Source organism: Pseudomonas sp. LARHCG127 (assembly GCF_052871455.1).
In genome coordinates this window covers 65078-239732 of record NZ_JBIXJT010000007.1, presented here as the reverse complement: position 1 = coordinate 239732, position 174655 = coordinate 65078, and the positions used below count along the sequence as shown (strand labels likewise).

Here is a 174655-nt window from a genome sequence, read left to right as displayed (position 1 = left end):
CAAAACCACCTGTGGGAGCGTTATGGCTGCCGATGGCGGAGGTACACCCAACATTCATTTCACTGAAATACCGCCATCGCGAGCAAGCTCGCTCCCACAGTTCTTGTGTTGACCGCCTATCCGCAGTCTTGCCGGTTAGCCCCGTTCGGACGGCACCGAGGACAATTCGAACGGGCTGCTGCTGCGTCGCTGGTTGCGGTCTTCCCGCGGCGTGGCGCCGAAGAAGTTGCGGTAGGCGCTGGAGAAGTGGGGCCCCGAGGAGAAACCGCAGGACAAGCCGATCTGGATGATGGACTTGCTGGTCTGCATCAGCATCTGCCGGGCCTTGTTCAGGCGCAGCTCCAGGTAATACTGGCTGGGCACGCGGTTGAGGTATTGCTTGAAGATCCGCTCCAGTTGCCGACGGGATACGCACACATGCTGGGCGATTTCGTCGGTGGTCAGCGGCTCCTCGATGTTGGCCTCCATCAGCAACACCGCCTGGGTGAGCTTTGGATGGCTGGAGCCGAGGCGATTCTGCAACGGAATGCGCTGGCGCTCGCCACCCTCGCGAATGCGCTCGACCACCAGCTCTTCCGACACCGCGCCGGCCAGTTCCGCGCCGTGATCCCGGGCCAGCACCGCCAGCAGCAGGTCCAGCACCGACATGCCGCCGCAAGCGCTCAGGCGATCGCGATCCCAGTCGAACAGATGGCTGGTGGCAATGACCTTGGGGAAGCGTTCGGAGAAATCGTCCTGCCAACGCCAATGCACAGCGGCACGGTAACCGTCGAGCAACCCCAATTGCGCCAGGGGATAGACACCGGCAGACAAACCGCCGATCACACAACCGGCACGCACCAGTTGCTTGAGGGCGCTGCCCAGGGGCGAGGCCAGCGCGGTCGGCGGCTCATCGGCCAGCAGGAACAGCTTCTGGAAACCCTCGAGCTTGCCGGCCCAGGGTTCGCCCGGCAATTGCCAGGCGCCGTCGGCCGGTGGCTCGGCCTGCAAGAACGACAACTCGTAGACCACATCCGGATGCACCCGCTGGGCGACACGCAAGGCGTCCTCGGCCAGCGCCAGCGTCAAGGCTTTAGTGCTGGGCCAAATCAGGAAACCTATTCGATGGGCAGTCATGGCGGGCGATCCGAAGCGAAAACAGTGTTAAAGCCAAAAGCGGCTGCAACCAAATTAGACCATCTGGCGCGCGGTGCGCAGCATGACCCAAATCAGGTGCGTAACGGGAGCGATTACTTGAGGCTGCCCGACAGAAATTGTTGCAGGCGCTCGGATTGCGGATTCACCAGCACTTCGCGCGGGTTGCCGCTTTCTTCGACGATGCCTTTGTGCAAGAACACCAGCTGGTTCGACACTTCACGGGCAAAGCCCATTTCGTGGGTCACCACCACCATGGTCCGGCCTTCCAAGGCCAGGGCCTGCATCACCTTGAGCACGTCGCCCACCAGTTCCGGGTCCAGCGCCGAGGTCGGCTCGTCGAACAGCATCACCTCAGGCTCCATCGCCAGCGCACGGGCAATCGCCACGCGCTGCTGCTCGCCGCCGGACATGTGGCCCGGGTAGGCATCCTTGCGATGAGCCACGCCAACCTTGTTCAGATAGTGCTCGGCCTTCTCCCGTGCTTCGGCCTTGGCCACGCCCAGTACATGCACCGGCGCCTCCATGATGTTTTCCAGCGCGGTCATGTGGGACCACAGGTTGAAATGCTGGAACACCATCGACAGCCGCGAACGCATGCGCTGCAGTTGCTTGGGGTCCGAAGCCTTCATGGCGCCGTCCTTGCCCGCCACCAGCTTCAACTCTTCGTTGTTGAGCAGGATCTTGCCGGCATGGGGTTGCTCAAGCAGGTTGATGCAACGCAGGAAAGTACTCTTGCCGGAGCCACTGGAGCCGATGATGCTGATCACATCGCCAGCGGCGGCTTTCAGGGACACGCCCTTGAGCACTTCGTGACTGCCATAGCGTTTATGCAGGTCTTGGACTTCAAGCTTGTACATGCGGTCGGTTCTCACAAAACGTCAGTCGTTGAGCAGTCGATCGGATCGATGCGTTATCAGTGCTTGCGCGGGGCCAGGTAACCCAGCCAGCGGCGCTCGGCCAGTTTGAACAGGCGCACCAGGATGAAGGTCAGGCACAGGTAGAACACACCGGCGGTGATGTAGGCCTCGAACGGCAAGTAATACTGCGCGTTCACCGTGCGCGCGGCACCGGTGATGTCGATCAGGGTCACGATGGAGGCCAGGCTGGTGGTCTGCAACATCATGATCACTTCGTTGCTGTATTGCGGCAGCGCCCGGCGCAGGGCCGACGGCAGCAGGATCCGGCGATACAGCTTGTAGCGCGACATGCCCATGGCCTTGGCCGCTTCGATCTCACCGTTGGGCGTGGCCCGCAGGCTGCCGGCGATGATTTCGGCGGTGTAGGCACTGGTGTTGATGGCGAACGCCAGGCACGCACAGAACGTTGCGCTGGACAGCCATGGCCAGAGGAAGCTCTCGCGCACGACCGCGAACTGCGCCAACCCGTAGTAGATCAGGAACAGCTGCACCAGCATCGGCGTGCCGCGGATCACGTAGGTGTAGAGCCAGGCCGTCATGTTGACGACCGGCTGCTTGGACACCCGCATCAACCCCAGGGGCAGCGCCGCCAGCAGGCCGAAGAACAGCGACAGGGCCAACAGCTTCAGAGTGGTCAGCAAGCCGCTGAAATACAGCGGCAAAGCTTCGTAGATGACGTTGTAGTCGAAGATCATAGATCAGCCGCCCTTACGCCTACCGAGTAGCGCTTCTCAAGGTGACGCAACGCCAGCAACGAGACACTGGTGATCACCAGGTACATCGCCGCCACTGCGAGGAAGAAGGTGAAAGGCTCGCGAGTGGCATCCGCCGCCTGCTTGGCCTTGAACATCATGTCTTGCAGGCCCACCACGGAAATCAGCGCAGTGGCCTTGGTCAACACCAACCAATTGTTGGTGAAACCCGGAATCGCCAGGCGAATCATCTGTGGCACCAGCACCCGGAAGAACACCTGGAAGCTGTTCATGCCATACGCCATGCCCGCCTCGGCCTGCCCCTTGGGGATCGCCATGAAGGCACCGCGAAAGGTTTCCGACAGGTACGCACCGAAAATGAAACCCAGCGTGCCGATACCGGCCGCCAGCGGGTTCAGGTCGATGTAGTCGTCATAGCCAAGCATCGGCGCGACGCGGTTGAGCAGGTCCTGGCCGCCGTAGAAAATCAGCAGGATCAGCACCAGGTCGGGAATGCCGCGGATGACCGTGGAATACAGGTCGCCCAGCCACGCCAGCCAGCGCACCGGCGAGAGGCGCAACGCGACACCAATCAACCCCAGGACGATGGCCAGGGCCATGGACGACAAGGCGAGCTCAAGCGTCAACCATGCGCCATCGAGGATGACAGCCCCGTAGCCTTTCAACATGATTCAGGTCCTCGAAAGTGGGATGAAAAAATGGCGCAAACCGCAGAGATCCTGTTGCTTGCGCCATTTCGCACGAGTGGCGGGACGTCGTTACTTGCCGTAGATGTCGAAAGCGAAGTATTTGTCCTGGATTTGCTTGTACTTGCCGTTCTCGCGAATGGCAGTGATCGCGCCATTGATCTTGTCTTTCAAGGCATCGCCCTTGCGAACCGCGATACCGATGCCGTCGCCGAAGTATTTCTCATCGGTGAAGGCCGGGCCGACGAAGGCGAAGCCCTTGCCGGCATCGGTCTTGAGGAAGCCGTCATCCAGCAGCGTAGCGTCTGCCACGGTGCCGTCGAGGCGGCCGGCGGACACGTCCAGGTAGATCTCGTTCTGCGAACCGTACGGCTTGATCTCGGCACCCAGCGGGGCCAGCACTTCACGGGCGAAACGCTCGTGGATCGAACCGCGCTGCACGCCGATGTTCTTGCCCTTGAGCTCGGCCAGGCCGTCGCTGACCTGGGTACCGGCCTTCATCACCAGGCGGGCCGGGGTGTTGTAGTACTTGTTGGTGAAATCAACCGACTTCTTGCGATCTTCAGTGATCGACATGGACGACAGGATCGCGTCGATCTTGCGCACCTTCAGCGCCGGGATCAGGCCGTCGAACTCTTGCTCGACCCACACGCACTTGACCTTCATCTCTTCGCACAGCGCATTGCCGATGTCGTAGTCGAAACCGACGATGCTGCCATCCGGGGCTTTCGAGGCGAACGGAGGGTAAGCCGCTTCGATACCAATCTTCAGGGGCTTCTCATCAGCGAAGGTCGGCAGGGACAGCACGGACAGTGCCAGGGCGCCAAGCAGCACAAGTTTCTTCATCTTGGGACTCCATCGGTAAAGGGCAAAAACGGCAGAGTGAGCAACAGCCCAATATGCGAATGGGTGAAACGAACTTTGGTGCTGCGTCCTAGGAAGCTCACGATTTATCCAACGCGAGCCACGACGAGCGAGTGATCGGCATTCTAACGACAGGCCCGAAGCCGATATTTCTTCAATGCGACAACAAATTACAGAAGCACCAAGAAAGCTGTTTGAGCACATTGACAGCCCCGCAAATTCATGCAAGAGCAAAAGAAGGGAAACCGATCTATGCTGCAAATAGCGGGCCCATTATTCGCAAACCCTTCTAATCCGGCAAGCACAGCGTGTCGGCTTATTTTCACAGACGCCTGGAACCGCCCTATGACGGGGCTTCGCGTTTCACATCGCCCCGTTATGGCGCCTTTGGTTACACATTTCGAAACGTCGGTAACGTTCAGACACCTCCTACTTTAAACGCCGATATTTATTCGAACACCTATCAGCCAAACACCAAACCCTGTGGCGAGGGAGCTTGCTCCCGCTGGGCTGCGCAGCAGCCCCAATAGCCAGGCACCGCGCTTGCTCAGGCATACCGCATTGACCGGTTTACGACTGCTGCGCAGCCGAGCGGGAGCAAGCTCCCTCGCCACAAAGGCACCACACTTCAGGCCCTCCCAGCGCGCCCATAAAAAAGCCCCGCCCGGCAAACGCCGGGCGGGGCTCTTAGGTGCTACACGCGACCGTCAGGCCACGTTCATGGTCTTGTGTGTCTCGATCAGGTGCGCCACCACACCCGGGTCGGCCAGGGTGGAGATATCACCCAACCCGTCGTATTCCGCCGTGGCGATCTTGCGCAGGATGCGGCGCATGATCTTGCCGGAGCGGGTCTTCGGCAGCCCCGGTGCCCACTGGATCACGTCTGGCGAAGCAATCGGACCGATCTCCTTGCGCACCCAGTTCTTCAGCTCCAGGCGCAGGGCCTCGCTGGTTTCTTCGCCGGCATTGAGAGTGACGTAGACATAAATGCCCTGCCCCTTGATGTCGTGCGGCACGCCCACCACCGCCGCTTCGGCGACTTTCGGGTGGGCGACCATGGCGCTTTCGATCTCGGCGGTGCCCATGCGGTGGCCGGAGACGTTGAGCACGTCATCCACCCGACCGGTGATCCAGTAGTAGCCGTCCTCGTCGCGACGAGCGCCGTCACCGGTAAAGTACATGCCACTGAAGGTCTTGAAGTAGGTGTCGACAAAACGGTCATGGTCGCCGTACAGCGTACGCGCCTGGCCTGGCCACGAATCGAGGATCACCAGGTTGCCTTCAGCGGCGCCCTCGACCAGGTTGCCGAGGTTGTCCACCAGTGCCGGCACCACGCCGAAGAACGGACGCGTGGCCGAACCTGGCTTCAACGCCGTGGCGCCTGGCAGCGGGCTGATCAGCACGCCACCGGTTTCGGTCTGCCACCAGGTGTCGACGATCGGGCAACGCTCCTTGCCGACATTCTTGTAGTACCAGTCCCAGGCTTCCGGGTTGATCGGCTCGCCCACCGACCCCAACAGGCGCAGGCTGCTGCCATCGGCACCTTCGACCGCGGCGGTGCCCGAGGCCATCATCGCGCGGATCGCGGTCGGCGCGGTGTAGAGGATGCTGACCTTATGCTTGTCGACAACCTTGGCCACCCGGGTGATGTCCGGGTAGTTCGGCACGCCCTCGAACAGCAGCGTGGTCGCGCCATTGGCCAGCGGGCCGTAGACGATATAACTGTGGCCGGTGACCCAACCCACGTCGGCGGTGCACCAGTAGACCTCGCCCGGTTTGTAGTCGAACACGCGCTCATGGGTCAGCGCCGCGTACAGCAAGTAGCCAGCCGTGGTGTGCTGCACGCCCTTCGGCTTGCCGGTGGAGCCGGAGGTGTAGAGGATGAACAGCGCTTCCTCGGCGCCCATCTCTTTCGGCGCGCAAACGGTACCGGCGACCTTCATCAGGTCTTCGTACCAGATGTCACGGTGCTGGTTCCACTTGATGTTGCCCGCCGTGCGCTTGCACACGATGACTTTCTGGATGCTGCTGGTTTCCGGGTTGGTCAGCGCGTCATCGACGTTGGCCTTGAGCGGGATCTTCTTGCCGGCGCGAATGCCTTCGTCGGCGGTGATCACCACTTTGGATTTGCAGTCGATGATCCGGCCCGCCAGGGCTTCGGGGGAGAAACCACCGAACACCACCGAGTGAATCGCACCGATCCGGGTACAGGCCAGCATCGCGACCACGGCTTCAGGGATCATCGGCATGTAGATGGTCACCACGTCGCCGCGGTGCACGTCCTGGCCGCGCAGGGCGTTGGCGAACTTGCAGACTTCTTCGTGCAGCTCGCGATAAGTGATGTTGCGGCTCTCGGACGGGTCATCGCCCTCCCAGATAATCGCAATTTGATCGCCGCGCTCGGCCAGGTGACGGTCGAGGCAGTTGTAGGAAACGTTCAGGGTGCCGTCGGCGAACCACTTGATGTCGACATGGTGATCGTCGAAGGACGTCTGCTTCACCGTGGTGAAAGGCTTGATCCAATCGAGGCGCTTGGCCTGCTCGCGCCAGAAGCCGTCCGGGTTGACGACCGACTGCTGGTACATGGCCTTGTAGGTCGCCTCGTCAGTCAGCGTATTGGCCGCAACCTCGGGACGAACGGGATACACAGAAGCCGCACTCATCTTTCTTACCTCGGTGAATAGTTGTTTTTGTATGATCCCGTTGTAGCCCGGGGCGGGCCTATAGAACCATTCGACGATGGTAGTAACAAGTCCCTACAAAATGTCGGTACTAGTGGGAGCCGAGCTTGCTCGCGATGGCGGTGGGTCAGTCAATATCCATGCAAACTGATCCACCGCTATCGCGAGCAAGCTCGCTCCCACAGTTGATCTCCATTGAACGCTCACTTTACGTCCAACGCCGCTCCCCCTGTGGGAGCGAGCTTGCTCGCGATGGCGCCTGCCCATCCAATAGCAATTCACCAGACAGCCACCGACTCCCAGTCGATTATTACCAGATCAACCAACAGTGTTTATCAAAACCGAGTCTGTTTACCCCCACCCTCACCTTCTAAAATCCACCTCGCCAACCGGCAAACACGATTAGCGCAACACAGCCCCCACGAAGGCCGTTAATCCAACTTCCAACACTTGCTCCACACGCAACCCCAAAAAGGTTGCGTGACCCCACTCGACCTCAAAAAGGTGAAATACAAATGAAAGCTTTATGGGTCCTGGTCCTCGGCAGCCTGTGCGCCACCGCAATGGCGGATGAGACTCCGATCGACGCAGCACAGCAAAAACCGGCCATCGAGGAGTACACCTACTCCACCCACCTGGACATCGCCAAAGTCATCTCCATGAGCGACATCCCGAACGTCTGCGAAGTGGTTCCGGCGAAGATGGAATACGACGACTCCAAAGGCCAACGCCACATCCTGCGCTACAGCATCATGGGCAACGGTTGCTCCAACGGCTGATCACAACTGGCAATTTCCATGGCCCGATTTCGATCGGGCCAGGTTGTGTCTAGAACCGCCGAAAACCCTCCACAAACACAACATGTAGTGCAAAACCGCAAAAAACGCTGTTTTTTTGATCAAAAAAATCCGCGATCCGCTTCATGCAAAAAAAATCTTGAGCGGCCAAAGCCTTGTAAACCCTCGCTCCCACGCGGATATGCCCCCCGCCGCCCCTTCTGTGAGCTATTTCGCCGCAGCACGTAGGCAAAAAAGTCCTTATAATGCCGCCTTAAACGGGCCTGCAATATTCCCTTACAGGGGATCACGCCAGCCTGGAGCCCACGCAGAGGCCCATCGCCTCCTCGCGTTCACCGCCGCTCCGGAATGACCCGTACATTTTTCTGTTTATTGCCTGCGTCAGCTGCTGCAACAAACGATTTTTCAAGATCCACCGCGGCCAGTAGGCCTTCATTGGGCATCTGGCCCTCACGCAGGAGACGACACGTCATGCTGAGCTGGGACGAATTCGACAAAGAAGACAGTGGCGAAGTCGCTGTAAAAGGCGCTAACGCCGGCCACGCTTCTGAAGCCAACATGGACCGCCTCGACAGCGCCGGCGGTGCCGCCGCCCTCGAAGCCCGGGCCGTGACGGCCAGCGACTCGGCCGCGATCATTCGCGCCAAGGCCGCCCTCGACAAACTCGACGTCGCCGAAGGCCTCGCCGAACTCGAAGGCGCCTCCGCCCGTGTCGCCGTCGATGAAAAGCGCATGATCAACTGCCGCGCCGACCTCAACCAGCTCGTGCCATTCAAATACGACTGGGCCTGGCAGAAGTACCTGGACGGCTGCGCAAACCACTGGATGCCGCAAGAAGTCAACATGACCGCCGACATCGCCCTCTGGAAAAACCCGGAAGGCCTGACCGACGACGAACGCCGCATCGTGATGCGCAACCTGGGCTTCTTCTCCACCGCCGACTCCCTGGTTGCCAACAATCTGGTCCTGGCCGTGTACCGCCTGATCACCAACCCGGAATGCCGCCAGTACATCCTGCGCCAGGCGTTCGAAGAGGCGATCCACACCCACGCCTACCAGTACTGCATCGAATCGCTGGCCATGGATGAAGGCGAAATCTTCAACATGTACCACGAGATTCCATCGGTCGCGAAAAAAGCTGCCTGGGGCCTGAAATACACCCGTTCGATCTCCGATCCGAAGTTCGAAACCGGCACCCCGGACACCGACAAAGAGTTGCTGCGCAACCTGATCGCTTATTACTGCGTCCTGGAAGGCATCTTCTTCTATTGCGGCTTCACCCAGATCCTCTCCATGGGCCGCCGCAACAAAATGACCGGCGTCGCCGAGCAGTTCCAGTACATCCTGCGCGACGAATCCATGCACCTGAACTTCGGCATCGACGTGATCAACCAGATCAAGATCGAAAACCCACACCTGTGGGATGCCGAGATGAAGGAAGAAGCGACCCAGATGATCCTGCAAGGGACCCAACTGGAAATCGAATACGCCCGCGACACCATGCCTCGTGGGGTGCTGGGGATGAACGCGGCGATGATGGAGGACTACCTCAAGTTCATCGCTAACCGTCGTTTGTCGCAGATTGGGTTGAAAGAAGAGTATCCGGGGACGACTAACCCGTTCCCTTGGATGAGCGAGATCATGGACTTGAAGAAAGAGAAGAATTTCTTTGAGACGCGCGTGATTGAGTATCAGACGGGTGGGGCTTTGAGCTGGGATTGATTCGACAGAAAAATCCTAGGCTGCACGCGTAACAGAAACCCCGTGAAAACGGGGTTTTTTTGTTCTACAGAACCAAAAACCGCGTTTAACTCTGAGGCCGGCACCCTACCGTTCCCCTACGCAAAACTCAGAATTGTTCCGTATTGACGCTACATCGCCTCGTTACCTATCTTAATCGCAGGTGCCTAAGAAACGCCCAACGTAGTAGCTAATCGCCAAACATAGAGCCGCGTACTGTCCAAGGACATTTGCGGTTTTGTGTGGGAGAAATAGCTAGTTGGGATTTTCTTACATCCTCTACGTCGGGCTCGCGCCGTTAACCTTCGAACGTAGAGGTGGTTATGCCCATAAGAACGCAGCTCTGCTCTCCGTATACCTCGGAGACCCATCATGCCTGATGCTTACATTCCGGCGGTTTTCATCCGTCACAACCTCCACCTTCACGCCCTGCTTCTGGAAAACCAACCTTGGTTTTGCGCCCGCGACCTCGGACGCTTAATGGGTGTGCATCTGAACGAGCGCATGGTCAGCAAACTGGATGAGGACCAGCGACACGCTCTGCTGATTCGATACCACGGCCAGCCTGAAACGCGGCTGATGCTCAGCGAGTCTGGCGTGTATGCCTTGTTGGTTTATCACTACGCGCCAGGGAATCGCTTGCTGCGTGAATGGCTCACGCATCAGGTTGTACCGGCCTTGCGGGACGCACAGGCATCAACCGATACCGAGCGGCCGATGCTGAGCGTGCTGGATTGGCCGGAGATGTCCTTAAGCCTGTTGCATTGGCAAAACGACGGCTGGATTCGACTTCGGGACATGCCCTATCTGTTGCTCAATCGAACTCGAGGTCGGGCGGCAGCGACTAAGCCTTGGTGGCGTAGGTTGCTAGAGGTGTTTCATGTTTCAGGGCATTCAGTGTCGTAGGACGCTCCGAGCGGAAGACTCTGCTTTTTCTGTAGGAGTTTTCGTAGACAGTCGTAATGGCCAGTCAGTATCGTCCGAGGGTCTAAACCCTCGGCGATTGTATGGATACCCAAAAGGAAAAAAGCGGCTGGAGCGACGAAGAGCTTGAGGCTTCGGTTGATGCGTCGGACAGCATTACTAACGCTGTTGCGCTTTGCCCGAACTGCCATCGACGTTGTCATCTTGCCAGTGACAGAGAGGCCTTTACCTTGTCGCTGTATCAGAAGATTGGTCGGCTGGTCGTTGAGTGAAAACTCTCCGTTGGGTTGGGGCTGCTGCGCAGCCCAGCGGGAGCAAGCTCCCTCGCCACGGGTGTCAGGTCATAGGTTGGTGTAAGGCGTGATTGCTGCGGTTTTTGAGAATCGCGGGCAGGTTCCCACGGCTTTGGAATAATGGTTTCGGGAAGCGTCCAGTTTCTGTTGGACGAAAAAGGACATATGGGGATAAGTGATGACGAAAAAAATAAGAAGTGAGGTCTTCGAGTCGATTCACAACTCGGCCGAAGCGCTGCTGAAAATCGGCGCTATCAACGAGGTCACCATGAGAGAGTTCGACGAGGCGTGCATGGCTGAGGTATCTGCTGAAATCTCAGTTTAAGAGAATTCACCTACACTCAGGGCCGGCACTCAAAACCCTTGAGGATGCCCTCAGGTGTGCGGTCGAAATCCGCCGACATCCGAATCTTCCCCTTCAACCGCCCAGGCTTGCGCGCGTGCGGTGTATCGACATGAGGCAGCAGATCCAGATAAGGCTTGCCGGCCTTGGTGATCACCACCCTGTCGCCCTGCCATGCGCGCGCACCCAGTTGTAAGAGCTGAGACCTCGCTTCGTGCAGGGTTACTTGAACCTGTTCGCTCATACACCGTCTCCGCTCATTCGCCTGGGCCATTGTCGCCATCCTTTACCTCTTTAGTGGCTCTGGGAGTAGTAACTCTACCGGGCTGTTCTGTGGGCTTTCGTTTAGGGTTGGCGCCCCGAGTGGGCGCTTTGGGGTCGATTTTTTGCGGTCGGGGTGGCGGCGTATAAAGAGGTACAGCAGCCATCAACCCCAAGCGCAGTCCAAACTTTCTCAGGATCGCGTCGAGGGTGCTGATGGTCGGATTACCCTTGTCCTTTTCGATCTGGTAGAGAGCCTTTGTCGACATCTTGCACATAACTGCGAAGGTCTCTTGGTCGAGCCCAGTAACCTCAAGTCTCAGCCGGCGGATAGAGGTTCCCAGGGTTTGGGCCCCTGTCACATGTTGCATGACGATGTCGTCAATGATCGCCCTGCGTCGTTCACCCGTATTCTCTTTCATCGAAATTCTATTTGTTGTTTCGGCAATATATTGCCGGTTACCTGGAAGGTCAGGCCATAACCGGCATTATGATACCGATTACGTCAATCTGAGACTGGAAAAGGGGCCGCTTCGCAGCCCAGCGGGGCGGTGCGACGTTTCGCTAAATCTCCTCGCCACGGGTTGGTGTCAGGGCGCAGGCAGGTGGCAGGCTTGATGGCTGAATTGTTTGTGGTAGTCGCGAGCGCCCCCCTCCCCACCACCCTTCCCCCATTTATGAAAAACCGCCTTGCGCTCCTCGCCATAACCTTAGAAGCAACCGCGAATTAGACTTGCCGGAGTTCAGTCCGCGTTGTGATTAAGGAAGACAACATGCAAGAAATTTTCAGCATCAACTGGTTGCTTTGGCTATCGACCATGGTGCCGCTGACCCTGAGTGCAGGCCCTGGCAACTTGATGGTGGCGACGTCGGGTGCGCAAAGCGGCGTGCGCCGTTCGGTGCGGTTTATCGTTGGGCTCGACATGACTTACTTCCTGATCGCCGTGCTGGTCGGCTTAGGCCTTTATCACACGCTGACGAACAATCCGACACTGGTATGGGCGCTGCAAGTGGTGGGCAGCTTCTACATCTTGTGGCTCGGTGTGCGCATGCTGCGCCGGCCACTGAAGGCGCCCACCGACAAGGCCATGCATCTGCAATTTCGGGACGGCATTGTTGTACAACTGGGCAACGTGCAAGGGATCGTGATGTTGCTGGTGATGTTTTCCACGTTCATGCCTTCCGGCGAGACCAGCAGCACCGTCGTGTTGATCCTCAGTGCGGCGCTGATTTCGCTGAACTTCTTCTCGCACGTCATCTGGGTGTCGATGGGGTCGACCGTGCAGAAGCTGATCCAATCGCGCCCCAAATGGCTGATGTTCCAGAACGCTGCGTTTGGCCTGATGTTGATAGCGGTGGCTGTTTGGATTTTCCTGCGCATCGGTCCGCTTTAAGGAGGCTCCCATGACCCAGACCCACGGAATTGTCTTCGCCGCCCCCGGCACACCCAACGTCATGGAATTGCGCAAATACCCGCTGCGGACCGTCGGCCCTGAAGAAATCACAGTGGCCATCGAAGCCGCCGGTGTGAATTTCATCGACTTGCACCGGCGCTCCGGCGCGCTGGACGATGGCTCAGCCTTCCCCAGGGGCTTGGGCATGGAGGGTGCGGGGCGTGTCGTCGAATGTGGATCGCAGGTGGAAAGCCTGGCCATTGGCGATCGAGTGGCCTTCGTCGACAGCTCGACCGGTAGCTACGCCGGTCACGCAGTCGTTCGCGCTTCGCGGGCGATACGCCTGCCCGATGACGTGCCGAGCGAAGTCGCGGCAGGCGTCATGTTCAAAGGGCTGACGGCCGAATACCTGACGCATCGCTGCGTGCCGCTGGCGCCTGGCGACTTTGTGGTATGGCACGCGGCGGCAGGCGGTGTGGGCAGCATTGCCACAAGCTGGCTAGTCGCTCGCGGGGTGCACGTCATTGGTCTCGCTTCGACCGAAGCCAAACGCCGCCAGGTGCTGGAAGCGGGGTGCATGGCGGCCCTCGACGCCGAAGCGCCAGGCACACTTGGATCGATCCATGAATTGACCGATGGCAAAGGCGCCCATGTCGTGTTCGATTCTGTCGGCAAAGAGACCGTAGAGCTGTCATTGGCGAGCTTGCGCCCGCGCGGCCATCTGGTGCTGTTTGGCAATGCGTCGGGCGACGTGACGGACTTCAACCTGTCCCGCCTTGGGCAAATGGGCTCGCTGCATGTGACGCGGCCGTCGTTGAAGCATTACATCGGCGACGACGCTGAATTGACCCACGCGGCCGCGCGGGTATTGCAAGCCATGTCCAGCGGCGCGATTCGTTTGCCGCGAATAACGCATCATCCCCTCGCACTGGCTGCCCAGACCCATTGCGTCATGCAATACCGCCAAACCCAGGGTTCATTGATCCTGGTGCCATGACCTCGCGGTCAAAGCGGCCGTCAGTGCAGGCCGACCGCTTTGCCGTGAAACAGCTCCGTCAGATACTCCACCACTCGATCAACGCGGCTCACACCCTGGGTAGCCTGATTGCGCAACAACCAGATTTCCGAGCTCCGCGCAGGGCGATCAGCCAACACCTGGCACAGACCGGACTGATGTCCGACATAGACGGGTAACGCGGCAATCCCCAGATTGGCTTCGACCGCCTTGAGCTGCGCATTCAGGTTTGAAACGCGCATCCACAGCCTCTGGTCACCGGCCATTTCGCTCAACCATTGGGCGAGCGGCATGTACGACATTTCTTCGGTCCAGCCGATCAGGCTGTGGTGCTTGAGGTCGGCGGGTTCGGCCGGCAGGCCGTTGGCATCGGCATACGCCTGGGAGCAGAAAAGCCCCTGCATCAATGTGCCGACCCGGCGCATGGTGAAGTTACCGTTCTCCGGCCTGCGCAAGCGGATAATGATGTCGCTGTGGCTTTGTGTGAGTTTCGACGACACCGCCGAGTTAATGAAGTCGAAGCTGATCTCGGGGTGCTGGTCATGAAAGACCGCGAGTTGCGGAATGATCAAGTGCGTGCCCATGAGCTCCGGACAATCAATGCGCACCTGTCCCGCCATCCGATCACCGGGTTGCGACATCTGCCGTTCGATCAGTTTGAAACGCTCCTCCGTTTCCAGTGCCAATGGCAGCAACGCCCTTCCCGCCTCAGTCAGGAAGTAGCCGTTGGTTTTCTTCGAAAACAATACCGTACCGAGCGATTCCTCAAGCGCTGCGATCTTGCGCGACACCGTCGAGGCCGAAACCTTGAGCGAGATTCCAGCCTCGGTCACGTTGTTCGATTTAGCCACGAAGATAAAGACCTTCAGATCATCCCAATCCATGTTGATGACATACCCAAAAATGGAAAATCGATCTCCACCTATTTCTATTCGAAATATCCAGAGGCCACGTTACAGTTTTTGCATGGAGCAAAACCCTAGAGGAAACATGGATGATACGTAACTCAATGCGCGCCCTTCCAGGGTTCATGCAGCCATTTCTGAGTTGGCTGACAGCCAAGCCTCTCCCCGAAGACCTTGATAAAGTCCGTCCTCTGAAGCCGTTCCACCATATCGTTGTGTCGGCGGGATTAATAGCCGGCGGCGCGCTGTTGGCCGGTATCGGTTATTCGCAGGCCAGCATTGCGCTGTGGCTGTTGGGTTTTGTCCTGGCAACCGGTGGCATCAAGCAGATGCAAGTGATGATCTGCCACAACTGTGCCCATGACATGGTCTTCGAATCGCGCGAGACCAATATGACCATTGGCCGGATCATTTCCGGCGTCCTGATGCTCAAACCCTTCGATACCTACAAGAGCGAACACGCTCTGCATCACAGTTCGAAGACGCTGTTGACCGACGATGATGACACCCTCTCCTACCTGCAAAGCGTGGTGGGGTTAAAACCGTCCGACAGCATCGCCGCGATGTGGACCAAACTGGTCTCGACCGCGCTCTCGCCACTGGCCGTGCTGCGTTCGTTCTGGGGCCGATTAAAAGGCACCGCCACGGCTGCAAACCGCCGCGTTGCAGCATTGACGCTGGTCTTCTGGGCGGGCCTTGCTCTGCTGTCGGCCGCCTTGGGTCATGTCGATCTGTTCATTGTGGCGTGGGTGATTCCGGTCTTCGCCGGCTACCACATCAGCACCACATTTCGCCTGGCGGCCGAGCACACCTGGCCCAGCGTGGAAGTGCTGGAACGGCGCGGCATCGACTTCATTTGCGAAAGCACCACCGGCGTGTTTATCGGCGAAGAGCTGCGCATACCCGAAGGTGCGGGAACTGTTCGACGCCTCACCCATATCAGCGTGTGGCTGATCAAGATGCTGGCGTTCCACTTGTTTGTCCGGGTGTTTGTGATGGTCGGCGATACACCGTGCCACGACTTTCATCACCGCCGCCCACGATCCAAAGATTGGCCAAACTACATTACTGCCCGCGAACGCGACAGGATCGAAGGTTCCAAACCCTTTCCCACGAACTACGCCGACAGCTGGGGCTACATCAACTCGGTGACCACCAACTTTCGCAACTTCCAGCGGGCACTCCCGTACTACGCAACCAGGACAGCAACTTAAAAGGGACTTTAACGATGACTTTCAGCAAAACCGCTCTGCTCACCACTGTGCCTTCGGACTCCCATAGTTGGAATCTGGTGTTCATGGAGTTCCTGCTCACTGACATTGGCTACAAGGTCGAGAATCTGGGCCCGAACACGCCCATGGATGAGGTGATCGCGCGGCTCAACCGCCACCCCAGTGCCATGGTTGTCGTCAGCACGGTCAATGGCCATGGCTACATCGAAGGCGCTGAACTCGCTCTGCGTATTCGTAGGGAAACCAAACACACCGACGGGGTGTATATCGGCGGCAAAATCTGCACCGAAAACGATCCCCAGACCATTGCCCGACATAGCGCCACACTGCGCGCCGCTGGTTTCGATGAGGTGTTCGACGACAGCGTGGCCAACAGCTTCGATGCCTTCCAGGAACTGGTGTCTGCCCAGTTGTATCCAGAGCATTACCTGGAAAAACGGGTCGCTCGCTGACCCGTTGCCCCTACAGATTCGCAGAAAAGGCAGATCAGGATGATCGATTTCAACACCCATGTTCTCGAACGCTTCAACGCCCATGGCCCGGTGCTCCAGCCGCGAATGGGCTTCAGTGACCCGGCCCGGATGCAGGCCGGTCTGGAAGCCACAGCCGCGAGCCGGGCGAACACGGTGTGCACCATCACGCTTGATGCGTTCACCCGGGTAAACAATCTTGAAGCAGCGCAACGGGCCATCGACAGCGAATCGATGCTCAATGGTTATCCGATCGTTAACCATCCGCCGGCACAGACCCGTGCCTTGATCGATCAGATTGATGCCCGCTACCGCCTGCCGGTGCAGGTTCGTCATGGTTCACCCGACCCGTTGCACATCTTCGAGCGAATGGTCGAAGTCGGTCTGCCCACCACCGAGGGCGGGCCGATTTCCTATTGCCTGCCGTACAGTCGCACGCCGCTGCGCGAGGCGTTCGGTCACTGGGAGAAAGCCTGTCAGGTACTGTCCAGCGGCGTCGACAACAGTCACATCGAAAGCTTCGCCGGTTGCATGATGGGACAGATGTGCGACCCGGTGGTCCTGGTGGCGCTCAATATCCTTGAAGGATTGTTCTTGCGCGCCCATGGCATCAAGACGCTGTCGTTCTCCTACGCTCAAGGCACCTCGCCGGTGCAGGATCGCGCAGCCGTGACAGCTCTCCAACAACTTGCGGCCGACTATTTTGAACCGGGCAGCTATCACTTTGTCGGTTATGTGTTCATGGGCTTCTTCCCGCGCTCGCTTGGCGGGTTCTGCCGAATCACTGGCGATGCGCTGGCCATGATTCGCGCCACGGGTGTGCAGCGTGTGATTATCAAGACTCCGGTGGAATCAAGGCGCATACCTCGGGTAGAGGAAAACATCGCGGCGCTGGAGTACTGCGACTACTGCCTGAACACCGACGGCGTTTTACCGCAGATTCCGTTCGATTCCCAAGAACACGAGCGTGTCCTGCGCAGCGCGAAACGCCTGATCGAAGGCGCGCTGGCCCACGACAGCAACTTGTCCGAAGCCCTGCTCGGGGCCTTCGACAGTGGTCTTCTGTCGATCCCCTACTGCCTGCACCCCGACAACAAACGCGGCGCCGGCACCGTGCTGACACCGGAAAACTATTACCACGGTTTCCAGGGCGAGCGGGTGGAAAATGCCTTCTCGTTTCTGGCGGCGCTGAGGCAGAACATCCGCACCTATGACTGCGTGCTTTGATGCGGGATGACTGAAGAGCGCTGATGCTTACGCGTTGGGGGCGATTTTTTGTGGGGAGTCTGTAATTGGGGGCCGCTTCGCAGCCCAGCGGGAGCGAGCTCCCTCGCCACAGTTGGTGTCAGGGCGCAGGTGGGTGGCGGGCTTGATGGCTGGGTTGGTTTTGGGAATCGCGAGCGAGCTCGCTCCCACAGGGGGCGTGTGGTGTGTTGAAACTTTGGGTGCAGCCCGCCGCGTCCTTCGGTATTAATACACTTCCTCTCACGGACCCGAGCCCCGATGAAATTCGACACTGCCTATTGCCTCAGCCTCGATGCCAAGCTTTCGATCTATGACGTTCGGGATCTGAATTTCGACGAGACCATGGCCTTCGATTCGGCCAAGGAGCGCTTTCAGTGCCCCAACGAGGCCTGTCGGACAGCGTTTGGAGAGGAGAATCGGCTGACGACGTTCAATGCCAAGAACGTTAATTACATCCGTACGCCACATTTCAAGAACCAGCCGACGACCCAGCATATCGAGGGCTGCCCTTATGTCAGTCCGAAAACGCCGGGGTTGGGTGTAGAGAGTGGCGAGGCGGAAACGGATGACGACCGCGAGGAACATTTTCCGTCGGAGCTGTTGCTGACTCGGCGTCAGTACCTGCGTAAGCCGTCCGATCCATCGAAGGATGTTGACGCGACTCGGCCTACGCCTCCCTCCGTATCTTCCCACGGTGATAGCGCTCATTCCGCCCAGGACTCGACACCGGACAAGACCAGTGTCTTCGCCCATCCGGTGGAATGTTTCGTTTCGAATTTCGATAACAAGGATCTGCTCAAGCGCAAGCCGCTGAAGATTGGCGAGCACACGGCGCCCTATGGCTCGTTCTTCAAGAAGATCGAGTATTTGCAGGACAACAAGGGCTTGATTTACTGGGGCAAGATCAAGGAGATCAAGGATTACACCCTGAGCTTTCGCATCGATTTCGAAGCAAAGGTCTGGTTCAAGCAGCCGGACGAGGCGAAGAAGAAGCCTTACTCGGTCAACGTTTACTTGAGCAAGAAGCTGATCGATAACTACCGCAAGCGCAAGGCGTTCCTGGAAGAAATCAAGCACGCCATCGACAGTGACGCGCCGTTGTATTGCTTCTTTTATGGGGTCACGCCCGAGTTGAAACAGGTGCCGAGCAAGAAGAACCCCGAAGAAACGTTCGGGGTGTTCAGTGCCAATATCGAGAACCTGGATCACTTCATCATCCGTGAGGCGCCGGGGTTGGCGGGTCAATAACGCCCCCTACCTCAGGCACATCCCGATCAGCACCAACATCAACAATCCCACATACACCCGCGAATGGACCTTATCCGGTATCCGTCCGATCCATGGCGTTGCCAGACGAATACCCAGTAGCGCGCCAAGTGTGAGCACAGCGAAGGCCATCAAGTCGATGTAACCCACAAACCACGGCCCCAAATCAAACTCGGCAAACCCGGCCATGGCCATGTAAGTCAGCGTCCCAGCCACCGCAACCGGCAAACTCAACGGGTTAGCCATGGACGTCGCGCGCGACATGTTCAGCCCGCAACGGCGCAACAGCGGGACCGTCATGACGCTGCCGCCCACGCCCAGGAAAGTAGCGATGGCACCGATGCTGATCCCGCCCGCCGAGACCTCTGCCCTGCCCAATCGCCGTGGGATCACAGCGTCAGACTGTGTCAGAAAACCGCGTCTGAACAAGCAGTCCAGAATGGTCACGCCCAGATAAACGATGAACCCATAGCGAATGACTTCGCTGCTCGCCCACATCGCGGCAATGGCGCCGACGACAGCGCCCAGGCCGATGAAGCCGCCCAACGGCCATACATAATGGCGAATGAGGTTGCGGGCGCGGTGATGCTTCACCGTGGCGATCAGTGCGTTGACGATCATCACGCAGGTCGAAGTGGCCACGGCAATGTGCATCGCCGATTGGCCGACAGGGTCGTCGGCACCGTGGCTGGCGGTGAGCATGCGGTACAGCAAGGGCACCACGACGAAGCCGCCGCCGAAGCCGAACAGCACGGCGGTGATGCCACTCAGGCAGCCGAAACAGGCAAGCAATACATAGAGCATCGAGGTGCATCCGTGGAAGGGGAGGCGTCTACGATAGGGAGGCGAAGCTTGGCCTGCAGCAGCAAACAGGCCAATAATGTTCGCATTTACGCCAATCGTGAGCGGCCCGTCGATGCGCAACATTTCGATCGATTTATTGGATGCGACACCCAGGGCCGTCGTTGCCATCGGCACCGATTACGCTCACGGGCAAGTACTGCCGTTGCATCGCCATCGCCGCGCGCAGTTGCTCTACGGTGCCACCGGGGTCATGCAGGTCAGCACGGCGGACGGCAATTGGGTGGTGCCGCCGCAACGGGCGGTGTGGATTCCGCCGGGGGTCGATCATGAAGTGCTGATGCTGGGCGTGAGTACGCGCAGCCTGTACATCGAACCGGACGCGGTTATGGCCATGGACACGCAGTGCCAGGTCATCAGTGTGTCGCCCCTGATGCGCCAGTTGCTGATGGAGGCCGTCGAGCTTGCGCCGGACTACGACGAGGCGGGTCGGGACGGGGCGTTGATTCATCTGCTACTACACGAGTTGCTGCGCAGCACCCACCTGCCACTGCACCTTCCGCTGCCCAAGGATCCTCGCCTGCTCAGCCTGTGCCAGGCGCTCCTGGAACACCCCGACGCCCATGCCTCGCCCGTGGAATGGGCGGCGCAATTGCACATCAGCCTGCGCTCATTCAATCGCCTGTTCAGCCGGCAGACCGCGCTGAGTTTCAGCCAGTGGCGGCAGCAGGCGTGTGTGATGTCGGCGTTGGCCCGCCTGGCTGAAGGGGATTCGGTGACACGCATAGCCTTGGACCTGGGCTACGACAGTCCCGCTGCGTTCTCCACCATGTTCCGTCGCGTATTGGGTCACGCGCCGAGCGCTTGGTTGGCGAAGACCGCCGGTCATTGATCAAAAAAATGAGATTGATCGGGATTCAAAACAACTGTACAAAAACACAGTATTTTTTAATCCCACAGCTTTGGAGCACCCCCCATGGCCTCTCTCGCAATCAAAACCACCCTGGAACGCATCGCTGTCTATCAGTTCACCCCCGCCCACTGTGCACAGGCGCGAGCCATGTTGGGCTGGAGTGTCGAGGAGCTGTCCCGGCAATCCGGCGTCTCGGTTCGGGCCATCCGCCGCTTTGAGGCCGGTGGCGAATTGCTCGATGTCACCCGCCTGGCCCTGGCATTTCGCCTGGAGGCGGAAGGCCTGGTGTTCTTCCCCGGCTTCGCACCGGGGCGCGGCATGAACATCAAGGGCGCGACGCCGGACCCCATGGGGCGTTCCGATTACGCGATGATCGAATGACCCCCGCGGAGCAGGTTCTAGGCGATACCGGCCTGGTCCTGATAGGTCGAGGGGTCCACATCCAGCCACCAGGCGCGGCCACGTTGCGGCTGCGTCAGGGTGAAAGCTTCGCCCATTTGCGGTGTGGTGATGCAAACGTTGCGTTCCCAGGCCAAGGCCAGGATGCGGTCGAAGGGTTCATACCAGGCATGCATCGCCAGGTCGAACGTGCCGTTGTGGATCGGCAGTAGCCAACGGCCCTTGAGGTCGATATGGGCCTGCAAGGTCTGCTCCGGCTGCATGTGGACATGGGGCCAGTCAACGTTATAGGCGCCGGTTTCCATCAGCGTCAGGTCGAAGGGGCCGTATTGTTCGCCGATGCGTTTGAAACCCTCGAAGTAACCGGTGTCGCCACTGAAGAAAATTCGCGTGGCGCCGTCGACCATCACCCACGACGCCCACAAAGTGCTGTTGCTGTCGAACAGGCCGCGTCCGGAAAAGTGCTGGGAGGGCGTGGCGATGAACTCGATGCCGTCCACCTCGGTGCCTTGCCACCAGTCCAGCTGACGCACCTTGCTGGCGTCGACGCCCCATTTGACCAGGGTGTCGCCCACGCCCAGGGGCGCCAGGAAGTGGCGGGTCTTGGTCGCTAGCTTGAGAATGGCCTGATGATCGAGGTGGTCGTAATGATCGTGGGAAAGGATCACCGCTTCGATGGGCGGCAACTCGTCCAGGCTGATGGGCGGCTGATGGAAACGCTTCGGTCCGGCCCATTGCACGGGTGAGGCACGTTCGGAGAACACCGGGTCTGTCAGCCAGAGTTTATCCCGCAGCTTGAGCAGCACGGTGGAATGGCCAAGACGGAAGACGCTGTGGTTCGGCGCGGCCAGCAGCGCGGCGCGCGTCAGCGGTCGAACGTCGATGGCACCTGCAGGGCGAGTGGAATGCGGCTTGTGAAAGATCATGTTCCAGATGATGCGCAGGGTGGTGCCAAAGCCTTCCCGCGGCGTGTAGGCATGATTGCGATACTTGCCCTGCTCTTGCCGGGATGAATCGTGGGCAGGCGGGCTATCGGTCGAAAGAGAGGGGATGGTCATGGTGCGATAACTCCAAGGACGTCGTCGCCATTGCGCTTCGTCGTTGTGGGACGCTGGATGGCCGTTGCATGCACGCATAGCCGTCAGACGAAAACCTACACCACTCGGTGTAGTTTCCAGATTGCATGAATCCCGGGAGCAAGTAAACTGCCGAGTGTAAGTTCTCTCCTCTCAACCGACGAATGCCCATGACCGTACCGCAGCGCCTTACCGAGCGAAAACGCGAAGCCATCCTCCAGGCCGCGATTGCTGAATTCCGTAGCAGCGGTTTCGAGATCACCAGCATGGACAGGATCGCGGCGACCGCCGGCGTATCGAAGCGCACGGTGTATAACCATTTCCCGAGCAAGGAAGCGTTGTTCGCCGAAATCCTGAATCGGTTATGGAACAGCATCACCGCAGAACAGGACATGCCCTACAGCCCGCAAACGCCGCTACGGGAGCAACTGCAAACGTTGCTGCAAGCCAAACTGCATCTGCTGGCGGACGAAAATTTCCTCGACCTGGCGCGCATCGCCATCGCCGCAACCATTCACTCCCCGGAGCGCGCCCAGGACATGGTCTCGCGCATGGGCCAGCGTGAGGAAGGCCTGACCGCCTGGATTCGCCAGGCCCAGGCCGATGGCCGATTGAAACCCGTGGAGCCGGCCTTTGCCGCCCAACAAATGCATGGGCTGCTCAAGACATTCGCTTTCTGGCCGCAGGTTTCGATGGGGCAGCCGAGCCTGACCCAGGAGGAGCAAACCCAAGTCATCGAATCGGCCCTCGACATGTTCCTGAGTCGTTACCAGGCCTGAATCTCAACCCCAGCGCAGGTTGCGCCCCAGCTCATCGAACAAGGTCACCACCGAGCGCAAGGCCCGACAGTCCGGGCGGGTCAGGAGCCACAGCGCCGTATCGTATCCTTCCAGCGATTCGCCAAGGGGCATCAGGCCTTGGCGTTCGTCGATCAGAAAGTCCGGCAGCGCCGCAACGCCTAAACCAGCCCGCACCAGTTCGGTGACCGAGAGCATGCTGTTGCAGCGATAGGCAGGCATCACGCCGGGTAGATGCTGGCGCCGCCAGGCCACGGTGGGGTGATCCGGAAGGAAATCGTCTGGCGCGATCCAGATCATGGAAGCCAGGTCACCCGCCTCTACCGAGCGCAGATACGTGGCGCTGGCGCATACCCGGTAAGTCACCTTGCCCAGGTTGCGACCGACCAGGTGTTCTGGCGGCGTACGGGTCAGTCGCAACGCAATGTCGGCGTCGCGGCGGTTCAGGTTGGCGAAGTCGTTCGAGGTGCTCAACTCAAGGGTCAACGCCGGATAGGCAGGCATGAAACGCGCTAAAGCCGGCAGCAGCAACGCTTGCAAGACTGAATCACTGCACGTCAGGCGTACCGTCCCGCTGATGACTTCGCCGCCCTGCTCCACCCCCACCCGCGCCGCCTCCAACGCCTGCTCGGCGCGCTCTGCTTGTTCAGCCAACGCCTGGGCCAGGCTCGTTGGCAAGTACCCGGAACGGCTTTTTTCGAACAAGGGTTGACCCAGGGCCGCTTCCAATCGACGTACCGAACGAAACACCGTCGACACGTCCACCTGCAGCAGCCGAGCGGCCCGGGCCAGCGAGCCGCCACGGACCAGCGCGAGGATCAGGGACAGGTCGGGGTAGTCCAGACGATAGTGCGTCGCTGCATTGATCACTTGGGTAAACGCCAATATTGATTGCGTGAACGCCAATCTATAGTGGCCACCAGGAATCAACAAGCGGCGAGCCTCCCATGGAAAATCAACGTCCTTTAAACATCGCCCTGATCGGCGACCACGACCCTCAAATCACCGCTCACCGGGCAATTCCCCTCGCACTTGAGCTGGCGGGCACACAAACCGGCCAGGCCATTCGCTTCCAATGGCTGGCAACGTCACTCATCGCCGACACCGCCGTGCTGGAAGATTTCGACGGTGTCTGGTGCGTGCCCGGCAGCCCCTACCAAAACGAAGCCGGTGCCGTGCTGGCCATTCGTTTTGCCCGCGAACAGCGTCGCCCTTTCCTGGGCACTTGCGGCGGTTTTCAGCACGCCGTGCTGGAATATGCCCGTCACGTGATGGGTTGGGTCGATGCCGTCCATGGTGAAACCTCTCCAGAGGCTGAACGGGCGCTGCTGACACCGCTGAACTGTGCCTTGGTCGAAACCATCGACAGCCTCCAGTTCGATGCGGGCTCGTTGATTGCCAAGGCCTACGGCCGACAGACCGCGTTCGAGGGCTACCATTGCCGCTTCGGGGTCAATCCAGACTTTGAAAGAGACTTGCTGAGCCAGCGCCTGCACGCCGTTGCCCGGGATTCGGCCGGTGACTTGCGAGCGGTGGAACTGCAAGACCATCCGTTCTTTGTCGCCACGCTGTTCCAGCCTGAACGTGCCGCACTGGAAGGCCGCGTGCCACCGCTGGTCAGCGCGTTTGTCGAAGCCTGCGCCAGGCAAATGTCATGAGCGCTCATTATTACGCAGTGATTTTTACCTCCCTGCGTACCGAGGGGGACCAAGGCTACGCCGAAGCCGCCGAGCGCATGCTGGCCCTTGCTCGGGAACAACCTGGATTTTTAGGCGTTGAATCGGCCCGTGGCGACGATGGTCTGGGGATTACCGTGTCCTATTGGCGTGATGAAGCGGCGATCCTGGCCTGGAAGCAACATCCCGAACACAGCGCGATTCGTGAGCGAGGCCGCTCCACCTGGTATACCCAATGCCAGACGAGGGTGTGCAAGGTTGAACGGGACTATGCCTTCCAACGCCCAACCTGATGCCAGGACAAAAGTCCCTGTGGGAGCGAGCTTGCTCGCGATAGCTGTAGATCAGCCAACATCACTGTGACTGACCTATCGCCATCGCGAGCAAGCTCGCTCCCACACTGAATCGCGGGTGTTCACAGATCCTGCTTTCACCACAAATCCCCTGTGGGAGCTGAGCTTGCTCGCGATAGCGGGGGGTCAGCTTGCAGCGATGCTGAATGTGCCGCCGCCATCGCGGGCAAGCCTTGCTCCCACAGGGCCTCTTACTCAACTCACGGTCGTGGCTTCAGCCTTCCACCAACTGCCGCACCGCCTTGATTTCCGGCAGGTCGCCGCGGGCCATGTACACCCGCAAAGGTTCGGTCAGGTTGATGCGGTCGTCGATGTTCTGGTCCAGCAACAGTTGGATTCGCTCGCGACTGAGGGTCACGGTGCCATCCGCCCCGGGGGCCCAGACAAATTCGCTGGTGGGGATGATGCCGTCATCAGCCACGTCCATGCCGAAGGCGTCTTCGCTGAACCGCACGATGTATTGGCCGGTCTTGCGGTTCAGGCCGACAAAACCCTTGAGCTGGTCGGCGGCCTGGCAGATGAGTGTCGAAGTGGTGCGCATGGTAAACCTCATGGATGCGTCCCTCGGGACGTCTGATCGATGGTTTACACGCAGGGCAAGTGAACAGATTTTAAGGTTTCCCTCTGCCGGGGAAACTGGTGCGGTCAAGGGTACTGCAAAGCGGCCGAAAAATGGGTGGGAAAAATCTGCTTCACACAGGTTTATGTCGGTATGGCGATAGCGCCGACAGCGTTCAATTGTTAAAAGATAGGTTTTGCCTCCTCTACGAAAGGATCTCGAGCATGCCTGTCACCTTCACCCGCAGCGCCTTGATGCTGAGCCTGTTGCTCGGCTTCAGCCAGACACAAGCCTCCGAGGCCCCGAGTCCCAAGGCCCTGGCCACCCTTCAAGGCATTCCACACCCGGCAGTCATCGCCCACCGTGGTGCCTCGTTCGACGCGCCGGAATCCACCGCCGCCGCCTACAAGCTGGCCCGTGACCTGGGCGCCGATTACCTGGAGCTGGACCTGCAGCGCAGCAAGGACGGCGTGTTGTTCGTCCTGCATGACGACAGCCTGCTGCGCACCACGGATGTCGCGACCCAGTTTCCCGAACGCAAGGACAGCACCGCCAATGAATTCACCATGGCGGAACTCAAAACCCTCGATGCCGGCAGCTGGTTCAACACCGCCTACCCGGACCGCGCCCGCCCTTCGTTCGTCGGCCAGAAAATCCTCACCCTCGATGAAGTGATCAACATCGCCGAGGGCAACCCGTTGCATAAACCGGGGCTGTACATCGAAACCAAGGAGCCGAAGCTGTTCCCCGGCATCGAGCGCGACCTGAAGGACAAACTGCAGGACCGTGGTTGGCTGAGCCCCGCTGGGTCGAAATTGGCCAAAAGCGCCACCGGCGTCGGCCAGGGCAAGGGCAAAGTGGTGCTGCAGACCTTTGAAAAGAGCAGTCTCGAACTGTTGCACAAAGAGATGCCGAAGGTGCCGAAGATCCTGCTGCTGTGGGTGGGCGAAGGCAACATCGAACCCAAGTCCAAGGTAACGTTTGCCGAGTCCGGCGAAACGGACAAGGCCGCCTATTACGCCAAGCAGGAGCCCAAGGACAAGGCCGAGTTCGAACAATGGGTCCAGTACGCCAAGGCCCATGGCGCCATCGGCACCGGTCCTTCGGCGGCATTGACCCATGGCGGCAGCCAGAGCTATTCGGACCTGGTGCAGCCGTGGATGAACCAGTACACCCACGACCAGGGTTTGCTGGTGCACGTCTACACCGTGGATGAGCCGGTGGACTTCAAGAAAGTGATGGAGGCCGGCGTTGATGGCATCTTCACCAACCGGGCCAGTGAGCTGCTCAAGTACTTCAAGCGTCCCGAGACAGGCAGCGTGGCGCAGCTATTGGAAAAGAACGGCTACTGAGTCGAAAGACCTTTCCAGGAAACTTGCTTCAAGATTTTTCGAATTAAGGGTGAATTAAGTTGCCACACATAATCTGAACCCACTTAAACGACTCACCCTTAATAACGACACCAAGGAAAGCACTCATGAAAACGTTGACTGCCCTGTTTACCGCTGCTGCCCTGACCCTCACCGCTGGCCTGGCCCAGGCGGACGTACGAATCGACCAGATTCCTCAACTGGTCAAGGACGGCAAGATCAAATCCCTTGAGTCGATGAATGCGGAAGCCCTGAAGTTGCACCCAGGCGCGACCATCACCGACACCGACCTGGATAACCACTTCGATGGCTATGAATATGAAGTGGAACTGAAGACGGCCGACGGCAAAGAGTTTGACGTGGACTTCGACGCAACTACCGGCAAAGTCCTGTCCGACAAGCAAGACACTTGATCCATCGGTTAAAGAAGAGCCGCGCAACTTTCGAGTTGCGCGGCTTTTTTGCGTAGACCGTCTGTAAACCGCCGCCGATCTGACGACGCCGCACAACTGTCACACAACCATCAAAAAACCCTGCAATGATGCCGCTCAAGTGAACCTGTGGCCGCTGCGACAGGCACTCCCCGCCAGCGAGCCCTCATGAACCACAGCATCGACCAAAGCCATCGCGATCCGGACCTGTTCGGCCTGCTTTACGGGTTTCGTTTTCGCCCCGGCGAGCGCGGCCGGGAAATCGATTCGGCCCAAGCCCTGCAAAGCCTGCAACAACCGCAGGATGCCGACGAGTTTCTCTGGCTGCACCTGAACCTAGCCCACGCCGCCTGCGAGCGCTGGATGAAAAGCCACCTGGCCTTGCCCGAGGAATTCTTCGAAGCCCTGCACGAAGGCTCGCGATCGACCCGTATCGAACATGTGGACTCGGCACTGCTGGCGGTGGTGAACGATGTGGTGTTCAACCTCAGCAACCTGGTGTCCTCGGATGTCTCCACCTTGTGGGTGTGCGTACACAGTCGATTGATCATCAGTGCGCGCCTGCAACCCTTGCACTCGGTCGACAAGCTGCGCTCATCGGTCAAGGCCGGCGAGAGCTTTCGCTCGCCGCTGGAATTGCTGGTGCATCTGCTGCGCGACCAAGGCGAAGTGCTGACCCAGATCGTGCGCAAGACCAGCCTCAGCGTTGACCAGATCGAAGACCAATTGCTGTCTTCGCGCGTGTCCAACAACCGCGCCGAGCTGGGCAGCCAGCGCCGCGTGCTGGTACGCCTGCAACGCCTGCTGGCCCTGGAGCCGGGCTCGTTGCTGCGCCTGCTCAACCGCCCGCCGCAATGGTTGCAGAAGGAAGACGTCAAGGAGCTGCGCAAGTCGACCGAGGAGTTCGCCCTGATCATCAACGACCTCACCGCCCTGGGCGAACGGATCAAATTGCTGCAGGAAGAGATCGCCGCCAACCTCAACGAACAAAGCAACCGCACGCTGTTCACCTTGACGGTGGTCACGGTGCTGGCGTTGCCCATCAACATCATTGCCGGTTTCTTCGGCATGAACGTCGGCGGCGTGCCACTGGCCGAAGATCCCGAGGGCTTCTGGATCCTGGTAGCGCTGGTGGCGACCTTCACCGTGATTGCAGGCCGATGGGCCTTTCGCAAGCGTCGCGATTATTGAGAGTGATCCTCTGCCCCCCTACTCACTTCACGCCCGTATGAGCTTTTGTGGCGAGGGAGCTTGCTCCCGCTCGGCTGCGCAGCAGTCGCAAAATCTGCCAACCATCTTATTCCTGATGCACCGCGCTGAATGGCTTTGGGGCTGCTATGCAGCCCAGCGGGAGCAAGCTCCCTCGCCACAGGTGGGCTACTGCATCAGGAACATACCGTCAGGCACTCAACCGCGCCGTCACTTCATTCAACTGCCCCGACAACCCGTGCAAATCCCGACTGGCCGCTTCGGTGCGTTTTACGTTGTCGAGGTTGGTACTGGCAATGCAGGTGATTTCAGTCAGGTTGCGCGAAATATCCTCGGCCACCGAGGTCTGCTCTTCCGCAGCGGTGGCGATCTGACGGTTCATGTCGCGGATCGCTTCCACCGCCTGGGTGATGCGTTCCAGCATCGCGCCGGCCTGGGTCACCTGCTCGACACTTTCCTCACTGCGCGACTGGCCGCTTTCGATGGCCTGGGCCGCGTCCACCGCACCTGTTTGAACCGTCTGGATGATCTGGTTGATCTCGATGATGGACGACGCCGTGCGCTGGGCCAGGCTGCGGACTTCATCGGCGACCACCGCAAAACCACGCCCGGCCTCACCCGCCCGTGCTGCTTCGATGGCAGCGTTGAGGGCCAGCAGGTTGGTCTGCTCGGCGATCCTGCGGATCACTTCCAGCACCTTGCCGATGCGTCCGCTGTCGGCTTCCAGGCGCCGGATCACCGTGGCGGTGTTGGCAATTTCGCCACGCATTTGGGTGATGGTGTGGATCGTGCCCTGCATCACTTTCTCGCCCTGCTGCGCCGAATGATCGGCATCATCGGCAGCCTGCGCCGCATCGGCGGCATGACGGGCAACTTCCTGGGCGGTGGCGGACATCTCGTTCATCGCGGTCGCGACTTGATCGGTGCGTTCGAATTGCTCGCTGGTGCCTTGGCTCATCAGGCTGGCAATCGCATTGAGCTCACCGCTGGCGCTGTCCAGCTCCGTGGCACTGCGTTGCAAGCGCGTGAAGGTTTCAGCAAGGAAATCGCGCAGCGTATTGGCCGCCAGGGCCAGGTCGCCCAATTCATCCTGGCGCGTGCTCGTCACACGCTCGGCGAAACGCCCGCGGCTCAGTTGAGTCACGTACGCGATCAGGTTACGGATAGGCTGCACCAGGTTGCGGTTGACCAGCCACACACTCAACAACCCGACCAGCAGCCCTGAGGCGAGCATGATCACCGTACCCAGCATGATCGTGCGGTCGGCACCCGCACTGATCAGCGCCGATTGCTCGTCGCCCAGCTTATGCAGCTCAACCACCAACTCGCTCATCTGCTCACTGGCCGCGCGGTCCACGCCCTTGACCGCGGCATCGCCCGCCGCCGCGTCGCCGCCCGCCGCCACAAACGCATCACGGCCCTTCTGGTAGGCCGCGCCCAACTGGGCATGTTCGCCCCGCAGACGCTCGATACGTGTCTTGATTTGCGCCGGGACACCTTCGTGGGTCGTCAACTGGCCAAGGATGCCCTGGACATCGCTCTGGCGTGCCTCGAATTGCTTCCAGTATTTATCCAGGTCCGCTGGCTGCTTGCCGCGCAACAGGACGTTTTTCCACTCCTGGACCTGCACCTTGAATTGCAGGTTGGCCTCGTCGATCAATTGCGACGCACGCAACGGACCGTCGAGCAGTTGACGATAATTCTGGATGCCATCGGAAAGGAAGTGAAAGGACGCCAGGGCAATCAGCAACATGGCCAGCAGGCTGCCGCTGAGCAGGGCGAGAATCTGTGCTCTCAGGGATTTTTGTAGAAACATGGAGTCGATCTCTTCAAATGAAGAACCTCCATGTCCGGGGTCCACAGTTGCAACGGAATGGGGAGGATATGTGCAAATCATCGGCCTGTACGGGGTGTTCTTGAGCGGTGGCGACCACCGGTAGCGGGATCGTTTTTTGCTGACTGGACATGACCTGTCCAGACAATCCCTTTTGTCGGCGCGATGGGATTTAAAAGTCTTTTTGTCATTTCTCCTGCTGTATCCTGCCCAGGCTTTGTAAAAGCGCGGATCTACCAGATCTATCCACAGACTTTGCGAGGAGCGCGAAATGCACGAGATCCCTAATCTCCCCTTCCCAAGCCTGCACGACACTGAGCAGACGACCACGCTACAAGCCGGAGGGCAACCTGACGCCCAGCAACCCGAGCCCAAGGAAGCCACTGAACGCCGCCAGGCCGACAGCGAAGACTGATTGACCCGTACCACCAGACCGTGTGGAAAGCGCTAAGATGCGCTTTCCACACTGCCTGAATCCCGAGCCCCCCATGACCGATGACACCCCTCCCTTCAGCGAAGCCCAGGCCAGCGTCCTGATCGGCACCGCTGAGAAAATGGTCGAGATCTGGACCCGCCTTCCCACCGAGAAACAAGCGGCCCTGCTGGCCCGGTTTGGCAGCGAAGAAAACGCCATCGCCGCGCTGGTGACCACGCGCCTGGTCAGCGAACAGAACGACCGCTGAGCCACCATTGGGCAAATAGTTTTACTTTTCCCCGCCCGGACGCCACGGTCGCCGTTATCATAAGCAGCCTATCTATCCAGCTGCTCCGTGGACCTCTTTCCCATGTCAGATTCCCAGCGCCCCCTGGCGGTCACGCTGCAAGTCGTTTCCATCGTCCTGTTCACGTTCATCGGCTACCTGAATATCGGCATTCCCCTGGCCGTGCTGCCCGGTTTCGTCCACGGCGAGCTGGGTTTCGGCGCGGTGATCGCCGGGCTGGTGATCAGCGTGCAATACCTGGCCACCCTGCTCAGTCGTCCTTACGCAGGACGAATCATCGATAACCTGGGGAGCAAGCGCGCGGTGATGTTCGGCCTCGCCGGCTGCGGGCTGAGCGGTGTGTTCATGCTGGTGTCCGCCTGGACGCCCCACCTGCCAACGTTCAGCCTGATCAGCCTGCTGATCGGTCGCCTGGTGCTGGGCAGTGCCGAAAGCCTGGTGGGGTCGGGTTCGATTGGCTGGGGCATCGGCCGGGTTGGCGCGGCAAATACCGCCAAGGTGATTTCCTGGAACGGTATCGCCAGTTACGGCGCGCTGGCGATCGGTGCGCCGTTGGGGGTGTGGCTGGTCAACGTGTTGGGGCTGTGGAGCATGGGCGCCAGCATCATCTTGCTGGGCCTGCTGGGACTGGCATTGGCCTGGCGCAAGACTGCTGCGCCCATTGTCTCTGGCGAACGCTTGCCGTTCATGCACGTGCTGGGGCGTGTGCTGCCACACGGCTGCGGTTTGGCCCTGGGTTCCATCGGGTTTGGCACCATCGCGACCTTCATCACCCTGTATTACGCCACTCAGCATTGGGATAACGCGGTGCTGTGCCTGAGCCTGTTCGGCGCCAGCTTCATCGGCGCGCGCCTGCTGTTCGGCAACCTGATCAACCGCCTGGGCGGCTTTCGCGTGGCGATTGCCTGCCTGTCGGTGGAAACCCTGGGGCTCTTGCTGTTGTGGCTCGCACCGGATGCCCATTGGGCCCTGGCGGGCGCGGCGTTGAGCGGTTTCGGCTTTTCCCTGGTGTTTCCGGCGCTGGGCGTGGAAGCGGTCAACCTGGTGCCGGCCTCCAGCCGTGGGGCCGCGGTGGGCGCTTATTCACTGTTCATTGATCTGTCGCTGGGGATCACCGGGCCGCTGGCCGGTGCGATTGCCGCTGGCTTCGGCTTTGCCTCGATCTTTCTGTTCGCTGCCCTGGCGGCCCTGGGAGGGTTGGCCTTGAGCGTCTACTTGTACCGGCAGGCGCCTCGGTACCGTGAAGCGCGGGAGAAGAACTAGAAGTCCACCTTGCCGCGCCCGGCCTTGATCGAGCCGCGCTTGGTCTTGGATTCCAGGCGACGCTTTTTCGACCCCAGGGTCGGCTTGGTCGGACGGCGCTTCTTTTCGACCTTGGTGGCGCTGAGGATCAGTTCGGTCAGGCGCTCCAGCGCGTCGGCCCGGTTCTGTTCCTGCGTGCGGTATTGCTGGGCCTTGATGATCAACACACCGTCACTGGTAATGCGACTGTCGCGCAGCGCCAGCAGCCGCTCCTTGTAGAACTCGGGCAGCGACGAAGCCGGAATGTCGAAGCGCAAATGCACGGCGCTGGAAACCTTGTTGACGTTCTGCCCGCCGGCCCCTTGGGCGCGGATGGCCGTCAGCTCGATCTCGGCGTCCGGGATGTGCACGGTGTTGGAAATGACCAGCATGGAAAGTGTCCGGTGTCAGGCCCCACAGGATACCGCGAATCCGCCCGACAACACCGATCCTGTGGGAATGAACGCTATGAACACTGCCGAACAATGTGGGAGCGAGCTTGCTCGCGATAGCGGTGGATCAGCAACCTTGATGTCGACTGACACACCGCTATCGCGAGCAAGCTTGCTCGCGATAGCGGTGGATCAGCAACCTTGATGTCGACTGACACACCGCTATCGCGAGCAAGCTCGCTCCCACAGGGGCAGGTGTTGTCTTGCCTGAAATGACAAACCCGGCACTCGGCCGGGTTTGTCTTGTTTCAGCGATGCTTACTTGGCGGCAGCCGCCACCGCCAGTTCATGCCGGGCACTGCGCTTGTTCTTGATCCAATAGCACACGGCCATGAACACCACCCACACCGGAATCGCATAGACCGAGATCTGGATGCCGGGGATCAGCAACATCACGCCCAGGATGAACACCACGAACGCCAGGCAGATGTAGTTGCCGTACGGGTACCACAGCGCCTTGAACAGCGGCGTCTGGCGGGTCTGGTTCATGTGCTGGCGGAACTTGAAGTGCGAGTAGCTGATCATCGCCCAGTTGATCACCAGGGTCGCGACCACCAACGACATCAACAACTCCAGCGCATGCTGCGGAACCAGGTAGTTCAACAGCACCGCCACCAGCGTGACCGCCGCCGACGCGAGGATCGAACGCACCGGCACGCCCCGCTTGTCGATCTTCGACAAGGCCTTGGGCGCATCGCCCTGCTCGGCCATGCCCAGCAACATGCGGCTGTTGCAGTAGGTGCCGCTGTTGTACACCGACAGCGCGGCGGTCAGCACGACGAAGTTGAGGATATGCGCAGCGGTGTTGCTGCCCAGCATCGAGAACACCTGCACGAACGGGCTGCCGCTGTAGGCATCGCCGGACGCGTTGAGGGTGCTCAACAGGCTGTCCCAAGGGGTCAGGGACAACAGCACCACGAGCGCGCCGATGTAGAAAATCAGGATCCGGTAGATCACCTGGTTGATGGCCTTGGGGATCACGGTTTTCGGTTTGTCGGCCTCAGCGGCGGTGAAACCGAGCATTTCCAGGCCACCGAAGGAGAACATGATGATCGCCATGGCCATCACCAGCCCGCTCACGCCGTTGGGGAAGAACCCACCGTGGGACCACAGGTTGGTCACCGACGCCTGCGGGCCACCATGGCCGCTGACCAGCAAATAGCTGCCCAGGGCAATCATGCCGACAATCGCCACGACCTTGATGATCGCAAACCAGAACTCGGCCTCGCCAAAGACTTTGACGTTGGCCAGGTTGATCGCATTGATCAGGACGAAAAACGCCGCCGCCGACACCCAGGTCGGAATCTCGGGCGCCCAGTAATGGATGTACTTGCCGACCGCGGTCAGCTCCGACATGCCCACCAGGATGTAGAGGATCCAGCAGTTCCAACCCGACAGGAACCCGGCGAAACCGCCCCAGTACTTGTGGGCGAAGTGGCTGAAGGACCCGGCCACCGGCTCTTCGACAATCATTTCGCCCAACTGGCGCATGATCATGAAGGCGATGAAGCCGCAGATGGCGTAGCCGAGGATCATCGACGGGCCGGCGGATTTCAGCACCCCCGCCGAGCCGAGGAACAGGCCGGTGCCGATCGCGCCACCGAGGGCGATCAGTTGAATATGGCGATTTTTCAGGCCGCGTTTCAGCTCGCCCGAATGCGTATTTTCTACAACGGTCATGCGTCACCTATTTGTTTTTATCTGTGACGAAATCGAACCCGACACGCTTATGGCATGGCGGAGTGAACAAGGCGGATAACCTTGAAAGTGCGTGGGTACGCGAAGGGTCACAGTAAAACGCGGCGCATTGTACACTGCAGTTCCCCTGCTACCAGACACCACCGGATCAGCGTCTGCCCCCGCACTTGAGGTCTGGCGCGCATCTGACCTTTCCCGCTGGCTTGAAACAAGCGCTGCGAAGTCTCAAAAAACCCGCCAAGCCGGCCCACTCGGCAGCTTTTTCTTACAGCCCTCCCAAACGCCGACACCGGTCAGTTCGAACGGCCAAAATCGTCAGCATTCCTTTACAGCGCGTAACGCAGACTTTCCACGTAGGAATATTCTGTAGGCTGACTGCAAATTGACGGTAGGTAGCTACCTATTAAATAAATCACCCAGGCAGCTGTTTTTGAATGAGTAATTTCAACGCGAAAAATGGAACAAAAAGTTCAAAAGAAAAAAATAAAATTATTTTTTGCAATCCAAAAAACCCTCGACTAGGTTTTCAGCGACTTGCCAAGGCATCGTGCCGACAAGTTCTGCGGTGCCGGTTCTGTCGGGTATGACTCGCCGAATCGGCCCGCGTTTTCCGCAAAAGTCATCTAGGAGATTCACTATGCAAGCACTGGACAAAGACTTGGAAACCGAACTGCAACTGGACGAATGGTTTGAAGCGCCGACCCATGAGGCCGCCGTTGAAATGATGCAAGCCGACGCCGTGGTTCCGTTCGGCACGGCGATGTGGCCTCTGTAGGCACTGCCCGGCGGAGGCGATCCGGCCGGTCGACTCCGCCACTCTTGTCGGTTGTCAGGGACATTAAATGAACGTGTCAGGGAAGAATAAGCATGGACACACAACGAGCCATCTCACATTTCCTTTACTACCTCGAACACCATCCCGCCCTGGCCGGCATCCAGCCCGCCAAGGTGTTGCTCGGCCATACCGCTGACTACGAAGCACTGACCGGCGCCATTGCCGAACAGGCGGGCAGCGGCTCGCCGTTCCGGTTCAGCGCCATGCGCCTGGACCTCGAATCCACGGAGCGCCTGTCCAAGGCCATTGCCGACAGCGATCTGTATATTTTCTTCTACGACTCTTCCACCCTGCCCAATCCACGCCCCGACGGCCCGGACTTTGTTCGGGCATTGCAAGGCGTGATGGCCGATAACTGGAAGAAATCGCTGCTGTTCAAGGATTACGGCGATTATTTCTACGACACCTTCAGCGTGATTCCCCAGCGTATCGCCGGACTCAACAGTCACCTGATCCGGCGCATGTCCCAAGCGACAACCCTGAGCTTCCAGGATGACCACGGTTCGTATTTCGACACCGCCCTGGGCAGCGTGAAGAAGTGGACCGACATCAACGGCCTCGGCAACTACGACCTGGCCCCCGGCGAAATCGCCACCCACAGCGACACCATCAACGGCCAGGTGAAATTCGTCGGCACGTTCCTGAGCACCATCCCGTTCGCACGCAAGTACGGCGTGCTGCAATCGCCCCTCGAGCTGTGGATCGAAGACTCCACCATCCAGAAAATCGCCACCGACGTGCCGGGCCTGGAACACGACTTCAACAAATACCTGGACGCCAACCCGTCCAACCGCCGCATCGAAGAACTGGGGATCGGCACCAACGAAGGGGTCAAGAGCCTGTACGCCCGCAACGCCGGTTTCGAAGAGCGCCACTGCGGCCTGCACCTGGGACTGGGTGGCGGGGCCAAGGGCAGCCACCATTTGGATCTGATTTTCGAAAGCGGTGTGCTGGCGCTGGACAAAGAGCCGATGTTTGATGGGCGGTTTGTGCTTTAGGCTGGGATCGGTTGTGGGGCTGCTGACGCCATCGCGAGCAAGCTCGCTCCCACAGTTGATCTTGGTGACTGGGGGATGTGTGTTCGGCGCCGCTCCATTGTGGGAGCGAGCTTGCTCGCGAAGGCGGCCTCAAAAGCACTGCCTGACTAAAAGCCAGACAAAAAAAACGCCAACCCAACGGTTGGCGTTTTTTCTTGCAGTTTGCAGCTAGAAACTCACCGCTGCCTCACTCCGGCTTACGACGCCCGAACCCCGGACGCTGTCCCGAACCTGCCGGGGCACCACGGCGCTTGCCCGATGGCGTGTCGCGGTCGGCCAGGATGATGCCCGGGCGCTTTTTCGGTGCCGGCTTGGCCGGACGCTTGGTGTCGGCCGGGCGATCGGCGACGGGCGTACCGCGACCCGCCGGTGCACCGCGACCTTCGCCGCGCTCAGTGCGACCATTGGCCGGACGCGGCGTGCGTGGGCCACGCTCGCCGTCCTGACGCGGTGCAGGCTTGCGGGCCGGGCGTTCGCCTTCGATCTGCGGCTCGCGCGAAGGACGCGGGCCGGTCGCCACGCCATCAGCAGCCGGGCGCAGCGTACGCACGCGCTCGGTCTTGCCCATCGGACGCGAGGATTTACGCTGCATCCGCTCCAGCTTGTCCTTGCTCTTGGCGGTCATCTGCGGCATAGCCACCGGCTTGAGGCCCACTTCGGCGGCCAGGATGTCGACTTCGTACTGGCTCATTTCGCGCCAGCGGCCCATCGGCAGGTCGGAATTGAGGAACACCGGACCGAAACGCACGCGCTTCAGGCGGCTGACCACCAACCCCTGGGATTCCCACAAACGTCGCACTTCACGGTTACGGCCTTCCATCACCACGCAGTGGTACCAATGGTTGAAGCCTTCACCGCCGGGCGCTTGCTTGATGTCGGTGAAACGCGCCGGGCCGTCTTCCAGCACAACGCCGGCCTTGAGGCGCTCGATCATCTCGTCGTCGACCTCACCACGCACACGCACGGCGTATTCGCGGTCCATCTCGTAGGACGGGTGCATCAAGCGGTTGGCCAGTTCACCGTCGGTGGTGAACATCAGCAAACCGGTGGTGTTGATGTCCAGGCGGCCGATGTTGATCCAGCGGCCTTCTTTCGGACGCGGCATCTTGTCGAACACGGTCGGGCGACCTTCCGGGTCGTCACGGGTGCAGATCTCGCCGTCGGGCTTGTTGTACATGATCACGCGGCGCACCGTTTCGGCGGCCTCTTCGCGCTTGATCACCTTGCCATCGATGGTGATGGCATCGTGCATGTCAACCCGCAGGCCCAAGGTGGCATCTTTGCCGTTGACCTTGATCCGGCCCTGGGTGATCCAGGCTTCCACGTCACGGCGCGAACCGACGCCGATACGGGCGAGGACTTTTTGCAGCTTCTCGCCTGCTGGGCCGATTTCCTGGCTGTCGTTCTGGTCTTGGTCTTTCATTCTGGGCACCTCCCGGTGTGGTCGGGTCAGGCTTGGCCTGACGCTTTGAATACGGGTCTTTGGCGAAGGGATCGCCAAGGGGTCGCGAATCATACGCGCGTTGAAGCGATTGCGCATCAGAGACTAGCTGATCAACCAGCGCCCGGCGCTTTTTCCGCCGACCGGTGATGCCCGGCTTGGCGGGGACTTCGTCTGGGCCCCCTGGGGGTGCCGAGGTTCCCGGGGTGGGCGGTGGGTCAGCCTACATCGATTCTGAATGCTCCTCCGTCATCGCGAGCAAGCTCGGCTCCCACAGGATCAGCCAGCGTTTCCAAATCAGTTGGATCAATCGTCGAACTGGCGCCGTTCGTTCTCGATCGCTTCGGCCAACGCCCGGGCTTCGGCTTCTTCGTCGCTCAGTTCGGGTTCCGGCGCTTGGAGGGCGGCGACGGCGGCCAGGAGTTTTTCCCGGGCTTGGGCAACGCCGAGGATATCTTCTTCCGGATCCGGTTCCGGTTCTGCTTCTGGCTCCGGCGCGCTATCGGGCTCCGCCAGCTCATCCGAGTCGCCCTCAGGACCAGGACCTTCCCGCAGCAAGTCGTCGAAATCGGTCTTCAAGCCCTCCTCCATGGTGTCCAGCTCCAGCAACAACGAGTGGAAACTGGTCTCTTCCTTCGGTTCCTCGGGCTCGGCGCTGGCGTCCGCCAGTTCCTGCAAGCCCTGGGGCACCGGGGCGTCGTCGAACTCCAGCATCGGTTCGGGTTCCAGTTCCCGCAATTCGGCCAGCGGCGGCAGGTCGTCCAGGTTCTTCAGGTTGAAGTGATCGAGGAAGGCCTTGGTGGTCGCAAACATCGCCGGTTTGCCAGGCACATCGCGATAACCGACGACGCGGATCCACTCGCGCTCCAGCAGCGTCTTGACGATGTTGCTATTGACCGCCACGCCCCGCACATCTTCGATCTCGCCCCGGGTGATCGGCTGGCGATAGGCGATGAGCGCCATGGTTTCGAGCAGCGCCCGGGAATAGCGCTGCGGCCGTTCCTCCCACAGGCGCCCCACCCACGGCGCGAATTTCTCGCGAATTTGCAGGCGGTACCCGGACGCCACTTCCTTGAGTTCGAAAGCCCGCCCCTCGCAGGACTTGCCCAACAGTGCCAGGGCTTTCTTGAACACGGCCGGCTCGGGCCGCTCGCCTTCTTCGAAGAGTTCGAACAGGCGTTCCATCGATTGCGGCTTTCCCGAGGCCAACAGGAAAGCTTCAAGCAAGGGGGCCAGCTCGCGGGGTTCAGTCAGATTCATTGATTTGCTCGTTATTCGGCTCGTGCCCGCACGTGGATCGCTGCGAACGGCTCATTCTGCACCAGCTCGACCAAGGATTCCTTGACCAATTCCAGGACCGCCATAAACGTCACCACCACCCCCAACCGCCCTTCCTCGGCGGTGAACAGCTCGACGAACGGCACGAAGCCGCCGCCCTTGAGTCGCTCCAGCACATCACTCATGCGCTCGCGGGTGGACAGCGCTTCGCGGCTGACCTGATGACTTTCAAACATATCGCCCCGGCGCAGGACCTCGGCCATGGACATCAGCAACTCTTCCAGGCTCACGTCTGGCAGCAACTTGCGCGCCCGCGCTTCGGGCGCATCGAGCTTGGGCACCACCACATCGCGCCCCACCCGGCTCAAGCCGTCGATGCCTTCGGCGGCGGCCTTGAAGCGTTCGTATTCCTGCAAGCGGCGGATCAGCTCGGCTCGCGGGTCGTCTTCTTCCTCTTCGACCTCTGCCGAGCGCGGCAGCAGCATCCGCGACTTGATCTCGGCGAGCATGGCCGCCATCACCAGGTATTCGGCGGCGAGTTCCAGGCGCACCGACTGCATCAACTCGACGTAGCCCATGTACTGGCGGGTGATTTCCGCCACGGGAATGTCGAGGATGTTGATGTTCTGTTTGCGGATCAGGTACAGCAGCAGGTCAAGCGGGCCCTCGAAGGCTTCGAGGAACACCTCCAGCGCATCCGGTGGAATGTACAGGTCCAGGGGCATTTCCATGACCGCCTGGCCATAGACCATGGCGAACGGCAACTCCTGCTGCGCGCCGGCCTGGCTGTCGACATTGTCCACGGCGGTTTCCACGACGGACATTCAGGCCTCGACCATGAACGGCGTCGGATCGCCGCAACCGACACGCACCACCTGGGGCTCGCCATCGGCCAGGTTGATCACCGTGGACGCCGACATGCCGCCGAAACCACCGTCGATGATCAGGTCCACCTGATGTTCGAGTATCTGGCGCATCTCATAGGGATCGTTCAACGGCTCGGTCTCGCCAGGCATGATCAGCGTCACGCTCATCAGCGGCTCACCCAGTTCCGCCAGCAGCGCCAGGGCGATGGGATGGCTCGGCACCCGCAGGCCGATGGTGCGCTTTTTCGGGTGCAGCAACAGCCGCGGGACTTCCCGCGTGGCATTGAGGATGAAGGTGTACGGCCCCGGCAAATGCGCCTTGAGCAGGCGGAAGGTGCCGGTGTCGATCTTGGCGAACAGGCCCAACTGCGACAGGTCGCTGCAGATGAGCGCGAAATTGTGCTTGTCGTCCAGTTGACGCAGGCGTCTAACACGCTCCACGGCATTCTTGTCGCCGATCTGGCAACCGATGGCGTAGGACGAGTCGGTGGGATAGACCACCACGCCACCGCCACGAATGATTTCCACGGCCTGTTTGATCAGGCGCGCTTGCGGGTTTTCCGGATGAATCTGGAAAAATTGACTCACGTGTTCTACCTGTTCAGACGGCGGCGATAACGGGATCATGTTTGAATCTACACCAGAGTGGTGGCAGATCTTCCGGCAACGGGCGGTATTCGCCGATCTCGGACCAGCCCCCAGGGCCATGGAAATCACTGCCGGCGGTGACCAGCAGGCCGAACTCACGGGCCAGGATCGCCAGGCTGCCGACCTGCTCGGCAGGCTGATGGCCGTTGACCACCTCGATGGCATGGCCCCCCGCTTGAATATAGTCGGTGACCAGGCGTCGGCGCTTGCTGCGGGTGAAATCATAGTGCCATGGATGCGCCAGGCTGACCCAGGCACCCGCTGCCCGCAGGGTCTGGACGGTGTCTTCCAGGGTCGGCCAATGCTGCTTGACGTCCCCCAGCTTGCCGGCCCCCAACCATTTGCGGAACGCTTCGGCGCGGTCCTTGACGAACCCTTCGCGCACCATCCAGTCGGCAAAGTGTGGCCGGGCCGGTGCGTTGCCGCTGTCGCCCAGTTCCTGCTGGATCTGTCGGGCGCCGTCCAGCGCACCAGGCATGCCCTTGAGGGCCAGCTTGCGGCTGATCTCTTCGGACCGCAGCCAGCGCCCGTCGTGCAGTTGTGCGATGGCCTGGACCAGCGCCGGCGCATTCACATCGAAACCGTAGCCCAGCACATGGATGGTCGCCCCGCCCCAGGTACAGGACAACTCCACCCCGTTGACCAGCTGCATGCCCAGCGCCGTGGCGGCGCCGCGGGCCTCGTCGAGGCCTTCGAGGGTGTCGTGATCGGTCAGGGCCAGGACTCGCACGCCGTGCTCGAACGCCCGCGCCACCAGAACCGCAGGCGCCAGGGCACCATCGGAGGCCGTGCTATGGCAGTGCAAATCAACATTCACGAGAGTTTGTTACCTCAAATCAGCTGGCCCTATCGCGGCCAAGGATGTTTGTTATTATGCCGCCACATCCTGCTTCTGGCTGCCACTGTGAAACAATTCATCGATTTCATCCCGCTCCTGCTGTTCTTCATCGTCTACAAACTTGATCCCCGCACCGTCGACTTCGCCGGTCACTCCTTGACTGTAGGCGGTATCTACAGCGCCACCGCAGTCCTGATCATCAGTTCCCTGGTGGTCTACGGCGCGCTGTTCGTGTCCCAGCGCAAGCTGGAGAAGAGCCAGTGGCTGACCCTGATCGCCTGCCTGGTGTTCGGCAGCCTGACCCTGGCGTTCCACAGCGAAACCTTCCTCAAATGGAAGGCCCCGGTGGTCAACTGGCTGTTCGCCCTCGCGTTCATTGGCAGCCATTTCATCGGTGACCGCCTGCTGATCAAGCGCATCATGGGCCATGCCATCAACCTGCCAGACCTGATCTGGACCCGGTTGAACATCGCCTGGATCGTGTTTTTCCTGTTCTGCGGCGCCGCCAACCTGTTCGTTGCGTTCACGTTCCAGGAGTACTGGGTCGACTTCAAGGTCTTCGGCAGCCTGGGCATGACGCTGCTGTTCCTGATTGGCCAGGGTATCTACCTGTCCCGTCACCTGCACGAAGCCGACCCCACCACGCCCAAAACCGAGGACTGACATGCTCTACGCAATCATTGCCACCGACGTCGCCGACTCCCTGGAAAAACGCCTGGCCGTGCGCCCAGCCCACCTGGAGCGACTGCAACAGCTCAAGGCCGAAGGTCGCATCGTGCTGGCCGGCCCGCACCCGGCGGTGGACAGCAATGACCCGGGCGCCGCGGGTTTCACCGGCAGCCTGATCGTGGCCGAATTCGACTCCCTGGCCGCCGCGCAAGCCTGGGCCAAGGCCGATCCGTTCGTGGAGGCCGGCGTCTACGCCGAGGTCGTGGTCAAGCCGTTCAAGCAAGTCCTGCCGTAAATCCCCAGGGCAATGAGCCTGCGCGGCTCATTGCCCTGTTGCTCATCTTTCTCGTTCGCCTGCCGACAACCTGTCTAATCTCGATTGGAATTCAGGAGTTGCAATGCGCAAAGGTCCGTTGTGCCTGTTGTTGGTCTCGTTGGCGATCGGGGCGCCTGCCCATGGCGAGGAAAGCACCGAGGGCAGTCATTCGGCGCCCTTGTCCCTGAGCGCTGGCGGCCAGATCGCCGAATTGCAGCAACGCTTGAAAGACAGCGAGCGCATGCGTGAAGCACTCACCCAGCAACTCCAAAACACCAACGGCGAACGGGAAAGCGCGCTGGTGGGCCGGCTGCGCCAGGAGAACCAGCGCCTGAAACTGCAACTCAAGGAAGCCCAGGCCAGCCCCCTGCCGCGCCTGTTGACCGATCAACAGCAGTGGTTCGTCATTGGTGCCGGGGTAGCGCTATTGGCCTTGCTCTGCGGTATCTTTGCCAGCGGTGGACGTAGACAACGTCGGCAATGGCTAAATTGAGTGAGTCATGAGCGAGCTGTTACTGATAGATGATGACCAGGAGCTGTGTGAGCTCCTCGTAAGTTGGCTGAGCCAGGAAGGGTTTCAGGTCCGCGCCTGTCACGATGGCCAGAGTGCCCGCAAGGCCTTGGCCGAAACCGCCCCGGCTGCCGTGGTCCTGGACGTGATGCTGCCCGACGGCAGTGGCCTGGAACTGCTCAAGCAATTGCGCAGCGATCACGCGGAGCTGCCAGTGCTGATGCTGTCGGCCCGGGGTGAACCGCTGGACCGTATCCTGGGCCTGGAACTGGGGGCCGACGACTATCTGGCCAAGCCCTGCGACCCACGGGAACTGACCGCCCGCCTGCGCGCCGTGCTGCGCCGCAGCCATCCGACGGCCGTGTCCAGCCAGATCGAACTGGGTGACCTGACCTTCAGCCCGGTGCGTGGCGTGGTCAGCATCGACGAACAGGAACAAACCCTCACCGTGTCCGAAAGCCGCCTGCTCGAAGCGCTGCTCAAGCAGCCGGGCGAGCCGCTGGACAAGCAGGAACTGGCGCAGATCGCCCTGGGCCGCAAGCTGACCCTGTACGACCGCAGCCTCGACATGCACGTGAGCAACCTGCGCAAGAAAATCGGCCCCCACCCCGACGGCCGCCCGCGCATCGTGGCGCTGCGTAGCCGCGGTTACTACTACAGCCTCTAGAGGTTGTCGCTGCGATTACAGCCAGAGGTGGTGGCGGCTATCACAGCCTCTGGAGACTTTTGTGGCGAGGGAGCTTGCTCCCGCTCGGTTGCGCAGCAACCGCAAAATCTTGGGGCCGCTTCGCAGCCCAGCGGGAGCAAGCTCCCTCGCCACAAAAGCGGCCACACCCCAGGGTCTTGTGTTCGACCCTGCAAATTTGTCAGGTTCGCACCAAACCGTCTTTACCCAAGCTTTACCCACCCCTGACCGCCGCTGACCTTGATCTCCGTAATCTGCACACATCCGGAACTGACCGGGAATGAGACAAGGAGACACACCATGCGCAAGACCCTTATCGCTCTGCTGTTCGCTGCCGCCCTGCCGACCGTGGCCATGGCCATGCCCGAAGGCCCGGGCCCGATGGGGCCGATGGACGGCCCACGTCACGGCGGCCAGATGCACGACAAAGGCCCGTACAGCCAACTGGACCTGAGCCGCGAGCAACGCCAGCAGATTCGCCAGATCATGGGCGAACAGCGCCACGAACAACGGGAGCTGGTCGACAAGTACCTGGCCAAGCTCTCCCCAGCCGACCAGAAAGCCATGCAGGACGAAATGCAAGCCCGGCACCAGAAGGTCGACGCCCAGATTCGTGGATTGTTGAAGCCTGAGCAGCAAAAAGAATTCGACGCGATCCAGAAGAAACAGGCCGAGCGTCGCGCCGAGTGGGCCGAATTCAAGGCCTGGAAAGCGCAACAGCCGCAAAAAGCGCAATAATGCACTGAAGCTCCCCAGCCCAACGGTCAACCACCGTTGGGCTTTCTTTGTTTTCGAGGATTTATCGTGCGTTCATTGTTCTGGCGCATCCTGGCCAGTTTCTGGCTGGCCATCACTCTGGTTGCAGGCCTTTCGATCCTGATGGGCCACATGCTGAACCAGGACGCCTGGATCCTCAGCCGCCACCCGGGGCTCAATACCCTGCCCGAAGAGTGGACGCAGACCTACGAAACCCAAGGCGAGGACGCCGCCCAAGAAATCCTGAAACAGCGCAAGCGCCAGTATCACATTGACGTCCAGGTGTTCAACGAAAGCGGCGACCCGGTGGTGCGTGGCACTTTTCCCCATCGCGCCGCCGCCTTCGAGGCTCGGCAGAACAACGACGACCGCCGCCTGCCCTGGCGCCGGCTCACCGACGAGTTCACCAGCGCCAAAAGCGGCGACACCTACCTATTCATCTACCGCATCCCCCATCCCGAACTGGACGCCTGGCACCGCGGCAGTCTGCTCTGGCCCCTCAGTGCCCTGGGGATCGCGTTGGTGGTGCTAACTCTGTTCAGCTTGTTGGTGACGCTCTCCATCACTCGTCCGCTGAGTCGACTGCGCGGTGCGGTGCATGACCTGGGCCAAGCCACCTACCAGCAGAACAGCCTCGCCAAACTGGCCAACCGGCGGGACGAGTTCGGCGTATTGGCCACCGACTTCAACCGCATGGGCGCGCGTTTACAAAGCCTGATCGCCAGCCAGCGGCAACTGCTGCGGGACGTGTCCCACGAACTGCGCTCGCCCCTGGCCCGGCTGCGCATTGCCCTGGCATTGGCGGAACGGGCCAGCCCCGAGGAGCGTGAAAAGCTCTGGCCGCGCCTGACCCGTGAATGCGATCGCCTGGAGGCGCTGATCAGCGAAATCCTGGTCCTCGCCCGGGTCGATGCCGACAACGCCAGCGCCGAAGAAGTCGACCTCAACGCGCTGCTGGTCACCCTGCAAAAAGATGCGCAGCTGGCTTCACCGGAGCAAACCGTGCAGCTTGAAGCCGAGGCGGACCTGACTCTCAAGGGTTGGCCGACCATGATCGAGCGAGCAGTGGACAACCTGCTGCGCAACGCCCAGCGCTTCAATCCGGCCGGGCAATCGATCGAGATGCACGCGCGGCGCCAAGGCGAACGGATCCTGGTCAGCGTACGTGACCACGGGCCCGGCGTTGAGGCCGAACACCTCGGGCAATTGGCCGAGCCGTTCTACCGCGCCCCCGGCCAGACCGCCGCCGGCCATGGCCTGGGCCTGGCCATCGCACGCCGTGCCGCTGAACGCCATGGCGGTGCGCTGGTGCTGGGCAATCATCCCGAAGGTGGTTTCATTGCGACACTGGAGCTGCCGTTGGTGCCGGGGGCTGTCGTCCAGCCGTAAGCATTGCAAATACCCCCTGTGGCGTGGGAGCTTGCTCCCGCTCGGTTGCGCAGCAACCGTAAAATCTTGGGGCTACTTCGTAGCCCAGCGGGAGCAAGCTCCCTCGCCACGGGAAATCAAACAAGGCGAGTTGAGCGGCGTGGCCAAACCCAACGGCAAGCGCGCCCCCTCAAACCAAACGATAATTCCTCTTATTCAAACAGCCCCGCCCTGTTAGACTTTGCGCCCTCGTTTTCACTCATCCCCGGGACGCCCGATGCTGTCGTTGCCTCTTCGTTTATGTGCACTGTTCATGGCCCTGGGCCTGAGTGCCTGCGATGATGCCCCGCGTTTTACCCAGGCCGAACCGGGTGAAGCCCGTTCCGGTGGCGCCGCGACGGTCCGCAAGAGTGATCAGAACGCCTTTTCCCTGCCCTCGGCCAACCTGCCACCCTCGCGGCGCGTGGATTTCAGTGTCGGCAACAGTTTCTTCCGCAGCCCCTGGGTGATCGCCCCCTCGACCACCACCGCCCGGGACGGCCTCGGGCCCTTGTTCAACACCAACGCCTGCCAGAACTGCCACGTCAAGGACGGTCGCGGCCATCCGCCGGCGCCGGATGCGACCAGCGCGGTGTCGATGCTGGTGCGCCTGTCGATTCCCGACGCACCCGCCTACGCCAAGGTCATTGAGCAACTGGGCGTAGTGCCAGAGCCGGTCTATGGTGGGCAGTTGCAGGACATGTCAGTGCCCGGCGTCGCCCCCGAAGGCAAGGTGCGGGTCGATTACACCCCGGTCCCGGTGCGTTTCAAGGACGGCACCGTCGTCGAATTGCGCAAGCCAATCCTGCAGATCACCCAGTTGGGATATGGCCCGATGCACCCCGACACGCGTTTTTCGGCCCGCGTGGCACCGCCGATGATCGGCCTGGGCCTGCTGGAAGCCATCCCCGACGAGGCGCTGCTGGCGAACGCCGAAGCCCAGGCGCGGGAGAACGACGGCATCGCCGGTCGGCCCAACCAGGTCTGGGACGATGTGCAGCAGAAGACCGTGCTGGGACGTTTCGGCTGGAAAGCCGGACAGCCCAACCTCAACCAACAGAACGTCCACGCGTTTTCCGGCGACATGGGCCTGACAACCAGCCTGCGGCCGTTCGACGACTGCACCGAGACCCAAGTCGACTGCAAGCGTGCGCCCAGCGGCAATAGCCCGGACGGCGAACCGGAAGTCAGCGACAACATCCTGCGCCTGGTGCTGTTCTACAGCCGCAACCTCGCGGTGCCGGCCCGTCGCGACGTGAATTCCCCCCAAGTGCTGGCAGGCAAGAATCTATTTTTCCAGGCCGGTTGCCAGTCCTGCCACACACCGAAATACACCACCGCCGCCAACGCCGCCGAGCCGGAACTGGCGAACCAAGTCATCCGCCCCTACACCGACCTGCTGCTGCACGACATGGGCGAAGGCCTGGCCGACAACCGCAGCGAATTCAAGGCCAGTGGCCGCGACTGGCGAACCCCGCCGCTGTGGGGCATCGGCCTGACCGAAACCGTCAACGGCCACACCCAGTTCCTGCATGACGGCCGTGCCCGCAACCTGCTCGAAGCCGTGCTGTGGCATGGCGGCGAAGCACAAGCGGCGCAGCGACAGGTTTTAGCGTTCGATGCCGAGCAGCGCGCTGCGTTGCTGGCCTTTCTGAATTCCCTTTAAATGCCTTTTCCAGAAATGGGAGCCTGACATGTTCCGTCCCAAATTGTTGTTCACCAGCCTCGCCGCCCTCGCCCTCGGCGCCTGCTCGCCCCAGGATCCGCAAGCCGTCACTTCGGCCGCCATAGCCAAGCAAGTGATCCTGCCGACCTACAGCCGCTGGGTCGAGGCCGACCGGCAACTGGCGACCAGCGCCCTGGCGTTCTGCCAAGGTAAAGAAAACCTGGAGACCGCCCGCGCCGACTTCCTCAAGGCGCAAAAAGCCTGGGCCGAGTTGCAACCGCTGCTGATCGGGCCGCTGGCCGAGGGCAACCGCGCCTGGCAGGTGCAATTCTGGCCGGACAAGAAAAACCTGGTGGGTCGTCAGGTCGAGCAATTGGTCAACAGCCAGCCACAGATCGACGCCGCCGGCCTGGCCAAGTCCAGCGTGGTCGTGCAAGGGCTGTCGGCCTACGAATACCTGCTGTTCGACGCGAAAATCGACATGGCCGACAGCGCACAGAAAGCCAAGTACTGCCCGCTGCTCATCGCCATTGGCGAACGCCAGAAACAGCTGGCCGAAGAGATCCTGTCGGGCTGGAACAGCAACGACGGCATGCTCGCCCAGATGAGCAAGTTTCCCAACCAGCGCTACGCCGATTCCCACGAGGCCATCGCCGACCTGCTCCGTGTGCAGGTCACTGCCCTGGATACTTTGAAGAAAAAACTCGGCACGCCAATGGGCCGCCAGAGCAAAGGCGTACCTCAGCCATTCCAGGCCGATGCCTGGCGCAGCCAGTCGTCGCTGCAAGGGTTGGAAGCCAGCCTGGGCGCGGCCAGGACCGTCTGGGTCGGCGTGGACAACAAGGGCCTGCGCGGCCTGCTGCCAAGCGACCAGAAGCCATTGGCGGACAAGATCGACGCCGCCTACGATGCCTCGTTGAAACTGTTCGCCAGCAGCCAGCGCTCGCTGACCGAAATGCTCGGCGACGATGCCGGGCGCCAGCAACTCAACGATTTGTACGACAGCCTCAACGTCGTCCATCGCCTGCATGAAGGCGAACTGGCCAAGGCGCTGGGCATTCAACTGGGCTTCAATGCCAACGACGGTGACTGATCATGTTTCGACGTCAGGTCCTGGCACTGGGCAGCTTGCTGCTCGGCGCCGTCACCCTGGGCGGCTGGACGCTGTTCAAGCAAAAGGACAAGCACCCACTCTTGCTTTCGGCACGGGACGATGGCGACGGCAAGCACTATGCCGTCGGCTATCGACTGGACGGCACGCGGGTGTTTGCCACCCAGGTCGGCCAGCGCTGCCATGACATCATCAACCATCCGACGCAGCCGATTGCGCTGTTCGTCGCCCGTCGCCCGGGCACCGAAAGCTACCTGATCGACCTGCGCGACGGGGCGCTGCTGCAAACCATCGCCTCGTTGCCGAACCGGCACTTCTACGGCCACGCGGTCATCCATAAAAGCGGCGAATGGCTGTATGCCACCGAGAACGACACCACCGATCCGGGACGCGGCCTGTTGGGCGTGTACCGTTTCGACGGCGAGCGACTGGTGCACAGCGGCGAGATTCCCACCCATGGCATCGGTCCTCACCAGGTGTCGTGGATGCCCGATGGCGAGACGCTGGTGGTCGCCAACGGCGGCATTCGCACCGAGGCCGAAAGCCGGGTCGAAATGAACCTCGACGCCATGGAGCCGAGCCTGGTGCTGATGCAACGCGATGGCACCCTGCTGAGCAAGGAAACCCTCGCCCAATCGATGAACAGCGTGCGCCACCTGGGCATCGCCAGCGACGGCACCATCGTCTCCGGCCAGCAGTTCATGGGCGCAGCCCACGAATCGTCGGAACTGGTGGCGATCAAACGGCCAGGACAACCGTTCCAGGCATTCCCGGTCCCCGCAGAGCAATTGCAGGCCATGGGGCACTACACCGCCAGCGTTGCCGTACACAGCGACTTGCGCCTGGTGGCCCTGACCGCCCCCCGCGGCAACCGCTTTTTCATCTGGGACCTGGACAGCGGCGAAGTCCGCCTGGATGCGCCCCTGCCGGACTGTGCTGGCGTGGGCGCGGTGGCCGACGGTTTTGTCGTGACGTCGGGCCAAGGCCGTTGTCGCTATTACGATTGTCGGCAGACACAACTGGTTGCAAAACCACTGGATCTGCCGGCGGGGCTCTGGGACAACCATTTGCATCTGGTCTGACGCCGGGGAGCGAAGCCGATCGGCGCCGAGCGCCTCTGTTTTTCGGAAAAGTCCCACGCTCCACCGTCCCGCCAGCATCTGGAATAGCCCGCACACTCAGAGTAATGTGCCGGCCTATCTGTATTTTCTCTCGGCTCTTTCCAAGGAAGTGGAACATGCTGCGACGCCGCATGCTGATCATGTTGGGTGTTGTGCTGCTGGTGGTGCTGTTGCTCGCCGGCTACAAGGCCTTCTCCGTTTACCAGCAGATCCAGACGTTTTCTGCCCCCAAACCACCGGTCAGTGTCGCAGTGGCCACAGCGGCCCAGCAACCCTGGCAGGCCCGCCTACCCACCGTTGGCAGTCTCAAGGCACTGCAAGGCGTGGACCTGAGCCTGGAAATCGCCGGAACCGTGCAGAAGGTTCAATTCCAGTCCGGGCAGAAGGTCAAGGCCGGCCAGCCGCTCCTGCAACTGGACAGCGAAGTCGAAAGCGCCCTGCTGGAAACCGCCGAGGCCGATCTTGGCCTGTCGCAACTGGATTTTGGTCGTGGCCGACAACTGGTGGGCAGCCAGGCGATCTCCAAGGGCGAATTCGACCGGCTCTCGGCGCAACTGAAGAAGAACCAGGCCACGGTCAACCAGCTCAAGGCTTCGCTGGCCAAGAAACACATCCTGGCGCCGTTCAGCGGCACCATCGGCATTCGCCAGGTGGATGTCGGCGACTACCTGGCCAGTGGCACGGTGATCGCCACCCTGCAGGACCTCAGCAGCCTGTACGTGGACTTCTACGTCCCTGAGCAAAACGTGCCCCGGCTCGCCGTGGCACAGCCGGTCAATGTCAGCGTCTCGGCCTACCCCGGGCAGACCTTCGTCGGCACCATCAGCGCGATCAACCCCAAGGTCGAGGACAGCACCCGCAACGTCCTGGTGCGCGCCACCCTGGCCAACCCCGACGGCAAATTGCTGCCCGGCATGTTCGCCAACCTGCAGGTGATCCTGCCGGACGTCGCCGCCGGGATCGTCGTGCCGGAAAGCGCCGTGACCTACACCCTCTACGGCAATTCCATGTACGTGGTGACGCAAAAGAAAGCCGCCGACGGCACTGTCGAGAAAGACGACAAGGGCCAGCCGGTCCTGATCGCCGAACGGCGTTTCGTTGAAACCGGTGAGCGACGCGACGGGCAGGTACTGGTGTCCAAAGGCGTGCAGAGCGGCGAACAAGTCGTGATCGCCGGCCAGCTCAAGCTCGATAACGGTACGCCGATCGCCATCAGCGACGACAAGACCCTGACCGAACAGAACAGCCCGCCGCGCGCGGACTGATCAAGGAACCCCCATGGCTTTTACCGATCCGTTCATCCGCCGCCCGGTGCTTGCCACCGTGGTCAGCCTGTTGATCGTGCTGCTGGGCTTCCAGGCCTGGAGCAAGCTGCCCCTGCGTCAGTATCCACAAATGGAAAACGCCCTGATCACGGTGACCACCGCCTACCCCGGGGCCAACGCCGAGACCATCCAGGGCTACATCACCCAACCGATGCAACAGAGCCTGGCCAGTGCCGAGGGCATCGACTACATGACCTCGGTCAGTCGCCAGAATTTCTCGGTGATCTCGGTCTATGCCCGCATCGGTTCCAACAGCGACCGGCTCTTCACCGAACTGCTGGCCAAGGCCAACGAGGTCAAGAACCAACTGCCCCAGGACGCCGAGGACCCGGTCCTTAGCCGCGAGGCCGCCGATGCCTCGGCACTGATGTACATCAGCTTTTTCAGCAAGGAACTGAACAACCCGCAGATCACCGACTACCTGTCCCGGGTGATCCAGCCCAAGCTGGCGACACTGCCCGGCATGGCCGAGGCGGAGATCCTCGGCAACCAGGTCTTCGCCATGCGCCTGTGGCTGGACCCGATCAAGCTCGCAGGCTTCGGCTTGACCGCCGCCGACGTGACCAATGCCGTGCGCCAGCACAACTTCCTCTCCGCCGCCGGTGAAGTGAAAGGCGAATACGTCGTCACCAGCATCAACGCCAACACCGAACTCAAGTCCGCCGAGGACTTCGCCGCGATCCCGCTCAAGACCGAGGGCGACAGCCGCGTATTGTTGCGGGACGTCGCCCGTGTGGAAATGGGCGCAGAGAACTACGACAGCATCAGTTCCTTTGGCGGCACGCCCTCGGTGTACATCGGGATCAAGGCCACGCCGGGTGCGAACCCGCTGGATGTGATCAAGGAAGTGCGCAAGATCATGCCGGAGATGGAGGCCCAGCTCCCGACCAATCTCAAGGCCGAGATCGCCTACGACGCCACCCTGTTCATCCAGGCGTCCATCGACGAGGTGGTGAAAACCCTGTTCGAGGCAGTACTGATCGTCATCGTCGTGGTGTTCCTGTTCCTCGGCGCCTTGCGCTCGGTGGTCATCCCGGTGGTAACCATCCCCTTATCGATGATCGGCGTGATGTTCTTCATGCAGTTGATGGGCTATTCGATGAACCTTCTGACGCTGCTGGCCATGGTACTCGCCATCGGCCTGGTGGTGGACGATGCCATCGTGGTGGTGGAGAACATCCACCGGCACATCGAGGAAGGCAAGACCCCGTTCGACGCTGCGATAGAAGGTGCCCGGGAAATCGCCATGCCGGTGGTCTCGATGACCATCACCCTGGCGGCGGTGTATGCACCGATCGGCCTGCTCGAGGGCCTGACGGGCGCCTTGTTCAAGGAATTTGCCTTGACCCTGGCCGGGGCGGTGGTGATCTCCGGGATCGTCGCCCTGACCCTGTCGCCGATGATGTGCGCCCTGCTCCTGCGCCACGACGAGAACCCCTCGGGGCTCGCCCATCGGCTGGACATGGTTTTCGAACGCTTGAAGAGCCGTTACCAGCGCATGCTCCATGGCACGCTCAATACCCGGCCGGTGGTGCTGGTGTTCGCGGCGATCGTGCTGTTGCTGATCCCGGTGCTGGTCATGTTCAGCAAGTCCGAACTGGCCCCCGACGAGGACCAGGGCATTATCTTCATGATGGCCAACGCCCCGCAGCCCACCAACCTCGACTACCTGAACACGTATACCGATCACTTCATCACCCTCTTCAAGGAGTTCCCGGAGTATTACTCCTCGTTCCAGATCAATGGTTATGACGGTGTGCAGTCGGGCATCGGCGGCTTCCTGCTCAAGCCTTGGAACGAACGCAGCCGCACCCAGATGGAAATCCTGCCAGAGGTCCAGGCCAGGCTGGAAAGCGTGCCTGGCCTGCAGATCTTCGGTTTCAACCTGCCCTCGCTGCCGGGCACTGGCGAAGGCTTGCCGTTCGCGTTCGTCATCAACTCCCCGAAAGACTATGCAACGTTGCTGGAGGTTGCCGACCGGGTCAAAAAGCGCGCATTGGAATCCGGCAAGTTCGCTTTCATGGACATTGACCTGGCGTTCGACAAGCCAGAAGTCGTGGTGGATATCGATCGCGCCAAGGCTGCCCAGATGGGCGTATCCATGGAGGACTTGGGCGGCACCTTGGCGACACTGCTGGGCGAATCCGAGATCAACCGCTTCACCCTCGAGGGCCGCAGCTACAAAGTCATTGCCCAAGTCGAACGGCCGTTCCGGGACAACCCGGACTGGTTGAACAGCTATTACGTGAAAAATGCCCAGGGTGAATCGCTACCGCTGTCGACCCTGATCAAGGTCAGCGACCGGGCGCGACCGCGACAGCTGAACCAGTTCCAGCAGCTCAATGCGGTGACGATTTCAGGCTTCCCCATCGTGAGCATGGGCGAGGCCATCGAGACCATCCGCCAGATCGCCCGAGAAGAAGCGCCGGTGGGGTTCGCCTTTGATTACGCAGGGGCTTCGCGCCAATTCGTACAGGAAGGCAGCGCGTTGTGGGTAACCTTTGCCCTGGCCCTGGCGATTATCTTCCTGGTGTTGGCCGCGCAGTTCGAAAGCTTCCGCGACCCACTGGTGATCCTGGTGACTGTACCGTTGTCCATTTGCGGTGCCCTGATTCCGCTGTTCCTCGGTTGGTCGAGCATGAATATCTACACCCAGGTAGGCCTGGTGACGCTGATCGGGCTGATCAGCAAACACGGGATCCTGATCGTCGAGTTCGCCAACCAACTGCGCAGGGAACAACATCTGACGCCGCGAGAAGCCATAGAACAAGCCGCGTCGATTCGCCTGCGGCCGGTGCTAATGACCACTGCGGCGATGGTGTTCGGCATGGTACCGCTCATTTTCGCCACAGGCGCCGGGGCAGTAAGCCGCTTCGACATCGGCATGGTAATCGCCACCGGCATGTCGATTGGGACCTTGTTCACGCTGTTCGTCTTGCCTTGCATCTACACGCTGCTGGCCAAGCCAGACAAAGCCTGAGGACTGTTCAAGCAAACTCACGCGGATACGGGATGTTTTTGTGGCGAGGGAGCTTGCTCCCGCTCGGCTGCGAAGCAGTCGTCATGCACGAACGCCTGCCTGGTCATGAAAACCGATGGGGACCGCTTCGCGGTCCAGCGGGAGCAAGCTCCCTCGCCACGGGTTGTGTGTTTGGCTGAAGGTTTGTGGTGGCATTGGAAAAACAAAAAAATAAAGGCCTCACACAAGGGAGGCCTTTATCCTGGTTTCGGGGCTTTCAACTCTGCGGCCTCATCCCTTGGGACAGGCTGAACATGAACAGCAGCAGGTCATTGTCCGGTTGGATCGCCTCGCTGGCCTTTGCCACCCGTGGCAAAGGACAATGTGTACCAGCATTCGAAACGCTGAGGACCTGCGAGCGTGGCTGTTCCCATACCGCCACCGCCATCGATGCAACTCCCAAGGCTCCTACTAAAAACAAACCTCTAGCAATTTCGAGTTTCATTGCCATAAACCTTTGATAGCGCTGCCAAACGCCGCCTCATAAAAATAGACGACTTTTTTCCAGTCAGCATCGCTGAACGACGAATGGCGCCGCAGTTGCCTCAGGTCATGGAAGGCCGCCTGCCGGGCGGTCAGGCGCTGGCGAGATTTTTCCAGATCCAGCAGGGCGACTTCAGCCTTCGCCGCTTCGCCCTCGCCTGTCACACGTACAAAGACATGCTTGATGTAGAGGCAGCCATGTTGCCAGCGGCCCTTGTGCATACGGGCCAGGTTCTCAGCCAGGCCCTGGAGGATCTGGTCATGCACCGCTTCGCCATGGCGCTCACGTCCGCCTCCGGCGTACCAGTGCATGATCTGCTCGAAACCTTCCAAGGCATGGGTCACCAGCAGCGCCCGCCACTTGCAGGCCGGGTCGCGCTGGGCGCCGCAAAAAATCAGCTCGGGCACACGGACATCCAGGCGGCTCAAGGCCAGCAACGCGTCCTGCTCTCGCAGCACGGTCGGACGACCGAGCGGGTACAACCAACTGCGATAAATATGTCCGATTTGACGCTTGGCATACAACAGCTCGCCATCGTTGCTGCTGATCCGCTGCACGCCGCTTTCACCACCACGCCGCACATTGGGCTCTTCCACCCACTCGCCTTGCTGGTTCCAGAAGTGTTCGAAGCTGCTGCGGGAAATGCCAGGTGTCTCTACGGCCTGCACAACCATGCTGTTACCCCTTGCGTAATACATAGACTCGCCACATGGCATAAAGCGGTAGGAAATCCAGCCGTTCCTGAATGCGAAACCCAGCCTGCCGAAACTCCTTCTCTGCTGTATCCGTCGGTAACACAAATCGATTCTGGTAGTCTTTCTGCCCACGGGTGCGTTCCAGGCGCTTGCGTTTCCAGGCCTTGAAATTGCCATCGACCCACAATGAAACGATCACGCTGTCACGGCTGACACGCTCGAATTCCTTCAGGATTGCCAATCGATGCGCGGGTTCACCGATGTGGTGCAGCAAGCGCATGCAAAAAATGCTATCGACGGCGTTATCAGGCAAGGCGATGTCGAACGCAGAAGTGTGCAAAGGTCGTACCCGTTTTACGACGTCGCTCGGTTGAGCGTCCAATGCGGTATTGAGCATGGCTTCGGAATTGTCCGCGCCGATGATGATCCGGTTCGGTTTTTCCGCCAACAAGGGCCAGAAACGCCCGGCACCGCACGGCAAGTCGAGGATGAGACCGGGGTCGCCGACAAGTGTCAAAGCGCGCCGGGCCAATTGCTGGTCTCGCTGATTGGAAAGACGACGACTCAAACCAGTGCGATGTTTATGAAAATATTCCCTGGCGTGCTGCTCGTTGTACTTTTCGGAAAAAGCCAACTTGATGGGCTTGGACATTGGCGGGGCCTCGATGACTGATCGGCCCCACCTTATGAATCGGGATGTCATGTCCTTGTGAAAATAAAGTCAGGTAAAGCTTCCAATGTTTACAAGACTTTTCAACACAGTCGCTTAGCCCTTTGGATTCAATTCCACTTCGAAATGGCAACCGTTGGGTTCCATCGTACTGAGACTGACTGTCCAGCCTCGGTTCTCGCAAATGCGCTGCACCAGGGATAACCCCAGCCCCAGGCCTTCGCCGCGCTTTTCGTTACCACGCACGAAAGGCTCGAACATCGCCTCGCGTTTTTCCTCGGGAATACCCACACCGCTGTCCTCGACCATGAATCCGGTGCTGGTCAGCGAAAGACGGATGAACCCCTGGTCGGTGTAGTGCAGGGCATTACGCAGCAGGTTGCCCATCACCGCCGTCAGGAACGTGGCGTTATACAGGGTGTCGACGGTTTGCCCGGGTTCGAAGATCAGCGTCAGGCCCTTGGATTCGATGGGCGCGCGCCATACGCCGAGGAGGTTCTCGGCCACCTGCCCCAGGGTCAGACGAGGCGACATGCCGTTGTCTTCGCGTTCGGACCTGGCGAGCATCAGGAAGGTTTGCACCAGTTCGCGCATCTCTTCGCTGGCCCGGCTGATGCGCTCGACCTGGGTACGACCGCGCGGGTCCAGCGCCGGGTTTTCCAGCAGCAGTTCACAGGACGTCGCCAAAACCATCAGCGGCGTACGCAATTCGTGGCTGACGTCGCTGGTAAACAAGCGCTCGCGGGTCAGGGCCTGGCGCAAGCGTCCCAGTGTGGCATCGAACGCCACGGCCAGCTCACCCACCTCATCGGCGGCATAATCCGGGGCCAGCGGCGGAGCAAGACCGAGGAGTTGGTCGCGATGGCGCACTTGCCGGGCCAGGCGAACCACAGGTGCCATCACCCGGCGTGCCAGGACCCACCCCAAAAATACCGCCAGCGCCAGGCTGAGCACGAAACCCACCAGGACCACGGCAAACAGCACCCGCTCGCGTTCCTCGAAATCGCTCTGGTCTTGCAGCAATACGTAGTGCCGACCATCCACGATCTCGACCATGGCGTGATAGGACAATTGCTCGCGAAACACTTCGTGGAAACCACGCTCCAGATGGCGCAGGTCCCTGGGTAATTCGAAGTCCCCTGGACCGCCGCTGAAATAGAACAGTTGGTCGGGTTCCGGCCGATGGTTCCAGTCCGAGACGCTGTCCATCAGCAACAGGCGTTGCAGGTCGCCACCCAGCCCGGCGGAAATCAGCTTTTCTTCGACCAAGTGAACCGTCGCCACGATGCCCATGGCGAACGCGCCGGCTACCAATGCGCTCATCAGCGCAAACGCTATGATGATCCGTTGGGCAAGGCTCTGCTTAAACTCCATCGCGGCCCTCGGCCAGGCGATAGCCGACGCCGTGCACGGTGTGCAGCAGCGGTTTTTCGAACGGTTTGTCGATCACTTGGCGCAGTTGATGGACGTGGCTGCGCAAGCTGTCGCTGTCTGGGCAATCGTCGCCCCACAACGCTTCTTCGAGGATTTCGCGGCGCAACACGTGGGGGCTTTTTTGCATAAGCACTGCCAAGAGTTTCAGGCCCACGGGGTTGAGCTTGAGTAGCTTGCCTTCGCGCGTCACTTCAAGGGTATCGAGGTCGTAGCTCAGGTCGCCGACCTGCAAGGCCCGCCGGCCACCACCCTGGGCGCGACGCATGACGGCTTCGATCCGCGCCGCCAGTTCCGACAAGGCGAACGGTTTGATCAGGTAGTCATCGGCGCCGGACTTGAAGCCCTGCAGGCGATCGTCCAACTGATCCCGGGCAGTGAGCATGATCACCGGCGTATCGCGCCGGGCGTCCTCGCGCAGGCGCTTGCACAAGGTGTAGCCATCGATGCCCGGCAGCATGATGTCGAGCACGATCAGGTCGTAGTGTTCGGTCGCCGCCAGGTGCAACCCCGACAAACCGTCCTGGGCACAATCGACGGTGTAGCCCTTGAGCCCCAGGTAATCGGCCAGGTTGGCCAGGATGTCGCGGTTGTCTTCGACCAATAGAATTCGCATGGGCACCTCTGCGTGCACGGTTAACGGCTGGCTTGGCCCGCGCAGCTTACGGCCAAGCGTGGCTCACGGCTAGGGTTGTCACGCCTCCCTGTGGGAGCGAGCTTGCTCGCGATAGCGTCGGAACATCCAATATTGATGGGGCTGACCCACCGCTATCGCGAGCGAGCTCGCTCCCACAAAGATCAAGTGCACCCAAGAGCAAGACTGAGCGGTCATTGACGAGTTTTTCACCCAACCTTCACACCGCCCGAACGCAACACGGACCAGACTGCGCGACACGCTGAAAACGAAAACTCCCAAAGGTACTGCCATGGTTCCCACCGCCATCCGCCCCGCATCCAGGCCGTTGAATTTATGGGTCGCCCTGGGCCTGCCTGCCGTCGTCGCAGCCATCCTGGTGTTGCTGGAACTGACCACCCTGGACATGGTCCTCGCCAAGTTGTTTTACGACCCGATGGCGGGTGGGTTTATCGGTCGGCACAGTTTTTTCCTCGAGGATATCCTGCACGATCGAGCCAAGGAGGTAGTGATCGCGTTCTCCCTGCTGGCGGTCCTGGGGTTCATCGGTACGTTTTTCATCACCCGGCTCAAACCCTTCAAGCGGGAACTGGGCTGCCTGGTGCTGTCCCTGGCACTGGCGACGTCCTTCGTCACGCCGATGAAAGCGGTGACGGCGGTGCAATGCCCCTGGAGCCTGAAAGAGTTCGGCGGCAAGGAGACCTACAGTGAGCTGCTCAGCCCACGCCCGGCCACGGACAAACCCGGTCGATGCTGGCCCGGCGGTCACGCCGCCACCGGGTTCACGTTGTTTGCGCTGTTCTTCGTCCTGCGCGATCGCCGCCCGCGCCTGGCCCGCCAGGCCTTGGTGCTCACCTTCACCCTGGGCACGGTGTTCTCCCTGGGGCGGATGATGCAAGGGGCGCATTTCTTTTCCCACAACGTGTGGACAGCGGTGTTCTGTTGGCTGATTTGCCTGGGGTGTTACTACTACATCCTGTACCGACCGGCTGCCATGGCTGATCGCGTCGCGCTGAGCCAACCCGCCAACGCCTGAGCATCGAGTAACCCTGTGGGAGCGCGCTTGCTCGCGTTGGCGGGGGGTCAGTCAATCAAGCATCGACTGATACTCCGCTATCGCGAGCAAGCTCGCTCCCACAGGGGAATGGTCTGTTGCTTCATGAAGCCCAAGGCAATAAAAAACCCCGCCGGCTTTCGCAGGCGGGGTTTTTCGCTACAGGGGTAAGGCTGGCTTACATCATGCCGCCCATGCCACCCATGCCGCCCATGTCTGGCATACCGCCGCCAGCTGGAGCGTCTTCCTTGATTTCAGCGATCATCGCCTCGGTGGTGATCATCAGGCTGGCAATCGACGAAGCCGCTTGCAGAGCCGAACGAGTCACTTTGGCTGGGTCCAGGATACCCATTTCGATCATGTCGCCGTATTCGCCGGTGGCAGCGTTGTAACCGTAGTTACCCGAACCCTGCTTGACCTTGTCGACCACAACGCTTGGCTCGTCGCCGGAGTTGGCAACGATCTGGCGCAGCGGGGCTTCTACAGCGCGACGCAGCAACTGGATGCCCACGTTCTGGTCGTCGTTGTCGCCTTTGAGCTCGGAGATAGCCTGCAGAGCGCGAACCAGTGCCACGCCACCGCCAGGTACCACGCCTTCTTCGACGGCTGCGCGGGTCGCGTGCAGGGCGTCTTCAACGCGGGCTTTCTTCTCTTTCATTTCAACTTCGGAACCGGCACCAACCTTGATGACCGCAACGCCGCCGGACAGCTTGGCCAGACGCTCTTGCAGTTTTTCACGGTCGTAGTCGGACGAAGTCTCGGCCACTTGGGCGCGGATCTGGGTCACGCGAGCCTGGATGTCAGCCTCGACGCCGGCACCGTCGATCACGGTGGTGTTTTCCTTGGACAGGATCACGCGCTTGGCGTTACCCAGGTGCTCCAGGGTGGTGCTTTCCAGGCTCAGGCCGATCTCTTCGGAGATAACGGTACCGCCGGTCAGTACGGCGATGTCCTGCAGCATGGCTTTGCGACGATCGCCGAAGCCTGGCGCCTTGACGGCTGCGACTTTAACGATACCGCGCATGTTGTTCACGACCAGGGTCGCCAGGGCTTCGCCTTCGACGTCTTCAGCCACGATCAGCAGTGGGCGGCCGGCTTTGGCAACGGCTTCCAGCACTGGCAGCATTTCGCGGATGTTGGAGATCTTCTTGTCCACCAGCAGGATCAGCGGGCCGTCGAGCTCGGCGGTCATGGTGTCCGGCTTGTTGACGAAGTACGGGGACAGGTAGCCACGGTCGAACTGCATGCCTTCTACGACCGACAGTTCGTTTTCCAGGCCCGAGCCTTCTTCAACGGTGATCACGCCTTCCTTGCCGACTTTTTCCATGGCTTCGGCAATGATGTCGCCGATGGAGTTGTCGGAGTTGGCGGAGATGGTGCCGACCTGAGCGATCGCCTTGGTGTCAGCGCATGGCTTGGACAGGGCTTTGAGCTCTTTGACAATGGCGATGGTCGCCTTGTCGATGCCGCGCTTGAGGTCCATCGGGTTCATGCCGGCAGCGACGGCTTTCAGGCCTTCGTTGACGATCGACTGAGCCAGTACGGTCGCGGTGGTGGTGCCGTCACCGGCGTCGTCGTTGGCACGGGAGGCAACGTCCTTGACCAGTTGCGCGCCCATGTTTTCGAAACGGTCTTTCAGTTCGATTTCTTTGGCTACGGAAACGCCGTCCTTGGTGATGGTCGGAGCGCCGAAGCTCTTCTCGATGATCACGTTACGGCCTTTCGGGCCCAGGGTCGCTTTTACTGCGTCAGCCAGGACGTTGACACCGGCGAGCATTTTCTTGCGGGCGGAATCGCCGAATTTAACTTCTTTAGCAGCCATGATCGATATTCCTTAAATACTTTGTAGTAACGGGAAAATGGGCGGGGGAATCAGCCTTCGAGAACAGCGAGGATTTCGTTCTCGCTCATTACCAGCAGGTCTTCGCCGTCGACTTTCACTGTGTTGCTGCCGGAGTAAGGGCCGAACACAACCTTGTCACCCACTTTCACGGCCAGCGCACGTACTTCACCGTTTTCCAGTGCCTTGCCTGGACCTACAGCGAGAACTTCACCGTGGTTGGCTTTTTCAGCAGCCGAACCTGGCAGGACGATACCGCCAGCGGTTTTCTTCTCTTCTTCGCTGCGACGGATGACGACGCGGTCATGCAGAGGACGAAGCTTCATTGTCGATCTCTCCTAATTTTTGGTTTTCATCGGCCGGTGTAGTCCCGGCGGGTTTAACAAAGCCGGCAGAGCCGGTTGCGGTTCGTCAGTCGAACCGCGGAAGTCTGTCCGGTGTCGCCACCGGAAACCTTGCGGTGACCGTTACATAAGGGCGTACAAGTGGATTACAAGGGCGCAAGCAGAAAATTTTTTACTTACGCAGCCAAAACGAACACGGCGCCCGAAGGCGCCGTGGAGAAAGTTTTACTTGGAATCCCGGTGTTCGAATTCGCCTTCGATCACGTTGGGCTCACGGCCCACGGGCTCGCGCGGAGCCGGCCCGCCGCGGGGCTGGAGGTCATCGGCGAAGGCCCGTTGGCGCATCGCCTGCTCCTCGGCGCGCTGACGCATCTTATTGGCCAGCAACCGACGGGTGAACGGCAACAGCATGACCAGGCCCAGCACGTCGCTGATGAAGCCTGGCAGGATCAACAGGCCCCCGCCCAGGGCCAGCATCAGGCCTTCGAGCATGGTCTGGGCGGGCAGCTCGCCACGGTTCAGGCTTTCACGGGCACGCAGCGCCGTGGCGAGACCGGCAATGCGCAGCACGAACACGCCGAGCATCGAGCCGAGAATGACCAGCAGCAGCGCCGGGAAAAACCCGATCGCACCGCTGACCTTGACGAATACGAACAGCTCCAACACCGGGAACAGCAGAAAGAGCAACAAAAAAGGGCGCATCAAAGGGTTCCTCTACGCAAGAATGCCTTGCTATGAAAACCTAAATGACGTCGACCTTTCGTGAATTCAAGCGTCGGCCTCGGCATTTTTTGGCCATTGCTCGGCGTGAGCCAGGTAAACCAAGGCTTCGCGTACTTGTGTCGGCGTGTTGCAAGGTGTTGGAAACGCCAGCCAGTGCAAGCCCTGCCCGATACGCAGGTGCATGCCTTCGCTGTCGATGCCCACCAGTTGCGCCGGTTCGCTTTTCGGCAGGCCGGCCAGCTCCACGTAATGGGCAATGGCCTTGGCGTGATCGGCGTTCATGTGCTCGATCATGCTGGCTTCGGCCTTGCCGGCGAAGGGATTGGCCAGGGTGAGAGAGTCGATCCAGTGAATGGCGCCGAAGCCGCCGATGTAGCGATGGCGCACCGGGTCGAGTACCCAGAAATCGAAATCGTGGGCCTTGTGGTAGTTCTGCGAGTCAGGGAAATAGCGGTAATAACGCTCGGCGGCCGCCTCGATGGCGGCACTGTCTTCAAGCTTCCGGGCCTCTGCCAGGTAAGTCAGGCGCCCGACGGCCTGCACATCCTCGGCACCGCGCTCGCCCACCAGCATCGAACACTTGGGGTCTTTTTGCAGGTTGTGCGTGTGCTGGGCAATGCGGCTGATCAGGATCAGCGGCCGGCCTTCTGCGTCCAGGCAATAGGGCACGACGGAGCCGAACGGAAAACCGGGCATGGATTTGGAATGCGTGGAGAGCATTCCACGGTATTCCTTGAGCAGCAGTTCCCGGGCATGCTTGGCAGCTTCAACGCTCAATTTATGACTCCTTTTATAAAATCCGTCTAGAAAACGGTCAGGCGACTGGAGTAATGTTCCGATACACCTAGGGGACGATTCTCGTGTGCAGTCGGGCTACACCGTCGCGAATCGAGAGGCTGCCCAGAGGGTCCCCTCCACCGCTGCCCCATCTGGACATGAGAATGCAACTCACTGACAAAGTAATCATTATCACCGGCGGTTGCCAGGGCTTGGGTCGCTCCATGGCAGAGTATTTCGCGGGTAAAGGCGCGAAGCTGGCCCTGGTGGACCTCAACCAGGAAAAACTCGACCAGGCGGTGGCCGCCTGCGCGGCCAAGGGCGTCGAGGCCCGTGCCTACCTGTGCAACGTCGCCAATGAAGATCAGGTGATCGACATGGTCGCCCGGGTGGCCGAGGACTTCGGCGCGATCCACGGCTTGATCAACAACGCCGGGATCCTGCGCGACGGCCTGCTGCTCAAGGTCAAGGACGGCGAAATGACCAAGATGAGCCTGGCCCAGTGGCAGGCGGTGATCGATGTCAACCTCACCGGTGTGTTCCTGTGCACCCGTGAAGTGGCGGCGAAAATGGTCGAGCTGAAGAACAGCGGCGCCATCATCAATATCTCGTCGATCTCCCGCGCCGGCAATGTCGGCCAGACCAACTACTCGGCTGCCAAGGCCGGTGTGGCCGCAGCGACCGTGACCTGGGCCAAGGAGCTGGCACGCTACGGCATCCGTGTGGCGGGCATTGCACCGGGTTTCATCGAAACCGAGATGACCCTGGGTATGAAGCCCGAAGCCTTGGAAAGAATGACCTCCGCGATCCCGCTCAAGCGCATGGGAAAACCCGAGGAAATTGCCCATTCGGCCGCCTATATCTTTGAGAACGACTACTACACCGGTCGGATCCTGGAGATGGATGGCGGGATGCGGATCTAAACCCACCGCATAACACAATGTGGGAGCGGGCTTGCTCGCGAATGCGCTGGATCAGTCAACTTATCCGTTGAATGACACACTGCATTCGCGAGCAAGCCCGCTCCCACAATGGATTGTATTACGGCCTATTCAATCGTCACTGACGGTGATATTCGGCATCGCCGGCGATGCCGCTTCCTGCAACACGATCCGCGCGCCCACGTGGCGGGCCAGTTCCTGATAGACCATGGCGATCTGGCTGTCCGGCTCGGCGATGACCGTCGGTTTGCCGCCGTCGGCCTGTTCACGGATCACCATCGACAGCGGCAGCGAAGCCAGCAATTCGACGCCGTACTGGGTCGCCAGTTTTTCCCCGCCACCTTCGCCGAACAGGTGCTCGGCATGGCCGCAGTTGGAGCAGATGTGCACGGCCATGTTCTCTACCACGCCCAGCACCGGGATGTTCACCTTGCGGAACATCTCCACGCCCTTGCGCGCGTCCAGCAGGGCCAGGTCCTGGGGGGTGGTGACGATCACCGCACCGGCCACCGGGACTTTCTGCGCCAGGGTCAGTTGGATATCGCCAGTGCCCGGCGGCATGTCGATCACCAGGTAATCCAGGTCGCCCCACGCGGTTTGCGTAACCAGTTGCAGCAAGGCACCGGACACCATCGGCCCGCGCCAGACCATCGGCGTGTTGTCGTCGGTCAGGAAGGCCATGGACATGACTTCCACGCCATGGGACTGCAGCGGCACGAACCACTTCTGATCCTTGACCTGGGGCCGGGTGCCCTCGGCGATCCCGAACATGATGCCCTGGCTCGGACCGTAGATGTCCGCGTCGAGAATCCCGACCTTCGCCCCTTCACGGGCCAGGGCCAGGGCCAGGTTGGCGGCGGTGGTGGACTTGCCCACGCCGCCCTTGCCCGAGGCCACGGCGATCACGTTCTTGACGTTCGCCAACCCCGGAACCTGGGCCTGGGCCTTGTGCGCAGCGATGACGCTGGTGACTTGGACGGTCGCGGCAGTCACGCCGTCCAGGCCTTCGATCGCCATTTGCAGCATCTGCGCCCAGCCGCTCTTGAACAGGTCGGCGGCGTAGCCGATTTCCAGCTGGACGCTGACGCGATCGCCCTGGATGTCGATGGCGCGCACGCATCCGGCGCTGACCGGGTCCTGGTTCAGGTAGGGGTCGGTGTACTGGCGAAGGACGGTTTCCACCGCTGCGCGGTTGACGGCGCTCATGGGCAACTCCGATAGCAAGACTTGAAAACAGGCCGCTATCCTACGCCGCGCGTGCTTTTGTGGCGACCCGATTACAGCAAGGCGAACACCTATTGTGGCGAGGGAGCTTGCTCCCGCTCGGCTGCGCAGCAGTCGCAATGGGGCAGACGTGGTTTGCCTGCATGCCTGCGGCTGACAGCTTTGGGGCGGCTTCGCCCGAAGCGTCGGCCCGACCCAGCGGGAGCAAGCTCCCTCGCCACACAACCAAGCAGCACGCCGAAACAGCCCCGAAGGGTGAAAAAAAGCCGCCGGCGCTTTATAGTGGCCGACCTCCGTTTCATCAAGTAGCCGAGCCCCATGTCCGAGCCACGCAAGATCCTCGTCACCAGCGCCCTGCCCTATGCCAATGGTTCGATTCACCTCGGCCATATGCTGGAATACATCCAGACCGATATGTGGACGCGCTTCCAGAAACATCGCGGCAACCAGTGCATCTATGTCTGCGCCGACGACGCCCACGGTTCGGCCATCATGCTGCGTGCGGAAAAGGAAGGCATCACCCCGGAACAGCTGATCGCCAACGTCCAGGCTGAACACAGCGCCGACTTTGCCGAGTTCCTGGTGGACTTCGACAACTTCCACTCCACTCACGCCGAAGAAAACCGTGAGCTGTCGAGTCAGATCTATCTGAAGCTGCGTGACGCCGGGCATATCGCCACCCGTTCTGTCACCCAATATTTCGACCCGGAAAAGAACATGTTCCTGGCCGACCGCTTCATCAAGGGCACCTGCCCGAAATGCGGCACCGAAGACCAGTACGGCGACAACTGCGAGAAGTGCGGCGCCACCTACGCACCGACCGACCTGAAAGACCCGAAGTCGGCGATTTCCGGCGCCACCCCGGTGCTCCGGGATTCCCAGCATTTCTTCTTCAAGCTGCCGGATTTCCAGGCGATGCTGCAAACCTGGACCCGCAGTGGCACGTTGCACGACGCGGTGGCCAACAAGCTCGCCGAATGGCTCGACTCCGGCCTGCAAGAGTGGGACATTTCCCGCGATGCACCGTACTTCGGCTTCGAAATCCCCGGCGAGCCTGGCAAGTATTTCTACGTGTGGCTGGATGCGCCCATCGGCTACATGGCGAGCTTCAAGAACCTGTGCGACCGCACGCCGGAGCTGGACTTCGACGCGTTCTGGGGCAAGGACTCCACCGCCGAGGTGTATCACTTCATCGGCAAGGACATCGTCAATTTCCATGCGCTGTTCTGGCCAGCAATGCTCGAAGGTGCCGGTTTCCGCAAGCCGACCGCCATCAATGTCCACGGCTACCTGACCGTCAACGGGCAGAAAATGTCCAAGTCCCGCGGTACCTTCATCAAGGCCCGGACCTACCTGGACCACTTGTCGCCGGAATACCTGCGCTACTACTACGCCGCCAAGCTCGGCCGTGGCGTCGATGACCTGGACCTGAACCTCGAAGACTTCGTGCAAAAGGTCAACTCCGACCTGGTGGGCAAGGTCGTCAACATTGCCAGCCGTTGCGCCGGCTTCATCCACAAGGGCAACGCCGGCGTCCTGGTCGCCGGCAACGCCGCGCCAGAACTGACCGACGCCTTCCTGGCGGCCGCGCCCAGCATCGCCGAAGCCTACGAGAGCCGCGATTTTGCCCGCGCCATGCGCGAAGTCATGGCCCTGGCCGACCGCGCCAACGCCTGGATCGCCGACAAGGCCCCATGGTCGCTGGCCAAGCAGGAAGGCAAGCAGGACGAAGTCCAGGCCATCTGCGCCCTGGGCATCAACCTGTTCCGCCAGTTGGTGATCTTCCTCAAGCCTGTGCTGCCGCTGCTGGCCGCCGATGCCGAAGCGTTCCTGAACGTTGCGCCGCTGACCTGGAACGACCACCAGACCCTGCTGAGCAACCATCAGTTGAACGAGTTCAAGCCGTTGATGACCCGTATCGATTCCGCCAAGGTCCAAGCCATGATCGACGCCTCCAAGGAAGACCTGGCCGCCAGCCAGACCGACACCGGCGCCCCTGCCGGCAACGGCGAACTGGCCAAGGACCCGCTGTCGCCGGAAATCGATTTCGATGCCTTCGCCGCCGTTGACCTGCGCGTGGCGCTGATCGTCAAGGCCGAAGCCGTCGAAGGGGCCGACAAGCTGTTGCGCCTGACCCTGGACATCGGCGACGAGCAACGCAACGTGTTCTCCGGCATCAAGAGCGCCTACCCGGACCCAGCCAAGCTGGAAGGTCGGCTGACGATGATGATCGCCAACCTCAAGCCGCGCAAAATGCGCTTCGGCATCTCCGAAGGCATGGTGATGGCGGCGGGCCCCGGCGGCGAGGAAATCTACCTGTTGAGCCCTGACAGCGGCGCCAAGCCGGGCCAGCGGATCAAGTAATACGACTCCCGCTGCACCGATCCCACAGTCGCCGCGCAGGTGGCTGTGGGATTTTCATATCTGGCCCACGCGCCCGGCGTGCCGGATAATGCCTAATCTTGTAACAGGCCCCTCGCCACCAACACGCCCATGAACGAAATCCTCCTCACGCTGTTTAGCGCTGCCCTGATCAACAACCTGGTGTTGCACTGGCCGCTGGGCGCCGATCCACTGCTGGCGGCCAGCGGAAGAAAGCAGGTGCACGCCTTGGGCCTGGCGACGACGTGCTTGATGCTGATCGTCGGCACCCTGGGCTACCTGATCGATCATGGGCTGTTGACACCGACAAACCTGGTGTCGCTGCGCCTGTTGGCGTGGCTGTCCTTGAGCATCTTGCTGATCGTCCCCTTGCTGCGCCTGCTGGCGCGCTGGCTGCCGACCCTGCCATTCGATGGGCTGTGGCCGCTGTTGCTGGGCAATGCCGGCGTATTGGGCGTGACGCTGCTCAACAGCCAGGATGACCGAGGCCTGGGCCATGCCATGGCCCTGAGCCTGGGTGCCGGGCTGGGTTTCTGGCTGGTGCTGGGCCTATTCGACGATCTGCGCCAGCGCACCTCCAATAACGCTATTGCCCTGCCCTTTCGGGGCCTGCCGATTCAGTTGATCAGCGCCGGACTGATGGCGGTGGCCTTTCTCGGATTGCGCGGGCTGGTCAAGACATGAGCCTGATTCAACGTATCGATGCCCTGCTGCCGCAGACCCAATGCGGCAAGTGCGGCCACCCCGGGTGCAAGCCCTACGCCGAAGGCATCGCCCAAGGCGAGCCGATCAACAAATGCCCGCCCGGTGGGCGCGAAACCATCGCGGCCCTGGCCGAGCTGATGAAAATACCGGTGCTGGAACTGGACACCAGCCGCGGCGCGGCCCCGGCGCAAATCGCCTTTATCCGCGAAGCCGAATGCATCGGCTGTACCAAGTGCATCCAGGCCTGTCCGGTGGACGCGATTGTTGGCGCGGCCAAGCTGATGCACACCGTTCTCATCGATGAGTGCACCGGCTGCGACCTTTGCGTGGCGCCCTGCCCGGTCGATTGCATCGAGATGCGCCCCCTGCCAATGGCGACCGTGCTGCCGGTTGTCGGCGGCCTGGCCTTCAGTACCGAAGAGCAGCAGGCGCGAACCGCCAAGCGCAACCACGCCCGACGTCGCTTCGAACAACGCAATGCGCGCCTGCGCCGCGAAGAAGAACAGCGCCAGGCGGAGCGCTTGGCCCGTACCCAAAGGGCGGCGCAAGCCAAGGAGCAGTCGCTCGACCCCGTACAAGCCGCATTGGAACGCGTACGCGCGCAAAAAGCCGCCACCGCCGATGCCGCCTTGAAAAAAGCCAAGATCGACCTGGCCATGAGCCGGGCGCAATTGAACAAATCCTTGAAAGCGTTCGGCCATCCGCCGACCTTCGAGCAGCAGTCGCAACTGATCGTGCTGCAACGCCAGTTCGAAGCCGCCGAGCAGGCCCTGAGCCAACTGGAAAACGCCGCACCGGCGGCCACTGCGCCCTCGGCACCGGCGCAAAACGCCGAGCTGAAGCGGGCCAAGATCCAACTGGCGATGCGCCGCGCCGAACTCAGCAAAGCCCGCACGGCAGCGCCATCGGATGAACAGTTGCAGGCGCTGGAGCAAGCGGTGAAGGATGCCGAACGCCAGGTGGACGCCCATGCCGCTTCCTGAGCCGGTGGACGAGCGGCTGCGGCCAGCAATGACGCACGTGTTGCTGGCGACGCTGCCCGGCGTGCTGGCGTTGCTGTGGTTCCAAGGCTGGGGCGTGGCGCTCAACCTGCTGTTGTCCGGCCTCACCGCGCTGACGGTCGAAGCGTTCGTGTTGCGTGTGCGGCAGCGACCGCTCAAACCCGAACTGAACGATGGCAGCGCGCTGGTCAGTGCCACGTTGCTGGCCCTGGCCTTGCCGGCGTATTGCCCCTGGTGGCTGACCGTCACGGCGGCCGCCTGCGCCTTGCTGTTCGGCAAGCACCTGTGGGGCGGCGTCGGCAGCAACCCGTTCAACCCGGCGATGCTTGGATACGCCTTGGTGCTGGTGGCGTTTCCCGCCCAGATGAGTCATTGGCCCGCGCCCCACGGCATGGGCCTGCTGGAAGGTTTGCAACAAGTGTTCGGCACTCATCCGGCGCCCGATGCCTGGGCCGGGGCGACCGCCTTGGACAGCCTGCGGACCAACACGAGCCTGACCATCGATGAGCTGTTCGGCACTGATCCGGCGTTCGGGCGTTTCGGTGGTCGAGGTGCCGAATGGGTCAACCTGGCCTTCCTGGCAGGCGGCCTGTTCCTGTTGCAGCAACGGGTGTTCAGTTGGCATGCGCCGGTGGGCCTGCTGGCGAGCCTGTTCATCATCAGCCTGTTGTGCTGGAACGGGTCGGGTTCCGATTCCCACGGTTCACCGCTGTTTCATCTGTTCAGCGGCGCGACCATGCTCGGCGCCTTTTTTATCGCAACCGAACCGGTCTCGGGGGCCAAGTCCCCGCTTGCCCGGCTGCTGTTTGGCGCGGGCATGGGACTGCTGATCTACCTGATCCGCACCTGGGGCGGCTATCCGGATGGCGTGGCGTTCGCCGTGTTGCTGATGAACCTCGGCGTGCCGGCACTGGACCGATTCGCCGAGGCGCGACAACGGCGGCCGCTGATATGAAGAATCCCGGCGGCGTGGCAATCCTGATCCTGTTGATTGGCCTCGGTAGCGGTGCCACTTACCTCACGCACCTCAGCACGACCGGGCGCATCGAGGCCCAGCGGCAAACGCTGGCGAACAAGACCTTGCTCGACGTGCTGCCCACTGACCACTATGACAATCAGCCGTTGGCGCACCCCGTTTTCACAACCTCGGTTACCTTGGCCCATAGCACGCTGTTGGGCGGTTACCTGGCGACCCGCAACGGCCAGCCCAGCGCCGTGTTGCTGCGTAGCCAGGCGCTGGGTTATGAAGGCAGCATCGAATTGCTGGTCGCCATCGATCCACAAGGCCGGTTGCTGGGGGTCAAGACCCTGCGCCAAGCCGAGACGCCCGGGTTGGGCGCGGCGATTGCCGGCTGGCCGAACGCCTGGTTGCAGACCTTCACCGGCAAATCACGCCAGGCGCCTGATGACAGCGGCTGGGCCTTGAAAAAGGACCAGGGTCAGTTCGATCAATTGACCGGCGCAACGGTGACGTCCCGGGCGGTGCTCCAGGCGGTTCATGACGCGTTGCGTTACTTCGACGAGCACAAGGCCCGGTTAATGGGAGTGTCCGCGGATGAATAAGCCATGGGGCCTGACACGCGGCCTGCTGCTCGTCCCGTTGGTTGGCGCTAGCCATTCATTGGTCGGCGCACTGGCGCTATGGCTGGCCTGGGCGCTGATTCTATCGTGCCAGGGCTTGGCAATGGGGCTTGTCCGGCAGCGCCTGACGTCCGGGCAAAGGCTGCTCGCAGCGATTGTGCTGGCCACCACCCTGACCACCTGTACAGGCTTGGTCATTCAGGCCTGGGCGCTGGAACTGTATCAACCGCTGAGCCTGTACATGGGCTGGATCGCCCTGAGCTGCGTGGCGCTGGAGCATGGGGGGTTCTTCGTTGAGTCTCGCCTGCTTGTGCGCCTGCAGCTGGTTGGGGGGTTCGGTCTCTTGATGCTCAGCCTGGGCGCCATCCGTGAACTGATCGGCAGCGGCCTGCCCCTGGCCTTGCTCGCTCCTGGCGGGTTCATTCTGCTCGGGCTGCTGCTGGCGGCCCGACAGGCCTGGACGGCCGCCAAACCCCCTTCAACCCTCGAGGAAACGCCGCGCCCATGAACGCCGCAAAACGCCTGGAAATATTCCGTCGCTTTCACGAAGACAACCCGGAGCCGAAAACCGAACTGGCCTATTCCTCTCCGTTCGAGTTGCTGATCGCGGTCATCTTGTCGGCGCAGTCCACCGACGTCGGCGTCAACAAGGCCACCGCCAAACTGTTCCCGGTCGCCAATACCCCAGAGGCGATCCATGCCCTGGGCGTCGAAGGGTTGTCCGAGTACATCAAGACCATCGGCCTGTTCAACAGCAAGGCTAAAAACGTGATCGAAACCTGCCGCCTGCTGATCGAGCGCCACGGCAGTGAAATCCCCCAGACCCGTGAAGCGCTGGAGGCCCTTCCGGGCGTCGGTCGCAAAACCGCCAACGTCGTGCTCAATACCGCATTTCGGCAATTGACCATGGCCGTCGACACCCACATTTTCCGCGTCAGCAACCGTACCGGGCTGGCCCCCGGCAAAAACGTGGTGGATGTGGAGAAGAAGCTGATGAAATTTGTCCCCAAGGAATACCTGCTGGACTCCCATCACTGGCTCATCCTCCACGGACGCTACGTCTGCCTGGCCCGCAAGCCCCGCTGCGGCAGTTGCCGGATCGAAGATTTATGCGAATACAAGCACAAGACGTCGGACGATTGAGGCGCTATTGCTTTTCTCGATCCATCGATTGAAAAAATCTTTTTTACCCGCTCGTGGTTTATCGATATAAGGAGCGCCAATGGCAGTCTTAGCCTGGAGTCGAACCCATGAGTGCTGGCAAAGAACAACTGGATGTAGAAGACGAATTCACCGCCGTTGAAGCCGACGACGTCGAACCTGTGGCCGTGCCGGAAGTGGCAAAAACCAACCTGAGCAAGCGTCGCACCATCGATAACCTGTTGGAAGAGCGCCGTTTACAGAAGCAACTGGCCGAATACGACTTTGATCTCTGACACGTAAAAGCCTCCCTGATGGAGGCTTTTTACTGAGTACGCGTGACCTGAAGCCTCACACCAACCCATTGCGCTGCGCCAGTTCGATCAGGTCGACCAGCGAACGGGCATTGAGTTTCAATAACAGGCGAGTCTTGTAAGTACTGACGGTCTTGTTGCTCAAGAACATTCCATCGGCGATTTCCTTGTTGGTCTTGCCGCGCGCCAGTTGCTGCAAGACCATCATTTCCCGCCCCGATAACCGATCAACCATATCGGACTCACTGGCATTACCCAGGCTCGATCGCACCGTGTGCAGTGCCTGGTTGGGGAAGTAACTATAACCTGACAGCACTGCCTTTATTGCACTTAATAACTCAGTAAGGTCCTGTTGCTTGCAGACATACCCGGCCGCCCCCGTTTGCATGCAGCGCATCGAAAAATGTCCAGGCGCCTGGGAAGTCAGCACCAACACTTTCATTGATGAAGGAATGGCCGCCAAACGGGCAATAACCTCCAGCCCGTCCAGCTTCGGAATGCCGATATCAAGAATGACGATGTCGGGCATAAGTTCACGAGCAAGTTGTAGCGCATCGACGCCGTTGTCGGTTTCGGCAACGACCTCATATCCATGACGCTCCATCAGCAAACGTACAGCAAGACGAATGACGGGATGATCATCCACGATCAGCACTTTATTCATGGGCAAATCCAACTTCGCTGTTCGAATTTTTAGAGCACGCACAATAGCCTAGTCATTTCTACCTTGGCATGCTGCCCCCCCCTGACCGCTCGCACCGAGAGACAGAACCTACAAGCTATACAGAAAATTCCTACAAATCCTGGCAGGAAAAATGTGTCCTGAATTTTTTTCAGAGAAAGATCGACCTCACCAAGACTCCGGCCCCCCCCCACGAATAATGCGCTCTTTCACCGCCATGCCCGCCACGGACCGACCGCCTGAAAGCTCTTTATTCATAAAGAGTAACTGAATTGTTTGCTGTTAAAACTGCCGCGCCTCACTTCAGCAACAGGAATTCATATATAAAAGACGCTCAGGCACGTGATATTAAATACCAGCACCCCTGACTGTTATCGTGACACCTTATTATCACAAAACACTTTTTTCACTTTACTCACCGAGCATGAATATTCCATGAGCATTAACCATGAACAAACCTTTGAAAACCATCACCAACCCCATGACCCTTATCGCCATATTCGCAACTTTATCCGAAACTTCCGCGGCGATTTCGCTGCCGTTCCTGGATGATCAGGATCGCGAGTATTACCTCTGGTTCCTGATCAGCTTCCCGTTTTATCTATTGTTGCTTTTTTTCATCACGCTCAACTTCAATTACCGCTCCTTGTATTCACCTTCGGATTTTCGCAAGAGCAAACACTTTATAAAGACCATGGATGACACGACCGGTCGGCGTAAACGAATGCTGCGCCAGACGGGCAAGGAGCAACTGCTGCTGATAGGCCTGCATCGAAACAGCCGTGAATCGCCGGACACCCTGTGTACCTTATGCAGCCAATCCCAGCGCTTGATCGAGACCTGTCGATCGGAGCATTTAAGGCACGCCGGCATCATCGTGTACGTCATCTACAACCAGACAGATCTTGCAGCCCACGGGCAGGATAAATGAGCCATCGGGTACGAACCTGCGGCATGCACAAAAAAGAGGACAAAAAAAACGGCCTGCTCAAGGCAGGCCGTTTTTTGGATAACCAAGGTCAGAACAGCTTGCGACCCTTGTTCGCTGCGATGCGCATGCGCAGTGCGTTGAGCTTGATGAAGCCGGCTGCGTCGGCCTGGTTGTAGGCGCCACCGTCCTCTTCGAAGGTCGCGATGTTGGCATCGAACAGCGAGTCGTCGGACTTGCGCCCGGTCACGATCACGTTGCCCTTGTACAGCTTCAGGCGTACCACGCCGTTCACGTTGGTCTGGGAAGCGTCGATCATCTGTTGCAGCATCAGACGCTCAGGGCTCCACCAGTAGCCGGTGTAGATCAGGCTGGCGTACTTGGGCATCAACTCATCCTTGAGGTGGGCCACTTCGCGGTCCAGGGTGATCGATTCGATCGCCCGGTGGGCGCGCAGCATGATGGTGCCGCCCGGGGTTTCGTAGCAGCCGCGGGACTTCATGCCGACATAACGGTTCTCGACGATGTCCAGGCGACCGATGCCGTGTTCGCCGCCAATGCGGTTCAGGGTCGCCAGCACGGTGGCCGGGCTCATTTCCACGCCGTCCAGTGCGACGATATCGCCGTTGCGATAGGTCAGTTCCAGGTACTGCGGGGTATCTGGGGCCTTCTCCGGGGAGACGGTCCAACGCCACATGTCTTCTTCGTGCTCGGTCCAGGTGTCTTCCAGCACGCCGCCTTCATAGGAGATGTGCAGCAGGTTGGCGTCCATCGAGTACGGAGACTTTTTCTTACCGTGGCGCTCGATCGGGATCGCGTGCTTCTCGGCGTAGTCCATCAGTTTTTCGCGAGACAGCAGGTCCCATTCACGCCACGGTGCAATGACTTTCACGCCCGGCTTGAGGGCATAGGCGCCCAGTTCGAAACGCACCTGGTCGTTGCCTTTGCCGGTGGCGCCGTGGGAAATGGCGTCGGCGCCGGTTTCGTTGGCGATTTCGATCAGGCGCTTGGCGATCAACGGACGGGCGATGGACGTACCCAGCAGGTACTCGCCTTCGTAAACGGTGTTGGCGCGGAACATCGGGAACACGAAGTCGCGGACGAACTCTTCGCGCAGGTCATCGATGTAGATCTCTTTGACGCCCATGGCCTGGGCCTTGGCGCGTGCAGGCTCGACTTCTTCGCCCTGCCCCAGGTCAGCGGTGAAGGTCACCACTTCGCAGTTATATGTGTCCTGCAGCCACTTGAGGATCACCGAAGTGTCCAGGCCGCCGGAATACGCCAGAACGACCTTGTTTACGTCCGCCATGCCATCACTCCACGGGTTGTACGGAAAGCCGGGAAGTCTAACGTCCAGCGCGGATAATTTACAGAGGCGCGACAGCTTATGACGACGAAGCGACAGATTATGTCGACTGCGCGACGATCCGCGCGGGATCAGGAAGTGCGCGCAGTCGTCGCGGCAGGCGCAGCCGACTTGGCCGGGACAACCGGCGTCGGCGTCTTGCCCGGCGCAGCAGCGGGTGCCACGGCAGGCGATGCAGGCGTTGCCGCTGGTGTTGCCGGTTGTGGCGCCGGAGCCTGGGTGGCTGCCACCCGCTCCAGTTTTACGACGACACGACGGTTCTTGGCCCGATTGGCGGCATTGGTATTGGCGACCAGCGGATAACGCTCGCCGTGGAAGCGCACGGTGAACTGCGATTCCTGGAAGCCGTTGGCCTTGAAGAAGTCCTGAACCGCCAGGGCCCGACGGCGCGAAAGCTCACGGTTGGTCAGGCGGTTGCCACTGTTGTCGGAATGGCCATCAAGCTCGACATGATTGACGCTCGGGTCGGCCTTGATGAAGTCGAGCATGACCTGCAACTGAGCCTTGGCCCGAGCGTCCAGCTCAACCCCCTCGCCGGGGAAACCAATCTGGGTTTGCTTGATCTGTTCGAAGTTCTTCGGCAACAGTTTCGCCACGCAGCCCTGGTAATCGTTGAACGCCTTGTTGAAGCGCACGGGCAGCAGCCGGACTTCGGAAACGCGCCCATCCTCGGTGTTGCGTCGAACCACGGGGCTGCGACCTTCCATCAATCCGCTGATCAGCCGGCCTGCCTGCACCTGGGAACTGTCGAACAGCACATCGCCACTGCCGATCCTGACCGAGCCCAGGTTGATATCGCCCCGTCCTGGCTGCCAGGGCGCCGCGGCCGCGAGCAACGTTGCGGAGCCACCACCGAGCATCGGGTTATAAGCCTTGAGGCGGAACGTGGCCTGCTCCCCCGCCTTGCGCACGAATTCGCCGCTGCCAAAATCGGTGATCGGCTGGCTCAGCCGGCACTCGAACTTGTCGCCTTCGACCGTCCACTCGATGCTCTCCAGACGGGTCTGGAAAGTGAGCGCCATGGCGGGAAGGCTGGCAAACACACTGAGCAAGGCTAGATAACGCTGGCGCACGGGAGGCTCCACTGACTTTTATACAAAGATCGACGCCTGCTTGAGGGCATGACGCCTGTCCGGGGTACTGCACGGATTCGTGGCACACCTGTAGGAGCTATCGGTAAGTTGTGGCAGAACTTGATAGCGGGTGCCTGAATCGGTCTTTTCCGGTAGCATTCCCCAGAGTTTGACCCGCCTGGAAGCCCCCCAATGTCCGACCGCCTGACCCTGCTGCGTCCCGACGACTGGCATATTCATCTTCGCGATGGTGCTGTGTTGACCCATACCGTCGCCGATGTCGCGCGCACCTTCGGGCGCGCAATCATCATGCCTAACCTGGTTCCGCCCGTGCGCAACGCCGCCGAGGCCGATGACTATCGCCAGCGTATCCTCGCCGCGCGCCCGGTTGGCAGCCGCTTCGAACCGCTGATGGTGCTTTACCTTACCGACCGCACCCAGCCCGAAGAGATTCGCGACGCCAAGGCCTGCGGTTTTGTCCACGCCGCCAAGCTGTACCCCGCCGGCGCGACCACCAACTCCGATTCCGGCGTCACCAGCATCGACAAGATCTTCCCGGCGCTGGAGGCCATGGCCGAAGTCGGCATGCCGCTGTTGATCCATGGTGAAGTCACCCGGGGCGACGTCGACGTGTTCGACCGCGAGAAGATCTTCATCGACGAGCACATGCGTCGCGTCGTGGAGCGTTTCCCGACCCTAAAGGTGGTGTTCGAACACATCACCACCGGCGATGCCGTGCAGTTCGTCAACGAGGCACCGGCCAACGTCGGCGCGACCATTACTGCCCATCACCTGCTGTACAACCGCAACCACATGCTGGTGGGCGGGATCCGGCCGCACTTCTATTGCCTGCCGATCCTCAAGCGCAATACCCACCAGGAAGCCTTGCTGGACGCCGCCACCAGCGGCAGCGCCAAGTTTTTCCTCGGCACCGACTCGGCCCCCCACGCCCAGCACGCCAAGGAAGCGGCCTGCGGTTGCGCCGGCTGCTACACCGCCTATGCCGCCATCGAGATGTACGCCGAGGCGTTCGAACAGCGCAACGCGCTGGACAAGCTCGAAGGCTTTGCCAGCCTGCACGGTCCGCGGTTCTACGGCCTGCCGGTGAACACCGATCGTATTACCCTGGTCCGTGACGAATGGACCGCCCCTGTCAGCCTGCCCTTCGGCGAGCAGACCGTCATCCCGCTGCGCGCCGGTGAAAAACTGCGCTGGCGCCTGCTGGAGGAAAACGCGTGAGTGAAGATCATTTCGACGACGAGCTGGACGGCAACGGTGGTTCGGGCGGCGCCCGTCACCCCATGGCCGCGCGGTTCCGTGGTTATCTGCCGGTCGTCGTCGATGTCGAAACCGGTGGTTTCAATTCCGCCACCGACGCCCTGCTGGAAATCGCCGCGACCACCATCGGCATGGACGAAAAAGGCTTTGTGTTCCCTGATCACACCTACTTCTTCCGCGTCGAACCGTTCGAAGGCGCCAACGTCGAAGCGGCGGCCCTGGAGTTCACCGGGATCAAGCTCGATCACCCGCTGCGCATGGCGGTCAGCGAAGAAACAGCCCTGACCGACATCTTCCGTGGCGTACGCAAGGCGCTGAAAGCCAACGGTTGCAAGCGAGCGATCCTGGTCGGCCACAACAGCAGCTTCGACCTGGGCTTCCTCAACGCCGCCGTCGCGCGCCTGGACATGAAGCGCAACCCGTTCCACCCATTCTCCAGCTTCGACACCGCGACCTTGGCGGGCCTGGCGTACGGCCAGACTGTCTTGGCCAAGGCCTGCCAGGCAGCCGACATCGACTTCGATGGCCGCGAGGCCCACTCGGCCCGCTACGACACCGAGAAGACCGCCGAGCTGTTCTGCGGCATCGTCAACCGGTGGAAAGAGATGGGTGGCTGGCAGGATTTCGACGACTGACATCGGCGCCAGATCCAGCTCTTGTGGCTCTTGTGGCTCTTGTGGCTCTTGTGGCGAGGGAGCTTGCTCCCGCTGGGTGGCGTAGCCGCCCCAAATATTTTGTGAGCGCTTCGCACTCAAGCGGGAGCAAGCTCCCTCGCCACAGGGTCCAGAGCCAAAGATTCTGCGTCTCTGCCGATCATTCGGTTTGCACTGCCCATAAAAAACCGGCCCATCGAGGGCCGGTTTTTTTATGCCTGGGTGCGCTTACAGCTTGTCGCTGTGCTCGCCCAGGTAAGCGGCAACGCCTTCAGGCGATGCGGTCATGCCCTTGTCGCCTTTTTTCCAGTTGGCCGGGCAGACTTCGCCGTGCTCTTCGTGGAATTGCAGCGCGTCGACCAGACGGATCAGCTCTTCCATGTTACGGCCCAGCGGCAGGTCGTTGATGATCTGCGAACGGACGACACCCTTGTCGTCGATCAGGAACGCACCACGGAAAGCCACGCCGCCTTCGGACTCAACGTCATAGGCCTTGGCGATTTCGTGCTTCATGTCGGCAGCCATGGTGTATTTCACCTGGCCGATACCGCCATTGTTGATCGGGGTGTTGCGCCAGGCGTTATGGGTGAAGTGCGAGTCGATCGAAACAGCGACCACTTCAACGTTGCGCGCCTTGAAATCGTCCATGCGGTGATCCAGTGCGATCAGCTCGGATGGGCAGACGAAAGTGAAGTCCAGCGGATAGAAGAACACCAGGCCGTATTTGCCTTTGATGGCCGAGGACAGGGTGAAGCTGTCGACGATTTCGCCGTTGCCGAGGACGGCTGGAACGGTAAAGTCCGGGGCTTGTTTGCCTACGAGTACGCTCATGGGATATCTCCTGATGTAATAGCGTGAAAACAAGGTCCGGGCCAGCCTGCCACCCTCAGGCGACAGCCCTGTGACACGAACCCGCTTACAAGGGCCGACCATCATACACCGCGCATTTGGACTGTCTTCAACGGTTTTTTGTGGTATCGAAAAATCGCCGCCCCGCTGCGGGCCGCTTTCGTCGCGCTGGATAAAACCGTTCGTCAGCCTGACGTCACCTGGGTGAAAGTCCTTGAGAAACCACTTTGACAATCATTCTCGTTAACATTAAGATCCGTCTCAATTGAGTCACAACCAGCGACGGTTCTCACTTATGTATGTATGCCTCTGCACTGGCGTCACCGACGGGCAAATCCGCGAAGCGATTTATGAAGGTTGCTGCAGCTATCGCGAAGTCCGCCAGGCCACCGGCGTAGCCAGCCAATGCGGCAAATGTGCCTGCCTGGCCAAGGAAGTGGTGCGTGAAACCCTCGCCAAGGTGCAAACGGCACAGGCCTCGATCCCTTACCCGGTAGAATTTACTGCCGCGTAAACACAGCTTTTCAAGGAACCGGACTTAGTGTCCGGTTTTTTTATGCCTGAAAATCAAATAGTTAGCGTCCAGACGCGGAACACAAACATTCTTATTCCGATTAATTTTCATTTATTATTCAATAACTTAGGTTTGACACTGGTAAATACGCGGCTCAAACTCCGCCCTATACACAGCTATTACAGGGCAGGCCTCATCATGAAAGGCGACATTACAGTCATCCAGCATCTCAACAAGATCCTTGCCAATGAGCTGGTCGCGATCAACCAATACTTCCTGCATGCGCGCATGTACGAGGACTGGGGCCTGAACAAGCTGGGCAAGCACGAGTACCACGAGTCCATCGACGAGATGAAGCACGCGGACAAGCTGATCAAGCGCATCCTGTTCCTCGAAGGCCTGCCGAACGTCCAGGACCTGGGCAAGCTGCACATCGGCGAACACACCCAGGAAATGCTCGAGTGCGACCTGCGTATCGAGAAAGCCGGCCACATCGACCTGAAGGCCGCCATCGTCCATTGCGAAAGCGTTGGCGACTTCGGTAGCCGTGAACTGCTGGAAGACATCCTCGAATCCGAGGAAGAGCATATCGACTGGCTGGAAACCCAACTGGGCCTGATCGACAAGATCGGTCTGGAGAACTACCTGCAATCGCAGATGGGTGAAGAGTAAGTTTCCCCAGTAGCAAGCCACTAAAAAGCCCCGCCCTCTTTCGAGAGGCGGGGCTTTTTATTACCTGGACTCCAGGCCACACCGAAACCACTGTGGGAGCGAGCTTGCTCGCGAAAGCGTTGTATCAGAAACATCAACAGAGACTGACACACCGCTATCGCGAGCAAGCTCGCTCCCACAAGGTCTAATGTTCACCACAACCAGTGTGGTGAACAGACTTCCATGGATCAGGCTTCGGTCTTGTTCGCCGCTGCTGCTTCCACAGCTGCCTTGATCGTGGTCTGCAGAGAGCCGTCAGCGGCCATCTCGGTCATGATGTCGCTACCGCCGATCAGCTCACCACCCACCCACAATTGCGGGAAGGTTGGCCAGTTGGCGTACTTGGGCAGGTTGGCGCGGATTTCCGGGTTCTGCAGGATGTCCACGTAGGCAAACTTCTCGCCACACGCCATCACCGCCTGGGCGGCCTTGGCCGAGAAACCGCACTGTGGCGCGTTCGGCGAGCCTTTCATGTAAAGCAGGATGGTGTTGTTGGCAATCTGGTCTTTAATCGTTTCGATGATATCCACGGAGCACCTCGGCTTAAACTTTGCGACTTCAGATGTCGACACGGTGGCGCATTGTAACGGAAAGCAGAACGTGCTGCTCAGGGACAATTTTACGCAGCCGCCACCTTCACCGGAACACCGTTGAGCGCCGCGTTGCCGGATAACTCATCGAGCTGACAGTGATCGGTCAAGTCGTTGGCGCTGGAGCCTGGCTGTGCGCTGGCAATGGTCATCTGCACGCCCGGCCGGGCATGGCCCCAGCCGTGGGGCAGGCTGACCACGCCTTTCATCATGTCCAGGCTGCCCAGCACCTCGACTTCGATGACCCCCACCCGCGAACTGACGGTCACGCGCTGCCCATCGACAAGGCCGCGAGAAGCGAGGTCATCCGGGTGCATCAGCAACTGATGACGCGGCTTGCCCTTCACCAATCGATGGAAGTTATGCATCCAGGAGTTGTTGCTGCGCACATGGCGGCGGCCAATCATCAGCAACTCATCCGGCTCAGGCGCCTGCAACGCGGCAAAGCGCGCCAGGTCAGCGAGAATCACCGCTGGCGCGGCCTGCACCCGCTGGTTTTCGGTTTTCAGCCGTGGAGCCAAGTTGGGTTTGAGCGCGCCGAGGTCGATGCCATGGGGATGGTCGAACAGGGTCACCAGGGACAGCTTGTGCGGCGAGGCGTCGCCATACGCCCCGTTGCGCAGGCCAAAATCGATCATCTGTGCCGGCGGCATGGTCGGCTTGAGCTCCTTGCCGGTCCGGGCGGCGAAGGCCTTGGCCAGGCCGACGAAGATTTCCCAGTCATGCAGCGCCCCCTCGGGCTTGGGCAGGATCGCCCGGTTGAAACGGGTCACGTTGCGCACGGCGAACAGGTTGAACGTGGTGTCGTAGTGATCGTTTTCCAGGGCCGAGGTCGAGGGCAGGATCAGGTCCGCGTAACGGGTGGTTTCGTTGATGTACAAATCGACACTGACCATGAACTCCAGCCCATCCAGGGCCTGCTCCAGTTGCCGCCCGTTGGGCGTCGACAGCACCGGATTGCCGGCCACGGTCACCAACGCGCGAATCTGGCCTTCGCCCTCGGTCAGCATCTCCTCGGCCAGGGCTGACACCGGCAGCTCCCCGGCGTATTCGGGACGCCCGGACACCCGGCTCTGCCAACGGTTGAAATGCCCACCCGAGGTGGTGGCCACCAGGTCCACCGCCGGCTCGGTGCACAGCGCCCCGCCCACCCGATCAAGATTGCCGGTGACCAGGTTGATCACCTGGATCAGCCAGTGGCACAGCGTGCCGAACGCCTGGGTCGACACGCCCATCCGTCCATAGCACACCGCTGACGGCGCAGCGGCGAAGTCCCGGGCCAATTGCCGGATCTGCGCGGCCGGCACCGCACAGAGCGGACTCATCGCTTCAGCCGTGAAGGAAGCGACGGCCGCGCGCACCTCGTCCAGGCCGTCCACCGGCAGATGACTGTCACGGGTCAAGCCTTCGCCGAACAAGGTATTGAGCAAGCCAAACAGCAGCGCGGCATCGCCACCCGGGCGGACGAAGACGTGCTGGTCAGCTATGGCCGCCGTTTCGCTGCGGCGTGGATCGACCACAACCACTTTGCCGCCACGGGCCTGGATCGCCTTGAGGCGCTTTTCCACGTCTGGCACGGTCATGATGCTGCCGTTGGAAGCCAGTGGGTTGCCGCCGAGGATCAACATGAAATCGGTGTGATCGATGTCTGGAATCGGCAGGAGCAGGCCGTGACCGTACATCAGGTGACTGGTCAAATGATGAGGCAGTTGGTCCACCGAGGTCGCCGAGAAACGGCTGCGGGTCTTCAACAGCCCCAGGAAATAGTTGCTGTGGGTCATCAGCCCATAGTTATGCACACTGGGGTTGCCCTGGTAGACGGCCACCGCGTTCTGGCCGTGACGCGCCTGGATAGCCGCCAGGCGTTCGGCCACCAGCGCGAAGGCATCGTCCCAGGCGATGGGTTGCCATTCGCTGCCGACGCGTTGCATGGGTTGGCGCAGGCGGTCTGGATCGTTCTGGATGTCTTGCAGGGCCACGGCCTTGGGGCAGATGTGACCACGGCTGAACGTGTCCAGCGCATCGCCCTTGATCGAGGTGATCGCCAGGCCCTGGCCGTCGGTTTCAGTAGTTTCGAGGGTCAAGCCACAGATGGCTTCACACAGATGGCACGCACGGTGGTGGAGAGTCTTGGTCATGGCCAGTCTCTGTTTTATTCGTGGCGGGCACTTTCGGCCGCGGGAACAAAACTATGGCGCGTGATTCCCGGCAGCGCCAGCGACGTTCGTCCTGTGAATTGCCGGGCATCAGGCCCGCCGATGAGCTGCGATCAAGGGCCTTCGGGAGGTGGCGCCAGGAGTTGGATTTCCTCGATGGTTTCCACTTGTTCCTGGGCGATGGGTACACCGGTCAGCTCGCCAATCAACCGCCAATGCTCGTCGAGGCCGCTGCTGATCGTGGCCATGCGATCGATCATCCGCCGGCCGGCGGCCTTGGTCACTTCGTCATCGCTGCGCAGCAATTCGAATGACATGGACGTCACCGAAGCCGTCAGGTGCGTCAGCGAGCGTGCGGTCAGCCCCAGCAATTCCATCAGTTGTTGCTCTTTCGAATCCATTTCGGGCTCCTGTGCCGCTGAGGCTCATTTATAACCCAGGCCTTTGCATTAGGAAATGTTTCACAAGCACCAGCAGACAGGCGAAAGGACACAATGGCATGGCAAAAACCGACCATCCTCCATCACGCGCCCGCCACGCTTGATTGCCAAGCCGAGCAACGCCAGTGTACAAATGGGTCGCTGCTGCCAGGAAACCGGCCACAAATTTGCCATCGTAGTCCTGGGATGGCCTCGCTGAACGCCCCAAAAACCGTAGCCCTATTGGTAAGACGCGACATTTAATTATAAGATCGCGCCTTCCCCTATTTCGTCGCCCCGTGCGGCTTTTGCCGCAGGTCTCGCCCGTTTTTTCATTAGACAAGGCTTTGAGCATCTGCGGTCAGTTACAAAAAGGTAGTCAATCATGAGCGCAAGGCACTTTCTCTCCCTGATGGATTTCACGCCCGATGAGTTGCTCGGCGTGATCCGTCGAGGCGTGGAGCTCAAGGACCTGCGTAACCGCGGCGTACTGTTCGAGCCCTTGAAAAACCGTGTGCTGGGGATGATCTTCGAGAAATCATCGACCCGCACCCGCATCTCTTTCGAAGCCGGCATGATCCAGCTGGGCGGCCAGGCGATCTTCCTGTCGCCCCGTGACACCCAACTGGGCCGTGGCGAACCCATCAGCGACTGCGCCATCGTCATGTCGAGCATGTTGGACGCGATGATGATCCGTACCTTTGCCCACAGCACCCTGACCGAGTTCGCGGCCCATTCCCGCGTACCGGTGATCAACGGCCTGTCCGACGACCTGCACCCTTGCCAACTGCTGGCCGACATGCAGACCTTCCTCGAGCACCGTGGCTCGATCCAGGGCAAGACCGTGGCCTGGATCGGCGATGGCAACAACATGTGCAACAGCTATATAGAAGCGGCGATGCAATTCGACTTCCAGCTGCGCATTGCCTGCCCTGAAGGCTTTGACCCCAATGCCGAGCTGCTGGCCAAGGCCGGGGACCGAGTGTCCATCGTCCGCGATCCGAAACAGGCCGTGGCCGGTGCACACCTGGTGAGCACCGATGTCTGGACCTCCATGGGCCAGGAAGAGGAAACCGCCAGGCGCCTGGAGCTGTTCGCGCCACTGCAGGTCAATCGGGCCCTGCTCGACCTGGCGGATGCCGACGTGCTGTTCATGCACTGCCTGCCGGCCCACCGTGGCGAGGAAATCAGCATGGACCTGCTGGATGATCCGCGTTCGGTAGCCTGGGACCAGGCCGAAAATCGCCTGCACGCGCAAAAGGCCCTGCTCGAGTTCCTGGTCGAGCCGGCGTATCACCACGCATGAGCCACGCCCTGCTGCTGAACTTGCACAACCTGGCCTGCGGCTACCAGGACCAGCGGGTCGTCCAGAACCTCAACCTGCACCTCAATGCCGGTGACATCGGTTGCCTGCTCGGTTCGTCCGGCTGCGGCAAGACCACGACGTTGCGTGCCATTGCCGGCTTCGAACCGGTGCATGAGGGTGAAATCCAACTGGCTGGGGAAACCATCTCCCGCGCCGGTTTCACCCTCGCCCCGGAAAAGCGCCGCATCGGCATGGTGTTCCAGGATTACGCCCTGTTTCCCCACCTGAGCGTGGCACAGAACATTGCCTTTGGCATTCGCAAGCATCCGGACAAGGACCGCATCGTCGAAGAGCTGCTGGAACTGGTCAACCTGAAGCACCTGGGCAAGCGTTTTCCCCATGAACTGTCCGGCGGCCAGCAACAACGCGTGGCCCTGGCCCGTGCGCTGGCGCCGGAACCGCAGTTGCTGTTGCTCGACGAGCCGTTCTCCAACCTCGATGGCGAGCTGCGCCGCAAGCTCAGCCATGAAGTTCGGGACATTCTCAAGGCCCGTGGCACCAGCGCGATCCTGGTCACCCATGACCAGGAAGAAGCCTTCGCCGTCAGTGACCATGTCGGCGTATTCAAGGAAGGTCGCCTGGAACAGTGGGACACGCCCTACAACCTGTACCACGAACCGCTGACGCCATTCGTCGCCAGTTTCATTGGCCAGGGCTATTTCATTCGTGGCCAGCTCGACAGCCCGGAATCGGTACAGACCGAACTGGGCATCCTGCGTGGCAACCGGGCCTATACCTGGCCCATCGGCGGTGCGGTGGATGTGCTGCTGCGCCCAGACGATATCGTCTATGCGCCGGACAGCCCGCTCACCGGCAGAATCATCGGCAAGACCTTCCTGGGCGCCTCAACCTTGTATCGCCTGCAGTTGCCCACAGGCGCGCAATTGGAATCGATCTTCCCCAGCCATGCCGACCATCAGGTGGGCGCCGACGTCGGCATCCGCGTGGCGGCTGAGCACCTGGTGCTGTTCCAGGCCTCGGGCAGTACGGCGGCGCAGATCCCGCCGGTGGACAGCGGTGTGCGACGCTACAGCGCGGCCAGCTAAAATCCGAAGAAATACGAACCTCTGTGGGAGCGAGCTTGCTCGCGATGGCGTAGGCACATTCAACATTGATGCGAGCTGAACCACCGCTATCGCGAGCAAGCTCGCTCCCACAGTTGATCTCCCACAGATCTCATTGGCTTGAGTGCTGACTCACCCCAGCATCAACGTCCCACTGGCCACCAACGTCGCATGCCCGCCGATCTTCACCCGCTCACCTTCCAACCGGCAAAACAACGTCCCGCCCCTGGCCGAGCATTGATAAGCCGTCAGCCCGTGTTTACCCAGGCGTTTGGACCAGTAGGGAATCAGGCTGCAATGGGTCGAGCCAGTCACCGGGTCTTCGTTGATGCCGATCGCCGGGGCAAAATAGCGCGAGACAAAATCATGCTTGCTCCCCGGTGCGGTGACGATAGCGCCGGGCCAGGGCAGTTTCGCCAGGGCCGCCATGTCCGGCTTGCAATCGAGCACCGCTTGCTCCGATTCCAGTACCACGAACAGTTCGTTGGAACTCAACACATCCACCGCTTCGACGCCCAAGGCACTCTGCACCGCCAGGGAGACGCCCAATTCGGCAGGCACGACGGCCGGAAAATCCAGCCACAGCCGATCCCCCTCGCGCGTCACGCTCAGCGAACCGGACCGGCAAATGAAATCCAGGCGCTCGACGGGTTCGTGATAGACCTCGAACAGCACGTAAGCGCTGGCCAACGTGGCGTGCCCACACAGCGGGACTTCGGTGGTAGGGGTGAACCAGCGGATATGCCAATGCTGGCCTTCACGCACCAGAAACGCGGTTTCGGCCAGGTTATGTTCGGCGGCAATCTTCTGCATCAAGTCATCGGCAAGCCAGCCGTCGAGCCGATAGACCATCGCCGGGTTACCGCCGAATGGCCGGTCACTGAACGCATCGACCTGATGAAACGCAAGCTGCATGGCACTTCTCCTTATTTTTCTGATGCGCCAGCATGGGTGCAGCGGCAAGGCTTAATCCAGAGACAGATCAGCAGAATTTTCACCCTACAGCGCCGGATAAAAACATCGGCCAGGCCTTACGCCCCTGTGGCGAGGGAGCTTGCTCCCGCTTGGCTGCGCAGCAGCCACCCGGCTATCAAGTCCGCCCAATATCGGCAAACGCCGCCCCGGTGTGCTCCTTCAATACCGAAGGCGCCAACTCGACTTCCAACCCACGCCGCCCCGCACTGACGAACATGCTGGCGAGCGGCTGTGCGGAACTGTCGATAAACGTGCGCAGACGCTTCTTCTGCCCCAGCGGGCTGATCCCGCCGAGCAAATAACCGGTCGAACGCTGCGCGGCGGCCGGGTCGGCCATCTCGACCTTCTTCACGCCGGCGGCATGGGCCAGGCCTTTCAAATCCAAACTCCCGGCCACAGGCACTACCGCCACCAACAGCTCACCTTTTTCACTGGCCGCCAACAGCGTCTTGAACACTTGCGCCGGATCCAGCCCGAGCTTTTCCGCCGCCTCCAAGCCATAGGAAGCAGCCTTGGGGTCGTGTTCATAGCTGTGGATGCGATGTTCGGCGCGCACTTTCTTAAGCAGATCCAACGCGGGTGTCATGACCGCTCCTGACAAAGGAAATCCAAAACGAGTGAGCGGATTCTAAGCCATCGCCTGTGAAAAGGCTCCGGGACTGCACTGCAACGACCGGCGACGCCGCGCCAACAGGGGAGTCATTCACAGCGCGAATAGTTGAAATATGACCGACGGTTCACTTTCGACCTTTGACACCAGCGTTTCTTGTCTATATTTTTTCGAAACTGAAAGCCACATTGCATGTCTCAAGCTGCAACCCGAGATCAGGATGGGGATCCTGCCTCGGTGGAAATCGCGCAATCGTGCTGTATCGAACGCGCTGCAAAACAACAAAAAACCGAGGTTTGAATGACAACTGCTTTACAACAGCCGCCCCTGTCCAGCCAATGCCTGGCCGAATTCCTGGGAACGGGCCTGCTGATCTTTTTCGGCACCGGTTGCGTCGCGGCGCTCAAGGTCGCGGGTGCGAGTTTCGGCTTGTGGGAAATCAGCCTCATTTGGGGCGTCGGTGTCAGCATGGCAATCTATCTGAGCGCGGGCATTTCCGGCGCCCATCTCAACCCCGCCGTCAGCATCGCCCTGTGCCTGTTCACCGACTTTGAAAAACGCAAACTGCCCTTCTACATCATTTCCCAAGTGACCGGCGCTTTCTGCGGCGCCCTTCTGGTCTACACGCTGTACAGCAATCTATTCTTCGATTTCGAACAATCCCGGCACATGGTTCGCGGCACCGAAGCGAGCCTCGAACTGGCCTCGGTGTTCTCCACCTACCCGCACGCGGCATTGTCCACTGGCCAGGCCTTTCTCGTGGAAGCGATCATCACCGCCATTCTGATGGGGGTCATCATGTCCCTGACCGATGACAACAACGGCTTGCCCCGTGGCCCACTGGCGCCGTTGCTGATCGGCCTGCTGATTGCCGTGATTGGCAGCTCCATGGGACCGCTGACGGGCTTTGCGATGAACCCGGCGCGGGACTTCGGTCCTAAACTGATGACTTTCTTCGCAGGCTGGGGTGAAATTTCCCTCACGGGTGGACGCGATATCCCGTACTTCCTGGTTCCGGTTTTTGCGCCGATCATCGGTGCGTGCCTCGGTGCCGCGGCTTATCGCGGGTTGATTGCCCGCCACCTGCCCAGCGCCATAACTGCTACAAAGGATGCAACACCGGCCATTGACGGCAAGCCCAGAACATCCTGAAACAGTCGACGCAGGCTCTTGCCCATCGAACCTGCGCCGTGGCTTCTTCCTTTTACGTCCCAAGGCAATCGACATGACCGATATCCAGAACAAGAATTACATCATTGCCCTCGACCAGGGTACGACCAGCTCGCGGGCGATCATCTTCGACCGTGACGCCAACGTGGTCTGCACCGCCCAGCGCGAATTCGCCCAGCATTACCCACAAGCCGGTTGGGTCGAACACGACCCGATGGAAATCTTCGCCACCCAGAGCGCGGTCATGGTCGAGGCCCTGGCCCAGGCCGGCCTGCACCATGACCAAGTGGCGGCCATCGGCATCACCAACCAGCGGGAAACCACCGTGGTCTGGGACAAGACCACCGGTCGGCCGATCTACAACGCCATCGTCTGGCAGTGCCGGCGCAGTACCGAGATCTGCCAACAGCTCAAGCGCGACGGCCACGAGCAATACATCAGCCAGACCACCGGCCTGGTCACCGACCCGTACTTCTCCGGCACCAAGCTCAAGTGGATCCTGGACAACGTCGAAGGCAGCCGCGAGCGCGCGCGCAACGGTGAGCTGCTGTTCGGCACCGTCGACAGCTGGCTCATCTGGAAATTCACCGGCGGCAAGGTCCACGTCACCGACTACACCAACGCCTCGCGCACGATGCTCTTCAATATCCACTCGCTGGAATGGGACGCGAAGATGCTCGAGATCCTCGACATCCCTCGCGAAATGCTCCCTGAAGTGAAGTCGTCTTCGGAAATCTACGGCCGCACCAAGAGCGGCATCGCCATTGGCGGCATCGCTGGCGATCAGCAGGCCGCCCTGTTCGGGCAGATGTGCGTGGAGCCGGGCCAGGCGAAAAACACCTACGGCACCGGCTGCTTCCTGCTGATGAACACGGGCAAGAAGGCCGTGAAATCCAATCACGGCATGCTCACCACCATCGCCTGCGGCCCCCGTGGCGAAGTGGCCTACGCCCTGGAAGGCGCGGTATTCAATGGCGGCTCCACGGTCCAATGGCTGCGCGATGAACTGAAGATCATCAACGACGCCCTGGACACCGAATACTTCGCCAACAAGGTCAAGGACAGCAACGGCGTGTACCTGGTGCCCGCCTTCACCGGCCTCGGCGCGCCGTATTGGGACCCCTATGCCCGTGGCGCGTTGTTCGGCCTGACCCGCGGCGTACGGGTCGATCACATTATTCGCGCAGCGCTGGAGTCGATTGCCTACCAGACCCGCGACGTACTCGACGCCATGCAGCAGGATTCGGGCGAACGCCTCCGGGCCCTGCGCGTCGACGGTGGCGCGGTGGCGAACAATTTCCTGATGCAGTTCCAGGCCGACATCCTCGGCACCCGGGTCGAGCGGCCGAAAATGCGTGAAACCACGGCCTTGGGTGCGGCGTACCTGGCCGGCCTGGCGTGCGGTTTCTGGGGCAGCCTGGAAGAACTGCGGGGCAAAGCGGTGATCGAGCGCGAATTCGAACCGCAACTGGACGAGCCGGCGAAAGAGAAACTCTACGCCGGCTGGCAGAAAGCGGTCAGCCGCACCCGCGATTGGGAGCCCCACGAAGACGCGGAATAAAGGCCGACAAGATTCCGAAACTGGCCGGGAGTGGATTCCTGCGGCATCATGGGCAAATTTTGTACGGCAGCCCAAAGGAAGCCCCATGAATCTGCCTCCCCGCCAGCAACAAATCCTCGAACTGGTCCGCGAGCGCGGCTATGTCAGCATCGAGGAAATGGCGCAGCTATTTGTCGTCACCCCGCAAACCATCCGCCGCGACATCAATCAACTGGCGGAAGTGAACCTGCTGCGCCGCTACCACGGCGGCGCCGCCTACGATTCAAGCGTGGAAAACACCGCCTACGCCATGCGCGCGGACCAGATGCGCGACGAGAAGCAACGCATCGCCGAAGCCATCGCCGCCCAGATCCCCGATCACGCCTCGCTGTTCATCAACATCGGCACCACCACCGAATCCATCGCCCGGGCGTTGCTCAATCACAACCACTTGAAGGTCATCACCAACAACCTGCACGTCGCTTCGATCCTCAGTGCCAAGGACGATTTCGAAGTCCTGGTCGCTGGCGGTAACGTACGGCGTGACGGCGGCGTGGTGGGCCAGGCCAGCGTCGACTTCATCAATCAGTTCAAGGTCGACTTCGCCCTGGTGGGCATCAGCGGGATCGATGAAGACGGCAGCCTGCTGGACTTCGACTATCAGGAAGTGCGGGTTTCCCAAGCCATCATCGCCAACGCCCGGCAAGTGCTGTTGGCGGCGGACTCCAGCAAATTCGGGCGCAACGCCATGGTCCGCCTGGGGCCTATCAGCCTGATCGACTGCCTGGTGACCGACCAGCAGCCGGTTCCGGCCCTGGCGCAACTATTGACCCAGCACAAGATTCGGCTGGAGGTGGTCTGACTTCACCCCCGCCGCCCCCCCTGTGGCGAGGGAGCTTGCTCCCGCTCGGCGGCGTAGCCGTCGTAAAATCGGCCTGGTGCGGTTAGCCTGAAGAAAAACGCCAGCCTGCTTGGGATGGCTTCGCCATCCAGCGGGAGCAAGCTCCCTCGCCACAGAAGCATTCCACAATTCTCTTTTTGTTCGTAAATTTTCCTTTCAGCCGCATTCGATCAGTAATTTCAATCGAATTCGACTGGTCGTGGCTGTGCTTATGGGCTAGTATTTTCGCAAATGAACATTTATGTTCGAATTCAAATATTGTGAAAAAGAACCCGAGGCCAGCCGATGCCCACTTCTACCTTGCCTACGCCCCCTCTCGCCGAGATCTATGACGTCGCCGTCATTGGTGGCGGTATCAATGGCGTGGGGATTGCCACGGACGCTGCCGGTCGCGGTCTTTCGGTGTTCCTTTGCGAAAAGGACGACCTGGCCAGCCATACCTCGTCGGCGAGCAGCAAGCTGATCCACGGCGGCCTGCGCTACCTTGAACATTATGAATTCCGCCTCGTACGCGAAGCCTTGGCCGAGCGTGAGGTGCTGCTGACCAAGGCCCCGCACATCGTCAAGCAAATGCGCTTCGTGCTGCCCCACCGCCCGCACCTGCGCCCGGCCTGGATGATTCGCGCCGGCCTGTTCCTCTACGATCACCTGGGCAAACGTGAGCAACTCGCCGGTTCCAGAAGCCTGAAGTTCGGGGCCGACAGCGCACTGAAAAGCGAGATCACCAAAGGCTTCGAATACTCCGACTGTTGGGTCGACGACGCGCGGCTGGTGGTGCTCAATGCCATGGCCGCCCGGGAGAAAGGCGCGCACGTCCACACCCGCACCCGTTGCGTGAATGCCCGTCGCAGCAAAGGTCTGTGGCACTTGCACCTGGAACGCGCCGACGGCAGCCTGTTTTCGATCCACGCCAAAGCGCTGGTCAACGCTGCGGGCCCGTGGGTGGCCAAGTTCATTCGCGATGACCTGAAGCTGGAATCGCCCTACGGCATCCGCCTGATCCAGGGCAGCCACCTGATCGTGCCGAAACTCTACGAAGGCGAGCATGCGCACATTCTGCAAAACGAAGATCAGCGCATCGTCTTCACCATTCCGTACCTGAACCAGTTCACCCTGATCGGTACGACGGATCGCGAATACACCGGCGATCCGGCCAAAGTGGCGATTACCGAAGGCGAAACCGATTACCTGCTGAAAGTGGTCAACGCTCACTTCAAGAAGCAAATCAGCCGCGACGATATCCTGCACAGCTACTCCGGTGTGCGTCCGCTGTGCAACGACGAATCCGACAACCCATCGGCCGTGACCCGCGACTACACCTTGGCGCTATCGGGCGGCGGTCAAGAAGCCCCGTTGCTGTCGGTATTCGGCGGCAAGCTGACCACCTATCGCAAACTGGCCGAATCAGCCATGGCGCAACTGGCCCCCTACTTCACACAGATGCGCGGGAGCTGGACCGCCGTGGAAGCCCTCCCCGGCGGGGAAAACATGACCACCCCGCAAGCACTGTGCTCGGCGCTGCGGGACAAATTCGACTGGCTGCCCACCGACATCGCCCGGCGCTGGGCCACCACCTATGGCAGCCGTACCTGGCGCATGCTCGAAGGCGTGCACGACCTCGGCGATCTGGGCGAGCACATCGGTGCCGGCCTCTACACCCGCGAAATCGATTATCTGTGCAGCGACGAGTGGGCCGTCGATGCCCAGGACATCCTCTGGCGCCGCAGCAAGCTGGGTTTGTTCACCACCCCCGCCGAGCAACAGAAGCTGCAGCAGTACCTGGATAAGGTCGAGCACAATCGCCGCAAGATCGAAGCGGCCTGAGCGATACCCGGCTAAACCCAAGAGCCCCTGAATCCTGCGATTCAGGGGCTTTTTGCATTCTGGAATCCACCACAGAGACCCTGTGGGAGCGAGCTTGCTCGCGATGAGGCCAGCACTTTCAACATCTATGTGACTGACACACCGCTATCGCGAGCAAGCTCGCTCCCACAAGGATCAAAAGCGATCTCTGGGCATTCGGTTTTCCGAACACGACCTACCAGTCAGTTCGGCTAACCGGATAAACCATGCCGCACAAAACCTGAAACAAAACATTAATTAGTTTAAAAAACAAATAGTTATACAGACCAGACTGGCCTGGCACGACTCATGCTCTACACTCCTCGAGACGAATGCCTGTACGCCAACACACCAGGAGCTGCCAGGCATCTCGAAGTACTCAGGGCCGACGAACCGGCCGAAATAAAAAAAACAATGTCGAGGAAACATCGATGCGTATCGTTCCCCATCTCCTGGGCGCAGCCATTGCTGCCGCTCTGATCAGCACGCCGGTTTTCGCAGCCGAACTGACCGGCACACTGAAAAAGATCAAAGAGTCCGGCGTCGTTACGCTTGGGCATCGCGACGCTTCCATTCCGTTCTCCTACATCGCAGACGCTTCCGGCAAGCCGGTCGGCTACTCCCATGACATCCAGCTGAAAGTTGTCGAAGCCCTGAAGAAAGAGCTCGACGTACCGAACCTGCAGGTCAAGTACAACCTGGTCACCTCGCAAACTCGTATCCCGCTGGTGCAGAACGGCACCGTGGACCTGGAGTGCGGCTCCACCACCAACAACGTCGAGCGCCAGCAACAAGTCGCCTTCTCCGTTGGCATCTTCGAGATCGGCACCAAGCTGCTGTCCAAGAAAGACTCCAAGTACAAGGATTTCGACGACCTCAAGGGCAAGAACGTCGTGACCACCGCCGGCACCACGTCCGAGCGCATCCTCAAGGCCATGAACGCCGACAAGCAGATGGGCATGAACGTCATCTCCGCCAAGGACCACGGCGAATCCTTCCAGATGCTGGAATCGGGTCGTGCCGTCGCGTTCATGATGGACGACGCCCTGCTGGCTGGCGAAGCCGCCAAGGCCAAGAAGGCCGATGACTGGGCCGTCACCGGCACCCCACAGTCCTACGAAATCTACGGCTGCATGATGCGCAAGGGCGACGAGCCGTTCAAAAAGGTTGTCGATGACGCCATCAAGGCCACCTACGCTTCGGGCGAGATCAACAAGATCTACGAAAAATGGTTCATGCAACCGATCCCGCCAAAAGGCCTGAACCTCAACTTCCCGATGAGCGACGAACTCAAGGCACTGATCGCCACGCCGACCGATAAAGCGGCTGACGACAAGAAATCCTGATTTCTGACTAACCTTATCTCCTGAAGGGGCCCGGCCCTTTCAGGGGATGGTCACTCCCTGCTGGCAAATCTGGAAACACTCGAACCGGTGGCTGTCGAGCCGATCGCGTGTGCCTGGCCTCCAAGCCGGGCGGGAACGGAGCTTCCCCAGGCGGGCATTTGTATATCGAACGATCTGAGGGGAGACCCTAATGAATTACAACTGGGACTGGGGCGTGTTCTTCAAGTCCACCGGCGTGGGCAGCGAGATTTATCTCGACTGGTACGTGGCCGGCCTGGGCTGGACCATCGCCATCGCTGTCGTCGCCTGGATCATCGCCCTGTTGCTGGGTTCGATCCTGGGTGTAATGCGTACCGTACCGAACCGGCTGGTGTCGGGTATCGCCACGTGCTACGTAGAGCTTTTCCGTAACGTGCCCCTGCTGGTTCAGCTGTTCATCTGGTACTTCCTGGTACCGGACCTGCTGCCCGCCGATATGCAGGAGTGGTACAAGCAGGACCTGAACCCGACCACCTCGGCCTACCTGAGCGTCGTCGTGTGCCTGGGCCTGTTCACCGCCGCGCGGGTCTGCGAACAGGTACGCACCGGCATCCAGGCGCTGCCGCGCGGCCAGGAATCCGCCGCCCGCGCCATGGGTTTCAAGCTGCCGCAGATCTACTGGAACGTGCTGCTGCCCCAGGCCTACCGGATCATCATTCCGCCGCTTACCTCGGAATTCCTCAACGTCTTCAAGAACTCCTCCGTGGCCTCGCTGATCGGCTTGATGGAACTGCTCGCGCAGACCAAGCAGACCGCCGAGTTCTCGGCCAACCTGTTCGAAGCCTTTACCCTGGCGACGCTGATCTACTTCACCCTGAACATGAGCCTGATGCTGCTCATGCGCATGGTCGAGAAGAAAGTCGCGGTGCCCGGCCTGATCTCCGTGGGGGGTAAATAATGGAATTCGACTTCACTGGCATCATCCCGGCCATTCCCGGCTTGTGGAACGGCATGGTGATGACCCTCAAGCTGATGGCCCTGGGTGTCGTCGGCGGGATCATCCTGGGGACGATCCTGGCGCTGATGCGCCTGTCCCACAACAAGCTGGTCTCCAATATCGCTGGCGCCTACGTCAACTATTTCCGCTCGATCCCGCTGCTGCTGGTCATCACCTGGTTCTACCTGGCGGTGCCGTTCGTGCTGCGCTGGATCACCGGCGAAGACACGCCGATCGGTGCGTTCGGCTCCTGCGTCGTGGCGTTCATGATGTTCGAGGCGGCGTACTTCTGCGAAATCGTGCGGGCCGGCGTGCAGTCGATCCCCAAGGGCCAGATGGGCGCGGCACAGGCACTGGGCATGAACTATGGCCAGGTCATGCGCCTGATCATCCTGCCCCAGGCGTTCCGCAAGATGACCCCGCTGTTGCTGCAACAGAGCATCATCCTGTTTCAGGACACCTCGCTGGTCTACACGGTCGGCCTGGTGGACTTCCTCAATGCTTCGCGGGCCAATGGCGACATCATCGGCCGCTCCAATGAGTTCCTGATCATCGCAGGTCTCGTGTACTTCACAATCAGCTTTGCCGCCTCGCTGCTGGTCAAGCGTCTGCAAAAAAGGTTCGCCGTATGATCTCTATCAAGAACATCAACAAGTGGTATGGGGACTTCCAGGTACTGACCAATTGCAGCACCGAGGTCAGCAAGGGTGAGGTTGTGGTGGTGTGCGGGCCGTCGGGTTCGGGCAAGTCCACGCTGATCAAGTGCGTGAACGCCCTGGAGCCGTTCCAGAAGGGCGACATCGTGGTCGATGGCACGTCCATCGCCGACCCGAAGACCAACCTGCCGAAACTGCGTTCGCGCGTGGGCATGGTGTTCCAGCACTTCGAACTGTTCCCGCACCTGACCATCACCGAGAACCTGACCATCGCGCAGATCAAGGTGCTGGGCCGCAGCAAGGAAGAAGCCACCAAGAAAGGCCTGCAATTGCTTGAGCGCGTGGGTCTCTCGGCCCACGCCCACAAGCACCCGGGCCAGCTCTCCGGCGGCCAGCAGCAGCGCGTGGCGATTGCCCGTGCGCTGGCGATGGACCCGGTGGTGATGCTGTTCGACGAACCGACCTCGGCCCTTGACCCGGAAATGGTCAACGAAGTGCTCGACGTGATGGTGCAACTGGCCCACGAAGGCATGACCATGATGTGCGTGACCCACGAAATGGGCTTCGCCCGCAAAGTGGCGAACCGGGTGATCTTCATGGACCAGGGCCAGATCATCGAGGACTGCCCGAAAGAAGAGTTCTTCGGCGACATCAGCGCCCGCTCCGAACGTGCGCAGCATTTCCTTGAGAAAATCCTGCAGCACTAAAACCACCGCTCCCCACTGTGGGAGCGAGCTTGCTCGCGATGACTGCCGCCTGATCGACCATTGTGTTGACTGAGAGTCCGCTATCGCGAGCAAGCTCGCTCCCACAATTGGGATTGGAGTTGGCTTGTCGATTTGTGTTGTGGTTGACCCAAGGCTTCTGTGATGAAATGCGACCCCACCCTTTATCGCGCCGCGCCGCCATCACTCGCCGTGAAACCCCGCCTGATCCGCCATCTGTTCCTGCCGCCGCTGGTCATTGCGTTGATGATCGGCCTGGGTTACCTCGGCTTCTGGATCAGCGAGCACTACGGCGTACGTGGCCTCGCCGAGAATGGCGAGCGCCAGTTGGAACTGCACGCCCGTGCGGTCGAGAGCGAGATCAGCAAGTACACCTACCTGCCCAGCCTGCTGGAGCTTGAGTCGAGCGTCTCGCAACTGCTCGACGACCCGACGCCCGAGCATCGCAAGACCGTCAACGAATACCTCGAAGGCCTGAACCGCCGCAGTCGCAGCCGGGCCATCTACGTGATGGACACCACCGGCCGGGTGATGGCCACCAGCAACTGGCGTGATGTCGACAGTTACCTGGGCGAAGACCTGTCCTTCCGCGCCTACTTCCAGAACGCCGTGCGCGGCCAGCCGGGACGGTTCTATGGCATCGGCAGCACCAATGGCGAGCCCGGCTACTACCTCGCCCACGGCCTGGAACAACAGGGCAAGATCATCGGCGTCGCCGTGGTCAAGGTACGCCTCGAAGCCATGGAGGAGCGCTGGCAGCGGGCGCGGCTGGAGGCGTTCGTCAGTGATGAAAACGGCATCATCATCCTGTCCAGCGACCCGGCGCGACGGCTCAAGTCGGTGCGCCCCCTGAGCGACGAGACCAAGGAACGCCTGGCCCGCAGCCTGCAATATTATTGGTTCCCTTTGAACGAGCTGGTGCCCCTGGCCCGGGAACGCCTGGCCGAAGGCATGGAGAAGCTGACCTTCCCGGCCAACACCGAACTGGTGTCCGACGAGCGCGCCATCAGCTACTTGTCGCAAACCCGGCCCTTGAGTGATACCCCGTGGAATTTCACCCTGCTGACGCCCCTTGAAGACCTGCGTCGCCAGGCGATCAACCAAGGCATCCTGGTGGCCGTGGCCTTCGCCCTGGTGGCGTTCCTGCTGATCGCCTGGAACGAACGGCGCAAGGTCATCGCCACCCGCCTCGCCGCCCGGGAAGCCTTGCAGGAAGCCAACAACCAGCTCGAGCGTCGGATTACCGAACGCACCACCGACCTGCGTGCCAGCAACGAACGACTCAAGGGCCAGATCCGCGAGCGACGCCAGGCCGAAGAGACCTTGCGCCGGGCCCAGGACGAACTGGTCCAGGCCGGAAAACTGGCGGCCATCGGCCAGATGTCCACCAGTATTGCCCATGAACTCAACCAGCCGCTGGCGGCGTTGCGCACTTTGTCCGGCAACACCGTACGTTTCCTGGAGCGCGGCCAACTGGACATCGCCAGCACCAACCTCAAGACCATCAATGAATTGATCGACCGCATGGGCCGGATCACCGCCAGCCTGCGGGCCTTTGCCCGCCGCGGCGATGACCAGGGCCGAGCGAGCCTGGGCAAGGCCGTCGAAGCTGCCTTGCAACTGCTGGGCGGACGCCTGGAAAACCTGGACATCCAGATCCACAGCGGTTTCGATGACGTCCAATTGCAAATCGACCAGACCCGCCTGGAACAGATCCTGGTGAACCTGGTCGGCAATGCCCTGGACGCCATGCAGACGCAACCCGAGCCGAAACTGTGGCTCGAAGGCCAGGCCGCCGACGGTAAATATCGCTTGCGGGTGCGCGACAATGGCCACGGCATCGATCCTGAAGCCCGCAAGCATTTGTTCGAACCGTTCTTCACCACCAAGCCTGGCGAACAAGGCCTGGGCCTGGGCCTGACGCTCTCGGCGAGCCTGGCCGCCGCCGCGGGTGGGCACCTGGGCGTCGAGTACCCGCTCGAGCGTGGCACCACGTTTGTCCTCAACCTACCGTTGGTGAACCCTTCACCTGCCGAGCCGCTATGAACCACGACCTGAGCGTACTGATCGTCGAAGACGACCCCCACGTCCTGCTGGGCTGCCAGCAGGCCTTGAGCCTGGAAGACATTCCCTGCATCGGCGTCGGCAGCGCCGAAGAGGCGCTGGAGCGGGTCGACGATAACTTTGCCGGCATCGTCATCAGCGACATTCGCCTGCCGGGCATCGACGGCCTGGAACTGCTGACCCGCCTAAAGGCGCGGGACCGCAGCCTGCCGGTGGTGCTGATCACCGGCCATGGCGACATTTCCATGGCCGTGGGCGCCATGCAAAAAGGCGCCTATGACTTCATGGAGAAGCCCTTCTCTCCTGAACGCTTGGTGGATGTCGCCCGCCGCGCCCTGGAGCAGCGCAGCCTGGCCCGGGAAGTGTCATCGCTGCGGCGGCAACTGGCCGAACGCGATTCCCTGGAAGGCCGGATCATTGGTCGCTCGCCGGCCATGCAACACCTGCGAGCGCTGATCGCCAACGTCGCCGACACCTCGGCCAACGTGCTGATCGAAGGCGAAACCGGCACCGGCAAGGAACTGGTCGCCCGCTGCCTGCATGATTTCAGTCGGCGCCACGACAAGCAGTTCGTCGCACTGAACTGCGGCGGCCTGCCGGAGAACCTGTTCGAAAGCGAGATTTTCGGCCACGAGGCCAATGCCTTCACCGGTGCCGGCAAGCGCCGGATCGGCAAGATCGAGCACGCCGATGGCGGCACACTGTTCCTCGATGAAGTGGAGAGCATGCCCCTGCCCTTGCAGATCAAGTTGCTGCGCGTGTTGCAGGAACGCACCCTCGAACGCCTGGGTTCGAACCAGAGCGTGGCCGTGGATTGCCGGGTGATCGCCGCCACCAAGTCCGACCTGGACGAAATGGGCCGCTCCGGGCAGTTCCGCAGCGACCTGTATTACCGCCTCAACGTGGTGACCCTGGAGCTGCCACCCCTGCGCGAGCGGCGCGAAGACATCCTGCAACTGTTCGAGCATTTCCTCCAGCAGTCGTCCCTGCGCTTCGACCGCACGGTGCCGGAGCTGGACAACCAGACCCTGTCGAACCTGATGAGCCATGATTGGCCGGGCAACGTGCGCGAGCTGCGCAACGTCGCCGAGCGCTACGCCTTGGGCCTGCCGGCCTTCAAGCGCTCCGGCGCCAGCGGTGGCAGCCAGGGCCTGGCCTTCGCCGAAGCGGTGGAAGCCTTCGAACGCAACCTGCTGGTGGACGCCCTGCAACGCAGCGGTGGCAACCTGACCCAGGCCAGCCAGGAACTGGGCATGGCCAAGACCACGCTGTTCGACAAAGTCAAAAAATATGGCCTGAGCCACTGACCTGGGATGTGAACCTGTGGATCTGATTTTCAAGGCGGCGCTGGGTGCCGCCGTAGTGGTCATCCTGGCGATGCTCGCCAAGACCAGGAATTACTACATCGCCGGGTTGGTGCCGCTGTTCCCCACCTTCGCCCTGATCGCCCACTACATCGTCGGCAAGGGCCGCTCGGTGGACGACCTGAAGACCACCATCGTGTTTGGCATGTGGTCGATCATTCCGTACTTCGTCTATCTCGCAACGCTGTACGTGATGGTCGACCGCATGCGCCTCGAGGCCTCATTGGCCGTGGCAGCCGTCGCCTGGCTGATGGCGGCGACGGTGCTGGTCAGCGTCTGGGTGCGGCTTCACGGCTGATCCCTGTGATCAATAACCGACGGTAAACCGCTTTTGCGAAAACTGCGGCGTTTCCACTTCATCGATCATCGCGATGGCGTAATCGGCGAAGCTGATCCAACTGCGCCCGGTGTCATCAAACAGCAGGTGGTCCTTACCCACTCGGAACTGCCCGGTGCGCTCGGTTTCAACGAACTCCGCCGAAGGCGAGAGGAAGGTCCAGTCCAAGTCCTGTTCCTTGCGCAGCACATCCAGGAACACGGCACCGGCGCTGGCTTCGGCCAGGTATTCCTCAGGAAAACCGTCACTGTCGATCACCCGGCTGTTATCCGGCAGCAGCAACGAACCAGCCCCGCCGACCACCAGCAGGCGCTTGACCCCGGCGGCCTTCAGCGGTGCGATGATTTTATCGGCCGGCACGGTGGCAAAGTGCGCGGCACTGATCACCACGTCGTGGCCAGCGATGGCCGCAGTCAATGCCTCGCTGTCCAATACATCCAGCTGTTTGCTGACCACCCCGGCCCTTTCGCCGATTTTCGCGGTGTTGCGGGCAATGGCCGTCACGCTGTGACCACGGCGAAGGGCCTCTTCCAACAGCTGGCTACCCGCACGCCCGGTGGCGCCGATGATTGCGATTTTGCTCATGGTGTTCTCCGTTGATTACACAAGATGCTACTGAAGCAGTTGCTTGAATATTTCCAAGTGACATGAGCCTTTATGGCTTGAAATGAAGCCCTTGTGGCGAGGGAGCTTGCTCCCGCTCGGCTGCGCAGCAGTCGCAAAAATGCTCATGCGGTGTGCCAGTCACGACTCATTGGCTGGTATTGGGGCCGCTGCGCAGCCCAGCGGGAGCAAGCTCCCTCGCCACAAAGCGCATCAGCCCAGCCTCATCGCTGTCTCAATACCTCACCACTTCATCTCGCCTTTTGCCACCTTGGCACTCAGTTCCAGGGAACTGTCTTCACCCAAGTTCGGATAGCGTAGTTTCATGGCGGCGATCAGCGCGGCGGAATCCTTGGTCTTGGCGGTTTCTTCATCGAAGGCCTTGATGTAACCGGCAGTGAATGTCACCGGGGCCAGGGAACGGGCGCTTTCGCCCAGGTAATGGCCGGGAATGACCGTGGCCGGTTGCAGCTTTTCAATGTGATCCAGCGTCGCCAACCAATCCTTGTGAGACTTCGGCGTCTGGGTGTCGGCCATCCACACATGAATATTCTCGGCCACCACGACACCGCCAACCACCGCCTTGATCGATGGAATCCAGACGAAACTGCGGTCCGGTTGTGGACCATCGAGGCCGACGATCTGCAGGCGCTGGCCTTCCAGGGTCAGGCTGTCGCCCTTTAGCACCTGGGGCACGATGGCCTTGGTGGGTGCATCGGTCTTCAGGATCGGCCCCCAATATTTCAGCTTGCCGTCGAGGGTGTGCTTGATGTGTTCGACGGTCGGCGCCGACGCCAGCACCTTGGCCTCGGGGAACGCGGCGGTGAGGGTTTCCAAGCCAAAATAGTAGTCCGGATCGCCATGGCTGATGTAGATCGTGGTCAGCCGTTTGCCACTGGCGCGGATTTTCTCCACCACCTGCTCGGCCTGGGTCTTGCCAAACTGGGCGTCCACCAAAATCGCCTCCTTCTCACCACTGACCAACACCGACGTCACTGGAAAAATCGCCGCCGCACCAGGGTTGTAGACGTCGAGCGTCAAATCGGCGGCCCAGCCCTGGGCGGTGAAGGCCAGGGCGGCGGTGGCCAGCAGCAGGCGCTTGAGTGGGATAAATCCGGTCATGGTGTGCTCCGTTGTCCAAAAACCCGTCAGGGGAATGAGACTGAGCTTAGTTGCCTGACTCGTTACAAAAAATGCGATGCTGGGACATAGTTTGTTTCTGAAAGCGGGCAAATCATGGATCGTCTACAAGCAATGCGGGTGTTCGTCACGGTGGTCGACCTCGGTAGCCAGTCAGCGGCGGCCGAGCACCTGGACCTGTCGCGGCCGGTGGTGTCGCGCTACCTGGCAGAGCTGGAAGACTGGGTCGGTGCCCGGCTGATGCACCGCACCACGCGCAAACTGAGCCTGACCGCCGCCGGCACGGAGATCCTGCCGCGCTGCCGGCAGATGCTGGAGTTGTCCGGCGACATGCAAGCCGCCGTCGGCACCCCGGACGACGCGCCCCGGGGCATGTTGCGCATCAGTGCCAGCACTTCGTTCGGCCAGGCCCAACTGGCGAGCGCCATGGCCGAATACGTCAAGCGCTACCCAGGGGTGAGCGTCGACCTGCAGATGCTCGACCGCACCGTCAACCTGGTGGATGAACGCATCGACCTGGCGATCCGCATGAGCAATGACCTGGACCCGAACCTGATCGCACGCCGCCTTACCGTCTGCCGCTCGGTGATCTGCGCGTCGCCGCGGTATCTGCGTGAGCACTCGACACCGCTGCGCGTGGAAGACCTGAGCCGGCACAACTGCCTGACCCATTCCTACGTCGGCAAGAGCCTGTGGCATTTCGAGCAAGACGGCGAGCCGGTCGCGGTGCCGGTGCAAGGCAATATCAGCGCCAACGAAGCCAGCACCTTGCTCCAGGCCACGATAGCCGGCGCGGGCGTGGCGATGCTGCCCAGCTACCAGGCTGGCCCGCATATCCAGAGCGGTGAACTGGTGCGCCTGCTGGGCCACGCCGAACCGCGCCGGATGAACATGTACGCGGTGTACGCCTCACGCAAGCACATGCCGTCGGCGTTGCGCAGCCTGCTGGATTTTCTGGTGCTGAAGTTTCCTGAGACCCCTGAATGGGATGTGGGATTGTAGCGCCCCTCTGCGCAAGCCTTTGTGGGAGCCTTTGTGGGAGCGAGCTTGCTCGCGATAGCGGAGTGTCAGCCAACCTTTATTGACTGATACACCGCTATCGCGAGCAAGCTCGCTCCCACAGGGGATCTCGGTGCAGCCTCAAGGCTGCGTCGGGATTTCACCAACAGCCCGCCCCAAGGCATACTGGCCACCCTCCGCACTCCAGAACCCTAAACCGCCCCATGCGTATCCACGTCAGTTTCATCGACCGCGTCGGCATCACCCAGGAAGTCCTGGCCTTGCTCGGTGGGCGCAATCTCAATCTGGATGCCGTGGAGATGGTGCCGCCCAACGTCTACATCGACGCCCCGACCCTCAGCCCGCAAGTGCTCGACGAGTTGCGCGAGGCGCTGTTCAGCGTGCGCGGCGTGCAGGCCGTCACCGTGGTGGACATCCTGCCGGGCCAGCGTCGGCACTTGCAGCTCGATGCCTTGCTCGCCGCCATGACCGACCCGGTGCTGGCCCTGGACAGCGCCGGCAAGGTGTTGCTGGCCAACCCGGCGCTGATTGCCCTGTACGGGCGTGAACCGGCCGGGGAAAGCGTGGCCGAGCTGTTCGGTGACGAGGCATTGCTCGGCGCCCTGCTGGAGAACGGTTTCCGCTTGCCGCTGCGGGAAATCACCCTCAACGGCCAGACCTTGCTGCTGGACGCCACGCCTATCACCGATGCCGGCGCGCTGCTGACGTTGTATCAGCCCAACCGCATCGGCGAGCGCCTGTCGGCACTGCATCATGACCACGCCGAAGGTTTCGACGCGCTACTAGGCGAATCCCCGGCGATCCGCACCCTCAAGGCCCGGGCCCAGCGCGTCGCGGCCCTGGATGCACCGTTGCTGATCCAAGGCGAAACCGGCACCGGCAAGGAACTGGTGGCCCGGGCTTGCCACGCCATCAGCGCCCGTCACAGCGCACCGTTCCTGGCCCTGAACTGCGCCGCGCTGCCGGAGAACCTGGCCGAAAGCGAATTGTTCGGCTACGCCCCCGGCGCCTTCACCGGGGCACAACGGGGCGGCAAGCCAGGGCTGATGGAACTGGCGAACCAGGGCACGGTGTTCCTCGATGAAATCGGCGAGATGTCGCCGTACCTGCAAGCCAAGCTGCTGCGTTTCCTCAACGATGGCAGCTTCCGCCGGGTGGGCGGCGACCGGGAAATCAAGGTCAATGTGCGGATCCTCAGCGCCACCCACCGCAACCTGGAGAAAATGGTCAGCGAAGGCTCGTTCCGCGAAGACCTGTTTTATCGCCTGAACGTGCTCAACGTCGAAGTGCCGCCGCTGCGTGAGCGCGGCCAGGACATCCTGCTGCTGGCGCGTTATTTCATGCAGCAGGCCTGCGCGCAGATCCAGCGCCCGGTCTGCCGCCTCGCTCCCGGCACGTATCCGGCACTGTTGGGCAACCGCTGGCCGGGCAACGTGCGGCAATTGCAGAACGTGATCTTCCGCGCCGCCGCCATCTGCGAAAGCAGCCTGGTGGACATCGGCGACCTCGACATCGCCGGCACCTCGGTGGCGCGCCAGGGTGATGTGGAAGTCGAGAGCCTGGAACAGGCTGTGGAAAGCTTCGAGAAGCACCTGCTTGAAAGTTTGTATGCCAACTACCCGTCCACCCGCCAGTTGGCCAGCCGCCTGCAGACCTCCCATACCGCGATTGCCCATCGGTTGCGCAAGTACGGTATTTCCGGGAAGCCATAAACCCGCCGCAGTTCCCCTGTGGGAGCGAGCTTGCTCGCGATAGCGGTGTGTCAGTCACCCTATGGTTGACTGGGCTAGCGTCATCGCGAGCAAGCTCGCTCCCACAGGTGTCTTGTGTTGCATTCGAAAGTAGGGTCAAAAACGACCTCCACTGTACTGAAAGCGCTACAGCGGAACGATATCGCTACACGCCGCGCTAACCTGCATGGCGCAAGGCTTTGATCCCACAACGATTTTTTCCAGGCGTGCAGCTGTAGCGATTTCGCTACAGCCAAGTCAATCCACGTCTCGACATATCCACTCAACCCATTGATATATAAGCCATTAATGACATTGGCCGCATTCTTGCTATGGGTATAACCATTCGGCCGGGCCAAGCCCCGCGCCTTTCTTCGCGTCCACCAGACGAATCTGGCCCCAGGAGTTTCCATGAGCGAGTTGCGTTTCACTGAAGATCACGAATGGCTGCGCGCCGAAGTCGACGGCAGCGTCACCGTAGGCATCACCGCTTTCGCGCAGAACGCATTGGGCGACGTGGTTTTTGTGCAACTGCCTGAATTGCAGGCCTACGAAAAAGGCGCCGAAGCCTCCACCGTGGAATCGGTCAAGGCCGCCAGCGGCGTGTACATGCCCTTGGACGGTGAAGTGCTCGAAGTGAACGACAAACTCGACGCCAGCCCCGAACTGGTCAACGAAGATCCGCTGGGCGAAGGCTGGTTCTTCCGCTTTAAACCGACCGACGCCAGCGCAGTGGCTAAGCTGTTGGATCAAGATGCCTACGATCGCCTGATCAAAGCCAACGCCGAAGCCTGAGGAGCGCACCATGACCGTTAATCTCGGCACCGCCAACGAATTCATCGCCCGCCACATCGGCCCGCGTGCAGGCGACGAGCAAGCCATGCTCGAACGCCTGGGCTACGACTCCCTGGAAGCCTTGAGCGCCAGCGTCATCCCGGAAAGCATCAAGGGCACCAGCGTGCTGGACATGGGCGACGGCCAGAGCGAAGCCGATGCACTGGCCTCGATCAAGGCCATCGCCGGCAAGAACCAACTGTTCAAGACCTACATCGGCCAGGGCTACTACAACTGCCACACGCCGGCGCCGATCCTGCGCAACCTGCTGGAAAACCCGGCCTGGTACACCGCCTACACCCCGTACCAGCCAGAAATCTCCCAGGGCCGTCTCGAAGCGCTGCTGAACTTCCAGACCCTGATCAGCGACCTCACTGGTCTGCCGATCGCCAACGCCTCCTTGTTGGACGAAGCCACGGCCGCCGCCGAAGCCATGACCTTCTGCAAGCGTCTGAGCAAGAACAAGGGCAGCAATGCGTTCTTCGCCTCCGTGCACAGCCACCCGCAAACCCTCGACGTGCTTCGCACCCGTGCCGAGCCCCTGGGCATCGATGTGGTGGTGGGCGATGAGCGCGAACTGAGCGACGTCAGCGGCTTCTTTGGCGCGCTGTTGCAATACCCGGCCAGCAACGGCGACCTGTTCGACTACCGCGAACTGACCGAACGCTTCCACGCCGCCAACGCCCTGGTGGCCGTCGCCGCTGACCTGCTGGCCCTGACCCTGCTGACGCCTCCGGGCGAATTCGGCGCCGACGTCGCCATCGGCAGCGCCCAGCGCTTCGGCGTGCCGCTGGGTTTCGGCGGCCCGCACGCGGCTTATTTCTCCACCAAGGATGCGTTCAAGCGCGACATGCCGGGCCGCCTGGTCGGCGTTTCCGTGGACCGTTTCGGCAAGCCAGCCCTGCGCCTGGCGATGCAGACCCGCGAACAACACATCCGCCGCGAGAAAGCCACCAGCAACATCTGCACCGCCCAAGTACTGCTCGCCAACATCGCCAGCATGTACGCCGTGTACCACGGCCCCAAAGGCTTGGTGCAAATCGCCAACCGCATCCATCACCTGACTGCAATCCTTGCCAAGGGCCTGGGCGCGCTGGGCCTGAAGGTAGAGCAGGAAAGCTTCTTCGACACCCTGACCCTGCACACCGGCGCGCAAACCGCCGTCCTGCACGACAAGGCCCGTGCCCAGCGCATCAACCTGCGTGTGGTGGACGCGCAACGCCTGGGCCTGTCCCTGGACGAGACCACCAACCAGGCTGACATTGAAGCACTGTGGAACCTATTGGCCGACGGCAAGGCCCTGCCAGACTTCGCCGCACTGGCCGCCAACGTGCAAAGCCACATCCCGGCCGAGCTGGTGCGCCAATCGGCGATCCTCAGCCACCCGGTGTTCAACCGCTACCACTCCGAAACCGAGCTGATGCGTTACCTGCGCAAGCTCGCCGACAAGGACCTGGCCCTGGATCGCACCATGATCCCGCTGGGTTCCTGCACCATGAAACTCAACGCCGCCAGCGAAATGATCCCGGTGACCTGGGCCGAGTTCGGCGCCCTGCACCCGTTCGCCCCGGCCGAGCAAAGCGCCGGTTACCAGCAACTGACCGACGAGCTGGAGGCCATGCTCTGCGCCGCCACCGGCTATGACGCGGTGTCGCTGCAACCCAACGCCGGCTCCCAGGGTGAATACGCCGGCTTGCTGGCGATCCGCGCCTATCATCAGAGCCGTGGCGAAGACCGTCGCGACATCTGCCTGATCCCCTCCTCGGCCCACGGCACCAACCCGGCCACCGCCAACATGGCCGGCATGCGCGTGGTCGTGACCGCCTGCGATGCCCGTGGCAACGTCGACATCGAAGACCTGCGCGCCAAGGCCATCGAGCACCGCGAACACCTCGCCGCGCTGATGATCACCTACCCGTCCACCCACGGTGTGTTCGAAGAAGGCATCCGCGAAATCTGCGGCATCATTCATGACAACGGCGGCCAGGTGTATATCGACGGCGCCAACATGAACGCCATGGTCGGCCTCTGCGCCCCGGGCAAGTTCGGCGGCGACGTGTCGCACCTGAACCTGCACAAGACCTTCTGCATCCCTCACGGCGGTGGCGGCCCGGGCGTCGGCCCGATTGGCGTCAAGTCCCACCTGGCGCCGTTCCTGCCGGGCCATGCCAACATGGAACGCAAGGAAGGCGCGGTGTGCGCGGCGCCGTTCGGCAGCGCGAGCATCCTGCCCATCACCTGGATGTACATCCGCATGATGGGCGGCGCCGGCCTCAAGCGCGCCTCGCAACTGGCGATCCTCAATGCCAACTACATCGCCCGTCGCCTGGAAGAGCACTACCCGGTGCTCTACTCCGGCAGCAACGGTCTGGTGGCCCACGAATGCATCCTCGACCTGCGTCCGCTCAAGGACAGCAGCGGCATCAGCGTCGATGACGTGGCCAAGCGCCTGATCGACTTCGGTTTCCACGCCCCGACCATGTCGTTCCCGGTGGCCGGCACGTTGATGATCGAGCCGACCGAAAGCGAATCCAAGGAAGAGCTGGACCGCTTCTGCGACGCCATGATCTGCATCCGCGAAGAAATCCGCGCGGTGGAAAACGGCAGCCTGGACAAAGACGACAACCCGCTCAAGAACGCCCCGCACACCGCGGCGGAACTGGTCGGCGACTGGACTCACCCGTACAGCCGCGAACAGGCGGTGTACCCGGTGGCGTCGTTGATCGAAGGCAAGTACTGGCCGCCCGTGGGCCGGGTCGACAACGTGTTTGGCGACCGCAACCTGGTTTGCGCCTGTCCGTCGATCGAAAGCTACGCTTGATCTGTGAAGGGGCGGGGTTACTCGCCCCTATCAGACACACCGCATCCCTTGTGAAAGAATTTTCTCAAGGAAACCACAGTCCTTGTGGGAGCTAGATTGCTCGCGATAGCGGGTTGTCAGTCAGCACTCAGGTGACTGTCACACCGCAATCGCGAGCAAGCTCGCTCCCACAAGGGGAATGTGCCAAGCCTTGTAAACCGTCGATCTCATAAAAAGAAACCGGAGAAACACCATGTCGTTAAGCGTGTTCGACCTGTTCAAGATCGGTATCGGTCCTTCCAGCTCCCATACCGTCGGCCCGATGCGTGCCGCTGCCCGTTTTGTCGAGGGGCTGCGCCGTGACGATCTGCTTGAAAGCATTACCAGCGTCAAGGTCGAGCTCTATGGCTCGCTCGGGGCCACCGGCAAGGGCCACGGCAGTGACAAGGCCGTGTTGCTGGGCCTGGAGGGCGAGCACCCCGACACCGTGGACACCGAGACGGTGAACGCCCGGCTCCAGGAGATCCGCAGCAACGGTCGCCTGAACCTGCTCGGCGAACGCTCCATCGAATTCAATGAAAAGCTGCACTTGGCGATGATCCGCAAGCCGCTGGCCTTTCACCCCAACGGCATGATCTTCCGCGCCTTCGATGCCGCCGGGCTGCAAGTGCGCAGCCGCGAGTACTACTCGGTCGGTGGCGGCTTTGTCGTGGATGAAGACGCCGCCGGTGCCGACCGCATCGTCGAAGACGCCACGCCCCTGACCTTCCCGTTCAAGAGTGCCAAGGACCTGCTGGGCCATTGCAGCACCTATGGCCTGTCCATCAGCCAGGTGATGCTGACCAACGAAAGCGCCTGGCGCCCCGAAGCCGAGACCCGCGCCGGCCTGCTGAAGATCTGGCAGGTGATGCAGGACTGCGTGGCGGCGGGCTGTCGCAACGAAGGGATTCTGCCGGGCGGGCTGAAGGTCAAGCGCCGGGCCGCGGCGTTGCACCGCCAGTTATGCAAGAACCCCGAAGCCGCCCTGCGCGATCCGCTGTCGGTGTTGGACTGGGTCAACCTGTACGCCTTGGCCGTCAACGAAGAAAACGCCTATGGCGGTCGCGTTGTCACCGCGCCTACCAATGGCGCGGCAGGCATCGTTCCGGCCGTACTGCATTACTACATGCGCTTCATCCCCGGGGCCAGCGAGGACGGCGTGGTGCGCTTCCTGCTGACCGCCGCCGCCATCGGCATCCTCTACAAGGAAAACGCCTCCATCTCCGGCGCCGAAGTCGGTTGCCAGGGTGAAGTGGGCGTGGCCTGTTCCATGGCCGCCGGTGCCTTGTGCGAAGTGCTCGGCGGCACCGTGCAGCAAGTGGAAAACGCCGCCGAGATCGGCATGGAACACAACCTCGGCCTGACCTGCGACCCGATCGGCGGCCTGGTGCAAGTGCCGTGCATCGAACGCAACGCCATGGGTTCGGTGAAGGCCATCAACGCGGTGCGCATGGCCATGCGCGGCGACGGGCATCACTTCGTCTCCCTCGACAAAGTCATCCGCACCATGCGCCAGACCGGCGCCGACATGAAAAGCAAATACAAGGAGACCGCCCGCGGCGGTCTGGCGGTCAACATCATCGAATGCTGACGCGCGTCATTTTCATTTTCCAGGAGTTGATATGTCCACCGAACAACTGTTGAAAACCCCGCTGCACGCCCTGCACCTCGAACTCGGCGCCCGCATGGTGCCGTTCGCCGGCTACGACATGCCGGTACAGTACCCATTGGGCGTGATGAAGGAACACCAGCACACCCGCGATCAGGCCGGGTTGTTCGACGTGTCCCACATGGGCCAGATCCGCTTGACCGGCGCAGGTGCTGCCAAGGCCCTGGAAACCCTGGTGCCGGTGGACATCATCGACCTGCCGGTGGGCATGCAGCGCTACGCCATGTTCACCAACGACAACGGCGGCATCCTCGACGACCTGATGGTCGCCAACCTGGGCAATGACGAACTGTTCCTGGTGGTCAACGCCGCCTGCAAGGATCAGGACCTGGCTCACCTGCAAGGGAAAATCGGCGACCAGTGCAGCATCGAGCCGCTGTTCGAAACCCGTGCCCTGCTCGCCCTGCAAGGCCCGGCCGCCGTCACCGTGCTCGGTCGCCTGGCACCGGACGTGGCGAAAATGACTTTCATGCAGTTCCAGCGCGTCACGCTGTTGGGCGTGGACTGCCTTGTCAGCCGTTCGGGCTACACCGGTGAAGACGGTTTCGAAATCTCGGTACCCGCCGCCGACGCGGAAAAACTCGCCCGCGCCCTGCTGGCCGAGCCGGAAGTCGCGGCCATCGGCCTTGGCGCCCGTGATTCCCTGCGCCTGGAAGCTGGCTTGTGCCTCTACGGCCACGACATGAACACCGAGACGACACCAATCGAAGCCAGCCTGCTGTGGGCGATTTCCAAAGTGCGTCGTGCCGGCGGCGCCCGCGCCGGTGGTTTCCCCGGGGCCGAGACCGTGTTCGCCCAACAACAGGGCGGCGTGAGCCGCAAACGCGTCGGCCTGCTGCCCCAGGAACGCACACCGGTGCGTGAAGGTGCGGAGATTGTCAACGAAGCCGGCGAGATTATCGGCACTGTGTGCAGCGGCGGTTTCGGCCCGACCTTGGGCGCGCCGTTGGCGATGGGTTACCTGGACAGCGCCTATGTAGCGTTGGATACGCCGGTCTGGGCCATCGTGCGTGGGAAAAAGGTGCCTTTGCTTGTAAGCAAAATGCCATTCGTTCCACAGCGCTACTACCGCGGCTGATTGGTTGTTTCTATAAGTAACGCGATTGCGTTATACGTGCACTAATGTGTAACGCAATCGCCATAAAAAGGTGCATATCTTTAGAGGTGATGGATCTTTATAACGTGGGCAAACAATTGAACTAGCCTATCGAATAAGCCCCGCTCCGCAAGCGGCGTAAATGCTGGCAAGCTGAGCAAATACAGGGCCTTCCGGGGGGTTGTTTTTTCATTCGAAGTTGGCGTAGAGTTTGGTCACTGTGTTTGCATGGGTCGCTTGGAATCGTGACCTGGGCAGTAGCTTATGAAGTTCGCTACATCCCGTTCGACGTCTCTTACTTTCCTGCAACCCAGCCCCAGTACTCTTTCATGTGAAAGAGGCTGTCATCAATTTTAGCGTCAAAGGAAATAAGAAAATGTCTCAACGTCAGAGCGGTACCGTCAAGTGGTTCAATGACGAGAAGGGTTTTGGTTTTATCACACCTGAAAGCGGTCCGGATCTGTTCGTGCATTTCCGTGCCATCCAGGGCAACGGCTTCAAGAGCCTGAAAGAAGGCCAGAAAGTCACTTTCGTTGCCGTGCAAGGCCAGAAAGGCATGCAGGCTGACGAGGTTCAAGCCGAAGCCTAAGGCTTTCGCGAACTAAAAAGCCCCTGATTGATATCAGGGGCTTTTTTATGGGCGTAAATCCGTAAAATGGCTTCTTTTTTCAGCCGAGGCCGTCATGCCGAAACACCTGCTCACTCCCCAGGGCGACTTTCCTCCCGCCGGCCTGGGCCGTCGCCTGGCTGCGATGTTTTATGACTTCTTGCTGTGCACGGCGCTGCTGATCGTGACCAGCGGTGCCTACAAGATGATCCAGATGGCGATCATCGGCGAAGAAAAAATGCGCGCCCTGACCGAAGCCGGTGCCCTGGACGGCGATCCGCTGCTGTCCACCGTGCTGCTGTTCATGCTGTTCGGCTTCTTCGCCAAGTTCTGGACCCACAACGGCCAGACCCTGGGCATGCAGGTGTGGTGCATCCGTGTGCAGAATGCCGATGGCACCGCCATCAGCCTGTGGCAGGCGCTGTTGCGGTTCGTGGTGTCGATTGCGTCAGTGCTGCTGGTGGGGCTGGGCTTTATCTGGGCGCTGTTCGACAAGCGCCAGCGCAGCTGGCATGACATCTACTCGGATACGCAGCTGGTGCGGATTCCCAAGAAAACCAAATAAAGGTCATCGAACAAGACAGACTGAAATGCACTTGTGGCGAGGGGATTTATCCCCGCTGGGGCGCGAAGCGCGCCCCATTTGGGCATCCCGACACTCCGTGGTGTCAGGTTTTAGGGCCGCTTCGCGGCCCAGCGGGGATAAATCCCCTCGCCACAGGAAGCCCCGTAAGCCTGAAGATATTCTTCAGCTTCAGGCATTGCCCGCCAGCTTCATCCGCGCCGCCTGGGTGAAGTCCAGCATGCGCTTGAGCGGGCGAATCGCCTGGGGGATCAGCGCCGGGTCGACGAAGATCTCGTTGGCGCCTTCCTGCAAGCTCTTGAGGGTCCGTTCCAGGGTATTCATCGCCATCCATGGGCAGTGTGCGCAACTGCGACATGCCGCGCCGTTACCGGCAGTAGGGGCCTCGATGAAGACCTTGTCCGGGCACAACTGCTGCATCTTGTAGAAAATGCCGCGGTCGGTGGCGACGATCAGCGTCTTGTTCGGCAGCGTCTGGGCCGCGGCGATCAACTGGCTGGTGGAACCCACCGCATCCGCCAGCTCGATCACCGAGGTCGGCGACTCCGGGTGCACCAAGATCGCGGCGTCCGGGTACAACGCCTTCATGTCTTCCAACTGCTTGGACTTGAACTCTTCATGGACGATACAGGCACCGTCCCAGAGCAGCATATCGGCGCCGGTCTTGCGCTGGATGTAGGTGCCCAGGTGCTTGTCCGGCCCCCAGATGATCGTCTCGCCGTTGTCCATCAGGCTTTCGACGATTTCCAGCGCGCAACTGGACGTCACCACCCAGTCGGCACGGGCCTTGACCGCCGCCGAGGTGTTGGCATACACCACCACGGTGCGCTCCGGATGCTGGTCGCAGAACGCCGAGAATTCGTCCACCGGGCAACCCAGGTCCAGGGAGCAGGTGGCCTCCAGGGTCGGCATCAACACGCGTTTTTCGGGGTTGAGGATCTTGGCGGTCTCGCCCATGAACTTGACCCCGGCCACCACCACGGTCTTGGCCGGATGGGCATTGCCGAAGCGGGCCATTTCCAGGGAATCGGAGACACAGCCCCCGGTCTCCTCGGCCAGGGCCTGGATGATCGGGTCACAGTAGAAGTGCGCGACCAGCACCGCGTCCTGAGCCTTGAGCTCAGCGGCGATGGCGGCGCGGTACCAGGCCTCTTGCTCGGCGGTCAGCGGCTTGGGCTGCTTGGCGTCGAGGTGGGCCTGGACCAGAAGGCGTTCGGAAATTTGCGTCATGTTCGCAAGACCTGCAAGCGCGTTTAGCGCGAAAGTCGAGTATACACCCGGCTCCGGACCACTCGGGTACCGCCGGGAAAGTGGGTATCAATCAGGCACGGGACAGCGTGAAGCCGGCAAGGCTACAGAATATCCCGTCGATGCAAAAGATCATTCTGACCTGTGCCCGGCCACAGAGCCGGATGCGCTCCACTGTGGCGAGGGAGCTTGCTCCCGCTGGGCTGCGAAGCGGCCCCAAAAAGGCCGGGAACAACAGACTGGCAGATAGGATGGCAGATCTCGGGGCCGCTTCGCGGCCCAGCGGGAGCAAGCTCCCTCGCCACAAAAGCGCCCCGGTATTCACGTCCGGCAAGCTGACTGAAATGTAATCACCCGCGCCGCCGGCTTATGTCATCTTCTTTTCAACGCAACACAGGGGAACCGGTGTTCGCTGCGAATCGACGGACGGACTTTCATTCCATGCAAACAAAAACTTCCCGGCGAACCTTCGTAAAGGGCCTGACTGCTGGCGGCATCCTCGGCGGCCTTGGCTTGTGGCGTGCGCCGGTCTGGGCAGTCACCGGCTCGGGCCTGCCCAGCGTACTGACAGGCACCGAGTTCGACCTGTTCATCGGCGAAAGCCCGGTCAATTTCACCGGCAGCCCCCGCACCGCCCAGACCATCAACGGTGGCATCCCCGGCCCGCTGTTGCGCTGGCGTGAAGGCGACACCGTGACCCTGCGGGTACGCAATCGCTTGGAGGACACCACCTCCATCCATTGGCACGGCATCCTGCTGCCGGCCAACATGGACGGCGTTCCGGGGCTGAGTTTCAAGGGCATCGAGCCTGGCGGCATGTACGTGTATCAGTTCAAGGTCCGGCAGAACGGCACCTACTGGTACCACAGCCATTCCGGTTTCCAGGAACAGTCCGGGGTCTACGGCCCGCTGGTGATTGATGCCAGGGAACCCGAACCCTTCCAGTACGAACGGGACTATGTGGTGATGCTCACCGACTGGACCGACGAAGACCCTGGCGCCCTCCTGCGCAAGCTCAAGAAACAGTCGGACTACTACAACTACAACAAACGCACCGTTGGCGACTTCATCGACGATGTGGGCAAGAACGGCTGGGCCAGCACCGTGGCCGATCGCAAGATGTGGGCCGAGATGAAGATGAACCCCACTGACCTGGCTGACGTCAGTGGCGCCACCTACACCTACCTCATGAACGGCCAGGCGCCGGACATGAACTGGACCGGCCTGTTCAAGCCTGGCGAACGTCTGCGCCTGCGCTTTATCAACGGCTCGTCCATGAGCTATTTCGACGTGCGCATTCCCGGCTTGAAGATGACCGTGGTGGCGTCCGACGGCCAATACGTCAAGCCGGTGAGCGTCGATGAGTTGCGGATCGCCGTGGCGGAAACCTATGACGTCATTGTCGAACCGACCCAAGAGGCTTACACCCTGTTCGCCCAGTCCATGGACCGCACGGGGTATGCCCGTGGCACCCTCGCGGCCAGGGCCGGGTTGTCGGCGCCGGTGCCGCCCCTGGACCCACGCCCCTTGGTGACCATGGACGACATGGGCATGGCGGGCATGGACCACAGCGGCATGGGCGAAATGAAAGGCATGGACCATGGCTCGATGCAGGGCATGGCGGGGATGGACGACAGCGCGATGCAAGGCATGGATCACAGCCAGATGCAGGGCATGGGTGACATGGCCGGTATGGATCACAGTGCCATGCGGGGCATGGACAACATGCTCGCGCACCCCGACACCGAGAAAGACAATCCCCTGGTGGACATGCAGGCCATGAACGCCAAGCCCAAGCTCGATGACCCGGGCATGGGGCTGCGCGATAACGGCCGCAAAGTGCTGACCTACGCCGACCTGCGCAGCACCTTCCCTGACCCCGACGGCCGCGAGCCGGGCCGCACGATCGAGCTGCACCTGACCGGGCACATGGAGAAGTTCGCCTGGTCGTTCAACGGCGTGAAATTCTCCGACGCCGCACCGCTGCTGCTCAAGTACGGCGAGCGACTGCGCATCGTGCTGATCAACGACACCATGATGACCCACCCCATCCACCTGCACGGCATGTGGAGCGACCTGGAGGATGAGAACGGCCAGTTCATGGTCCGCAAGCACACCATCGACGTGCCACCGGGCGCCCGGCGCAGCTACCGGGTCACCGCCGATGCGCTCGGGCGCTGGGCGTATCACTGCCATCTGCTGTATCACATGGAGATGGGCATGTTCCGTGAAGTTCGGGTGCAGGAATGAGGAAGCGACCATGACCCCTATCGTGAAATACCCCGCCCTGCCCCTGGCCATTCTTGCTTTTGGCAGCAGCCTCTCGGCCTGGGCCGCGAGCAATGACATGCCCGGCATGGACCACAGCCAGATGCAAGGCATGGACTCGATGCAGGGCATGGAACCCATGCAACCGGCGCCGACCAGCAGCCGCACGCCGATCCCGGCACTGACCGCCGCCGACCGCGCCGCCGTCTACGAGGATCATGGCGGACATACGGTGCACGACAGCGCCATCCATTCATTTTTCCTCATCGACCAACTGGAATGGCAGGACGCCGATGACGGCAGCGCCCTGAACTGGGACGCCTCCGGCTGGATCGGTGGCGACATCGACCGTTTGTGGCTGCGCTCCGAAGGTGAACGCCTCAATGGCAAGACCGAAAAAGCCGAGTTGCAGGCGTTGTGGGGTCACGCCATCAGTCCTTGGTGGGATGTGGTGGCCGGCGTGCGTCAGGACTTCAAGCCGGGCGATTCGCAAACCTGGGCCGCCTTCGGCGTGCAAGGCATGGCGCTCTACAACTTCGAAGCCGAAGCCACCGCGTTCATCGGCGAAGGTGGCCAGAGCGCGGCGCGCCTGGAAGGCGACTACGACATCTTGTTGACCAATCGGTTGATCCTGCAGCCCACCGCCGAAGCCAACTTCTATGGCAAGAACGATCCCGCCCGTGGCGTCGGTTCGGGCTTGTCGGACACCGAACTCGGCGTGCGGCTGCGCTACGAAATACGCCGCGAATTCGCGCCCTACATTGGTGTCACCTGGAATCGGGTCTACGGCAACACCGCCGACTACGTCCGAGAAGAGGGTGAAGACCGCAGCGAAGCCCGCCTGGTACTGGGCCTGCGCCTGTGGTTCTGATCTGTTTCACTAAAAACTAAAAACCAAGTTGTAGGAGTCCTTGCATGTCAGTCATCAAAACCGCTGTCGTATTGTCCGTTGGCCTGTTGCTCAGTGGACTGGCCCAGGCTCATCCAAAACTGCTGTCCTCCACCCCGGCCGAAGGTGCCGAAGGGGCGGCACCGGCAAAGATCGAGCTGCACTTTTCCGAAAACCTGCTGACCAAGTTTTCCGGCGCCAAGCTGATGATGACCGCGATGCAGGGCATGGCGGCGCATTCGCCCATGCCGATGCCGGCCAAGGTGTCCGGCAGCGATGATCCGAAAACCATGGTCATCACGCCGAATGCCCCTCTCACCGCAGGCACCTATCAGGTCCAGTGGCGCGCGGTGTCGTCCGACACGCACCCGATCACCGGCAACGTCACGTTCAAGGTGAAGTGAGTTGATGAGCGACTCGATCAACATCGCGCTGCGCTTTGCCCTGTACCTGGATTTGATGTTGCTGTTCGGTCTGGCCGCGTTTGGCCTGTATAGCCTGCGAGGCCAGGAGCGGGTGTCGGATGCGCAGTTGCCTTTCGCGCCACTGCTGCTGGCCACGGCGGTGCTGGGTGGGTTGCTCTCCCTGGCCGCCATGGCGTGCATGGCCTGGGCCATGAGCGGTGTTTCGGAGTGGACCGAACTGTGGCCGCACGTTGAAATGATGGTGCTGGAGACCGATGTCGGTTGGACCTGGATGCTGCGCATGGCGGCGTTGGTGCTGGCCGGTTTCGCCGTGACGCTCAATAAACGTTGGCCGGCCGCCAGCCTTGGCCTGGTCACGCTGGGCGGGGCCGTGGCCCTGGCGACATTGGCCTGGGCAGGCCACGGCGCCATGGACGAAGGCACCCGCCGCAACTGGCACTTCATCACTGACTTCCTGCACTTGTGGGCGGCGGGTGGCTGGGTCGGAGCCCTGGCGGCGTTTGCCCTGCTGCTTCGCCAGGCCGAACCACAGTTGGCGGTGCTGGCCCGGACATTGACCGGGTTTGAAGTCGCCGGGGCAGTGATCGTGGCGGTCATCAGCGTGACGGGGGTAATCAACTATCTGTTCATCGTCGGCCCAAGTATCGTCGGGCTGCTCGACAGCCTTTATGGTCAGTTGCTCGCGCTCAAACTCATCTTGTTCGCGGCCATGTTGGCGTTCGCCGCGCTGAACCGCTTTCACCTGAGCCCACTCCTGGAAAGTGCCCGACAGAGCGGCGAGCATGGGGTCGCGGTGAAGGCTCTGCGGCGCAGCATGGTCCTGGAGTTCTCCGTGGCGGTGGTCATCCTGGGGTTGGTGGCCTGGTTGGGGACGTTAAGCCCCGGGATGGAATAACCGGCACTGAATTCGTGGCGAGGGAGCTTGCTCCCGCTGGGCTGCGAAGCGCCCCCCAAAACCTGAGCACCCGGTGTGTCAGGCAAAGGGTACCCATACCTTTCGGGTCTGCTTCGCAGCCCAGCGGGAGCAAGCTCCCTCGCCACAAAGGGCAGCCGGGCGCGGTATTTAATTTTTCAATACCAGCAGCCAGTTTTCAGTTTGCCCATCGCACGGTGCCCTGGCCTAAATGGGGTTTTATCCAGCCAAGGCCCTGTCATGGAAAACGTTCGAACCTCAAGCACCCATGCCGTCTGGCTGATGGTCAGCATCGTGTTGGTGGCGCTGAACCTGCGGCCTTCGATGGCCGCCGTCGGGCCCCTGTTATCCGCCATTCGCGGGGAGGTCCCGCTGAGCTTCAGCACCGCCTCGCTGTTGACCATGTTGCCGGTGATGGCGATGGGCCTGGCGATGTTCCTGGGCATGCGCATCGCCCAGCGCATCGGCGAGCACCGCACCATCGTGCTGTCGCTGTTGATCATCGGTATCGCCACCGCATCGCGCTTGTACCTGGACAGCGCCGCCGAGCTGATCGTCAGCGCGGTGTTGGCCGGGCTCGGCATCGCGTTGATCCAGGCGGTGATGCCGGCCCTGATCAAGTCGCGCTACGCCGACAACGTCTCGCTGTTCATGGGTTTGTATGTCACGTCGATCATGGGCGGGGCGGCACTTGCCGCATCGTTTTCGCCGCTTGTCCTGTCGCAAACTGGCAGCTGGCGCATCGGCCTGGCGATCTGGGCACTGTTGGCGTTGATTGCCCTGGGTTGCTGGTATGCCCAGCGTGCAGCCGTGCCCCCGTTGCCCGGAGCGCCTGTCCGGCAGCAAGCGTCATTCTTCAGCAATTCCCGGGCTTGGCTGCTGGCGATTTTCTTCGGACTGGGCACCGCCTCCTACACCTGTGTACTGGCCTGGCTGGCCCCGTACTATGTGGAGAAGGGCTGGAGCGAACAACACGCTGGCCTGCTGCTGGGGTTCCTCACGGCCATGGAGGTGCTGTCCGGCCTCGTCACTCCGGCGATTGCCAACCGCAGCCGGGATAAACGCTGGGTCCTCACCGCCCTGCTGGCCCTTATCATCGGCGGCTTCTGCGGCCTGATCCTAAGCCCGGAACGCTTCAGCCTGTTGTGGCCTTGCCTTTTGGGCCTGGGCATCGGCGGCCTGTTCCCAATGAGTTTGATCGTCTCCCTCGACCACTTGGACAACCCGCGACGAGCTGGTGGCCTGACCGCATTCGTGCAAGGCATCGGCTACCTGATCGCCGGGCTCTCGCCATTGATTGCCGGGGTGATTCGCGATCAATCGGGCAGCTTCGAATGGGCCTGGTGGTCACTCACTGCCGTCATGGCGTTGATGCTCATGATGGTCCTGCGCTTCGATCCCAAACAATACGCACGGCATATAGACTAGTGGCCTGTACGGTTAATTCGAGTACTCAAATTCGAGTGCCAGGGCTTGCCAGGCAAGGCGCCATGACGAGTCGTAGCCCGCTACGGCGAGGAATGGCAACGCAGGCTGGCAAGTTCTGGCGCCGAAGTTGAGTGCACGAATTAGCCACACAGGCCACTAGACAGCGCTTGTCGTAAGCCCAGCAAAGATAAAAGCCCCGGGCTCCTGTATAAATGGAGGACTTTCGCCAGGACAAAGAGAGACGCAGGGATGACGCCGAGAATAGCTGATGCTGGTCAGTAACCTGCTCAGAAAGCTGGACATGCAAGACCTGATGGTTTTTGTAGCGGTGTACGAACAAGGCAGCGTCACCCAGGTCGCCGAGGCCTTATGCGTCAGCCAGTCAACCGTGAGCTACTGCCTGAGGAAACTGCGCACCAGTTTCGAAGACGAGCTGTTCATCAGTACCCGCTCCGGCATGCGCCCCACTCATAAAGCCACCGCCATGTACGGCCAGATACTGGGGGTTCTAGAGGCAATCAATCAATGCCATTCCGGCCTCCAGACATTCGATCCGAATCAGGAAGAAATCACCTTCAACCTCTGTGCGCCGGAATACTTCGAACTGCTGATCCTGCCCAAATTGGTCAAACGCTTCATCGGCAAGCGCTTTGCGGTGGTCATCAACACGACGAAATTTCATCGGGATATCCCGGTTGATGCACTGCGGGACGATCGCTTCGATCTTGTCGTCTGTTTCGGGCCACACTTCCATGGCGACGTCATAGGCCTGCGCTCCCAGGTGCTGCTCGAAGACGAGTTGGTGTGCGTGCTCGATAACAATTTCCCAGGGCCGCAAGAAGACTTCAGCCTGGAAGCGTTCGCCGCGCGCCAGCACGTGTTTCCAACACCGTGGACGTCTGACACCAACATGATCGATGGCTGGCTCGCCCGACAGGGTTATAGCCGCAAGATAGTCGCAAGAGCCAACAGCTACGTAGCAGCGTTGAACCTGATCGCTGGAACCGACTTCGTCCTGACATTGCCTCGGCGTATCCAGGCATTGATTTGCGATCAAGCACAATTCGGCGAACACCCGCCACCCGCGGGCTTACCGAACTTTACCTTGGAGATGGTCTGGAGCGAGAAAGCGAGCCAGGACAGCGCCAACATCTGGCTTCGCGAGCAGATCATGCAAGTATGCGCCGAGGAGGGCCTGCTCTGAGCCCCACTTCGGTGGGTGGGCTTTTTCATGGGCAAAAAAAAATCCGGAAATCCTCACTTTCGTGGGCCTTCCAGACTTTTAAAACAGCTAAAAATGGTGGGTCGTGTGGGATTCGAACCTACGACCAATTGGTTAAAAGCCAACTGCTCTACCAACTGAGCTAACGACCCGCTGTGTGGTGGCGCGTATAATACTGATTTCTAAGGACTATTCAACACTTAATTTGAAATAAATCAAAAATAACGGGTTGGATCGCTCACACCCGCCGCCGCAAAGCCTTCTGCACGCAGGCGGCAGCTGTCGCATTTGCCACAAGCGCGGCCCTGATCGTCGGCCTGATAGCAGGAAACGGTGAGTCCATAGTCCACGCCAAGCTTCACGCCCGCCTTGACGATGTCGGCCTTGCTGAGATTCTGCAACGGCGCCTGGATGCGGAAACCCTGCCCTTCCACGCCGGCCTTGGTGGCCAGGTTGGCCATGCGTTCGAACGCTTCGACGAACTCCGGGCGGCAGTCCGGGTAGCCGGAGTAATCCACTGCATTGACGCCAATGAAAATGTCGCGGGCGCCCAGCACTTCCGCCCAGCCCAGCGCCAAGGACAGGAACACCGTGTTACGCGCCGGCACATAGGTCACCGGAATGCCTTCACTTGGGGCCTCGGGCACGTCGATGGAGCTGTCGGTCAGGGCCGAACCGCCGATACCGTTGAGGTTCAAGCCGATGACTTTGTGTTCCACCACGCCCAAGTCCCGGGCCACCCGCTCGGCGGCCTGCAGCTCGGCGCGGTGGCGCTGGCCATAGTCGAAACTCATGGTGTAGCAGTGATAACCCTCGGCGCGGGCCATGGCCACGACCGTGGCCGAATCCAGGCCACCGGACAACAGGATGACCGCACGTTTTTCAGCCATGTTCGTATGTTCAGTCATCTCAGCGCCCCGGCTCGTCGTTCCAAAGATATTTATGCAGCTGCAGTTGCAGGCGCACCGGCAAGTTATCCGCCACCACCCAATCCGCCAGATCCCGGGCGCTCAAATCGTGATGACTCGGCGATAGCAACACTTCGCCGGCCCGCTGATCGAGCCCGTACTGGATCAACTTGGACACGGCCCAGTCGTAATCCTCTCGCGAACAGATCACGAACTTGACCTGGTCGTTGGGCGTCAGCAGTTCGATATTTTCGTAACGGTTGCGATGCGCTTCCTTGGAGCCTGGGGTTTTCAGGTCCACGACGCGGCTGACGCGCGAGTCGACGGCCGAAATATCCAGGGCGCCGCTGGTTTCCAGCGAAACCTCGTAACCGGCATCGCACAATTGCTTGAGCAAGGGGATGGCGTTGGGTTGCGCCAAGGGCTCGCCGCCCGTGACACAGACATAACGCGGACGATAACTGGCCACTTGCTCCAGGATATCGTCGAGGGATCGCACGGTGCCGCCGCTGAAGGCGTAGGCGCTGTCACAGTATTGGCAACGCAACGGACAACCGGTGAGGCGCACGAATACCGTGGGCAGCCCAGCCGTTCGCGTTTCACCCTGCAACGAGTAAAAAACTTCGGTGATTCTCAATGTGTCTTGCATAGTCGCCACGGGCGTAACAGCTAAACAGGCTGTCCGCCTCCGTCAGGCACTTCAAGGAACCCCGCCAACGCGCAGATCCCAAAAAGCGTGTTTCAGAAAAAAGGGCGTGAATTCTAACGAAAAAACCCGCGACAGGCGCGGGTTTCTTCGAAACAGCTCAAGCCGGCTTACATGCGTTGCAGATCACGCTGGGCCAACTGGGCGGCGGATGTCCCCGGGTACTGGGCCACCACCTGCTGCAGAATGCCTTTCACCTTGTCGGTATGACCAAGGCGGCGCTCTACGTCAGCCAGTTTGTACAGCGAATCCGGCACCTTGGCGTGCTTGGGATACAGTTGCGACACCTTGGCGAACGCCTGGCCGGCACCTTGCAGGTCGCCCTTGGCCAGGTTCACTTCGCCCAGCCAGTATTGGGCATTGCCCGCGTACTGGCTGTTTGGGTATTTGCGCAGGAAAGCGGCAAAGGCCTGGCTGGCCTTGTCGAAATCCTTGGCCTTGATCAGGTCGAAGGCAGCATCGTAATAGAGCTTTTCCTTCGCCGGATCAGCCGGTTCGCCACCGGCGGCAGGTGCTGCCGGAGCGGCTGCCCCTGCGCCTGCGGCTGCACCGGTGGCGTTCAAGTCGCCACCGTCAGGAGAATTCTCAGGAGTCGCGGCAGGTGCAACGCCGGTTCCTATGCGCCGATCAAGATCCTGGTATCGCTCCAGGCTTTCCTGCTTCATGCGCGAGATATCATTTTGCAGTTCTTCGATCACACCTTGTTGGCGCGAGATCTGATCCTGCATTTGCTGCAGTTGGTTGAACAGCTGGCCCTGTGCCGAGACAGGGGCCGAAACCCCTCCCCCGGCATAGGCGCCGTTCGTACCGTAACCTGCAGGCGGATAGCTGCTCCCGCTATTGTTATAGCCGGCATCGTTATCGACCACAGGAACCGCAGCCCACGCCGCAAGCGGCGCGAGGCTGAGAGCCAGAACAGTTACAGCACGACGGCACGTTCGCATGACGAATTACTTACGCAGTTCGACGCGACGGTTTTGAGCCCAGGACTGCTCGTCGTTGCCGGTAGCAACTGGACGCTCTTCGCCGTAGGAAACCAGTTCCAGCTGAGCTGGGGAAACACCTTGCAGTACCAGGTAGCGTTGAACGGCTTTCGCACGACGCTCGCCCAGTGCCATGTTGTACTCACGAGTACCACGTTCGTCGGTGTTGCCTTCCAGAACAACGCGAGCGCCGTTCGACTTCAGGTCCTTGGCGTGAACGTCCAGAGCGCGCATGGCTTCTGGCTTCAGGTCCGAGCTGTCGTATTCGAAGTAGAAGGTGGTGATTGCGCGCAGAGCAGCTTCTTCGCTCAGGGAGCCGTCAACTGCACCGGTGTTAGCGCCGTAACCAGCGTTTGGATCAACAGCGCCTTCACCGGCATTGTCGCCGCCTTTGGACGAGCAACCTACAGCTACAGCCATGGCCAGAGCCAGCGCAGCAAATTTACCAAACTTCAGCATTTCCATCGTGAAACTCCTAATGAACCCCAGTGTGTTAAGTAAAACGTATTGCGCCGCGTCAGTTCAGGTAAGGGGACCAGGACGGTTCTCTGACTTCGCCTTGAGCGGTAGGAAGCGGGAGCCTCACGCGTCCATTAATGGACACGAGCATCAAGACTCCCCGGCCCTGCTGGCGGGTGGCGTAGATTACCATGGTGCCGTTGGGCGCAACAGTAGGTGACTCGTCCAGAGTGCTATCAGTGAGGATTTTTACGCTACCGCGCTGCAAATCCTGGGCCGCCACCTTGAAATTGGTGAAACCATCCTGGCGATGGATCATCACCAGGGTCTTTTCGTCAGCCGACAGTTTAGGGTTGGCGTTGTAGTTACCGACGAAGGTTACGCGTTCGGCACCGCCGCCACCGGCACTGGTCTTGTAGATCTGTGGCTTGCCGCCGCGGTCGGAGGTGAAGTAGATGGTCGAGCCATCCTTGCCCCAGAACGGTTCGGTGTTGATGCCCGGGCCGTTGGTGACGCGGGAGATCGAACGCGAAGCCAGGTTCATCACGTAGACGTCCGGGTTACCGTCCTTGGACAGCACGAACGCCAGGCGCGAACCGTCCGGCGACCAGGCTGGCGCACCGTTCAGGCCTTCGAAGTTGGTGATCTGCTCACGACGACCGGTGTCGATGTGCTGCACGAAAATGCGCGGACGCTTCTGCTCGAACGAGACATAGGCGATGCGCTTGCCATCGGGGGCGAAGCGCGGCGACAGGATCGGCTCGCGCGATTGCAGCAGGGTCACCGCACGCGCGCCGTCGTAGTCGGAACGCTGCAGGGTGTAGCGGGTGTTGTTCTCGGAGAAGCGCTCGGCCGTCACATAGAGCATGCGCGTGGAGAACGCGCCCTTGATGCCGGTGAGTTTTTCGAACGACTGGTCGGCGATGTAGTGCGACATGTCGCGCAACTGGTCGACGCTGCCCGACACGCTGCCGGTCAGCACTTGCTGCTCGGTGGCGACGTTGAACAGGGCGTACTGCACCTGCAGGCGACCGCCAGCCGGAACGATGCTGCCGACCATGATGTACTGGGCGCCCAGGGCCTTCCAGTCACGGTAGATGACTTCGCTGGCCTGGGTTGGCAGGCTGATCATGTTCTGCTTCGGAATCGGCGCGTAGTAACCCGAGTTGCGCAGGTCGTTGCCGATGATTTCCGCCATGTCGTCCGGCAGGACGCTACCGCCCTGCCAGCCGAACGGTACGACGGCGATCGGGGTGGCCCGGTCGCTGCCGCTGGTGACCAGGATGTTCTTTTCCTCTGCTACCGCTATCCCTGCCAGGCAGCAGATAACGACCAGCATTGATCGAAGAAGGTTTCTCACAAGGCTAGATCCTCAGGTGTGAATGTCATCTTGAATGAACGATAGGGAGCAAAGTCGCTCGGCTTCATTCCTTGCATTTCCGTCAAACGCCCAATGTTCTTGACCGCTGCGACCGCCGAAGCGTCGAACGGACCGTCACCACTGGACTTGGCGACGCTGACCGAGGTAACCGTACCGTCGGGCAACATGCCGATTTGCAATACTACCGTCATGCCTTTGCGCGCCGAAGGTGGACGAGCCCAGCCTTCCGCCGCTCGGGCGCGAATCAGATCATCGTAGCTGCCGGCGACTTCATCGCCCTGCTCATCGGCCAAGGCCTGCTGGCGCTCTGGCGTGTCGGAAAGCAAATCTGCCAAGGCCTGGGCCTTTTTGTCTTCGGCGGATTTACGCGCTGCGTCCTGGGCCTTTTTCTTGGCGGCGTCGGCGGCGGCTTTCTTCTTCGCGTCTTCGGCGACTTTCTTTTTCGCCTCTTCAGCTTCAGCTTTCTTCTTGGCGTCTTCGGCCGCTTTTTTCTTGGCGTCCTCGACGATCTTTTTCTTCGCTTCTTCAGCGGCCGCTTTCTTGGCCTCTTCTTCAGCGGCTTTCTTGGCTTCTTCTTCGGCTTTCTTCTTGGCTATATCAGCCAATTGTTTCTCTTCTGCCTTTTTGGCCTCGGCGGTTTTCTTCGCTTCGTCGGCTTTCTTGGCTTCGTCAGCCTTTTTCGCCTCGTCCGCTTTCTTCGCCTCATCGGCCTTCTTGGCTTCCTCGGCCTTTTGAGCCGCTTCCTCTTTCTTTTGTTCCGCGGCCTTTATCGCTTCCTGTTCGACCTTCTTCTGTTCCATCTGCTCGACTTCGGTCTGGCGCGCGGCGGATTTCTTCGCCTCACCGGCAAGCTTCTGGTTGGTCTGCGTAGTGGCCTGGCTTTTCGACTTGAGCTGGTACAACGTCGCCTGCACGATCGGCTTGGCCGGCGGCAGCTCCGGGGTCATGGCAAAACTGACGAACAGCATGCCGAACACCAGCACATGCAGGCCGATGGCCAGGACACTGGGCCAGAAGTAGCTTTCCGAGGCGGACGGCTCTCGCTGTTGCTGCATCAGGGGGCCTCGGTGATCAAGCCAACATTACCGACCCCGGCTTTCTGCAGCCCGCCCATGGCGCCCATCACGGCACCGTAGTCGACAGTCTTGTCGCCGCGAATGAAGACCTGGGTACGCTTGCCGTTGCCGTTACCGGCGTTGATGATCTTGGTCACCGCGTCGGTCATCTGCGGCAAGGTCATGGCCCGGTCCTGCTGCTTCTCGGTATCCACTTCGCTGCCAAGGTTCCAGTAATAGGTCTTGTCAGCCTTGATCGAAATGGTCAGTACCTGGGTGTTGTTGTCCTGCGGCAAGGCTTCGCTGGAAACCTTGGGCAGATCGACCTTCACGCCCTGATTGAGCATGGGCGCGGTCACCATGAAGATGACCAGCAGCACCAACATCACGTCGATGTAGGGCACCACGTTCATCTCGGCAACCGGCTTGCGCTTTTTTCGGGCTCGAGCGATTAAAGCCATTGGGAAATACCTGCTTATTCTTCGCTGGTGTGCACTTTGCGGTGCAGGATCGCCTGGAACTCATCGGCGAAGGTGTAGTAACGGCTGGTCAGCGTTTCGCTGCGGGCAGCGAAGCGGTTGTAGGCGATAACGGCCGGGATCGCCGCGAACAGGCCGATGGCGGTGGCGATCAGTGCCTCGGCAATACCTGGGGCCACGGTGGCCAGGGTCGCTTGCTGGGCGGATGCCAGGCCACGGAAGGAATTCATGATCCCCCACACGGTACCGAACAGGCCGATGTACGGGCTGACCGAACCAACGGTCGCCAGGAACGGCAGGCCCTGTTCGAGTTTCTCTTCTTCGCGGGAGATGGCGACGCGCATGGCACGGGCCACGCCTTCCATGACCGCTTCAGGGTCGACGCCCGGCTGCTGGCGCAGGCGGGAGAATTCCTTGAAGCCGGCACGGAAGATCTGCTCGACGCCCGAATCCGGGTCCGGGTTGCTGCCGGCCTGGCGATACAGCTTGGACAGGTCGATACCGGACCAGAAGCGCTCTTCGAAGCTCTCCAGGGCACGGCGACCGGCGCGCAGCATGTTGCTGCGCTGAAAGATCATGATCCATGAGGTCACCGATGCGGCTACCAGGGTCAGCATTACCAGTTGCACCACGACGCTGGCATTGCTGACCAGGCTCCACATGGAGGAATGGTCGACGACGTTAGCTTCCACGCTTTATCTCCTGCTCTGAGTGTGTACCCGCGCCGCTCACGCCGGCAAAGGCCGCGCGTAGAGCTTCGGGAATGGCCCGGGGTTTCAAACTATGGGTGCGCACACAGGCCACCAAAAACTGCCCTTCGCAGAGCAGCACGTTATCCGTAGCCCGCCTGACCTGCTGCTTGAAGCGCAGGCTGACACGGTTCAATTCGATGACATCGGCACTTACCACCAGCTCGTCGTCCAGTCGCGCCGGCGCGTGGTAGCGCGCTTCGCTGGAATGCACGACGAATAACAGGTCCTCCCCTGCCAGCGCGGATTGGGCAAAACCCAGTTCCCGCAGCCGTTCGGTTCGAGCCCGTTCCATAAACTTGAGGTAATTGACGTAGTAGACGATGCCGCCAGCATCGGTGTCCTCGTAATAAACGCGACAGCGATGTGCGAACGACTCCAGCCCGTTTTGCGCGCGCATACTCTAGTGCTTACTCCTCAGGTTGCCAATCGGCCAGGCAACTGTTTTTTCATTCTCGAACGCATTGACGCTCCAGGCGTCGTCTGGGACAGCACGAACTGGAAAAAAGTCGGCATTCGGAGCTCGTTCAATCGTCCACGGCATCGAGGAATTCGTCTACCACCGGCATCTCGCCCATTCGTGTCGGGATGTTTAAGCCAAAATGCAGGTAGGCATGGCGGGTCACCACGCGCCCGCGTGGGGTGCGCATGATGTAGCCCTGCTGGATCAGGTAAGGCTCCAACACATCCTCAATGGTGTGGCGTTCTTCGCTGATGGCCGCCGCCAGGCTGTCCACGCCCACCGGGCCACCGTCAAACTTCTCGATCATGGTCAGCAGCAGGCGCCGGTCCTGGTGGTCGAAACCCCGCTCGTCGATGTCCAGCAGGTTCAACGCCAGGTCGGCAATCGGCTTGGTGATGTGGCCCTTGGCCCGGACTTCGGCAAAATCCCGCACCCGACGCAGCAGGCGGTTGGCGATGCGCGGCGTACCCCGGGCACGCCGGGCAATTTCATAGGCCCCGTCGGGGTCCAGTGGCAACCCGAGGATGCCCGCCGAGCGGCTGACGATCGTCGCCAGGTCGGCGTTGTTATAGAACTCCAGACGCTGGACGATACCGAAACGGTCCCGCAGCGGGTTGGTCAGCATGCCGGCGCGGGTGGTGGCGCCCACCAGGGTGAACGGCGGCAGGTCGAGCTTGATGGAGCGCGCCGCCGGCCCTTCGCCGATCATGATGTCGAGCTGGAAGTCTTCCATGGCCGGGTACAGCACTTCTTCGACGATCGGCGACAGCCGATGGATTTCGTCGATGAACAACACGTCATGAGGCTCAAGGTTGGTCAACAGCGCCGCCAGGTCGCCCGGCCGTTCGAGCACCGGCCCCGATGTGCTCTTGATCGAGACGCCCATTTCCTGGGCAATGATATTGGCCAGGGTGGTCTTGCCCAGGCCCGGCGGGCCGAAGATCAAGGTGTGGTCCAGCGATTCGCTGCGCCCACGGGCGGCCTGGATGAACAGCTCCATCTGCTCGCGCACGGTCGGCTGGCCGATGTAGTCGGCCAGGCTGACAGGACGAATCGCGCGATCCTGGATTTCCTCGCGGTCACGGGGCGCGCCCGTGGCGGCGATCAGACGGTCAGCTTCAATCACTTAAATCATTCCCTTCAGGGCACGGCGAATCATGTCTTCAGTGCTCAGGCCTTTTTCCTTGATGGCGGAAATCGCCTTGCTGGCTTCCTGAGGCTTGTAGCCCAGGGAGATCAGCGCGGTGACCGCATCGTTTTCGGCGCTGACCGCTGGCACCGGCGCATCCGGCTGGTTCGGCACCAGGGCGAACATGGCCGGCACCGCCTCCCAGGCCTTGAAGCGGTCCTTGAGCTCGACCAGCAGGCGCTCGGCGGTTTTCTTGCCCACCCCCGGCACCTTGGTCAGGGCCGAGGTGTCCTGGGACTGCACGCAACGCACCAGTTCGTCGACTTCCAGGCTCGACATCAAGGCCAGGGCCAGTTTCGGACCGACGCCATTGAGACGGATCAGCTCGCGGAAAAAGTCCCGCTCGCGCTTGCCGACGAAACCATAGAGTAACTGCGCATCCTCGCGCACGACCAAATGGGTGTGCAGGGTCAGCGGCTCGCCGACCGACGGCAAGCGATACAGCGTGGTCATGGGCACTTCCAGCTCATAGCCCAGGCCGTTTACATCCAGAATCAGGTGCGGCGGCTGTTTTTCAGCCAGGGTGCCGCGCAAGCGTCCAATCACGTTTCAGATCCTTGGGCGTTGGCCAGCCCCAGGCTGGCGAGTAACAACACGAGCATTAAGGCCGACGATACAGGCGCAACGGGCTCGGGTTCATGAATGAAGCGCTGATGCTATCAGAGACGCAGGCGTCCGCCACGACTGCGTGCGGTTCCCAGGCCATGGGGCAACAGACTGGAGCGGGTGTGGGCATGGCAAATGGCGATGGCCAGGGCGTCGGAGGCGTCGATCTGTGGCTTGCTGACCAGTTTCAACAAGTGCATCACCATCATTTGCACCTGCTCCTTGTTCGCCGCTCCCGTGCCGACGACCGCCTGCTTGACCTGGGTCGCGGTGTATTCGGCGATCTCCAGGTTCTCCTCGGCGCCCGCCACGATGGCCGCACCCCGGGCCTGCCCCAGCTTCAGGGCCGAATCGGCGTTGCGCGCCATGAAGACCCGCTCGATGCCCATGGTCACCGGGCCGTAGGTCTGGATGACTTCGCGTACGCCGCGATAAACGATCTGCAAGCGCTCGTGCAGCTCACCCGCCCCGGTGCGGATGCAACCAGAGGCGACATACACGCAGCCGCGCCCGGTATCGCGAACCACACCGTAGCCGGTGATGCGCGAACCAGGGTCGATACCAAGGATTAAAGTCATAACGCCTGCGGCTTAAAGAGGAGCTTTGCGACCCTGTGGGAGCGAGCTTGCTCGCGATGGCGTCGGATCAGCAAACGCAGTGTTGACTGATGTACCACTATCGCGAGCAAGCTCGCTCCCACAAATTGATCAATGGCAATCGTCAATGTTTGAACAGGTTTTCTCAACCCAGCTGTTCAGCCACCGACTCCGGAATATCAGCGTTGGAATAAACGTTCTGCACGTCATCCAGGTCTTCCAGCATGTCGATCAGCTTGAGCACCTTTTCGGCCCCTTCCAGGTCCAGCTCGGCGCTGGTGGTCGGCTGCATGACGATTTCCGCGTCGGCAGGCGCAAAGCCGGCGGCCTCCAAGGCGTTGCGCACGGCATAGAAGCTGGCGAACGACGTGAACACGTCGAACGAACCGTCTTCATGGCTGACCACGTCATCGGCGTCGGCCTCCAGGGCCGCCTCCGTCAGGGCATCCTCATCGAGGCCCGGGGCGAAGCTGATCTGCCCCTTGCGCTCGAACAGATAGGCCACCGAGCCATCGGTGCCGAGGTTGCCACCGCATTTGCTGAAGGCGTGACGCACGGCGGCAGCGGTACGGTTGCGGTTGTCGGTCATGCATTCGACCATCACCGCCACGCCGCCCGGGCCATAACCTTCATAGGTCAGTTCTTCAACGTTGTCGGCCTCGGTCGCACCCGCGCCACGGGCGACGGCCCGGTCGATGATGTCGCGGCTCATGTTGGCACCCAAGGCCTTGTCCAGGGCCAGGCGCAGGCGCGGGTTGGAACCCGGATCGCCGCCACCCTGGCGGGCCGCGACCGTCAGCTCACGGATCCACTTGGTGAAGATCTTGCCTCTCTTGGCATCCTGACGTTCTTTGCGGTGCTTGATGTTCGCCCACTTGGAATGACCTGCCATAACTCGCTCCGTTTCTTTTTGGAACATTGCCCGCCCTGCGCGTGCGCAGTGGCCGACAATCAGAAATATCGACGCCAATGAAAAGGCGCATCCGAAGATGCGCCCTCTCAGGTGCCAGCCTTACTCAGCCTTTGGCTGTTCCCGCAGGCGGATGTGCAACTCGCGCAGCGCCTTGGCGTCCACCACGCCCGGCGCCTGGGTCATGACATCGGCCGCGCTCTGGGTTTTCGGGAACGCGATCACTTCACGGATCGACTGGGCGCCGGTCATCAGCATCACCAGGCGATCCAGGCCGAAGGCCAGGCCACCGTGGGGCGGTGCACCAAACTTCAGGGCGTCCAGCAGGAAGCCGAACTTCTCTTCCTGTTCAGCTTCATCGATACCCAACAGACGGAACACCGCTTGCTGCATTTCCTTGCGATGGATACGGATCGAACCGCCACCCAGCTCGGTGCCGTTCAGGACCATGTCGTAGGCGCGCGACAACGCGGTGGCCGGGTTGGCTTCCAGCTCTTGCGGCGAGCACTTCGGCGCCGTGAACGGGTGGTGCAGCGCGGAGAAGCTGCCATCGTCGTTTTCTTCGAACATCGGGAAATCAACGACCCACATTGGCGCCCATTCGCAAGTCAGCAGCTTCAGGTCGTGGCCCAGCTTGATGCGCAGCGCGCCGAGGGCTTCGCTGACGATCTTGGCCTTGTCGGCGCCGAAGAAGACGATGTCGCCGTCAACCGCACCGACGCGATCGAGGATCACGTTGAGGTTGTCTTGCGGGATGTTCTTCACGATCGGCGATTGCAAGCCATCGACACCGGCGGCACGCTCGTTGACCTTGATGTACGCCAGGCCCTTGGCACCGTAGATGCCGACAAACTTGGTGTAGTCGTCGATCTGCTTGCGCGGCATGCTGGCGCCGCCAGGAACACGCAGGGCCGCGATACGGCATTTCGGGTCGTTGGCCGGGCCGCTGAACACCTTGAATTCGACTTCCTTGAGCTGGTCGGCCACGTCCACCAGTTCCAGCGGGTTACGCAGGTCCGGCTTGTCGGAACCGTAGCGACGCATGGCCTCTTCGAAGGTCATGTGCGGGAACTCGCCGAACTCCAGGCCCAGCACTTCCTTGAACAGGTTGCGGATCATGCCCTCGGTCAGGCCCATGATGTCTTTTTCGTCGAGGAAGCTGGTCTCGATGTCGATCTGAGTGAACTCAGGCTGACGGTCGGCACGCAGGTCTTCGTCGCGGAAGCACTTGGCGATCTGGTAGTAGCGATCGAACCCGGCCACCATCAGCAGTTGCTTGAACAGCTGTGGCGATTGCGGCAAGGCGAAGAAGCTGCCGGGGTGGGTACGGCTCGGCACCAGGTAGTCGCGGGCGCCTTCCGGCGTGGCGCGGGTCAGGATCGGCGTCTCGACGTCGAGGAAGCCGTTCTCGTCCAGGTAACGACGGATGCTGGTGGTCATGCGCGAACGCAGGCGCAGCTTCTCGGCCATTTCCGGGCGACGCAGGTCGATGAAGCGGTAGCGCAGGCGGGTTTCCTCACCCACGTCGGAGTATTCGTTGAGCGGGAACGGCGGGGTTTCCGCTTCGTTGAGCACTTCCAGCTCGTAGCCCAGCACTTCGATCATGCCCGACGCCATGTTGGCGTTGCCGGCGCCGGCCGGGCGCAGGCGCACCTTGCCGGTGATCTTGACGACGTATTCGCTGCGCACGCGGTCGGCGGTGGCGAAGGTTTCAGCGCGGTCCGGATCGAACACCACCTGGGCCAGGCCTTCACGATCACGGATATCGAGGAAAATCACCCCGCCATGGTCACGGCGACGATGGACCCATCCGCAAAGAGTAACTTCCTGACCTTCCAGGCTTTCGTTCAGTTGGCCGCAATAATGGCTGCGCATCATGGTAGTGGTTTCACTTCTCGTAATTCGACATTCGGTTGGAGGCCCTGCCCGTGCAAGAACTCGCGCGTATTCAACTCAATCAGCTTTGTCGCCACCGGCCAGGTTCTTCTTGGCGCCGGTCTTGAAGTCGGTTTCATACCAGCCCGTGCCACCGAGGCGAAAACCAGGCATGGAGAGCATCTTTTTCAGTTCCGGCGCCTGGCAGGCAGGGCAATCGACCAGCGGTGCAGCGCTGATCTTTTGAATGGCTTCCATCTGATGACCACAGGAAGCACATTGGTAGTCGTACATCGGCATGGGGTTGTCTCGGCGATCAGGTTACACGCGCAAAGGCAGGCTTTGCGGCAAAGAGCGGGATTATATCCATTAAATGCGGCCTGTGCAGCCGTAAGACCGCACAGTCATTGCCGATCCTTTTGTTCATTCAAGGCTTGCGCGACTCATTGTGGCGAGGGAGCTTGCTCCCGCTTGAGTGCGAAGCGCTCACAAGGAGGGCTGCTGCGCAGCCCAGCGGGAGCAAGCTCCCTCGCCACGAATGAACTCATTCCCCTGGGGGACACCGCGCTCGCAACCATTGACGGGGCTAGACCACACGATGATCCATTCCCGCCTCTTTCAAGCTGTGCACCACACAGACCACGCGCACCAACCCGCTGAAATTGCGCACCCCGCCGTGACGCAGGTGCACTTCCCTGTCCACATGGGACAGCAACGTGCTGATGGAGCAGCGGTTGAGCTCGGCCATGTCGCCGAGGATATCCCAATAAACCTGCTCCAGCCGCAGACAGGTGGCGAACCCGTTCAAGCGAATGGATCGGGCCAGTGGTCGGGCCAGCTGCATATCGAACCCCCGGACGAACGGGTCGACGCTGATGGGTTGGAAACGCCCCCGCCCCCCTTCTCCGGGTTCTTTTCCTTGAATCATACCGTTGACACTCCTTTGCCATACGAGCCTCTGGGTTGGAACAACCCATCCGTGGCTCTATGGAAGCTCAACGGCACCGCCAGTTCCAGATGACTTTATGACCATGGGCGTAGGACAAGCCAACAGCAGGCCGGCGACGAATTACGTCGTCCTACACGGCATGTGCAGGCAATAAGCCCCACCCCACGTCATCCCCGGCCTGGGCTTATTGGCCCTCGAGCAGCGCGCGCAGCATCCACGCGGTCTTTTCGTGGACCTGCATGCGCTGGGTCAGCAGGTCAGCGGTGGGCTCGTCGCTGACCTTGTCCAATAAAGGAAAGATGCCACGGGCCGTACGTGTCACCGCCTCCTGACCCTCGACCAGTTGTCGGATCATGTCTTCGGTGGCAGGCACGCCTTCCTCTTCCTTAATAGAAGACAGGCGCGCATACACCGAGTAGGCGCCCGGGGCCGGGAAGCCAAGGGCGCGGATTCGCTCGGCGATCAGGTCCACCGCCAGGGCCAGCTCGTTGTATTGCTCCTCGAACATCAAGTGCAGAGTCCGAAACATCGGCCCTGTGACATTCCAGTGGAAATTGTGGGTCTTGAGATACAGCACATAAGTGTCCGACAGCAGGCGCGAAAGCCCGTCGACGATGGACTTGCGGTCTTCTTCACTGATACCGATATCAATTGCCATGGGGGTTGATCTCCTGAAAGTGATGAATTCGACAACAGCCCTACCCACTCTAGTGGTTTTGGCCGCCCACGGCCTGCGACAGATCGCCAGCCCTCCAGAACCGACAAGCCAGGACCGCCGGCGGTTCCGATACCCTGGAAAATTCACCGCCGCTTGCCTGACACCTTCAAGCAGCCGCAAGCCTTTTCTGGCCGACGAACAGCGCGACGCACGCCCGTAACAGGTTTGAGAAGGCCCCAGCTTTGCTGTTAAATAGGCAGTGTGTCGCTACGCTTATTTTCCCGGGCGTAGCGCATAGGCTGGTTCGGGTACGTGTCCAACGCCTCTCATTGTTTCGAAGCGAACCGTGCCCGACCCGCTCTTCCTTGTGATCTGTCTTAACCGTGAGCCAATCAAAATGTTGAAAATCGTCCACTTGCTAATGGGCGCAGCTGCCCTGCTGCTGTCCTTCATCCCTAGCCTGGGTTCCGAAGCCACACCTTACCTGCAACACCCCGATGCACTGTACCTGGCCTTTTTCGGCCTGCTCAACCTGACCCTTGCGCCCGTCATCCCTTACTGGAACAAAGGTCCACGTCATCAACTGCAAAACCTGGTCAGCGTCCTGCTGGTGCTGGCCGTTGCCTTGCAAACCCTGGCCCTGCTGGCGCCCATGCCGGAAATCGGCGGTCAACCGGCCATTCTGTTCAGCCTGGGCGCGGCACTGTTCGCCGTGGCACTGCACCTGGCCGTCAGCTTCTACAAGAAGTCGTCGCCGGCCGCCGCTGCGCAGAACTACGACATGTCCAACCGCGATACCGGCACGGTGAAGTGGTTCAACACGTCCAAAGGGTTCGGCTTCATCTCCCGCGACTCCGGCGATGATATTTTCGTGCATTTCCGGGCCATTCGCGGCGAAGGCCATCGTGTCCTGGTGGAAGGCCAGCGCGTGGAATTCTCCGTGATGAATCGCGACAAGGGGCTGCAGGCCGAAGACGTGATCGCCGCGCTGCCGCGCCGCTGATCCAAGCGTAAAAAAACCGCGATGCAGCCTGGCTGCTCGCGGTTTTTTATTGCCCGTCAATCGGGCCACGTCAGTAGTGAGGCGGTGGTGCCTCTTCTTCGAACGACTCGAATTGCCCGGCCATTTCTTCCTGGCGCTTGAGCAACGCCGCCATCTGCAGCTGCAGACGCTCGACCACCCGTTGCTGCGCCACCAACACATCATTCAATGCCTGGATGGTGTCATCCTGAAACGCCAGGCGGCTTTCCAGATCGGTTACGCGTTCTTCAAGGTTCATGGTTCAGCCCTCCAGAAACTTGAAATCATCGGCCAGGGCCACCCGCAACCGTTCACGAATGCCCGCGACCTGCCCTGCATTATAAGGCCGGGCCGGGTGCTTGCCCCAGACCGGCGCCGGCCAGGCGGCATCATCGCGCTTGCGCACGATGACATGCATGTGCAATTGACTGACGACGTTACCCAAGGTTGCAACGTTCATCTTGTCGGCATCGAACGAATCCTTGAGGGTTTCGGCCAGCGCCGCGGTTTCTTTCCACAGCTGCAATTGATCAATGTCATCCAACTGAAACAATTCGCTGATATTTTCTCGCCGCGGCACGAGAATGAACCACGGGTAATTGGAATCATTGGACAAGAGCAACCGGCACAACGGGAAATCGCCGATGGGCAATGTGTCTTGTTGCAGTCGTGGATCTAAGGCAAACACCGTGCGTACTCCTCGTTATCGATTCTGCCCGGCTCAGCGACCCGCAGGCCTGCATCGGACACAGATGCGCAGCATACCCGCGAACGCCGGATCGATCACTGCGTAGCGTCCCGATGCTCATTGCTTCGAAGGATTTTTCATCCCGCGAGCATCAACTTGTGCAAGCGGTCGCACCAACACAGCGCAAGCGGTACGGCAATACCCTGAAAGGACCGTGCCAGGGCCCAGGTAAAGCCTCGACGCTGTAAGATTTTCGTACAACCTGAAAATTTTTTGCACCAAAACAGCACAGTGCGTCTACCCTCAGTGCACAAAGCATCCGTGATTTACTCACTGGGTAGGGTGAACCGGTAACATTTTTGGTTGTCTTGCCACGTTTGTCGGTGTCAAACACGAGAGCTACACACGAGTCAACCCTATTTAAAACAAGGCCTTTGGAGCCCGGTTTCATGAGGTTTCACCGCGTCAACCGCTGAAATGTGAAAAAAATGTAAACGAAATCCGGGTTTGAGCATGCTTGTTGCATTCATACCCGCACTGTCCAAAGGTCTCGCCGGAAGCGAGAACCTGCCGACATACAAATTAAAGTGGCAAGGCTGCCCACAGGAGCTTCAAACGCGGTAATGACGGACTCTTTACACCGACGCCGAAAAAAGAAAACAACATAAAAGTTGTGAATACGGTTGCGTCGGAACAGCTGAAATGCGACATGGATCGAGCCATTGGCGACAGGGTCGTAAAGAAGCTGAAAGGTTGAATGGGCAAGTATCGCCAAAGAATGTCGACGTGATATAAGTTTGCGCCGACACAAAAAGAAAGAGCCGCCCAGATAAAAAAACAGGTGGGACGGCAGTACTCTTCTAAAAACCAAAGGAGCAAATCACGATGCGCGTGATGAAGTGGAGCATGATCGCACTGGCTGTATCGGCCGGTACCTCGCAGTTCGCAATGGCGTCCTCCCAAGAGGAATCCAAGGGTTTTATCGAAGATCAGAGCTTGACTGTTCTGACCCGTGCGCTGTACATGAACCGTGATTTCAAGAACGAACTAAACACTCGTCAAAGTTATCGTGAAGAGTCTGGTGTTGCCGCTCGTGCCATTTACGAGTCGGGCTTCACTCAAGGCACCGTTGGTGTAGGCGTTGACGGCTTCGCATTTGGCACCGTTCGCATCGATGGCGGCAGCGGTCGTGCCGGTAACGGTCTGTTCGCTAGTGACAGCGACGGCAACCTGGAAGACACACAATCTAAAGTGGGTGGCGCGGTTAAATTCCGCCTGTCCGACACCGTCCTGAAATACGGTAACCAGTTCACTACCAGCCCGGTCTTCTCCACTGACGACAGCCGTCTGCTGCCGGAAGTTGCCACTGGTACCCTGATCACCAGTAAAGAAATCAAAGGCTTGGAGCTGACCGCAGGTCGTTTCAACGCCATCAGCTCGCAAACTGGCATGGGTGATGACGGCCTTGGCCTGAAATCCGCTGACATCGTTGGCGCGACCTACCAGTTCACCGACAATTTCGTCGGTGGCGTAGCGGCTTCCGATGTTGAAGACCACTACAAAAAGAAATACCTGAACCTGAACTACACCCTGCCGATCAACGAAGATCAGTCCCTGAACTTCGACTTCAACGGTTATGACAGCCAGGACCAAGGCCAGAAGCTCAGCGGCGACGTTGACAACCGCATCTGGTCCCTCGCAGCAGCCTATGCCATCGGTGCCCACAAGTTCACCCTGGCTCACCAGCGCTCCACCGGTGATACCGGCTACGTGTACGGCGTTGACGGCGGCGGTACCATTTTCCTCGCCAACTCCATCCAGTACTCCGACTTCAACGGTCAGGACGAGCGTTCCTGGCAGGCTCGCTACGACCTGAACATGAAAACCTACGGCGTTCCTGGCCTGAGCTTCATGACTCGTTACGTTACCGGTGACAACATTTCCACCGCTGATGGCGAAGCAAAAGAGCACGAATGGGACTTCGAAACCAAGTACGTTCTGCAAAGCGGTCCAGCCAAAGACCTGTCGTTCCGTGTTCGTAGCGCTTTCTACCGCACCAACACCTCTTACACCACCGCCAGTGGCAACCGAGACAACAACGACTTCCGCGTAATCGTCGAATACCCACTGAGCATCTTGTAATTCAGTGCTAGTTCGATAGCTTCACCCGCAACAAACAAAAAACCGCTCACCTGATCAGGTGAGCGGTTTTTTTATGTCCTTTGCAATGTCAGCTCTAGCACAACTTCTTAAATAGCAAGCTAACTAAACATAACCTGACTCCAGTGCCAGGTTATATTCAAGTCGTTATTGCGCCGGCCCTTCCTGAACCACCCGAATCACTCTTTGTGGAAACGGAATATCAATGCCCGCGTCCTTCAAGCGATCCCGTGCCAGCTCATTGAGCATGAACATCACGCTCCAATAGTCCGCGGTCTTGACCCAGATACGCAACGACACCGTGATCGCACTGTCGCCCAAGGTGGAAATCACTGCTTCAGGTGCCGGATCCGCCAGCACGCGTTCATCCTTGGCCAACTCAAGCAACACTTCCCGGGCCTTTTGCAGGTCGGCCTGGTAATCCACACCGACATCGAATACGACCTTGCGGGTCGGCTGGCGGTTGGTGTTGGTGATGATGCCGTTGGAGAGATTACCGTTGGGCACGATGACAGTCTTGTTGTCACCGGTGCGCAACACCGTGTGGAAGATCTGGATGCTGTCGACCGTACCAGCCACGCCCTGGGCTTCGATCCAGTCACCGATGCGGAACGGACGGAACAGCAGGATCAGCACGCCACCGGCGAAGTTCGCCAGGCTGCCTTGCAAGGCCAGGCCAATCGCCAGGCCGGCGGCACCGATGGCGGCGACGAACGAAGTGGTTTCCACACCGATCATCGAAGCGACGCTGACGATCAGCAATATCTTCAGAATGATGTTGGCCAGGGTGCTGATAAACCCCTGCAGTGCCAGGTCGGCGTTACGCAGGGCCAGCAAAGCACCCAGTTTCTGCGTCACTTTGTTGATCAGCCACCAGCCGATGGCCAGGGTGAGGACGGCCAGCAGCACGCGGCTGCCGTATTCCATGATCATGGGAATCCAGGTCTGGGAAGCCTTGACCAGGTTGTCCACTTCAGCGTTCAAGTCCATCTAACTCTCCTTATTCCTGTTGCACGCGGCATTGTGTGGCGAGGGCGCTTGCTCCCGCTGGGCTGCGTAGCGGCCCTATTGATGGGTGCTGCGCACCCAAGCGGGAGCAAGCTCCCTCGCCACGGTAACCGCGAAAATCCGAAATCAGTCGCGGAAATTATTGAATTGCAGGGGCATGTCGAATGCCTTGGCGCGCAGTGCCGCAATGGCTTCCTGCAAGTCGTCACGCTTCTTGCCGGTGACCCGCACCTGCTCGCCCTGGATGGCGGCTTGCACCTTGAGCTTGGCGTCCTTGATATGAGCGACGATCTTCTTCGCCAGCTCCTTGTCGATGCCTTCCTTGAGCACGGCTTCCTGCTTCATCAGCTTGCCCGAGGCATAGGCGTCCTTGACCTCAAGGCACTGCACATCGATCTTGCGCTTGACCAGGGCCAGCTTGAGGATCTCGATCATCGCCTCGAGCTGGAAGTCGGCCTCGGCGGTCAGGTTCACGGTCAGGTCTTTTTCCTTGAACTCGAAACTGCCCTTGCCCTTGAGGTCATAACGACGGTCGAGTTCCTTGACGGCGTTTTCAACCGCGTTGGTGACTTCGTGTTTGTCCAGTTCGGATACCACGTCGAATGACGGCATGTAGTGTTCTCCAAATAAAAAGGCGCGCCAGTATCAACGGCGCGCGCTTGGCTTGTGGTTAAAATCGGGCTCATTATAACGGCTCTTTTCCTGCCGACACTGCGAGCCCTCCGATGCCTGCGCCAATCCGAGTAAAAAACTGATGTCGACCACCTGGCATGTTCTCGGGGCCGGCAGTCTCGGCACGTTGTGGGCCACGCGCCTGGCCCGGGCCGGGTTGCCGGTGCGGCTGGTGCTGCGCAACGAAGCGCGCTTGCAGGCCTACCGCAGCGTCGGGGGCCTGACACTGGTGGAACAGGGCCAGGCGCAGTGCTACCCGGTGCCGGGCGAAACGGCAGACAGCCCGGAGCCGATCAAGCGCCTGCTGCTGGCCTGCAAGGCCTACGACGCGGAGGCGGCGGTGACGTCGGTGGCCCATCGCCTGGGCGCCGAATCGGAGCTGATCCTGTTGCAGAACGGCCTCGGCAGCCAGGACGCGGTGGCCAATTGCGTGCCCCAGGCCCGTTGCATCAGCGCCTCCAGCACCGAAGGCGCGTTCCGCGACGGTGACTGGCGCGTGGTGTTCGCCGGCCATGGCTACACCTGGTTGGGCGACCCGGCTCACCCGGTGGCACCGTTCTGGCTGGACGACCTGGCCGCCGCTGGCATCCCCCACGAATGGAGCGCCGAGATCCTCACCCGCCTCTGGCGCAAACTGGCGCTCAATTGCGCAATCAACCCGCTGACCGTGCTGCATCACTGCAAGAACGGCGGCCTGCAGGAACACCGCTGCGAAGTGGCGACCCTGTGCGCGGAACTCACGGATTTGCTCGAACGCTGCGGCCAGCCCGCGGCAGCCGAGGATCTGCAGCCGGAAGTCGAGCGGGTGATCCAGGCCACGGCCGCCAATTACTCCTCGATGTACCAGGATGTGGCCAATCGGCGCCGTACCGAAATCAGCTATTTGCTCGGTTACGCCTGCAAGGTCGCCCAGCGCCATGAGCTGACCGTGCCGCACTTGGAACAACTGCGCCAGCGGCTGATTGCCCACTTGAACAACCTCGGATTGCCCAGCGACTGAGCAGCGGCTACGCTGGCCCTCGTGTTCCTTTCTTAACGACGAGTCTGATGCCATTGCGCCAGCGCCTTGAAAACCTCCCGGTCGGCCAGAAACTGCTGGCCGCCCTGTTGGTGTTGTTGACCACTGTGCTGCTGGTGGCCAACCTGACCTTTATCAGCGCCGCCTACTACATTTCCCAGGAAAGCATGGCGCCCCAGGCCCTGCAGACCATTGGCCGGCTGATCGCCAATCCGAGCCTGATCTCCGACGCCCTGCAATCGCCCCAAAGTGCCCAACGCCTGCTCGACGAGCTCAACAGTTATGCACCGCTGCGGGCGGCGGCGCTGTACGACGGCCAGGGCGAGCGCCTGGCACAGCTGCAACAGGGCGAAAAGCTCAAGCTGCCGGACCATTACCGCAACATACAAGCCTGGCAAGCGGGTGAATTTCGCAGCAACAAGGTCATTACCCTGCCCCGTCCCGGCACCGAGCCCGGCCACCTGTTGCTGGTGGCCAGCAGCGAATTGCCCACGGCGTTCTACACCGGCACCCTGACCGCCAGCCTTGGCATCCTGATTTTCAGCGTGTTGCTGTGGCTGGTCATTGCCCAGCAGATCAAACGCTTGATCACCCAGCCGATCCATCAGCTCGAAGAGCTGTCACGCCAGGTTACCCGCGAGGAAAACTATGCCCTGCGCGCCGCCCGGGGCAACCATGATGAAATCGGCAGCCTGGCCGAGGCGTTCAATACCATGCTGTCGCGGATCGAAGCCCGGGAACAGCAACTCAAGCGCGCGCGGGACGACTCCCAGGCCGCCTACGACCAGGCCCAGGGCCTGGCGGAAGAAACCCGCCATACCAATCGCAAGCTGGAGCTGGAAGTCCAGGTGCGCAGCAAGATCGAGAAAAAACTCACGGGCTTCCAGAACTACCTCAACAGCATCATCGACTCCATGCCGTCGGCGCTGATCGCCCTCGACGAACAACTCTACGTGACCCAATGGAACCAGGAAGCCAGCGCCCTCTCCGGCACGCGCCTGGACGAGGCCTTGAACCAGCCGATCTTCCTCGCCTTCGAACCACTCAAGCCGTACCTGCCCCAACTCAAGCAGACCGTCGAGCAACACACGGTGGCCAAGATCGAACGCGTCACCTGGACCAAGGACGACGAAGCCCGGCATTACGCCCTGACCTTCTACCCGTTGATGGGCGGCGCCGGGCGTGGCGTGGTGATCCGCATCGATGACATCACCCAGCGCCTGTCGCTGGAAGAAATGATGGTGCAATCGGAAAAAATGCTCTCGGTCGGTGGCCTCGCGGCGGGCATGGCCCATGAAATCAACAACCCCTTGGGCGCCATCCTGCACAACGTGCAGAACATCCGTCGGCGGCTGTCACCGGAGTTGCCAAAGAACCTCGAACAGGCCGAGCAGTTGGGCATCGAATTGCCGGTGGTCAACCGCTACCTGGAAAGCCGCGAGATTCCGCAGTTGCTCGACGGCATCCAGCAAGCCGGCGCCCGGGCGGCGAAAATCGTCACCCACATGCTCAGTTTCAGCCGGCGCAGCACCCGGCAAATGGCGCCTTGCGACCTGCCCGCACTGATCGACCAGGCGGTGGAAATCGCCGGTAACGACTTCGACCTGGCGATCGGCTTCGACTTCAAGGGCCAGGCGATCATCCGCCAGTTCGACCCGAACCTGGGGCCGGTGCCCGGCACGGCCAACGAACTGGAACAGGTGCTGCTCAACCTGCTGAAAAACGCCGCCCAGGCGATTCATCAGCGCCAGGACGACAGCGAGCCCGGGCGCATTATCCTGCGCACACGGTTGAATCCGCCGTGGGCGGAAATCCAGGTCGAGGACAACGGCATCGGCATGAGCGAGAACGTGCGCAAGCGCACCTTCGAACCCTTCTTTACCACCAAGGAGATCGGCCAGGGCACCGGCCTTGGGCTGTCGGTCTCGTATTTCATCATCACCAACAACCACAAGGGCCAGATGGAAGTGCAGTCGGCGCCGGGCCAAGGCACCTGCTTCACGCTGCGCCTGCCCCTGGCGGGCACGTCGATGGTGGCCCAGGAAAACAAACAACTGGAGCGCTGAGCATGGGCTTTCGCCTGTCGAAGATTTACACCCGCACCGGCGACAAGGGTGAAACCGGGTTGGGCGATGGCCGCCGCGTGGCAAAGGACCATCCACGGGTCGAGGCCATCGGCGAAGTGGACACATTGAACAGCCAGTTGGGCTTGTTGCTGGCCGGGCTGGCCGAAGAGTCCGTCCGGCATCCGGCGCTGGAGGAGGTCATCGCAGTGTTGGCGCCGTGTCAGCACCGGTTGTTCGACCTGGGTGGTGAGCTCGCGATGCCGGCGTACCAAGCCTTGAACGTGGCGGAAATCGAGCGGCTGGAAGCGGCGATTGACCTGTGGAATGAAGAATTGGGGCCGCTGGAAAACTTCATCCTGCCCGGCGGCTCTTCCTTGATCGCGCAAGCTCACGTCTGCCGAGCCCTGGCCCGCAGCGCCGAACGTCGTTGTCAGCAACTGAACGCGGTGGAGCCGTTGGCCGGGCCGGGGCTGGCCTATATCAATCGGTTGTCGGATCTGCTGTTCGTGACCGCGCGGGTCATTGCCCGGCGGCAAGGGGTGGCGGAGGTGCTTTGGGTGGCGGCGGCCAAGCCTGAGGGCTGAATCGTTCTTGAGGCCGCCATCGCGAGCAAGCTCGCTCCCACAGGGGTTCTGTGAAGGCCGAAGATCCCGTGTGGGAGCGAGCCTGCTCGCGATGGCGTCAGCGGTTACACCACAAAATCAAGCCTCAGGCCAAAACGCCCGAATCCCCGCCACACCCTGCGCCCCGGCCTCCCAGGCTTTTTGCTGCTCGCCAAGCCCCACCCCGCCCAACAGATAGACCGGCCGGTTGAAGCCCTCGATCAACCGCGCCGCCTCTGCCCAGCCCAACGGCTGCGCATCGGGATGGGTCTGGGTCGGCTGCACCGGCGAAAGGGTGACGAAGTCCACATCCATCTGCTGCGCCAGGGACAGTTCCTCGGCGTTATGGCAAGAAGCCGCCAGCCAACGGTCCTTGCCGAATGGTCGACCGGCCGAGGCATGCTTGCGCAGTTGCGCAGCGGTAATGTGCCAGCCAGCGGAAGGAAAATCCCCCAGCCACTCGAACGGTCCCTTGAGCATCAGTTGGGCCTTGCCGGCACACAACCCCACCGCATCCACCGCCAGATCGCGGTATTGCGGGTCGTAGCCGTTGGGCGCACGCAACTGGACCAACTTGATCCCGCCGGCAATCGCCTTCTGCAGGCCGCGCAGCAAGGCTGGCGTCTCAAGGCCTTCCGGGGTGATCAGGTATTCACCCGGCAAACGGGCCGCCGCGACGATCGGCTGGTTGGCCGCCGGAAACTCATGATTCGTCAGGTCGCGGGCCGTCACCCAGGCCAACGGTTGACCTTCGGCGCCATGGGGTTCGCCACTGAACGCCGAAACCTCCCAGACGTCCAGCAACACCTGTTTGTCCGGGTAATCGTGACGCACCTTGATCAACGGCCGGGCAGCGTCGACGACAATGCCCAGTTCCTCATGAAGCTCGCGGGCCAGGGCCGTCTCGACGGACTCATCGGCCTCGACCTTGCCGCCAGGAAATTCCCACAGGCCACCCTGGTGTTGGGTGTCGGCCCGTCGGGCAATGAGGATTTTGCCGGCAGCGTCGCGGATCACCGCCGCCGCCACATGGACTCGTTTCACCGCGTAGTTTCCTCCTGGCCAGCTTGTTGCCACGCCTTGAACGCCGGCCATTGATATAGGGTTTGGACGTAGGCCTCATCGACCTCCGGCAGTGCCACTTGATAAGTGCGCAAGCGTACGGCAACCGGGGCAAAAAATGCATCGGCCAGGCTTACGCGGCCAAACAGGTAAGGACCGTTTTCGGTCGCCGCCGCACGGCATTCGGCCCACAACGCCAGCATCCGCTGGATGTCCGCCTGCACGTCGGATGGCATCGGTGACAGCGGCGCATCTTGCAGCAGATCCATGGGCATATGGTTGCGCAGGGCGAAAAAGCCGCTGTGCATCTGCGCACAGGCCGAGCGCGCCTGGGCCCGGGCAGCCACGTCCTTGGGCCAGAGATTGGCCTCGGGAAATTGTTCGGCCAGGTATTCGGCAATCGCCAGGGAATCGGAGATCACGCCGAATTCGGTCTTGAGCAACGGGACCTTGGCCGTGGCTGAATATTTGAGCAGCTTTTCACGGGTATCCGGCTGGCCGAGCCTGACCAATTCTTCGGTGTACTTCGCGCCGGTCAGCGCCATGGCGAGCGCGCCGCGCATGGACCAGGAGGAGAGATCTTTGTCGCCGATGATCAGGTGCAGGCTCATGTGGATTCCTTTCTTGTGGTTCTGAGGTGTCTGTTCTGTTGCCATCGCGAGCAAGCTCGCTCCCACAGGGGGCTTGTAGTGTGAACACTATCGATATCACCCAACAGATCCACTGTGGGAGCGAGCTTGCTCGCGATTGGAGCAGCTCGGTCCCGAGCGTATTAAGTCCGGTACTCAGCGTTGATCTTGACGTACTCGTGGGACAGGTCAGTCGTCCAGATCGTTTCGCTGCAATCACCCCGTCCCAACTCGATACGGATGGTGATTTCTTCCTGCTGCATCACCGCCGCGCCCTGGGCTTCGGTGTAGGTGGCAGCGCGCGCACCTTGGCTGGCGATGCAGACCTCACCGAGGAACACGTCGATCTTGCTCACGTCCAGCTCAGGCACGCCGGCCCGGCCGACGGCGGCAAGGATCCGGCCCCAGTTCGGGTCGGAGGCGAACAGCGCGGTCTTGATCAGCGGCGAGTGCGCCACGGTGTAGCCGACATCCAGGCATTCCTGGTGGTTGCCACCGCCGTTGACCTGCACGGTCACGAACTTGGTCGCGCCTTCGCCGTCACGGACGATGGCCTGGGCCACTTCCATGCACACTTCGAACACTGCCTGCTTCAGGGCAGCGAACAACGAACCGCTGGCCTCGGTGATTTCCGGCAGGTTGGCCTGGCCGGTGGCGATCAGCATGCAGCAGTCATTCGTGGACGTGTCGCCGTCGATGGTGATGCGGTTGAACGACTTGTTGGCGCCGTCGAGCATCAGGTCTTGCAGCACTTGTCGCGAGACCTTGGCGTCAGTGGCGATGTAGCCGAGCATGGTCGCCATGTTCGGGCGGATCATGCCGGCGCCCTTGCTGATGCCGGTGACGGTGATGGTCACGCCGTCATGCTGGAACTGGCGACTCGCGCCCTTGGGCAGCGTGTCGGTGGTCATGATGCCGGTGGCGGCCGCGGCCCAGTTGTTTTCCGACAGGTCATCGAGGGCGGCTTGCAGCGCGCCTTCGATCTTCTCCACCGGCAGCGGCTCGCCGATCACACCGGTGGAATACGGCAGCACCTGGCTGGCGTCGACGCCGGTCAGCTCAGCCAGCTTGGCGCAGGTACGCTCGGCGGCGGCCAGGCCTGGCGCGCCGGTGCCGGCGTTGGCGTTGCCGGTGTTGGTCAGCAGGTAACGCACCGGCCCTTGCACGCGTTGCTTGGCCAGGATCACCGGCGCGGCACAGAAGGCGTTGAGGGTGAACACGCCCGCTACGGTCGAGCCTTCGGCGCAACGCATGACCACGACATCCTTGCGCCCGGGGCGCTTGATGCCGGCCGAGGCAATACCGAGTTCAAAACCGGCAACCGGGTGCAACGTGGGCAACGGACCAAGACCAACAGCCATGAATGCGCTCCTTAATAAAATGTATTCAGCATCGTCCTTATCAAGACGATTGATCAAATGGCAAAACGCCGCGACAAGAGACTCTTGTCGCGGCGCGGGTCGTTCAGCGTTGAAACGGGATTATTGGATCTGCCCGTGGCAATGCTTGTATTTCTTGCCCGAACCGCAGTAGCACAGTTCGTTACGGCCCAGCTTCTGCTCGTTGCGCACCGGTGCGGTCGCCAGGGCGACATCCACATCGACGCCCTCTTCGGCGACCACTTCCAGGCCAGGGGCTTCGGCGTGTTCGAACTGCATGCGCGCGGCCAGGGCTTCGGCTTCCTGGCGCAGGCGAGCTTCTTCTTCGGCCGGATCTTCGCGGCGAACCTGAACGTGGGACAACACACGGATCGAGTCGCGCTTGATCGAATCGAGCAACTCGGAGAACAGCGTGTAGGACTCGCGCTTGTACTCCTGCTTCGGGTTCTTCTGGGCGTAACCACGCAAATGGATACCGTGGCGCAGATGGTCCATGGTCGACAGGTGATCTTTCCACAAGTCGTCCAGCACCCGCAGCACGATCTGCTTCTCGAAGGAACGCAGGGCCTCGGCGCCCGCCTGGTCTTCCTTCTCGTTATAGGCGGCGATCAGTTCGGCCAGCAGTTTTTCACGCAGGGTTTCTTCGTACAGGTGATCGTCTTCGTCGAGCCATTGCTGGATCGGCAATGCCACGCCGAAGTCGCTCTGCAAGGCGGCTTCCAGGCCGGCGACGTCCCACTGTTCCGGCAGCGATTGCGGCGGGATGTGGGCGCTGACAGTGGCGTTGAGCACGTCCTGGCGGAAATCGGCGATGGTTTCGCCAATGTTGTCGGCGGCCAACAAACTGTTACGCATGTGATAGATCACTTTACGCTGTTCGTTGTTGACGTCGTCGAACTCGAGCAATTGCTTGCGGATATCGAAGTTGCGGCCTTCGACCTTGCGCTGGGCCTTTTCGATGGCGTTGGTCACCATGCGGTGCTCGATCGCCTCGCCTGGCTGCATGCCCAGGGCCTTCATGAAGTTCTTCACCCGGTCAGAGGCGAAGATGCGCATCAGGCTGTCTTCCAGGGACAGGTAGAAACGGCTGGAACCGGCGTCGCCCTGGCGACCGGCACGGCCACGCAGTTGGTTGTCGATACGACGGGATTCGTGACGCTCGGACGCGATCACCTGCAAACCGCCGGACTCGAGCACCTGCTGGTGACGCTTCTGCCAGTCGGCCTTGATCTGCGCGATCTGCTCAGGCGTCGGGTTTTCCAGGCTGGCGACTTCCACTTCCCAGTTGCCGCCCAGCAGGATGTCGGTACCACGACCGGCCATGTTGGTGGCGATGGTCAGCGCACCCGGGCGACCGGCCTGGGCGATGATCTCGGCTTCCTTCTCGTGGAACTTGGCGTTGAGGACCTTGTGCTCGATGCCTTCCTTGTCGAGCAAGGCGGACATGTGCTCGGAGGTCTCGATGGTGGCGGTACCCACCAGGATCGGACGGCCCTGGGCCATGCCTTCCTTGATGTCGTTGATGATCGCCGCGTACTTCTCTTCGGCGGTCAGGAACACCAGGTCGTTGTAGTCTTTACGAGCCAGCGGCTTGTTCGGCGGAATCACCACCACTTGCAGACCATAGATCTGGTGGAATTCGAACGCTTCGGTGTCCGCGGTACCGGTCATGCCGGACAGCTTGTTGTACAGGCGGAAGTAGTTCTGGAAGGTGGTCGAGGCCAGGGTCTGGCTCTCGGCCTGGATGTTCAGGCCTTCCTTGGCTTCGATGGCCTGGTGCAGGCCTTCGGACAGGCGACGGCCCGGCATGGTACGGCCGGTGTGCTCGTCCACCAGCACGACCTGGCCGTCCTGCACGATGTATTCGACGTTGCGATGGAACAGCTTGTGGGCACGCAGGCCGGCATAGACGTGGGTCAGCAGGCCCAGGTTATGGGCCGAGTACAAGCTCTCGCCTTCAGCCAGCAAGCCGACGCGGGTGAGCATTTCCTCGATGAACTGGTGACCGGCCTCGTTGAGTTCGACCTGGCGGGTCTTCTCGTCAACGGTGTAGTGCCCGGCCTGGGTCACTTCGCCTTCGACTTCCTCGACGTGCAGCTTGAGCTGCGGGATCAGTTTGTTGATCTCGATGTACAGCTTGGAGCTGTCCTCCGCCTGACCGGAAATGATCAGTGGGGTACGGGCTTCGTCGATGAGGATGGAGTCGACTTCGTCGATCACGGCAAAGTTGAGTTCACGCTGGAATTTCTCTTCCATGCTGAACGCCATGTTGTCGCGCAGGTAGTCGAACCCGAATTCGTTGTTGGTGCCGTAGGTGATGTCGGCGGCATAGGCGGCGCGCTTCTCTTCCGGCGGCTGGAACGGCGTGACGACGCCGACGGTCAGGCCGAGGAACTCGTAGAGCGGGCGCATCCAGTTGGCGTCGCGGCGGGCCAGGTAGTCGTTGACCGTCACCACGTGCACGCCCTTGCCGGACAATGCATTGAGGTACACGCCCAGGGTCGCCACGAGGGTCTTGCCCTCACCGGTACGCATTTCAGCGATCTTGCCTTCGTGCAAGGTCATGCCGCCGATCAACTGAACGTCGAAGTGGCGCATGCCCATGACCCGTTTGCCGGCTTCACGGGCGACCGCAAAGGCTTCGGGCAGGAGCTGGTCAAGGGTTTCCCCTTTGGCGATGCGGTCCTTGAATTCGGCAGTCTTGGCGCGTAACTGATCGTCCGAAAGGGCCACCATTTGCTCTTCGAAGGCATTGACAGTCTGTACCGTCTTGAGCATGCGCTTGACTTCACGCTCGTTCTTGCTTCCAAAAAGTTTCTTTAACAAAGGCGCAAACATATCGGCAGGATCTTCCACACTAAAGGGATGGAGGGCGGCCCCATGAGTCGCCCGTGCAGCCCTCATGGCCGCATGCGAACGAGCATTCTACCCGGAAACGATGGAGAGGAAAGTGGCGTTATTCCACGATGCTGGCACAGCGCTGTGACGGGGCCACACTAAAATAAGGGCTTTTGCGCGAACTTCAACCCGCAAGTGCAGAAGTTACTCATTGATTGTGCAGCTGAAAGCCGCTGGGCGAGAGGGTCGAGGCGCATCCGGCGCTTTCTGCTACCATGGCGCCTCTGTCATTTGCGGTACTCATTCATGGCCTTTCGCCCTCTTCCAGCCAAGGCACCCGCCGTTCTGCTGCGCGAAGCCAAGCCGCTGAAAGCCATCTTCGGCCACGCCCGGCGCCTGGGCCACCTGCAGCGCCTGCTGGACAGCCAGTTGCAACCGGCCGCGCGCGAACATTGCCACGTAGCGTCGTGGCGCGAAGGCAGCTTGTTGCTGATCGTCACGGACGGCCACTGGGCCACGCGCCTGCGCTACCAGCAAAAACGCTTGCTGCGCCAACTCCAGGCGTTCGAAGAATTCGCCAACCTGACGCGGATCCTGTTCAAGGTCCAACCGCCCACTGTCCAGGTCGGCGCCAAGGGGCATACGCTGGATTTGTCCACCGACGCCGCGGCCACCATCCAGGCCACCGCCGATGGCATCAGCGATCCCAACCTGCGGGCGGCGCTGGAGCGGTTGGCGGCCCATGCCAGGCCCAAGGATTGAGATTTTCGGCGGTGGTCAGATAGCTATCGCGAGCAGGCTCGCTCCCACAGGGATCCTCAGCGGACGCACATTTTTCGTACGACATCGCTCCAATGTGGGAGCGAGCTTGCTCGCGAAGGGCGGCGACTCGGTCCCAACTACCGGCGGCGCTTGCTGCCCCCCAGCAACGACCCCATCAACCCACGCACCAACTGCCGGCCCAATTGATTGGCTGCCTGGCGCATCGCCGATTTAAGTGCCTGGCCAGCCGCCGTGCCGAGGAACTCGCCGGCTTGTTCGGTGAAGCTGGGCGCTTCAGCCGCCGGCTTGCTCGGTACCGCTTCGGCCTGGGGCTCCAGCCCCTTGCGCCCCATCAGCACCTCATAGGCCGACTCGCGATCAATCGGCTTGTCGTAGCGCCCTTGCAACGCTGAACTGGCGATCAGCCCGGCGCGCTCGGCCTCGCTCAATGGCCCGATCCGCGATTGCGGCGGCGCCACCAGCACGCGCTGGACCATTTCCGGCGTGCCTTTTTCCTGCAAGGTGCCCACCAGGGCTTCGCCGATGCCCAGTTCAGTCAACACCGCCAGGGCATCGAACTGCGGGTTGGGCCGGAAACCATCGGCCACCGCCCGCAGGGATTTCTGTTCCTTGGCCGTGAAGGCTCGCAACCCGTGCTGGATGCGCAAACCCAATTGCGCCAGCACGTCGTCCGGCAAGTCGCCGGGCGACTGGGTCACAAAATACACCCCCACGCCCTTGGAGCGGATCAGCCGCACCACTTGCTCCAGGCGTTCCTGCAACGCCTTGGGCGTACCGGCGAAAAGCAAGTGCGCCTCGTCGAAGAACAGCGCCAGCAGCGGCTTGTCCGCATCGCCGCGCTCGGGCAATTGCTCGAACAGCTCGGCCAGCAGCCACAGCAGGAACGTCGCGTAGACCTTCGGCGCTTCGTGGACCAGGCGGCTGGCGTCGAGCAAGTGGATGCGACCGCGGCCATCGCTGGCCGGTTGCAGGATGTCTTCAAGCTGCAAGGCCGGTTCGCCGAACAACGCGTCCGCGCCCTGCTGCTCCAAGGTGGACAAGCGCCGCAGCAGCGCCTGGCTGGAGCCGGTGGTCATCAGCGCCGCATCATCCCCCAGTAACTCGGGATTGTCCTTGAGGTGATTGAGCAGCGCCTTCAGGTCCTTGAGGTCCAGCAGCAACAGGCCTTCGCGGTCGGCCACCTTGAACGCGGCATAGAGCGCCGATTGCTGGCTGTCCGTCAGTTCCAACAGGCTGCCGATCAATAACGGGCCCATCTCGCTCAGGGTGGTGCGCAGCGGATGACCGGACTGGCCGTGGATATCCCACAAGGTCACCGGATAAGCCTGGGGTTTGTGATCGAGCCAGGGCATGCCCGCGATACGCTCGGCGATCTTGCCCTGAGGGTTGCCCGCCGCTCCGAGGCCGCACAGGTCGCCCTTGATGTCCGCCGCGAACACCGCCACGCCGGCATCGCTGAACATTTCCGCGAGGCGCTGCAAGGTGACGGTCTTGCCGGTACCGGTGGCGCCCGCCACCAGGCCATGGCGGTTCGCCAGGCGCATGGCCTGGCCGATGGGCTGGCCGCTGAGGTCGGCGCCGATAACGAGTTGCGATGAGTCAGGCATGTGGTCACCCGTGGTGTTTGCGATATGACGCCATTTTGCACGCTTATATAAAAGCATGCCTGGGGCATTAAGGCCTCGGCAGCAGGAATAATAGCTGGGAACCCGGGCTGGCCCTATCGCGAGCAAGCTCGCTCCCACAGGGGGTTGTGGTATGCACAGATCCCGTGTGGGAGCGAGCTTGCTCGCGATGAGGCCCTGTCAAACCCAGCAATACGCCACTGACACCCCGTCACCACAACCCCAACCGAACATCTATTCTTCATGAAGGTCAACACAGGAGAACACAGACCGGAGGGATGTTCATCGTGCATATCGCGGACATAACCATGTTCTACGCCCCTGCCAGCGGAGGCGTGCGCACTTACCTGGATGCCAAGCACCGGCGCCTGGGCGATCGGCCCGGTATTCGTCACAGCCTGTTGATTCCCGGCGCGCATTTGAGCGAGCACGACGGAATCTACAAGGTTCCGGCCCCTGCGCTGCCGTTCGGCAAGGGCTATCGTTTTCCCCTTCGCCTGGCGCCGTGGCGCAATGTCCTGCGCGATCTGCAGCCGGACCTGATCGAGGTCGGCGACCCGTACCTCACCGCCTGGGCCGCATTGGATGCCCGTCGTCAGCTCGATGTGCCCGTCATCGGCTTCTATCACTCCGACCTGCCATTGTTGGTGAGCAACCGCATGGGCAACTGGTTCACTCCCAACATCGAAGCCTACGTCAGCAAGTTATATGGCAATTTCGACCGGGTCCTGGCCCCAAGCCAGGTCATGGCCGACAAACTGACCGGGCTGGGGATCAAGAACGTCTTCGTGCAACCCTTGGGCGTCGACCTGCAAACCTTCACCCCCGCCGCCCGCGACCCGGAACTGCGGGCCGAGCTGGGCATTGCCGAAGACACGCGCCTGCTGATTTTCGCCGGTCGCGGCTCCAAGGAAAAAAACCTGCCGGTGCTGCTCAAGTGCATGAAACGCCTGGGCGAGCGCTATCACCTGTTGCTGGTGGGCTCGTCGATGCCCGCCGTGGTGCCGGACAACGTCACGGTGGTCGATGAGTTCTGCCCGGCGCCGCAAGTCGCCCGGCTCATGGCCAGCGCCGATGCCCTGTTGCACGCCGGTGACCAGGAAACTTTCGGCCTGGTGATCCTCGAAGCCATGGCCAGCGGCATTCCCGTGGTGGCGGTGGCGGCCGGGGCCTTCACCGAAATCGTCAATGAGGACTGTGGCCTGCTGTGCACGCCCAACAACCCGCAGGCCATGGCCAATGCCGTGCGGCAACTGTTTGCCGAAGGCTGCCAGCGCCGTGGTGCACTGGCGCGCCGGCATGTGGAACGGCATTACGCCTGGGATACCGTGGTCAACAGTTTGCTGGGGCATTACCACGCCGTGCTCGGCGAACAGCTGCCGCTGCTGGCCAATGGTTGAGGCGAGGTCCGTGTCGATGAGTTCCTCACCCAGCGTGCTTTTGGTGCTGCACGACGTGGCTCCGCAAACCTGGCCCGATTACCAGCCCTTCGTCGAGGCCGTCGATGCCCTCGGCCAGGTGCCGATGACCTGGCTGGTGGTGCCGGATTTTCATCGCAACAATGCCTTGGAGGCTCACCCCGGCTTTCGGCGCCTGCTCGACAGTCGGGTGGAGCGTGGCGATGAGCTGGTGTTGCATGGCTACTACCATTGCGACGACGGCCCTGTTGCCCGTCACCCCAAGGATTGGTTCATGCGCCGGGTCTATACCCACGAAGGGGAGTTCTACAACCTGTCCGAGCAAGCCGCCCTCGCCCGCCTGCGCGCCGGGATCGACACCTTTGAGCGTTACCACTGGCCGCTGGAAGGTTTCGTCGCCCCGGCCTGGCTGATGAGCGAAGGCACGCGTCGGGCGTTGCGCCAGTTGCCGCTGAGCTACACCAGCGATACCCAACACCTCTATCGCCTGCCCGACTTCACCGCCATCGACGCGCCGGGCCTGGTCTGGAGTGCCCGCAGCGCCTGGCGCCGTGGCCTGTCGAAAGTCATCAGCGACCAGCGTGAACAGCGCTGGCGCCAGGCCCCGGTGATTCGCCTTGGCTTGCACCCGGTGGACATGCGCCACGGATTTTCCCGCGACTATTGGCTGCGCACCCTCGAACGCCTGCTCAACGACGGTCGCGTGCCGATGACCAAGGTCGGCTGGCTGGCGACCCAGGGGTTGCTGGCCCGTAGCGCCGCATGAAACGGCTGATCTGGCTGGGCGCCGCGCTGCTCACGGCGCTATTGGTGCCGCTGCTGGTCGGCGGCGGGGAAATGTGGTCGCGGGTGCAGCGTTTTCCCTTGTCGCTGCTGCTGGCCATGCTCGGCATGATCGTGCTGTGCTGGGGCTTGAACGCCGTACGCTTGCGCCTGTTGCTGGGTGAATACCGTGGACGCATCGGCCGGTGGAAAAGCATGGGCGTGGTGATGTCCACCGAGTTCGCCATGTGCGCGACGCCCGGCGGCAGTGGCGGCCCGCTGACGCTGATGGCCCTGCTAGCGCGCAACGGCGTGCGCCCGGCCCATGGCAGCGCGGTGTTCGCCATGGATCAACTGAGCGACTTGCTGTTCTTCCTCTGTGCCTTGGGGGGCATTCTGTTCTACGCGCTGTTCCAGAACCTCAGCCAGCGCCTGGAATGGATGCTGGCGTTGAGCGCGATTTCATTGTTTGGCGGGCTGTTCGGCTGCGTCCTGGTGGCGCGTTATCATCGTCGATTGATCCTGCTGGGCGCTCGGGTGCTGCGGCACTTGCGGGTAAAGACCACCACCCGCCGACGCTGGGGCCGCAAGATCCTGAACTTCCTCGCGGCGTTCACCGACACCTTGAAATTGCCGCGACGGACCCTGTTCCAGGTCTTCGGCCTGACCTGCCTGCATTGGGCGCTGCGCTACAGCGTGTTGTACCTGGCCTTGAAGGGACTCGGGGCGGACTTGCAGTGGGCCTGGAGTTTCCTGATCCAGATGCTGTCCTTGAGCGCGGGACAGTTCAGCCTGCTGCCGGGTGGCGCCGGGGCGGCCGAACTGACCTCGGCGGCGCTGCTGGCGCCCATGGTGGGCAAGTCCACCGCGGCGGCGGCGATCCTGATCTGGCGGGCGGTGACCTATTACTTCTACCTGGTGGCCGGCGGGCCGGTGTTTTTCCTGATGGTCGGGCGGCCGTTGATCAAGAAGCTGATCAGGCTCAGGCAAGCCTGACCGGTCACGGCTTTTGTTCGGCCTCGTCCTGGGGATGCAGTTGCTCCCACAATTGCGCGGCGTCGGGAAACTCGGTGCCGTCCTCCGGGCTCAATGCGTCAGGGTCGTAGCGGCTGAGGCAGCCTTCGCCCAGGGTGGCTGGGGCCTTGGAGGTGGCTTTGTCCAATGGATCGGTCATGGCGCAGCGTTGCTCCTTGAGCGGTATGAATCACTGTGGCGAGGGAGCTTGCTCCCGCTCGGCTGCGCAGCAGTCGTAAAGCCTGCCTACTCTTTTCCCCGGTGCACGGTGTTGAATGGTTTTGGGTCTGCTTCGCAGCCCAGCGGGAGCAAGCTCCCTCGCCACGGGGCATCGTTGTTCTTTAGTCAATGAAAAGGCCTGGCGATCGCTCGTCCAGGCCCTTCGAAGTGTAGTCAGAAGACCACGGTCTTGTTGCCGTGCACCAGCACCCGGTCTTCCAGGTGATAACGCAGACCGCGGGCCAACACCATTTTCTCGACGTCACGGCCGAAACGCACCATGTCTTCGATGCTGTCGCTGTGGCTGACGCGCACCACGTCCTGCTCGATGATCGGGCCGGCATCCAGCTCTTCAGTCACGTAGTGACAGGTGGCGCCAATCAGCTTCACACCACGCATCGAGGCCTGGTGGTACGGCTTGGCCCCGACGAACGACGGCAGGAAACTGTGGTGGATGTTGATGACTTTATGGGCGTACTCGCGGCACAACGCCGGCGGCAGGATTTGCATGTAGCGGGCCAGCACCACCACTTCGGCGTCGTGCTGCTTGACCAGCCGCGAGACTTCGGCGAATGCCGGCTGCTTGTCTTGCGGGTTGACCGGCACATGGTAGTACGGGATGCCGTGCCATTCCACCATACTGCGCAAGTCATCATGGTTGGAGATCACACAGGCGATGTCGCAATCGAGCTCATCGCTGTGCCAGCGGTGCAACAGGTCAGCCAGGCAGTGAGACTCACGACTGGCCATCAGCACCACGCGTTTTTTCTGCGCGGTGTCGGTGATGCGCCAGTCCATCGAGAACTCTTGGGCAATGGGTGCGAACGCTTCACGGAAGGCTTCGATACCGAAGGGCAGCGAGTCGGCACGGATCTCGTGACGCATGAAAAACCAACCGCTTTGATTGTCCGAGTGATGGCTCGCTTCGGTGATCCAGCCGTTATGGGACGCCAGAAAGTTACTGACTTTAGCAACGATGCCGACGCGGTCCGGGCAAGCAATCACCAGACGAAAAGTGCGCATTAGGGAAACTCCAGAACTTCGCAAAGGCGGCCATTCTAGCCATTGCGCGGCAAAACTGCAGTATCGATGACACGCCGGAGCCTGGGCGACCGCCCCAGGCCATGGCCGGCGAGGCCTGGCAAGGCCGGCTATATGTGTGAATAGATGTGAAGACACTGTCACGGTATTTAACTGCAACAGGCTTTTTTGTGGTGCAGCACTAATTAATTAAATAAAACATCGGTTAAATGTTTACTTGATGAAACTGTCTGATTACTATTGCCGCACTGTCTCCTTGTCACCCGCGTCCTACATAAGGTAGTCCACATGTCCTTGATCAATGAATACCGCGCCACAGAAGAAGCCATCAAAGAACTGCAAGCTCGCCTGAAAAATCTGTCGCAAGACGACAAACTGCAAACCGAGCTGGAATTCGAAGGCAAACTGCGCACGCTGATGGGCGAATACTCCAAGTCGCTGCGTGACATCATTGCCCTGCTGGATCCAGAAGCCAAGTCGAGCAAAGCGCCACGTGGCGCCGTCAAAACTACTGGCACCAAGCGCGCTCGCAAAGTTAAGCAATACAAGAACCCGCACAACGGCGAAGTCATCGAAACCAAAGGTGGCAACCACAAGACGCTGAAAGAGTGGAAAGCCAAGTGGGGCGGTGACGTGGTAGAAGGCTGGGCAACCCTGCTGGGCTAAGCCTCGCCGCGTCGCATGCTTCTTTGCGAACAAAAAAACGCCAGCGATTGCTGGCGTTTTTTTATGCCTGTCATCTTTTCAATTCATAGCGACTCAAGGCTTAAACGTTTGCGCAATTGCTGGCTGTAGCCTTGCCATTGCATGAGTACTTCTCGCTGCATGGGTGTCGACAGGTCCAGCCACTCTCCCATCGCCTCGTCAAAACTTTGCAAGGTATTAGGTGCTCCCCATTCCGGGGCGGACAGACGTTGTTGACAGAAAAGTCTCCAACGCCCCTGCTCTTCGGGATCCAAGGTGTCTGGAAAGTTGCGTGCGCGATATCGGAACAATAGTTCCGGCAGACGCTCATCATCGAAAGGCCAGCGCTCTTGAGCCAATTGCGCCGGGTCCGCCATGCGCACTTGTTCACATAAACGCCGATCGCGGTCGCCCAAGAAGCCTGCGTATAACTGTTGCTCGGGATCCTCGCTGGCGGTGAAATCTTCGTGGCCATAAATAGCCTGAAGTTTATCTTGCCAAACTTTCTGTGCGTCAGTTAGCCGCAATGCCCGCTGTTGGTAACCCTCCATGTCCAGCGCCAGCCGCTGTTGGTCCTCGAGGCGCAGCACCGACAACGGCGCGACCACCGGGCATTTGTTGATATGGATAAGCTTGAGCGGCACTGGCAGCTCACCTTCGAGCAGTTCTTCACGGCGGGTATACAACCGTTGGCGCAGGCTGTCGGCGTCGTGGTCCAACAAGCCCTGGGGGTCCAGGTGCAGGTCGCAGACAATCAGGGCGTTGCGGTTTTTCGGATGCCAGGCCAGGGGCAGGACCACGCCGATGTAGTTGCGCGCCGCCGAGAAGCGACCGGAAATATGCACCATCGGCTGCAACAGGCGGATCTGGTCCATCACCTTCTGTTTGCTGCGCAACTGGAACAGCCAGTCGTAGAGCCGGGGCTGCTGCTGGCGGATCAGGCGAGCCAGGGCGATGGTCGCACGCACGTCCGACAACGCGTCGTGGGCCTGGCCATGGTCGATGCCGTTGGCGGCGGTCAGGCGTTCGAGCTTGAGACTGACGCGACCGTCTTCCTGCGGCCAGACAATGCCCTGTGGGCGCAGCGCATAGGCCGCGCGCACCAGGTCGATCAGATCCCAGCGACTGTTACCGCCCTGCCATTCCCGCGCGTACGGGTCGAAGAAGTTTCTATAGAGGCTGTAGCGGGTCATTTCATCGTCGAAGCGCAGGGTGTTGTAGCCGGCGCCACAGGTACCGGGCGCGGCCAGTTGGTCGTGGACACGGGTCATGAAATCGGCTTCGCTCAAGCCTTTTTCGGCCAGGCAGGTCGGGGTAATGCCGGTAATCGCACAGGCCGCCGGATGCGGCAGGATGTCATCGCTGGGCCGGCAATACAGGTTCACCGGTTCGTCGATTTCATTGAGCTCGAAATCGGTACGGATACCCGCCACCTGCAAGGGCCGGTCGCAACGCGGGTTGATGCCGGTGGTTTCGTAGTCGTACCAGAAGATGGAAGTCACGGGCTGTTCCTGAACTGAAGACTGGCGAAGTCTAGGCGCTCGAACCCGCCTGCGACCAGCAGTGCTGTAACTTTTGAATGCCAACACACGGGTCCACCCCATGCCCCATGTGGGAGCGGCTTGCTCGCGATGGCGGTGGGTCAGCTTGCATCCCTGTTGAATGGGCTGCCGTCATCGCGAGCAAGCTCGCTCCCACAGTTGGTCTGCGGTGCCCGCGAGTGCAATCCCGGCATGGAGGTACAGACCGTGTTCGCCCTCCCAATCCTGTTGCAAACCATGAAATGACCCACACAGTTCTATCGTTTGCCCGCGCGAAGACTGCTAGCATCTGGGCCGAGATTGAACATTCGGTCTGGCCCATCACAGGTTGCCCATGCTCGAGACACCAGCACTGCAAAGGAACGCGACGCTGCCCGCGCCCCTGGACACGCGTTATCAGGTTGAAACGCCGGAAGGCATCGACCTGCCGCTGCGCCCGGCGGGGTTGATGCCGCGTGCAATCGCCTTCGCCATCGACCTGGGCATTCGCGGGCTGGTCCTGGGGTTTTTCTTCCTGGTCCTGGCGTTTTTCGGTGAGCTGGGGCTCGGCCTGGGTTCCATCCTGCTGTTTGTCGTCAGTTGGTGGTACATGGTGCTGTTCGAGGTGCTCAACCAGGGGCGCTCTCCCGGCAAGCAGATCATGGGGCTGCGCGTGGTGCAGGACGATGGCCGGCCCATCGGCTGGTCGGCGTCGTTGATCCGCAACCTGCTGCGTTTCGTCGACATGCTGCCCTTTGGCTACACCTTCGGGGCCATTTGCTGCCTGCAGCATCCGGCGTTCAAGCGCCTGGGCGATCTCGCGGCCGGCACGCTGGTGGTGTATCGCGAACAACCTGTCAAACGCCCCGCATTGCCCATGGCCCCGCCGATACGCACGCCTTTCACCCTGAACTTGCATGAACAACGCGCCGTGCTGGGCTTCGCCGAACGCCAGGCAGAACTGTCACGGGCGCGGGTCAACGAACTGGCGGCGATCCTGGCTGCGCCACTGAACGTCCAGGGGCCGAACGCCACCGCCGAACTCAATGGCATCGCCCGTGGCCTGTTGGGGCCGACATGAAGCAAAGCCTGTTCGAAAGCCGCCACCAAGGCGAATGGGAGCATCTGTCCCGACAACTCGATCAACTGGAGCGCAGCCGCAACGTGCCCCAGAGCGGTGATTTCCCCGCTGCCTATCGACGGCTCTGCCATCACCTGGCACTGGCCCAGGCCCGGGGCTACAGCAGCTTGCTGGTCGACACCCTGCAACAACTGGCGCTACGCGGTCATCAGCAACTCTACCGGGATCGCAGCCGCCCCTCGGCCAGCCTCTCGGCCTTCATCCTGGTCGGTTTCCCTCGCCTGGTGCGTGAACAATGGCGCTTTGTGCTGGCCGCCAGCCTGATGTTCCTGGGCAGCCTGGTGGGCATCGGGCTGTTGGTCTATCTGTTTCCGGAACTGGTCTACAGCGTGCTGGGCGCCGACGAAATCAGCCAGATCCGCAGCATGTATGACCCTGCCTCCGGGCACCTGGGGCGCTCGGTCGAACGGGCCGCCAGCGAAGACTGGGTCATGTTCGGCTACTACATCATGCACAACATCGGCATTGCCTTTCAGACGTTCGCCAGTGGCTTGATGTTTGGACTCGGGAGCGCGTTCTTCCTGCTTTTCAATGGCCTGACCATCGGCGCGGTGGCCGGGCACCTGACCCAGATCGGCTCGGGGGGAACGTTCTGGTCGTTCGTGATCGGCCACGGTGCCTTCGAACTCACCGCCATCGCCCTGGCGGGCGCCGCGGGCCTGCAATTGGGCTGGGCCTTGATCGCGCCGGGACGCCTGACCCGGGGCGAGGCCTTGCGGCTCGCGGCGGGCAAAAGCGTGCTGATGATCGGCGGCGTGATGCTGTTCCTGCTCATCGCCGCGTTCATCGAGGCCTACTGGTCCTCCAGCGCCGTGACGCCCGCCACCAAATACACGGTGGGCGCGTTGTTATGGCTGTTGGTGATCAGCTATCTGTCGTTTGCCGGACGGGTCCGCCATGCGCCTGAGTGATGCCACCGTCGTCATCCGCCCACGCACCACCTGGGAAGCCATGGACCTGGGTGTATTGATGAGCCAGCAGCATCGACGCCTGCTGATGACCAGTTGGGCGATCATCACGCTACCGGTGTACCTGTTGCTGACCCTGCTGCTGTGGGATTCACCGTCCCTGGTGGTGATGCTGTTCTGGTGGCTGAAGCCGGCCTTTGACCGTCTGCCCTTGTACATTCTGTCCAAGGCGCTGTTTGGCGAAACCCCGACCTTGAGGCAGGCCTTGCGCCAATGGCCAGCGCTGCTCAAGCCCCAGTTGCTGGCCAGCCTGACCTGGCGCCGGCTGAGCCTGAGCCGCAGTTTCCTGCTGCCGGTGGTGCAACTCGAAGGGCTCGCCGGTGAAGCGCGGGAGCAACGCATACGGGTATTGCTGCAACGCAACCGTGGCGCTTCGCAATGGTTGACCATCATCGGCATGCACCTGGAAACCGCCCTGTGGTTCGGCCTGATGGCGCTGTTCTATCTGTTCGTGCCGCAACAAGTCGAACTGCAATGGGATTGGGAGACGCTGGTGTCCGCAGCCGAACACGACTGGTTGTGGTTCGAGCACCTGGTCAACTTCCTGTATCCGCTGCTGCTGATCTTGTGGGAACCGGTGTACGTCGCCTGCGGCTTCAGCCTCTACCTGAACCGGCGTACGATCCTCGAGGCGTGGGACATCGAACTGGTGTTCCGGCGCCTTCGCCAACGGCTGAGCGGCGTAGCCCCGGTGTTGTTGCTCCTGGCCCTGGTGATGCTGCCATTGGCGCCCCCGGCGTTTGCCGCAGAGGACACCAACGGCCCCGACAGCCCGCGGCTGCTCAACCAGCCCCTCACCAGCGAAGCCTCCCGGGACGGCATCGAGGCGATCCTCGACGCCCCGCCCTTCAAGAACTCCGAGACCATCACCCGTTATCGTTTCGGCGAAGACACCGCTGAACCCGCCGAGGAGACCGAAGAGACCGAGGCCAAACCGAGCTGGCTCAAGGCCCTGTTCAAATGGCTCGGCGGCCAACGCTTCGACATCGCCGCCGGGCTGATCCAGATCGCGCTGTGGGCCTGCTTGATAGGCGCGATCGTCTGGCTGGCCTGGCACTATCGGGAACGGCTCAAGGCCCTGGTCAATCGCCGACCGACGCCACGCCTGCCCGTGGAACGAGCGGCGCCGGCACGCATGTTCGGCCTGGATATCCGTGAAGAAAGCCTGCCGACCGACATCGCCGCCAGCGTCGAACAACTGTGGGCCACGCAACCCCGTGAAGCCCTGGGCCTGCTGTACCGGGCGCTGCTCAGCCGGTTGCATCATGACTTCAAGATCCCCTTGAAACCGTCCGACACCGAAGGCCAGGTGCTGCAACGCGTCGAACAGCTCAAGCAGGACGACCTGCTGGGCTTCAGCAAAGCCCTGACGCTGCATTGGCAAAACATTGCCTACGGGCATCGCCCACCGCCGACCCACCTGCAACAGGAACTGTGTGACGGCTGGCGCGGGCTATTCGGTCCGGGAGCGTCTCGATGAGCCGGCATGCGGGGTGGCTGATCGGCGCCGTGCTGGCCGCCGTGGTGGGCGCATTCGGCTTCTATCTCTACGCCAAAGCCGTGCCCTATGAAGAGGTCGTCGAGCACGGCCCTTCTCCCGAAGCCCAGGCCAACCCTTACCTGGCCGCCGAGCATTTCCTGCGCCAGCGGGGCATCAACGTCGAGCACGCCAACAGCCTGGATGTATTGCCCACCCTGGAGCCTCGCCAGCACAGCCTGCTGTTGCTGGGCGAGCGCACCCACATGACGCCCCGGGAAGTCGACCGATTGATGAACTGGACCCGGGCCGGCGGGCGCTTGCTCTTCGTGGCCGAAGCCTTGTGGGACGACAGCGCCGGCAACAGCGGCGACCTGCTGCTCGACCGCGTGCGCCTGCGCCAATTCCTCAGCAAGGACCTCAAGGAGCCCGCGCCCGAACTGATCAAGGACCGTTATCCGGAACTGACCAAGCTCTACCTGGAAGACGAAGAGGCGCCGGCCTATATCGGCTTCGACACCGACTTTCACCTCGAAGACCCGCATAACCTGGCCCAGGCCTGGGCCAACAGCGCGTCGTCGACCCACATGATGCAATTGACCCTCGGCCTGGGCTCGATCACCGTGCTCACCGATGCCGAGCTGTGGAAGAACGATGCGATCGACCAGTACGACAACGCCTGGCTGCTCTGGTACTTGAGCGCCGACAGGGACGTCACGCTGCTGTTCAATACCGACCACGACGACCTGCTGACCCTGTTGCTGCGCTATTTCCCCCAAGCGCTGGTGGCATTGCTGGCCCTGGTTGCCCTGTGGTTCTGGCATTCGGCGGTGCGCCATGGCCCGCTGCAACCCCCCGCCTCCAAGGCGCGGCGCCAGTTGGAAGAACACGTGCAGGCCAGCGCCGGTTTCCACCTGCGCCACAACGGCCAGCAGCACCTGTTGCACGCCTTGCAGCAAGACGTGCTGCGCCGGGCACGCCACCTTCACCCAGGTTTCGAACAACTGGCCGTCGCCGAACAGTGGCAGGTACTCGCCCGCCTGACCCGACAACCGACGCGGGCCATCAGCCAGGCCTTGAGCCCACGGCCGAAACAGCGGATGTCCGGCGCCGAGTTCTGCCGCCAGGTCGCCCATTTGCAAAGCCTTAGGAATGCCTTATAGATTTTTCCGCAGAAAAATCCGCAAAATCACTGGAAATCGCCTACCGTACGATATCGCTACAGCTAGTAATAACAGGCGTTACAAGCCATTTTATTTTCCGCAAAAATTTCCGCAGGCATTACCCAATAAATAGCCGTTATGTTCGCTGGAAGCAAACGATGATCACCTCGAAAACGTACCTGGATCCCGTACTGCCAGAAAACCTGCCCGACTCGCTCATTCAGGCCGCGGATCAGTTGCCACGCAAGGCAGCCTTTCTGGCCGGACGTCTGGCCGATGAGACATCCAGGCAACTGGCGGGCCTGTTGCGCATCACCAACACCTACTACTCGAACCTGATCGAAGGGCATCGCACCGAGATTGCCGACCTCCAAGTTGCTCGCACGACACCAAAACGGGAAAGAAAGGAACTCAAAGAGCTGGCCGTGCACCACATGACGCAGCAGGAAGTGATGGAGCGGCTACTTCGTATGCGGCCAGCGGACAATTTCTCCGCGCTGTTCGATCCCAAGTTGATCGCGGCCATCCATCGTCGTCTGTTCAAGGACGCGTCCAAGCAGGAACTGACCCTGGGCGATGGGCGCCTGATGGAACCCGGCAGGCTGCGGGCCGAAGAGAACGAACAGGTCCAGGTTGGCGCGCATGTCGCTCCCTCGGCGGCTGTTGTATTGCCCATGCTTGAGCATCTGCAGTTGCACTACGGACGAATCAGGGATCCGCGGCGCCAATTGATCGCTGCCCTGGCAGGCCATCACCGGGTGGCGCTTGTTCACCCCTTCCTGGACGGCAATGGTCGAGTGATTCGGATGCTCACCCACCTGCAACTGGTTCACCTCGGGCTAAAACCTTTTCTTTGGTCACTGTCTCGCGGCCTGGCTCGCAGGCAAGATGAGTACTATCGCTTCCTGGCCCTGGCTGATCGCCCTCGCGAAGGTGACTATGACGGGCGCGGCCAACTCTCACAGCGTCACTACTTCAACTTCATCGAGTTCATGCTCGATGTCTGCCACGACCAGATCGAGTACATGACGACCTCGCTAAACCCGGCCAAGCTGCGCGAACAGGTTGTTCATGTGTTCTCGACGGATCCTGAGCTTCGCCGTGCCGGCATCCGACCCACCAGTGCTGCTGCCGTACTGGCGCTTCTCACTCAGGGCGTAATGCCGCGGGCGGAGTTCAAGGTATTCACAGGCTTGAAGGATCGGCTGGCAACCGAAGAGCTGGGCCGCTTGATCGAAGCGGGGATCGTGGTTAGCAGTACCCCCCGGTCTCGAACGGTGGAAGCGGGGTTGCCCGCACGCTTCGCCGGATTAATCTTTCCAAACCTGCATTTTCAGATGGGCTAAGGTGTGCCAGCGACTCAGCTATCACTGCCCGGCACTGAAGGATGAAAGCGTTAGATCACGAGTAAATAGGATTTAACCGTTAGGAGAACGCCAGAATTGACGACTGAACAGAACGAACCTGCCGACGGCCAGGCCCACGCCGCCCAACAGCGCCAGCGCGCCAGTCAGTTGGCCCAGGCCATCCGCACCGAGCTACGCAAGGCGGTGGTGGGTCAGGCCAGTGTGATCGACGATGTGCTCACGGCATTGATCGCCGGTGGCCACGTATTGCTCGAAGGCGTTCCCGGATTGGGCAAGACCTTGCTGGTGCGGGCCCTGGCTCGCTGTTTCAACGGCGAGTTCGCGCGCATCCAGTTCACCCCCGACCTGATGCCCAGCGACGTCACCGGGCACGCGGTGTACGACTTGCAGACCGAGCAGTTCAAGCTGCGCAAGGGCCCGGTGTTCACCCATCTGCTGCTGGCCGACGAGATCAACCGTGCGCCAGCCAAGACCCAGGCCGCGCTGCTCGAAGCCATGCAGGAGCGCCAGGTCACCCTGGAAGGCCGTGCCCTGCCCATCGCCCAGCCGTTCATGGTCCTCGCCACCCAGAACCCCATCGAACAGGAAGGCACCTACCCGCTGCCGGAAGCCGAGCTCGACCGCTTCATGCTCAAGGTGCGCATGGATTACCCGGATGCCGACCAGGAGCTGGACATGGTCCGCCAGGTCAGCCGTTCGACCCGCGCCGACATGCTCGATGTGCAACCGCTGCGCATGGTGTTGCAGGCCAAGGACGTGCAAGCGTTGCAACGCATCGCCAGCGACCTGCCGATGGACGACCAGGTGCTCGACTACGCCGTGCGCCTGGCCCGCACCACCCGCAGTTGGCCGGGCCTGACCCTCGGCGCCGGGCCTCGCGCGTCGATTGCGCTGGTGCGTTGCGCCCGGGCCCGGGCGTTGTTGCGCGGCGGCGACTTCGTCGTGCCGGACGACATCAAGGGCTGCGCCCTGGCCGTACTGCGCCATCGCGTGCGGCTGGCACCGGAACTGGACATCGAAGGGCTGTCGGTGGATCAGGTGCTGGGGCAGTTGCTTGATCAAGTGCCGGCGCCGCGGTTGTGATGAGGGCGTCTGTGCCAAGCGTGCTTTTTGTGCCAGGAATACCTTCTATGGCAGGAATGTCTTCTGTACCAGGAATGCTTTTTGTGCCAGGAAAATTCTTTGTGGCAGGCATGCTTTTTGTGGCGAGGGAGCTTGCTCCCGCTGGGCTGCGAAGCAGCCCCCAAGTTCTATCTGACACACCGCCAAGGGACGCTGCGCGTCCAGCGGGAGCAAGCTCCCTCGCCACAGGAAACCTCACTGCAGCAAATTTCTTTGCCAAGGCAAACATCCCCTGCAAGGGCATGCGCCGATGAAACCCTCACGCCTGCTGCTGACCTGGCTCGCCGTGCTGCTGGGCGTGAGTATCGTGCTCGGCGCACTGCGAGCGCTGGGCATCGCGGTGCCATCGACGCTGCTGTCGATCAACTGGGGGTTGCTGCTGGCCTTGCTGGCCCTGGCGCTGCTCGACGCGGTGCGCGTCCGGCGCCTGCCCTCGCCGCGGGTGCAACGGCAAATGCCCGGGAGCCTGGCCCTGGGCCGCTGGGGTGATGTCCGCCTGGAAGTCAGCCACGACTTTGCCCAGCCGCTGCACGTGCAGCTTTTCGATCATGTTCCCGATGGCCTGGACTTCGAAAACCTGCCGCAGTCGGTCGAACTGCAACCCGGCCAGCGCAGCCAGGTCGGCTACCGCCTGCGCCCGCTCAAGCGCGGTCACTTTACCTTCGTCCAGTGCGAAACCAACCTGCCGAGCCCGCTGGGCTTGTGGACCGATAAGCGCCTGCTGGACGCCGTCGACCACACCCGCGTCTACCCGGATTTCGCCAGGCTCTACGACGGCCAGTTGCTGGCGGTGGACAATTGGCTCAGCCAGCTCGGCATTCGCCAGCGGCAACGCCGCGGCCAGGGGCAGGAATTCCATCAATTGCGCGAATTCCGCGAGGGCGACAGCCTGCGCCAGATCGACTGGAAAGCCACCGCCCGCCATCGCACGCCGATCGCCCGGGAATACGAAGACGAGCGCGACCAGCAGATCATCTTCATGCTCGACTGCGGCCGACGCATGCGCAGCCAGGACGGCGAGCTGGCGCATTTCGACCACGCCCTCAACGCGTGCCTGCTGCTCAGCTACACCGCCCTGCGCCAGGGCGATGCCGTGGGCCTGAGCACCTTCGCCAGCGAGCAAAGCCGCTACCTCGCCCCGGTCAAAGGCACCGGCCAACTCAACGTCCTGCTTAACACCGTGTACGACCTCGACAGCAGCCAACGTCCCGCCGACTACCAGGCCGCCGTCACCGAACTGCTGGCCCGGCAAAAACGCCGGGCCCTGGTGGTGCTGGTGACCAACCTGCGGGATGAAGACGATGCGCAATTGCTCGCGGCCGTGAAACGGCTGGGGCAACAGCATAGGGTGCTGGTGGCCAGCCTGCGCGAAGACGCCCTCGACCGGTTGCGCCAGGCACCGGTGCAAACCTTGCCCGAGGCCTTGGCCTATTGCGGGACGGTGGACTATTTGAATGCGCGGGCGGAGCTGCACAAGCAGCTCGCCGCCCACGGCGTGCCAACCCTGGATTCGCGCCCCAGCGAATTGGGTGCGGCCCTGGTGACCCAATACCTGGCCTGGAAAAAAGCCGGAACCGCCTGAAGCTGATCACTTAAGTAACACGATGAACCCGTGGCGAGGGAGCTTGCTCCCGCTGGGCTGCGTAGCAGCCCCTTTTTTGGGGAGCGCTTCGCACTGAAACAGCAGCCCGATCACATTGGTCCTACAGCGAGACAGCAAAAGTCCGATTAACTACAGCGCCTTGCGCAACGGACTACAGATCCGCCAGAATCCGCCGGCTTGTGCACCTTGGCCTCGCCCCGTAACTTGATTCGCGTCGCTGATATTCAGCGATCGGGTTTAGTCGCCCGGTGGTAAAAGTGATGTGCACAAGTTTCATCCAGTCGGGTTCTCTATCCCCGTACTTGATGGTGGCTGTGCGCAGGGCGCCCTCGGGCGCGCCGGTCTTCACTTTTCCACCGGTCGACTAACCTGCGTCCAGCCGCCACCCTTCGTTTAGTCGCGAACCGGGTGGCTGCCTCATAATGGAAAAGTGAATATGATCAAGCCGACTCCAAATCCACCCCACGAAACCCCCGACCCCGAAAAGCTCGACGAAGCCGCCCAAAGAGCCCTGGACTATTACCTCAAGCCCAACCACGGCCAACCCGACAAAAAACCTTACAAACAACCGGACTACTTCATCGTCGCCCCCGACGCCGACCCCGAAGGCATGCTCGCCCACACCTACGAAACCTTCTGTTCGGTAAGCACGTTGATCCTGGATCTATCGGAAGACCTGGAAGGCGCCCCGCGCAACCTGGCGTTGGCGATTCACCAAATGGGCGAGATGGGGGTGTTGTTGCTGGAGAAGATGCTGGATAACGAAGCGAGGGTTCAGCGCTAAAAAAGCCGAATGACCTGTAAAAGCTATAGGGATAGATGACTGCCCTGTGGGAGCGAGCTTGCTCGCGATGGCGGCGGTACATTCAGCATTGCTGCAAGCTGATCCACCGCTATCGCGAGCAAGCTCGCTCCCACAAAGTGAGTGACAGCTAAATGCTCAGGCCGACGCCGGCAACGGATAGAAACTGAAATACTGCCGCAACGCGCTCACCAGTTGCCCATAGTCCGGTGATGCCGCCAGCAGGCTGAAACCGGCATCGAAATGTTGTGGCGTCACGTCTTCATGGCACCACAGGCACCTGGCTTTCAACTGGATGTTTTGCTGCGGTTCTTCCTCGGCGGGGATTTTCAGGAGCAAGTCAAAATCCGCACCGACCATCAACGGTAAATGGCTGATCAACATCAGCCCATTCTCGGAAACATTGCCCAGGAAACCGATGGGCCTGTCGTTGACAGCGTTGAATACTCTGAGGAAATACGGCAATTGATGCCGTTCGATTCGGCGTTCCTTGTACATGTCCTGTATCGCTTTCTTAGCGGCCACATACCGGGCCAACCGATCACTTCGGAACGAACCCAAGCGAGCCCGCTCTCCCCAATCCCGGTGCCAGACGCTAAAACCGTCTATGAGCCTACTTCTGCCGGTCTCAGGTGCTTCTGAAAAAGTAGAGATGTTGCTCTAGCCATGACTTGTACAAATATAGCCCAAGCTAAGATGGCAACCAGTCCCATATATTAATTTTCATAAACACGACGGGCAGAGGACGGATGGCCAGGATTACTCCTGGCCACGGGAGGGGGGTCAAGAAGCAGGACGGATCGCCGACGCGCTGCGGCTCGGGTAATGACCCAGGCTCTGCAGGGTTTCGAGCCGGGCACGAGCGCGGAACGCGTATTCGCTGTTAGGGTATTGGGCGATGATGAACTGGTAGGTCTGCGCGGCATCGATAAACAGCTTCTGCCGCTCCAGGCACTGGCCACGCAGCATCGAGACTTCCGGCTGCATATAGCGGCGGGCACGGCTGGCGCGGTCGACCTTGGACAGCTCAAGCATGACCTGCTCGCAATTGCCACGGTCATAGGCCTTGTAGGCCAGGTTCATGTGGTGGTTCATTGACCAACGGGTACAGCCCGTGACGCTCAGGGCCAGGGCAACAAAAAGCACGAATCGCATGGGAGGTTCTCCTGTCTTGAGCTCTGTATCGACCTGGCGGGGAAAATCTTCAGCCGAAAACACTCCCATGGTGAACACCTGTGTGGCGAGGGAGCTTGCTAAACCCCCCCGAGGGTCACCCCGTGGGTGGCGTGGCAGCGGCCGCCCGCGGGGGCGCGCAGCGGCCCTGTTTTTTGGGGCTGCTGCGCAACCCAGCGGGAGCAAGCTCCCTCGCCACAAGAGCAGTGTTCGGCTTAAGTAAGTTAAAGGCGCAAAAATTTTCAGGAATGTTCATTTCGAAAAACAAACGAAAAAGTAGTGCATATGAACAATGACTACACCCAAAGAGCATAGTAGCCTTCGCTGGCGCTTGAACTTGAGGAGTCTTGCATGTCCGTCCGTCGCACCAAAATCGTCGCTACCCTTGGCCCGGCCAGTAATTCGCCGGAAGTTCTCGAACAGCTGATTCTGGCTGGCCTGGACGTTGCCCGTCTGAATTTCTCCCACGGCACCCCCGACGAGCACAAGGCTCGTGCCAAGCTGGTGCGCGACCTCGCTGCCAAGCACGGCCGCTTCGTTGCCCTGCTGGGTGACCTGCAAGGCCCGAAGATCCGTATCGCCAAATTCGCCAACAAGCGCATCGAGCTGAAGATCGGTGACGCCTTCACCTTCTCCACCAGCCACCCGCTGACCGAAGGCAACCAGCAAGTGGTCGGCATCGACTACCCGGACCTGGTCAAGGACTGTGGCGTGGGCGACGAGCTGTTGCTCGACGACGGCCGCGTGGTGATGCGCGTCGAGACCGCTACCGCCACCGAACTGAACTGCGTCGTGACCATCGGCGGCCCGCTGTCGGACCACAAAGGCATCAACCGTCGCGGCGGTGGCCTGACGGCCCCAGCCCTGACCGAAAAAGACAAGGCCGACATCAAGCTGGCCGCGGAAATGGAAGTCGACTACTTGGCCGTGTCCTTCCCCCGTGACGCGGCGGACATGGAATACGCCCGTCAACTGCGCGACGAAGCCGGCGGCACCGCCTGGCTGGTGGCCAAGATCGAACGCGCCGAAGCCGTGGCCGACGACGAAACCCTCGACGGCCTGATCAAGGCGTCCGACGCCGTGATGGTGGCCCGTGGCGACCTGGGCGTGGAAATCGGCGATGCCGAGCTGGTGGGCATCCAGAAGAAGATCATTCTGCATGCACGCCGCCACAACAAAGCGGTGATCGTTGCGACCCAGATGATGGAGTCGATGATCCAGAACCCGATGCCGACCCGCGCCGAAGTGTCCGACGTAGCCAACGCCGTGCTCGACTACACCGACGCCGTGATGCTCTCGGCCGAAAGCGCCGCCGGCCTCTACCCGCTCGAAGCGGTGCAGGCCATGGCGCGTATCTGCATCGGCGCTGAAAAGCACCCGACCAGCAAGACCTCCAGCCACCGCATCGGCAAGACCTTCGAGCGCTGCGACGAAAGCATCGCCCTGGCGACGATGTACACCGCCAACCACTTCCCGGGCGTGAAGGCGATCATCGCCTTGACCGAAAGTGGTTACACGCCGCTGATCATGTCGCGCATCCGCTCCTCGGTGCCGATCTACGCGTTCTCCCCACACCGCGAAACCCAGGCCCGCGCATCGATGTTCCGTGGCGTCTACACCGTGCCGTTCGACCCGGCGGCCCTGCAACCGGGCGAAGTCAGCCAGGCGGCGGTGGATGAACTGGTCAAGCGCGGCGTGGTGCAGACCGGCGACTGGGTCATCCTGACCAAGGGCGACAGCTACCACACCATCGGCGGCACCAACGGGATGAAGATCCTGCACGTTGGCGACCCGATGGTCTGAGTGACCGAGCGCTGAAAAACAAAAGCCCTGCCATGTGAATGGTGGGGCTTTTTGGTTTTTGTCTTCTGAAGCCTGTACTGCCTGTGCTGCCGCCATCGCGAGCAAGCTCCCACAGTAGGTCTGTGGTGTTCATCAATAATGTGTTCAACACAAAACCCTGTGGGAGCGAGCTTGCTCGCGATAGGGCCGGACCAGGCACCAAAAAACTCAACGCCTGTTGATAAACCCCGACAACGCCGCCACCGCCTCGGGCGAGCGCAGGCGTTGGGTGAACAACTTGCCCTCCTCTTCGATCACCTTGCGCAATGCTTCCCGGTCCGGCGCTTTCATCAGTTGCTTGCTGATGCGCACCGCTTCCGGCGGCAGCGATTCGAAGCGCAATGCCACTTCCCTGGCCTTGGCCAACACCGCTTCGCCATTGTCCAGCGCCTCGGTGGCGATGCCCCATGCGACCGCCTGTTCCCCACTGAAGCCCTCGCCCAACAGCAACAATTGCGCAGCCTTGGCCTGGCCCAGCAGCCGCGGCAGGATCAGGCTGGAGCCGAACTCCGGGCACAAACCCAGGTTGACGAACGGCATGCGCAGCCGCGCATCCCGGCTGACGTAGACCAGGTCGCAATGCAGCAGCAACGTCGTGCCGATGCCCACCGCCGGCCCGGCCACGGCGGCGATCACCGGTTTGCGACAATCGAGCAGGCTGAGCATGAACTGGAATACCGGGTTATCGAGGTCGTTCGGCTGTTCGAGGAAGTCGACGATGTCGTTACCGGCGGTGAAGCAATCGCTGGAGCCGGTGAGCAGCACCGCGCGAATCTGCGGGTCGGTGTCGGCCATCGTCAGGGCATGGGCCAATTGACTGTACATCGCCCGGGTGAGGGCGTTTTTCTTGTCCGGGCGGTTCAAGCGCACGGTCAGCAGGCCGCGTTCACGGTCGAACAACAGGGTTTCGGTCATGGTCGGTCTCGCGTCTGGAAATCAGCGCTCAACCACGGGGCAGGAAGACGTCGGCCAGCAGTTGATTGCGCGGCAAGCCGGCCAGGTACAAACGCTTGGCAAAGGCCTCGACCCGGTCGGGATGGCCGCAGAGTAAGGCTTGGGTTTGCCGGGAAACAAGCCGCAGTTGCGCCAAGGCGGACGGCGCCTCGGCCGCGGTCAGCAGCTCCACCGAGAGGTTTTGATGCTTGGCCGCCAGCGCCTCCAGGGGTTTGGCCAGGTAATGCCCGGCCGCATCATGGGCCACGTGAATAAGGCGAATCGCGCCTTGGTGATGCTGGCGCAACGCCTCGCGCAGCAAGCCGAACAGCGGCGCCAAGCCCGTCCCGGCGGCGAGCAGCCACAGCGGCCTGGCATGCCAGTCGGGATCGTAGTGCAAGGCGCCACCGCGCAGCTCGCCCAGGCGGATCGGGTCGCCGGCGTTCATCTGCCGGGCCGCCTCGATGAACTGGCCGGGCTCACGGCAATCGAGGTGGAACTCCAGGAAACGGTCTTCTTCGGGCAGGCTTGCCAGGGAATATGGCCGGGCCACCTCGCCGGCCCACAGCACCAGATGCTGCCCGGCCCGATACCGCAGCGGCCGTTCGGGGGTGACGCGCAAGCGCAACACCTCGCCGCCCAGCCAATCCACTGCCATCACCTGGGCGGCCTGGCCGTCACGTTGCGGATCGAAGGTGTGGATCTGCACATCCTCCACCACCTGGCATTGACACGCCAACCGCCAGCCCTGGTCGCGCTGCGTCGGGCTCAGGGCATCGGGACGGCTGTCACGCACGTCGCCACCCACGCACTGCACCAGGCAAGCGTGGCAGCTCCCGGCGCGGCAACTGTAGGGCACCGGCACGCCGGCACCGTTCAAGGCGTCCAGCAGATTACTGCCCGCCGCCACCGTCCAGTGTCGACCGGCGACTGTCAGTTCAGGCATCGACGTTCTCCCAAGCGGCGGCGCACCGATTGCGGCCGTCTCGCTTGGCACGGTACAGGGCCTGGTCGGCCCGCTGCAACGCGTTGTCCAGGTCATCGCCCATGTCCAGCATCGTCATGCCCGCCGACAGGCTGAGGGCGCCGACCTGCAGGCCGATCAGCTCGACTTCGGTGAACGCCAGCCGCAGCCGCTCGCAACAGGCCGTCAGGCGCTGGGGGTCGCAAGCGGGCAGCAGCATGACGAATTCCTCGCCGCCATAACGAGCCAGTACATCGCCTTCACGCAGGCACGCCGTGGCGACAGCGGCGAACGCCTGCAACACTTGATCGCCGGCGGCGTGGCCGTGCAGGTCGTTGATGCGCTTGAAATGGTCAAGGTCGATCAGGGCCAGGCCATGGGCGACGCCGGGCCGGAGGGTGTTGAGTTCGCGGGAGGCCAGGCGCAGGAAATGCCGGCGATTGAACAGCCCGGTCAGCTCATCGGTGGCCACCAGGTCTTCGAGTTGGCGCATCATGCCGCGCAAGGTGTCCTGGTGCGCCTGCAAGGCAAACCGCCGCTGGCGCATGCGCTGGCGTGAGGTCTGGACGTAGCGGGCGTAAAACACCAGCCACACCAGCACGAGAAACAGCACGGCCACCTGCAACCCGGCCAAGGTGGGATCGGGAAGCCTGAAGAAATAACCGTCCCAGAGGGTAATCGCGGTGAAACTGATGAACACCAGCGACGCGCAGCGCACAAAGGCCCGGCGTGACAGGTGGAACAGCCCGAACAACAGAATCAGCACATAAAACACCAGGAACACGCCTCGGGCCTGGTCCAGGTGCGCCATCATCCAGGTCTGCCAGCCCAGGCCGATCAACACCTGGACTTCGGTGAGGCTGGGGTCGGCGAAGCGCAGGTTGCGGTCGGTGATAAACAATGTGAACAGCCCGGCCTGGCACAGCACGACCAACACGCTGCCGATGATGACACCGCGCAACGAGTCCAGGTAATGCCCACTGAAAAATGCCAGCCACAACAAAACCAGTGCCAGCGCGTACGTCGCGGCCGCCAAAGCGAAGCGTTTCAGCAAAAGACGTTGAATGGCGTTATGGGTCAATCGTTGACTCACCATGGGAAAGGAAACTGACAGGAGGCGTCCTACGCTACAGGCCAGACGCCACTTTAGTGGCGTGTAGGACAAATGACCATTCAATTCTGGAGCAGAAAAATGGCGTCAAAGCAATGGCCCAATTGACGCAGTGGCTCGCGCCCCTGATATCCCTGTGGCGGGGGGGGGGGGGGCCCCGCGGGGGGGGGGGGGGGGGGAAAAAAAGGGGGCCGCGGGGCAGCCCGCGGCGGGCCCAAAACA

Annotated in this window: 170 protein-coding genes, 1 tRNA gene and 2 pseudogenes; 95 read left to right on the top strand and 78 right to left on the bottom strand. The window is 61.0% G+C overall.

Going from position 1 to position 174655, the window contains the following annotated elements; genetic code table 11:
* Window positions 1–135: 135 nt before the first annotated feature.
* From ACIPQ1_RS14505 to acs, 6 genes are all read right to left on the bottom strand, one after another.
* Complete coding sequence (locus ACIPQ1_RS14505) at window positions 136–1116, bottom strand: GlxA family transcriptional regulator (RefSeq protein ID WP_411385418.1); 981 nt, start codon at window positions 1114–1116, stop codon at window positions 136–138.
* Between the two features lie 113 nt (window positions 1117–1229).
* Window positions 1230–1994 carry an ABC transporter ATP-binding protein gene (locus ACIPQ1_RS14500; RefSeq protein WP_186710561.1) on the bottom strand — a complete coding sequence of 255 codons (765 nt, stop codon included), beginning with the start codon at window positions 1992–1994 and terminating at the stop codon, window positions 1230–1232.
* 56 nt (window positions 1995–2050) lie between these two features.
* Window positions 2051–2749 (bottom strand): ABC transporter permease, encoded by a 699-nt coding sequence (locus ACIPQ1_RS14495; protein WP_053124415.1) that lies wholly within the window; start codon window positions 2747–2749, stop codon window positions 2051–2053.
* A complete protein-coding gene (locus ACIPQ1_RS14490; RefSeq protein ID WP_250963456.1) occupies window positions 2746–3435 on the bottom strand; it encodes an ABC transporter permease in 690 nt (229 codons plus the stop codon). Before ACIPQ1_RS14490 ends, ACIPQ1_RS14495 begins: the two co-directional genes overlap by 4 nt.
* Window positions 3436–3525: 90 nt before the next feature.
* A complete protein-coding gene (locus tag ACIPQ1_RS14485; RefSeq protein ID WP_014339812.1) occupies window positions 3526–4299 on the bottom strand; it encodes an ABC transporter substrate-binding protein in 774 nt (257 codons plus the stop codon).
* Between the two features lie 725 nt (window positions 4300–5024).
* The gene (acs, locus tag ACIPQ1_RS14480) at window positions 5025–6980 is read right to left on the bottom strand and encodes an acetate--CoA ligase (protein WP_186710565.1); all 1956 of its coding nucleotides are present in this window, start codon (window positions 6978–6980) and stop codon (window positions 5025–5027) included.
* Window positions 6981–7513: 533 nt separating this feature from the next.
* Between acs and ACIPQ1_RS14475 the strand changes: the two genes are divergently transcribed.
* The 4 genes and pseudogenes from ACIPQ1_RS14475 to ACIPQ1_RS14460 all read left to right on the top strand — a co-directional run.
* On the top strand, window positions 7514–7777 hold the full coding sequence (locus ACIPQ1_RS14475; RefSeq protein WP_250963453.1) for a DUF2790 domain-containing protein: 264 nt from the start codon (window positions 7514–7516) through the stop codon (window positions 7775–7777).
* Between the two features lie 489 nt (window positions 7778–8266).
* Window positions 8267–9517 (top strand): ribonucleotide-diphosphate reductase subunit beta, encoded by a 1251-nt coding sequence (locus tag ACIPQ1_RS14470; RefSeq protein WP_030142465.1) that lies wholly within the window; start codon window positions 8267–8269, stop codon window positions 9515–9517.
* 390 nt (window positions 9518–9907) lie between these two features.
* Window positions 9908–10441, top strand: a complete 534-nt coding sequence (locus ACIPQ1_RS14465) for a BRO-N domain-containing protein (protein WP_446534343.1) — start codon at window positions 9908–9910, stop codon at window positions 10439–10441.
* A gap of 164 nt (window positions 10442–10605) precedes the next feature.
* Window positions 10606–10731, top strand: a pseudogene (locus ACIPQ1_RS14460) (HNH endonuclease); the annotation flags it as partial.
* A gap of 362 nt (window positions 10732–11093) precedes the next feature.
* Here the strand turns inward: ACIPQ1_RS14460 and ACIPQ1_RS14455 are convergent.
* Both ACIPQ1_RS14455 and ACIPQ1_RS14450 read right to left on the bottom strand, forming a co-directional pair.
* Window positions 11094–11339, bottom strand: coding sequence for a type II toxin-antitoxin system Phd/YefM family antitoxin (locus tag ACIPQ1_RS14455; protein WP_411385422.1), 246 nt, complete (start codon window positions 11337–11339; stop codon window positions 11094–11096).
* Window positions 11340–11352: 13 nt separating this feature from the next.
* Window positions 11353–11778 (bottom strand): helix-turn-helix transcriptional regulator, encoded by a 426-nt coding sequence (locus ACIPQ1_RS14450; RefSeq protein WP_411385423.1) that lies wholly within the window; start codon window positions 11776–11778, stop codon window positions 11353–11355.
* Window positions 11779–12129: 351 nt separating this feature from the next.
* Between ACIPQ1_RS14450 and ACIPQ1_RS14445 the strand changes: the two genes are divergently transcribed.
* The gene (locus ACIPQ1_RS14445; protein WP_207965725.1) at window positions 12130–12750 is read left to right on the top strand and encodes a LysE family translocator; all 621 of its coding nucleotides are present in this window, start codon (window positions 12130–12132) and stop codon (window positions 12748–12750) included.
* 10 nt (window positions 12751–12760) lie between these two features.
* Complete coding sequence (locus ACIPQ1_RS14440; RefSeq protein WP_446534342.1) at window positions 12761–13747, top strand: quinone oxidoreductase family protein; 987 nt, start codon at window positions 12761–12763, stop codon at window positions 13745–13747.
* 20 nt (window positions 13748–13767) lie between these two features.
* On the opposite strand, the gene ACIPQ1_RS14435 is transcribed toward ACIPQ1_RS14440, so the two are convergent.
* Window positions 13768–14649, bottom strand: a complete 882-nt coding sequence (locus ACIPQ1_RS14435; protein ID WP_446534341.1) for a LysR family transcriptional regulator — start codon at window positions 14647–14649, stop codon at window positions 13768–13770.
* Between the two features lie 125 nt (window positions 14650–14774).
* Here ACIPQ1_RS14435 and ACIPQ1_RS14430 point away from each other — a divergent pair, with 125 nt between their 5' ends.
* From ACIPQ1_RS14430 to ACIPQ1_RS14415, 4 genes are all read left to right on the top strand, one after another.
* Window positions 14775–15884 carry a fatty acid desaturase gene (locus tag ACIPQ1_RS14430; RefSeq protein ID WP_446534340.1) on the top strand — a complete coding sequence of 370 codons (1110 nt, stop codon included), beginning with the start codon at window positions 14775–14777 and terminating at the stop codon, window positions 15882–15884.
* Window positions 15885–15898: 14 nt separating this feature from the next.
* Entirely contained in the window at window positions 15899–16354 is a 456-nt protein-coding gene (locus ACIPQ1_RS14425) for a cobalamin B12-binding domain-containing protein (RefSeq protein ID WP_446534339.1), read from the top strand.
* A 39-nt stretch (window positions 16355–16393) separates the two neighbouring features.
* Entirely contained in the window at window positions 16394–17599 is a 1206-nt protein-coding gene (locus tag ACIPQ1_RS14420; RefSeq protein WP_446534338.1) for a methylaspartate mutase, read from the top strand.
* A 276-nt stretch (window positions 17600–17875) separates the two neighbouring features.
* On the top strand, window positions 17876–18865 hold the full coding sequence (locus tag ACIPQ1_RS14415) for a hypothetical protein (protein ID WP_446534337.1): 990 nt from the start codon (window positions 17876–17878) through the stop codon (window positions 18863–18865).
* A 6-nt stretch (window positions 18866–18871) separates the two neighbouring features.
* Here the strand turns inward: ACIPQ1_RS14415 and ACIPQ1_RS14410 are convergent, their stop codons facing one another.
* A complete protein-coding gene (locus ACIPQ1_RS14410; protein ID WP_446534336.1) occupies window positions 18872–19687 on the bottom strand; it encodes a sulfite exporter TauE/SafE family protein in 816 nt (271 codons plus the stop codon).
* 112 nt (window positions 19688–19799) lie between these two features.
* On the opposite strand from ACIPQ1_RS14410, the gene ACIPQ1_RS14405 reads away from it, so the two are divergent.
* Together ACIPQ1_RS14405 and ACIPQ1_RS14400 are read left to right on the top strand one after the other, a co-directional pair.
* Window positions 19800–20576, top strand: coding sequence for an AraC family transcriptional regulator (locus ACIPQ1_RS14405; protein ID WP_411385429.1), 777 nt, complete (start codon window positions 19800–19802; stop codon window positions 20574–20576).
* Between the two features lie 84 nt (window positions 20577–20660).
* On the top strand, window positions 20661–20978 hold the full coding sequence (locus tag ACIPQ1_RS14400) for a helix-turn-helix domain-containing protein (RefSeq protein ID WP_250965852.1): 318 nt from the start codon (window positions 20661–20663) through the stop codon (window positions 20976–20978).
* Window positions 20979–20995: 17 nt separating this feature from the next.
* On the opposite strand, the gene ACIPQ1_RS14395 is transcribed toward ACIPQ1_RS14400, so the two are convergent.
* The gene (locus ACIPQ1_RS14395; RefSeq protein WP_446534335.1) at window positions 20996–22054 is read right to left on the bottom strand and encodes an MBL fold metallo-hydrolase; all 1059 of its coding nucleotides are present in this window, start codon (window positions 22052–22054) and stop codon (window positions 20996–20998) included.
* 188 nt (window positions 22055–22242) lie between these two features.
* Between ACIPQ1_RS14395 and ACIPQ1_RS14390 the strand changes: the two genes are divergently transcribed.
* A complete protein-coding gene (locus ACIPQ1_RS14390; protein ID WP_411385431.1) occupies window positions 22243–22851 on the top strand; it encodes a TetR/AcrR family transcriptional regulator in 609 nt (202 codons plus the stop codon).
* Window positions 22852–22854: 3 nt separating this feature from the next.
* On the opposite strand, the gene ACIPQ1_RS14385 is transcribed toward ACIPQ1_RS14390, so the two are convergent.
* Entirely contained in the window at window positions 22855–23802 is a 948-nt protein-coding gene (locus ACIPQ1_RS14385) for a LysR family transcriptional regulator (protein ID WP_411385432.1), read from the bottom strand.
* A gap of 14 nt (window positions 23803–23816) precedes the next feature.
* Between ACIPQ1_RS14385 and ACIPQ1_RS14380 the strand changes: the two genes are divergently transcribed.
* Both ACIPQ1_RS14380 and ACIPQ1_RS14375 read left to right on the top strand, forming a co-directional pair.
* Entirely contained in the window at window positions 23817–24527 is a 711-nt protein-coding gene (locus tag ACIPQ1_RS14380) for a CTP synthase C-terminal region-related (seleno)protein (protein WP_411385433.1), read from the top strand.
* Entirely contained in the window at window positions 24524–24838 is a 315-nt protein-coding gene (locus ACIPQ1_RS14375; protein WP_186710585.1) for an antibiotic biosynthesis monooxygenase family protein, read from the top strand. The genes ACIPQ1_RS14380 and ACIPQ1_RS14375 overlap by 4 nt, the downstream gene beginning before the upstream one ends.
* A 274-nt stretch (window positions 24839–25112) precedes the next feature.
* Here ACIPQ1_RS14375 and ACIPQ1_RS14370 read toward each other — a convergent pair whose 3' ends face one another.
* Entirely contained in the window at window positions 25113–25439 is a 327-nt protein-coding gene (locus tag ACIPQ1_RS14370; protein ID WP_250965846.1) for a DUF2025 family protein, read from the bottom strand.
* Window positions 25440–25681: 242 nt separating this feature from the next.
* Here ACIPQ1_RS14370 and ACIPQ1_RS14365 point away from each other — a divergent pair, with 242 nt between their 5' ends.
* The 3 genes from ACIPQ1_RS14365 (at window position 25682) to ACIPQ1_RS14355 (ending at window position 28449) form a co-directional block, all read left to right on the top strand.
* Window positions 25682–26809 carry a glycerophosphodiester phosphodiesterase gene (locus ACIPQ1_RS14365; protein WP_411385434.1) on the top strand — a complete coding sequence of 376 codons (1128 nt, stop codon included), beginning with the start codon at window positions 25682–25684 and terminating at the stop codon, window positions 26807–26809.
* 125 nt (window positions 26810–26934) lie between these two features.
* Complete coding sequence (locus tag ACIPQ1_RS14360; RefSeq protein ID WP_250965845.1) at window positions 26935–27240, top strand: PepSY domain-containing protein; 306 nt, start codon at window positions 26935–26937, stop codon at window positions 27238–27240.
* A 186-nt stretch (window positions 27241–27426) separates the two neighbouring features.
* Window positions 27427–28449 (top strand): transporter, encoded by a 1023-nt coding sequence (locus tag ACIPQ1_RS14355; RefSeq protein ID WP_186706282.1) that lies wholly within the window; start codon window positions 27427–27429, stop codon window positions 28447–28449.
* Window positions 28450–28657: 208 nt separating this feature from the next.
* Here the strand turns inward: ACIPQ1_RS14355 and ACIPQ1_RS14350 are convergent, their stop codons facing one another.
* Window positions 28658–30283, bottom strand: a complete 1626-nt coding sequence (locus ACIPQ1_RS14350) for a methyl-accepting chemotaxis protein (RefSeq protein WP_411385435.1) — start codon at window positions 30281–30283, stop codon at window positions 28658–28660.
* A 289-nt stretch (window positions 30284–30572) separates the two neighbouring features.
* Between ACIPQ1_RS14350 and ACIPQ1_RS14345 the strand changes: the two genes are divergently transcribed.
* The 3 genes from ACIPQ1_RS14345 to ACIPQ1_RS14335 all read left to right on the top strand — a co-directional run bounded on the left by ACIPQ1_RS14345 (window position 30573) and on the right by ACIPQ1_RS14335 (window position 32286).
* The gene (locus tag ACIPQ1_RS14345; RefSeq protein ID WP_162893862.1) at window positions 30573–30716 is read left to right on the top strand and encodes a hypothetical protein; all 144 of its coding nucleotides are present in this window, start codon (window positions 30573–30575) and stop codon (window positions 30714–30716) included.
* 37 nt (window positions 30717–30753) lie between these two features.
* The gene (locus ACIPQ1_RS14340; RefSeq protein ID WP_250963929.1) at window positions 30754–30984 is read left to right on the top strand and encodes a hypothetical protein; all 231 of its coding nucleotides are present in this window, start codon (window positions 30754–30756) and stop codon (window positions 30982–30984) included.
* Window positions 30985–31086: 102 nt separating this feature from the next.
* A complete protein-coding gene (locus ACIPQ1_RS14335; RefSeq protein WP_411385436.1) occupies window positions 31087–32286 on the top strand; it encodes an MFS transporter in 1200 nt (399 codons plus the stop codon).
* Here ACIPQ1_RS14335 and arfB read toward each other — a convergent pair.
* Both arfB and ACIPQ1_RS14325 read right to left on the bottom strand, forming a co-directional pair.
* Window positions 32283–32696 carry an alternative ribosome rescue aminoacyl-tRNA hydrolase ArfB gene (gene arfB / locus ACIPQ1_RS14330; protein ID WP_018604539.1) on the bottom strand — a complete coding sequence of 138 codons (414 nt, stop codon included), beginning with the start codon at window positions 32694–32696 and terminating at the stop codon, window positions 32283–32285. The two genes, ACIPQ1_RS14335 and arfB, sit on opposite strands and share 4 nt — an antisense overlap.
* Before the next feature lie 318 nt (window positions 32697–33014).
* Window positions 33015–34436, bottom strand: coding sequence for an amino acid permease (locus ACIPQ1_RS14325; RefSeq protein ID WP_411385437.1), 1422 nt, complete (start codon window positions 34434–34436; stop codon window positions 33015–33017).
* Window positions 34437–35091: 655 nt separating this feature from the next.
* Between ACIPQ1_RS14325 and ACIPQ1_RS14320 the strand changes: the two genes are divergently transcribed.
* Entirely contained in the window at window positions 35092–35229 is a 138-nt protein-coding gene (locus tag ACIPQ1_RS14320) for a hypothetical protein (RefSeq protein ID WP_003178782.1), read from the top strand.
* A gap of 92 nt (window positions 35230–35321) precedes the next feature.
* Window positions 35322–36287 (top strand): leucyl aminopeptidase, encoded by a 966-nt coding sequence (locus tag ACIPQ1_RS14315; protein WP_186729823.1) that lies wholly within the window; start codon window positions 35322–35324, stop codon window positions 36285–36287.
* A 226-nt stretch (window positions 36288–36513) separates the two neighbouring features.
* Here ACIPQ1_RS14315 and rluB read toward each other — a convergent pair whose 3' ends face one another.
* The 5 genes from rluB to ACIPQ1_RS14290 all read right to left on the bottom strand — a co-directional run bounded on the left by rluB (window position 36514) and on the right by ACIPQ1_RS14290 (window position 41376).
* A complete protein-coding gene (rluB, locus tag ACIPQ1_RS14310) occupies window positions 36514–37749 on the bottom strand; it encodes a 23S rRNA pseudouridine(2605) synthase RluB (RefSeq protein ID WP_186706289.1) in 1236 nt (411 codons plus the stop codon).
* 324 nt (window positions 37750–38073) lie between these two features.
* Window positions 38074–39027: an SMC-Scp complex subunit ScpB gene (gene scpB, locus ACIPQ1_RS14305; protein WP_446534334.1), complete on the bottom strand. Its 954-nt coding sequence runs from the start codon at window positions 39025–39027 to the stop codon at window positions 38074–38076.
* 11 nt (window positions 39028–39038) lie between these two features.
* Window positions 39039–39737, bottom strand: coding sequence for a segregation and condensation protein A (locus tag ACIPQ1_RS14300; protein ID WP_186706403.1), 699 nt, complete (start codon window positions 39735–39737; stop codon window positions 39039–39041).
* Window positions 39738–39869: 132 nt separating this feature from the next.
* The gene (locus ACIPQ1_RS14295) at window positions 39870–40499 is read right to left on the bottom strand and encodes an L-threonylcarbamoyladenylate synthase (protein WP_186706291.1); all 630 of its coding nucleotides are present in this window, start codon (window positions 40497–40499) and stop codon (window positions 39870–39872) included.
* Between the two features lie 13 nt (window positions 40500–40512).
* Window positions 40513–41376 (bottom strand): PHP domain-containing protein, encoded by an 864-nt coding sequence (locus tag ACIPQ1_RS14290; protein ID WP_411385439.1) that lies wholly within the window; start codon window positions 41374–41376, stop codon window positions 40513–40515.
* An 87-nt stretch (window positions 41377–41463) separates the two neighbouring features.
* On the opposite strand from ACIPQ1_RS14290, the gene ACIPQ1_RS14285 reads away from it, so the two are divergent.
* From ACIPQ1_RS14285 to ACIPQ1_RS14235, 11 genes are all read left to right on the top strand, one after another.
* The gene (locus ACIPQ1_RS14285; protein WP_250963921.1) at window positions 41464–42060 is read left to right on the top strand and encodes a septation protein A; all 597 of its coding nucleotides are present in this window, start codon (window positions 41464–41466) and stop codon (window positions 42058–42060) included.
* Between the two features lies 1 nt (window position 42061).
* The gene (locus ACIPQ1_RS14280) at window positions 42062–42361 is read left to right on the top strand and encodes a YciI family protein (RefSeq protein WP_250963920.1); all 300 of its coding nucleotides are present in this window, start codon (window positions 42062–42064) and stop codon (window positions 42359–42361) included.
* A 103-nt stretch (window positions 42362–42464) separates the two neighbouring features.
* Window positions 42465–42875, top strand: a complete 411-nt coding sequence (locus ACIPQ1_RS14275; RefSeq protein ID WP_186706295.1) for a translation initiation factor 2 — start codon at window positions 42465–42467, stop codon at window positions 42873–42875.
* Window positions 42876–42882: 7 nt separating this feature from the next.
* Complete coding sequence (locus tag ACIPQ1_RS14270; RefSeq protein ID WP_207964883.1) at window positions 42883–43560, top strand: response regulator transcription factor; 678 nt, start codon at window positions 42883–42885, stop codon at window positions 43558–43560.
* A 318-nt stretch (window positions 43561–43878) separates the two neighbouring features.
* Entirely contained in the window at window positions 43879–44316 is a 438-nt protein-coding gene (locus tag ACIPQ1_RS14265) for a Spy/CpxP family protein refolding chaperone (RefSeq protein WP_434703579.1), read from the top strand.
* 66 nt (window positions 44317–44382) lie between these two features.
* Window positions 44383–45723, top strand: a complete 1341-nt coding sequence (locus tag ACIPQ1_RS14260; protein WP_186706298.1) for a sensor histidine kinase — start codon at window positions 44383–44385, stop codon at window positions 45721–45723.
* A gap of 256 nt (window positions 45724–45979) precedes the next feature.
* On the top strand, window positions 45980–47407 hold the full coding sequence (locus ACIPQ1_RS14255; RefSeq protein WP_446534333.1) for a di-heme oxidoreductase family protein: 1428 nt from the start codon (window positions 45980–45982) through the stop codon (window positions 47405–47407).
* A gap of 28 nt (window positions 47408–47435) precedes the next feature.
* Window positions 47436–48500, top strand: coding sequence for an imelysin family protein (locus ACIPQ1_RS14250; protein ID WP_250963916.1), 1065 nt, complete (start codon window positions 47436–47438; stop codon window positions 48498–48500).
* 2 nt (window positions 48501–48502) lie between these two features.
* Window positions 48503–49600, top strand: a complete 1098-nt coding sequence (locus tag ACIPQ1_RS14245; protein ID WP_411385442.1) for a DUF1513 domain-containing protein — start codon at window positions 48503–48505, stop codon at window positions 49598–49600.
* Window positions 49601–49755: 155 nt separating this feature from the next.
* The gene (locus ACIPQ1_RS14240; protein ID WP_446534332.1) at window positions 49756–50904 is read left to right on the top strand and encodes an efflux RND transporter periplasmic adaptor subunit; all 1149 of its coding nucleotides are present in this window, start codon (window positions 49756–49758) and stop codon (window positions 50902–50904) included.
* Window positions 50905–50917: 13 nt separating this feature from the next.
* Entirely contained in the window at window positions 50918–53944 is a 3027-nt protein-coding gene (locus ACIPQ1_RS14235; RefSeq protein ID WP_446534331.1) for a multidrug efflux RND transporter permease subunit, read from the top strand.
* A gap of 256 nt (window positions 53945–54200) precedes the next feature.
* Here ACIPQ1_RS14235 and ACIPQ1_RS14230 read toward each other — a convergent pair whose 3' ends face one another.
* The 5 genes from ACIPQ1_RS14230 to colR form a co-directional block, all read right to left on the bottom strand.
* The gene (locus ACIPQ1_RS14230) at window positions 54201–54428 is read right to left on the bottom strand and encodes a hypothetical protein (protein ID WP_186706304.1); all 228 of its coding nucleotides are present in this window, start codon (window positions 54426–54428) and stop codon (window positions 54201–54203) included.
* Complete coding sequence (locus ACIPQ1_RS14225) at window positions 54425–55141, bottom strand: lipopolysaccharide kinase InaA family protein (RefSeq protein ID WP_250963912.1); 717 nt, start codon at window positions 55139–55141, stop codon at window positions 54425–54427. The genes ACIPQ1_RS14230 and ACIPQ1_RS14225 overlap by 4 nt, the downstream gene beginning before the upstream one ends.
* 4 nt (window positions 55142–55145) lie before the next feature.
* Window positions 55146–55814, bottom strand: a complete 669-nt coding sequence (locus tag ACIPQ1_RS14220) for a class I SAM-dependent methyltransferase (protein ID WP_250963911.1) — start codon at window positions 55812–55814, stop codon at window positions 55146–55148.
* Between the two features lie 114 nt (window positions 55815–55928).
* Window positions 55929–57206, bottom strand: coding sequence for a sensor histidine kinase (locus ACIPQ1_RS14215; protein ID WP_186706307.1), 1278 nt, complete (start codon window positions 57204–57206; stop codon window positions 55929–55931).
* Window positions 57196–57879 (bottom strand): two-component system response regulator ColR, encoded by a 684-nt coding sequence (colR, locus tag ACIPQ1_RS14210; protein WP_024779529.1) that lies wholly within the window; start codon window positions 57877–57879, stop codon window positions 57196–57198. Before colR ends, ACIPQ1_RS14215 begins: the two co-directional genes overlap by 11 nt.
* A 310-nt stretch (window positions 57880–58189) precedes the next feature.
* On the opposite strand from colR, the gene ACIPQ1_RS14205 reads away from it, so the two are divergent.
* The gene (locus ACIPQ1_RS14205; RefSeq protein ID WP_446534330.1) at window positions 58190–58933 is read left to right on the top strand and encodes a phosphatase PAP2 family protein; all 744 of its coding nucleotides are present in this window, start codon (window positions 58190–58192) and stop codon (window positions 58931–58933) included.
* 196 nt (window positions 58934–59129) lie between these two features.
* Here the strand turns inward: ACIPQ1_RS14205 and groL are convergent, their stop codons facing one another.
* From groL to ACIPQ1_RS14185, 4 genes are all read right to left on the bottom strand, one after another.
* Window positions 59130–60773, bottom strand: a complete 1644-nt coding sequence (groL, locus tag ACIPQ1_RS14200) for a chaperonin GroEL (protein ID WP_053124505.1) — start codon at window positions 60771–60773, stop codon at window positions 59130–59132.
* Window positions 60774–60823: 50 nt separating this feature from the next.
* On the bottom strand, window positions 60824–61117 hold the full coding sequence (locus ACIPQ1_RS14195; protein WP_003204913.1) for a co-chaperone GroES: 294 nt from the start codon (window positions 61115–61117) through the stop codon (window positions 60824–60826).
* Window positions 61118–61360: 243 nt separating this feature from the next.
* Window positions 61361–61837 (bottom strand): FxsA family protein, encoded by a 477-nt coding sequence (locus tag ACIPQ1_RS14190; RefSeq protein WP_014339863.1) that lies wholly within the window; start codon window positions 61835–61837, stop codon window positions 61361–61363.
* Between the two features lie 66 nt (window positions 61838–61903).
* Window positions 61904–62635 carry a HugZ family pyridoxamine 5'-phosphate oxidase gene (locus ACIPQ1_RS14185; protein ID WP_250963907.1) on the bottom strand — a complete coding sequence of 244 codons (732 nt, stop codon included), beginning with the start codon at window positions 62633–62635 and terminating at the stop codon, window positions 61904–61906.
* A 164-nt stretch (window positions 62636–62799) separates the two neighbouring features.
* On the opposite strand from ACIPQ1_RS14185, the gene ACIPQ1_RS14180 reads away from it, so the two are divergent.
* The gene (locus ACIPQ1_RS14180; RefSeq protein WP_186706310.1) at window positions 62800–63558 is read left to right on the top strand and encodes an SDR family oxidoreductase; all 759 of its coding nucleotides are present in this window, start codon (window positions 62800–62802) and stop codon (window positions 63556–63558) included.
* A gap of 129 nt (window positions 63559–63687) precedes the next feature.
* Here the strand turns inward: ACIPQ1_RS14180 and apbC are convergent, their stop codons facing one another.
* On the bottom strand, window positions 63688–64782 hold the full coding sequence (apbC, locus tag ACIPQ1_RS14175) for an iron-sulfur cluster carrier protein ApbC (protein ID WP_411385447.1): 1095 nt from the start codon (window positions 64780–64782) through the stop codon (window positions 63688–63690).
* Between the two features lie 336 nt (window positions 64783–65118).
* Between apbC and metG the strand changes: the two genes are divergently transcribed.
* The 8 genes from metG to ACIPQ1_RS14135 all read left to right on the top strand — a co-directional run bounded on the left by metG (window position 65119) and on the right by ACIPQ1_RS14135 (window position 71905).
* Window positions 65119–67164 carry a methionine--tRNA ligase gene (gene metG, locus ACIPQ1_RS14170; RefSeq protein WP_411385448.1) on the top strand — a complete coding sequence of 682 codons (2046 nt, stop codon included), beginning with the start codon at window positions 65119–65121 and terminating at the stop codon, window positions 67162–67164.
* Window positions 67165–67293: 129 nt separating this feature from the next.
* Window positions 67294–67866, top strand: coding sequence for an Rnf-Nqr domain containing protein (locus ACIPQ1_RS14165; RefSeq protein ID WP_446534329.1), 573 nt, complete (start codon window positions 67294–67296; stop codon window positions 67864–67866).
* Window positions 67863–68870 (top strand): electron transport complex subunit RsxB, encoded by a 1008-nt coding sequence (rsxB, locus tag ACIPQ1_RS14160; protein WP_446534328.1) that lies wholly within the window; start codon window positions 67863–67865, stop codon window positions 68868–68870. Before ACIPQ1_RS14165 ends, rsxB begins: the two co-directional genes overlap by 4 nt.
* Window positions 68857–69843 (top strand): RnfABCDGE type electron transport complex subunit D, encoded by a 987-nt coding sequence (locus ACIPQ1_RS14155; RefSeq protein WP_446534327.1) that lies wholly within the window; start codon window positions 68857–68859, stop codon window positions 69841–69843. Before rsxB ends, ACIPQ1_RS14155 begins: the two co-directional genes overlap by 14 nt.
* Window positions 69840–70451, top strand: a complete 612-nt coding sequence (locus tag ACIPQ1_RS14150; RefSeq protein WP_446534326.1) for an RnfABCDGE type electron transport complex subunit G — start codon at window positions 69840–69842, stop codon at window positions 70449–70451. The genes ACIPQ1_RS14155 and ACIPQ1_RS14150 overlap by 4 nt, the downstream gene beginning before the upstream one ends.
* Complete coding sequence (locus ACIPQ1_RS14145) at window positions 70444–70977, top strand: Rnf-Nqr domain containing protein (protein WP_446534325.1); 534 nt, start codon at window positions 70444–70446, stop codon at window positions 70975–70977. The genes ACIPQ1_RS14150 and ACIPQ1_RS14145 overlap by 8 nt, the downstream gene beginning before the upstream one ends.
* Window positions 70974–71612 carry an endonuclease III gene (gene nth / locus ACIPQ1_RS14140; protein ID WP_446534324.1) on the top strand — a complete coding sequence of 213 codons (639 nt, stop codon included), beginning with the start codon at window positions 70974–70976 and terminating at the stop codon, window positions 71610–71612. Before ACIPQ1_RS14145 ends, nth begins: the two co-directional genes overlap by 4 nt.
* A gap of 107 nt (window positions 71613–71719) precedes the next feature.
* Entirely contained in the window at window positions 71720–71905 is a 186-nt protein-coding gene (locus ACIPQ1_RS14135) for a PA3496 family putative envelope integrity protein (protein WP_207964904.1), read from the top strand.
* 55 nt (window positions 71906–71960) lie between these two features.
* Here ACIPQ1_RS14135 and ACIPQ1_RS14130 read toward each other — a convergent pair whose 3' ends face one another.
* A complete protein-coding gene (locus ACIPQ1_RS14130) occupies window positions 71961–72587 on the bottom strand; it encodes a response regulator transcription factor (RefSeq protein ID WP_109753848.1) in 627 nt (208 codons plus the stop codon).
* Window positions 72588–73053: 466 nt separating this feature from the next.
* Here ACIPQ1_RS14130 and ACIPQ1_RS14125 point away from each other — a divergent pair.
* Window positions 73054–73308, top strand: a pseudogene (locus tag ACIPQ1_RS14125) (hypothetical protein); the annotation flags it as partial.
* A 316-nt stretch (window positions 73309–73624) separates the two neighbouring features.
* On the opposite strand, the gene ACIPQ1_RS14120 reads toward ACIPQ1_RS14125, so the two are convergent.
* Entirely contained in the window at window positions 73625–74842 is a 1218-nt protein-coding gene (locus ACIPQ1_RS14120; protein WP_053124536.1) for an argininosuccinate synthase, read from the bottom strand.
* A gap of 128 nt (window positions 74843–74970) precedes the next feature.
* Window positions 74971–75972, bottom strand: coding sequence for a flagellar protein MotY (locus ACIPQ1_RS14115; protein ID WP_411385454.1), 1002 nt, complete (start codon window positions 75970–75972; stop codon window positions 74971–74973).
* Between the two features lie 192 nt (window positions 75973–76164).
* Here ACIPQ1_RS14115 and pyrC point away from each other — a divergent pair, with 192 nt between their 5' ends.
* Both pyrC and rnt read left to right on the top strand, forming a co-directional pair.
* Window positions 76165–77211, top strand: coding sequence for a dihydroorotase (pyrC, locus tag ACIPQ1_RS14110; protein ID WP_411385455.1), 1047 nt, complete (start codon window positions 76165–76167; stop codon window positions 77209–77211).
* Window positions 77208–77885: a ribonuclease T gene (rnt, locus tag ACIPQ1_RS14105; protein WP_003204947.1), complete on the top strand. Its 678-nt coding sequence runs from the start codon at window positions 77208–77210 to the stop codon at window positions 77883–77885. The genes pyrC and rnt overlap by 4 nt, the downstream gene beginning before the upstream one ends.
* A gap of 246 nt (window positions 77886–78131) precedes the next feature.
* On the opposite strand, the gene ACIPQ1_RS14100 is transcribed toward rnt, so the two are convergent.
* Window positions 78132–78734: a peroxiredoxin gene (locus ACIPQ1_RS14100; protein WP_003204949.1), complete on the bottom strand. Its 603-nt coding sequence runs from the start codon at window positions 78732–78734 to the stop codon at window positions 78132–78134.
* A 313-nt stretch (window positions 78735–79047) separates the two neighbouring features.
* Here ACIPQ1_RS14100 and ACIPQ1_RS14095 point away from each other — a divergent pair, with 313 nt between their 5' ends.
* Both ACIPQ1_RS14095 and bfr read left to right on the top strand, forming a co-directional pair.
* On the top strand, window positions 79048–79266 hold the full coding sequence (locus tag ACIPQ1_RS14095) for a bacterioferritin-associated ferredoxin (RefSeq protein ID WP_003178704.1): 219 nt from the start codon (window positions 79048–79050) through the stop codon (window positions 79264–79266).
* 198 nt (window positions 79267–79464) lie between these two features.
* Window positions 79465–79938, top strand: a complete 474-nt coding sequence (bfr, locus tag ACIPQ1_RS14090; RefSeq protein WP_250963895.1) for a bacterioferritin — start codon at window positions 79465–79467, stop codon at window positions 79936–79938.
* A gap of 227 nt (window positions 79939–80165) precedes the next feature.
* On the opposite strand, the gene grxD is transcribed toward bfr, so the two are convergent.
* From grxD to ACIPQ1_RS14075, 3 genes are all read right to left on the bottom strand, one after another.
* On the bottom strand, window positions 80166–80507 hold the full coding sequence (grxD, locus tag ACIPQ1_RS14085) for a Grx4 family monothiol glutaredoxin (RefSeq protein ID WP_058542208.1): 342 nt from the start codon (window positions 80505–80507) through the stop codon (window positions 80166–80168).
* A gap of 89 nt (window positions 80508–80596) precedes the next feature.
* The gene (locus ACIPQ1_RS14080) at window positions 80597–82705 is read right to left on the bottom strand and encodes a molybdopterin oxidoreductase family protein (protein WP_411385456.1); all 2109 of its coding nucleotides are present in this window, start codon (window positions 82703–82705) and stop codon (window positions 80597–80599) included.
* Between the two features lie 131 nt (window positions 82706–82836).
* Entirely contained in the window at window positions 82837–83124 is a 288-nt protein-coding gene (locus ACIPQ1_RS14075) for a hypothetical protein (RefSeq protein ID WP_053124551.1), read from the bottom strand.
* 403 nt (window positions 83125–83527) lie between these two features.
* Here ACIPQ1_RS14075 and argF point away from each other — a divergent pair, with 403 nt between their 5' ends.
* On the top strand, window positions 83528–84448 hold the full coding sequence (gene argF, locus ACIPQ1_RS14070) for an ornithine carbamoyltransferase (RefSeq protein WP_186706325.1): 921 nt from the start codon (window positions 83528–83530) through the stop codon (window positions 84446–84448).
* Entirely contained in the window at window positions 84445–85554 is a 1110-nt protein-coding gene (locus ACIPQ1_RS14065) for an ABC transporter ATP-binding protein (protein WP_250963892.1), read from the top strand. The genes argF and ACIPQ1_RS14065 overlap by 4 nt, the downstream gene beginning before the upstream one ends.
* 150 nt (window positions 85555–85704) lie before the next feature.
* Here the strand turns inward: ACIPQ1_RS14065 and ACIPQ1_RS14060 are convergent, their stop codons facing one another.
* Both ACIPQ1_RS14060 and ybaK read right to left on the bottom strand, forming a co-directional pair.
* The gene (locus ACIPQ1_RS14060; RefSeq protein ID WP_446534323.1) at window positions 85705–86487 is read right to left on the bottom strand and encodes a PhzF family phenazine biosynthesis protein; all 783 of its coding nucleotides are present in this window, start codon (window positions 86485–86487) and stop codon (window positions 85705–85707) included.
* A 175-nt stretch (window positions 86488–86662) separates the two neighbouring features.
* A complete protein-coding gene (gene ybaK / locus ACIPQ1_RS14055) occupies window positions 86663–87133 on the bottom strand; it encodes a Cys-tRNA(Pro) deacylase (protein ID WP_186706328.1) in 471 nt (156 codons plus the stop codon).
* A gap of 324 nt (window positions 87134–87457) precedes the next feature.
* Between ybaK and ACIPQ1_RS14050 the strand changes: the two genes are divergently transcribed.
* From ACIPQ1_RS14050 to ACIPQ1_RS14000, 11 genes are all read left to right on the top strand, one after another.
* Window positions 87458–88309: an MIP/aquaporin family protein gene (locus tag ACIPQ1_RS14050; RefSeq protein WP_411385459.1), complete on the top strand. Its 852-nt coding sequence runs from the start codon at window positions 87458–87460 to the stop codon at window positions 88307–88309.
* A gap of 73 nt (window positions 88310–88382) precedes the next feature.
* Window positions 88383–89888: a glycerol kinase GlpK gene (gene glpK, locus ACIPQ1_RS14045; protein WP_053124564.1), complete on the top strand. Its 1506-nt coding sequence runs from the start codon at window positions 88383–88385 to the stop codon at window positions 89886–89888.
* A gap of 85 nt (window positions 89889–89973) precedes the next feature.
* Window positions 89974–90729 carry a DeoR/GlpR family transcriptional regulator gene (locus tag ACIPQ1_RS14040; protein ID WP_186706331.1) on the top strand — a complete coding sequence of 252 codons (756 nt, stop codon included), beginning with the start codon at window positions 89974–89976 and terminating at the stop codon, window positions 90727–90729.
* A 324-nt stretch (window positions 90730–91053) separates the two neighbouring features.
* Window positions 91054–92592, top strand: coding sequence for a glycerol-3-phosphate dehydrogenase (gene glpD, locus ACIPQ1_RS14035; RefSeq protein WP_186706332.1), 1539 nt, complete (start codon window positions 91054–91056; stop codon window positions 92590–92592).
* Between the two features lie 449 nt (window positions 92593–93041).
* Window positions 93042–93956: a glutamate/aspartate ABC transporter substrate-binding protein gene (locus tag ACIPQ1_RS14030; protein ID WP_186706333.1), complete on the top strand. Its 915-nt coding sequence runs from the start codon at window positions 93042–93044 to the stop codon at window positions 93954–93956.
* A 190-nt stretch (window positions 93957–94146) separates the two neighbouring features.
* Window positions 94147–94893 (top strand): amino acid ABC transporter permease, encoded by a 747-nt coding sequence (locus ACIPQ1_RS14025; protein ID WP_053124568.1) that lies wholly within the window; start codon window positions 94147–94149, stop codon window positions 94891–94893.
* Window positions 94893–95564 carry an amino acid ABC transporter permease gene (locus ACIPQ1_RS14020; RefSeq protein ID WP_014339892.1) on the top strand — a complete coding sequence of 224 codons (672 nt, stop codon included), beginning with the start codon at window positions 94893–94895 and terminating at the stop codon, window positions 95562–95564. Before ACIPQ1_RS14025 ends, ACIPQ1_RS14020 begins: the two co-directional genes overlap by 1 nt.
* Complete coding sequence (locus tag ACIPQ1_RS14015; RefSeq protein ID WP_018614195.1) at window positions 95561–96295, top strand: amino acid ABC transporter ATP-binding protein; 735 nt, start codon at window positions 95561–95563, stop codon at window positions 96293–96295. Before ACIPQ1_RS14020 ends, ACIPQ1_RS14015 begins: the two co-directional genes overlap by 4 nt.
* Before the next feature lie 162 nt (window positions 96296–96457).
* Window positions 96458–98359: a sensor histidine kinase gene (locus ACIPQ1_RS14010; protein ID WP_446534322.1), complete on the top strand. Its 1902-nt coding sequence runs from the start codon at window positions 96458–96460 to the stop codon at window positions 98357–98359.
* Window positions 98356–99684, top strand: coding sequence for a sigma-54-dependent transcriptional regulator (locus ACIPQ1_RS14005; RefSeq protein ID WP_058546102.1), 1329 nt, complete (start codon window positions 98356–98358; stop codon window positions 99682–99684). The genes ACIPQ1_RS14010 and ACIPQ1_RS14005 overlap by 4 nt, the downstream gene beginning before the upstream one ends.
* Before the next feature lie 25 nt (window positions 99685–99709).
* Window positions 99710–100039, top strand: coding sequence for a GlpM family protein (locus ACIPQ1_RS14000; protein ID WP_187293334.1), 330 nt, complete (start codon window positions 99710–99712; stop codon window positions 100037–100039).
* Between the two features lie 9 nt (window positions 100040–100048).
* Here the strand turns inward: ACIPQ1_RS14000 and ACIPQ1_RS13995 are convergent, their stop codons facing one another.
* Window positions 100049–100663: an NAD(P)-dependent oxidoreductase gene (locus ACIPQ1_RS13995; protein ID WP_411385463.1), complete on the bottom strand. Its 615-nt coding sequence runs from the start codon at window positions 100661–100663 to the stop codon at window positions 100049–100051.
* A gap of 261 nt (window positions 100664–100924) precedes the next feature.
* The gene (locus ACIPQ1_RS13990) at window positions 100925–101803 is read right to left on the bottom strand and encodes an MBL fold metallo-hydrolase (RefSeq protein ID WP_446534321.1); all 879 of its coding nucleotides are present in this window, start codon (window positions 101801–101803) and stop codon (window positions 100925–100927) included.
* Window positions 101804–101917: 114 nt separating this feature from the next.
* On the opposite strand from ACIPQ1_RS13990, the gene ACIPQ1_RS13985 reads away from it, so the two are divergent.
* The 8 genes from ACIPQ1_RS13985 to ACIPQ1_RS13950 all read left to right on the top strand — a co-directional run bounded on the left by ACIPQ1_RS13985 (window position 101918) and on the right by ACIPQ1_RS13950 (window position 112181).
* Complete coding sequence (locus ACIPQ1_RS13985; RefSeq protein ID WP_186706338.1) at window positions 101918–102823, top strand: LysR family transcriptional regulator; 906 nt, start codon at window positions 101918–101920, stop codon at window positions 102821–102823.
* Window positions 102824–103044: 221 nt separating this feature from the next.
* Window positions 103045–104553 carry a sigma-54-dependent transcriptional regulator gene (locus ACIPQ1_RS13980; protein ID WP_186706339.1) on the top strand — a complete coding sequence of 503 codons (1509 nt, stop codon included), beginning with the start codon at window positions 103045–103047 and terminating at the stop codon, window positions 104551–104553.
* A gap of 429 nt (window positions 104554–104982) precedes the next feature.
* Window positions 104983–105366 (top strand): glycine cleavage system protein GcvH, encoded by a 384-nt coding sequence (gene gcvH / locus ACIPQ1_RS13975; RefSeq protein WP_411385465.1) that lies wholly within the window; start codon window positions 104983–104985, stop codon window positions 105364–105366.
* A 10-nt stretch (window positions 105367–105376) separates the two neighbouring features.
* On the top strand, window positions 105377–108226 hold the full coding sequence (gene gcvP, locus ACIPQ1_RS13970) for an aminomethyl-transferring glycine dehydrogenase (protein WP_446534320.1): 2850 nt from the start codon (window positions 105377–105379) through the stop codon (window positions 108224–108226).
* A 232-nt stretch (window positions 108227–108458) separates the two neighbouring features.
* Window positions 108459–109835 carry an L-serine ammonia-lyase gene (locus ACIPQ1_RS13965; protein ID WP_411385467.1) on the top strand — a complete coding sequence of 459 codons (1377 nt, stop codon included), beginning with the start codon at window positions 108459–108461 and terminating at the stop codon, window positions 109833–109835.
* A gap of 31 nt (window positions 109836–109866) precedes the next feature.
* On the top strand, window positions 109867–110991 hold the full coding sequence (gene gcvT, locus ACIPQ1_RS13960; RefSeq protein WP_446534319.1) for a glycine cleavage system aminomethyltransferase GcvT: 1125 nt from the start codon (window positions 109867–109869) through the stop codon (window positions 110989–110991).
* Between the two features lie 394 nt (window positions 110992–111385).
* Window positions 111386–111598: a cold-shock protein gene (locus ACIPQ1_RS13955; protein WP_003175786.1), complete on the top strand. Its 213-nt coding sequence runs from the start codon at window positions 111386–111388 to the stop codon at window positions 111596–111598.
* A 94-nt stretch (window positions 111599–111692) separates the two neighbouring features.
* Complete coding sequence (locus ACIPQ1_RS13950) at window positions 111693–112181, top strand: RDD family protein (protein WP_250963427.1); 489 nt, start codon at window positions 111693–111695, stop codon at window positions 112179–112181.
* Window positions 112182–112370: 189 nt separating this feature from the next.
* Here ACIPQ1_RS13950 and nadA read toward each other — a convergent pair whose 3' ends face one another.
* Entirely contained in the window at window positions 112371–113429 is a 1059-nt protein-coding gene (nadA, locus tag ACIPQ1_RS13945) for a quinolinate synthase NadA (protein WP_003205010.1), read from the bottom strand.
* Window positions 113430–113888: 459 nt separating this feature from the next.
* Here nadA and ACIPQ1_RS13940 point away from each other — a divergent pair, with 459 nt between their 5' ends.
* The 6 genes from ACIPQ1_RS13940 to ACIPQ1_RS13915 all read left to right on the top strand — a co-directional run bounded on the left by ACIPQ1_RS13940 (window position 113889) and on the right by ACIPQ1_RS13915 (window position 120574).
* Window positions 113889–115697 (top strand): copper resistance system multicopper oxidase, encoded by a 1809-nt coding sequence (locus tag ACIPQ1_RS13940; RefSeq protein ID WP_446534318.1) that lies wholly within the window; start codon window positions 113889–113891, stop codon window positions 115695–115697.
* Window positions 115698–115707: 10 nt separating this feature from the next.
* Window positions 115708–116586: a copper resistance protein B gene (locus tag ACIPQ1_RS13935; RefSeq protein WP_411385471.1), complete on the top strand. Its 879-nt coding sequence runs from the start codon at window positions 115708–115710 to the stop codon at window positions 116584–116586.
* A 44-nt stretch (window positions 116587–116630) separates the two neighbouring features.
* Window positions 116631–117008, top strand: coding sequence for a copper homeostasis periplasmic binding protein CopC (gene copC, locus ACIPQ1_RS13930; RefSeq protein ID WP_250963424.1), 378 nt, complete (start codon window positions 116631–116633; stop codon window positions 117006–117008).
* Window positions 117009–117012: 4 nt separating this feature from the next.
* Entirely contained in the window at window positions 117013–117924 is a 912-nt protein-coding gene (gene copD / locus ACIPQ1_RS13925) for a copper homeostasis membrane protein CopD (protein WP_446534317.1), read from the top strand.
* A 258-nt stretch (window positions 117925–118182) separates the two neighbouring features.
* A complete protein-coding gene (locus tag ACIPQ1_RS13920; protein WP_411385473.1) occupies window positions 118183–119370 on the top strand; it encodes a cyanate transporter in 1188 nt (395 codons plus the stop codon).
* A gap of 268 nt (window positions 119371–119638) precedes the next feature.
* On the top strand, window positions 119639–120574 hold the full coding sequence (locus ACIPQ1_RS13915; RefSeq protein ID WP_250963421.1) for a LysR family transcriptional regulator: 936 nt from the start codon (window positions 119639–119641) through the stop codon (window positions 120572–120574).
* A gap of 94 nt (window positions 120575–120668) precedes the next feature.
* On the opposite strand, the gene ACIPQ1_RS13910 is transcribed toward ACIPQ1_RS13915, so the two are convergent.
* The 18 genes from ACIPQ1_RS13910 to ACIPQ1_RS13825 all read right to left on the bottom strand — a co-directional run bounded on the left by ACIPQ1_RS13910 (window position 120669) and on the right by ACIPQ1_RS13825 (window position 134558).
* Window positions 120669–120744: transfer RNA gene (locus ACIPQ1_RS13910), tRNA-Lys, on the bottom strand.
* A gap of 63 nt (window positions 120745–120807) precedes the next feature.
* Complete coding sequence (queC, locus tag ACIPQ1_RS13905; protein ID WP_446534369.1) at window positions 120808–121482, bottom strand: 7-cyano-7-deazaguanine synthase QueC; 675 nt, start codon at window positions 121480–121482, stop codon at window positions 120808–120810.
* Between the two features lie 19 nt (window positions 121483–121501).
* Window positions 121502–122149, bottom strand: coding sequence for a 7-carboxy-7-deazaguanine synthase QueE (gene queE / locus ACIPQ1_RS13900; RefSeq protein WP_446534316.1), 648 nt, complete (start codon window positions 122147–122149; stop codon window positions 121502–121504).
* 167 nt (window positions 122150–122316) lie between these two features.
* Entirely contained in the window at window positions 122317–123150 is an 834-nt protein-coding gene (ybgF, locus tag ACIPQ1_RS13895) for a tol-pal system protein YbgF (protein WP_446534315.1), read from the bottom strand.
* A 6-nt stretch (window positions 123151–123156) separates the two neighbouring features.
* The gene (gene pal, locus ACIPQ1_RS13890; RefSeq protein WP_003205029.1) at window positions 123157–123654 is read right to left on the bottom strand and encodes a peptidoglycan-associated lipoprotein Pal; all 498 of its coding nucleotides are present in this window, start codon (window positions 123652–123654) and stop codon (window positions 123157–123159) included.
* Window positions 123655–123706: 52 nt separating this feature from the next.
* A complete protein-coding gene (gene tolB, locus ACIPQ1_RS13885) occupies window positions 123707–125008 on the bottom strand; it encodes a Tol-Pal system beta propeller repeat protein TolB (RefSeq protein ID WP_411385475.1) in 1302 nt (433 codons plus the stop codon).
* The gene (tolA, locus tag ACIPQ1_RS13880; RefSeq protein WP_003205033.1) at window positions 125005–126084 is read right to left on the bottom strand and encodes a cell envelope integrity protein TolA; all 1080 of its coding nucleotides are present in this window, start codon (window positions 126082–126084) and stop codon (window positions 125005–125007) included. The genes tolB and tolA overlap by 4 nt, the downstream gene beginning before the upstream one ends.
* Window positions 126084–126536 (bottom strand): protein TolR, encoded by a 453-nt coding sequence (tolR, locus tag ACIPQ1_RS13875; protein WP_172681749.1) that lies wholly within the window; start codon window positions 126534–126536, stop codon window positions 126084–126086. The genes tolA and tolR overlap by 1 nt, the downstream gene beginning before the upstream one ends.
* A 23-nt stretch (window positions 126537–126559) precedes the next feature.
* Window positions 126560–127255 (bottom strand): protein TolQ, encoded by a 696-nt coding sequence (gene tolQ / locus ACIPQ1_RS13870; protein ID WP_030140798.1) that lies wholly within the window; start codon window positions 127253–127255, stop codon window positions 126560–126562.
* The gene (gene ybgC, locus ACIPQ1_RS13865) at window positions 127245–127712 is read right to left on the bottom strand and encodes a tol-pal system-associated acyl-CoA thioesterase (RefSeq protein WP_003205037.1); all 468 of its coding nucleotides are present in this window, start codon (window positions 127710–127712) and stop codon (window positions 127245–127247) included. Before ybgC ends, tolQ begins: the two co-directional genes overlap by 11 nt.
* A 127-nt stretch (window positions 127713–127839) precedes the next feature.
* Complete coding sequence (gene ruvB / locus ACIPQ1_RS13860) at window positions 127840–128901, bottom strand: Holliday junction branch migration DNA helicase RuvB (RefSeq protein WP_003178599.1); 1062 nt, start codon at window positions 128899–128901, stop codon at window positions 127840–127842.
* Window positions 128902–129510 (bottom strand): Holliday junction branch migration protein RuvA, encoded by a 609-nt coding sequence (ruvA, locus tag ACIPQ1_RS13855; RefSeq protein WP_053124616.1) that lies wholly within the window; start codon window positions 129508–129510, stop codon window positions 128902–128904.
* Window positions 129511–129623: 113 nt separating this feature from the next.
* Window positions 129624–130148: a crossover junction endodeoxyribonuclease RuvC gene (gene ruvC, locus ACIPQ1_RS13850; protein WP_014339919.1), complete on the bottom strand. Its 525-nt coding sequence runs from the start codon at window positions 130146–130148 to the stop codon at window positions 129624–129626.
* Between the two features lie 163 nt (window positions 130149–130311).
* On the bottom strand, window positions 130312–131058 hold the full coding sequence (locus ACIPQ1_RS13845; RefSeq protein ID WP_446534314.1) for a YebC/PmpR family DNA-binding transcriptional regulator: 747 nt from the start codon (window positions 131056–131058) through the stop codon (window positions 130312–130314).
* 120 nt (window positions 131059–131178) lie between these two features.
* The gene (aspS, locus tag ACIPQ1_RS13840; protein ID WP_411385476.1) at window positions 131179–132954 is read right to left on the bottom strand and encodes an aspartate--tRNA ligase; all 1776 of its coding nucleotides are present in this window, start codon (window positions 132952–132954) and stop codon (window positions 131179–131181) included.
* 75 nt (window positions 132955–133029) lie between these two features.
* Window positions 133030–133251, bottom strand: coding sequence for an FmdB family zinc ribbon protein (locus tag ACIPQ1_RS13835; RefSeq protein ID WP_003178589.1), 222 nt, complete (start codon window positions 133249–133251; stop codon window positions 133030–133032).
* Between the two features lie 286 nt (window positions 133252–133537).
* Window positions 133538–133879: a ribbon-helix-helix domain-containing protein gene (locus ACIPQ1_RS13830; RefSeq protein ID WP_250963412.1), complete on the bottom strand. Its 342-nt coding sequence runs from the start codon at window positions 133877–133879 to the stop codon at window positions 133538–133540.
* Between the two features lie 205 nt (window positions 133880–134084).
* The gene (locus ACIPQ1_RS13825; protein WP_446534313.1) at window positions 134085–134558 is read right to left on the bottom strand and encodes a Dps family protein; all 474 of its coding nucleotides are present in this window, start codon (window positions 134556–134558) and stop codon (window positions 134085–134087) included.
* Window positions 134559–134955: 397 nt separating this feature from the next.
* Between ACIPQ1_RS13825 and ACIPQ1_RS13820 the strand changes: the two genes are divergently transcribed.
* On the top strand, window positions 134956–135561 hold the full coding sequence (locus ACIPQ1_RS13820) for a cold shock domain-containing protein membrane protein (RefSeq protein ID WP_446534312.1): 606 nt from the start codon (window positions 134956–134958) through the stop codon (window positions 135559–135561).
* A 70-nt stretch (window positions 135562–135631) separates the two neighbouring features.
* Here the strand turns inward: ACIPQ1_RS13820 and ACIPQ1_RS13815 are convergent, their stop codons facing one another.
* Both ACIPQ1_RS13815 and ACIPQ1_RS13810 read right to left on the bottom strand, forming a co-directional pair.
* The gene (locus ACIPQ1_RS13815) at window positions 135632–135838 is read right to left on the bottom strand and encodes a SlyX family protein (protein WP_060740896.1); all 207 of its coding nucleotides are present in this window, start codon (window positions 135836–135838) and stop codon (window positions 135632–135634) included.
* A gap of 3 nt (window positions 135839–135841) precedes the next feature.
* Window positions 135842–136267, bottom strand: a complete 426-nt coding sequence (locus ACIPQ1_RS13810) for an HIT domain-containing protein (protein WP_446534311.1) — start codon at window positions 136265–136267, stop codon at window positions 135842–135844.
* Between the two features lie 885 nt (window positions 136268–137152).
* Here ACIPQ1_RS13810 and ACIPQ1_RS13805 point away from each other — a divergent pair.
* Window positions 137153–138409 (top strand): OprD family porin, encoded by a 1257-nt coding sequence (locus ACIPQ1_RS13805; RefSeq protein WP_411385478.1) that lies wholly within the window; start codon window positions 137153–137155, stop codon window positions 138407–138409.
* Window positions 138410–138574: 165 nt separating this feature from the next.
* On the opposite strand, the gene ACIPQ1_RS13800 is transcribed toward ACIPQ1_RS13805, so the two are convergent.
* Together ACIPQ1_RS13800 and ACIPQ1_RS13795 are read right to left on the bottom strand one after the other, a co-directional pair.
* On the bottom strand, window positions 138575–139417 hold the full coding sequence (locus ACIPQ1_RS13800; protein WP_250963409.1) for a mechanosensitive ion channel family protein: 843 nt from the start codon (window positions 139415–139417) through the stop codon (window positions 138575–138577).
* Between the two features lie 144 nt (window positions 139418–139561).
* Window positions 139562–140047, bottom strand: a complete 486-nt coding sequence (locus tag ACIPQ1_RS13795) for a YajQ family cyclic di-GMP-binding protein (RefSeq protein ID WP_186706362.1) — start codon at window positions 140045–140047, stop codon at window positions 139562–139564.
* 142 nt (window positions 140048–140189) lie between these two features.
* Here ACIPQ1_RS13795 and ACIPQ1_RS13790 point away from each other — a divergent pair, with 142 nt between their 5' ends.
* From ACIPQ1_RS13790 to ACIPQ1_RS13780, 3 genes are read left to right on the top strand one after another with little or no spacing between them, the layout of a single operon-like run.
* Window positions 140190–141107: a putative 2-dehydropantoate 2-reductase gene (locus tag ACIPQ1_RS13790; RefSeq protein WP_250963408.1), complete on the top strand. Its 918-nt coding sequence runs from the start codon at window positions 140190–140192 to the stop codon at window positions 141105–141107.
* A 47-nt stretch (window positions 141108–141154) separates the two neighbouring features.
* Window positions 141155–143191: a sensor histidine kinase gene (locus ACIPQ1_RS13785; RefSeq protein ID WP_411385481.1), complete on the top strand. Its 2037-nt coding sequence runs from the start codon at window positions 141155–141157 to the stop codon at window positions 143189–143191.
* 2 nt (window positions 143192–143193) lie between these two features.
* Entirely contained in the window at window positions 143194–143775 is a 582-nt protein-coding gene (locus ACIPQ1_RS13780; protein WP_446534310.1) for a cob(I)yrinic acid a,c-diamide adenosyltransferase, read from the top strand.
* Between the two features lie 117 nt (window positions 143776–143892).
* Here ACIPQ1_RS13780 and ACIPQ1_RS13775 read toward each other — a convergent pair whose 3' ends face one another.
* From ACIPQ1_RS13775 to secA, 4 genes are all read right to left on the bottom strand, one after another.
* On the bottom strand, window positions 143893–144837 hold the full coding sequence (locus tag ACIPQ1_RS13775; RefSeq protein ID WP_411385483.1) for a Nudix family hydrolase: 945 nt from the start codon (window positions 144835–144837) through the stop codon (window positions 143893–143895).
* On the bottom strand, window positions 144834–145466 hold the full coding sequence (locus ACIPQ1_RS13770; protein ID WP_446534309.1) for a glutathione S-transferase family protein: 633 nt from the start codon (window positions 145464–145466) through the stop codon (window positions 144834–144836). Before ACIPQ1_RS13770 ends, ACIPQ1_RS13775 begins: the two co-directional genes overlap by 4 nt.
* A 161-nt stretch (window positions 145467–145627) precedes the next feature.
* Window positions 145628–146845, bottom strand: coding sequence for a bifunctional glutamate N-acetyltransferase/amino-acid acetyltransferase ArgJ (argJ, locus tag ACIPQ1_RS13765; protein WP_250963403.1), 1218 nt, complete (start codon window positions 146843–146845; stop codon window positions 145628–145630).
* Window positions 146846–146965: 120 nt separating this feature from the next.
* Entirely contained in the window at window positions 146966–149701 is a 2736-nt protein-coding gene (secA, locus tag ACIPQ1_RS13760; RefSeq protein ID WP_411385485.1) for a preprotein translocase subunit SecA, read from the bottom strand.
* A 306-nt stretch (window positions 149702–150007) separates the two neighbouring features.
* Between secA and ACIPQ1_RS13755 the strand changes: the two genes are divergently transcribed.
* Window positions 150008–150463, top strand: coding sequence for a DUF721 domain-containing protein (locus ACIPQ1_RS13755; protein ID WP_053124648.1), 456 nt, complete (start codon window positions 150008–150010; stop codon window positions 150461–150463).
* 137 nt (window positions 150464–150600) lie between these two features.
* Here ACIPQ1_RS13755 and ACIPQ1_RS13750 read toward each other — a convergent pair whose 3' ends face one another.
* Window positions 150601–152091 (bottom strand): helicase HerA-like domain-containing protein, encoded by a 1491-nt coding sequence (locus tag ACIPQ1_RS13750; protein WP_411385486.1) that lies wholly within the window; start codon window positions 152089–152091, stop codon window positions 150601–150603.
* Between the two features lie 296 nt (window positions 152092–152387).
* Between ACIPQ1_RS13750 and ACIPQ1_RS13745 the strand changes: the two genes are divergently transcribed.
* From ACIPQ1_RS13745 to ACIPQ1_RS13735, 3 genes are read left to right on the top strand one after another with little or no spacing between them, the layout of a single operon-like run.
* Entirely contained in the window at window positions 152388–153509 is a 1122-nt protein-coding gene (locus ACIPQ1_RS13745) for a glycosyltransferase family 4 protein (protein WP_446534308.1), read from the top strand.
* A gap of 16 nt (window positions 153510–153525) precedes the next feature.
* Window positions 153526–154293, top strand: a complete 768-nt coding sequence (locus ACIPQ1_RS13740) for a DUF2334 domain-containing protein (RefSeq protein WP_446534307.1) — start codon at window positions 153526–153528, stop codon at window positions 154291–154293.
* Entirely contained in the window at window positions 154290–155285 is a 996-nt protein-coding gene (locus ACIPQ1_RS13735; RefSeq protein WP_446534306.1) for a lysylphosphatidylglycerol synthase transmembrane domain-containing protein, read from the top strand. The genes ACIPQ1_RS13740 and ACIPQ1_RS13735 overlap by 4 nt, the downstream gene beginning before the upstream one ends.
* A 4-nt stretch (window positions 155286–155289) precedes the next feature.
* Here ACIPQ1_RS13735 and ACIPQ1_RS13730 read toward each other — a convergent pair whose 3' ends face one another.
* Together ACIPQ1_RS13730 and purU are read right to left on the bottom strand one after the other, a co-directional pair.
* A complete protein-coding gene (locus tag ACIPQ1_RS13730; RefSeq protein ID WP_446534305.1) occupies window positions 155290–155463 on the bottom strand; it encodes a hypothetical protein in 174 nt (57 codons plus the stop codon).
* 233 nt (window positions 155464–155696) lie between these two features.
* Window positions 155697–156545, bottom strand: coding sequence for a formyltetrahydrofolate deformylase (purU, locus tag ACIPQ1_RS13725; protein ID WP_446534304.1), 849 nt, complete (start codon window positions 156543–156545; stop codon window positions 155697–155699).
* Window positions 156546–156851: 306 nt separating this feature from the next.
* On the opposite strand from purU, the gene mvaT reads away from it, so the two are divergent.
* Window positions 156852–157229, top strand: a complete 378-nt coding sequence (gene mvaT / locus ACIPQ1_RS13720; protein WP_003205091.1) for a histone-like nucleoid-structuring protein MvaT — start codon at window positions 156852–156854, stop codon at window positions 157227–157229.
* Between the two features lie 83 nt (window positions 157230–157312).
* Here the strand turns inward: mvaT and sbcB are convergent, their stop codons facing one another.
* Window positions 157313–158749 (bottom strand): exodeoxyribonuclease I, encoded by a 1437-nt coding sequence (gene sbcB / locus ACIPQ1_RS13715; RefSeq protein WP_411385489.1) that lies wholly within the window; start codon window positions 158747–158749, stop codon window positions 157313–157315.
* Between the two features lie 373 nt (window positions 158750–159122).
* Here sbcB and ACIPQ1_RS13710 point away from each other — a divergent pair, with 373 nt between their 5' ends.
* The 8 genes from ACIPQ1_RS13710 (at window position 159123) to ACIPQ1_RS13675 (ending at window position 168392) form a co-directional block, all read left to right on the top strand.
* Complete coding sequence (locus tag ACIPQ1_RS13710) at window positions 159123–159848, top strand: RDD family protein (RefSeq protein ID WP_411385490.1); 726 nt, start codon at window positions 159123–159125, stop codon at window positions 159846–159848.
* The gene (locus ACIPQ1_RS13705; RefSeq protein ID WP_186706381.1) at window positions 159845–160819 is read left to right on the top strand and encodes a stage II sporulation protein M; all 975 of its coding nucleotides are present in this window, start codon (window positions 159845–159847) and stop codon (window positions 160817–160819) included. Before ACIPQ1_RS13710 ends, ACIPQ1_RS13705 begins: the two co-directional genes overlap by 4 nt.
* Entirely contained in the window at window positions 160806–162356 is a 1551-nt protein-coding gene (locus tag ACIPQ1_RS13700) for a DUF4129 domain-containing protein (protein ID WP_446534303.1), read from the top strand. The genes ACIPQ1_RS13705 and ACIPQ1_RS13700 overlap by 14 nt, the downstream gene beginning before the upstream one ends.
* Window positions 162353–163516, top strand: a complete 1164-nt coding sequence (locus ACIPQ1_RS13695; RefSeq protein ID WP_446534302.1) for a DUF4350 domain-containing protein — start codon at window positions 162353–162355, stop codon at window positions 163514–163516. The genes ACIPQ1_RS13700 and ACIPQ1_RS13695 overlap by 4 nt, the downstream gene beginning before the upstream one ends.
* 158 nt (window positions 163517–163674) lie before the next feature.
* Window positions 163675–164862, top strand: coding sequence for a Fic family protein (locus tag ACIPQ1_RS13690; protein WP_446534301.1), 1188 nt, complete (start codon window positions 163675–163677; stop codon window positions 164860–164862).
* A gap of 96 nt (window positions 164863–164958) precedes the next feature.
* Entirely contained in the window at window positions 164959–165966 is a 1008-nt protein-coding gene (locus tag ACIPQ1_RS13685; protein ID WP_250963390.1) for an AAA family ATPase, read from the top strand.
* A gap of 289 nt (window positions 165967–166255) precedes the next feature.
* Entirely contained in the window at window positions 166256–167587 is a 1332-nt protein-coding gene (locus tag ACIPQ1_RS13680; protein WP_250963389.1) for a DUF58 domain-containing protein, read from the top strand.
* A 457-nt stretch (window positions 167588–168044) separates the two neighbouring features.
* Window positions 168045–168392: a DUF6124 family protein gene (locus ACIPQ1_RS13675; protein WP_186706387.1), complete on the top strand. Its 348-nt coding sequence runs from the start codon at window positions 168045–168047 to the stop codon at window positions 168390–168392.
* 156 nt (window positions 168393–168548) lie between these two features.
* Here ACIPQ1_RS13675 and ACIPQ1_RS13670 read toward each other — a convergent pair whose 3' ends face one another.
* Both ACIPQ1_RS13670 and ACIPQ1_RS13665 read right to left on the bottom strand, forming a co-directional pair.
* Complete coding sequence (locus ACIPQ1_RS13670; protein ID WP_446534300.1) at window positions 168549–168908, bottom strand: PilZ domain-containing protein; 360 nt, start codon at window positions 168906–168908, stop codon at window positions 168549–168551.
* A gap of 285 nt (window positions 168909–169193) precedes the next feature.
* Window positions 169194–169565, bottom strand: coding sequence for a tetratricopeptide repeat protein (locus tag ACIPQ1_RS13665; RefSeq protein WP_250965952.1), 372 nt, complete (start codon window positions 169563–169565; stop codon window positions 169194–169196).
* Window positions 169566–169934: 369 nt separating this feature from the next.
* Here ACIPQ1_RS13665 and pyk point away from each other — a divergent pair, with 369 nt between their 5' ends.
* Window positions 169935–171386, top strand: a complete 1452-nt coding sequence (gene pyk, locus ACIPQ1_RS13660; RefSeq protein WP_446534299.1) for a pyruvate kinase — start codon at window positions 169935–169937, stop codon at window positions 171384–171386.
* Window positions 171387–171593: 207 nt separating this feature from the next.
* Here pyk and ACIPQ1_RS13655 read toward each other — a convergent pair whose 3' ends face one another.
* From ACIPQ1_RS13655 to ACIPQ1_RS13645, 3 genes are read right to left on the bottom strand one after another with little or no spacing between them, the layout of a single operon-like run.
* Entirely contained in the window at window positions 171594–172340 is a 747-nt protein-coding gene (locus ACIPQ1_RS13655) for an enoyl-CoA hydratase (protein WP_446534298.1), read from the bottom strand.
* Between the two features lie 28 nt (window positions 172341–172368).
* On the bottom strand, window positions 172369–173304 hold the full coding sequence (locus ACIPQ1_RS13650; protein WP_186706391.1) for an iron-sulfur-binding ferredoxin reductase: 936 nt from the start codon (window positions 173302–173304) through the stop codon (window positions 172369–172371).
* Window positions 173297–174403: a GGDEF domain-containing protein gene (locus ACIPQ1_RS13645; protein ID WP_186706392.1), complete on the bottom strand. Its 1107-nt coding sequence runs from the start codon at window positions 174401–174403 to the stop codon at window positions 173297–173299. Before ACIPQ1_RS13645 ends, ACIPQ1_RS13650 begins: the two co-directional genes overlap by 8 nt.
* Window positions 174404–174655: the final 252 nt, after the last annotated feature.

Excerpts from the sequence above, each read along its gene's own strand:
- bfr (WP_250963895.1), top strand. The coding sequence starts at position 79,465 with ATGAAAGGCGACATTACAGTCATCCAGCATCTCAACAAGATCCTTGCC.
- ACIPQ1_RS14340 (WP_250963929.1), top strand. The coding sequence starts at position 30,754 with ATGCGCTTTCCACACTGCCTGAATCCCGAGCCCCCCATGACCGATGAC.
- queE (WP_446534316.1), bottom strand. The coding sequence starts at position 122,149 with ATGCAAGACACATTGAGAATCACCGAAGTTTTTTACTCGTTGCAGGGT.
- ACIPQ1_RS13815 (WP_060740896.1), bottom strand. The coding sequence starts at position 135,838 with ATGAACCTTGAAGAACGCGTAACCGATCTGGAAAGCCGCCTGGCGTTT.
- ACIPQ1_RS13845 (WP_446534314.1), bottom strand. The coding sequence starts at position 131,058 with ATGGCAGGTCATTCCAAGTGGGCGAACATCAAGCACCGCAAAGAACGT.
- ACIPQ1_RS13680 (WP_250963389.1), top strand. The coding sequence starts at position 166,256 with ATGAAACCCTCACGCCTGCTGCTGACCTGGCTCGCCGTGCTGCTGGGC.
- tolA (WP_003205033.1), bottom strand. The coding sequence starts at position 126,084 with ATGCAGCAACAGCGAGAGCCGTCCGCCTCGGAAAGCTACTTCTGGCCC.
- mvaT (WP_003205091.1), top strand. The coding sequence starts at position 156,852 with ATGTCCTTGATCAATGAATACCGCGCCACAGAAGAAGCCATCAAAGAA.
- ACIPQ1_RS14030 (WP_186706333.1), top strand. The coding sequence starts at position 93,042 with ATGCGTATCGTTCCCCATCTCCTGGGCGCAGCCATTGCTGCCGCTCTG.
- ruvC (WP_014339919.1), bottom strand. The coding sequence starts at position 130,148 with ATGACTTTAATCCTTGGTATCGACCCTGGTTCGCGCATCACCGGCTAC.
- ACIPQ1_RS14145 (WP_446534325.1), top strand. The coding sequence starts at position 70,444 with ATGAATAAGCCATGGGGCCTGACACGCGGCCTGCTGCTCGTCCCGTTG.
- ACIPQ1_RS14265 (WP_434703579.1), top strand. The coding sequence starts at position 43,879 with ATGCGCAAGACCCTTATCGCTCTGCTGTTCGCTGCCGCCCTGCCGACC.
- ACIPQ1_RS14325 (WP_411385437.1), bottom strand. The coding sequence starts at position 34,436 with ATGACCGTTGTAGAAAATACGCATTCGGGCGAGCTGAAACGCGGCCTG.
- ACIPQ1_RS14470 (WP_030142465.1), top strand. The coding sequence starts at position 8,267 with ATGCTGAGCTGGGACGAATTCGACAAAGAAGACAGTGGCGAAGTCGCT.
- ACIPQ1_RS14395 (WP_446534335.1), bottom strand. The coding sequence starts at position 22,054 with ATGACCATCCCCTCTCTTTCGACCGATAGCCCGCCTGCCCACGATTCA.
- ACIPQ1_RS14075 (WP_053124551.1), bottom strand. The coding sequence starts at position 83,124 with ATGGATTCGAAAGAGCAACAACTGATGGAATTGCTGGGGCTGACCGCA.
- ACIPQ1_RS14420 (WP_446534338.1), top strand. The coding sequence starts at position 16,394 with ATGATCGATTTCAACACCCATGTTCTCGAACGCTTCAACGCCCATGGC.
- ACIPQ1_RS14465 (WP_446534343.1), top strand. The coding sequence starts at position 9,908 with ATGCCTGATGCTTACATTCCGGCGGTTTTCATCCGTCACAACCTCCAC.
- ACIPQ1_RS14360 (WP_250965845.1), top strand. The coding sequence starts at position 26,935 with ATGAAAACGTTGACTGCCCTGTTTACCGCTGCTGCCCTGACCCTCACC.
- ACIPQ1_RS14505 (WP_411385418.1), bottom strand. The coding sequence starts at position 1,116 with ATGACTGCCCATCGAATAGGTTTCCTGATTTGGCCCAGCACTAAAGCC.
- ACIPQ1_RS14430 (WP_446534340.1), top strand. The coding sequence starts at position 14,775 with ATGCGCGCCCTTCCAGGGTTCATGCAGCCATTTCTGAGTTGGCTGACA.
- ACIPQ1_RS13710 (WP_411385490.1), top strand. The coding sequence starts at position 159,123 with ATGCTCGAGACACCAGCACTGCAAAGGAACGCGACGCTGCCCGCGCCC.
- nadA (WP_003205010.1), bottom strand. The coding sequence starts at position 113,429 with ATGACGCAAATTTCCGAACGCCTTCTGGTCCAGGCCCACCTCGACGCC.
- ACIPQ1_RS13830 (WP_250963412.1), bottom strand. The coding sequence starts at position 133,879 with ATGATTCAAGGAAAAGAACCCGGAGAAGGGGGGCGGGGGCGTTTCCAA.
- ACIPQ1_RS14080 (WP_411385456.1), bottom strand. The coding sequence starts at position 82,705 with ATGACCAAGACTCTCCACCACCGTGCGTGCCATCTGTGTGAAGCCATC.
- ACIPQ1_RS14345 (WP_162893862.1), top strand. The coding sequence starts at position 30,573 with ATGCACGAGATCCCTAATCTCCCCTTCCCAAGCCTGCACGACACTGAG.
- ACIPQ1_RS13670 (WP_446534300.1), bottom strand. The coding sequence starts at position 168,908 with ATGTACAAGGAACGCCGAATCGAACGGCATCAATTGCCGTATTTCCTC.
- ACIPQ1_RS14280 (WP_250963920.1), top strand. The coding sequence starts at position 42,062 with ATGCTCTACGCAATCATTGCCACCGACGTCGCCGACTCCCTGGAAAAA.
- ACIPQ1_RS14120 (WP_053124536.1), bottom strand. The coding sequence starts at position 74,842 with ATGGCGGACGTAAACAAGGTCGTTCTGGCGTATTCCGGCGGCCTGGAC.
- ACIPQ1_RS14235 (WP_446534331.1), top strand. The coding sequence starts at position 50,918 with ATGGCTTTTACCGATCCGTTCATCCGCCGCCCGGTGCTTGCCACCGTG.
- ACIPQ1_RS14135 (WP_207964904.1), top strand. The coding sequence starts at position 71,720 with ATGAGTGCTGGCAAAGAACAACTGGATGTAGAAGACGAATTCACCGCC.
- ACIPQ1_RS13795 (WP_186706362.1), bottom strand. The coding sequence starts at position 140,047 with ATGCCGTCATTCGACGTGGTATCCGAACTGGACAAACACGAAGTCACC.
- ACIPQ1_RS13940 (WP_446534318.1), top strand. The coding sequence starts at position 113,889 with ATGCAAACAAAAACTTCCCGGCGAACCTTCGTAAAGGGCCTGACTGCT.
- metG (WP_411385448.1), top strand. The coding sequence starts at position 65,119 with ATGTCCGAGCCACGCAAGATCCTCGTCACCAGCGCCCTGCCCTATGCC.
- ACIPQ1_RS14020 (WP_014339892.1), top strand. The coding sequence starts at position 94,893 with ATGGAATTCGACTTCACTGGCATCATCCCGGCCATTCCCGGCTTGTGG.
- ACIPQ1_RS13770 (WP_446534309.1), bottom strand. The coding sequence starts at position 145,466 with ATGAGCCTGCACCTGATCATCGGCGACAAAGATCTCTCCTCCTGGTCC.
- groL (WP_053124505.1), bottom strand. The coding sequence starts at position 60,773 with ATGGCTGCTAAAGAAGTTAAATTCGGCGATTCCGCCCGCAAGAAAATG.
- apbC (WP_411385447.1), bottom strand. The coding sequence starts at position 64,782 with ATGAGCGCCGTCAACCGCGCAGCGGTGGAAACCGTCCTTCGCCAGTAC.
- ACIPQ1_RS13955 (WP_003175786.1), top strand. The coding sequence starts at position 111,386 with ATGTCTCAACGTCAGAGCGGTACCGTCAAGTGGTTCAATGACGAGAAG.
- ACIPQ1_RS14320 (WP_003178782.1), top strand. The coding sequence starts at position 35,092 with ATGCAAGCACTGGACAAAGACTTGGAAACCGAACTGCAACTGGACGAA.
- ACIPQ1_RS14365 (WP_411385434.1), top strand. The coding sequence starts at position 25,682 with ATGCCTGTCACCTTCACCCGCAGCGCCTTGATGCTGAGCCTGTTGCTC.
- ACIPQ1_RS14445 (WP_207965725.1), top strand. The coding sequence starts at position 12,130 with ATGCAAGAAATTTTCAGCATCAACTGGTTGCTTTGGCTATCGACCATG.
- pyrC (WP_411385455.1), top strand. The coding sequence starts at position 76,165 with ATGTCCGACCGCCTGACCCTGCTGCGTCCCGACGACTGGCATATTCAT.
- ACIPQ1_RS14250 (WP_250963916.1), top strand. The coding sequence starts at position 47,436 with ATGTTCCGTCCCAAATTGTTGTTCACCAGCCTCGCCGCCCTCGCCCTC.
- arfB (WP_018604539.1), bottom strand. The coding sequence starts at position 32,696 with ATGCTGGTCATTTCCAACACCGTGCACATCCCGGACGCCGAGATCGAG.
- ACIPQ1_RS14500 (WP_186710561.1), bottom strand. The coding sequence starts at position 1,994 with ATGTACAAGCTTGAAGTCCAAGACCTGCATAAACGCTATGGCAGTCAC.
- ACIPQ1_RS14005 (WP_058546102.1), top strand. The coding sequence starts at position 98,356 with ATGAACCACGACCTGAGCGTACTGATCGTCGAAGACGACCCCCACGTC.
- pyk (WP_446534299.1), top strand. The coding sequence starts at position 169,935 with ATGTCCGTCCGTCGCACCAAAATCGTCGCTACCCTTGGCCCGGCCAGT.
- ACIPQ1_RS13920 (WP_411385473.1), top strand. The coding sequence starts at position 118,183 with ATGGAAAACGTTCGAACCTCAAGCACCCATGCCGTCTGGCTGATGGTC.
- gcvP (WP_446534320.1), top strand. The coding sequence starts at position 105,377 with ATGACCGTTAATCTCGGCACCGCCAACGAATTCATCGCCCGCCACATC.
- ACIPQ1_RS14335 (WP_411385436.1), top strand. The coding sequence starts at position 31,087 with ATGTCAGATTCCCAGCGCCCCCTGGCGGTCACGCTGCAAGTCGTTTCC.
- glpD (WP_186706332.1), top strand. The coding sequence starts at position 91,054 with ATGCCCACTTCTACCTTGCCTACGCCCCCTCTCGCCGAGATCTATGAC.
- ACIPQ1_RS13790 (WP_250963408.1), top strand. The coding sequence starts at position 140,190 with ATGTCGACCACCTGGCATGTTCTCGGGGCCGGCAGTCTCGGCACGTTG.
- ACIPQ1_RS14390 (WP_411385431.1), top strand. The coding sequence starts at position 22,243 with ATGACCGTACCGCAGCGCCTTACCGAGCGAAAACGCGAAGCCATCCTC.
- ACIPQ1_RS13800 (WP_250963409.1), bottom strand. The coding sequence starts at position 139,417 with ATGGACTTGAACGCTGAAGTGGACAACCTGGTCAAGGCTTCCCAGACC.
- ACIPQ1_RS13700 (WP_446534303.1), top strand. The coding sequence starts at position 160,806 with ATGCGCCTGAGTGATGCCACCGTCGTCATCCGCCCACGCACCACCTGG.
- ACIPQ1_RS13805 (WP_411385478.1), top strand. The coding sequence starts at position 137,153 with ATGCGCGTGATGAAGTGGAGCATGATCGCACTGGCTGTATCGGCCGGT.
- ACIPQ1_RS14255 (WP_446534333.1), top strand. The coding sequence starts at position 45,980 with ATGCTGTCGTTGCCTCTTCGTTTATGTGCACTGTTCATGGCCCTGGGC.
- ACIPQ1_RS14215 (WP_186706307.1), bottom strand. The coding sequence starts at position 57,206 with ATGGAGTTTAAGCAGAGCCTTGCCCAACGGATCATCATAGCGTTTGCG.
- ACIPQ1_RS13950 (WP_250963427.1), top strand. The coding sequence starts at position 111,693 with ATGCCGAAACACCTGCTCACTCCCCAGGGCGACTTTCCTCCCGCCGGC.
- ACIPQ1_RS14010 (WP_446534322.1), top strand. The coding sequence starts at position 96,458 with ATGAAATGCGACCCCACCCTTTATCGCGCCGCGCCGCCATCACTCGCC.
- ACIPQ1_RS14245 (WP_411385442.1), top strand. The coding sequence starts at position 48,503 with ATGTTTCGACGTCAGGTCCTGGCACTGGGCAGCTTGCTGCTCGGCGCC.
- queC (WP_446534369.1), bottom strand. The coding sequence starts at position 121,482 with ATGGCTGAAAAACGTGCGGTCATCCTGTTGTCCGGTGGCCTGGATTCG.
- rsxB (WP_446534328.1), top strand. The coding sequence starts at position 67,863 with ATGAGCCTGATTCAACGTATCGATGCCCTGCTGCCGCAGACCCAATGC.
- gcvT (WP_446534319.1), top strand. The coding sequence starts at position 109,867 with ATGTCCACCGAACAACTGTTGAAAACCCCGCTGCACGCCCTGCACCTC.
- ACIPQ1_RS14405 (WP_411385429.1), top strand. The coding sequence starts at position 19,800 with ATGCGCAACATTTCGATCGATTTATTGGATGCGACACCCAGGGCCGTC.
- ACIPQ1_RS13825 (WP_446534313.1), bottom strand. The coding sequence starts at position 134,558 with ATGGCAATTGATATCGGTATCAGTGAAGAAGACCGCAAGTCCATCGTC.
- ACIPQ1_RS14440 (WP_446534342.1), top strand. The coding sequence starts at position 12,761 with ATGACCCAGACCCACGGAATTGTCTTCGCCGCCCCCGGCACACCCAAC.
- ACIPQ1_RS14130 (WP_109753848.1), bottom strand. The coding sequence starts at position 72,587 with ATGAATAAAGTGCTGATCGTGGATGATCATCCCGTCATTCGTCTTGCT.
- ACIPQ1_RS14315 (WP_186729823.1), top strand. The coding sequence starts at position 35,322 with ATGGACACACAACGAGCCATCTCACATTTCCTTTACTACCTCGAACAC.
- ACIPQ1_RS14380 (WP_411385433.1), top strand. The coding sequence starts at position 23,817 with ATGGAAAATCAACGTCCTTTAAACATCGCCCTGATCGGCGACCACGAC.
- ACIPQ1_RS13650 (WP_186706391.1), bottom strand. The coding sequence starts at position 173,304 with ATGCCTGAACTGACAGTCGCCGGTCGACACTGGACGGTGGCGGCGGGC.
- ACIPQ1_RS13690 (WP_446534301.1), top strand. The coding sequence starts at position 163,675 with ATGATCACCTCGAAAACGTACCTGGATCCCGTACTGCCAGAAAACCTG.
- scpB (WP_446534334.1), bottom strand. The coding sequence starts at position 39,027 with ATGAATCTGACTGAACCCCGCGAGCTGGCCCCCTTGCTTGAAGCTTTC.
- gcvH (WP_411385465.1), top strand. The coding sequence starts at position 104,983 with ATGAGCGAGTTGCGTTTCACTGAAGATCACGAATGGCTGCGCGCCGAA.
- ACIPQ1_RS14040 (WP_186706331.1), top strand. The coding sequence starts at position 89,974 with ATGAATCTGCCTCCCCGCCAGCAACAAATCCTCGAACTGGTCCGCGAG.
- ACIPQ1_RS13965 (WP_411385467.1), top strand. The coding sequence starts at position 108,459 with ATGTCGTTAAGCGTGTTCGACCTGTTCAAGATCGGTATCGGTCCTTCC.
- ACIPQ1_RS13995 (WP_411385463.1), bottom strand. The coding sequence starts at position 100,663 with ATGAGCAAAATCGCAATCATCGGCGCCACCGGGCGTGCGGGTAGCCAG.
- ybgF (WP_446534315.1), bottom strand. The coding sequence starts at position 123,150 with ATGCGAACGTGCCGTCGTGCTGTAACTGTTCTGGCTCTCAGCCTCGCG.
- acs (WP_186710565.1), bottom strand. The coding sequence starts at position 6,980 with ATGAGTGCGGCTTCTGTGTATCCCGTTCGTCCCGAGGTTGCGGCCAAT.
- ACIPQ1_RS13820 (WP_446534312.1), top strand. The coding sequence starts at position 134,956 with ATGTTGAAAATCGTCCACTTGCTAATGGGCGCAGCTGCCCTGCTGCTG.
- ACIPQ1_RS13980 (WP_186706339.1), top strand. The coding sequence starts at position 103,045 with ATGCGTATCCACGTCAGTTTCATCGACCGCGTCGGCATCACCCAGGAA.
- ACIPQ1_RS13990 (WP_446534321.1), bottom strand. The coding sequence starts at position 101,803 with ATGACCGGATTTATCCCACTCAAGCGCCTGCTGCTGGCCACCGCCGCC.
- ACIPQ1_RS13665 (WP_250965952.1), bottom strand. The coding sequence starts at position 169,565 with ATGCGATTCGTGCTTTTTGTTGCCCTGGCCCTGAGCGTCACGGGCTGT.
- ACIPQ1_RS13655 (WP_446534298.1), bottom strand. The coding sequence starts at position 172,340 with ATGACCGAAACCCTGTTGTTCGACCGTGAACGCGGCCTGCTGACCGTG.
- ACIPQ1_RS14425 (WP_446534339.1), top strand. The coding sequence starts at position 15,899 with ATGACTTTCAGCAAAACCGCTCTGCTCACCACTGTGCCTTCGGACTCC.
- ACIPQ1_RS14100 (WP_003204949.1), bottom strand. The coding sequence starts at position 78,734 with ATGAGCGTACTCGTAGGCAAACAAGCCCCGGACTTTACCGTTCCAGCC.
- ACIPQ1_RS13750 (WP_411385486.1), bottom strand. The coding sequence starts at position 152,091 with ATGCCTGACTCATCGCAACTCGTTATCGGCGCCGACCTCAGCGGCCAG.
- secA (WP_411385485.1), bottom strand. The coding sequence starts at position 149,701 with ATGTTTGCGCCTTTGTTAAAGAAACTTTTTGGAAGCAAGAACGAGCGT.
- ACIPQ1_RS14375 (WP_186710585.1), top strand. The coding sequence starts at position 24,524 with ATGAGCGCTCATTATTACGCAGTGATTTTTACCTCCCTGCGTACCGAG.
- ACIPQ1_RS14225 (WP_250963912.1), bottom strand. The coding sequence starts at position 55,141 with ATGGTTGTGCAGGCCGTAGAGACACCTGGCATTTCCCGCAGCAGCTTC.
- rluB (WP_186706289.1), bottom strand. The coding sequence starts at position 37,749 with ATGAAAGACCAAGACCAGAACGACAGCCAGGAAATCGGCCCAGCAGGC.
- ACIPQ1_RS13755 (WP_053124648.1), top strand. The coding sequence starts at position 150,008 with ATGGCCTTTCGCCCTCTTCCAGCCAAGGCACCCGCCGTTCTGCTGCGC.
- argJ (WP_250963403.1), bottom strand. The coding sequence starts at position 146,845 with ATGGCTGTTGGTCTTGGTCCGTTGCCCACGTTGCACCCGGTTGCCGGT.
- ACIPQ1_RS14065 (WP_250963892.1), top strand. The coding sequence starts at position 84,445 with ATGAGCCACGCCCTGCTGCTGAACTTGCACAACCTGGCCTGCGGCTAC.
- ybgC (WP_003205037.1), bottom strand. The coding sequence starts at position 127,712 with ATGCGCGCGCAAAACGGGCTGGAGTCGTTCGCACATCGCTGTCGCGTT.
- ACIPQ1_RS14230 (WP_186706304.1), bottom strand. The coding sequence starts at position 54,428 with ATGAAACTCGAAATTGCTAGAGGTTTGTTTTTAGTAGGAGCCTTGGGA.
- aspS (WP_411385476.1), bottom strand. The coding sequence starts at position 132,954 with ATGATGCGCAGCCATTATTGCGGCCAACTGAACGAAAGCCTGGAAGGT.
- ACIPQ1_RS13695 (WP_446534302.1), top strand. The coding sequence starts at position 162,353 with ATGAGCCGGCATGCGGGGTGGCTGATCGGCGCCGTGCTGGCCGCCGTG.
- nth (WP_446534324.1), top strand. The coding sequence starts at position 70,974 with ATGAACGCCGCAAAACGCCTGGAAATATTCCGTCGCTTTCACGAAGAC.
- ACIPQ1_RS14165 (WP_446534329.1), top strand. The coding sequence starts at position 67,294 with ATGAACGAAATCCTCCTCACGCTGTTTAGCGCTGCCCTGATCAACAAC.
- ACIPQ1_RS14355 (WP_186706282.1), top strand. The coding sequence starts at position 27,427 with ATGAACCACAGCATCGACCAAAGCCATCGCGATCCGGACCTGTTCGGC.
- pal (WP_003205029.1), bottom strand. The coding sequence starts at position 123,654 with ATGGAAATGCTGAAGTTTGGTAAATTTGCTGCGCTGGCTCTGGCCATG.
- ACIPQ1_RS13985 (WP_186706338.1), top strand. The coding sequence starts at position 101,918 with ATGGATCGTCTACAAGCAATGCGGGTGTTCGTCACGGTGGTCGACCTC.
- ACIPQ1_RS14150 (WP_446534326.1), top strand. The coding sequence starts at position 69,840 with ATGAAGAATCCCGGCGGCGTGGCAATCCTGATCCTGTTGATTGGCCTC.
- ACIPQ1_RS14415 (WP_446534337.1), top strand. The coding sequence starts at position 17,876 with ATGAAATTCGACACTGCCTATTGCCTCAGCCTCGATGCCAAGCTTTCG.
- ACIPQ1_RS14410 (WP_446534336.1), bottom strand. The coding sequence starts at position 19,687 with ATGCTCTATGTATTGCTTGCCTGTTTCGGCTGCCTGAGTGGCATCACC.
- copD (WP_446534317.1), top strand. The coding sequence starts at position 117,013 with ATGAGCGACTCGATCAACATCGCGCTGCGCTTTGCCCTGTACCTGGAT.
- ACIPQ1_RS14180 (WP_186706310.1), top strand. The coding sequence starts at position 62,800 with ATGCAACTCACTGACAAAGTAATCATTATCACCGGCGGTTGCCAGGGC.
- ACIPQ1_RS14435 (WP_446534341.1), bottom strand. The coding sequence starts at position 14,649 with ATGGATTGGGATGATCTGAAGGTCTTTATCTTCGTGGCTAAATCGAAC.
- ACIPQ1_RS13935 (WP_411385471.1), top strand. The coding sequence starts at position 115,708 with ATGACCCCTATCGTGAAATACCCCGCCCTGCCCCTGGCCATTCTTGCT.
- ACIPQ1_RS14370 (WP_250965846.1), bottom strand. The coding sequence starts at position 25,439 with ATGCGCACCACTTCGACACTCATCTGCCAGGCCGCCGACCAGCTCAAG.
- ACIPQ1_RS14270 (WP_207964883.1), top strand. The coding sequence starts at position 42,883 with ATGAGCGAGCTGTTACTGATAGATGATGACCAGGAGCTGTGTGAGCTC.
- ACIPQ1_RS14205 (WP_446534330.1), top strand. The coding sequence starts at position 58,190 with ATGGTTCCCACCGCCATCCGCCCCGCATCCAGGCCGTTGAATTTATGG.
- ACIPQ1_RS14025 (WP_053124568.1), top strand. The coding sequence starts at position 94,147 with ATGAATTACAACTGGGACTGGGGCGTGTTCTTCAAGTCCACCGGCGTG.
- ACIPQ1_RS14095 (WP_003178704.1), top strand. The coding sequence starts at position 79,048 with ATGTATGTATGCCTCTGCACTGGCGTCACCGACGGGCAAATCCGCGAA.
- copC (WP_250963424.1), top strand. The coding sequence starts at position 116,631 with ATGTCAGTCATCAAAACCGCTGTCGTATTGTCCGTTGGCCTGTTGCTC.
- colR (WP_024779529.1), bottom strand. The coding sequence starts at position 57,879 with ATGCGAATTCTATTGGTCGAAGACAACCGCGACATCCTGGCCAACCTG.
- ACIPQ1_RS14350 (WP_411385435.1), bottom strand. The coding sequence starts at position 30,283 with ATGTTTCTACAAAAATCCCTGAGAGCACAGATTCTCGCCCTGCTCAGC.
- ACIPQ1_RS14195 (WP_003204913.1), bottom strand. The coding sequence starts at position 61,117 with ATGAAGCTTCGTCCTCTGCATGACCGCGTCGTCATCCGTCGCAGCGAA.
- ACIPQ1_RS13730 (WP_446534305.1), bottom strand. The coding sequence starts at position 155,463 with ATGACCGATCCATTGGACAAAGCCACCTCCAAGGCCCCAGCCACCCTG.
- ACIPQ1_RS13705 (WP_186706381.1), top strand. The coding sequence starts at position 159,845 with ATGAAGCAAAGCCTGTTCGAAAGCCGCCACCAAGGCGAATGGGAGCAT.
- ACIPQ1_RS14060 (WP_446534323.1), bottom strand. The coding sequence starts at position 86,487 with ATGCAGCTTGCGTTTCATCAGGTCGATGCGTTCAGTGACCGGCCATTC.
- ACIPQ1_RS13675 (WP_186706387.1), top strand. The coding sequence starts at position 168,045 with ATGATCAAGCCGACTCCAAATCCACCCCACGAAACCCCCGACCCCGAA.
- ACIPQ1_RS14220 (WP_250963911.1), bottom strand. The coding sequence starts at position 55,814 with ATGTCCAAGCCCATCAAGTTGGCTTTTTCCGAAAAGTACAACGAGCAG.
- ACIPQ1_RS14015 (WP_018614195.1), top strand. The coding sequence starts at position 95,561 with ATGATCTCTATCAAGAACATCAACAAGTGGTATGGGGACTTCCAGGTA.
- ACIPQ1_RS14475 (WP_250963453.1), top strand. The coding sequence starts at position 7,514 with ATGAAAGCTTTATGGGTCCTGGTCCTCGGCAGCCTGTGCGCCACCGCA.
- ACIPQ1_RS14455 (WP_411385422.1), bottom strand. The coding sequence starts at position 11,339 with ATGAGCGAACAGGTTCAAGTAACCCTGCACGAAGCGAGGTCTCAGCTC.
- ACIPQ1_RS13915 (WP_250963421.1), top strand. The coding sequence starts at position 119,639 with ATGCTGGTCAGTAACCTGCTCAGAAAGCTGGACATGCAAGACCTGATG.
- ACIPQ1_RS14495 (WP_053124415.1), bottom strand. The coding sequence starts at position 2,749 with ATGATCTTCGACTACAACGTCATCTACGAAGCTTTGCCGCTGTATTTC.
- ACIPQ1_RS14190 (WP_014339863.1), bottom strand. The coding sequence starts at position 61,837 with ATGCGCCCTTTTTTGTTGCTCTTTCTGCTGTTCCCGGTGTTGGAGCTG.
- ybaK (WP_186706328.1), bottom strand. The coding sequence starts at position 87,133 with ATGACACCCGCGTTGGATCTGCTTAAGAAAGTGCGCGCCGAACATCGC.
- glpK (WP_053124564.1), top strand. The coding sequence starts at position 88,383 with ATGACCGATATCCAGAACAAGAATTACATCATTGCCCTCGACCAGGGT.
- ACIPQ1_RS13735 (WP_446534306.1), top strand. The coding sequence starts at position 154,290 with ATGAAACGGCTGATCTGGCTGGGCGCCGCGCTGCTCACGGCGCTATTG.
- ACIPQ1_RS14155 (WP_446534327.1), top strand. The coding sequence starts at position 68,857 with ATGCCGCTTCCTGAGCCGGTGGACGAGCGGCTGCGGCCAGCAATGACG.
- ACIPQ1_RS14050 (WP_411385459.1), top strand. The coding sequence starts at position 87,458 with ATGACAACTGCTTTACAACAGCCGCCCCTGTCCAGCCAATGCCTGGCC.
- ACIPQ1_RS14240 (WP_446534332.1), top strand. The coding sequence starts at position 49,756 with ATGCTGCGACGCCGCATGCTGATCATGTTGGGTGTTGTGCTGCTGGTG.
- ACIPQ1_RS14485 (WP_014339812.1), bottom strand. The coding sequence starts at position 4,299 with ATGAAGAAACTTGTGCTGCTTGGCGCCCTGGCACTGTCCGTGCTGTCC.
- purU (WP_446534304.1), bottom strand. The coding sequence starts at position 156,545 with ATGCGCACTTTTCGTCTGGTGATTGCTTGCCCGGACCGCGTCGGCATC.
- ACIPQ1_RS13745 (WP_446534308.1), top strand. The coding sequence starts at position 152,388 with ATGTTCATCGTGCATATCGCGGACATAACCATGTTCTACGCCCCTGCC.
- ACIPQ1_RS13780 (WP_446534310.1), top strand. The coding sequence starts at position 143,194 with ATGGGCTTTCGCCTGTCGAAGATTTACACCCGCACCGGCGACAAGGGT.
- ACIPQ1_RS14400 (WP_250965852.1), top strand. The coding sequence starts at position 20,661 with ATGGCCTCTCTCGCAATCAAAACCACCCTGGAACGCATCGCTGTCTAT.
- ACIPQ1_RS14450 (WP_411385423.1), bottom strand. The coding sequence starts at position 11,778 with ATGAAAGAGAATACGGGTGAACGACGCAGGGCGATCATTGACGACATC.
- argF (WP_186706325.1), top strand. The coding sequence starts at position 83,528 with ATGAGCGCAAGGCACTTTCTCTCCCTGATGGATTTCACGCCCGATGAG.
- ACIPQ1_RS13835 (WP_003178589.1), bottom strand. The coding sequence starts at position 133,251 with ATGCCGATGTACGACTACCAATGTGCTTCCTGTGGTCATCAGATGGAA.
- ACIPQ1_RS14490 (WP_250963456.1), bottom strand. The coding sequence starts at position 3,435 with ATGTTGAAAGGCTACGGGGCTGTCATCCTCGATGGCGCATGGTTGACG.
- ACIPQ1_RS13740 (WP_446534307.1), top strand. The coding sequence starts at position 153,526 with ATGAGTTCCTCACCCAGCGTGCTTTTGGTGCTGCACGACGTGGCTCCG.
- ACIPQ1_RS14275 (WP_186706295.1), top strand. The coding sequence starts at position 42,465 with ATGCGCAAAGGTCCGTTGTGCCTGTTGTTGGTCTCGTTGGCGATCGGG.
- ACIPQ1_RS13785 (WP_411385481.1), top strand. The coding sequence starts at position 141,155 with ATGCCATTGCGCCAGCGCCTTGAAAACCTCCCGGTCGGCCAGAAACTG.